General features: G+C 59.6%; 185 protein-coding genes, 1 tRNA gene and 2 pseudogenes (1 of these 188 cut by a window edge). 111 read left to right on the top strand and 77 right to left on the bottom strand.

Features of this window, described 5'->3' with window-relative positions; translation table 11 throughout:
• The 10 genes from F2P67_RS09085 to F2P67_RS09040 form a co-directional block, all read left to right on the top strand.
• Positions 1-577, top strand: the final stretch of a protein-coding gene (locus tag F2P67_RS09085) for a serralysin family metalloprotease (protein ID WP_166219587.1). It extends 887 nt beyond the left edge of the window; 577 of the gene's 1,464 nt are visible here — the last part of the coding sequence; the start codon falls outside the window, past its left edge; its stop codon occupies positions 575-577.
• Between the two features lie 92 nt (positions 578-669).
• On the top strand, positions 670-1,092 hold the full coding sequence (locus F2P67_RS09080) for an AprI/Inh family metalloprotease inhibitor (protein WP_166219692.1): 423 nt from the start codon (positions 670-672) through the stop codon (positions 1,090-1,092).
• A gap of 174 nt (positions 1,093-1,266) precedes the next feature.
• Complete coding sequence (locus F2P67_RS09075; protein WP_166219585.1) at positions 1,267-3,045, top strand: type I secretion system permease/ATPase; 1,779 nt, start codon at positions 1,267-1,269, stop codon at positions 3,043-3,045.
• Positions 3,042-4,391: an HlyD family type I secretion periplasmic adaptor subunit gene (locus tag F2P67_RS09070; RefSeq protein WP_166219583.1), complete on the top strand. Its 1,350-nt coding sequence runs from the start codon at positions 3,042-3,044 to the stop codon at positions 4,389-4,391. The genes F2P67_RS09075 and F2P67_RS09070 overlap by 4 nt, the downstream gene beginning before the upstream one ends.
• A gap of 2 nt (positions 4,392-4,393) precedes the next feature.
• Positions 4,394-5,764, top strand: a complete 1,371-nt coding sequence (locus tag F2P67_RS09065) for a TolC family outer membrane protein (protein WP_166219580.1) — start codon at positions 4,394-4,396, stop codon at positions 5,762-5,764.
• Between the two features lie 219 nt (positions 5,765-5,983).
• Positions 5,984-8,935 carry an autotransporter serine peptidase EprS gene (eprS, locus tag F2P67_RS09060; RefSeq protein ID WP_166219578.1) on the top strand — a complete coding sequence of 984 codons (2,952 nt, stop codon included), beginning with the start codon at positions 5,984-5,986 and terminating at the stop codon, positions 8,933-8,935.
• A 173-nt stretch (positions 8,936-9,108) separates the two neighbouring features.
• Positions 9,109-12,186: an autotransporter serine protease gene (locus F2P67_RS09055; protein WP_166219576.1), complete on the top strand. Its 3,078-nt coding sequence runs from the start codon at positions 9,109-9,111 to the stop codon at positions 12,184-12,186.
• Between the two features lie 64 nt (positions 12,187-12,250).
• A complete protein-coding gene (locus tag F2P67_RS09050; RefSeq protein WP_166219574.1) occupies positions 12,251-13,939 on the top strand; it encodes a polyurethane esterase in 1,689 nt (562 codons plus the stop codon).
• 205 nt (positions 13,940-14,144) lie between these two features.
• A complete protein-coding gene (locus F2P67_RS09045) occupies positions 14,145-15,998 on the top strand; it encodes a polyurethane esterase (RefSeq protein ID WP_166219572.1) in 1,854 nt (617 codons plus the stop codon).
• Positions 15,999-16,238: 240 nt separating this feature from the next.
• On the top strand, positions 16,239-16,613 hold the full coding sequence (locus F2P67_RS09040; protein WP_166219570.1) for a hypothetical protein: 375 nt from the start codon (positions 16,239-16,241) through the stop codon (positions 16,611-16,613).
• 41 nt (positions 16,614-16,654) lie between these two features.
• On the opposite strand, the gene F2P67_RS09035 is transcribed toward F2P67_RS09040, so the two are convergent.
• The gene (locus F2P67_RS09035) at positions 16,655-16,879 is read right to left on the bottom strand and encodes a YgdI/YgdR family lipoprotein (protein WP_166219568.1); all 225 of its coding nucleotides are present in this window, start codon (positions 16,877-16,879) and stop codon (positions 16,655-16,657) included.
• Positions 16,880-17,074: 195 nt separating this feature from the next.
• Between F2P67_RS09035 and F2P67_RS09030 the strand changes: the two genes are divergently transcribed.
• From F2P67_RS09030 to F2P67_RS09015, 4 genes are all read left to right on the top strand, one after another.
• Complete coding sequence (locus tag F2P67_RS09030) at positions 17,075-18,727, top strand: VRR-NUC domain-containing protein (RefSeq protein WP_166219566.1); 1,653 nt, start codon at positions 17,075-17,077, stop codon at positions 18,725-18,727.
• Positions 18,724-20,997 carry an ATP-dependent DNA helicase gene (locus tag F2P67_RS09025; protein WP_166219564.1) on the top strand — a complete coding sequence of 758 codons (2,274 nt, stop codon included), beginning with the start codon at positions 18,724-18,726 and terminating at the stop codon, positions 20,995-20,997. The genes F2P67_RS09030 and F2P67_RS09025 overlap by 4 nt, the downstream gene beginning before the upstream one ends.
• A 50-nt stretch (positions 20,998-21,047) precedes the next feature.
• Complete coding sequence (locus tag F2P67_RS09020) at positions 21,048-22,967, top strand: hybrid sensor histidine kinase/response regulator (RefSeq protein WP_166219562.1); 1,920 nt, start codon at positions 21,048-21,050, stop codon at positions 22,965-22,967.
• Between the two features lie 77 nt (positions 22,968-23,044).
• A complete protein-coding gene (locus tag F2P67_RS09015) occupies positions 23,045-23,581 on the top strand; it encodes a hypothetical protein (protein WP_166219560.1) in 537 nt (178 codons plus the stop codon).
• A gap of 54 nt (positions 23,582-23,635) precedes the next feature.
• Here F2P67_RS09015 and F2P67_RS09010 read toward each other — a convergent pair whose 3' ends face one another.
• From F2P67_RS09010 to F2P67_RS09000, 3 genes are all read right to left on the bottom strand, one after another.
• A complete protein-coding gene (locus tag F2P67_RS09010) occupies positions 23,636-23,932 on the bottom strand; it encodes a hypothetical protein (protein WP_166219558.1) in 297 nt (98 codons plus the stop codon).
• Positions 23,933-24,118: 186 nt separating this feature from the next.
• A complete protein-coding gene (locus tag F2P67_RS09005; RefSeq protein WP_166219556.1) occupies positions 24,119-25,462 on the bottom strand; it encodes a cation:proton antiporter in 1,344 nt (447 codons plus the stop codon).
• A gap of 270 nt (positions 25,463-25,732) precedes the next feature.
• Entirely contained in the window at positions 25,733-26,887 is a 1,155-nt protein-coding gene (locus F2P67_RS09000; RefSeq protein WP_166219554.1) for a MalY/PatB family protein, read from the bottom strand.
• A gap of 322 nt (positions 26,888-27,209) precedes the next feature.
• Here F2P67_RS09000 and fdnG point away from each other — a divergent pair, with 322 nt between their 5' ends.
• The 7 genes from fdnG (at position 27,210) to F2P67_RS08965 (ending at position 37,041) form a co-directional block, all read left to right on the top strand.
• On the top strand, positions 27,210-30,275 hold the full coding sequence (fdnG, locus tag F2P67_RS08995; protein ID WP_166219552.1) for a formate dehydrogenase-N subunit alpha: 3,066 nt from the start codon (positions 27,210-27,212) through the stop codon (positions 30,273-30,275).
• Complete coding sequence (gene fdxH, locus F2P67_RS08990; RefSeq protein WP_166219550.1) at positions 30,276-31,211, top strand: formate dehydrogenase subunit beta; 936 nt, start codon at positions 30,276-30,278, stop codon at positions 31,209-31,211.
• Positions 31,208-31,873, top strand: coding sequence for a formate dehydrogenase subunit gamma (locus F2P67_RS08985; protein ID WP_166219548.1), 666 nt, complete (start codon positions 31,208-31,210; stop codon positions 31,871-31,873). Before fdxH ends, F2P67_RS08985 begins: the two co-directional genes overlap by 4 nt.
• Positions 31,874-31,876: 3 nt before the next feature.
• Positions 31,877-32,803: a formate dehydrogenase accessory protein FdhE gene (gene fdhE / locus F2P67_RS08980; protein WP_166219546.1), complete on the top strand. Its 927-nt coding sequence runs from the start codon at positions 31,877-31,879 to the stop codon at positions 32,801-32,803.
• Between the two features lie 810 nt (positions 32,804-33,613).
• Positions 33,614-35,026 (top strand): L-seryl-tRNA(Sec) selenium transferase, encoded by a 1,413-nt coding sequence (gene selA / locus F2P67_RS08975; protein ID WP_166219544.1) that lies wholly within the window; start codon positions 33,614-33,616, stop codon positions 35,024-35,026.
• The gene (selB, locus tag F2P67_RS08970; protein ID WP_166219691.1) at positions 35,023-36,939 is read left to right on the top strand and encodes a selenocysteine-specific translation elongation factor; all 1,917 of its coding nucleotides are present in this window, start codon (positions 35,023-35,025) and stop codon (positions 36,937-36,939) included. Before selA ends, selB begins: the two co-directional genes overlap by 4 nt.
• Positions 36,940-36,945: 6 nt before the next feature.
• Positions 36,946-37,041: transfer RNA gene (locus F2P67_RS08965), tRNA-Sec, on the top strand.
• A gap of 17 nt (positions 37,042-37,058) precedes the next feature.
• Here F2P67_RS08965 and F2P67_RS08960 read toward each other — a convergent pair.
• From F2P67_RS08960 to F2P67_RS08950, 3 genes are all read right to left on the bottom strand, one after another.
• Entirely contained in the window at positions 37,059-37,424 is a 366-nt protein-coding gene (locus F2P67_RS08960; RefSeq protein ID WP_166219542.1) for a DUF6124 family protein, read from the bottom strand.
• A gap of 392 nt (positions 37,425-37,816) precedes the next feature.
• Entirely contained in the window at positions 37,817-40,699 is a 2,883-nt protein-coding gene (locus F2P67_RS08955) for an Ig-like domain-containing protein (protein ID WP_166219540.1), read from the bottom strand.
• Positions 40,700-40,815: 116 nt separating this feature from the next.
• A complete protein-coding gene (locus F2P67_RS08950) occupies positions 40,816-41,211 on the bottom strand; it encodes a c-type cytochrome (RefSeq protein WP_166219690.1) in 396 nt (131 codons plus the stop codon).
• A gap of 149 nt (positions 41,212-41,360) precedes the next feature.
• Here F2P67_RS08950 and F2P67_RS27910 point away from each other — a divergent pair.
• Together F2P67_RS27910 and F2P67_RS08940 are read left to right on the top strand one after the other, a co-directional pair.
• Positions 41,361-41,744 (top strand): annotated as a pseudogene (locus tag F2P67_RS27910) (COG4705 family protein); the annotation flags it as partial.
• A 27-nt stretch (positions 41,745-41,771) separates the two neighbouring features.
• Positions 41,772-43,151: an ATP-binding protein gene (locus tag F2P67_RS08940; RefSeq protein WP_343045150.1), complete on the top strand. Its 1,380-nt coding sequence runs from the start codon at positions 41,772-41,774 to the stop codon at positions 43,149-43,151.
• Positions 43,152-43,188: 37 nt separating this feature from the next.
• Here F2P67_RS08940 and msrA read toward each other — a convergent pair whose 3' ends face one another.
• The 5 genes from msrA to F2P67_RS08915 form a co-directional block, all read right to left on the bottom strand.
• Complete coding sequence (msrA, locus tag F2P67_RS08935) at positions 43,189-43,695, bottom strand: peptide-methionine (S)-S-oxide reductase MsrA (protein ID WP_166219538.1); 507 nt, start codon at positions 43,693-43,695, stop codon at positions 43,189-43,191.
• Between the two features lie 123 nt (positions 43,696-43,818).
• Positions 43,819-44,721 carry a bestrophin family protein gene (locus tag F2P67_RS08930; RefSeq protein ID WP_166219536.1) on the bottom strand — a complete coding sequence of 301 codons (903 nt, stop codon included), beginning with the start codon at positions 44,719-44,721 and terminating at the stop codon, positions 43,819-43,821.
• Between the two features lie 95 nt (positions 44,722-44,816).
• Positions 44,817-46,070 carry an MFS transporter gene (locus tag F2P67_RS08925; RefSeq protein WP_166219534.1) on the bottom strand — a complete coding sequence of 418 codons (1,254 nt, stop codon included), beginning with the start codon at positions 46,068-46,070 and terminating at the stop codon, positions 44,817-44,819.
• Positions 46,071-46,200: 130 nt separating this feature from the next.
• Complete coding sequence (locus F2P67_RS08920; RefSeq protein WP_166219532.1) at positions 46,201-47,316, bottom strand: alkene reductase; 1,116 nt, start codon at positions 47,314-47,316, stop codon at positions 46,201-46,203.
• A gap of 32 nt (positions 47,317-47,348) precedes the next feature.
• Positions 47,349-47,831, bottom strand: a complete 483-nt coding sequence (locus F2P67_RS08915) for a nuclear transport factor 2 family protein (protein ID WP_166219530.1) — start codon at positions 47,829-47,831, stop codon at positions 47,349-47,351.
• Positions 47,832-47,967: 136 nt separating this feature from the next.
• On the opposite strand from F2P67_RS08915, the gene F2P67_RS08910 reads away from it, so the two are divergent.
• Positions 47,968-48,894: a LysR family transcriptional regulator gene (locus tag F2P67_RS08910; RefSeq protein WP_166219528.1), complete on the top strand. Its 927-nt coding sequence runs from the start codon at positions 47,968-47,970 to the stop codon at positions 48,892-48,894.
• Positions 48,895-48,951: 57 nt separating this feature from the next.
• Positions 48,952-49,143: a hypothetical protein gene (locus F2P67_RS08905; protein WP_166219526.1), complete on the top strand. Its 192-nt coding sequence runs from the start codon at positions 48,952-48,954 to the stop codon at positions 49,141-49,143.
• Positions 49,144-49,152: 9 nt separating this feature from the next.
• Here F2P67_RS08905 and F2P67_RS08900 read toward each other — a convergent pair whose 3' ends face one another.
• The 3 genes from F2P67_RS08900 to F2P67_RS08890 form a co-directional block, all read right to left on the bottom strand.
• The gene (locus tag F2P67_RS08900) at positions 49,153-51,330 is read right to left on the bottom strand and encodes a TonB-dependent siderophore receptor (protein ID WP_166219524.1); all 2,178 of its coding nucleotides are present in this window, start codon (positions 51,328-51,330) and stop codon (positions 49,153-49,155) included.
• 256 nt (positions 51,331-51,586) lie between these two features.
• Positions 51,587-52,711 (bottom strand): alkene reductase, encoded by a 1,125-nt coding sequence (locus F2P67_RS08895; RefSeq protein WP_166219522.1) that lies wholly within the window; start codon positions 52,709-52,711, stop codon positions 51,587-51,589.
• Between the two features lie 112 nt (positions 52,712-52,823).
• A complete protein-coding gene (locus F2P67_RS08890) occupies positions 52,824-53,501 on the bottom strand; it encodes a type 1 glutamine amidotransferase domain-containing protein (protein WP_166219520.1) in 678 nt (225 codons plus the stop codon).
• 211 nt (positions 53,502-53,712) lie between these two features.
• Here F2P67_RS08890 and F2P67_RS08885 point away from each other — a divergent pair, with 211 nt between their 5' ends.
• Positions 53,713-54,297 carry a TetR/AcrR family transcriptional regulator gene (locus tag F2P67_RS08885; RefSeq protein WP_166219518.1) on the top strand — a complete coding sequence of 195 codons (585 nt, stop codon included), beginning with the start codon at positions 53,713-53,715 and terminating at the stop codon, positions 54,295-54,297.
• A 2-nt stretch (positions 54,298-54,299) separates the two neighbouring features.
• On the opposite strand, the gene F2P67_RS08880 is transcribed toward F2P67_RS08885, so the two are convergent.
• The 4 genes from F2P67_RS08880 to F2P67_RS08865 form a co-directional block, all read right to left on the bottom strand.
• A complete protein-coding gene (locus F2P67_RS08880; RefSeq protein ID WP_246226479.1) occupies positions 54,300-55,274 on the bottom strand; it encodes an alpha/beta hydrolase in 975 nt (324 codons plus the stop codon).
• A complete protein-coding gene (gene tspO, locus F2P67_RS08875) occupies positions 55,271-55,714 on the bottom strand; it encodes a tryptophan-rich sensory protein TspO (protein ID WP_166219688.1) in 444 nt (147 codons plus the stop codon). Before tspO ends, F2P67_RS08880 begins: the two co-directional genes overlap by 4 nt.
• A gap of 218 nt (positions 55,715-55,932) precedes the next feature.
• A complete protein-coding gene (locus tag F2P67_RS08870; protein WP_166219516.1) occupies positions 55,933-57,468 on the bottom strand; it encodes a DUF1254 domain-containing protein in 1,536 nt (511 codons plus the stop codon).
• Between the two features lie 270 nt (positions 57,469-57,738).
• Positions 57,739-58,869, bottom strand: coding sequence for an aminotransferase class V-fold PLP-dependent enzyme (locus tag F2P67_RS08865; protein ID WP_166219514.1), 1,131 nt, complete (start codon positions 58,867-58,869; stop codon positions 57,739-57,741).
• 199 nt (positions 58,870-59,068) lie between these two features.
• On the opposite strand from F2P67_RS08865, the gene F2P67_RS08860 reads away from it, so the two are divergent.
• Positions 59,069-59,680 carry a dTMP kinase gene (locus tag F2P67_RS08860; protein WP_166219687.1) on the top strand — a complete coding sequence of 204 codons (612 nt, stop codon included), beginning with the start codon at positions 59,069-59,071 and terminating at the stop codon, positions 59,678-59,680.
• A 152-nt stretch (positions 59,681-59,832) separates the two neighbouring features.
• On the opposite strand, the gene F2P67_RS08855 is transcribed toward F2P67_RS08860, so the two are convergent.
• Positions 59,833-60,348 carry a cupin domain-containing protein gene (locus F2P67_RS08855; protein WP_166219512.1) on the bottom strand — a complete coding sequence of 172 codons (516 nt, stop codon included), beginning with the start codon at positions 60,346-60,348 and terminating at the stop codon, positions 59,833-59,835.
• A 344-nt stretch (positions 60,349-60,692) separates the two neighbouring features.
• Between F2P67_RS08855 and F2P67_RS08850 the strand changes: the two genes are divergently transcribed.
• The 3 genes from F2P67_RS08850 to F2P67_RS08840 all read left to right on the top strand — a co-directional run bounded on the left by F2P67_RS08850 (position 60,693) and on the right by F2P67_RS08840 (position 65,259).
• Complete coding sequence (locus F2P67_RS08850; RefSeq protein WP_166219510.1) at positions 60,693-63,098, top strand: membrane-bound PQQ-dependent dehydrogenase, glucose/quinate/shikimate family; 2,406 nt, start codon at positions 60,693-60,695, stop codon at positions 63,096-63,098.
• An 84-nt stretch (positions 63,099-63,182) separates the two neighbouring features.
• On the top strand, positions 63,183-64,481 hold the full coding sequence (locus tag F2P67_RS08845; protein WP_166219508.1) for a carbohydrate porin: 1,299 nt from the start codon (positions 63,183-63,185) through the stop codon (positions 64,479-64,481).
• A 106-nt stretch (positions 64,482-64,587) separates the two neighbouring features.
• Positions 64,588-65,259, top strand: a complete 672-nt coding sequence (locus F2P67_RS08840) for a phytanoyl-CoA dioxygenase family protein (RefSeq protein WP_166219506.1) — start codon at positions 64,588-64,590, stop codon at positions 65,257-65,259.
• A gap of 103 nt (positions 65,260-65,362) precedes the next feature.
• Here F2P67_RS08840 and F2P67_RS08835 read toward each other — a convergent pair whose 3' ends face one another.
• From F2P67_RS08835 to F2P67_RS08825, 3 genes are all read right to left on the bottom strand, one after another.
• Positions 65,363-66,406: an alpha-xenorhabdolysin family binary toxin subunit B gene (locus F2P67_RS08835; RefSeq protein WP_166219504.1), complete on the bottom strand. Its 1,044-nt coding sequence runs from the start codon at positions 66,404-66,406 to the stop codon at positions 65,363-65,365.
• A 28-nt stretch (positions 66,407-66,434) separates the two neighbouring features.
• Positions 66,435-67,634, bottom strand: a complete 1,200-nt coding sequence (locus F2P67_RS08830) for an alpha-xenorhabdolysin family binary toxin subunit A (protein ID WP_166219502.1) — start codon at positions 67,632-67,634, stop codon at positions 66,435-66,437.
• Between the two features lie 272 nt (positions 67,635-67,906).
• Positions 67,907-68,812: a helix-turn-helix domain-containing protein gene (locus F2P67_RS08825; protein ID WP_166219500.1), complete on the bottom strand. Its 906-nt coding sequence runs from the start codon at positions 68,810-68,812 to the stop codon at positions 67,907-67,909.
• A 162-nt stretch (positions 68,813-68,974) separates the two neighbouring features.
• Between F2P67_RS08825 and F2P67_RS08820 the strand changes: the two genes are divergently transcribed.
• From F2P67_RS08820 to F2P67_RS08800, 5 genes are all read left to right on the top strand, one after another.
• Positions 68,975-70,333: a glutamine synthetase family protein gene (locus F2P67_RS08820; protein ID WP_166219498.1), complete on the top strand. Its 1,359-nt coding sequence runs from the start codon at positions 68,975-68,977 to the stop codon at positions 70,331-70,333.
• A gap of 440 nt (positions 70,334-70,773) precedes the next feature.
• Positions 70,774-71,862, top strand: coding sequence for a polyamine ABC transporter substrate-binding protein (locus F2P67_RS08815; RefSeq protein ID WP_166219496.1), 1,089 nt, complete (start codon positions 70,774-70,776; stop codon positions 71,860-71,862).
• On the top strand, positions 71,859-73,160 hold the full coding sequence (locus F2P67_RS08810; protein ID WP_166219494.1) for an NAD(P)/FAD-dependent oxidoreductase: 1,302 nt from the start codon (positions 71,859-71,861) through the stop codon (positions 73,158-73,160). Before F2P67_RS08815 ends, F2P67_RS08810 begins: the two co-directional genes overlap by 4 nt.
• A 110-nt stretch (positions 73,161-73,270) precedes the next feature.
• Positions 73,271-74,926: a PqiB family protein gene (locus tag F2P67_RS08805; RefSeq protein ID WP_166219492.1), complete on the top strand. Its 1,656-nt coding sequence runs from the start codon at positions 73,271-73,273 to the stop codon at positions 74,924-74,926.
• A 17-nt stretch (positions 74,927-74,943) separates the two neighbouring features.
• Entirely contained in the window at positions 74,944-75,495 is a 552-nt protein-coding gene (locus F2P67_RS08800; RefSeq protein ID WP_166219490.1) for a PqiC family protein, read from the top strand.
• Here the strand turns inward: F2P67_RS08800 and F2P67_RS08795 are convergent.
• Positions 75,453-76,757: a sensor histidine kinase gene (locus tag F2P67_RS08795; protein ID WP_166219488.1), complete on the bottom strand. Its 1,305-nt coding sequence runs from the start codon at positions 76,755-76,757 to the stop codon at positions 75,453-75,455. The genes F2P67_RS08800 and F2P67_RS08795 overlap by 43 nt on opposite strands.
• A 414-nt stretch (positions 76,758-77,171) precedes the next feature.
• Between F2P67_RS08795 and pmrG the strand changes: the two genes are divergently transcribed.
• From pmrG to F2P67_RS08765, 6 genes and pseudogenes are all read left to right on the top strand, one after another.
• Positions 77,172-77,765 (top strand): lipopolysaccharide core heptose(II)-phosphate phosphatase PmrG, encoded by a 594-nt coding sequence (pmrG, locus tag F2P67_RS08790; protein WP_246226478.1) that lies wholly within the window; start codon positions 77,172-77,174, stop codon positions 77,763-77,765.
• A gap of 57 nt (positions 77,766-77,822) precedes the next feature.
• Complete coding sequence (gene arnT, locus F2P67_RS08785) at positions 77,823-79,544, top strand: lipid IV(A) 4-amino-4-deoxy-L-arabinosyltransferase (protein ID WP_166219484.1); 1,722 nt, start codon at positions 77,823-77,825, stop codon at positions 79,542-79,544.
• A pseudogene (locus F2P67_RS08780) lies at positions 79,541-79,867 on the top strand (ArnT family glycosyltransferase); the annotation flags it as partial. The gene arnT (F2P67_RS08785) and the pseudogene F2P67_RS08780, both read left to right, overlap by 4 nt.
• Before the next feature lie 401 nt (positions 79,868-80,268).
• Positions 80,269-81,282, top strand: coding sequence for an iron ABC transporter substrate-binding protein (locus tag F2P67_RS08775; protein ID WP_166219482.1), 1,014 nt, complete (start codon positions 80,269-80,271; stop codon positions 81,280-81,282).
• 3 nt (positions 81,283-81,285) lie between these two features.
• A complete protein-coding gene (locus tag F2P67_RS08770) occupies positions 81,286-82,881 on the top strand; it encodes an ABC transporter permease (RefSeq protein WP_166219480.1) in 1,596 nt (531 codons plus the stop codon).
• Positions 82,878-83,936, top strand: coding sequence for an ABC transporter ATP-binding protein (locus F2P67_RS08765; RefSeq protein WP_166219478.1), 1,059 nt, complete (start codon positions 82,878-82,880; stop codon positions 83,934-83,936). Before F2P67_RS08770 ends, F2P67_RS08765 begins: the two co-directional genes overlap by 4 nt.
• Here the strand turns inward: F2P67_RS08765 and F2P67_RS08760 are convergent, their stop codons facing one another.
• Positions 83,937-84,827 (bottom strand): site-specific integrase, encoded by an 891-nt coding sequence (locus tag F2P67_RS08760; protein WP_166219686.1) that lies wholly within the window; start codon positions 84,825-84,827, stop codon positions 83,937-83,939.
• Positions 84,828-85,261: 434 nt separating this feature from the next.
• Here F2P67_RS08760 and arnB point away from each other — a divergent pair, with 434 nt between their 5' ends.
• The 14 genes from arnB to F2P67_RS08690 all read left to right on the top strand — a co-directional run bounded on the left by arnB (position 85,262) and on the right by F2P67_RS08690 (position 101,027).
• Positions 85,262-86,410 (top strand): UDP-4-amino-4-deoxy-L-arabinose aminotransferase, encoded by a 1,149-nt coding sequence (gene arnB, locus F2P67_RS08755; protein ID WP_166219476.1) that lies wholly within the window; start codon positions 85,262-85,264, stop codon positions 86,408-86,410.
• Complete coding sequence (gene arnC, locus F2P67_RS08750) at positions 86,407-87,441, top strand: undecaprenyl-phosphate 4-deoxy-4-formamido-L-arabinose transferase (RefSeq protein WP_166219474.1); 1,035 nt, start codon at positions 86,407-86,409, stop codon at positions 87,439-87,441. The genes arnB and arnC overlap by 4 nt, the downstream gene beginning before the upstream one ends.
• Positions 87,438-89,429 carry a bifunctional UDP-4-amino-4-deoxy-L-arabinose formyltransferase/UDP-glucuronic acid oxidase ArnA gene (arnA, locus tag F2P67_RS08745; RefSeq protein ID WP_166219472.1) on the top strand — a complete coding sequence of 664 codons (1,992 nt, stop codon included), beginning with the start codon at positions 87,438-87,440 and terminating at the stop codon, positions 89,427-89,429. Before arnC ends, arnA begins: the two co-directional genes overlap by 4 nt.
• Entirely contained in the window at positions 89,429-90,313 is an 885-nt protein-coding gene (gene arnD, locus F2P67_RS08740) for a 4-deoxy-4-formamido-L-arabinose-phosphoundecaprenol deformylase (protein ID WP_166219470.1), read from the top strand. The genes arnA and arnD overlap by 1 nt, the downstream gene beginning before the upstream one ends.
• Entirely contained in the window at positions 90,310-91,962 is a 1,653-nt protein-coding gene (gene arnT, locus F2P67_RS08735; RefSeq protein WP_166219468.1) for a lipid IV(A) 4-amino-4-deoxy-L-arabinosyltransferase, read from the top strand. The genes arnD and arnT (F2P67_RS08735) overlap by 4 nt, the downstream gene beginning before the upstream one ends.
• Entirely contained in the window at positions 91,959-92,303 is a 345-nt protein-coding gene (gene arnE / locus F2P67_RS08730; protein WP_166219466.1) for a 4-amino-4-deoxy-L-arabinose-phosphoundecaprenol flippase subunit ArnE, read from the top strand. The genes arnT (F2P67_RS08735) and arnE overlap by 4 nt, the downstream gene beginning before the upstream one ends.
• The gene (arnF, locus tag F2P67_RS08725) at positions 92,300-92,704 is read left to right on the top strand and encodes a 4-amino-4-deoxy-L-arabinose-phosphoundecaprenol flippase subunit ArnF (protein WP_166219464.1); all 405 of its coding nucleotides are present in this window, start codon (positions 92,300-92,302) and stop codon (positions 92,702-92,704) included. Before arnE ends, arnF begins: the two co-directional genes overlap by 4 nt.
• Positions 92,701-94,080, top strand: a complete 1,380-nt coding sequence (locus F2P67_RS08720; RefSeq protein WP_166219462.1) for a UDP-glucose dehydrogenase family protein — start codon at positions 92,701-92,703, stop codon at positions 94,078-94,080. The genes arnF and F2P67_RS08720 overlap by 4 nt, the downstream gene beginning before the upstream one ends.
• Entirely contained in the window at positions 94,077-95,672 is a 1,596-nt protein-coding gene (locus F2P67_RS08715; protein ID WP_166219460.1) for an ArnT family glycosyltransferase, read from the top strand. The genes F2P67_RS08720 and F2P67_RS08715 overlap by 4 nt, the downstream gene beginning before the upstream one ends.
• A gap of 36 nt (positions 95,673-95,708) precedes the next feature.
• A complete protein-coding gene (locus tag F2P67_RS08710; protein ID WP_166219458.1) occupies positions 95,709-96,227 on the top strand; it encodes a GNAT family N-acetyltransferase in 519 nt (172 codons plus the stop codon).
• Between the two features lie 330 nt (positions 96,228-96,557).
• The gene (locus F2P67_RS08705) at positions 96,558-97,736 is read left to right on the top strand and encodes an MFS transporter (RefSeq protein WP_166219456.1); all 1,179 of its coding nucleotides are present in this window, start codon (positions 96,558-96,560) and stop codon (positions 97,734-97,736) included.
• A gap of 154 nt (positions 97,737-97,890) precedes the next feature.
• The gene (locus tag F2P67_RS08700; protein WP_166219454.1) at positions 97,891-98,580 is read left to right on the top strand and encodes an HPP family protein; all 690 of its coding nucleotides are present in this window, start codon (positions 97,891-97,893) and stop codon (positions 98,578-98,580) included.
• A gap of 185 nt (positions 98,581-98,765) precedes the next feature.
• Positions 98,766-99,872, top strand: a complete 1,107-nt coding sequence (locus F2P67_RS08695) for an enoyl-CoA hydratase/isomerase family protein (protein WP_166219452.1) — start codon at positions 98,766-98,768, stop codon at positions 99,870-99,872.
• Positions 99,873-99,875: 3 nt separating this feature from the next.
• A complete protein-coding gene (locus tag F2P67_RS08690; protein WP_166219450.1) occupies positions 99,876-101,027 on the top strand; it encodes an acyl-CoA dehydrogenase family protein in 1,152 nt (383 codons plus the stop codon).
• A 203-nt stretch (positions 101,028-101,230) separates the two neighbouring features.
• On the opposite strand, the gene F2P67_RS08685 is transcribed toward F2P67_RS08690, so the two are convergent.
• The 6 genes from F2P67_RS08685 to F2P67_RS08660 all read right to left on the bottom strand — a co-directional run bounded on the left by F2P67_RS08685 (position 101,231) and on the right by F2P67_RS08660 (position 108,243).
• Positions 101,231-102,004, bottom strand: coding sequence for an enoyl-CoA hydratase (locus F2P67_RS08685; protein ID WP_166219448.1), 774 nt, complete (start codon positions 102,002-102,004; stop codon positions 101,231-101,233).
• A 16-nt stretch (positions 102,005-102,020) separates the two neighbouring features.
• Complete coding sequence (locus F2P67_RS08680; protein ID WP_166219446.1) at positions 102,021-103,148, bottom strand: acyl-CoA dehydrogenase; 1,128 nt, start codon at positions 103,146-103,148, stop codon at positions 102,021-102,023.
• 142 nt (positions 103,149-103,290) lie between these two features.
• Positions 103,291-104,484, bottom strand: a complete 1,194-nt coding sequence (locus tag F2P67_RS08675) for an acetyl-CoA C-acyltransferase (protein ID WP_166219444.1) — start codon at positions 104,482-104,484, stop codon at positions 103,291-103,293.
• 12 nt (positions 104,485-104,496) lie between these two features.
• A complete protein-coding gene (locus F2P67_RS08670; RefSeq protein ID WP_166219442.1) occupies positions 104,497-105,258 on the bottom strand; it encodes an SDR family NAD(P)-dependent oxidoreductase in 762 nt (253 codons plus the stop codon).
• A gap of 16 nt (positions 105,259-105,274) precedes the next feature.
• The gene (locus F2P67_RS08665; protein WP_166219440.1) at positions 105,275-106,939 is read right to left on the bottom strand and encodes an AMP-binding protein; all 1,665 of its coding nucleotides are present in this window, start codon (positions 106,937-106,939) and stop codon (positions 105,275-105,277) included.
• A 287-nt stretch (positions 106,940-107,226) separates the two neighbouring features.
• Entirely contained in the window at positions 107,227-108,243 is a 1,017-nt protein-coding gene (locus tag F2P67_RS08660; protein ID WP_166219438.1) for an AraC family transcriptional regulator, read from the bottom strand.
• Between the two features lie 154 nt (positions 108,244-108,397).
• On the opposite strand from F2P67_RS08660, the gene F2P67_RS08655 reads away from it, so the two are divergent.
• The 7 genes from F2P67_RS08655 (at position 108,398) to efeO (F2P67_RS08625) (ending at position 115,505) form a co-directional block, all read left to right on the top strand.
• Positions 108,398-108,538 carry a hypothetical protein gene (locus F2P67_RS08655; RefSeq protein WP_166219436.1) on the top strand — a complete coding sequence of 47 codons (141 nt, stop codon included), beginning with the start codon at positions 108,398-108,400 and terminating at the stop codon, positions 108,536-108,538.
• Entirely contained in the window at positions 108,535-110,199 is a 1,665-nt protein-coding gene (locus tag F2P67_RS08650; RefSeq protein ID WP_166219434.1) for a J domain-containing protein, read from the top strand. Before F2P67_RS08655 ends, F2P67_RS08650 begins: the two co-directional genes overlap by 4 nt.
• Positions 110,196-111,167, top strand: a complete 972-nt coding sequence (locus F2P67_RS08645) for a DUF3829 domain-containing protein (RefSeq protein ID WP_166219432.1) — start codon at positions 110,196-110,198, stop codon at positions 111,165-111,167. Before F2P67_RS08650 ends, F2P67_RS08645 begins: the two co-directional genes overlap by 4 nt.
• A 113-nt stretch (positions 111,168-111,280) precedes the next feature.
• Complete coding sequence (gene efeU / locus F2P67_RS08640; RefSeq protein WP_166219430.1) at positions 111,281-112,129, top strand: iron uptake transporter permease EfeU; 849 nt, start codon at positions 111,281-111,283, stop codon at positions 112,127-112,129.
• Between the two features lie 8 nt (positions 112,130-112,137).
• The gene (gene efeO, locus F2P67_RS08635) at positions 112,138-113,337 is read left to right on the top strand and encodes an iron uptake system protein EfeO (protein ID WP_166219428.1); all 1,200 of its coding nucleotides are present in this window, start codon (positions 112,138-112,140) and stop codon (positions 113,335-113,337) included.
• Positions 113,338-113,354: 17 nt separating this feature from the next.
• Positions 113,355-114,653 (top strand): iron uptake transporter deferrochelatase/peroxidase subunit, encoded by a 1,299-nt coding sequence (gene efeB, locus F2P67_RS08630; protein WP_166219426.1) that lies wholly within the window; start codon positions 113,355-113,357, stop codon positions 114,651-114,653.
• Between the two features lie 27 nt (positions 114,654-114,680).
• Positions 114,681-115,505, top strand: coding sequence for an iron uptake system protein EfeO (gene efeO / locus F2P67_RS08625; RefSeq protein ID WP_166219424.1), 825 nt, complete (start codon positions 114,681-114,683; stop codon positions 115,503-115,505).
• Between the two features lie 123 nt (positions 115,506-115,628).
• Here efeO (F2P67_RS08625) and pssA read toward each other — a convergent pair whose 3' ends face one another.
• The gene (gene pssA / locus F2P67_RS08620; protein WP_166219422.1) at positions 115,629-116,972 is read right to left on the bottom strand and encodes a CDP-diacylglycerol--serine O-phosphatidyltransferase; all 1,344 of its coding nucleotides are present in this window, start codon (positions 116,970-116,972) and stop codon (positions 115,629-115,631) included.
• Positions 116,973-117,133: 161 nt separating this feature from the next.
• Here pssA and F2P67_RS08615 point away from each other — a divergent pair, with 161 nt between their 5' ends.
• Complete coding sequence (locus F2P67_RS08615; RefSeq protein WP_166219420.1) at positions 117,134-117,697, top strand: TetR/AcrR family transcriptional regulator; 564 nt, start codon at positions 117,134-117,136, stop codon at positions 117,695-117,697.
• Between the two features lie 55 nt (positions 117,698-117,752).
• Positions 117,753-118,232 carry a nuclear transport factor 2 family protein gene (locus tag F2P67_RS08610; protein ID WP_166219418.1) on the top strand — a complete coding sequence of 160 codons (480 nt, stop codon included), beginning with the start codon at positions 117,753-117,755 and terminating at the stop codon, positions 118,230-118,232.
• A 121-nt stretch (positions 118,233-118,353) separates the two neighbouring features.
• Here the strand turns inward: F2P67_RS08610 and sfnG are convergent, their stop codons facing one another.
• The 4 genes from sfnG to F2P67_RS08590 all read right to left on the bottom strand — a co-directional run bounded on the left by sfnG (position 118,354) and on the right by F2P67_RS08590 (position 123,120).
• Positions 118,354-119,448: a dimethylsulfone monooxygenase SfnG gene (gene sfnG / locus F2P67_RS08605; protein ID WP_166219416.1), complete on the bottom strand. Its 1,095-nt coding sequence runs from the start codon at positions 119,446-119,448 to the stop codon at positions 118,354-118,356.
• Positions 119,449-119,618: 170 nt separating this feature from the next.
• A complete protein-coding gene (locus tag F2P67_RS08600) occupies positions 119,619-121,232 on the bottom strand; it encodes a mechanosensitive ion channel family protein (RefSeq protein ID WP_166219414.1) in 1,614 nt (537 codons plus the stop codon).
• A gap of 70 nt (positions 121,233-121,302) precedes the next feature.
• Positions 121,303-122,424, bottom strand: coding sequence for an AI-2E family transporter (locus F2P67_RS08595; protein ID WP_166219412.1), 1,122 nt, complete (start codon positions 122,422-122,424; stop codon positions 121,303-121,305).
• 90 nt (positions 122,425-122,514) lie between these two features.
• Positions 122,515-123,120 carry a TetR/AcrR family transcriptional regulator gene (locus F2P67_RS08590; protein WP_166219410.1) on the bottom strand — a complete coding sequence of 202 codons (606 nt, stop codon included), beginning with the start codon at positions 123,118-123,120 and terminating at the stop codon, positions 122,515-122,517.
• Between the two features lie 157 nt (positions 123,121-123,277).
• Here F2P67_RS08590 and F2P67_RS08585 point away from each other — a divergent pair, with 157 nt between their 5' ends.
• Both F2P67_RS08585 and F2P67_RS08580 read left to right on the top strand, forming a co-directional pair.
• On the top strand, positions 123,278-124,660 hold the full coding sequence (locus tag F2P67_RS08585) for an aspartate aminotransferase family protein (RefSeq protein WP_166219408.1): 1,383 nt from the start codon (positions 123,278-123,280) through the stop codon (positions 124,658-124,660).
• A 142-nt stretch (positions 124,661-124,802) separates the two neighbouring features.
• Complete coding sequence (locus F2P67_RS08580) at positions 124,803-126,098, top strand: OprD family porin (protein ID WP_166219406.1); 1,296 nt, start codon at positions 124,803-124,805, stop codon at positions 126,096-126,098.
• Positions 126,099-126,127: 29 nt separating this feature from the next.
• Here the strand turns inward: F2P67_RS08580 and F2P67_RS08575 are convergent, their stop codons facing one another.
• Positions 126,128-126,478 (bottom strand): hypothetical protein, encoded by a 351-nt coding sequence (locus tag F2P67_RS08575; protein WP_166219404.1) that lies wholly within the window; start codon positions 126,476-126,478, stop codon positions 126,128-126,130.
• 204 nt (positions 126,479-126,682) lie between these two features.
• On the opposite strand from F2P67_RS08575, the gene F2P67_RS08570 reads away from it, so the two are divergent.
• The 4 genes from F2P67_RS08570 (at position 126,683) to F2P67_RS27965 (ending at position 128,904) form a co-directional block, all read left to right on the top strand.
• Positions 126,683-127,336, top strand: a complete 654-nt coding sequence (locus F2P67_RS08570; RefSeq protein ID WP_166219402.1) for a hypothetical protein — start codon at positions 126,683-126,685, stop codon at positions 127,334-127,336.
• The gene (locus F2P67_RS08565; RefSeq protein ID WP_166219400.1) at positions 127,333-127,854 is read left to right on the top strand and encodes a hypothetical protein; all 522 of its coding nucleotides are present in this window, start codon (positions 127,333-127,335) and stop codon (positions 127,852-127,854) included. Before F2P67_RS08570 ends, F2P67_RS08565 begins: the two co-directional genes overlap by 4 nt.
• A complete protein-coding gene (locus F2P67_RS08560) occupies positions 127,851-128,372 on the top strand; it encodes a hypothetical protein (protein WP_166219398.1) in 522 nt (173 codons plus the stop codon). Before F2P67_RS08565 ends, F2P67_RS08560 begins: the two co-directional genes overlap by 4 nt.
• 397 nt (positions 128,373-128,769) lie before the next feature.
• On the top strand, positions 128,770-128,904 hold the full coding sequence (locus tag F2P67_RS27965; protein WP_343045148.1) for a DUF6124 family protein: 135 nt from the start codon (positions 128,770-128,772) through the stop codon (positions 128,902-128,904).
• 92 nt (positions 128,905-128,996) lie between these two features.
• Here F2P67_RS27965 and F2P67_RS27745 read toward each other — a convergent pair whose 3' ends face one another.
• The 4 genes from F2P67_RS27745 to F2P67_RS08530 all read right to left on the bottom strand — a co-directional run bounded on the left by F2P67_RS27745 (position 128,997) and on the right by F2P67_RS08530 (position 132,556).
• On the bottom strand, positions 128,997-129,800 hold the full coding sequence (locus tag F2P67_RS27745) for a hypothetical protein (protein WP_246226477.1): 804 nt from the start codon (positions 129,798-129,800) through the stop codon (positions 128,997-128,999).
• 124 nt (positions 129,801-129,924) lie between these two features.
• Positions 129,925-130,434 (bottom strand): flavin reductase family protein, encoded by a 510-nt coding sequence (locus F2P67_RS08540; RefSeq protein WP_166219397.1) that lies wholly within the window; start codon positions 130,432-130,434, stop codon positions 129,925-129,927.
• 75 nt (positions 130,435-130,509) lie between these two features.
• Positions 130,510-131,544 carry a methionine synthase gene (locus tag F2P67_RS08535; RefSeq protein WP_178120915.1) on the bottom strand — a complete coding sequence of 345 codons (1,035 nt, stop codon included), beginning with the start codon at positions 131,542-131,544 and terminating at the stop codon, positions 130,510-130,512.
• Positions 131,545-131,572: 28 nt separating this feature from the next.
• On the bottom strand, positions 131,573-132,556 hold the full coding sequence (locus F2P67_RS08530; protein WP_166219395.1) for a DUF1852 domain-containing protein: 984 nt from the start codon (positions 132,554-132,556) through the stop codon (positions 131,573-131,575).
• A gap of 346 nt (positions 132,557-132,902) precedes the next feature.
• Here F2P67_RS08530 and F2P67_RS08525 point away from each other — a divergent pair, with 346 nt between their 5' ends.
• Positions 132,903-135,524: a bifunctional diguanylate cyclase/phosphodiesterase gene (locus F2P67_RS08525; RefSeq protein WP_166219393.1), complete on the top strand. Its 2,622-nt coding sequence runs from the start codon at positions 132,903-132,905 to the stop codon at positions 135,522-135,524.
• An 18-nt stretch (positions 135,525-135,542) separates the two neighbouring features.
• On the opposite strand, the gene F2P67_RS08520 is transcribed toward F2P67_RS08525, so the two are convergent.
• The 4 genes from F2P67_RS08520 to F2P67_RS08505 all read right to left on the bottom strand — a co-directional run bounded on the left by F2P67_RS08520 (position 135,543) and on the right by F2P67_RS08505 (position 140,415).
• Positions 135,543-135,743, bottom strand: a complete 201-nt coding sequence (locus tag F2P67_RS08520) for a hypothetical protein (RefSeq protein ID WP_166219391.1) — start codon at positions 135,741-135,743, stop codon at positions 135,543-135,545.
• A gap of 298 nt (positions 135,744-136,041) precedes the next feature.
• Positions 136,042-137,607 (bottom strand): EAL domain-containing protein, encoded by a 1,566-nt coding sequence (locus F2P67_RS08515; protein ID WP_166219389.1) that lies wholly within the window; start codon positions 137,605-137,607, stop codon positions 136,042-136,044.
• An 83-nt stretch (positions 137,608-137,690) separates the two neighbouring features.
• Entirely contained in the window at positions 137,691-138,362 is a 672-nt protein-coding gene (locus tag F2P67_RS08510) for a DUF3313 domain-containing protein (RefSeq protein WP_166219387.1), read from the bottom strand.
• 88 nt (positions 138,363-138,450) lie between these two features.
• The gene (locus F2P67_RS08505) at positions 138,451-140,415 is read right to left on the bottom strand and encodes an alkyl/aryl-sulfatase (protein WP_166219385.1); all 1,965 of its coding nucleotides are present in this window, start codon (positions 140,413-140,415) and stop codon (positions 138,451-138,453) included.
• Between the two features lie 398 nt (positions 140,416-140,813).
• Between F2P67_RS08505 and F2P67_RS08500 the strand changes: the two genes are divergently transcribed.
• Positions 140,814-141,350: a hypothetical protein gene (locus tag F2P67_RS08500; RefSeq protein ID WP_166219383.1), complete on the top strand. Its 537-nt coding sequence runs from the start codon at positions 140,814-140,816 to the stop codon at positions 141,348-141,350.
• Positions 141,351-141,585: 235 nt separating this feature from the next.
• Here the strand turns inward: F2P67_RS08500 and F2P67_RS08495 are convergent, their stop codons facing one another.
• The 5 genes from F2P67_RS08495 to F2P67_RS08475 all read right to left on the bottom strand — a co-directional run bounded on the left by F2P67_RS08495 (position 141,586) and on the right by F2P67_RS08475 (position 148,674).
• Entirely contained in the window at positions 141,586-142,326 is a 741-nt protein-coding gene (locus F2P67_RS08495) for an NAD-dependent epimerase/dehydratase family protein (protein WP_166219381.1), read from the bottom strand.
• A 62-nt stretch (positions 142,327-142,388) separates the two neighbouring features.
• Positions 142,389-145,247: a sensor domain-containing phosphodiesterase gene (locus F2P67_RS08490; protein WP_166219380.1), complete on the bottom strand. Its 2,859-nt coding sequence runs from the start codon at positions 145,245-145,247 to the stop codon at positions 142,389-142,391.
• 185 nt (positions 145,248-145,432) lie between these two features.
• A complete protein-coding gene (locus F2P67_RS08485) occupies positions 145,433-146,779 on the bottom strand; it encodes a glutamine synthetase family protein (protein ID WP_166219378.1) in 1,347 nt (448 codons plus the stop codon).
• A 22-nt stretch (positions 146,780-146,801) separates the two neighbouring features.
• The gene (locus F2P67_RS08480; protein WP_166219376.1) at positions 146,802-147,359 is read right to left on the bottom strand and encodes a helix-turn-helix domain-containing protein; all 558 of its coding nucleotides are present in this window, start codon (positions 147,357-147,359) and stop codon (positions 146,802-146,804) included.
• 25 nt (positions 147,360-147,384) lie between these two features.
• The gene (locus F2P67_RS08475) at positions 147,385-148,674 is read right to left on the bottom strand and encodes an NAD(P)/FAD-dependent oxidoreductase (protein WP_166219374.1); all 1,290 of its coding nucleotides are present in this window, start codon (positions 148,672-148,674) and stop codon (positions 147,385-147,387) included.
• Positions 148,675-149,015: 341 nt separating this feature from the next.
• On the opposite strand from F2P67_RS08475, the gene F2P67_RS08470 reads away from it, so the two are divergent.
• The 4 genes from F2P67_RS08470 to F2P67_RS08455 all read left to right on the top strand — a co-directional run bounded on the left by F2P67_RS08470 (position 149,016) and on the right by F2P67_RS08455 (position 153,361).
• Complete coding sequence (locus tag F2P67_RS08470) at positions 149,016-149,354, top strand: hypothetical protein (protein WP_166219372.1); 339 nt, start codon at positions 149,016-149,018, stop codon at positions 149,352-149,354.
• Positions 149,355-149,710: 356 nt separating this feature from the next.
• The gene (gene proP / locus F2P67_RS08465) at positions 149,711-151,216 is read left to right on the top strand and encodes a glycine betaine/L-proline transporter ProP (RefSeq protein ID WP_166219370.1); all 1,506 of its coding nucleotides are present in this window, start codon (positions 149,711-149,713) and stop codon (positions 151,214-151,216) included.
• Positions 151,217-151,359: 143 nt separating this feature from the next.
• Positions 151,360-151,953 carry a hypothetical protein gene (locus F2P67_RS08460; protein ID WP_166219368.1) on the top strand — a complete coding sequence of 198 codons (594 nt, stop codon included), beginning with the start codon at positions 151,360-151,362 and terminating at the stop codon, positions 151,951-151,953.
• A gap of 103 nt (positions 151,954-152,056) precedes the next feature.
• The gene (locus tag F2P67_RS08455) at positions 152,057-153,361 is read left to right on the top strand and encodes an OmpP1/FadL family transporter (RefSeq protein WP_166219683.1); all 1,305 of its coding nucleotides are present in this window, start codon (positions 152,057-152,059) and stop codon (positions 153,359-153,361) included.
• Positions 153,362-153,371: 10 nt separating this feature from the next.
• Here the strand turns inward: F2P67_RS08455 and F2P67_RS08450 are convergent, their stop codons facing one another.
• The gene (locus F2P67_RS08450) at positions 153,372-153,956 is read right to left on the bottom strand and encodes a hypothetical protein (protein ID WP_166219366.1); all 585 of its coding nucleotides are present in this window, start codon (positions 153,954-153,956) and stop codon (positions 153,372-153,374) included.
• A gap of 1 nt (position 153,957) precedes the next feature.
• Positions 153,958-154,755: a DUF2092 domain-containing protein gene (locus F2P67_RS08445; RefSeq protein ID WP_166219364.1), complete on the bottom strand. Its 798-nt coding sequence runs from the start codon at positions 154,753-154,755 to the stop codon at positions 153,958-153,960.
• A gap of 263 nt (positions 154,756-155,018) precedes the next feature.
• Here F2P67_RS08445 and F2P67_RS08440 point away from each other — a divergent pair, with 263 nt between their 5' ends.
• From F2P67_RS08440 to F2P67_RS08415, 6 genes are all read left to right on the top strand, one after another.
• The gene (locus F2P67_RS08440; RefSeq protein ID WP_166219362.1) at positions 155,019-166,367 is read left to right on the top strand and encodes a VCBS domain-containing protein; all 11,349 of its coding nucleotides are present in this window, start codon (positions 155,019-155,021) and stop codon (positions 166,365-166,367) included.
• Between the two features lie 26 nt (positions 166,368-166,393).
• The gene (locus tag F2P67_RS08435) at positions 166,394-167,932 is read left to right on the top strand and encodes a TolC family protein (protein ID WP_166219360.1); all 1,539 of its coding nucleotides are present in this window, start codon (positions 166,394-166,396) and stop codon (positions 167,930-167,932) included.
• The gene (locus F2P67_RS08430; RefSeq protein ID WP_166219358.1) at positions 167,913-168,686 is read left to right on the top strand and encodes an efflux RND transporter periplasmic adaptor subunit; all 774 of its coding nucleotides are present in this window, start codon (positions 167,913-167,915) and stop codon (positions 168,684-168,686) included. The genes F2P67_RS08435 and F2P67_RS08430 overlap by 20 nt, the downstream gene beginning before the upstream one ends.
• Positions 168,683-170,029, top strand: coding sequence for an efflux RND transporter periplasmic adaptor subunit (locus tag F2P67_RS08425; RefSeq protein WP_178120914.1), 1,347 nt, complete (start codon positions 168,683-168,685; stop codon positions 170,027-170,029). Before F2P67_RS08430 ends, F2P67_RS08425 begins: the two co-directional genes overlap by 4 nt.
• The gene (locus F2P67_RS08420) at positions 170,029-172,125 is read left to right on the top strand and encodes a site-2 protease family protein (RefSeq protein WP_166219356.1); all 2,097 of its coding nucleotides are present in this window, start codon (positions 170,029-170,031) and stop codon (positions 172,123-172,125) included. Before F2P67_RS08425 ends, F2P67_RS08420 begins: the two co-directional genes overlap by 1 nt.
• A gap of 135 nt (positions 172,126-172,260) precedes the next feature.
• Entirely contained in the window at positions 172,261-173,040 is a 780-nt protein-coding gene (locus tag F2P67_RS08415) for a TSUP family transporter (RefSeq protein WP_166219354.1), read from the top strand.
• Here F2P67_RS08415 and nudC read toward each other — a convergent pair.
• The 3 genes from nudC to F2P67_RS08400 all read right to left on the bottom strand — a co-directional run bounded on the left by nudC (position 173,008) and on the right by F2P67_RS08400 (position 175,537).
• Positions 173,008-173,838, bottom strand: coding sequence for an NAD(+) diphosphatase (gene nudC / locus F2P67_RS08410; RefSeq protein ID WP_166219352.1), 831 nt, complete (start codon positions 173,836-173,838; stop codon positions 173,008-173,010). The two genes, F2P67_RS08415 and nudC, sit on opposite strands and share 33 nt — an antisense overlap.
• Positions 173,839-173,844: 6 nt before the next feature.
• Positions 173,845-174,657 (bottom strand): crotonase/enoyl-CoA hydratase family protein, encoded by an 813-nt coding sequence (locus tag F2P67_RS08405; RefSeq protein WP_166219350.1) that lies wholly within the window; start codon positions 174,655-174,657, stop codon positions 173,845-173,847.
• 106 nt (positions 174,658-174,763) lie between these two features.
• Entirely contained in the window at positions 174,764-175,537 is a 774-nt protein-coding gene (locus F2P67_RS08400) for a class I SAM-dependent methyltransferase (RefSeq protein WP_166219348.1), read from the bottom strand.
• A 159-nt stretch (positions 175,538-175,696) separates the two neighbouring features.
• Between F2P67_RS08400 and F2P67_RS08395 the strand changes: the two genes are divergently transcribed.
• The 4 genes from F2P67_RS08395 to pncA are packed head-to-tail and all read left to right on the top strand — an operon-like array spanning position 175,697 to position 178,216.
• Positions 175,697-176,230: a tetratricopeptide repeat protein gene (locus F2P67_RS08395; protein ID WP_166219346.1), complete on the top strand. Its 534-nt coding sequence runs from the start codon at positions 175,697-175,699 to the stop codon at positions 176,228-176,230.
• 22 nt (positions 176,231-176,252) lie between these two features.
• A complete protein-coding gene (locus F2P67_RS08390; protein WP_343045149.1) occupies positions 176,253-176,777 on the top strand; it encodes an RNA polymerase sigma factor in 525 nt (174 codons plus the stop codon).
• Entirely contained in the window at positions 176,777-177,535 is a 759-nt protein-coding gene (locus F2P67_RS08385; protein ID WP_166219344.1) for an anti-sigma factor family protein, read from the top strand. The genes F2P67_RS08390 and F2P67_RS08385 overlap by 1 nt, the downstream gene beginning before the upstream one ends.
• 51 nt (positions 177,536-177,586) lie before the next feature.
• Positions 177,587-178,216, top strand: a complete 630-nt coding sequence (gene pncA / locus F2P67_RS08380; protein WP_166219342.1) for a bifunctional nicotinamidase/pyrazinamidase — start codon at positions 177,587-177,589, stop codon at positions 178,214-178,216.
• Between the two features lie 21 nt (positions 178,217-178,237).
• On the opposite strand, the gene F2P67_RS08375 is transcribed toward pncA, so the two are convergent.
• Together F2P67_RS08375 and F2P67_RS08370 are read right to left on the bottom strand one after the other, a co-directional pair.
• The gene (locus F2P67_RS08375; RefSeq protein ID WP_166219340.1) at positions 178,238-179,539 is read right to left on the bottom strand and encodes an ATP-binding protein; all 1,302 of its coding nucleotides are present in this window, start codon (positions 179,537-179,539) and stop codon (positions 178,238-178,240) included.
• 4 nt (positions 179,540-179,543) lie between these two features.
• Complete coding sequence (locus tag F2P67_RS08370; protein ID WP_166219338.1) at positions 179,544-180,245, bottom strand: response regulator; 702 nt, start codon at positions 180,243-180,245, stop codon at positions 179,544-179,546.
• Positions 180,246-180,430: 185 nt separating this feature from the next.
• Between F2P67_RS08370 and F2P67_RS08365 the strand changes: the two genes are divergently transcribed.
• The 3 genes from F2P67_RS08365 (at position 180,431) to F2P67_RS08355 (ending at position 185,416) form a co-directional block, all read left to right on the top strand.
• On the top strand, positions 180,431-181,588 hold the full coding sequence (locus F2P67_RS08365) for an efflux RND transporter periplasmic adaptor subunit (RefSeq protein ID WP_166219336.1): 1,158 nt from the start codon (positions 180,431-180,433) through the stop codon (positions 181,586-181,588).
• Between the two features lie 15 nt (positions 181,589-181,603).
• Positions 181,604-184,702 (top strand): efflux RND transporter permease subunit, encoded by a 3,099-nt coding sequence (locus tag F2P67_RS08360; protein ID WP_166219334.1) that lies wholly within the window; start codon positions 181,604-181,606, stop codon positions 184,700-184,702.
• 72 nt (positions 184,703-184,774) lie between these two features.
• The gene (locus F2P67_RS08355) at positions 184,775-185,416 is read left to right on the top strand and encodes a DUF1345 domain-containing protein (RefSeq protein ID WP_166219332.1); all 642 of its coding nucleotides are present in this window, start codon (positions 184,775-184,777) and stop codon (positions 185,414-185,416) included.
• Between the two features lie 55 nt (positions 185,417-185,471).
• Here the strand turns inward: F2P67_RS08355 and F2P67_RS08350 are convergent, their stop codons facing one another.
• Positions 185,472-188,012, bottom strand: coding sequence for an autotransporter outer membrane beta-barrel domain-containing protein (locus tag F2P67_RS08350; RefSeq protein ID WP_166219330.1), 2,541 nt, complete (start codon positions 188,010-188,012; stop codon positions 185,472-185,474).
• Between the two features lie 240 nt (positions 188,013-188,252).
• Positions 188,253-191,066: a hypothetical protein gene (locus F2P67_RS08345; protein ID WP_166219328.1), complete on the bottom strand. Its 2,814-nt coding sequence runs from the start codon at positions 191,064-191,066 to the stop codon at positions 188,253-188,255.
• 251 nt (positions 191,067-191,317) lie between these two features.
• Here F2P67_RS08345 and F2P67_RS08340 point away from each other — a divergent pair, with 251 nt between their 5' ends.
• The 5 genes from F2P67_RS08340 to F2P67_RS08320 all read left to right on the top strand — a co-directional run bounded on the left by F2P67_RS08340 (position 191,318) and on the right by F2P67_RS08320 (position 196,677).
• Positions 191,318-192,346: a LacI family DNA-binding transcriptional regulator gene (locus F2P67_RS08340; protein WP_166219327.1), complete on the top strand. Its 1,029-nt coding sequence runs from the start codon at positions 191,318-191,320 to the stop codon at positions 192,344-192,346.
• A 175-nt stretch (positions 192,347-192,521) separates the two neighbouring features.
• Positions 192,522-193,304: a sugar phosphate isomerase/epimerase family protein gene (locus F2P67_RS08335; RefSeq protein ID WP_166219325.1), complete on the top strand. Its 783-nt coding sequence runs from the start codon at positions 192,522-192,524 to the stop codon at positions 193,302-193,304.
• The gene (locus F2P67_RS08330) at positions 193,297-194,331 is read left to right on the top strand and encodes a sugar kinase (protein WP_166219323.1); all 1,035 of its coding nucleotides are present in this window, start codon (positions 193,297-193,299) and stop codon (positions 194,329-194,331) included. Before F2P67_RS08335 ends, F2P67_RS08330 begins: the two co-directional genes overlap by 8 nt.
• Positions 194,332-194,387: 56 nt before the next feature.
• Entirely contained in the window at positions 194,388-195,683 is a 1,296-nt protein-coding gene (locus F2P67_RS08325) for an MFS transporter (protein WP_166219321.1), read from the top strand.
• 16 nt (positions 195,684-195,699) lie between these two features.
• A complete protein-coding gene (locus tag F2P67_RS08320; RefSeq protein ID WP_166219319.1) occupies positions 195,700-196,677 on the top strand; it encodes a 2-hydroxyacid dehydrogenase in 978 nt (325 codons plus the stop codon).
• A gap of 127 nt (positions 196,678-196,804) precedes the next feature.
• Here the strand turns inward: F2P67_RS08320 and F2P67_RS08315 are convergent, their stop codons facing one another.
• The 4 genes from F2P67_RS08315 to F2P67_RS08300 all read right to left on the bottom strand — a co-directional run bounded on the left by F2P67_RS08315 (position 196,805) and on the right by F2P67_RS08300 (position 202,327).
• Positions 196,805-197,992: a pyridoxal phosphate-dependent aminotransferase gene (locus tag F2P67_RS08315; protein ID WP_166219317.1), complete on the bottom strand. Its 1,188-nt coding sequence runs from the start codon at positions 197,990-197,992 to the stop codon at positions 196,805-196,807.
• A gap of 41 nt (positions 197,993-198,033) precedes the next feature.
• Positions 198,034-199,659 carry a methyl-accepting chemotaxis protein gene (locus F2P67_RS08310; RefSeq protein WP_166219315.1) on the bottom strand — a complete coding sequence of 542 codons (1,626 nt, stop codon included), beginning with the start codon at positions 199,657-199,659 and terminating at the stop codon, positions 198,034-198,036.
• Positions 199,660-199,968: 309 nt separating this feature from the next.
• Complete coding sequence (locus F2P67_RS08305; RefSeq protein WP_166219313.1) at positions 199,969-201,111, bottom strand: glycerate kinase; 1,143 nt, start codon at positions 201,109-201,111, stop codon at positions 199,969-199,971.
• Positions 201,112-201,202: 91 nt separating this feature from the next.
• Complete coding sequence (locus F2P67_RS08300; RefSeq protein WP_166219311.1) at positions 201,203-202,327, bottom strand: sugar diacid recognition domain-containing protein; 1,125 nt, start codon at positions 202,325-202,327, stop codon at positions 201,203-201,205.
• A 171-nt stretch (positions 202,328-202,498) separates the two neighbouring features.
• Between F2P67_RS08300 and F2P67_RS08295 the strand changes: the two genes are divergently transcribed.
• Positions 202,499-203,809: an MFS transporter gene (locus F2P67_RS08295; protein WP_166219309.1), complete on the top strand. Its 1,311-nt coding sequence runs from the start codon at positions 202,499-202,501 to the stop codon at positions 203,807-203,809.
• Positions 203,810-203,973: 164 nt separating this feature from the next.
• Here the strand turns inward: F2P67_RS08295 and F2P67_RS08290 are convergent, their stop codons facing one another.
• Positions 203,974-204,345 (bottom strand): DUF6124 family protein, encoded by a 372-nt coding sequence (locus tag F2P67_RS08290; RefSeq protein WP_166219307.1) that lies wholly within the window; start codon positions 204,343-204,345, stop codon positions 203,974-203,976.
• A gap of 549 nt (positions 204,346-204,894) precedes the next feature.
• Complete coding sequence (locus F2P67_RS08285) at positions 204,895-205,257, bottom strand: VOC family protein (RefSeq protein WP_166219305.1); 363 nt, start codon at positions 205,255-205,257, stop codon at positions 204,895-204,897.
• A gap of 98 nt (positions 205,258-205,355) precedes the next feature.
• Here F2P67_RS08285 and F2P67_RS08280 point away from each other — a divergent pair, with 98 nt between their 5' ends.
• The 3 genes from F2P67_RS08280 to rarD all read left to right on the top strand — a co-directional run bounded on the left by F2P67_RS08280 (position 205,356) and on the right by rarD (position 208,396).
• Positions 205,356-206,255 (top strand): LysR family transcriptional regulator, encoded by a 900-nt coding sequence (locus F2P67_RS08280; RefSeq protein WP_166219303.1) that lies wholly within the window; start codon positions 205,356-205,358, stop codon positions 206,253-206,255.
• A gap of 68 nt (positions 206,256-206,323) precedes the next feature.
• The gene (locus F2P67_RS08275; protein WP_166219301.1) at positions 206,324-207,337 is read left to right on the top strand and encodes an aldo/keto reductase; all 1,014 of its coding nucleotides are present in this window, start codon (positions 206,324-206,326) and stop codon (positions 207,335-207,337) included.
• A 177-nt stretch (positions 207,338-207,514) separates the two neighbouring features.
• Positions 207,515-208,396 carry an EamA family transporter RarD gene (rarD, locus tag F2P67_RS08270; RefSeq protein ID WP_166219299.1) on the top strand — a complete coding sequence of 294 codons (882 nt, stop codon included), beginning with the start codon at positions 207,515-207,517 and terminating at the stop codon, positions 208,394-208,396.
• Positions 208,397-208,522: 126 nt separating this feature from the next.
• Here rarD and hppD read toward each other — a convergent pair whose 3' ends face one another.
• Together hppD and F2P67_RS08260 are read right to left on the bottom strand one after the other, a co-directional pair.
• Positions 208,523-209,599, bottom strand: coding sequence for a 4-hydroxyphenylpyruvate dioxygenase (gene hppD, locus F2P67_RS08265; protein WP_166219297.1), 1,077 nt, complete (start codon positions 209,597-209,599; stop codon positions 208,523-208,525).
• Between the two features lie 246 nt (positions 209,600-209,845).
• A complete protein-coding gene (locus F2P67_RS08260) occupies positions 209,846-210,793 on the bottom strand; it encodes a DMT family transporter (protein ID WP_166219295.1) in 948 nt (315 codons plus the stop codon).
• Positions 210,794-210,870: 77 nt separating this feature from the next.
• Between F2P67_RS08260 and F2P67_RS08255 the strand changes: the two genes are divergently transcribed.
• The 3 genes from F2P67_RS08255 (at position 210,871) to F2P67_RS08245 (ending at position 213,996) form a co-directional block, all read left to right on the top strand.
• A complete protein-coding gene (locus tag F2P67_RS08255; protein WP_166219293.1) occupies positions 210,871-211,743 on the top strand; it encodes a LysR family transcriptional regulator in 873 nt (290 codons plus the stop codon).
• A gap of 115 nt (positions 211,744-211,858) precedes the next feature.
• The gene (locus tag F2P67_RS08250) at positions 211,859-213,394 is read left to right on the top strand and encodes an EAL domain-containing protein (RefSeq protein ID WP_166219291.1); all 1,536 of its coding nucleotides are present in this window, start codon (positions 211,859-211,861) and stop codon (positions 213,392-213,394) included.
• Positions 213,395-213,630: 236 nt separating this feature from the next.
• The gene (locus tag F2P67_RS08245) at positions 213,631-213,996 is read left to right on the top strand and encodes a histone-like nucleoid-structuring protein, MvaT/MvaU family (RefSeq protein WP_166219289.1); all 366 of its coding nucleotides are present in this window, start codon (positions 213,631-213,633) and stop codon (positions 213,994-213,996) included.
• A 218-nt stretch (positions 213,997-214,214) separates the two neighbouring features.
• Here F2P67_RS08245 and F2P67_RS08240 read toward each other — a convergent pair whose 3' ends face one another.
• Positions 214,215-214,733, bottom strand: coding sequence for a DUF4946 domain-containing protein (locus F2P67_RS08240; protein WP_166219287.1), 519 nt, complete (start codon positions 214,731-214,733; stop codon positions 214,215-214,217).
• Between the two features lie 140 nt (positions 214,734-214,873).
• On the opposite strand from F2P67_RS08240, the gene gloA reads away from it, so the two are divergent.
• Positions 214,874-215,395, top strand: a complete 522-nt coding sequence (gloA, locus tag F2P67_RS08235; protein WP_166219285.1) for a lactoylglutathione lyase — start codon at positions 214,874-214,876, stop codon at positions 215,393-215,395.
• Positions 215,396-215,482: 87 nt separating this feature from the next.
• Here the strand turns inward: gloA and ahpF are convergent, their stop codons facing one another.
• The 3 genes from ahpF to F2P67_RS08220 all read right to left on the bottom strand — a co-directional run bounded on the left by ahpF (position 215,483) and on the right by F2P67_RS08220 (position 218,816).
• Positions 215,483-217,045, bottom strand: coding sequence for an alkyl hydroperoxide reductase subunit F (gene ahpF, locus F2P67_RS08230; RefSeq protein WP_166219283.1), 1,563 nt, complete (start codon positions 217,043-217,045; stop codon positions 215,483-215,485).
• A gap of 130 nt (positions 217,046-217,175) precedes the next feature.
• Positions 217,176-217,739: an alkyl hydroperoxide reductase subunit C gene (ahpC, locus tag F2P67_RS08225; RefSeq protein WP_003224621.1), complete on the bottom strand. Its 564-nt coding sequence runs from the start codon at positions 217,737-217,739 to the stop codon at positions 217,176-217,178.
• 138 nt (positions 217,740-217,877) lie between these two features.
• Positions 217,878-218,816, bottom strand: coding sequence for a site-specific integrase (locus tag F2P67_RS08220; protein WP_166219281.1), 939 nt, complete (start codon positions 218,814-218,816; stop codon positions 217,878-217,880).
• A gap of 177 nt (positions 218,817-218,993) precedes the next feature.
• Between F2P67_RS08220 and F2P67_RS08215 the strand changes: the two genes are divergently transcribed.
• A complete protein-coding gene (locus F2P67_RS08215; protein WP_166219279.1) occupies positions 218,994-220,010 on the top strand; it encodes a DNA-binding protein in 1,017 nt (338 codons plus the stop codon).
• Here F2P67_RS08215 and gorA read toward each other — a convergent pair.
• Together gorA and galU are read right to left on the bottom strand one after the other, a co-directional pair.
• Positions 220,007-221,365, bottom strand: coding sequence for a glutathione-disulfide reductase (gorA, locus tag F2P67_RS08210; protein WP_166219277.1), 1,359 nt, complete (start codon positions 221,363-221,365; stop codon positions 220,007-220,009). The two genes, F2P67_RS08215 and gorA, sit on opposite strands and share 4 nt — an antisense overlap.
• Before the next feature lie 128 nt (positions 221,366-221,493).
• Positions 221,494-222,333, bottom strand: coding sequence for a UTP--glucose-1-phosphate uridylyltransferase GalU (galU, locus tag F2P67_RS08205; protein WP_007912230.1), 840 nt, complete (start codon positions 222,331-222,333; stop codon positions 221,494-221,496).
• Between the two features lie 258 nt (positions 222,334-222,591).
• On the opposite strand from galU, the gene F2P67_RS08200 reads away from it, so the two are divergent.
• Both F2P67_RS08200 and F2P67_RS08195 read left to right on the top strand, forming a co-directional pair.
• The gene (locus F2P67_RS08200; RefSeq protein WP_008082671.1) at positions 222,592-222,777 is read left to right on the top strand and encodes a hypothetical protein; all 186 of its coding nucleotides are present in this window, start codon (positions 222,592-222,594) and stop codon (positions 222,775-222,777) included.
• Between the two features lie 135 nt (positions 222,778-222,912).
• Positions 222,913-223,200: a hypothetical protein gene (locus F2P67_RS08195; protein ID WP_166219275.1), complete on the top strand. Its 288-nt coding sequence runs from the start codon at positions 222,913-222,915 to the stop codon at positions 223,198-223,200.
• Positions 223,201-223,203: 3 nt separating this feature from the next.
• Here the strand turns inward: F2P67_RS08195 and F2P67_RS08190 are convergent, their stop codons facing one another.
• A complete protein-coding gene (locus F2P67_RS08190) occupies positions 223,204-223,434 on the bottom strand; it encodes a hypothetical protein (RefSeq protein ID WP_166219273.1) in 231 nt (76 codons plus the stop codon).
• Between the two features lie 72 nt (positions 223,435-223,506).
• Positions 223,507-223,866, bottom strand: coding sequence for a hypothetical protein (locus F2P67_RS08185; RefSeq protein ID WP_166219271.1), 360 nt, complete (start codon positions 223,864-223,866; stop codon positions 223,507-223,509).
• Between the two features lie 210 nt (positions 223,867-224,076).
• Between F2P67_RS08185 and F2P67_RS08180 the strand changes: the two genes are divergently transcribed.
• The 5 genes from F2P67_RS08180 (at position 224,077) to ada (ending at position 227,209) form a co-directional block, all read left to right on the top strand.
• Positions 224,077-224,379: a DUF1883 domain-containing protein gene (locus F2P67_RS08180; RefSeq protein WP_166219269.1), complete on the top strand. Its 303-nt coding sequence runs from the start codon at positions 224,077-224,079 to the stop codon at positions 224,377-224,379.
• A gap of 28 nt (positions 224,380-224,407) precedes the next feature.
• Positions 224,408-224,581 (top strand): hypothetical protein, encoded by a 174-nt coding sequence (locus F2P67_RS08175; protein WP_166219257.1) that lies wholly within the window; start codon positions 224,408-224,410, stop codon positions 224,579-224,581.
• 93 nt (positions 224,582-224,674) lie between these two features.
• The gene (locus F2P67_RS08170) at positions 224,675-225,385 is read left to right on the top strand and encodes a 2OG-Fe(II) oxygenase (protein WP_166219267.1); all 711 of its coding nucleotides are present in this window, start codon (positions 224,675-224,677) and stop codon (positions 225,383-225,385) included.
• 5 nt (positions 225,386-225,390) lie between these two features.
• Positions 225,391-226,056, top strand: coding sequence for a DNA oxidative demethylase AlkB (gene alkB / locus F2P67_RS08165; protein ID WP_166219679.1), 666 nt, complete (start codon positions 225,391-225,393; stop codon positions 226,054-226,056).
• A gap of 85 nt (positions 226,057-226,141) precedes the next feature.
• Entirely contained in the window at positions 226,142-227,209 is a 1,068-nt protein-coding gene (gene ada, locus F2P67_RS08160) for a bifunctional DNA-binding transcriptional regulator/O6-methylguanine-DNA methyltransferase Ada (RefSeq protein ID WP_166219265.1), read from the top strand.
• Here ada and F2P67_RS08155 read toward each other — a convergent pair.
• Both F2P67_RS08155 and acuI read right to left on the bottom strand, forming a co-directional pair.
• Complete coding sequence (locus F2P67_RS08155) at positions 227,206-227,664, bottom strand: GyrI-like domain-containing protein (protein ID WP_166219263.1); 459 nt, start codon at positions 227,662-227,664, stop codon at positions 227,206-227,208. The genes ada and F2P67_RS08155 overlap by 4 nt on opposite strands.
• Before the next feature lie 63 nt (positions 227,665-227,727).
• Positions 227,728-228,711, bottom strand: coding sequence for an acrylyl-CoA reductase (NADPH) (acuI, locus tag F2P67_RS08150; RefSeq protein WP_166219261.1), 984 nt, complete (start codon positions 228,709-228,711; stop codon positions 227,728-227,730).
• Positions 228,712-228,899: 188 nt separating this feature from the next.
• On the opposite strand from acuI, the gene F2P67_RS08145 reads away from it, so the two are divergent.
• The coding region (locus F2P67_RS08145; RefSeq protein WP_166219259.1) for an autotransporter at positions 228,900-230,686 on the top strand (1,787 nt) is incomplete at its 3' end.

Below are 230,686 nucleotides of genomic sequence, written 5' to 3'. Positions count from 1 at the left end.
GTCGTCGAGTGACAAAGTGGTGTTCTCGGTGTGGGATGCGGGCGGCAAGGACACCCTGGACTTCTCCGGTTTCACCCAGAACCAGAAGATCAACCTCAATGACGCCTCGTTCTCCGACGTTGGCGGCCTGGTGGGCAACGTGTCCATCGCCAAGGGCGCGATCATCGAGAACGCCATCGGCGGTTCGGGCAACGACCTGTTGATCGGCAACAGCGTGGCCAACGAACTGAAGGGCGGTGCCGGTAACGACATCCTCTACGGGGCTGGCGGTGCCGACAAACTGTGGGGCGGCGCCGGTTCGGACACGTTTGTGTTCGCAGCCAGTTCCGACTCCAAGCCGGGTGCGATCGATCAGATCCTCGATTTCGTCAGCGGTCTGGACAAAATCGATCTGACCGGTATCACCAACGGCGCCGGCCTGCACTTCGTCAGCAGCTTCACTGGTGCAGCCGGCGATGCGATTCTGACTTCGTCGGGCGGCAACAGCTTGCTCTCGGTGGACTTCTCCGGGCACGGCGTGGCGGACTTCCAGGTCAGCACCGTTGGCCAGGCAGCTACCAGCGACATCGTGGCGTGATGTGAAACAGGAAAGCGGCGCGCATGCGCCGCTTTCTTCGCTTGCTTCGTCTCGCTACGTGCGCAAGGCTACACGCCGGAGTGAAATTTCCTATGATTCGAAACCCTTTTTCCCGCATGGCAGTCGTCTGTCTCACGCCGATGCTGATGATGATTTCTGGAGAAACAACCATGGCAAGCAGCCTCAGACTCGAAGATCCATCGGTATTCGCCGGGCGCTGGCAGGCGACGCTGACCGCCGCCCATGACGCACCCGAAGCGCAGGCGCTGCAAGACAAACCCTCTAACACCTGCGTAATCGACCTTGAGCCAAACCAGACGTTGGGCCAGGGCGCCGATTGCCTGAGCGCCTGGCTGCAAGAAAACGCCATCGGCTGGTTCCCGGATCCGGACGGTCTGTCCATCACCGGCAAGGAAGGCTCAAGAGTCAAGTTCTTCGGCCGACAAAACGACGGACTTTATTCAAGCACTTTGACGTCAGGTCTGATCGTGACACTCAAGCGTATCGAGCAATAACGCTGCTGGTAATCAACGAAGCGATATAAACAAGTGCCCGACAGTTATAAGTCTTCGAAGAAGTTGTTGTGAAAGTGTAAGCGGGTACTTGCAAGTCATCTCTCGCAGGTAAGCGAAATAACAATTGAGCGCTCGTCCCTATCAGGACGGGTTCAATCATTTCAGGAAGAATCAATGAAGATGGCGAAGGCTCCAGCCACGGCGCCCTTATTCAAGGCTTTGGGTGACTATAAAAGCATTCTGATCAGCGTCGGATGTTTTACCGCACTGATAAACGTGCTGATGCTGGTGCCGTCGATTTATATGTTGCAAGTCTACGACCGGGTACTGTCATCGCAGAACGAAACCACATTGGCGATGCTGTCGCTGATGGTCGTTGGCTTCTTTGCCTTCATCGGCTTGCTGGAAGTGGTACGCAGCTTCATCGTCATCCGCATCGGCAGCCAACTGGAGCGGCGTTTCAACCTGCGGGTGTATCAGGCGGCGTTCGAGCGCAACCTGTTCAAGGGCGAAGGCAACGCCGGGCAATCCCTCGGCGACCTGACCCACATTCGCCAATTCGTCACCGGGCCTGCGCTGTTCGCGTTTTTCGATGCGCCGTGGTTCCCGGTGTATCTGTTCGTGATCTACCTGTTCAACGTCTGGCTCGGCGTGCTCGCTACCGCAGGTGCGTTGTTGTTGATTGCGCTGGCCTGCCTCAACGAATACATGACCAAAAAGCCGTTGGGTGAAGCCGCCGGTTTTTCGCAAAAATCCAGTCAGTTGGCCACCAGTCATCTGCACAACGCCGAAACCATTCAGGCGATGGGCATGCTCGGCTCGCTGCGCAAGCGCTGGTTCCAGGTGCATTCGCGTTTTCTCGGTCTGCAGAATCAGGCCAGCGACACCGGCGCGGTCATCAGTTCCCTGAGTAAAACCCTGCGCCTGTGCCTGCAATCGCTGGTGCTGGGCCTCGGTGCGCTACTGGTGATCAAGGGCGACATGACGGCAGGGATGATGATCGCCGGTTCAATCCTGATGGGCCGCGTGTTGAGCCCGATCGACCAATTGATTGCCGTGTGGAAACAGTGGAGCGGGGCGAAACTCGCTTACCGTCGTCTCGACGCGCTGCTGCAAGCCTTCCCGCCGAGCGATGACGCCATGGCGCTGCCGGCGCCGAAAGGCCAGATAACTTTTGAACAGGTCAGCGCCGGCCCTCCGGGGCAACGCGCGGCGACCTTGCACATGGTCAATTTCAGCCTGGGTGCCGGTGAAGTGCTGGGCGTGCTCGGGGCTTCCGGTTCCGGCAAGTCGACCCTGGCTCGGGTGCTGGTTGGCGTGTGGCCGACTCTTGGTGGAACCGTGCGTCTGGATGGCGCCGACATTCACCGCTGGAATCGCGATCAGCTCGGCCCGTACATCGGCTATCTGCCGCAAGACATCGAGCTGTTCAGCGGCAGCATCGCCGAGAACATCGCCCGCTTCAGCGAGGCCGATCCGCAGAAAGTCGTGGCCGCCGCGCAACAGGCCGGCGTGCACGAAATGATCCTGCGCCTGCCGCAAGGTTACGACACGCAACTGGGCGAGGACGGCAGCGGTTTGTCCGGCGGTCAGAAGCAACGCGTGGCACTGGCGCGCGCCATGTACGGCACGCCGAGTCTGGTGGTGCTGGATGAGCCGAACTCCAACCTCGACACCGTCGGCGAAGCGGCACTGGCCAGCGCTATCGCGCAACTCAAGGCGCAAGGCACCACCGTGGTACTGGTGACGCACCGTTCTTCGGTACTGGCCCAGGCCGATAAATTGCTGGTGCTCAACGACGGTCGTCTGCAAGCCTTCGGCGCCAGTCAGGACGTACTCAAGGCGCTGTCCGGCGCCGCCAATGAGCAGCAACGCGAGAAACCTGCACAAGCACCGGGCGGGCTCAGCATGAGCCGGCAGTACCAGCCCTCGACAAGGAATTCGGGTGTATGAGCAGCGCAAGCATGAACACTGAAAACGAAGCCAGCATGGAACACGCCTACGTCACTGAACGCCCGGAGCGCGACGCGAAATTCTTCGCCCGCATGGGCTGGATTCTGGCGATTGTCGGCGCCGGCAGTTTCTTCACCTGGGCGGCGTTGGCGCCACTCGATCAGGGCATTCCGGTGCAGGGTACCGTGGTGGTCTCGGGCAAACGCAAGGCTGTGCAGTCAATGAGCAGCGGCGTGGTCAGCCGGATTCTGGTGCGCGAAGGCGAGATCGTGAAGCAGGGGCAGCCACTGTTCCGACTCGATCAAACGCAAGTTGCCGCCGATGTGCAGTCGCTGCAAGCGCAGTACCGCATGGCGTGGGCGAGCCTGGCGCGCTGGCAGGCCGAGCGTGACAATCTCAAGCAAGTGACCTTTCCCGCCGAGTTGAGCAATGACCCGGATCCGCGTCTGGCGCTGGTGCTGGAAGGTCAGCGGCAGTTGTTCAGCAGCCGCCGCGAAGCGTATTACCGCGAGCAGGCCGGGTTGCGCGCTAGCATCGAAGGCGCCACCGCGCAACTGGCCGGCATGCGCCGTGCGCGGACCGACCTCAATGCCCAGGCGGACTCGCTGCAGCAACAGTTGAGCAACCTGCAACCGTTGGCCGACAACGGCTACATCCCGCGCAACCGCTTGATGGAGTATCAGCGGCAACTCTCGCAAGTGCAGCAGCAGCTGGCGGAAAACACCGGTGAAAGCGGTCGAGTGGAGCAGGGCATTCTTGAGTCGCGCCTGAAGCTGCAACAGCACGGCGAGGAATATCAGAAGGAAGTCCGCACGCAACTGGCCGACGCGCAGCTGAAAAGCGTCACCCTGTCCGAGCAACTGACCTCCGCCGGTTTCGACCTGCAACACAGCGAGATTATGGCCACCGCCGATGGCGTGGCGGTCAACCTCGGCGTGCACACCGAAGGCGCCGTGGTGCGCCAGGGCGAAACGCTGCTGGAGATCGTTCCGCAAGGCACCACGCTGGAAGTCGAAGGGCACCTGCCGATCAACCTGATCGACAAGGTCGGCCCGCACCTGCCGGTGGACATCCTGTTTACCGCGTTCAACCAGAGCAAGACCCCGCGTGTGCCCGGTGAAGTCAGCCTGATTTCCGCCGACCAGATGGTCGATGAAAAAACCGGCGTGCCGTACTACGTGTTGCGCAGCAGCGTCAGCGATCAGGCCATGGAGAAACTCAACGGTCTGGTGATCAAGCCCGGCATGCCGGCAGAAATGTTCGTGCGCACCGGCGAACGTTCACTCCTCAACTATCTGTTCAAACCGCTGCTCGACCGCGCCGGCTCTGCGCTGACCGAAGAATAAGGATGTTCGGCTGTATGAATAAGCTTTCCATGCTCGGAGCGGGATTGATCCTGCTCGCGAGTCACTCAGCAGTGGCGGCGATGGGGCCGTTCGAGATTTACGAACAAGCGTTGCGCAACGATCCGGTGTTCCTCGGCGCGATCAAGGAACGTGATGCCGGCCTGGAAAACCGAGCGATTGGCCGCGCCGGGCTGTTGCCCAGAGTCGGTTACACCTACAACAAGGGCCGCAACTCATCGAAAGCCACCTCACTCGACGAGCGCGCACGCAACCGCACCGATGACCGCAATTACAGCAGTTACGGCTCGGCGCTGACGGTGCAACAACCGTTGCTCGACTACGAGGCCTACGCCGCCTACCGCAAAGGCGTGGCGCAATCGCTGTTTGCCGATGAGAACTTTCGTGGCAAAAGCCAGGAACTGTTGGTGCGGGTGCTCGACAACTACACCAAAGCCTTGTTTGCCCAGGATCAGATCGACATCGCCCAAGCGAAGAAGAAGGCTTACGAGCAACAGTTCCAGCAGAACGAGCACATGTTCAAACAGGGCGAGGGCACGCGCACCGACATCCTCGAAGCCGAATCACGCTATGAACTGGCGACCGCCGAAGAAATCGAGGCGCGCAACGAGCAGGATGCCGCGCTGCGTGAGTTGGGCGCACTGGTCGGCGCGCCGGCCGTCGATATCGGCGATCTGGCACCGCTGGATCAGAACTTCCAGACGTTTGCTCTGATGCCGGCCAACTACGACACCTGGCATGAAATGGCGATCAGCAATAACCCCAACCTGGCCTCGCAGCGCCAGGCGGTGGAGGTGGCGCGTTACGAAGTGGAGCGCAATCGCGCCGGGCATCTGCCGAAAATCAACGCTTACGCCTCGATGCGCCAGAACGAATCGGAAAGCGGCAACACCTACAACCAGCGTTACGAAACCAACACCATTGGCTTTGAAGTCAGCGTGCCGTTGTATGCCGGTGGCGGCGTATCGGCCTCTACGCGCCAGGCCAGCCGCACCATGGAACAGGCCGAGTACGAACTTGACGGCAAGACCCGCGAAACCCTGATCGAACTGCGTCGCCAGTTCAGTGCCTGCCTGTCCGGGGTCAGCAAATTGCGCGCCTATCAGAAGGCCTTGAGCTCGGCCGAAGCGCTGGTGGTTTCCACCAGACAAAGCATTCTCGGCGGCGAGCGCACCAACCTCGATGCGTTAAATGCCGAGCAACAACTATTTACCACCCGCCGCGATCTGGCACAGGCACGCTACGACTACCTGATGGCGTGGACCAAATTGCATTACTACGCCGGGACATTGAACGAACAGGATCTGGCGCGGGTGGATGAGGCGTTTGTGGTGGCTCAACAGCCCTCACCCTAACCCTCTCCCGGGGGGAGAGGGGACTGATTGAGGGATGTTTTATAGGTTCACCGACCTGAACGTGCTGCACCGAATCCATAATCGATCGGGTATTTCAGGTCGATGTAAAACGCAAGACACCGCGGTCGGCTCCCTCTCCCTCTGGGAGAGGGCTGGGGTGAGGGCTCTTGGCAACACTGCAGAAGAGTCTGCATAGAACAATAAAAGTGAGTGGTGAACATGGACGTACGCATCAAGCCGATTTCGGTCGGCACGCTGTTGCTCGCAGTTTCTGTCGCACAGGCCCAGGCCCAAACCCTGGAAACCGGCAAACCCGGTGATCCCGCCAGTTGGCGCAGCGCCGAATTTCAGCGCGACTGGGGGCTTGCGCGGATGCAGGCCGATGAGGCCTACGCCGCCGGCATCACCGGCAAAGGGGTGAAAATCGGCGCGCTCGATTCCGGATTCGATGCGGCCCATGCCGAGTTCGCCACGGATCGCTATCACCCGGTACTCGCCAGCGGCAGCTACGTCGACGGTTCGCTGTTCAGCGTCGACGGCACCCTCAACCCGAACAACGACTCCCACGGCACGCACGTCGTCGGCACCATGGGCGCCTCCCGCGATGGCACCGGCATGCACGGCGTGGCGTATAACGCGCAGATCTACGTCGGCAACACCAACAAGAACGACGGTTTCCTGTTCGGGCCGAACCCGGATCCGCGCTACTTCAAAGCGGTATACGACGCGTTGGCCGATGCCGGTGTGCGGGCGATCAACAACAGTTGGGGCAGTCAGCCGCCAGATGTCAGTTACCGCACACTGACCGATCTGCACGCCGCTTACGCCCAGCACTGGAATAAGGGCACCTGGCTCGACGCCGCTGCCGACGTGTCGCGGCGCGGTGTGATCAACGTGTTCAGCGCCGGCAACAGTGGTTACCCGAATGCCAGCGTGCGCTCGGCGCTGCCGTATTTTCAGCCGGATCTTGAAGGTCACTGGCTGGCGGTGTCGGGCCTCGATCAAAGCAATCAGCAGAAGTACAACCAGTGCGGACTCGCCAAATACTGGTGCATCACCACGCCGGGAGCGAAGATCGACAGCACCATTCCCGGCGGCGGTTATGCGATCAAGTCTGGCACTTCGATGTCGGCGCCGCACGCGACCGGCGCGTTGGCGCTGGTGATGGAACGTTATCCGTACATGAGCAATCAGCAGGCGCTCGAAACCCTGCTGACCACCGCCACGCAACTGGATGGTTCGGTGACCGATGCGCCCAACGAGCGGGTCGGCTGGGGCGTCGCCAACCTGAATCGGGCGATGCGCGGGCCGGGGCAATTGCTCGGGGCGTTTGACGCGAATCTGGCGGCCGGGCAGAGCGATGTCTGGAGCAATGACATCTCCGACAAGGCGCTGCTGCAGCGCCAGAACGAAGACCTCGCTGAACACACGGCGTGGCAGCAGACCTTGCAGGACAAAGGCTGGCAGAACGGCGTGCCAGCGGGCGCCAGTCAACAGGATCAGACGGATTACGCCATCGGTATGGCGCGTGATGCGGCAGCGGCGACGCGGGTTTATCAGGGCAGCCTGATCAAGTCTGGCGCCGGGCGCCTGTACCTTACCGGTGACAACACGTTTCGCGGCCCGACCACCGTCAATGGCGGTCTGCTGAGCGTCAATGGTTTGCTGGCGTCAGCGGTGACCGTGAACGACAACGGCACCCTAGGCGGTTCCGGTCACATCGCCGCATTGACCGTCAACAGCGGCGGTCGCGTCGCACCGGGCAATTCGATCGGTACGCTGAATGTGGCGGGCGACGTCACCTTCGCGCCGGGGTCGACCTACGCCGTGGAGTTGTCGCCGACTGGCAGTGACCAAATCGTCGCCGGCGGCACCGCCACGGTCAGCGGTGCCACCGTCAGCCTGTCGCTGGAAAACAGCCCGACGTTGCTGAGCACGACCGAAGCACAGAGTCTGCTTGGCCGCCAGTACAACATCCTGCAAGCCACTGGGGGCATTCAGGGCGAGTTTGGCGCCGTGGTGCCGAATTACCTGTTTATCGGTGGCAGTCTCGCTTACGCCGGCAATGGCATTCAGCTCGATATCGAACGTAACGCGACGTCCTTCGCCAGCGTCGGCCAGACGCCGAATCAGCGTTCGGTGGCCGCTGCCGTCGAGAGCCTCGGTGCGGGTAATGCGGTGTACGAAAGCCTGCTGTTGTCGGCCGATGCCGCCTCGGCACAACAAGCCTTTCAGCAACTCAGCGGGGAAATCTACCCGGCTCTAGGTTCGATGCTGATCAACGACAGCCGCCAGGTGCGCGATGCCGTGGGCGAGCGCCTGCAAGATGCTTCGGCGGCGAAGAACAACGGCTGGATCAAGGCTCTCGGCGCTTGGGGCTCGACTGATTCAAGCCACGACACGGCGGGTTACAGCACCTCGATTGGCGGTCTGCTCGCAGGTATCGATGGCGCGCTGGATGAGCAGACCCGCATCGGTCTGGTCACCGGTTACAGCGACAGTTCATTGAGCATGGGCTCGGGCACGCACTCGTCGGCCAAGGTTGACAGCTACCACCTCGGCGCTTACGCCGGGCACGAGATAGGTGCCTGGCGTCTGAGCACTGGCGCGGCGTACAGCTGGCACCGCGCCGATGTGAAGCGCGATCTGCAATACGCCAACGTCAGTGGCAAACAGAAAGCCAAGGTCGATGCGGCGACCACTCAAGTGTTCGGCGAAGCGGCTTATCGACTGCACCTGCAACCGCTTGTGCTAGAGCCGTTCGCCAATCTGACCTACGTGCATCTGGACACTGAAGGCTTCACCGAGAAGGGCAACGCGGCGGCACTGAAAAGCGCCGGCGATCAGCGCGATGCCGTGCTGAGCACGCTCGGTGTGCGGGCGCTCAAGACGTTCAACCTGTCGCCACAGCAGACCCTCGACGTCAGCGGCCACCTCGGCTGGCTGCACAGCTTGAGCGATATCGACTCCGAGAAGCACCTGCGCTTTGCCAGCGGTGGCACGCCTTACAGCGTTGAGAGTTCAGCGCTGGTGCGCGATGCCGCGCTGGTCGGCGTGCAGGCCAGTCTGGCCCTGAGCAAAGACGTGCGGGTGAACCTTGATTACAACGGACAACTGGCCAGCCGCGAGAAGAGCCACGGCGTCGGGCTGAGCCTGAACTGGCAGTTCTGAACCACGGATTCACGGCTGCTCACATACCTGTGATTGATCGTTCCCACGCTCTGCGTGGGAACGCAGCCCGTGACGCTCCGCGTCACTGAACGCAGAGCGTCCCTAGAGGTATTCCCACGCGGAGCGTGGGAACGATCAGGATTTTTCGCAACATCACTAAGGAAGGTCGCTGGATGAATAACAACAATACCCCCGCGCAAACGGGTGGTCGCTTTGCCCTCAAAACGCTCACGCTCGCGGTGCTGTGTGCAATCGGTACGGCGCACGCTGCGCCCTACGTGGAAAACGGTCGCACGGGCGATCCGTCAAGTTGGCGCAGCGCTGAATTCCAGGCCGACTGGGGTCTGGGCGCCATCGGTGCCGATCATGCTTACGCGGCCGGTTACACCGGCAAAGGCGTGAAACTGGGGATCTTCGATCAGCCGGTGTACGCCGCGCACCCGGAGTTCTCCGGCAACAACAAAGTCGTCACCCTGGTCACCAGCGGGATCCGCGAATACACCGACCCGTACATCCCGGTGAAAGCCGGGGATGCGTTCCGCTATGACGGTTCGCCCTCGGTCGGCTCCGACGGCAAACTTGGCGCCCACGGCACCCACGTCGGCGGTATCGCCGCCGGCAGCCGTGACGGCGGGCCCATGCACGGCGTCGCGTTCGGCGCGCAAATCATCAGCGCCGACAACGGCGACCCGGGCCCGGAAGACGGCATCGTGCGCGGTAACGACGGCGCAGTGTACAAGGCCGGTTGGGATGCGCTGATCGCCAGCGGTGCGCGGATCATCAACAACAGCTGGGGCATCGGCATCACTGACCGTTTCGACCTCGGCGGCCGCAACCCGGCGTACCCGCACTTCACCGTCAACGACGCGCAAGTGCAGTTCAACGAGATCCGCACGCTGCTCGGCACCAAACCCGGTGGCGCCTACGACGGTGCAATCGCTGCAGCGCGCAGCGGCATCGTCACCATCTTCGCCGCCGGCAACGACTACAACCTGAACAACCCGGACGCCATCGCCGGCCTCGGTTATTTCGTTCCGGAGATTGCGCCGAACTGGATCACTGTCGCCGCGTTGCAACAGAACCCGGATCAGGCCAGCGCCAATCGGTACATCATGAGTACGTTCTCTTCGCGCTGCGGTTACACCGCGAGCTTCTGCGTCTCGGCGCCGGGGACGAAAATCTACAGCTCGATCATTGAAGGCACAAACGGCGACAACCTCACCACCGGCTACAAGAATTACAACGGCACCTCGATGGCTGCGCCGCACGTCGCCGGCTCCATGGCGGTGCTGATGGAGCGCTTCCCGTACATGTCCGGCGATCAGGTCGCCAGCGTGTTGCGCACCACGGCGACTGACCTCGGCGCACCGGGCGTCGACGCCTTGTACGGGTGGGGCATGATCAACTTACGCAAGGGCATCGACGGCCCGGCGATGTTCGTCACCGAGCAGGACATTCCTGAAGAGTTTCGTATTCAGGGGGCTTACGGCGCCGGCCAGTTCGTCGCCGATCTGCCGGGCATCGGCGCGATCATCGATCAAGGCAAACCGACCGAGCGCGTGTGCACCGACATCACCTGCGGCCTCGACACCTGGCGCAACGACATTTCCGGACACGGCGGCCTGACCAAGCAAGGCCTCGGCACCCTGGTGCTGACCGGCAACAACACCTACAGCGGCCCGACCCTGGTCAATCAGGGACGGCTGGCCATCAACGGTTCGCTGGCTTCGGCGGTCACCGTAAATGACGGCGGTATCCTCGGCGGCAACGGCCACATCGGCGCGCTGTCGGTGAGCAAGGGCGGCACCGTGGCACCGGGCAATTCGATCGGCACGATGAACGTGGCCGGCGACGTGACCTTCGCACCGGGTTCGACCTACGCGGTAGAGCTGTCGCCCACCAGCAGCGACCAGATCATCGCCACCGGTAAGGCAGTCATTGAGGGCGCGACCGTCACCATGTCGCTGGAAAACAGCCCGACGCTGCTCACCACCGGCGAAGTCAAAAGCCTGCTCGGCACCCAGTACAACATCCTGCAAGCGGCGGGCGGCATAGACGGGCGCTTCGGTCAGGTGCTGCCGGATTACGCATTCCTCGGCGGCACGCTGGCGTACTCGGCGAGCGGCATTCAACTGGCGGTGGGGCGCAACGACGCGTCGTTCGCCAGCGTCGGCCTGACGCCGAACCAGCGCGCAGTCGGTGCTGCTGCCGAGCGTCTGGGTGCCGGCAATGCGCTGTTCGAAACCTTGTTGCTGTCGCCCGACACGGCGTCGGCGCAGCAGGCATTCCAACAGTTGTCCGGCGAAATTCACCCGGCCATCGGCACACTGCTGATCAACGACAGCCGTTATCTGCGTGAAGCAGTGGGCGAACGTCTGCGCGAGCGTGATCTGTTCGACGCCGCTGCACCGACGGATGACCGCAGCAACGTCTGGGTCAAGGTGCTGGGTTCGTGGGGCACAAGCGACGGTGGCCATAAATACGCGGACTCCACCAGTTCGATCGGCGGCTTGCTGGCCGGTGTCGATGGGCTGATTGCTGAAGATACGCGCCTGGGTTTCGTTACCGGTTATAGCGACAGCTCGTTGAGCATGGGCAGCGGCACGCATTCGTCGGCGTCGGTCGACAGCTACCACTTGGGTGCGTATCTGGGGCATCAGGTCGATGCACTGCGCCTGACCGCCGGTGCGGCGTACAGCTGGCATCGCGTGGATGTGAAGCGTGACCTGCAAATCGGGGACATCAGCAGCAAACAAAAGACCAAACACGATGCAGCGACGACTCAGGTCTTCACCGAAGCGGCTTACGATCTGGGTTTGCAGCCAATGAATCTGGAACCGTTCGCCAATCTGTCGTACGTGCACTTGAACACCGAAAGCTTCACCGAGAAGGGGGATGCCGCCGCGCTCAAGGGCGGGGAAGACAACCGTGATGTGGTGCTGTCGACCCTCGGCGTACGGGCCAAGCGTACGTTCGCCCTGTCCGATCAGCATCAACTGGAACTGGGCGCAACGCTGGGCTGGCAGCACAACCTGAGCAACGTCGATGCCGACAGTCATCTTGCGTTCGCCAACGGCAACAGCGCGTTCAACGTGCAGAGCGTGTCGATGGATCGCGATGCGGCGCTGGTTGGCGTACGCGCCGGGCTGGCGCTCAACCGCGATGTGCGGGTGAACCTCGATTATAACGGGCTGATCGGTTCGAACGAGAAGGATCACGGTGTGGGTCTGACCCTCGACTGGCAGTTCTAAAGGCGTGTGCAGGCAGTTCCGGAAGGGACTGCCTGCACGGATTTGAAGGAAGAGAGAGCACAACATGGGACTGTTCGATTACAAAAATGCCGATGGCAAAGCGTTGTACAGCGACGCCATCGCCCTGACGCTGTATGCCTACACGCCGACCGGGCAAGCCTTGCCGGGCACCGGGTGGAAGCCGGTCAGTGCGACGGCGCTGGGTTACCAGGGCAAGGTCGGCGCGCAGGGCACGTTCTTCGGCGAGAAGGACGGCTTTACCAGTGCCGAAGCTGAAGTGCTGGGCAAGTACGACGCTGCCGGCAAGTTGATCGGGATTGGCGTTGCCTTTCGTGGCACTGGCGGGCTGGGTTACAGCGACACCTTCGGCGACATGAAGAACAATTTGCTCGCGGCCATCGGGCCGTCGGATTACGCCACTCAATATGCGAAAAACGCCTTCGACAATCTGCTCAAGGCTGTCGCGGCGTTCTCCATCGCTCACGGCATCGCGGCCAAGGACGTCCTGATCAGCGGCCACAGCCTCGGCGGGCTAGGGGTCAACAGCGTGGCTGAACTGAGTGCGAGCAACTGGGGCGGGTTCTTCAAGGACGCCAACTACGTGTCCTTTGCCTCGCCGACCCAGAGCAGCACCGGCACCAACGTACTGAACATCGGATACGAGAACGATCCGGTGTTCCGCGTGCTCGACGGCACCACGTTCAGCACGGCCTCGATGGGCAAGCACGACAAACCCCACGATTCGACCACCGACAACATCGTCAACTTCAACGACAACTATGCGTCCACCGCGCAGAACCTCGTGCCATTCAGCATCGTCAATCCGCTGAACTGGTCGGCGCACAGTTCGTTGGGTTATGCCGATGGCTTGAACCGGGTGATCGATTCGAAGTTCTACGGCCTCACCCATAAGGATTCGACGATCATCGTTTCCAATCTGGAAGAGTCGTCCCGGGGCAAGACCTGGGTCGAGGATCTTGGCCGCAGCGGCGAGCCGCACACCGGCAGCACGTTCATCATCGGCACGCAAAGCAGCGACTGGCTCAAGGGCGGGGCGGGCAACGACTTCCTCGAAGGCCTGGGCGGCGATGACCGCTTCCGCGATGACGGTGGTTTCAACATCCTGCTCGGTGGTCAGGGCCACAACACCTTCGAGCTGCAGAAACCGTTGCAGAACTTCAGTTTTGCCAACGACGGTGACGGCACGCTGTACGTGCGCGACGCCTACGGCGGCATCAGCATGACCCGCGACATCGGCGCACTGGTGAGCAAGGAGTCGGGGTCGTGGTGGGGCAGCAAGGAAATCACCTGGGGCGTCACGGCCAAGGGTTTGACCAATGGCAACGAACTGACCCAGTACAACCATTCGCTGAGCGGCGATGGCTACGGCAATGCGTTGCACGCCAGCGCCGACGGTGACTGGTTGTTCGGCTTGGGTGGCGACGACAAACTGATCAGCGACAAAGGTCACGTGACCTTCGTCGGTGGCGCCGGCAACGACGTGATGACGGCGGTGGGTGGCAACAACACTTTCCTGTTCAGCGGCGCGTTCGGTTTCGATGCCATCAACGGTTATCAGGGCAGCGACAAACTGGTGTTCATGGGCGTCGAAGGCGCGGGGCAGGGTTACGACTACAAGCAACATGCTTCGCAGTCGGGTGGCGATACCGTGCTGAAGGTTGGCGACTTTGCCGTGACGCTGGTCGGGGTTGGTGTGGCTAACCTGTCGGACGCGAGTTTCGTCTTCGCTTAGATCCAATGTGGGAGCGGGCTTGCTCGCGAAGGGAGCGCGTCAGTCAACATTGCTGTAGCTGACACACCGCTTTCGCGAGCAAGCCCGCTCCCACAGGGGGAAATTTGCAACAACAAGTAGTACTGAAATGCTCCGGGGCGTCTCGCGAGGGGCGCTCTGGCTGTGAGCTATCTCTGACAATTCCAACAAAAGAGAGGCAATAGCAATGGGTGTGTATGACTACAAAAACTTCGGCACGGCGGATTCCAAGGCGTTGTTCAGCGATGCCATGGCGATCACGCTGTATTCCTACCACAACCTCGATAACGGTTTTGCCGCCGGTTATCAGCACAACGGTTTTGGCCTTGGCCTGCCGGCGACGCTGGTCACGGCGTTGCTCGGGGGGACCGACTCCCAAGGCGTCATCCCCGGCATTCCATGGAATCCCGATTCGGAAAAACTCGCCCTCGAAGCCGTGAAAAAGGCCGGCTGGACGCCGATCACGGCCTCGCAACTGGGCTACGACGGCAAGACCGACGCACGCGGAACCTTCTTTGGCGAGAAGGCCGGTTACTCGACAGCGCAGGTCGAGATTCTCGGCAAGTACGACGCCCAGGGCCATCTCACAGAAATCGGCATCGCCTTTCGCGGCACCAGCGGCCCGCGCGAGAACCTGATCCTTGATTCCATCGGCGACGTGATCAACGACTTGCTCGCCGCGTTCGGCCCCAAGGATTACGCCAAGAACTACGTCGGCGAAGCGTTCGGCAACCTGCTCAATGACGTGGTCGCCTTTGCCAAGGCCAATGGCCTCAGCGGCAAGGACGTGCTGGTCAGCGGCCACAGCCTCGGCGGGCTGGCGGTCAACAGCATGGCGGATTTGAGCGGCGGCAAGTGGGGCGGGTTCTTCGCCGACTCCAACTACATCGCCTATGCCTCGCCGACCCAGAGCAGCACCGACAAAGTGCTCAACGTCGGCTACGAGAACGACCCGGTGTTCCGCGCCCTCGACGGTTCGAATTTCACCGGCGCCTCGATTGGCGTGCACGACGCGCCGAAGGAATCGGCCACCGACAACATCGTCAGCTTCAACGATCACTACGCCTCGACGGCGTGGAATCTGCTGCCGTTCTCCATCCTCAACATTCCGACCTGGATCTCGCACTTGCCAACCGCTTACGGCGACGGCATGAACCGGGTGATCGAGTCGAAGTTCTACGACCTGACCAGCAAGGACTCGACGATCATCGTCGCCAACCTGTCGGATCCAGCGCGGGCCAACACCTGGGTGCAGGATCTCAACCGCAACGCCGAAACCCACAAGGGCAGCACCTTCATCATCGGCAGCGACGCCAGCGACCTGATACAGGGCGGCAGCGGCAATGACTATCTGGAAGGTCGCGCCGGCAACGACACGTTCCGCGACAGCGGCGGCTACAACATCATCCTGGGCGGGCAGGGCAGCAATACGCTGGACTTGCAGAAGTCAGTGAATACCTTCGACTTCGCCAACGACGGCGCCGGCAATCTGTACATTCGCGATGCCAACGGCGGGATCAGCATCACCCGCGACATCGGCGCCATCGTCACCAAAGAGCCGGGCTTCCTCTGGGGTCTGTTCAAGGACGACGTGACCCACAGCGTCACGGCCAGTGGCTTGAAGGTCGGCAACAACCTGACCGCCTACGAGTCGAGCGTGAAGGGCAGCAACGGCGCCGACACGCTCAAGGCGCATGCCGGCGGCGACTGGTTGTTCGGCCTCGACGGCAACGATCATCTGATCGGCGGGGCGGGCAACGATGTGTTTGTTGGCGGCGCCGGTAACGATCTGATGGAGTCCGGGGGCGGGGCGGATACGTTCCTGTTCAACGGCGCGTTCGGCCAGGATCGGGTGGTGGGATTCACGTCCAACGACAAACTGGTGTTTCTCGGCGTGCAGGGTGTGTTGCCTGGCGATGACTTCCGAGCGCATGCCTCGGCAGCCGGGCAGGATACCGTGCTGAAGATCGGCGGCGATTCGGTGACATTGGTTGGCGTTTCGCTGGGGAGTTTGAGTGGCGATGGAATTGTGATCGCCTGATGTTGTGGTGGTGCCTGTAAGGGTCTCTTCGGGAGCAAGCCCCCTCCCACAGTTTGATCGCATGCCTTCCGGTCAACCTGTGGGAGGGGGCTTGCTCCCGAAGAACGATAACGCGGTATTAAAAGTGACTCACAAGCCACTCTCCGACTCCAACCCTGTGCAAACAGGAAAAGCGGCCTAAAGCCAGCACGTGCGCACACGTTCTATAGCTAGCCGCCATCGAGTAGAGGAGATCCAAACGTGAAAGGTTTCAAGGGGTATGTCGCCATCGTAGGTTTGGCGCTGTGTGCGGCCAATGCCTGTGCCGATCTGCCTCAAAGTTCGATTCTGAGCCGATACGGCATCACCACCGATCAATTGCCAGGCCCGGTCAAGACCGAGACGGCAGAGCCGGTCGAAGAGAAAAGCCGTTTTCAGATCCAGCCTGAACAGCCGTTCGTGACGATTCGCCTGGGCGACGGTAAACAACCGCAAACCACCGGCAACCTGAGCATTGACCGCATGGCGCAGCAGGATCTGGAGCGTTGCCAGCGTCTGCAAGGTGAAGTGGCCAGACGTGGCGGGCAATACATGAGTTGCGACAACAGCATTCCGGGCATGACGCTGCCGGAATAACCCTCTCGGGAGCTGCCGCGCCGGCAGCTCCGTTCCAGCGATCAGTCTTCCTCGCGCACGGTTGCCACTTCATCGGCGCGCACTTTCACTTTGGCGCCGGAAATATCCTCGAACTCATAGAAACCGTCCTTGGTTTTGGTTTTCGGCATATCTTTGGTCAGGTATTGCGTACCGTTCTGCAGCGTGACCACGGTCTGTGTCGAGCAGCCGCCCAACGCCAACAGGGCTGCTACCACGACGGGGATGCCCAGAGTCTTGATGTTCATAGCCACCTCTAATTTCCTCATTCCATGTCATACCGGCCGTTATCGGCCTGCTTAGGCGGTTGGTGCCGTCCAGTGGGGAAAAGTTCGATGGTGCCATGAAAAAACGCCATTGATCTTTTTCCGTTTGCACCGGGCAGGGCAGAGCTGGTATCTGTACGCATAACCAGTACTCGCTCGCCATGGCCCTGAATACCCGTGACTGCCAATCCCCTCGACGATCCGTTCTATTACCTCAACAACTTCCGGCAAGTGCTTGATTGGCTTGAGCTTCGTTATGCCGACGTGATGAGCGAAACGGAACACGCGTTCATCCGCGACTTCAACGCCTTGCCCAAGGCCTCGCAGGGGTTGCTGGTGCGGATGGTCATGCGCAAGGGCGTGCATTTTCGTGCGAGCAAACTCAATTACCTGGAAATCGGCGACATCGCCCTCGCCGCGCAGCCGTTACTGGAGCATGGCTGGCTCGACGAACACGCAGCGCTTTCGCTGGTCGAGCTCTTCGACGTGTTGCTCAAGGCCGAAATCCTTCAAGCCTTCAGCGCCCACATCGAACAACCCAGGGGTCGCAAGGACGAGTGGCTGCCGGCCCTGACCGAGCAGTTCAATGAAACCCGCAACCTGCGCGACTGGGCGCCGGCGCTGAATGAACGGCTGTTCAGCCTGACCATCATGGACCTGTGCGACCGCCTGCGTCTGATGTTCTTCGGCAACCTCTATCAGGACTGGTCCGAGTTCGTGCTGGCGGATCTCGGTATCTTTACGTACGAAAAAGTCGAATTCTGCGCCGACTCTCGCGGCCTGCGCAGCCGTGCCGACGTCGACGCCTGTGTGTTTCTGCACAACTGCCAACTGCGTTTCGAGGCCGGCGAACCGTTGCAAGAGATTGCCGAGCAGGTCAGCGCACTGCATTTCGACAACCCCTGGCTGCAACGTCGACGCGGCAAGGTGTTGTTCCAGATCGGCCAGTATTGCGAGCGCATCGCCGAGTTTGCCCTGGCCCTGAGCATTTACCGCGACTGCGCCTATCCGGGCGCGCGGTTGCGCATGATCCGCGTACTGGAACGCTGCAGCGAATACAGCTTGGCGCTGGAACTGGGCGCACTGGCCGAACAAACGCCGGAAAGTGCCGCCGAGCAGCAAGGCCTGCAACGCCTATTGCCGCGGCTTCGGCGCAAACTCGGTGGCCCGCCGCTAAAGCGAGCGGTGGCCAGACCGGTCGAACGTCTGGATCTGCATTTGCCGCGCACCGATCCGGCGCTGTCGGTGGAGTATTACGTGCAAGCGCATCTGCACGATGACGAAGGCCCCGTGCATTACGTGGAAAACAGCCTGATCAATTCATTGTTCGGATTGTTGTGCTGGCCGGCGATTTTCGCGCCGTTGCCCGGGGCGTTTTTTCACCCGTTCCAGCGCGGGCCGGTGGATTTGCTCAATGAAGATTTCCAGCAACGCCGGGCCGAACTGTTCCAGAACTGCCTGGCGGAACTCGACGATGGCCGTTACCTTTCGACCATTCGCCAACGCTTCGCAGCCAAATGGGGGATTCAGTCGCCCTTTGTCTTTTGGGGCGCACTCAACGAACAACTGCTTGATCAGGCTCTGGCCTGTCTGCCGGCCGAACACCTCAAACACTGGTTCAGCCGTTTGCTGCTCGACATCAAGGCCAACCGCGCCGGCATGCCCGACCTGATCCAGTTCTGGCCGCAGCACAAAACCTACCGAATGATCGAAGTCAAAGGCCCCGGCGACCGTTTGCAGGACAATCAACTGCGCTGGCTCGAGTTCTGCCACGAGCACCAGATGCCGGTGGCCGTGTGTTACGTGCAATGGGCGGAGCAGAGCGCTTGAGCTACAGCATTGCGGTGCGCGCGCTGTGTGAGTTCACCGCCAAGACCGGCGACCTCGACCTGCGCTTCACGCCGTCGCCCACGGCGCTGGAAGGCATTGCCGGCCACCGCACGGTCGCTTCGCGGCGCAGCGAGCAGTATCAAAGTGAAGTGGCGCTGGAAGGCAAGTTTCTGCAATTGAAAGTCAAGGGCAGGGCGGATGGCTACGACCCGGCGCAGAACTGCCTGGAAGAAGTCAAAACCTACCGTGGCGACCTGAGCAAACAACCGGCCAATCATCGCCAGTTGCATTGGGCACAGGCGAAGATCTACGGCTGGCTGATGTGCCGCAAGCTCGAACTGGCGCAGATCAATCTGGCGCTGGTGTATTTCGACATCGTCAGCGAAAAGGAAACCTGTCTGGTCGAGGCGTTCAGCGCCGAGGCTTTACAGGTTTTTTTCGAACAGCAGTGCGGCTTGTTTCTGCAGTGGGCGCAACAGGAAATGGCCCATCGCGAGGCGCGCAATCAGGCGGCGCAGAAACTGGCGTTTCCGCACTCGGACTTTCGCCCCGGGCAGCGTCATCTCGCCGAGTCGGTGTTCAAGGCAGTCAGCACCGGCCGCTGCCTGATGGCGCAGGCGCCGACCGGCATTGGTAAAACCCTCGGCACGCTGTTCCCGATGCTCAAGGCGTTGGCGCCGCAGCAACTGGACAAAGTGTTCTTCCTCACCGCCAAGACCCCGGGACGCAAACTGGCGCTGGATGCCAGTCAGGTGTTGTTCGATCAATCTGAAACGTTACCGCTGCGCGTATTGGAAATGGTCGCCCGTGACAAAGCCTGCGAGCACCCGGACAAGGCTTGTCATGGCGAATCCTGCCCCTTGGCTCAAGGTTTCTACGATCGATTGCCCGCCGCCCGCGAAGCGGCGAGCCGGATCAACCTGCTCGATCAAGCCGCCATGCGTGAAGTGGCCAGCCAGCATGCGGTGTGCCCGTATTACCTCAGCCAGGAAATGGCCCGCTGGGCCGATGTGGTGATTGCCGATTACAACTATTACTTCGACTTCAGCGCGCTGCTGTTCGGGCTGGCGCAGCTCAATCAGTGGAAAGTCGCCGTGCTGGCGGACGAGGCGCACAACCTGGTGGAACGCGGGCGGCAGATGTACAGCGCCAGTCTGGATCAGGCCACGCTGGGCGGTGTGCGCAAATCCGCGCCCGAACCTTTGAAGAAGTCACTGCAACGGGTCAATCGTGAATGGAACGCGCTGCACGCGCCGCAACTGGCGGCGTATCAGGCCTACGACAAAGCCCCGGAAAAACTGTTGCAAGCCATCTCGCTGTGCTGCGCCGCGATTGGCGATTACCTCAACGACCACCCGCAAGGCCTCGACGGTGCCTTGCAGAACTTCTACTTCGACTTGCTGCAATTTGGCCGTGTCGCCGAGCTGTACGACGAGCATTACCTGTTCGACATCAGCAAACGCGACCTCGACCGCAAACGTGCGCTGTCGCAACTGTGTCTGCGCAACGTGGTGCCGGCCGCGTTTATCGGTCCACGGCTGAAAGCGGCGCGCAGCGCTGTACTGTTTTCCGCGACCCTGAGCCCGCGCAATTATTACGCCGACCTGCTCGGCACGCCGGCCGGCACCGTGTGGATCGATGTCGAGTCGCCCTTCAGTGCCGAACAATTGCAGGTGCACATCGTCAGCCGCATCTCGACCCGGTTCAACCATCGCCAGGCCTCGCTCGAACCGATTGTCGAACTGATCGCCCGACAGTTCAGCGAGCGTCCGGGCAACTATCTCGCGTTTTTCAGCAGCTTCGATTACCTGCAACAAGTCGCGACCTTGCTCGCCGAGCGTTATCCGCACATCACCCTGTGGCAGCAATCGCGGGGCATGGCGGAAGACGCGCGGCGGGCCTTTCTGGAGCAATTCACGGCGCACAGCCAAGGGGTCGGTTTTGCCGTGCTGGGCGGCGCTTTCGGTGAAGGCATCGATTTGCCGGGCGCACGCTTGATCGGCGCGTTCATCGCCACCCTTGGCCTGGCGCAACTCAACCCGGTCAACGAACAATTGAAGCGGCGCATGGCCGCGATCTTCGGCGCCGGTTATGACTACACCTACCTGTTTCCCGGCGTGCAGAAAGTCGTGCAGGCCGCCGGCCGGGTGATCCGCACTCGCGAGGATCGCGGCGTGGTGATGCTGATCGATGATCGGTTTGCCGAAAGCCGGATCAGGCAATTACTGCCGCGCTGGTGGGCAATCAATCATGAACCGGCGACTTCCTAATTTGGCGGATTGACGCATACTCCTGCACATGAATCTGTGCGGTGAATGTGATGAGCGAAAAGAACAAGACCGCTGCTGTCGAGGAAATGCGTTTCCGACTGTTGATCGACGCCGTGGTCGATTATGCGATCTACATGATCGACCCGAATGGCATCATCACCAGCTGGAACTCTGGCGCCAAACGCTTCAAAGGTTACGAAGAGGCAGAAATCCTCGGCGAGCATTTTTCACGGTTCTATACCGCTGACGACCGAGCCGCCGGCCGGCCGCAACTTGCGCTCGACACGGCGATCCGGGAAGGGCGCTTCGAAGGTGAAGGCTGGCGAGTGCGCAAGGACGGCACCAATTTCTGGTGTCACGTGGTGATCGACCCGATCATCGACCCCAGCGGCAAACTGCTCGGTTTCGCCAAGATCACCCGCGACCTCACCGACCGCAAAATGGCCGAGGAAACCCTCAAGCAGAGCGAACAGCAGTTCCGCATGCTGGTTCAGGGCGTGACTGATTACGCGATCTACATGCTCAGCCCCGAAGGGCGGGTCAGTAACTGGAATCAGGGCGCCCAGCGCATCAAGGGCTACTTGCCCGAAGAAATCATCGGCCAGCATTTTTCGATTTTTTACACCCCGGAAGATCGAGAGAACGGCGAGCCGCAACGGGCGCTGGCGATAGCCACTCGCGAGGGGCGTTTTGAAAACAAGAGCTGGCGCGTGCGCAAGGACGGCACCCGGTTTCTCGCCCATGTGGTGGTCGATGCGATTCGCGGCGACACCGGCACCTTGCTCGGTTTCGCCAAAATCACCCGCGATGTGACCGAGGCACATGAGGCGCAGCTGGCTCTGGAGAAAACCCGCGAGGCGCTGTTCCAGGCGCAGAAGATGCAGGCGATCGGACAGCTCAGCGGTGGCATTGCCCACGACTTCAACAACCTGCTGACGGTGATTCTGGGCAACCTTGAGATTGTCCAGAAACGCATCGGCGATGACGCAAAAATCAGTCGCTTGCTGGAAAACGCCACCCAAGGCGCATTGCGTGGTGTGTCGCTGACCCAGCGCATGCTGGCGTTTGCCCGCCGTCAGGAACTCAAGACCGAGCCGGTGGACATCCCGAGACTGGTGCAAGGCATCACCGGGCTGTTGCGCAGCTCGCTCGGTCCGGGGATTCGCATCGAAACGCGGTTTCCCGACGACCTGGAGTCAGTGTTGGCGGACACCAATCAACTGGAACTGGCGATCCTCAATCTGGCGACCAACGCCCGCGACGCGATGCCCAATGGCGGCAGCGTGGTGATCAGCGCACAACCCGAAGTGGTGCTCAAGCACGGTCAATCCGCGTTGGCGGCGGGGCGTTATGTCTGCCTGAGCCTGATCGACACCGGCGAAGGCATGGACGCCGAAACAATGGCCTCGGCCAGAGATCCGTTTTTCACCACTAAAGGTCTTGGCAAAGGCACGGGCCTGGGTTTGTCGATGGTGCACGGATTCGTTGAACAACTTGGCGGCCGTTTCATCCTTAAAAGCGAGAAGGGCCACGGCACCACGGCCGAACTTTGGTTACCGGTGGCTATTGAGGGCGCGGCGGTCAAACCGGCGTACCCTTGCGCCGAATCGATCACGGTGCCCCGGCTCAGTGTTTTGGTGGTGGACGACGATTCGCTGGTGTTGACCAGCACCAGTCTGTTGCTGGAAGACCTCGGCCATCGGGTGGTCAGTGCCACCTCCGGCGCCGAGGCATTGAAGTTGTTCGATCAGGGTGAAGTCATTGATCTGATGATCACCGACATGGCCATGCCGCACATGAGCGGCGCGCAACTGGCACAGGCCGTGCGACTGCTCAAACCGGATCTGCCGATCATCCTAGCCACCGGGTATGCCGAGCGACTGGAGGGTTTCGCCGCGCAATTGCCGCGTCTGGCCAAGCCTTTTACACAAATGAATCTGGTGGAAATCATCGCCCAGTCAGTGAAGTGACGTGCCGGAAAATTGCGCTGAACCAGTGCGCCACGGGGGCTTCTAAACAGTTCCCCCATCCCCGGAGCGCGCGCCTCTTGCCTCGCATACTGACCCATCCCACTGCTGAAGAAACCTTGACCGAACACGACGCCAAGATGTTCGGTTCGCCCAAGGAACGGCTGGATTTCTATCGTCGGGAGATCCAGTACGAAACCAGCATTCTGGCCAATCGCACGGACGCCTATCTGGCCGCCCAGTCGTTTCTGGTGATTGCGTTTGCTTCGTGCATGGCCAATCTCAACCCGGAGTGGGGCAAGTTGTTCACGCTGGTGGTGCCACCCTTTCTGGCGTTGCTCGGGCTGCTCAGCTCATTGAACGCCTGGCCGGGGATTCGCGCGGCGTACGACATCATCGATCACTGGCATTTCAAGCAAAGTCACCTGCTGCTCAGCGAACCCTTGATGGGGCTGGCGTATGACGAGTCGCCGCTATTCAGTGAAATGGAATCGAGCCACAAGGGCTACCGCAAGTCGCTGTTGTTTTCGGTGCGCACGCCATGGATCTTTGCGACGTTCTGGGTGTTGTTGGGCAGCTATGCGGTGTTCATTCAGGTGACCAATCCGGGAGGCTGATCCGCTGAAAATAAAAAGCCCGGCCTACATGGCCGGGCTTTTTTTTATGTGGCATCACTCGCTGGTCTCAAGCTGGCGACGCAACCCCTGGGAGTTGTGCACCGACATTGGAATCGGCGGGAAGTCTTCATTCAGCACGCACAAATGCTCGATCGCGTCGGCAAACTTCACATCGGCTTTTCGGCGCAACGCTCGGTAGTGTTCAAACTGTTCAGCGTCCATCTCGCGGGTTTCGAGTAACTCATGGGCCGATCGATTCAGCGCCTGGGCTTCTTCGAACAGTTGCCGATTGCGTTCCAGAGCCAGTGCTCTGCAAGCCTTGATCTGTGCAGGAGTCGAGCATTCTTTCATGACCGTAACCTTGATTTTCAGGATTCCTTTTCGTGGGCTTGACGCCGCAGGGGAACCGAACCTGCCAGGCCCCGCCACATGCATCCGGCGAGGGGTTATGGTTGTGACTGCTAACGGTTGCGCGCGGATCCATTTTTTTTCAGAAGAAAATTCGATGGGTAGTCTGTAAAAGTCCGCTGGAAAAAATCAGATTTTCTGTTTCTTTCGTTGTTCGTAGCGCGCAAGGATCGGTTGCGTGCTGATGCCGTGCAGCAGGATGCTCAATGCCACGACCGACAAGGTCAGATCAGTGCACAACGTCGCGACGGAATCAGTCAGGCCATGGTTCAAGGCATAAAACAGGTAGTACAGGCTGCCGATCCCGCGAATGCCGAACCAGCCGATCAATAGCCGCTGACGTCTATCCAGCAACGAGCCCCAAGGCATCAACGCCACGCAGACTGGACGGATAATGCAGAACAGCACACCACCGACGAGCAGCGCGCGCCAATCCCAGTGCGCCATCAGCACCACGCCGAGCAGCGTGACCAGAAACACCTCCATGGCGCGTTCGACCAGACTGCCGAACGACAACATGTCGCCCATCATGATGCCCGCTGCGACCTGACTGCTTTGCAATCGCTCGGTGTCGCCGTGCACCGCGTGCTGTGGCTCTACGTTCTGGTGACCGACCACCGGTTGCACCAGATGCTCGGCGGGCGGCTGGCCGGCGCCGGTGGATTTGACTTCTTCCTGGCGCAAACCCAGCCCGGCGGCGAACACCGACAGAAAACCGTAGCCGCCAATTGCTTCGGCGACGACGTAGGCGAGGGCGATCAGGGCCAGCGCCAGATAATCGTTGGGGCTTAAGGTGCTGTCGTCGTTGCGGATTCGCAGCGACAGCGTCAATCGGCCAATCCCGCGACCCATCCAGTAACCGGTCAACAATCCCGCCGGCACGGCCCACAGCACGTTGAGCAACAACCAGTTGAGCCAGTCGGAAGACGCGTTTTCGCTGTGCAACAGCAGCAAACCCAGAATCACGAACGGGAAGGCGATGCCGTCGTTCAGCCCGGCCTCGCCGGACAGTCCAAAGCGAACGCTGTCGATGTCCCGGGCATCGTTGACCTGCACCAGCGCCGCCAGCACCGGGTCGGTGGGTGCCAGAATCGCGCCGATCAACAGCGCCGGCCCCCAAGGCATGTGCAGGCCAAAATGCAGCAACAGACAGACGCCGATGATCGTCAGCACCATCACCGGCCCGGCCAGCCCGAAGGCGATGCGCCAACGCTTGTCGCGTAGAGGCAGGCGTAATTTGAGGCCGCAGACAAATAGCGAAAACAGCACCGCGACTTCGGTCAGGTGCTGCATCCATAAGGAGGCGTCGTCGAGGGACAGTTTCAGCAAGTCGAGGCCCATCGGCCCGATACCGACACCCAGCAGCAGGCACACCGCCGAGGTGGTCACCGGCATCCAGCGCAGGTACGACGAGGTCAGTGCGAGGGTCAGCAACACCGCACCGAGCACGGCGACCCACACGACGAAACTCATGACGGGACGCCTGAGGACGGCAATCGCACCGGGTTAACCCACGGTCGTTGGTCGAGTGCTGGCATGACGACCTCCTGACGCTGAAGAGTCCGGGCGACTCTTATAAGGTATGGAGAGGCATGATGCCGCCGGGTTCAGTTTTTTCTCGCGTGTGTCACATCACCAAATGTGGGAGGGGCTTGCTCCCGAAGGGGCCATTTCAGTTGTATCTTCGCTGAATGGCATACCGCCTTCGCGAGCAAGCTCGCTCCCACAGGGACGTGTGGTGTTTCAGTTGTTGCGATCGGCCAGAGCCCGCTCCATACGCGCGATACCTTCTTCCAGTAGCGAGCGCGGGCAGCCGAAGTTCAGGCGCACGAACTGTTGGTGCTGGTCACCGAAGTCCAGACCGGCACTGAGGCCGACTTTCGCCTGTTCGAGGAAGAACTGCTGCGGGTTGTCCAGATCCAGTGCCGAGCAATCAAGCCACGCCAGGTACGTCCCCTGCGGCACATTGATGGTCACGCCCGGCAAACGGCTGCGCACCGCTTCAACCAGCCAGTCGCGGTTGGCCTGCAGGTAGGTTTTCAACGCGGCCAGCCACGGCGCGCCTTCGCTGTACGCCACGCGGGTGGCTTCCATGCCCAACGGGTTGACGCTGTCGACCATGCCGCAACGGGCGTGGTTGACGCGTTCGCGCAGGGCGGCGTCCTGAATGATCATGAATGACGTCTTGAGGCCGGCGATGTTGTAGGCCTTGCTCGCCGACATCAGGGTGATGGTGCGCTGGGCGATTTCCGGGCTGAGGGACGCGGTCGGAATGTGCACGCGGCCGTCAAAGCACAATTCAGCGTGGATTTCGTCGGAGATGATCCACGCGTCCTGCGCCACGCAGATATCGGCCACGGCTTGCAGCTCTTCACGGCCGAAGACTTTGCCGATCGGGTTGTGCGGGTTGCTCAGCAGCAGTGCGCCGCCGCCATTGAGGGAGTCGCGCAACACATCCAGCGGTGTGGCGTAGGTGCCGTCCGCCTGAGCGACGAATTCCAGCTCGACCTTGTTCAAGCCCCAATGCCCCGGCGCGTGACGCAGCGGCGGGTAGTTCGGCACCTGCACCACAACGTTCTGCTGTGGCTGTACCAACGCCTTGAGCGCCATGTTGAAACCGGACTCGACGCCCGGCAGGAAGATCAGCTCCTGCGGTTTGACCTTCCAGGCGAATTTGTTCCAGAGGTCGGCGACGATGGCTTCACGCAAGCTGTCCTGCGCCACGCTGTAACCGACCAGCGGGTGCAGCAGACGCTGTTGCAGCGCTTCGATTACCACCGGTGGCGCGGCGAAATCCATATCAGCGACCCACATCGGCAACACGTCGGCCGGATAGCGGCTCCACTTGGTGCTGCCGGTGTTGTGGCGGTCGAATACCTGATCAAAATCGAAAGTCATGCGCGGTCTCGTGAAGGCGGGTTAATTCTGCCGGCCATTCTAATCCCATGACCCAAAGGGAGCACACAAAACCTGTGGGAGGGGGCTTGCTCCCGAATACGGTGGGTCAGAAACCAATGATGTGCCTGACTTACTGCATTCGGGAGCAAGCCCCCTCCCACAGGTGTTACAGCGGGTGACCGATTGTCGCCGACGGTCGGTTTTCACACAGACTGTGTGGTCATTGTCTACAGTGAAAAAGTCGGCAGACGTTTGCCGCAACCGTGATTGTCCAGATAAAACCCGGCACAAGTACCGGGTTCCACCTGATCAGGAGTGCACGATGGATCTCAGCCGTCGTCAGTTCTTCAAGGTCGCCGGTATCGGCCTTGCAGGCTCAAGCCTGGGCGCGTTGGGCATGGCCCCGACGATGGCCTTCGCCGAGCAGGTGCGCCACTTCAAGCTTGCCCACACCCATGAAACCCGCAACACCTGTCCGTATTGCTCGGTCGGGTGCGGCTTGATCATGTACAGCCAGGGCGATGGAGCGAAGAACGTAGCGCAAAGCATCATCCACATCGAGGGCGACGCCGACCACCCGGTCAACCGCGGCACCCTCTGCCCGAAAGGCGCAGGCCTTCTCGACTTCATTCACAGCCCGGGCCGTCTGCTTTACCCGCAAACGCGCAAACCCGGCAGCAGCGAATGGACGCGAATCAGTTGGGACGAAGCGCTCGACCGCATCGCCGACCTGATGAAAACCGACCGCGATGCCAATTTCATCGAGAAAAATGCCAATGGGCAAACGGTGAATCGCTGGCTGAGCACCGGTTTCCTCGCGGCGTCGGCAGCGTCCAACGAAGCGGGTTACATCACCCAGAAGGTGATTCGCAGTCTCGGCATGCTGGGGTTCGATAACCAGGCGCGTGTCTGACACGGCCCGACGGTGGCAAGTCTTGCCCCGACGTACGGCCGTGGTGCCATGACCAATACCTGGACCGATATCGCCAACGCGAATCTGATCCTGGTGATGGGTGGCAACGCAGCAGAAGCGCATCCGTGCGGCTTCAAATGGGTGACCGAAGCCAAGGCGCACAACGCCGCCAGGCTGATCGTGGTCGATCCGCGTTTTACCCGGACTGCTTCGGTGGCCGATTATTACGCACCGATCCGCACCGGCACCGACATCGCCTTCATGGGCGGTCTGATCAATTACCTGTTGACCGAGGACAAGATCCAGCACGAATACGTGCGCAACTACACCGACGTGTCGTTCATCGTCAAAGAAGGCTACGGCTTTGAAGACGGCATCTTCAGCGGCTACGACGTGGCCAAGCGCAGCTACACCGACAAATCCGGCTGGGGTTACGAGTTGGGCGAGGACGGCTTTGCCAAAGTCGACCCGACGCTGCAGGACCCGCGCTGCGTCTATCAATTGATGAAGCAGCATTACAGCCGCTACAACATCGACCTCGCGAGCCAGATCTGTGGCATGCCGGTCGATGCCATGCAGAAAATCTGGGAAGAAATCGCCACCTGCTCGACACCGGGCAAGACCATGACGATTCTCTACGCGCTCGGCTGGACCCAGCACTCGATTGGCGCACAGATCATTCGCAGCGCGGCGATGGTGCAACTGTTGTTGGGCAACGTCGGCATGCCGGGTGGCGGGGTGAACGCCTTGCGCGGCCACTCGAACATTCAGGGGCTGACTGATCTCGGGCTGTTGTCCAACGCCTTGCCGGGTTATCTGACACTGGGCACTGACAACGAACAGGACTACAACGCCTTCATCCATAAACGCACACAAGTACCGCTGCGTCCGGGGCAATTGTCGTACTGGCAGAACTACAGCAAATTCCACGTCAGCCTGATGAAGTCCTGGTACGGCGCCAACGCCACGGCCGAGAACAATTGGTGCTACGACCATTTGCCGAAACTCGACATTCCCAACTACGACGTTCTGAAAATGTTCGACCTGATGAGCCAGGGCAAGGTCAACGGTTACATGTGCCAGGGCTTTAACCCGATTGCCGCGTTGCCGGACAAGAACCGCGTGATGGGCGCGCTGGCCAAGTTGAAATGGCTGGTGGTGATGGATCCGCTGGCCACCGAAACCTCGGAGTTCTGGCACAACGTCGGGCCGTACAACGATGTGAAAAGCGCGGAGATCCAGACCGAGGTCATTCGCCTGCCCACCACCTGTTTTGCCGAAGAGGATGGCTCGCTGGTCAACAGCAGCCGCTGGCTGCAGTGGCACTGGAAGGGCGCCGATGGCCCGGGCGAAGCGCAGACCGACATTCGCATCATGGCCGAACTGTTCCTGCGCCTGCGCAAGCGCTATCAGGCCGAGGGCGGCAAATTCCCTGATCCGCTGCTGAAACTGACGTGGCCGTACAAGATCCCGGACGAGCCATCGCCGGAGGAGCTGGCCAAAGAGATTAATGGCAGCGCTGTCGCCGACTTCACTGATGCCACCGGCGCCGCCGTCAAGGCTGGCTCGCAACTGGCCGGTTTCGGCTTGCTCAAGGACGACGGCAGCACTGCGTCCGGTTGCTGGATCTTCGCCGGCAGCTGGACGGAGGCCGGCAACCAGATGGCCCGCCGCGACAACTCTGACCCGTACGGCATGCATCAGCACCAAGGCTGGGCGTGGGCCTGGCCGGCCAACCGGCGGATTCTCTACAACCGTGCCTCGGCGGACGTATCGGGCAAACCGTGGGATCCGAAGAAACGCCTGGTGTGGTGGAACGGCAAAGCCTGGGGCGGCACCGACGTGCCGGACTATAAGGCCGACGTGCCGCCGGAAGCCGGGATGAATCCGTTCATCATGAACCCCGAAGGGGTGGCGCGTTTCTTCGCCGTCGACAAGATGAACGAAGGGCCATTCCCTGAGCACTACGAGCCATTCGAAACACCGATCGGCATCAACCCGCTGCACCCGCAAAACAAGAAAGCCACCAGCAACCCGGCGGCGCGGATCTTCGATTCGGTCTGGGAAACCCTCGGCGAGGCCAAGGACTTCCCGTATGCCGGCACCAGTTACCGGTTGACCGAGCATTTCCACTTCTGGAGCAAGCACTGCAAGTTGAACGCGATTGCCCAACCTGAGCAGTTTGTCGAGATCGGCGAAGTGCTGGCGAAAGAGAAGGGCATCGCTGCCGGTGATCGTGTGCGCGTCAGCTGTAAACGCGGGTTTATCGAAGCGGTGGCGGTGGTGACCAAGCGGATTCGGCCGCTGCAGGTCAACGGCCAGGTCGTGCATCAGATCGGCATCCCCCTGCATTGGGGGTTCACCGGGCTGACGCGTCACGGTTACCTGACCAACACCTTGGTGCCGTTCCTCGGCGATGGCAACACCCAGACCCCGGAATCCAAGTCATTCCTGGTCAACGTGGAGAAACTGTAAATGGCCAGCCAAGACATTATTGCCCGCTCGGCCACCACCACGGTGCCGCCCTCGGTGAGGAATCAGGAGGCGGTCGCCAAGCTGATCGACACCACCAAGTGCATTGGCTGCAAGGCCTGCCAGGTTGCCTGCTCGGAATGGAACGAGCTGCGCGACGAGGTCGGCCACAACCACGGCACCTACGACAACCCGCAAGACCTGAGCGCAGAAACCTGGACGTTGATGCGCTTCACCGAGCACGAAACCGACGCCGGCAATCTCGAATGGCTGATCCGCAAGGACGGTTGCATGCACTGTGCCGAGCCCGGTTGTCTGGCGGCGTGTCCGAGCCCCGGCGCGATCATCAAGCACGCCAACGGCATCGTTGATTTCGATCAGGATCACTGCATCGGCTGCGGTTATTGCATCACCGGTTGCCCGTTCAACATTCCGCGCATTTCGCAGAAAGATCACAAGGCCTACAAATGCACCTTGTGTTCGGATCGCGTTGCGGTGGGGCTGGAGCCGGCCTGTGTGAAAACCTGCCCGACCGGCGCCATTGTTTTCGGCACCAAGGAAGACATGAAGGAACACGCCGCCGAACGCATCGTCGACCTGAAAAGCCGTGGTTTCGAAAATGCCGGTCTGTACGACCCGGCCGGCGTCGGCGGCACTCACGTGATGTATGTGCTGCACCACGCTGACACACCAAAAATCTATGCGGGGTTGCCGCAGGATCCGGCCATCAGTCCGCTCGTTGGACTGTGGAAAGGCATCAGCAAACCGCTGGGCCTGCTGGCCATGGGCGCGGCGGTGCTGGCCGGGTTCTTCCATTACGTGCGCATCGGCCCGAATCGCGTAGAAGAAGATGAACATCCAGCGCCACCTGACACCTCGGTGCACGTCGTTGATCCGGCGGTGCACACCTTCGATCCACGCGGGGAGGACCGGCCATGAGCAACAAGACGATCCTGCGTTACACCGCCAACCAGCGCACCAATCACTGGCTGGTGGCGATTCTGTTCTTCATGGCCGGGCTGTCCGGGCTGGCGCTGTTTCATCCCTCGATGTTCTGGCTGACTCACCTGTTCGGCGGCGGCCCGTGGACGCGGATTCTGCATCCGTTCATGGGCGTACTGATGTTCGTGTTCTTCCTCGGTTTGGTGTTCCGTTTCTGGCGCGCCAATTTCTTCATCGACAATGACTGGAAATGGATGCGCCGCATCGACCGCGTGCTGGTCAACGACGAAGAAAGCGTACCGCCGGTGGGCAAGTACAACGCCGGGCAAAAGATGCTGTTCTGGACTTTACTGCTGTGCATGCTCGGTTTGCTGTTCACCGGGCTGGTGATCTGGCGGGCGTATTTCAGTGCGTTCTTCGGCATCACCGTGATTCGCTGGGCGATGCTGCTGCACGCACTGGCCGGGTTTGTGCTGATCCTGAGCATCATCATTCACATCTACGCCGGGCTGTGGATCAAGGGTTCGGTCGACGCGATGTTGCATGGCTGGGTCAGCCGCGCCTGGGCGAAAAAACACCACGAACTCTGGTACCGCGACATCACCCGAGATGAGCGTCAGACCGACGTACCGGAGCGACCGATCACCAAAAAGGGCTGACCTTTGGCAACCATTCTTGAACCCGGGGAAATCGAGGCGGCGGCCAGTTCGCCGCCGTTTCTGCATCTGCCACCGCATAACCTCTTCACCTTGCGCGCACAGCGGCTGGAGCAACTGGCCGAAGGGCACCCGCTGGCCGAGTATTTGCGGCTGATTGCCGGGTTGTGTCGGGTTCAGCAGCAAGTGCTGGACGATCCGCCGCTGACGGCGCCGTTTGATCAGCAGCGAATCGAGGCGTGTCAGCAGCACGGCATGCCGCCTTTCGCGGCGGACACGCTGATTCGTGAAGATGCCTGGCAGGCTTACCTCGATGCTTTGCTGCAACGCTACGATCCCTTGGCGCAACCCGCCGTGGTCGAAGCCGTGACGACGCTGCGCGTTGCCAGTACCGGCCAGTGGCGCGCGTGGGCGGTGGCGTTGGTCAGCGGCCAATACTCCATGGTGCCTGCGGCGTTGGTGCCGTTTCTCGGCGCCGCGTTACAAACGGCGTGGAGTCACTGGCTGCTCAGCGCTGCCAATCTGCAATTGAAACCCGGCGACAGCCTCAGCCAGTGCCCGGCCTGCGGTTCGCCGGCCATGGCGGGGGTGATCCGTCATCGCGGCAAGCACAACGGCTTGCGCTATCTGGTGTGTTCGCTGTGCGCCTGCGAATGGCATGTGGTGCGGGTCAAATGCGTGTATTGCGAATCGAGCAAAGGCCTCGACTACCTGAGCCTTGAAGACGATCGCCATCCGGCCAATCAGGCGCCCATTCGGGCGGAAGTCTGCCCGGGCTGCAACAGCTACCTGAAACTGGTTTATCTGGAAAACGACCCCGACGCCGAGGCGATGTCGGCGGATCTCAGCAGCCTGTTGCTCGACATGCGTCTGGCGCAGGACGGTTTTCAACGGCTGGCACCGAATCTGTTACTGGCCCCGGGAGATGAATGACCCCAGCGTCTACACTCCCGGAAATCGCTGGAAGGGGCGAACTGAACTTGATGGTTTGTCGTGTCTCCAGACGGCCTACAAAACCTGTGGGAGGGGGCTTGCTCCCGAAGGCGGCCAGTCAGCCACTGATGATGAGACTGATGCAACCCTTTCGGGAGCAAGCCCCCTCCCACCGGTTTGGCGGCGTCGCCGGGAGACCAATACACGTAACGTCTACACTCCCGGAAATCGCTGGAAGGGGCGAACTGAACTTGATGGTTTGTCGTGTCTCCAGACGGCCTACAAAACCTGTGGGAGGGGGCTTGCTCCCGAATGCGGCCAGTCAGTCACTGATGATGAGACTGATGCGACCCTTTCGGGAGCAAGCCCCCTCCCACCGGTTTGACGGCGTCGCCGGGAGATGAATGAACGCAACGTCTACACTCCCGGAAATCGCTGGAAGGGGCGAACTGAACTTGATGGTTTGTCGTGTCTCCAGATGGCCTACAAAACCTGTGGGAGGGGGCTTGCTCCCGAATGCGGTGAGTCAGCCACTGATGATGAGACTGATGCGACCCTTTCGGGAGCAAGCCCCCTCCCACCGGTTTGACGGCGTCGCCGGGAGATGAATGAACGCAACGTCTACACTCCCGAAAATCGCTGGAAGGGGCGAATTGAACTTGATGGTTTGTCGTGTCTCCAGATGGCCTACAAAACCTGTGGGAGGGTGCTTGCTCCCGAAGGCGGCGAGTCAGCCACTGATGATGAGACTGATACGACCCTTTCGGGAGCAAGCCCCCTCCCACAGTCAGCTTTTTTCGGGAGTGGCTGATGTCTGCGAGCAGTGCCCTGCGGTTACCTTCCATTGACGGGTTGTTGCGTCATCCTGCGTGTGTGCCTTTGGCCGAGCGTTTTGGTCGTGATTCTTTGTTGGCGTGTTTGCGCCAGTTGCTCGATGAGCTGCGCGCCAGCGTATTGAACGGGCAATTGTCCGCGATTGAAATCAGTCCCGAAGTGCTCGCCGGCCGCGTCGGTGAACGTCTGGCGCAGCAGCAACGCAGCCACGTGCGACGTGTGTTCAACCTCACCGGCACGGTGCTGCACACCAATCTCGGTCGCGCCCTGTTGCCGGACGAAGCCATCGAAGCGGTGCAAATGGCTGCGCGTTATCCGCTCAATCTGGAATTCGATCTGGCCAGTGGCAAACGCGGTGATCGCGATGATCTGATCGAAGGCCTGATCCGCGAGCTGACCGGCGCCGAAGCCGTGACCGTGGTCAACAACAATGCCGCCGCCGTGCTGCTGACGCTCAACAGCCTGGGCGCTCGCAAGGAAGGCATCATCTCGCGCGGTGAACTGATTGAAATCGGCGGCGCCTTTCGCATTCCCGACATCATGGCCCGAGCCGGCGTGCGTCTGCATGAGGTCGGCACCACCAATCGCACCCATGCCCGCGACTACGAGGCCGCCATCGGCCCGCGCAGCGGTTTGATCATGCGCGTGCATGCGAGCAACTACAGCATCGAAGGATTCACCGCGCGCGTGCCGACGGCGGAACTGGCCGAGCTGGCCCACCATCATGGCTTGCCGCTGCTGGAAGATCTGGGCAGCGGCAGTCTGCTCGACCTGACGCGCTGGGGGCTGCCGGCAGAACCGACGGTGCGCCAGGCGCTGCTCGATGGCGCGGACATCGTCACTTTCAGCGGCGATAAGTTGCTCGGAGGCCCGCAGGCCGGGTTGATCGTCGGGCGCAAAGAGCTGATCGCAAAGATCAAAAAGAACCCGCTGAAACGCGCATTGCGCGTCGACAAACTGACCCTGGCGGCGCTGGAAGCGGTGCTCGGCCTGTACCGCGATCCGGATCGACTGGCCGAACGCTTGCCGAGTTTGCGTCTGCTGACCCGCCTGCAGGCTGACATTCTCGATCAGGCACAACGCCTTCAACCGTTGTTGGCGCAGACCTTGGGCGAACCGTGGTCAGTCAGCGCGATCCCGGCGCTGGGCATGATCGGCAGCGGCAGCCAACCGGTCGCGCGCTTGCCCAGTGCGGCGCTGTGCCTGCGTCCGCAGGTGTCGAAACGCATGCGCGGGCGTTATCTGCTGAATCTTGAGGCGGCGTTGCGCGGTTTGCCGATTCCAGTGCTCGGACGCATCGACGACGACGCGCTGTGGCTCGACTTGCGCCAACTCGACGACGAACCCGCGTGGCTGGTGCAGTTAGCGCAATTGCAGGTCGCCCGGTGATCGTCGGCACCGCCGGGCACATCGACCACGGCAAGACGTCGTTGCTGCAAGCCCTGACCGGGCAAAGCGGCGACCGCCGCCCGCAGGAACGCGAGCGCGGCATGACCATCGACCTCGGTTATCTCTACGCCGAACTGGCGCCGGGTGCAGGACTCAGTGGTTTTATCGACGTGCCGGGCCACGAGAAATTCACCCACAACATGCTTGCCGGCGCGCAAGGCATCGATCTGGTGTTGCTGGTGGTGGCGGCGGATGACGGCGTGATGCCGCAAACCCGTGAGCATCTGGCGATTGTCGAGCTGCTGGGCATTCCACGGGCGCTGGTGGCGATCACCAAGTGTGATCGGGTCGAGGCGGGCAGGGTGACGGCGGTGCGCGAGCAGATCACCGATTTGCTCGCGCCGGGGCCGTTCGCCGACGCACCGATATTGGCGGTGTCGAGCGTGAGCGGGCAGGGTATCGATGCGCTGCGCGAGGCGCTGCTGCAGACGCAACACCAGGTGCATGAGCGCAGTCGCGAAGGCGGCTTTCGTCTGGCCATCGACCGCGCTTTCAGCGTGGCGGGTGCGGGGATTGTGGTCACCGGCACGGCGTTGTCCGGCGTGGTGAGCGTGGGCGACAAACTGGCACTCGGGCCGTCCGGCAAATCGGTGCGAGTACGCGGGCTGCATGCGCAGAATCAGCCAGCTGAACAGGCCTTTGCCGGGCAACGCGTAGCCCTCAACCTGAGCGGCGAACGCCTCGAACTGGCGCAGATTCATCGCGGCCAATGGCTGCTGGCGCAATGGCTGCACGCACCGACACAACGGATCGACATCGACTTTCAACTGTTGCCCGGCGAACGCGCCTTCGAACACTTTCACCCGGTGCACCTGCACCTTGGCACACAAGACGTGATCGCCCGCGTCGCGTTGCTCGAAGGCGCACGCCTGAACCCCGGCGAGCGCATGTTCTCGCAATTGCTGATCAACGCGCCGGTGCACGCGGTGAAGGGCGATCGGCTGATCCTGCGCGATCCGAGTGCGCAACGTACCCTCGGTGGCGGTCAGGTGCTTGACCCGTTCGCCCCGGCCAGGCAGCGGCGCAGCCCCGAGCGTCTGGCGCAACTGCAGGCGCTGGCCCTCAACCACACGTTCGAACACGCCTTGCCGCTGCTGCTCAACCACAGCGCGGCAGGGCTTGACCCGCTACGTCTGGAGCGCCAGTTCAATCACCCGCGCGCCGATTGGGCATTGCCGCACAACGCGCGCCTGATCGACACGCGCCAAGGTGCGCTGCTGTTCAACGTACAACGTTGGGGTCTGCTCAAGTTCACGTTGCTGGAACAACTGGCACGCCTGCATGAACTGGAACCCGACCAGATGGGCCCCGATCGTGATCGCCTGCGGCGTTTCAGTGCATTGCCGCTGGAGCGCTCGGCGTTCATCAGCCTGCTCGACGAACTGCTCGCCGCCAGCTCGATCAACGCCAGTGGGCCGTGGCTGCACCTGCCGGATCATCAGGTACGCCTGAGCGCTGCTGACGAAACCCTCTGGCAACAACTGCAACCGCTGTTCGAACAGGCCGGTTTCGACCCGCCGTGGGTACGCGACCTCGCCAAAACCGTCGGCGAGGAAGACGCCAATGTGCGCCTGCTGCTGCGCAAACTGGCGCGTCTGGGGCTGACCCATCAAGTGGTGCGCGACCTGTTTGTCACCGACATTGTCCTGCGGCAAATGGCGGCGATGCTGCTGCAACTGGCCGAGGATAATCCGCAGATCCAGGTGACAACCGTCCGCGATGCGCTAGGCTTGGGACGCAAACGCTGCATTCAGTTCCTCGAATACTTCGACCGCCTCGGCCTCACGCGACGCTTGGGCGAACACCGACTGATCCGCCACGACAACGCGCTGGCCAACCCCGGCGCGCCCTGAGTTCAAGGAAGGCAATCGCGCCCGGTGGCGCGGCCGGGCTTCAAACCCGGTTGGGGACGGCATCCGTTCCCGGGCAGGTTCGACTCCGGCTGCCTTCCGCCATTTTTCTAGCGTTTAGTTCAATGCTCGGCGGGTAGTTCGAGATTATCCAGCGCCCGATTGACCGCCAGTTCGCCGAGCATCACCACTTGCTGAATACCCAGCAACGTTTGGCGATAGGGCGTGTCGAGCAGCCCGGCAAAATCACTGAGCATCACACTGGCCGAGGCCATGGACTCACAGGCGTGGGCCAGCAGTTCTTCGGTTTTGATGGCGGGGGCGACGGTGAACATGGTGCTGGGCTGGCGTGCGGGTTGTTCGTCGAGGCGGGGGATCAGGTAATGGTCGAGCGCGCGTTCGGCGGCGTCGTGGAGTTTTTTCGAATTGAGGGATTCGTAGGGGGAAGTGGTGTCGGTTTCGGGTGGGTTGGGTGTGGGTTTGAACATGGTGAAGCTCCTACAGGTGAGACCACCAAAACCTGTCGCTAAACAAGAAAAGGTGGCGGCTGGACGCAGGTTAGCGAACCGGGTGTAGGCGCCCGGCAGACCCGAAGGTCTCCCACGCACAGCCGCCATGACATCAATCGCAGGCAGAGTGTCTGCAATTGAGTTTGGAGCGCTGGTGCGCCTACACAGATTCGGGTCGCTAAACCCGATCGCTGATTCGTCAGCGACCGATCCAATGTAGAACCCGCCTCCAAAGCGCACAAGCCGGCGGATTCTGGCGTAGCTGTAGGCAAAGGCGCAAGGTTGCGTGGCTTTCTGGAAGTAACCTTAAACACCGTTCAACGTCTGCCGTTTGTAAATAGATCCGTCACCTTTTCCTCTTCTTTTTACGCTTATGGAGCGAATGCGAGGCCTTTGTAAGTAGGGTTCAAGGTGGGCGGGGAGTACGCGTTAAATGATGGTCCCTGAAAGATGGGGATAAGGGGAGTACCGACCCAGCCAGTGTGCATTTTTACGACTGAGCCTCGAGGACTAACGGTCGCACAGATGAAGTATTGAGGATGATAGGTGTCGCCCGGCGGGAGGGTGGGTTGGAAGATGGCGCTCAAAGCTTGGGCGAAGGCGGCGACCTCGCCTTCTGAGCGCGTGCAGTGTTGGGCGTTAGCGGTAGAGACCCATTGGAGGAAGGCAGTGAAGGTCAAACTATTCGGGTAGGTGGTGATCAACCTTCGTACATTGCTAGTGGTGACTTTAAACGACTTTGTTTGGCCTGCTTTATCCTCGACAGTGATGGTGGTGGTGCCATTCCCGGTACTGCGTACAACCCCGTTTTCATCCACCGTGGCCACAAGCTTATCGTCAGATTTGTACTTGTATGGGGATGTACCGCCCGTTGCCGCCCTGTTGGCGCTGGTGCCTGCTGGATCACTGATTCTCGTCCACGGGAGATCGGTGCCGGCAATACTGATATTCGCCCCTGAGAGGAATAGATCGGAGGTGTCCACAATGAGTTCAGATACTACGGTGAGGGTACGCGGGTCGGATGTCTGCCCCGAACCATACAGCGCCTCGACAGTGAAACTGTGAAGCGCAACCGTCAGGCCGGTCACTTCCTGAGTCCAGCGTCCGGTTGTCGGGTCGGCAACGGGCTGACCTTTGGACACGGTGCCCAGCAGTACATCGACCTTCTGCCCCTTGGCGGCGATACCCGTCAGAATTACACGGGTTTCCACGGTGATACCACCTGGGGGGATTTCGATGTTGCTCGGCAAGCCCTTGATCGAGTCGATGGTCGGCTTCAGGTCTTCCACAGCTTTTATGGTGTAAGCGCGCTCCGTAAAGGTCACCGCGTCGCTTTCGAACAGGCTACCCTTCAACCCCGCCTTGAACTCGATTCTCAACAGCGAACCGTTTTTCAACCCCTGCAACTCGCTCTTCAACGCCGCTGTGTCGTAGTAACGATTGTTGATCCAGTTCTTGTTGGTCTGGGCGCCTCCTCCGTTCCAGATGGTTCTTTCGTAAGGGGTATTGTCGTCGTTCGTACCGAACAGGCGCAGCCACACCCTCTGCAGCAGCGCGATCAGCGGCCAGTCGAAAGCCCGCAAGATAGCATTGGCGGTCAGTTTCGAAACATCAAACTCCGCCCCGTCGCCATTGTTGGCGGCCTGAAGGAATTTCGGCACGTTCGACAAGTCCAGAATCAACGCCAGCACTGCCAGGACAAGGGTCTGTGACGGTTGCGGTTTCTGACTGCCTTGCTGGACCGCATAGCTCACGCTCACCGACTCGTTCAGGTTGAACGCCACCACGCTGTTGGCCAGCGGTATTTCCTGCGGCCCGAGTACGGTGACGGTTTTTTCCGGTGCGGTGTGTGAGCCTCCCGCCGGCGTGCCCGCAGCGCCTTTCCAAGTGACAATGATTTTGTCACCGAGCTTCATGCCCACGTAATTCACGATGGCGGTCAGGGCAGACTTTGCCGCATTGGGGACCAGGCTGACACCATTCGGCGCCTCCTTGATCGCTGGCGCCTTCGGCTCGATCCGCGTCCCCACTACCGTCGCCTTCGCTGTACCGGACGTCGCCACCGGCTTACCCGTGGTATCGCGAAGCTCATACACGACCGTCACGGCGCCACGTTCAAGGACTTTGTCGTTGGGCACTTCAAGGAACAGGGTTTTTTTCGCTCCAAACGGATCCGCTTCCACTTTGCCCTTGACGATGACCTCGATGTCCGGCTGCCCCGGCACTTTGCAGGTGTAGGTCGCGATTACTTCGTAACCCACCACAAAGCGGCTATCGGCCGTCAAAACCACCAGCAATAGCGGGCCACCCGCGAGTTTTGCCAGATCGATTTCCTCGGCGTTATCGCCGGGATAGTCCTCTTTGCGTTCCAGCAGAATCGGCATCGGCAGACGCTTGCCGTCCAGATCCTCATCCACGGTGTGCACCGCCGACCACGGTGCATCAGGGTCCGGGCCGTTGAGGAGTTGGTCGGTGACGGTGTAGCTGAAATCCAGTTTGTTGTTCTGGCGCTTCGCCTTGTCGAGGAAGGCGCGGGTGATGGTGAAGCAAAAGGTGGTCGGCTCTTCGGATCCGGGGTTGGGCGGTGGCGGGGCCTGAGTCGGGCTGACCCGTGGTTTGGGTTCCAGAAATTCGCCATTGCACTTCAGGGTGATCGTGTCGTACGCCCGGCAATACGGGTACGAGACGCGCACTTGGGCACTGACGAAATCCTTGCCAACGCCGTTCCTGATCTCGTCAGGCAGAAGCAACTTGAGTTCGGAATGACCGCCGGGCACGGTGAGGCGATCCTTGAGGCCGGGGCGGATACGGTTGTAGAGCATGGAAAGTGGCGGATCGAGGGTGCCGATGTTGGTGCTGCCACGCGTCACGGTGTAGTACAGCAGGTTGAGCAGATCCGGATGCAGCCGGCCTTCGGGAATGTGCAGGAGGGTTCTCACGTTCGGGTCGACAATGATTTTGAAGTCCAGTGCAGCCGGCTCGCCCTTGAGCCACAGATGCATGACATCACCGGGATCCATGGTGCCCGAGATCGGTGGATCGACGGTGACGGAGACGACAAGAATCTTGCCGTCGGATCCCAGCTCAACATCCACCTTGGGCAAGCCGGCTTCAAAAGTCTTACCGTCGGGTGCCGGCCCAACAGCCACCTTGGGCACGCCGATATCAGCGCCTTCCACAGGATAGGTCTGGCCGTTGACGTACGGTGGCGCGAGAGCGAGAACGGTGTTGTTCGGTGGGGTCGAAGTGGTCATGGACGAAGTTCCTGCGCAATGGAAACGGGCAGGTGTCAGCACAACGTATTTTGTGGGATTGCGCACCTGTCAGATCTGACAGGTGCATGTGGTTTTGCGACGAACGGCAGAGAAAGTCACCGTGCCTTTGAAATCACCCCGCTCATGTACTGATTCAGATCCCGAAAATCCTTCACGCTCCAGGCATGGGGCGCAATCTTCACGCCGTTCTCGCGCAAGGTTTTTGGAATCAGGTCACCGTTGGGGCGAAGGATGATCGAGGACACGATAACGCCCGGGTAATCCTTGAGTCGTTGCTTGAACGCAGGTGTCGTGAGGTCAGGGGTGGGCGGCGTGCTTTTTTTGGCCAGCGGGCCGGTTCCCTTGATGTCTGCACCGTGGCACACGGCGCATCTCTGTGAATAGAGATTTGTCCCGTTGTCAGTGTCCGCGACGGACAGTGAAGCTTGCGTGAGCGATAAAAGCCCCAGCAACGCTACGTTCAGTGAATAAGTCCGCAATTGTTCCTCCATGAATACAACAGATCCGAGGCCGGCACGATAGCCCATATGCGCCGCAAGCCAAAAGGGCAGACAGGCGCGGCCTCAGTCTCAGCTAAGTTTCCCTCCGTATCGTCTCCTCTACGCAAACTGGATTCGGCGCTGGCTGGACCAGCATCGGCATGGCGTTGTTGCTGACCTGCGCATTGTTTTTTCAGATGCGTAAAACGGCCTGTTCGCCATGGATTTACTGGTTGACGGTGGTGCTGGTGAGCATCGTCGGCACGCAGATCACCGACATCATGACCGACATGCTCGACATCAGTCTGTACGTCAGCACTGCCGTGTTCTCGGTGCTGTTGGCGATGAATTTTCTGCTCTGGTACAGGCTTGAGCACAACCTGTCGATCCGCGAAATCAACACGCCGCGGCGCGAGTTTTTCTACTGGTCAACCGTTCTCTGCACGTTCGCGTTGGGCACTGCCGCCGGCGATCTCGCTACGGAAGCGCTGGGTCTGGGGTTCACCGTCGGTGCGGTGATTTTCGGCGCGCTGATTGCGGCGACACTGCTGGCCTGGCGGCTGGGGGCCAACGTGGTGTTGACGTTCTGGGTCGCCTACATCCTGACCCGCCCATTCGGCGCGTCGCTTGGCGACTTGCTGACGCAAGCCAAAACCTACGGCGGTCTCGGCATGGGCGCCGCCGGGACCTTCGCGTTTTTCTCCGCCCTCAACGAAACCCATGAAATGCAGGACGAGAACCTGCGTCAGGTCGCCGTTCTGTTTGATCGCCAGCACATGACCCTGCGTTATCCCGGCGAGGAACCCATCGCCGGCGATGACGAAGAGTCGCGGATCATCGTGCAATACCTCGCCGACAGCGCCAAAGCGACAGGCAATGACGACGCGAGCATCCCGTTGCCGTTTCCCGCGACGCTGGCCGATGGCCTGGCAACGGTGAACATTGCGGGCGAGGCTTTTCGCGTTCTGGTCAGAACCACTTCGGTAGGCGAGCGTATCGTGGTCGCGCAAGAAGCGGACGTGCGCGACAAGGAAGCTCGGGAAAGTGCCTTGCGCAGCCTGCTGCCGTTTCTGATTCTGTTTCCGGTGTTGCTGCTGGTCGTCGGGGATCTGGTGCGCAAGCTGTTCCGCCCGATCGCCACGCTCTCGGCGGAAATCGATCAGCGTGATCAACAGGCGTTGCATCCCATCGAAGAAAAACATCTGCCAACCGAGATCCGGCCCTTCGTCGTGGCCATCAATCGATTGCTTCGGCGTGTCGCGCAAGCCATGGAACCCCAGCGACGGTTTATCGCCGACGCCGCCCACGAGCTGCGCTCGCCGATGACGGCGCTGTCCCTGCAAGCGGAGCGTTTGGCGTCGACGCACATGCCGGCCGCCGCCCGGGAAAACTTCCAGCCATTGGCTCAAGGGATCGAGCGCAGCCGGAAACTGATCGAGCAATTGCTGGCACTGGCGGCCGCGCAATCCATCGAACCACGTACAGAGGATGCGGTGTCAGTTCATCAGGTTTTCCGCCGCGTGCTGGAAGATTTGCTGCCGCTGGCCGAAGACAAAGGCATCGACATCGGCGTTGAAAGCGTCGAAGACGTGCAGATCGTCATCAACGAGCTGGACCTGTTCATCGTGGTCAAGAACCTGGTGGACAACGCGATCCGTTACACCCCGGCAGGTGGGCAGGTCGACTTGAGCGTCGCGCGAGCGCGCAAGGGCGTGGTTATCGAGGTCAAGGATTTGGGGCCGGGGATCAGCGCCGAAGAGCAGGCGCTGGTGTTCGATGCGTTTTACCGAAGCCTGGGTTCGGGTGAAGCAGGTTTCGGGCTGGGGTTGTCCATCGTCAGCGCGATTGCTGATCGTTGTGGGGCAACGGTCGAACTGCGCTTTACCGACGAAGTAAACCGGCGTGGCTTGCGTGTTTGCCTGTGGTTCAAGACTTCAGAAGCCACCGTTTGAAAGGTGGCTTCTGAAGCTTCGTTTAGTGCTTTATTCCTCACACACGCTTCGGCAATTTCCAGTTCGGCCGGATGAAGTGGCAGGTGTAGCCATTCGGAATGCGCTCCAGATAATCCTGATGCTCTGGCTCCGCCTCCCAGAATGGCCCGGCCGGTTCGATTTCGGTGACAACCCGGCCTGGCCACAGTTTTGAAGCGTCGACGTCGGCAGCGGTGTCTTCGGCGATATCGCGCTGCGCTTCGCTGAGGTAATAGATCGCCGAACGGTAGCTCGGGCCGAGGTCGTTGCCCTGGCGGTTAGGCGTGCTGGGGTCGTGGATCTGGAAGAAGAACTCGAGGATTTGCCGATAGCTGATCACCGCCGGGTCGAAGACGATTTCAATGGCTTCGGCATGGTTGCCGTGGTTGCGGTACGTGGCATTCGGCACATCGCCGCCGGTGTAACCGACCCGCGTCTGCAGCACGCCAGGATAGCGTCGCAGCAAATCCTGCATGCCCCAGAAGCAGCCGCCGGCAAGAATGGCAGTTTCGGTTTGACTGGTCATGGCCTGTCTTCCTCTCGTGGGACGTTGGGTGTAACCCATGTTATGAGGGCGTGTCGGGCAATTCCAAGGGAGGGCACACTTTTATGGCCCCCTCAATAGCCGCCGAATGTAGACGAACGACGCTTAAGCGATCTCTTCGACGTTGCGCGCGTGCCCGAGGGAATCGCGCTGCATCGATTGCAGGTTTTTCTCAATGGTTTCGCACAGGGCTTCCATCTGGATCTGGTGTTCGCTGTGGCGAAACGGGCTTTGCAGGTCGGTGCCGATGCGTTCGATGGCCAGCAGCATGAAGCCGACCACGGTCGAGGCCAGCGGAGTGAACCAGCCCAGCGACTCGACCAGCCCCACCGGCACGATCAGGCAAAACAGCGAAATGAACAGTCGCGGAAAATAAACGTAAGGGTAGGGCAGTGGCGTATTGGCGATCCGCTCCATGCCGCCCTGGCTGTTGGACAGATCGACTAGCGTCGATTCGAGACGTGCCAGACGAATGCTGTCCAGCCGTCCGGCCTTGTATTCCCGGGCCAACAACGCGGCGGAGCCGGTGAGGATGTCGTTGGCAAAATTGTTGGTGGTGCCGCTGCGGCTGAATTCATCTGCGGGAATAAACGCACGGACTTCCTCAGGACACGGCTGGCCCTCCAGATGCGCCGCCAGGCAGTTCACGTAGGCGACGTGACGCCGCAACAGGGTGGCCTTGAGCGGATTGACCTCGCTGTCGGGATCGTCCAGCAGCGTCAGCACCTGCCGGGCGAAACTGCGCGAACTGTTGATCATCGAACCCCACAGCGTCCGCGCTTCCCACCAGCGGTTGTAAGCGCTGCTGTTACGAAAGCTGATCAGCACCACCAGCGCCGAGCCGAGCAAGGTCAGGGGCATCAGCGGCAGATTGATCTTGGCGTTGAGAAACAGCATGAAGTCGACAGTGACGGCAATGTCCCAGAGCAACAGCCAGAACAATGACCAGCCCACGTAACCCATGGTCTTGATGATCAGACGGTATTTTTTGACGATGGCAGCTTTCAAACGGAAACCTCGCAGCGAGCGGTCAGCGGTAATGCCTTAGCTCGGACGCTGTTTTCGTGGTAAAGGTTCGCCGGGCTGTTCGAGGCGCTGGCAAATCAGACCGACGCGTCGGCCTCAAGTGCAGCAGATCCGCCGTGGCCAGCGCGCTGCAACGTTTCTGGAACCGAGATCCAGAGCAGGATCACCGCCGCCCCTGCGATGCCCGCCAGTGTCAGGAACGCGGCGCTGTAACCGGCGGACTGAACTACCCAGCCCGCCAGCCCGTTGCTCAACGCCGCACCGAGGCCAAACACGGTGGTGAGCGCGCCGAGGCTGATGTTGAAGTGGCCGGTACCGTGCGTGAGGTCTTTGACCATCACCGGAAACAACGCGCCGAACAGCCCTGCGCCGATGCCGTCGAGCAATTGCACGGCCACCAGCCAGTAAGGATCGTCGGACAGGGTATAGAGCACGCCGCGCAGAGGCAGAATCAGGAAACCCGCGAGCAATAACGGCTTGCGTCCCCACAGATCGGCTTTGGCACCGGTCAGCAATGCGGCCGGCACCATCACCAATTGCGCCGCGACGATGCACGCCGACGTCAGTGGAGTGGCGAGTTGCAAGTTGGCCTGCGCCAGTTTCTGGCTGACCAGCGGCAACATGGCGGCGTTGGCCAGGTGAAACAACGCGCAGCAAATGGCGAAGAGCAGCAGCGGTCGGTTGGTCAACAGCACAGACAAACCGGACGGCTTTTGATGGTGACTGACATCAGCCGGATCAAGCCCTCGCGCCAGATCATGGTCGATGGCGTCTGCGGAGACAAAGGTAATGGCGACTACGCTGGCGAGCGCCATGACCGCCATCAAATAGAACACCGCGACCGGCCCGAACAAATACGCAAACAGCCCCGCAAGCAAGGCCGCACAGGCGTTGCCCGCATGATTGAAGGTTTCGTTGCGCCCGGTGCGGCGGGTAAATGCACGCGGCCCGGTAATGCCCAGCGTGATCGCGCTGATGGCGGGGGCGAACACCGACGCTGCCGCTGCACTGAGGGCTTGCGTGAGCGCCACCAGACTGAACGACGTCACAAACGGCAGCAGCACACAACTGGCCGTCACCAGCAGCGCAGCAATCGCAATCAGTGCCCGTTTGCCGCGAAGATTGTCGACCAGCGCGCCGGCGGGCGTCTGCGTGACAAGGGCGGCGACACCGGCAATCGTCATCACCAGACCGATGCTCGCCGGCTCCCAGTGATGCACCGCCAACAGGTAAATCGCCAGATAAGGCCCGAGACCGTCGCGCACGTCCGCGAGGAAGAAATTGAGGCTGTCCAGCGACAGGTTGTTGCGGCGATCCAGGTGAGTGGCCACGGGCAGTCTCTGCAAGGTTCGAGGTGATGCGAATGATCTAGAGACTGGTGGCGTTCGGGATTAGTTGCAGCCCCGGGACGAGGCTGCGAGGAAGAAGGCGCCCTTGAATATTTACAGGGTGCTTGCGTGGTTAAGTCGGTACCGACTCCTCGTAGGCCGGGTAGTCGGTATAACCCAGCGATGGACTGCCATTAACGCCATAAAAGGTGTTCCGATCCGCCTCCGCCAATGGCCAGCGATTTTGCAGGCGCTCGACCAGATCAGGATTGGCAATGAATGGTCGGCCAAAGGCAATCAGATCCAGATCACCGCTCTTGAGCGCGGCTTCTGCGAGATCTCGGGTGAAACCTCCCGCCGCAATCAATGTGCCTTGGTAAGCCTGCCTGAACTGGCTGGCAAATCCCGGCGGAATGGCTTCTGCACCAATGGTCAATTGATCGCTCAAGTGCACGTAGGCCAAATGACGCAGGTTGAGCGCCGCCGCGAGTGTTAACCAGGCGGTTGATTCTTCGGCATACGGATGCATGTCGAACAGTCGACCAAATGGCGACAGTCGCACGCCAACACGGTCTTTACCGATCTCGGTGGCCAGCGCATCCAGGGTTTCAAGTAAAAAACGCTGACGATTGTCGACCGACCCGCCATACATGTCGGTGCGATTGTTCAGCGCGCCGTTGTGGAACTGTTCAAACAGATAACCATTGGCACCGTGCAGCTCAACACCGTCAAAACCGGCGTCGATTGCCCGGCGTGCGGCGTTTTTGAAATCAGCGGTAATGCGTTGCACTTCAGCGGTGCTCAAGGCTCTGGGTGTGCTTGCCTGCACGGGCCCTGGTTGATCCTTTGCAACCCACGCATAGGCCTTTGCATTGGCCGCGACCGTGGCGACGCAAGACACTGGCGCAGCGCCGTTCGGTTGCAGTGACACATGGGACATGCGCCCGACATGCCACAACTGCGCAAAGATGCGTCCACCCTTGGCGTGGACGGCATCGGTGACGCGACGCCACGCGTGGATTTGTTCATCGTTGTACAGGCCGGGATTGAACAGGTAACCGCAACCTTCGCGAGAGATCGGTATCCCCTCGCTGATGATCAGCCCGGCGCTGGCGCGTTGGGCGTAATAGAGAACGGTCTGCTCATCGGGGACATCATTCACGGCTCGGGCTCGGGTCATGGGCGCCATGACCACACGGTTGGCCAACTCGATATTGGCCAAAGGGTAGGGCTTGAATAAGCTATTCATTGCAAATCTCGTTGAGTGAGGGAGGGGAGCAATCAGCGTGGTAGCACCAGACCATTGCCAGGATCGCCACCGCCGACCTCAGCCTCAGGCCATACGACATCCAGTCGAGTGCGACTGATCAACCACTGACCTTCAATACGACGGTACTCATCGGCATACAAACCGAGCAGCAGCAGCGGGTTCTCCCCCGCAGGCTTTTGGGTGGCGAAATCGATCAGGTAGCAGCGACCTTCGGCGCGATCGTCAGCAAGAATCTCGATCCAGTGATTGGACACTGCATGCAGGAACGGATAGGCGCCTCGTGCCTGCGTATCGAATGCGGCAAAGGCTTGTGACAGGCCTTGTGTAATTGCCGCCCGACCTGTCCAGCGGCCCCGGTCAACCTGACAGATGGCATCTTCGGTGAACAATTTGGCGAGCAGATCCATGCGATTGGCGTCCAGGTGATGGCAGTAGCGCAACCGCAGGTTTCTGATCGCTTCAAGGGTGAGTAACCGGTCGAGATCGGCGTTCATGGTGGCCTCTGAATGCAAAGTCAGTAAAAGAGGTGACCACCTTAATGCTGTCTGTTGATTCTATTAATCCACTTTAAAAATGATCAGTTGATCCGCTGAGGATAGAATCTGCTTTTCGCAAAGAGACGAGGCGCCCATGGATTCCCTTCAATTTGATGGCATCGCGGAGTTCACGCTGGCTGCGCAACACGGCAGTTTCACGGCTGCGGCTTTGCAATTGGGCGTGACCAGTTCGGCAGTCGGCAAGAGTGTTACGCGCCTCGAAAAGCGTCTGGGCATCAAGCTGCTGCACCGTTCTACACGCAAACTGAGCCTGACCAACGAAGGCGAGGTTTACCTGGCCAGCTGTCTGCGGGTCATGGAAGAGCTGCGCGATGTTGAAGGCAGTTTTTTCAATGGTGTGGCTGAGCCTAAGGGACGACTGCGCATTGATCTGCCGGCAGCGTTTGGCCGACGCCACATTGCGCCCATGCTGATAGGCCTTGCACGCCGATATGCTCAGCTCGACATGAGCCTGACCTTCGGTGAGCGCACCGTAGACATGATCGGCGAGGGCATTGATCTGGCGGTGCGAATCGGTGATCTGAACAACGATCCGGAACTGGTTGCGCGGCGACTCGGCGAACAGCACTTGGTGGTATGTGCCGCTCCGGATTACCTCAAGTCAAGTGCACCGGTTTTGCAGCCGTCCGATTTGCTCGAACACGATTGCATCATTGCCTGGCGCCGCGGTTTGCGCATGAGCTGGCTGCTGAAAAACGTAAAAGGCGCGGTGCGACCGCAAGAGGTTCGCGTACGCCACGAGTTCGGCGACGGCGAAATGATGCTGCGTGCCACCCTCGACGGTTGCGGTCTTTGCCAGCTTCCCACTTGGCTGATTGCCGAACATCTGCGCAGCGGAGCATTGGTGACCGTTCTGGACGACTACGCCGGAGCCACCATGCCCATCCACGCCATCTGGCCGCAAACGCGATACATCCAGCCAAAAGTGCGAGTCATTGTTGATGCATTACTGACGATGGCCGCAGAGCAAGTGCAGTTGTTCGGTGGCAAACCGGTGTGACTCAAGCGGTGATTGGATGCACTTGCCTGACTCGCCGCATCGCTTGGTCGAAACAACGTGGATCAGTGGACGATCAGCCTCGCAGGCAAGTCAGCGCACATCGGCAACCAATGCCTGCGCAAGAAAATCGCTGATCAGCGCAAGGATCTGCTGCTGGATCACGGCACGCGGACGGCTGCCTTCGCCGTCGCCGCAATGGGGGCAGCAGACCCGGACGTTCGAAGGTGCAAACGTCCGGGTGCTGCGTGAAGCGAAGACTTAGAATTTGTACTTGGCCGTCAGCATGTAACTGCGCGGGTTACCGTAGTTGTCGGTGGAACCCCACGTGGTGTTGTAGCCAATCGAGGAGTAGTAGACACGGTCAAAAATGTTGTTGGCATTTACCTGCAGATCCAGGTGTTTGTTGACCTCGTAACCGGCCATCAAATCGGTGACGGCGTAGCTGCCCTGTTCTACGCGATAGCTGCCAGCGCCGACCGGGACATCGTTGTACATTCGGCTCTGCCAGTAGACGTTACCGCCAACACGGAGTTTTTCCAGTGGGCCTTGCAGGCGATACATCGTCGAGACTTTGAACAAGTGCTCGGGCGTATCCGTGTCGAAGCGCTGGTTATTGTTGTCCGGATTTTCGTCCTTGATGTAGTGCGCACGGGTGTAGGTGTAGCCGGCGCCGACTTGCCAGTTCTCGGTCAACGCGCCTTGCAGTTCGGCATCGATGCCCTGGCTGCGGACTTTGCCGGACGCCTGGTAGCAGGTCATCACCGGGCAACCGACCTGACTGTCCGCCAGCGTCGCGCGGTTTTTCTGATCGATCTGGAACACCGCCAGACTGGCGTTGAGCGCGCCGTCGAAGTACTCGCCCTTGATACCGACTTCGTAGTTTTCACCCACGATCGGCTCCAGCACCTTGCCGGAAAGGTCCTTGGAGTTCTGCGGATTGAAGATGTCGGTGTAGCTGGCGTAGACGGAGTAATGATCGTCGAGCTTGTAGATCAGCCCGGCATAACGCGTCAGGTTGCGGGTGACTTTGTAGTCGCCGTCGCCACTGCGGTCATCGTAGTCGTACCAGTCGAGGCGGCCGCCGAGGATCAGGGTCAGCGGATCGGCCAGACTGAAACGTGAGGTGAGGTAAACACCCTCCTGCGTCGTGACGTTGCGGGTTTTGCTGTCACGGACGAAGTCAGGCTTGGGTGCACCGATCGGCCAGGCGGTGGTGTACGGGCTGTACTCTTTGCTGGTCGCATCGTAGACACGATGACTGGCCCCGACGACCACTTCGTGGGTGCGACCGAACGCTTCGATCGGGCCGCTGGCGAAGGCGTCAACGGCGGTTTGCTTGTCCGTGTTGTGCGACTGGTAGGCCGTGGTTTCCAACGGGCCGGCGTAGCGCGACAGGTAGGTGCCGGAGAACTCGCCGTTCAGTGTCGAAGACGAGCCAGCGACGTGCAGTTTCCAGTCGTTGTCAAAGCGATGGTCGACTTCACCGAACACGGTGTCGATCTTCAGCTTCTTGTTTTCCCAATCCGTGCCGGGATAGGTGGAGCGGGGCAGATCCAGGTGATGGCCGTCCGTGCCGAGCGGCAAACCGCCCCAGAAATAGTTGGTCTGCTCTTCCTGACGGGAAAAGCCGAGGGTTGCGGTCGTGCTCTCGCTCAGATCCGCTTCACCGATGGCGTAGAACAGACCGTGGTCGTTTTCTTCCTTGTCGCGAAAACTGTCGGCGCCCTGATAAGAACCGACGACACGGCCACGCAACGTGCCGTTGTCGTTCAGCGCGCCAGAGGCATCGATCTCGCCACGGTAATCATCCCAACTGCCCGCCGCGCCGGTGAGCGTCACTTGCGGCGTGATCGTCGGGCGTTTGCGCACCATGTTGATCGCCGCTGAAGGGTTACCGGCACCGGTGACCAGACCGGTCGCGCCGCGAATGATCTCGACCCGATCAAACATCGCCAGATTGGGTTGTACGGCCATCGAGTACGGCTGATAGGAACTGGGCAGGCCGTCGTACATGATGTTGTCGATGTCGAAACCACGAGAACTGTAAGTCTGCCGTCCCGGCCCGCTCGACTGGCTGAGGAATAGCCCCGGCGTGGCTCTCACCACATCGTTGACGCTGGTCATCGCCTGATCGTCCATGCGCTGGCGGGTGATTACGGTGACGGCTTGCGGCGTTTCGCGGATGGTCAGCGGCAGTTTGGTCGCGGTCTGCATCGGCCCCGTCGTGTAGGAGCCCGAACCTTCGGTGGTGCTGCTGAGTTGAGTGGCGCCGATTTCGGTTGCTCCCAGCTCCAGCACGCTTGGCGCAGCAGCGTCTCCATGCGTTGTTGCCGATGAGTCATCGGCGGCGACCGCCGCGCTGCTGGCCACGCAAATCGCGAGAGCCAACAGATTTGGCGAGAGATTCGTACGGCGGTTATTGGCGTGAAACGACATCAATCTGATTCCCCAATGATTACAAAAACGAATTCGATGCAGGTGCGTGTAGGAATTATTCGCATTAGGATGTCAGATAGATCCGTTCGAAGAAAGGCATACGAGTCAGTTAGTTAACAAATTTTTCACATTTGGCTAAGCAGTCGAAGAATCTGAAACGTGTTGAAAATCGATTTTCAGGCAGGTTGAAACACTGGTTTCAGCAACGAAAAAGCCCGACGTTGCGTCGGGCTCTTCTTTCAGAACTTCACTAGGCTTATTCGCCGTACACCGGGTAATCGACATACCCTTCGGCATTGCCGCCATACACCGTGGCCGGGTTGAGCGCATTGAGCGGCCAGTCATTGGCGATTCGCGCCGGCAGATCCGGGTTGGCGATGAACGGCCGGCCGAAGGCGACAAAATCGGCGAGTCCGGATTCGAGCAACTGCGCACCGGACGTCGCGTTGTAGCGCCCGGCGTAGATGATCGCGCCGCTGAAAGTCTCGCGCACCGCACGACGGAAGGTCAGCGGCATCGCAGGCGCGTCGTCCCAATCGGCTTCGGCGATGGACAAGTAGGCAATACCCACATCTTCCAAAACCTTGATCGCTTCGATGTACGTCGTGTGTGGATCTTCCTCGACCATGCCCAGGTACGTCCGCGCTTCATCGGTGGTGGTGAACAGCGGAGCGAAACGCACGCCGACTTTTTCCTTGCCGATGCATTCGGCAACACCGGCGACCACTTCTCGCAGAAAACGCAGGCGATTGTGTAGCGAGCCACCGTATTCATCGGTGCGCAGGTTGCTGTGCGCGGAGATGAACTGGTTCACTAGATAGCCGTTGGCGCAGTGCAGTTCAATGCCGTCGAAACCGGCCTCCATGGCATTGCGTGCAGCCTGAATGTAGAGCTGAACCAGATCCTGAACTTCAATCGTGCTCAGCGCGCGCGGGGCCGATGGTGGGACAAGTGCCCCGGCGCCCGGCGCTGTTTCAATGAACACACTGACACGGTCGGTGGCCACGGCGGAGGCTGAAACCGGCGCTGCGCCGTCTGGTTGCAGCGCGGTGTGCGACACGCGGCCGACATGCCATAGCTGAGCGAAGATCACGCCGTCCTTCGCATGAACGGCCTCGGTGACTTTGCGCCACCCGGCAATTTGTTCGGGGGTATGGATGCCCGGCGTCCAGGCGTAACCCTGGCCGCGAGGCTCGATCTGCGTGCCTTCGGTCACCAATAAACCGGCACCGGCGCGCTGCTGGTAATACTCGGCCATCAGCTCATTAGCAATGTTGCCCGGCTGGGTGCTGCGCTGGCGGGTGAGAGGTGGCAGGACGATACGGTTTTTCAGGGTGTGACGACCGAGGGTTGCGGGCGTGAAGAAGCGACTGGAATTCATGGTGGTACCTGAGGGATTACTAGACCGGTCGACTATTAACCGGGCAAAAAAAAGAACACCGTGCAACACGCACACGGTGTTCGTATCGGTTGTTGCTTGAGGGGCGAAGCTGTCAGCCGAGCAGTTTCAGCAGTTTTTCGGCAACGGCAGCGGAGCTGGCCGGGTTCTGGCCCGTCACCAACAGTCCATCAGTCACCACATGCACTTGCCAGTCAGCGACTTTCGAGTAACGCCCGCCAAGACGCTGGAACTCGTCCTCAATCAGAAACGGCACCACTTCGGTCAGGCCGACAGCGGCTTCTTCGGCGTTGGTGAAACCGGTCACCTCGCGCCCCTTGATCAGCGGCGTGCCGTCAGCATTCACGACATGACGCAGCACGCCCGGCGCGTGGCAGACAAAACCGTGGGGCTTGTTGCTGCGGGCAAAGGCCTCGATCAGTGCGATGGAATGTTTGTCTTCGGCCAGATCCCACAGTGGGCCGTGGCCACCCGGGTAAAACACCGCATCAAAATCATCGGCGCTGACGTCAGCCAGGCGGCCGGTATTGGCCAGTGCTTGTTGGGCTGCCGAGTCCTGTCGAAAGCGATCGGTTTCGGCTGTTTGAGCGTCAGGCTCGTCGCTTTTCGGGTCGAGTGGCGGCTGGCCACCGGCCGGCGAGACCAGCGTGACGTCGGCGCCGGCGTCCTTGAAGGCGTAGTAGGGGGCTGCGAACTCTTCGAGCCAGAAGCCGGTTTTCTTGCCGGTATTGCCGAGCTGATCGTGGGACGTCAGAACCATCAAGATTTTCATAGAGCACCCTGGATTGTTCAGGTGTCGGCTTGGCGCAACGGATTTGCACGTTGTCGACACTCGGTGGAAAGGTTGTCGGAGCGCAGCATAGATTCCAATTAGACCAGTCGTCTAGTAATTTTTTCCTGCACGGGTTTTTCAGTCGAAGGTGTGGCAAACTCTCGCTCCTCTGACATATACGACTGGTCTATTGCCTGGTAATTCACGCCCCATGAAACCGACCTACGACGACACCCGCCAACATTTGCTCGACACTGGTCACCGGATGATGGCCGAGAAGGGCTTCACCAGTGTCGGCCTGAACGAAATCCTGCAAACCGCCGGCGTGCCCAAAGGCTCGTTTTATCACTACTTCAAATCCAAGGAGTTGTACGGCCAGGCGTTGCTTGAGGATTACTTTGTCAGCTACCTCGCCGATATGGAGCAACGCCTGACGCTGCCCGGTTTGAGCGCGTTCGAGCGGTTGATGGATTATTGGCAGGGCTGGCAAAACCGCTGCACTCTGGAAGGGCATGGTGATGAGTGTCTGGTGGTGAAACTCAGCGCTGAAGTTGCTGATCTGTCGGAGACCATGCGCCTGACGCTGCGCGACGGTGCTGAGCGCGTCGTCGCGCGCATCGCTGTTTGCATCGAACAAGGTCAAGCGGATAAAACTCTGCCGGAAGGCGATGCCCGGCAATTGGCAGAAACTCTGTATCAACTGTGGCTGGGCGCCAGTTTGCTGAACAAATTGCAACGCACGGGGCAGTCGCTGGACACCTCGATGGTGATGACCAAACGACTGCTGAGTGTGTGAACTCAACACCTCACAGCATGTATGCGCTGCGTGATCCATTCGCGACAGTGCATCAGAACGTTGCTCGCCATGCTCACCGGGAAATGAATAAAACCGTGCGCAGAGGAGGGCAGCAGATGCACTTCGACAGGCGCCGCTGCTTTCCACCGAGCAGCCAGTTCCAGTGTGTCGTCCCTCAAGGGATCCAGTTCACCGGCCAGCATCAGCGCTGGCGGAAATCCGCTGAAATCGCCATACAACGGTGACAACGGCGCCTGCCGGCGCTGTTCTTCAGTGGCCTCCGGCGTCAGCATGCGAAAGGCCTCGACCATGCCCGGGCCGTCCAGCAACAGGGTTTGCGCGGGCGCCGATCTGACGCTTTGCGTGCCCGATAAGTCGTAGACGCCGTAGTACAGCAGCGCGCCGCTCACGCGCTCAAGCAATTCGGGCCACTGTTTCAAGCCCAGCAATGTTGCCGCGGCCAAATGCCCACCGGCGGATTCACCCACGACGATGACGGGCAGTCCTGCGAATTCGTCGTCAGTCAGCAGCCATCGCGCGGCGCACAAGCAGTCGGCCATTTGCCCTTCGACGGGCGTTGAGGTGGCCAGCCGATAGTCGACTGAAACGACCGTCACATTGCAGGCTTTGACCATTGCGATGTTGAGCGCATCGTTCATCTGCGCATTGCCGATCACCCAGCCGCCCCCGTGGAAATCCAGCACGACGCCTTGCGCTTCGGTTTGCGGCCGGATGATCCGCACCGGCACGCGAGCTGCGGGCAAACCCACGATTTTGTTTTCTGCGTTAAGTCCGTGCTTGCGCAATGTGCTCGCGCCGCGCAACTGGCTGACCCGCAGCAAGGCCTGGATCAGCCGTGGCGTGATTCGGTTACGAATTCGAAAGCGTGGCAACTTCGCAAGCTTCAAGTTGAAGCGCCGCATCTGCGCCAATTCGTCATCGCTGAAGGCTAATGCTTTACATGCCGACAGCGTCATTGGCGGTTACTGCGCAGGATTGAGAAGTTCAGCGCTGCAGCCACGCAGAGCCACAGAAGATAGGGGAACAAAATCAAACCGGTCAGCACATCCAGACGCATCGCCATCACCAGCATGACCGCGACGACCAGCCAAAGCACAATCAGGATCACCATGGCGGCGAGCACCCGGTGAGCGCCGAAAAAAACTGGCGTCCACAGCGTATTGAGCGCGATCTGTGCGGCCCACAGCGCGAGGACATCCTGGCTGCCCGGGATTAAGGTCAAACGATAGCCAGCCCAGGCGAGCAGCAGATAAATGATCGTCCACGCCACGGGGAACGCCCAGTTGGGTGGCGTGAAACCTGGCTTGTTGAGTCCTTCGTACCAAGCGCCGGGTTTGAACATCACGCCAGTGGCTGCCGCCGCGCCGCACGCTAAAAGAAACACCGCAAAAGTAATCATCTGTCTGTCCTTGGCTGAGGCCGACGAATTGATTTTGTGAAGCGACGTCGGCAGTTCTCAAGGTTCGACGCGTTGTCGGGCGGAAAAAGTCCATGCGCATTGATGGTTTCTTGATCGAGAGTGCGGTCATAGTGAAAGCTGCGTCGCAATCATAAATAAAAAACCCTCTCAAAAATATCTTGAGAAGGCTGAATCAACATTATCGCACTACAGGTTTACTGCACTCTTACGGCAGGGGGGAGATCGTAAGCTTTAGGATCAAAAACACCGTCGATGAGTTGCTGCTGCGGAGCATAGGATCGTATGCCACCGAAAAAACGGCCCGATTTTGGCGTCGGCAACCAATTGGCTTCCTTATCCTTGCCCGGACTTTCATTTTGTAGATAGAACGTAACTGTCCCATCTGGATTCATGATCAATTTATCATCGCTACCCAGCGTGTAACGGTTGATGGGATTCGGAACAGTGTACAAATTGGCCGCGTTATACATCGAGAAAGACCAGAACCCTGGCTCTTTATACGGAGGAGGCTTGAACGTCACCGTGTATTTGTTCTCGCCCATTGTCGGTTTTCCCTCTCCATCGAGGAACAAACCGATATAAATCGCCTCTTCAGGCGTGTTGCCACTCAATCCCCAGCGGGTTACCAACGCCCGATTGAGATAGTCGGTGCGGAAGTTGCCCGTTGACGGCCAGAACCAGTTCCAGCCGTTGCGCAATCCGCCCGGAGGAAAAGCCGGCAGCGTCTTCGTGCTGATCTCTTCAGCAGCCTGCTTCATCGCATCGAGGAAGAGCGGGTTCACTTTGGCACGATCCCACTGTTTCCCGAGTTCGAGACCCAGTGGAGCAAACAGTGGCAACAAACCTTCAATCTCGGCTTTTGGTGGTGGGTTTTCGTTGATGACGTTTGACAGGATTTCCCAGAATTGCAGTGGATCCTTGAAGCTATTGATGCTGGTCGGGAGTTTGGGATCGGAATAGTCCGGAACCGGATAATCGTATTTCAGCGGGGAGGGTGCCGGTTTTCCGAGATACTGAGAGACCGATTCGACATTGATAGCACTCAGCGTCTCGCGTGCGCTTTTCAGATCCGCAGGGTTTTTAAGGTGCACGCGCGGTTGCAGCATCACCCAGCGTGTTGGCGAGTAAATGCGTTTGACGCTAGCCGGCAATTCGCCTTTCCATCCCGGGCCGATCAGCGCAAAAGTGCCGCCGTCATAACCTGTGGCAACCCCACCTGCATAAGCAAATGCGTTGGTGTACATGTCGAGTATTTCGACCATGTAGTAACGGCCATGAGAATTTGGAACCTTGAGGATAATGGGTTCAGGCCCCAGATCCATAAAGCCGAATCCGTAAAGCGTATTAACGTTCGGGGACACGTAGCCCGACTTTTCCGAGAGCTCTGGCGTCGAGATGTCTTCCATTCGCCAAAACTGATTGGGTTTGGCGTGAGCACCTTCCTTCAACGCATCGTTGTACCTCAAGCCGTAGAGCGTCACCGGTGCAGTACCCCACACGGTTGCCTGAACCGCCAGTGTATAAGCGTAGTTTCGGATAGCGTCTGCTTGCTCTTTCGGTTGCGGCGGCAGCCCCTTGGCCAGGGTCTCGCCGTTTAGGTGCCAATATTGAAAAGCCTCGGTGTTGTAAGTCGCGACTGGAGGCGCGCCGGACAGTGCATCAGCTAAAACTGAAGGGGCCAGTCCCACTAATAAAGCTGCCAGCCCGAACCCCATAAAACGAGTTTTCATTTCGCTCTCCAACTTTTGGATTCTTCAATTAGAGCGAAATTCTTCGCCTGAACTTGAGCAGGACGCCTCAGTGACAGCGCGTTCGCTGTAGACCATAGTTCGAATATCGAAGATGACGAGCAAAAAGCACAAAAGAAGTGCACGTTTCATCAAAACACGTGCACGCGATCTCCTTTGCAAGAATGGCAGAGTGTTCAAACTGACAACCTGCCAGTCTTCCGAGCTCCGGGACAAGCACTTTCCGGCATGCACTGCTGGCAAGATGATTTTTTAGTTCAGGACCTCGTCCAGTGTCTGTTCAAGCGTGCTGACAGTGCGCTCAATATTCTGCAGCTTTTCCAGTCCGAACAGGCCGATACGGAAGGTCTGAAAGTCGGCCGGCTCATCGCATTGCAACGGCACGCCGGCGGCGATCTGCAGGCCGTGGTCGGCAAATTTCTTGCCGTTCTTGATGTCGGCGTCATCGGTGTAGCTGACCACCACGCCAGGCGCCTGGAAGCCTAGAGCGGCCACGCTCTTGAAACCTTTGTCGGTCAACATGGCGCGCACTCGATCACCCAGAGCCTGTTGTTCGTCGCGGATCTTGTCGAAACCGTAGGCCTGCGTCTCTTGCATCACGTCGTTGAATCGCGCGAGGGAATCGCTGGGCATGGTCGCATGGTAGGCATGCCCGCCCTGTTCGTAGGCCTGCATGATCTGCAGCCATTTTTTCAGGTCGCAGGCGAAGCTGGTGCTTTGCGTCTGGTCGATGCGCTCGAGGGCCAACGCACTGAGCATGACCAGCGCACAGCAAGGGGAGGCGCTCCAGCCTTTCTGCGGCGCGCTGATCAACAGGTCGACGGCGCATTTCTGCATATCGACCCAAATCGTGCCCGAAGCGATGCAGTCCAGCACGAACAGACCACCGACGGCATGCACGGCGTCGCCGACCGCGCGCAGGTACTCGTCGGGCAGAATGATCCCTGACGAGGTTTCAACGTGGGGGGCAAAAACGATTCGCGGCTTATGTGCCGCGATGGCCGCGAGCACTTCATCCAGAGGCGGCGGGGCGTAGGCAGACTGTCGAGCGGTGTCGACCGGGCGGGCTTTCAGAACCGTGGTAGCCGCGGGAATGTTGCCCATTTCAAGGATCTGGCTCCAGCGATAACTGAACCAGCCGTTGCGTATCACCAAGCATTGCTGGCCGGTCGCGAATTGCCGCGCCACCGCTTCCATGCCGAATGTGCCGCTGCCCGGAACTACCGCAACAGCCTTAGCGTTGTAGACCTGTTTCAAGGTACTGGAAATGTTCTTCATCACTGCTTGAAATGACTGCGACATGTGGTTGAGCGAGCGGTCGGTGTAGACCACGGAGTACTCGACCAGCCCCTCAGGATCGATACCGGGATATAGCTTTGACATGGCGTAACTCCTTTTGCAGTGATGTCAGTGATGTCAGTGATATCGACCCTGCCCTAAGCGTTAGCAAATGACAAGATTGCAGGATCGACGATCAGGGCATTGGTTTCTACAAGAAGGTGCAGGCGAGGGCGGGGAAGCGCAATCGAACGCCGGGAATGAGGTTAAAGTGCTTATCAACGTCTCAACCGCTGTGAGAACAATGAAATCCCCGCTGTTTATTTCTCTGGATGGGCCCAAAGGAACCGGCAAAACCACGTTGCTGGAGGCCGTTACGGCAGTTCTGAGGGCCGACAACAATAAAGTCATCCGGCTTTGCGAACGAAAAAGCGATCCTTGTAGAGCGGAAACCATGGCTTTGGTGAACATACTGGCGAGAAATCCATGTCTGGATTTGGAGTGGGCTGTGTGTCAGCGACTTGCGGATAGCCGTAGCTGGATTTCCCGGCACGTGCTGACCAGGCAGCCGGTGGACAGCATTATCCTGATTGATCGCTGGTATCCGTCTGATGCCGCGTTTCGCCAAGCTATCCCGTTTGCGCAGATTCTCCAGCTGAACATGGATCGAAACGTGCGTGTGCCGGATCTGCATGTCGGTGTCGTCACCGATCCGGATATTTCTTGGGCAAGAGCAGCAAACCGATCGCGAGGTTTGGGCGGAACTGTGATCCAGAAGCACGCCGAGCATGTGGCGTGTACGAAGACGTTCGAGAAAGCGGTCAAGGATCACGGATGGGTTTTGTGTCGCAATGAGGGAACGATTGAAGAGGCGACGAGGCAGGTGGTATCTGAAATCTATAAGGTGATGGTTTGAGCTGTACGTGTGCGCAGCGTAATACATAATTTAACATAATATACATTACACGTAACAAAGTATTACAAGGTCAGCCCGAGTGTGGGTACGATTTCAATCTCACTCATGAGCTCAAAACGCCTTTCGTGACCAATGCCTGCAACGCGCCGCTTTCAACCGTCATCACGCGTCAGCTTTTCAATCAGCGCGCGATGCTGTGGAAACTGTGCAGTGAGTTTCTGACGATTGCCCATTTCCATATCCGCAAAATCGAATCCTGGCGAAACCGCTTCACTGATCAAGCCAAATCCATTCGACCCCTTCAACAGTCTGGAAGCTTTCCAGATTCCGCCCGGTACGTGCAGTTGTAATTGCTGACCGGCGAGAACATCGTTGCCCATCACGTATGTCTGCAGCGATCCATCCGCAAGGATGAGGCTGTACTCAATGGCGTCGCCCAGCTGGAAATAATGCAGGATGTCCGACTGATTGAAATGAAACTGGCCCACCGGTGAATCTACGGTCAACAGGTAGTAGATCGATGTCAGCAAATATCGCGGCCCGTTCTGGGTGTCGAGCATGTCTCGATGGTCAGCCTGATAGGTTCTGCGGAAAAAACCACCCTCGAGATGAGGCTCCAGGCGCAGTGCCGAAATGAGATCTTTCGCACGCGTTGTGTGGCTATTCATGGCCTGCTCCCATTGGCTTTGGTGCCATCATTTTGATAGCTCAACTAAACGGTCATTTAGTAGATTTATTTTGTAATCGTTTGTGACGAGCAGTTCGCACCCTAGCCTATCAAATGTGTTTTCGATAAGCCCTCCGAAAAAACCAGCTGTCAAAACCACTAAAAAAGCGGGCAAAAATCCTCTTCCAGCTCTGTTCCACCATTTCTATCAAACCCTCCAGAACCATAATGCCCAGCCCTAAACGCTTGATTTCCCGTTGAACTGCGCTTAAGCATAATTTAGTGATTTAACTAGGTAGTTACCTAACTATATAATGCCCGCCTCATTTCTACGGGACATTCAACGTGAAGCAGAGTCAACGCCTCTCAGGCATATCAACATTCATTCTGGTCGGGCTCGGGGTGATCGTCGCCCTCCTCGGCTTGGCACTTGCTGCTGGCGGCGTGAAATTGGTCAGTCTGGGAGGCTCCTGGTACTTCCTGGTCGGTGGTCTGGTCATGGCCCTTTCCGGTCTGCTGATCGCCCGTCGCAAGTCTGCCGGTGCCTGGTTGTTCGCCGCGTTTCTGCTGGGAACCGCTATCTGGGCCGTGATTGACGCAGGCCTGGTGTTCTGGCCGGTGTTCTCGCGTCTGTTCATGTTTAGCGCCGTCGGCCTGGCAGTTGCGCTGGTTTACCCAATGCTCAAGCGCGCCGATGGCGGCGTTCCGGGGCGTGGTGCGTACGGCGTTGCTGCTGTTCTGGCGGTTGGCCTGGCCGTAGCGGCCGGCAACATGTTCGTTGCGCACCCGACGGTCGCTCCAACCGGCACCGGCCCGGGCCTGACACCGGTCGAGCCGCAAAACGCGCAAAAAGACTGGGCGCACTACGGCAATACCGAAGGCGGCAGCCGTTTCGCCGCGCTGGATCAGATCAATCGCAACAACGTCGACAAATTGAAAGTGGCCTGGACTTATCACACCGGCGACGTCGCCGAGAGCGACGGCAACGGCGCTGAAGACCAGCTCACTCCGCTGCAGATCGGCAACAAAGTGTTCATCTGCACTCCACACAACAACCTGATTGCGCTGGATGCCGACACCGGCAAAGAACTCTGGAAAAACCCGATCAACGCCCAGTCGAAAGTCTGGCAGCGTTGCCGTGGCATGGCCTACTTCGACGCCAGCGCCGCCATCGCCCAACCGGCCAGTTCGCCAGCGACCGAGACCCCGGCCGCACCCGCAGCTAACTGCACACGCCGTCTACTGACCAACACCATCGACGCGCGTCTGATCGCCGTCGACGCCGACACCGGTGAGTTCTGCCAGGGTTTTGGCAAAAACGGCCAGGTTGATCTGAAGACCGGTCTGGGCAATGTCCCGGACAGCTACTACCAACTGTCCTCGGCGCCACTCATGGCCGGCACTACCGTGGTGGTTGGCGGTCGAGTGGCCGACAACGTGCAAACCGACATGCCCGGCGGCGTGATCCGTGGTTTCGACGTGATGACCGGTGCGATACGCTGGGCGTTCGACCCGGGCAACCCGCAGGATAAAAAGGCACCGGCCGACGGCAGCACCTATGTGCGCAGCACGCCGAACAGCTGGGCGCCAATGTCCTACGACCCGGCGACCAACACCGTATTCCTGCCGATGGGCAGTTCGTCCACCGATATCTACGGCGTGGAACGCAGCAAACTCGACCACACCTACGGTGCTTCGATCCTCGCGCTGGACGCCAACAGCGGCGAAGAAAAGTGGGTCTACCAGACCGTGCACAACGACCTCTGGGACTTCGACCTGCCGATGCAGCCAAGCCTGATCGACTTCACCAAGGACGGCAAAACCGTCCCTGCGCTGGTGATCGGCACCAAGGCCGGGCAGATTTATGTTCTCGACCGTGCCACCGGCAAACCACTGACCGAGGTTAAAGAAGTACCGGTCAAAGCGGCGAACATCCCTGACGAACCTTACTCGCCGACTCAACCGAAATCCGTGGGCATGCCGCAGATCGGTGCTCAGCACCTGACCGAATCGGACATGTGGGGCGCCACGCCGTACGACCAGTTGCTGTGCCGGATCGACTTCAAGTCGATGCGCTACGATGGCTTGTACACCGCGCCGGGCACTGACAAGTCCCTGAGCTTCCCGGGCTCGCTGGGCGGCATGAACTGGGGCAGCATCTCGACCGACCCGGTGCACGGTTTCATCTTCGTCAACGACATGCGTCTGGGCCTGTGGATTCAGATGATCCCGTCGCAGAACAAAGGTCAGGCAACCTCCGGCGGCGAAGCACTGAACACGGGTATGGGCGCTGTGCCGCTCAAGGGCACGCCTTACGCGGTGAACAAAAACCGCTTCCTGTCGGTGGCCGGTATTCCGTGCCAGGCACCGCCATTCGGCACCCTGACTGCGATCGACATGAAGACGCAGAAAGTCGCCTGGCAAGTGCCGGTCGGCACCGTTGAGGACACCGGCCCTCTGGGCATCCGCATGCACCTGCCGATCAAAATTGGTCTGCCAACCCTCGGCGGTACTCTGTCGACACAAGGCGGCTTGATCTTCATCGCCGGGACTCAGGACTTTTACCTGCGCGCGTTCAACAGCGGCAACGGTGAAGAAATCTGGAAAGCCCGCCTGCCGGTTGGCAGCCAGGGTGGCCCGATGACCTATGTTTCGCCGAAAACCGGCAAGCAATATGTAGTCATCACCGCCGGTGGCGCTCGCCAGTCGACCGATCGCGGTGACTACGTGATGGCTTACGCCCTGCCGTAAACCGCTGCGCCCTCATTCGGTTCACTTACGCGCGGCACCTTCGGGTGTCGCGCCGTTTCATGTCTTTCGCTCTGGATTTCAGCAATGTCACTGGCTGTTCGCTTTTCTTATTCCGGCATGCTCACAGGCGTGCTGTTCGGTCTCTCCTGCACCACCGCCCTGCCCGCCTTCGCCGATCCCGATTCGAACGTGTTCACCCGCAACACCCTCACGGGCGACTGGGGCGGCCTGCGTCACCAGCTCGACGAAGACGGCATCAAGTTCACTGGCGATTACAGCGGTGAAACCGCTTACAACGCCGATGGCGGCCTGCACCGTTCGGCGCGCTATTCGCAGAACATCAAACTCGGGGCTCAATTCGACCTGAGCAAACTCTACGGCGTCGACAACGCCGGCAAGATCCAGCTGACCATCAACGACCGCCGCGGTAACAGCGCCTCGGAGGATCTGGTGGGCAACCGTCTGCCAATCCAGGAAAACTACGGCGGTCTCTACACTCGCCTGACCGAACTGAGTTACGAGCGCACGCTGTTCACCCCGGCGCTGAACGTCAAACTCGGCTACATGGCCATGGGCAACGACCTCGGCGGCCTCGACAGCGGCATTCTCTGCAACTTCATGAACGCCGGTTTCTGCGGGCATCCGCTGAACATGTCCGGCGGCAGTGGCTGGACCAACTACCCCAACGCCCGGCTCGGCGTGCGGGTGAAATACGATCTGAGTTCGGCCTGGCAACTGCGCGTCGCCGCGTTCAACGTCGATCCCGAGAGCAACGGCGACTCCAGCCGCGCCTGGCACCTGGGGCCGAAACACACCACCGGCACCGTGGTGCCAATCGAGTTGGTGTACAAACACGCCGGCAGCCTGCCCGGCGAGTACAAGCTCGGTTATTACTACGACAGCTCCGACGTGAAGCGCATCGGCAGTGATAAAGAGGTGTCCGGTCGCGGCGGCCACTACCTGCTGATCGATCAGGCGGTCTGGAGTTCGCAGACATCCGAAGGCCGCAGCCTGCATGCCTTCGGCCAATATTCGGCGGCCAGTGAAGCGGCTTCGCCGTTCAGCAAGTGGTACGGCACCGGCGTGGTTCTGTACAAACCGTTCGAAGGTCGCCCGCGCGACACCGTCGCCCTCGGCTACGGCCGCGCCGTACCCAACCCGCGAAGCCGTGATGTGCAGGAAGAAGCTGCGCTGGCCAACGGCACGCCGCTCGCCAATCTCGACAGCGCCGAACAATTGATCGAACTCGGTTACGGCTACCAAGCCACGCCATGGCTCACCTTGCGACCAAACCTGCAATACATCATCGAACCGGGCGCGTTTTCCGGGCAGGACATCGACAACGCATTGGTCGTCGGCCTGCAGGTCAAAGCTGCGCTCTGACGTCGACTACAACGAAAAAAGACCCGCCCGGGCAAGACTTTGATCAGGCGGGTCATTTACACAAAACATCGACCATACTTCGCCCGTCAGATAACGCGGGCAAGCCATGAGTGAACGTGACCACCTCCACCGAAACGGCTACGCGCTGCTCCGTCAGTCGGTTCCACCTGATTGGCTGGCCGAGCTTCGCCGCGCATTCGAGGTCGGCGTAAAACCTTCAAGCGAGTGGCCGGTGCCCCGAGGCTTCGATTGGCGGCATTCGTCGCTGGACACCGATCCGACCGTTCAAAAGGTCTGCCGATTGCCCCACGTGCTGGTGGTGGTTGGTGAGTTGATCGGCGAACGCTTTTTCCTTTCCCAGGTCGAGGGCCGCGAACCGCTCGCCAATGGCGGTCACCAGCAGTTGCACCGCGACCTGTCTGCGCAACGCCCCGGCGACACCGTCAACGCGCTGGTGTACCTCGACGACTACAGCCCCGACAACGGCGCCACCCGCATCATCCCCGCCAGCCATCGCCCGGCGCCCGACGAGCCGCCACCGGACTTCAATGACGAAACACGCTCCGAGCAAATGGCGGGCTGCGCAGGCGACATCCTGATATTCGACGCCGACCTGATCCACGCGGGCAGCCTGAACCGCAACGGCGCGCGCCGTCGCACGTTGTTGATCACCTGGTTTTCGGAATTACTTTATGACTCACATCTGAAAACCGCAGGACTCAGGCATATTCAGATGGACACGAGCGATCGATTCGAGCCTGCGGATTTCAGACTCTAAAGAGTGTTTGATAAGTGGCAAACAACATGAGCGGCTGAGAAAGGATGACCGAAACATGGTTCAAACAGGCGCAGTCAGCCCCTCGACCAACCGCGCCCTGCCCTCAATTGATCATCAGCGCGTTGTACTCCGTGCTCAGCGATTGCAGATGCATGCGGTAACGGTTGACCAGTGACGACCAGTCACTCGGGGCGTAGTCGCTGCCCTTGAGGCGTTCAACGGCAACGGCGAAACCGCTCCAGATGTTCGCCACGGCGGCGATTTCTTCCCCGGCGATGCGGCGCTGACGACCGATTTCAACGATGGCGTTAGCGTCCGACAACACATCTTCCGCCCCTTGCAGGTCGTGATTCAGCGCATCCATGGTCTGCGAAATGCTCTGGATTTCCTGGTCCAGATTATTGCGCGACGTCGCCAGCTCGATGTACTTGATGCCGCCGGACACCACGCCCAACACTTTGCGCACCAGTTCGATGCCCTGTTTTACGGCCTCTTTTTTCGGATTCTCCATGTCGAGGCTGTCGAGTTCCTTGCCCGTCGGAATGTAGTTTTTGTACATGTCCGCCAGGTTGAATTCGCGGATCACGTCCTGGGCCTTGATCAGTGTGTCGCGCTGCTCGACGCAGGTCGCCTTGTTACGGCTATGCTCGTCCAGTAGCGCCAGAATCCGCGCCTTGCGCTGTTTGGCAACGTTCAGCGGTTCATCGGCGCGTGCACCGATTTCGACGCTGTAGACACTGCGCACGTCGTTGTTCAGACGCTGCGCGCACTCTGTAAAACGGGCCTCTACACGCTCGAACATCGCCTCGACGAGACCTTTGAGGTTGCGGATTTCGCCGCTGAGCAAAGTGCGGTCGTCTTCGCTCAAGTCTTCTCGCGTGAGGGCGTCGCGCAATTCGTCTAGCGCGGTGAAATAGCTGTCTCCGGTGGCATTGCTCAGCGCGGTCAGCAGGATCGGAAAGGCTTCGCGCAGGGTTTGATCGGTGTTGTTCAAGTACGCGGCAACCTGCTGCGCGCGTTCCTGCAGAACGTCGGAGCGCACGTTGCGAAAACGCGCGAGGGTCGAAATGTCGCGAATGGTCTGGACGATGTTTTTCACGTCGACCACAGGAATAGACGGGGTATTGATGGGTGTCACGCCGTTCATGGCAATAATCCTCAAAACAATGGGGCAATCAGTTGAAAGACTTTTTGTATTCGTCCAGCGCTTCATTGAACGTGGCCACCAGTTCATTGGCGGTGTTTTTCACGTCGCGCCACGGGTCGATCACCAGCGCGAATTCGGCGACGAACGTGGTCAGGCGTAAGGCATCATTGATGCGTTCGAACTGCTGCGCCGATCCGTCGATCTTGCTGAGCATGGTTTGCCACATGGTGTTGAGAATGTTCAGCGCAGCTTCCGCGCCGGCCATGCGAATGCCTATGTCGCCGAAATTCGACATTGAGCTTTCCAGCGCACTCTGCAGGCTTTCCTTGCCGCTGACGCTTTCGACCAGTGCATCGACTTCGGCCTTCAGTGCGTTGCGCTCCTTGCGTGCGGTCTCGGCCTTGGGGCCGAAGATCGAACCGGAAATCGGCCAGAAAATCGGCAGCCCACCGGAGAAAGACATACCGACGTAGTAGTCGTAATCCTTGTCCAGTTGAGTGATCCGCGCCTTCTTGTCCTTGATCGTCTGCTTGCTGCTGGCAATCGACTCGACCAGGTTGTTGCGCTCCATCAAGTCGTACTTGCCCTTCACTTCCGACTGCAAACCGAACACGCGCTTGCCGCCCGACAGATCACCACCGGCCAGCTCGATCTTGAAGTTGGAGATGCGATCCTTGAGTTCCCGGGTCGCGCCCTGCTGGCGTTGAATATCGACTTTCATCAACTTGATGATTTCGCTGACCGCCGAGGCCACTTCGCCGTCGTCCGAGGTGTAGGTGATCCCGGCCAGATCGTTGCCGGTCATTTGCCCGAGGCTGGTTCTGACGCGATCCATGATCGGCATTTCCTTGATCACGGAAATGATTTCGCCGCCGCTGCTGACGATATTTTTTGCCGCCGAAGCAAGGTCGATGCTTTGCTGAATGATCTTGCTTTCGACCGCGTCCCAACTGGACGCATGAATGCGGATCTTTTTGAACAGCACCTGAATATCGGCCGGCTCGAGGCCCGCCACGTCGATCTTCTTGTACTTCAGATAGGACTCGACTTCCGGCAATTCACTGGGCAGTGACAAGCCTTTTTTCACGTACTGCTTGATCTTGATGACGTCTTCTTTGGTCAGTAAACCTGCATCGCGGGCAACGCCCGGATATTGCCCGGAAATTAGATGAAGCACCGCTTGCGGAAGGTTGTTGCTGCTTTGCGAGTCGTTCAAGGGAACAGCCATCGTGTTTGCCTCGTTTCATGAAGACCGATGCAACCATTGCACCGGTCCGCAGAACGCTAGATGACGTATTTGAACGGCTCCAGAAAATCGAATGAGTCGATAAACGTTACGCAACTGATTGATACGAAAGGATTTGTAGGTAATTAATTACAGCCAAGAAACATCGCGCGACACTTGCCAGAAGCGTCTGACAGACGCCGGCCAGTCGCCAGGCAACAAACCACTCAATCCACCACACTCATAGAAATAAAACCCGCCCGGCATAGCGCGTTTTATTTGCATGAACGCTTCAGTGTCTCGCTCGGCAGTTCGTTGAACAGCGCCCGATAGCTGCTGGAAAACCGCCCCAAATGCCAGAACGACCACTGCATCGCCACTTCAGCCACCGTAGTTTCCGTGGGCCGGCGTTTGAGCAGTTCGCGATGCGCGCTGTTCAAGCGGCGCAAGCGCAACCAGTGGCTGGGCGTCATGCCGGTAAAGTCCTTGAACGCGTGCTGTAACTGACGCAGGGAAACGCCGGCGACGTGCGCCAGTTCCATGAGGTTCAGTGTCTCTTCCGGTGAATCCGCCGCCCATTCGCCCACCCGCTTCATGATCAATCGCTCCTCACCCCGGCGCTGCAGGCCGCCTCGGTCGAGGCACACTTGAGCGTTGTCGAGGAGGAACAAACAGTCCTCCAACAGTTGTTGGGTTAGCGAGTCTTTACTATATAAATCATAGGGTTGCGAAAGCTTCGTGAGAGTCGAGCTTAACCATCGACCGAACAGCGCGTTCTGCCCGCAATTGAGCGGCGCCATGAACAATCCTTCGAGACTGGCGACGTCCAGACCGTGCTGGCGGACGAACTCGGGGCCGAAGACCACGGCGATTTCCTGGTAGTTCTCCGGGGTAATCCAGATGTTGCGGCTCTCTTCGTTGAGCAGGTACAGCGTGTTGTCGCTGCGATCAAAACAGAACGCCAACGCCCCCGACGGTGCGCTGAAATTCTGCTCGACGCGGGTGTTCATCTGCTCTTCATAAACCTCGACACCTTGCAGATCCAGGTACCGGATCTGCCCGGCAAAATGCCCCGGGGACATCTGCTGGTAATGCTGCACCCAACCCGGCGTGGCGCGGATTTGTTCGGATACATCGGCGGTGTTGAACGCTTGGACCTGTAGTGAATTGCACGTCGTCATGGGGTGACCTTGCGCACTCTTTTGGTGCGCTTTGGTGCTGCTTAAAGTGGATAGATGGAACTGCAAGGCTCGCCCAAGATAGTCGTCAACGCGCCACAGGGGAAGGGGCGGAAGATGAAACCCGCCCTCCCCGGCGTCTATAAAACCAATAACGAGGTCTTTATGAATGCCCCTTTCGATCAGCTGTTCACGTGGCTGAAAGATCACAAGATTACCGAAGTCGAATGTGTGGTCAGTGACCTGACCGGCATTGCCCGCGGCAAGATCGCACCGACCAACAAGTTCCTGCATGAGCGAGGCATGCGCCTGCCGGAAAGTGTGCTGCTGCAAACGGTAACCGGGGATTTTGTCGACGACGACATCTACTACGACCTGCTCGATCCGGCCGATATCGACATGGTTTGCAAGCCTGTGGCCGACGCCGTGTACGTGATTCCGTGGGCGATCGAGCCGACCGCCATCGTCATCCACGACACCTTCGACAAGTTCGGCAACCCGATCGAACTGTCGCCGCGCAACGTGCTGAAGAAAGTTCTGCAGCTCTACACCGACAAAGGCTGGAAGCCAATTGTCGCGCCGGAAATGGAGTTCTACCTGACCCAGCGCTGTGAAGACCCGGATTTGCCGCTCAAGGCTCCGCTGGGCCGCTCGGGCCGCGCTGAAAGTGGTCGTCAATCGTTCTCGATTGATGCCGCCAACGAATTCGATCCGCTGTTCGAAGACGTCTATGACTGGTGCGAGCTGCAAGGTCTGGATCTCGACACGCTGATCCACGAAGACGGCCCGGCACAGATGGAAATCAACTTCCGTCACGGCGACGCGCTGGATCTGGCCGACCAGATCACCGTGTTCAAACGCACAATGCGTGAGGCGGCGCTCAAGCACAACGTCGCGGCGACCTTCATGGCCAAGCCGATTGGCGACGAGCCGGGCAGTGCCATGCACATCCACCAGAGTGTCGTGGACATCGCTACTGGCAAGCCGATCTTCGCTGGCGCCGACGGGCAAATGAGCGAGTTGTTCCTGCACTACATCGGCGGTTTGCAGAAGTACATCCCGAAAGTGCTGCCGATGTTTGCGCCGAACGTCAACTCGTTCCGCCGCTTCCTGCCGGACACCTCGGCGCCGGTCAACGTCGAATGGGGCGAAGAAAACCGCACCGTCGGCCTGCGTGTACCGACCTCCAGCCCTGAAGCCATGCGCGTGGAAAACCGCTTGCCGGGCGCCGACGCCAACCCGTACCTGGCAATTGCCGCCAGCCTGCTCTGCGGTTACATCGGCATGGTCGAAGGCATCGAGCCAAGCGCTGCGGTACAAGGCCGCGCCTACGAACGCCGCAACCTGCGCTTGCCTATCACCATCGAAGATGCACTGACGCAAATGGAAGAGTGCGAGGCCGTCGCGAAGTACCTCGGCGACAAGTTTGTCCGCGGCTACGTCGCGGTGAAACGCGCCGAGCACGAGAACTTCAAACGCGTGATCAGTTCGTGGGAGCGCGAGTTCCTGATGCTGAGCGTCTGACCCAAATCCCCTCCTCTCTGTGTGAAAGGGCTTTTGTGAGAGGGGGCTTGCTCCCGAAAGCAGTGTGTCAGCCAACAGTGATGCTGAATGTGCCGGCCTCTTCGGGAGCAAGCCCCCTCCCACAAGGTAAAGCTGAGCCACCTTAAAACAGTGAGCCCAGGGAAAAGCCAGAGATTCGAAAAGGTGTCGGTATTTGGCTGCTTGAAACTTCAATGCGGGAGCGGGAAATCCTTTTGCAGAGTAACTAACACACTCCGCAAATCCCATGTGGGAGGGGGCTTGCTCCCGAAAGCAGTGTGTCAGCCAACAGTGATGCTGAATGTGCCGGCCTCTTCGGGAGCAAGCCTCCTCCCACCAACAACTCGTTCCCACTGGGGAATGTGAACCACCTGCAAACAGTGAAACGCCTGAAAAATCCAATAATTCGAAGAGGTGTCGATATGCGTCTATTGAAATCCCTGATTCCCGCCGCCCTGGCCCTGGCATGCAGTGCCGGTGCCCAGGCCCAGCCTCAGGTCAGCGTCTACAACTGGACTGATTACATTGGCGAAACCACCCTCGCCGACTTCCAGAGCAAAACCGGGATCAAGGTGATCTACGACGTTTTCGACTCCAACGAAACCCTCGAAGGCAAACTGCTCGCCGGGCGTACCGGATATGACGTGGTCGTGCCGTCCAACCACTTTCTCGCCCGTCAGGTAAAGGCCGGCGCGTTCCTTAAACTGGATCGCTCGCAGTTGCCGAACTTCAAGAACCTCGACCCGAAACTGCTGGAGCTGCTGGAGAAAAACGACCCGGGCAACGAGCACTCGGTGCCGTACCTGTGGGGCACCAACGGCATCGGCTACAACGTCGACAAGGTCAAGCAAGTGCTGGGCATCGATCACATCGATTCCTGGGCCGTACTGTTCGAACCGGAAAACATCAAGAAGCTGTCGCAGTGCGGTGTGTCGATGATGGACTCGGCCGACGAAGTGTTCCCGGCCATCCTCAACTACATGGGCATGGACCCGCGCAGCGAGAACCCGGAAGACTTTAAAAAAGCCGAGGCCAAACTGCTGAGCATTCGCCCGTACATCACCTATTTCCATTCCTCGAAATACGTGTCGGATCTGGCCAACGGCGACATCTGCGTGGCCTTCGGTTATTCCGGCGATGTGTTCCAGGCCGCCAATCGCGCCAAGGAAGCCAAGAATGGCGTGAACATCGCCTACGCGATTCCGAAAGAAGGCGCCAACCTGTGGTTCGACCTGCTGGCCATCCCCGCCGACGCCAGCAATGAAAAGGAAGCCCATGCCTTCATTAATTACCTGCTCGATCCGCAAGTGATCGCCAAGGTCAGTGCATCGGTCGGCTATGCCAACCCGAACCCGGCCGCCAAGCAATACATGGATCAGGCACTGGTCAACAATCCTGAGGTTTATCCCTCTCAGGCCGTGCTCGACAAACTCTACATTTCCACCACCCCGCCCCAATCGATCATGCGTCTGATGACCCGATCCTGGAGCAAAGTGAAGTCGAACAAATGAATCAGTACACCCAAGAACACGCCCGCTCCTATTACGCCGCTTCGGCACGGGCGACGACACCTTACGCCGTCCTCGACGGCGATCTGAGCGCCGATGTCTGCGTGATCGGCGGCGGGTTCACCGGGGTCAACACCGCCATCGAACTGGCCCAGCGCGGACTGTCAGTGATTCTGATCGAGGCGCGCCGGATAGGCTGGGGCGCGAGCGGACGCAACGGCGGTCAGTTGATTCGCGGCATTGGCCATGACGTCGACGGCTTCGCCAAGTACGTCGGCCAGGAAGGCGTGCGGTATTTGCAGCGTGCCGGAATTGACTCGGTCGAGCTGGTGCGCCAGCGCATCGAGAGCAACGCCATCGAGTGCGATCTGCGCTGGGGTTTCTGCGACCTGGCCAACACCACCGCGCAATTCGATGCCTTCAAGGATGAGCTGGTCGATCTTGCCGAACTCGGTTACGCCCACGAAACCCGCGTGATCAGCCCCGAGCAAATCCGCTCACAAGTGGTGAACTCGGCGATTTATGCCGGCGGACTGCTGGACATGGGGTCTGGTCACCTGCACCCGCTGGATCTGGTGCAGGGCGAAGCGCGACTGGCGGCGTCGCTCGGCGTGCGCATCTTCGAACAGAGCCCGGTGCTGGAAATCATCCACGGCGCAACGGTTCAGGTGCGATGTGCGGGCGGTACCGTACGCGCCGGCAGTCTGGTGCTCGGTTGCAACGCGCATCTGGACGAACTCGAACAACAACTCAGCGGCAAAGTGCTGCCCGCCGGCAGTTACATCATCGCCACCGAGCCGTTGACCGAAGAGCGCGCCGCGCAGCTGATTCCGAACAACTTTGCGGTGTGCGACCAGAAAGTCGGTCTCGACTATTACCGCCTCTCGGCCGACCGGCGCCTGCTGTTCGGCGGCGCCTGTCATTACTCCGGGCGCGATCCGGCGGACATCGCCGCCTACATGCGGCCGAAGATGCTCAAGGTCTTCCCACAACTGGCGGACGTGCGCATCGATTACCAGTGGGGTGGCAAGATCGGCATTACCGCCAATCGTTTCCCGCAGGTCGGATGCCTCAAGCAACAGCCGAATGTGTTCTACGCGCAGGGCTACTCGGGCCATGGCCTGAACGTCACCCATTGGTGCGCGAAACTGCTCGGCGAGGCGATTCACGCCGGCCACAGTCAAGGCATGGATGTGTTCAGCGGTGTGCCGCACATGACCTTCCCCGGAGGCCCGGCCTTGCGCTCGCCATTGCTGGCACTGGGCATGTTCTGGTACCGCTTGCGCGAGCTGGTGGGCTGACATAAACGGAATTTGTCATTTCGATTTGCTCTATCGCAAGGCACTTCTATATTGATGAGGTGCTTTTGCGTTCCTGACGCTCAGTGCCCAACAATCCCAGGAGGACATGGATGAAGTCGTCAGCCATTGATGAGCCGCGAGCACCAGGGCAGGCCCCGGTCAAAACCCGCCGATTCAGTGTTTCACTGGTCTGGATCGTACCAATTGTCGCCGTGCTGGTCGGCATCTCGCTGGTAGTGCATAACATCCTGCAGGAAGGTCCGACCATCGTCCTGACCTTCAAGACCGGCAGCGGTCTTACCGCCAACAAAACCGAAGTCAAATACCGCAACGTGGTAATCGGCCAGGTCACCGACGTCGAGTTGACCGACGACCAGAAAAGCGTCAACGCCACGGTCAAACTCTCCAAACAAGCCGAAACCTTTACCCGCGAAGACTCGCAGTTCTGGGTCGTGCGCCCGCGCATCGGCGCCGGTGGCGTATCGGGTATCGACACCCTGCTCTCAGGCGACTACATCGGTGCCGACATCGGCCAGTCGAACGCACGGGCCAAACACTTCAAAGGCCTGGAAAACCCGCCACCGATCACCTACGGCGAACCGGGCAAGCGCTTCATGCTCCATGCCCCTGACCTTGGTTCTCTCGACATCGGCTCGCCGGTTTATTACCGCAAGATCCCGGTCGGCCAGGTCGTCACTTACGCCCTCGATCCGGAAGGCAAAGGGGTGAACATCGAGGTGTTCATCCATGCCCCGAACGACGCTTTCGTCACCGAAAACACGCGTTTCTGGAATGCCAGCGGCATCGACGTCAACGTTGGCGCCAACGGTTTTGCCGTGAAAACCGAATCGTTGTCGACCCTGCTGGTCGGCGGCATCGCTTTCCGCGCCCCCGAGTACAGTCCGAACGACACAGTTGCCGCTGAAGACAAAAACTACGACTTGTTCGCCGACCAGCAAACCGCCCTCGCCCCGCCCAACGGCAAAGCGCAGTACCTGAGCCTGCGTTTCGATCAGGCCTTGCGCGGGCTCAAGGTCGATGCGCCGGTGGAATTCCTCGGCATGGAAATAGGCCGCGTGGTCGCGATCAATCTGGACTTCGACGCGAAGAAACGCAGCTTCCCGCTGAATGTCGGCATCGTCATCTACCCACAGCGCCTCGGCATGGCCTACGGCAAAATGATCACCGCGTTCAAGCATGACCCCAACGACGAAGCGGCCGGCATTCGCCTGATGGGCACGTTCATCGAAAACGGTCTGCGCGCGCAGGCCCGCAGCGGCAATCTGCTCACCGGTCAGCTGTACATCGCCCTGGATTTCTTCCCGAAAGCAGAAAAAGTCGCCTTCGATCCGACCGCGCGGCCAGTGGTCATTCCAACGGTGCCCGGCAGCCTCGAACAGTTGCAGGAAAAACTCGAAGCGATGGTCGACAAGCTGAACAAATTGCCAGTGGATCGTATTGCCAGCAACCTCGACAGCAACCTTAACGAGCTGCGCAAAGGTCTGACCCAGTTCAACGCGAAAACCTTGCCGGGCGTGCAGAATACCCTCGCCGATGTCAGCAAGACCCTGCAGTCCGCCAACTCGACCCTGGCCGAAGATTCACCGCAGCGCGAAAAACTCACCGAAACCCTCGACGAACTTGGCCGCATGTCGCGCTCGCTGCGTGAGCTGTCGGATTACCTCGGTCGTCACCCGGAATCGCTGATTCGCGGACGTCCGGACAACGCGGCGCCACTGGATCTGAAAGGACCGCCACGCAATTGAGCACAGGAGTAAAACCGATGGCTTTACCGCTGAAGATCACCGTGCTCGCTGCGTTTATGCTGCTTGGCGCCTGCCGCAGCGAGCCGATCAGCTTTCACACCCTGACGCCGGTGCAACTGGGCAGTACCCGCGCCGGCGCGCAGATCCCGATTGAAGGGATTACCGTGCCGCCGCAGGTCGACCGCCCGCAAATCGTCATTCGCCAGGGCAACAGTGGCCTGGCGATTCTCGAAACCCAATGGTGGGGGGCAAGCCTGGCGGATGAATTGCGCAGTGCGCTGACCGATCAACTGAGCAACACCAGCGGTCGCGGCAACGTTTCAGTGCGCATCGAGGTGCAGCGCTTCGACTCGATTCCCGGCCAATACGCATTGATCGATGCAAAATGGCGTCTGCGCCCACTCGGTGAAGCCGACAGCCAACTGGTGACGTGCCGCTCGACGTTGCAAACCCCGTCGGGGCCGAGCATCGATGAACTGGTGACGGCGCAGCAGAACAACGTCAAGCGCCTGGCTGCGTTGATCAGTCAGGCAGCCGGCAATTCACGCGGGTGTCCACCCTCCTCCTGAGCCACGGTCACGGTGAAGCGACAGCCGTTGGGTTCGCGTGTGGTCAGTTGCACCTGCCAGTGTTGCTGGCTGCAGATTCTCTGCACCAGCGACAGGCCCAACCCCAGGCCTTCTCCGCGTTGTTCCTCGCCCCGGACGAAGGGCTGGAACATCGCGTGACGCTGCTCTTCCGGAATGCCGATGCCGCTGTCCTCAACGACAAAACCACGCTCGTTCAAGGTCAGGCGAACGAAGCCGTGATCGGTGTAGTGCCAGGCATTGCGAAGCAGGTTGCCCATCACCGATTGCAACAGCGTCAGGTTCAGCGTCGCGGTGCCTGCGTGTTGCGAGTCGTAGACGAATTCAAGGCCTTTCTCGCGAATCAACCGCCCCCAGACTTCCACCTGCGTATCCGCCACTTGCTTGAGCGTACAAGTGGCCTGGATACCGGCGTCTTCCGGCTTGCGTGCGAGCATCAGGAAGGTTTCCACCAGTTGGCGCATCTCGTGGCTGGCCCGGGCGATGCGGCTGACTTGCGCCGATGAGCGAGCGTCCAGCGAAGGGTTGGCCAGCAGCAGCTCGCAGGAGCTGGCGAGTACCATCAACGGCGTGCGCAATTCGTGGCTGACGTCGCTGGTGAAGAGTTTTTCCCGGCTGAGGGTTTCGCGCAGGCGTCCCAGCGTCTGGTCGAAGGACAGTGCCAGCTCGCCCACCTCATCCGCTGCGTAGTCCGGGTGCAGTGGCGGCGCGAGCTCAATCAACTGATCCCGATGGCGCACCTGCAAGGCCAGACGAATCACCGGCGCCATGACCCGCCGCGCCAACAGGCGTCCCAGTAAAACGGCCAACAGAATGCTGAGAATAAAACCGACGATCACCACGATGAACAGCAGGCGCTCACGTTGTTCGAGACTTTCCTGATCACGCAGCAGCACGTACTTGCGCCCCGCCACCGACTCGACCATGGCGTAAAAGTCATCGCCGTGGAATTTGATCTCCTGAAACCCCGGAGGCAGCGCCGCCAGTTGTCTGGTCAACGCCAACGACCCTTTTCCACCCTCGGCGAAGAACAGTTCGCTCTTTTCCGGTTTGTGGCTCCACTGGCTGATGTCATCCATGGCCAGCAGCCGATGCAAACCACCCGCCAGCGTGGTGGTGGTCAATTTGCGCTCGACCACGTGCACCGTGGCGACAATTCCCAGCGCGAACACACCGGCGACCAGAGCGCTCATCGAGGCGAAGACGATCACAATCCTTTTCGTCAGGCTTTGTTTGAAATCCATTAACCGGGTTGACTCCGCAGCAGTTGTCAGACGTAAACGTAACCATAGACCCGCGACGACGGCCGGGCCCAGGTTTGCAGCTTTGCCTCAGTGGCCGGAATTTGTTAACCCCATTCGCAAACAAAAACTGCATTTGAGTTTATTTATCAAATGGCCGCTTTAGTTGTGCCTGCTAACTTCTGGCAATTTTTTCACAAGTTCTTCACTGCCTCGCCACGACCCTGAACGTAGTGTTCAGCCTGCATTCAACTCACTCGTCGTAAAGTTGCTCGCTGCCTAAGCCTTGCGTTGCGCTGAATGAAATACCGAGTCTTCAAAAGGGGCAAGATTGTGGCGCAATTATTTCAATTGGAAACTTTATTCAGGTCACCGCGAACCCTGCGTTTACGTTTGTTGCTCGCGCTGGTTTGCGTCATGTTCGTGGCGATTCTGGTCAGCGGTTTTGTGTTCTGGCCTCGTTCACCGACCGATCTGGATCACGCCAACAGCCGCATCACCGCACAATGGATGCAGGCCTGGCAGGCCGGTGAAGTGGTCGCACTGGTGCGCCATACCGAACGTTGTGATCGTTCCGCCAACAGCTGCCTGGGGCCGGCGGACGGCATCACTCAGGTTGGCAGCGTGGCGGCGCAGGCCTTGGGACAAGGCTTCCGGCAATTAGGCATGCAGCAGGCGCAAGTGTTGAGCAGTCCGCTGACCCGTACTGCGCAAACCGCGCATTACATGTTCGGTCAGGACGCCAGCGCGCAAGACTGGCTGGCCACTTGCGGCCCGGTACTGCGCGACGAAGTGATCGCACACAAGGCAGACAAACAGAATCTGGTGCTGGTGACCCACAGCAGTTGCATCAGCGACTTTGAAAAGCAAACCGGTTTTCCCCATGCGATTGCCGCCGAATACGGCAGCGTATTGCTGGTGCGCATTGACAGCCATAAACAACTCAACGTACTGGGCATTATTAATGTGCCGTTCTGGAAAACGTTAAACCTTGCCCATGCGCAGAACTAACACGCTTTAAACACACTGTTTCACCCCCAACTTTTATATCTGCGCCAAGGTCCACTCATGACGTCTGATAACAAACCGTTGCGCCACGCTGTCCGGCATTTATCGCAAGCGCACACGGCACGAACATTTGAGCGCTGGGCCATTCCCGGTCTGATCCTCGCTTTTGTGCTGTTTTATCTGTTGCCGCTGATGACTCACGGCTTATGGATCCCCGACGAAACCCGTTACGGCCAAATCAGCCAGGAAATGCTCCTGAGCGGCAACTGGGTGGCGCCGCATTTCATGGGCATTCGCTACTTCGAGAAACCCATCGCCGGTTACTGGATGATTGCCATCGGCCAGGCGATTTTTGGCGACAACCTGTTTGGTGTGCGCATTGCCTCGGCGCTGAGCACCGGCGCCAGTGTCTGGCTCACTTACCTGCTGGCCGCGCGACTGTGGAACAGCCCGCGTATCAGTGCGGCGTGTGCACTGCTGTTCATGAGTTTCGGTCTGATTGCCGGTCAGGCCGGTTATGCCAACCTCGATCCGCAGTTCACCTTGTGGGTCAGCCTGAGTCTGGTGGCGGTCTGGTTTGCCATCGACAGTCGCACCACGGCGGCGCGGATTGGCAGTTGGGCGCTGTTGGGCGCGGCGTGCGGCATGGGCCTGATGACCAAAGGCTTTCTCGCCCTGTTGCTGCCGGTGCTGATCGCCCTGCCCTACATGATCTGGCAACGCCGCTTTGGCGAATTGCTGCGTTTCGGCCCGGTGGCGGTGTTGGTGACTGCACTGGTCAGCGTGCCGTGGGCACTGGCCGTGCACGTGCGCGAACCGGACTTCTGGCGATTCTTCTTCTGGCACGAACACATCCGTCGTTTCGCTGCGGGCGATGACGCTCAGCATGCGCGGCCATGGTGGTTCTACCTGCCGCTGCTGTTTGCGTCCACGCTGCCGTGGGCGCTGTTGTTGCCGTCGACATTGATCCGCACCTGGCGCGAAAAGGCGCAGCCGAAAATCGCTTTCCTCGCCTTGTGGTTCCTGCTGCCGTTGGTGTTCTTCAGCCTGAGCAGCGGCAAGTTGCCGACCTACATCATGCCGTGCCTGATGCCGCTGGCCTTGTTGATGGGCCACACCGTGGTGAACTGGCTGGACAGCGGCAACGCGCGAGTGCTGCGCCTGAACGGCGTGGTCAACACGCTGCTGGCCAGTGTAGCGCTGATTGCCTTGATCTACTTGCAGGCCAGCAAAGAGATTTACGAAAACACCGAGATGTTCAGCCTGTCGCTGGTGTTCATCGTGCTGATTGGCTGGATCATCGCCAACGCCCTGAAAATCATGCGGCCGTTGACCTTATGGGCCATGCCGGCGCTGGGCATCGGCCTGTTGATTGCGTTGTTGCCGGCGGCGATGCCGGCGCAGATTGTCGACAGCAAGATGCCTGATCAGTTTATTGCCGAGCATCAACAGGCCTTGAGTGAAACCTCTTCTTTGTTGAGCAACGATCTGGGGGCTGCATCGGCACTGTCGTGGCGCTTGAAGCGTCCGCAAGTTGACCTGTTCAACACCGTCGGCGAGCTGAAATACGGTCTCGATGACCCTGCCATGGCCTCGCGTAAGGTGGGTCTGGACGACGTCGGCCAATGGATGACCGAAGCACGCAAAAAGGGCTCGGTGGGTGTGGTGATGCGGGTCAACAGCGTTCAGGAAGCCCAGGAAATCGAGCTGTTACCGCCGGACGGCAAGCATTACCAACGCGGCAACCTGCAAATTTACCTGTTCAGCAAAAGCCAGCCATGACCTCGGCGGCACACGATCGCAAAGCGTTATGGATCCTGCTGGCAGCGACAGCCCTGATGCTGTTGTTCGGGCTGGGCAGTCGTGAGCTGTGGGGCGCGGAAACCCGTTGGGCCAACATTGCCTTGCAGATGCTGCAAAGCGGTGATTACTTCGACCCATATCTCAAGGGTGATCCGTACTACGACAAGCCGCTGTTGTCGTACTGGCTGATTACCGCGTCCAGTTGGCTGACCGGTGGCCTCGGCCCCTGGTCGCTGCGACTGTCTTCGGTGGTTTCGGCCTGGCTCAGCGTGTGGCTGATTTACCTGCTCGGCGAGCAACTGAACGCAACAGCGGCCAACAGTGGAATCCGCAACGCACGATCATCGTCGCCCAGTACCACAGTGGCGAAGCAATGCCGCTGGAGTACTTGAGCCGCGATCACCGGGTCATCACCACCACCCCCACCCGTGGCGAGCAGGTTTTCCACGGCTGCGTAGACCAGAGCGTCGCCTACATTCCCAATCCCTCCTGAACATCCTGACGTTGAATGACGCACGGGCATCGTGCGTCAGCGAGTCGCTGCTAATCTGAATGGAAATGACATGTATTAACGGTTTGTTTGACGTTTTTTTCTCATTTGCCTCTCTACATTGCCTGCGACTCAACATATGCAAATCATTCGCATTGAAATCTGCCCGCGAATGCCTGCCCATAACGTCTAAAAAACAGGAGCGTTCTCGTCATGAATCCACAGTTTCCGTCCTTTCTGAAACGCGCGTTGCTGGCCACGGCCCTCCTCGGCGCAGGTCAGGCGTTTGCCGCCGACAGCGTGGGTCTGGTGGTCTACAACGCTCAGCACGAAAGCCTGACCAAAGCCTGGGTCGCCGGGTTTACCGAAGAAACCGGTATTCCGGTGACGATTCGCAATGGCGACGACACCGAAATGGGCAACCAGTTAGTGCAGGAAGGCGCCGCCTCGCCGGCAGATGTGTTTTTGACCGAGAACTCCCCGGCGATGGTGCTGGTGGACAACGCCAAGCTGTTTGCCCCGGTGGCGCCGGCGACCCTGGAACAAGTGGATTCGGCCTATCGCCCGGCGCACGGCAAGTGGGTCGGCATCGCTGCGCGCTCCACCGTGTTCGTCTACAACCCAAGCAAACTGGCGGAAAAAGATCTGCCGAAGTCCCTGCTCGACCTGGCCAAACCTGACTGGAAAGGTCGCTGGGCCGCCTCCCCGGCCGGTGCGGACTTCCAGGCAATCGTCGCTGCCGTACTGGAACAGAAAGGTGAAGCGGCCACGCTCGACTGGCTCAAAGGCATGAAAACCAACGCCACCGTCTACCGTGGCAACAGCGCCGTGCTCAAAGCGGTGAATGCCGGGCAGATCGACAGCGGCGTGATCTACCACTATTACAGTTTCGTCGATCAATCCAAGACTGGCGAAAACAGCAAGAACACCAAACTCTACTACTTCAAACATCGGGACCCGGGTGCCTTCGTGAGCATCTCCGGCGGTGGCGTGCTGGCCTCCAGCAAACATCAGGACGAAGCGCAGAAATTCCTCGCCTACGTCACCGGCAAACAGGGCCAGGAAATTCTCCACACCGGCAATTCCTTCGAATACGCGGTCGGCAAGGACGCGCCGTCCAATCCGAAACTGACGCCGCTGAAGGATCTTGATGCGCCAAAAGTCGATGCGTCGAAACTCGACAGCAAGAAAGCCGTCGAGCTGATGACTCAGGCCGGACTGTTGTAAGTGATGCCGGAAACCTTACCGGCGCAGGTGGCTGCGGCCTCCTCCGCCCACCGCCCACTGAAAGCCCGCGCCCTCAACGGTCGCGGGGGATCGTGGGTGGTTGCGTTGGCGGTGGGCGTTTCGTTGTTGTCCTTGCTGCCGATCGCCTTCGTGATTGGCGTGTCGTGGACCACCGGTTGGGCGACCATTCAGGCGTTGGTGTTCCGCCCGCGTGTGGCCGAACTGCTGATTAACACCGTGCTGTTGGTGTTGATCACCCTGCCGCTGTGCATCGTGCTCGGCACCACGCTGGCATGGCTGACCGAACGCACCAACCTGCCCGGTCGGCGTTTGTGGTCGTTGCTCGCCGTTGCGCCGCTGGCGGTGCCGGCGTTCGTCCACAGTTACGCGTGGGTCAGCCTGATTCCGTCGATTCATGGATTGCCCGCCGGTGTGCTGGTGTCGGTGATCGCTTATTTCCCGTTTCTTTATCTGCCGATTGCGGCGACCTTGCGTCGTCTCGATCCGGCCATCGAGGACGTTGCCGAATCCCTCGGCCTCAAACCCTGGGCGGTGTTTTTCCGGGTGGTGTTGCCGCAGTTGCGTCTGGCGATCTGTGGCGGTGCGTTGCTGGTCGGTTTGCACCTGCTGGCCGAATACGGTCTCTACGCGATGATCCGTTTCGACACCTTCACCACGGCGATTTTCGATCAGTTCAAATCGACCTTTAACGGCCCTGCAGCGAACATGCTCGCCGGGGTGCTGGCCCTGTGTTGTCTGGCGATGCTCACAGCCGAATCCGCCGCCCGTGGCCAGGCGCGTTATGCACGAGTCGGCTCCGGCAGCGCCCGCGAACAACGCACTGTTCGCTTGAAACGCGGCGCGGTGGTTTGCGGGCTCGCCCTGCAAGGCCTGACCTGTATGCTCGCGCTCGGTGTGCCGCTGCTGACCTTGGGCCGCTGGCTGATTGCGGGCGGCGCCGAGGTCTGGGCAAGTGGCGAGCTGTTGCCGGCTCTCCTGCAAACCCTGTCGTTCGGTGTGGCCGGTGCCTTGCTGACCAGTCTGGCGGCGATTCCGATTGCCTGGCTGTCGATTCGTGCGCCGGGCAAGTTGCAGCGTTTGCTTGAAGGCTGCAATTACATCACCAGTTCGTTGCCGGGGATTGTCGTGGCGCTGGCGCTGGTCACCGTAACCATCCATTTCGCCCGGCCGATCTACCAGACCACGATCACCGTGCTGCTCGCCTACTTGCTGATGTTTTTGCCGCGTGCGCTGGTCAGCCTGCGCGCCGGTTTCGCGCAGGCGCCGGTTGAGCTGGAAAACATTGCGCAAAGCCTTGGCCGTTCGCCGTTGCGCGCCTTGTGGCTGATCACCTTGCGCCTCGCCGCGCCCGGTGCTGCCGCCGGTGCGGCGCTGGTGTTTCTGGCGATCACCAATGAGCTGACCGCCACGCTTCTGCTCGCCCCCAACGGCACGCGAACACTGGCCACCGGTTTCTGGGCCATGACCAGCGAAATCGATTACGCCGCTGCTGCGCCTTACGCGCTGCTGATGGTTCTGCTTTCGCTGCCGCTGACGGCCATTCTCTATCACCAATCCAGGCGCACCGCTGGCCGATGAACGCACTCGAACTGATCTCCTTGAGTAAATCCTTTGGCGCACAGAAAGCGCTGGAAGACATCTGCCTGTCCGTCGCGACCGGCAGCCGCACCGTTATCGTCGGCCCCTCGGGCTCGGGCAAAACCACGCTGTTGCGGATGATCGCCGGTTTCGAGTTTCCCGATGCCGGCAGCCTCACGCTCAATGGCCAGACGCTGGTCGACAGCACGCACGCCGTGCCGGCCTACCAACGCCAGATCGGCTATGTGCCGCAGGATGGCGCGCTGTTTCCGCACATGACCGTCGCCGCCAACATCGGCTTCGGTCTAGCCCTGACCGGTGCGGCCAGAACCGAGCGCATCGCGCAACTGATGGACAGCGTGGCGCTTGACGCCAACATGGCCGGACGCTGGCCGCACGAGTTGTCCGGCGGCCAGCAGCAACGGGTGTCCCTCGCCCGGGCGCTGGCACAGCAACCGCGCTTGATGTTGCTCGACGAGCCGTTTTCCGCCCTCGACACCGGTTTGCGCAGCGCCATGCGCAAAATGGTCGCGCGCCTGCTCGAAGAGGCCGGCGTTACCACCATTCTGGTGACCCACGATCAAGGCGAAGCGCTGTCATTTGCTGATCAGTTGGCGGTCATGCGCGGCGGGCGACTGGTGCAATCGGGGCACCCGATGGACCTTTACCGCTACCCGGATGATGAGCAAACCGCGCATTTCCTTGGTGAAGCGGTGGTGATGCCGGCGCGGATCGAATCCGGCTGGGCGCATTGCGACCTCGGCCCGGTGCCGGTCAACAGCAACGGTTTCATCGGCAACGCGCAGATCATGTTGCGCCCTGAGCAATTGCAAGTGGCCGACGGCGTCAACGACGCGCAAGCCTGCAATGCCGTGGTCACCGAACGCGATTTCGCCGGCAACACCTGCACGCTCACCGTCGAACTGCGCTCGTCAACCAGCGTCGATCCGGGCCGTTCATTGCTGGTGCGCAGCTCCGGCATGCACGCGCCACCGGCCGGCAGCGCGGTGCAACTGTCGATACTCGGCGCCGCCCATGTGTTCGCCGCGTCCTGATCAGAGGTCGAAGCGATCCACTGCGCGGCGCCGCTCGTTGTCGTCGCGCACGTCGTAGTTGGCGGTTGTCTGGATATTGCTGTGGTGTGCGAGCTTCTGCGCAATCGACAGATCGTGCTCCTCGATCACCCGAGTGATGAACGAACGGCGGAAATCGTGGGGCATGATCTTCACCCCGACCTGAGTGCCACGCTGACGGGCGATGTAATAAATCGCGTGCTTGGTGATGCGCTCGCGGGTGATGTGGCTGCCGCGACGAATGCGGTTGAACAGAAACGCATCGTCGCTCTCGCCTTCCTTGAGTTGCGAGCGACGAAACTCCAGCCAGGCATTGAGTTTGGCGAACGCCCAGGTCGGTGCGTACTTGATCAGTTGTTTGTTGCCCTTGCCGTTCACCGTCAGGCTGCGCTCGCTGAAGTCGACCTGATTCAGATCCAGATCCACCGATTCCGACTTGCGCATGCCGGTGCCGTACAACAGGGCAATCACCGCCGCGTCGCGCAAGCCCTGAGGACGGGGATCGGCGGCGCACACTTCCATCAATTCGTGAATCAGCGTGCGCTTCAAGTTGCGCCCTTGAGACAGACGCGTGCCGGCAATGCCTTTGACCGAACGCATCTTCAATAAATGATCCTGAGTAATCAGGCTCATGCGCCACGCTTCATTCATCACGCCGCGCACGGCATTGACATAAAGCGAAGAAGTGTTCGGCGCGTAATTGTCCTCGCGCAACGCGGCGACTAACGCCACCACATCTTCAGGCTGCAAGGCGTGCCAAGGAATATCTTCGACATTAATGTCTTCAAAGCCGAGGCGGTCGGCAGCGTCCTGCAAAACATAGCGCATGGTCAGTTGGCTGGAGGGTGCCAGACGCGCCAGATACACGGTCATCGGGTTGCTCTGGCGGAGTTGCAACGGAACAGCGGGCAAGTCAATCAAACGTAAAGGCCTTGAGTAAAAACAATTCAACACACCAACTAACAACTGCAACATTCCCAGTATAAAGGGAACACTTCTGTAGGACTTTTCTACTAAAAATGACGATAAGCGGTAGAAGTCTGAACAGCGGCTGTATGAGTTTCATATAAACGATTCGCCGACCGCTTTTTCATGTTCCTTTCACAAAAACGGGCATAACCTTAATTCCAATAGAGCCCGCGGCGGCGGTGTCCAAACTGCCGCGCAACGCCCGAAAAGTCAACCTGACCCCGACGGTAAGTCATTTCAGCAACTTATTGATGCGAAGGTAATTTTTGCGTCTACGCTGAGATTGGATCCTGTTTGTTGATCACGTTTTCTTCTGATTTGTTTGTGATGAGGTGTTCATGAGTCAGGCGTTTCTCCCCTTCTCTCGCCCCAGTATCGGCGACGAAGAAATTGCAGCCGTAGAGCAAGTATTGCGTTCAGGCTGGATCACTACCGGGCCGAAAAACCAGGCACTCGAAGAACAATTTGCGCAGTACGTGGGTTGCCGGCATGCCGTGGCCTTGTCCTCGGCCACCGGTGGCATGCACATCACCCTGTTGGCGCTGGGCATTGGCCCCGGCGACGAAGTCATCACGCCGTCGCAGACTTGGGTCTCGACCGCCAACATGATCTCGCTGATTGGCGCCACGCCGGTGTTTGTCGACGTCGACCGCGACACCCTGATGACCGACGCCGCGCGCATCGAAGCCGCCATCACCCCGCGCACCAAAGCAATCATTCCGGTGCATTACGCCGGCGCCGCTTTCGATCTTGATCCGTTGTACGCGCTGGCCGACAAGCACGGTATCGCCGTCATTGAAGACGCCGCCCACGCCGCCGGCACCCGCTACAAGGGCCGTCACGTCGGCGCTCAAGGCACGGCGATTTTCTCCTTTCACGCGATCAAGAACATGACCTGCGCCGAAGGCGCGATGTTCGTTACCGATGACGAAGCGCTGGCCAGTCGTGTGCGCATGCTCAAGTTTCATGGTCTGGGCGTTGACGCCTACGACCGCCTCACCGGCGGGCGCAAGCCACAGGCGCAGGTCATGCAGCCGGGTTTCAAATACAACCTGGCCGACATCAATGCGGCGATTGCTTTGGTGCAACTGGAGCGTCTGGACGCAATCAACGCGCGCCGCACCGAGCTGGCTGCCGCCTACCGGCAAAAACTCGAAGGCCTGCCGGTGCAACCGCTGGCCGTGCCTGCCTACGCGCAAACACACGCCTGGCACCTGTTCATCCTGCGCATCGACAGCGAGCGTTGCGGTATGGATCGCGAAGCCTTCATGAAGGGTTTGCAGGATCAGGGCATCGGCACCGGCATCCATTTCATCGCCACCCACCTGCATACCTGGTACCGCCAGCGTGACCCCGATCTGTATCTGCCCAACACCGAATGGAACTCGGCGCGGCTGTGCTCGATTCCGTTGTTCCCCGACATGACCGATCAGGACCTTGATCGCGTGGTCGGCGCCATCGCCACCCTTATGGACAAACGCCCGTGAAACCTTACCCAATCCGTTGTGTGTCGATCGTCATCCCGGTCTACAACGAACAGGACAGCCTGCCGGAACTGTTGCGCCGCACTGAAGCGGCGTGCCGGATGCTGCGCCACGACTACGAAATCGTCCTCGTCGACGACGGCAGCCGTGACGAGTCCGCCAATCTGCTGGAAGAAGCCGCGAGCCGCGAAGACAGCCCGTTTGTCGCGGTGATCCTCAACCGCAACTACGGCCAGCACGCGGCGATCATGGCCGGGTTCGAACAATGCAAGGGCGACGTGGTGATTACCCTCGACGCCGACCTGCAGAACCCGCCGGAAGAAATCCCGCGGCTGGTCGCCGAAGCCGAAAAAGGCTACGACGTGGTCGGCACCGTGCGCGGCAATCGCCAGGATTCGGCGCTGCGCCGCTACCCGTCGAAACTGATCAACCTCGCCGTGCAGCGCTCCACCGGCGTCGCCATGAGCGACTACGGCTGCATGCTTCGCGCTTACCGACGCACGATCATCGACGCGATGCTCGCCTGCCGTGAGCGCAGCACCTTTATCCCGATTCTGGCCAACAGCTTCGCCCGCCACACCACCGAAATCGTCGTTGCCCACGCCGAGCGTGAGCACGGTGATTCGAAGTACAGCCCGATGCGCTTGATCAACCTGATGTTCGACCTGATCACCTGCATGACCACCACGCCGCTGCGTTTGCTGAGCATCGTCGGTTTCACCATGGCCGGGCTTGGGTTGCTGTTTGCTTTCGCGCTGATCGTCATGCGCCTGGCCTTCGGTTCCGGCTGGGCCGGTGACGGCATGTTCGTGCTGTTCGCGGTGCTGTTCGTGTTTACCGGCGGCCAATTCATCGGCATGGGCCTGCTCGGCGAGTACCTGGGACGCATGTACAGCGACGTGCGCGCCCGCCCGCGTTTCTTCATTGAAAAGGTGCTGCGCAGCCACCCGGCCGAACCGGCGCCTGCGGTCACCGTTGATGGTCTTTCCTCTACAGCTTCTACAACTTCTACTACTGGTCAGGTTCTCTCATGAGTGCAAAAACTGTTGTCTTCGCTTACCACGATATTGGCTGCGCCGGCATTCAAGCCCTGCTCGACAGTGGCTACGACATCGCGGCGGTGTTCACTCACGCTGATGATCCGAAAGAGAACGCTTTCTACGCCTCGGTCGCGCAACTGTGCGCAACCAAGGGCATCCCGGTGCACGCGCCGGAAGACGCCAACCACCCGCTGTGGATCGAGCGCATTGCCAAGCTCGACCCGGATTACATTTTCTCCTTCTACTACCGCAACCTGCTGAGCGAGCCGCTGCTGGCCACCGCGAAAAAAGGAGCGTTCAACCTGCACGGCTCGTTGCTGCCGCGCTACCGTGGTCGCGCACCGGCCAACTGGGTGCTGGTCAACGGTGAAACCGAAACCGGCGTGACCCTGCACCGCATGGTCAAACGTGCCGATGCCGGCGCCATCGTCGCCCAGCAGCGCGTGGCTATCGAGCGCAGCGACACCGCGTTGAGCCTGCACGGCAAGCTGCGTAACGCCGCTGCCAATCTGCTGCGCGACACCCTGCCGGCCATGCTGCAAGGCAAGATCAGCGAAACCGCGCAGGACGACAGCCAGGCCACGGTATTCGGTCGTCGCACCGCAGCCGACGGCAAACTGGTCTGGGCGCAACCCGCCGAGCAACTGTTCAATCTGGTTCGCGCCGTAACTCAGCCATATCCGGGCGCTTTCTGCGCCGTGGGCGAGCACAAGTTGATTGTCTGGAGCGCCGAAGTCGTCAAAGGCAATGAAGGTCAGGCTCCGGGCCGGGTCATCAGCGTCGATCCGCTGCGTATTGCCTGCGGTGAAGATTCGCTGGTGATTCTGTCCGGTCAGCGCAATGACAACGGTCTGTTCCTGAGTGGCCCGCAACTGGCCAACGAACTCGGTCTGGTCGACGGCTCGCTGCTGCGCGGCGCCGAATCCGGCCGTGGCCCACGTCGCACGCGCGTGCTGATCCTCGGCGTCAACGGCTTCATCGGCAATCACCTGTCCGAGCGTCTGCTGCGTGATGATCGCTATGAAGTTTATGGTCTGGATATCGGCTCCGATGCCATCGAGCGTCTGCGTAGCCATCCGCGCTTCCACTTCGTCGAAGGCGACATCAGCATTCACTCCGAGTGGATCGAATACCACATCAAGAAGTGCGACGTGGTGCTGCCGCTGGTGGCCATCGCCACGCCGATCGAATACACCCGTAACCCGCTGCGGGTGTTCGAACTCGACTTCGAAGAAAACCTGAAACTGGTGCGCTACTGCGTCAAGTACAACAAGCGCGTGATCTTCCCGTCGACCTCGGAAGTCTATGGCATGTGCCAGGACAAGAACTTCGACGAAGACACCTCCAACCTGATCGTCGGCCCGATCAACAAGCAGCGCTGGATCTACTCCGTGTCCAAGCAACTGCTCGACCGGGTCATCTGGGCGTACGGCGCCAAGGGTCTGAATTTCACCCTGTTCCGTCCGTTCAACTGGATGGGTCCGCGCCTTGATCGTCTGGATTCGGCGCGCATCGGCAGTTCCCGCGCAATCACTCAACTGATCCTCAACCTGGTGGAAGGCACGCCGATTCGCCTGTTCGATGGCGGCGAGCAGAAACGCTGCTTCACCGACATCGCTGACGGCGTCGAGGCACTGGCGCGGATCATCGATAACGACAACGACGTCTGCAACGGCCAGATCATCAACATCGGCAACCCGGACAACGAAGCCAGCATCCGCCAGTTGGGCGAAGAGTTGCTGCGCCAGTTCGAAGCGCACCCGCTGCGCGACAACTTCCCGCCGTTCGCCGGTTTCCGCGACGTCGAGAGCAAGGCGTTCTACGGCGCCGGTTACCAGGACGTCGAGCACCGCAAACCGAGCATTGCCAACGCCAAGCGCCTGCTGGACTGGACGCCGACCGTGGAAATGCGCGAGACCATCGGCAATACGCTCGACTTCTTCTTGCGTGAAGCCATGCTCGAAATCGCGGACAAGCGTTGATGCAGGCCGGTCTACGCATCGATGTCGATACGTTTCGCGGCACCCGTGAAGGTGTGCCGCGGCTGCTGGAAATGCTCGACGAGGCGCAGATCAAGGCAACGTTCTTCTTCAGTGTCGGCCCCGACAACATGGGCCGGCATCTGTGGCGCCTGATTCGCCCGCAGTTCCTCTGGAAGATGCTCCGCTCCAACGCCGCCGGCCTGTATGGCTGGGACATTCTGCTGGCCGGTACCGCGTGGCCGGGCAAACCGATTGGCCGCGAACTCGGGCACCTGATGCGTCAGGCCCGGGACGCCGGGCATGAGGTCGGCCTGCACGCCTGGGATCACCACGGCTGGCAGGCCAATGCCGGGCGCTGGAACGAGATGCAACTGATCGAGCAGATCCGCCAGGGCGTCGACACCTTGAGCGACATTCTTGGCGCCAAAGTCGAGTGTTCGGCCGCCGCTGGCTGGCGTGCCGACGAACGCGTGATCGAGGCCAAGCAAGCCTTCGGCTTTCGCTACAACAGCGATTGCCGTGGCTCGCGGATGTTCCGTCCGCTGCTGGCTGACGGCACGCCGGGCACGCCACAGATTCCAGTGGACTTGCCGACCTTCGACGAAGTCGTTGGCCCGACGGTGGCGGCGCCAGACTTCAACGCGTTCATCCTCGATCGCTTTTGCCCGGAAAAACTCAACGTCTACACCATTCATGCCGAAGTAGAAGGGATTCTGATGGCTCAGGACTTTCGTCAACTGCTGGTCGATGCACGCCAGCGCAACATCGACTTCACTCCGCTGGGCGACTTGTTGCCCGAATTCTTCAACAGCTTGCCCGTGGGTCGCGTTCAGCGCGGCGCCCTCGACGGCCGCGAAGGCTGGCTGGGAGTGCAAGGCGCATGACTAAACGCTGGACAATGCCGCTGCTGCTGTTGGCGATCTGTCTGCTGGCTTATCTGCTGCCGCTGGGCAGCCATGGCTTGTGGATTCCCGACGAGACCCGCTACGCGCAGATCAGCCAGGACATGCTGCTGAGCGGCAACTGGGTGTCGCCGCACTTCATGAGCCTGCGCTATTTCGAGAAGCCGATTGCCGGTTACTGGATGATCGCGCTGGGGCAGGAACTGTTCGGGCAGAACCTGTTTGGCGTGCGCTTCGCTTCGGCGTTGAGCAGCGGTTTGAGCGTATTGCTCTGTTACCTGGTCGCCCGGCGCTTGTGGAACGATCCGCGCAAGAGCTTCGTCTGCGCCCTGCTCTACATGAGTTTCACCGTGGTGGCCGGTCAGTCGGGCTACGCCAACCTCGATCCGCAATTCACCTTTTGGGTCAACCTGAGTCTGGTGGCGCTGTGGTTTGCCGTCGACAGTCAAACCAGTGGCAAACGCATGGCCGCGTGGGCGGTGCTGGGGCTGGCCTGCGGCATGGGCTTCATGACCAAGGGGTTCCTTGCCTGGTTGTTGCCGGTGCTGATCGCCTTGCCGTGGATGCTTTGGCAAAAACGCTGGCGTGAACTGCTGCTGTACGGCCCGGTGGCGATTGCCGTGGCGATCATCGTCAGCCTGCCGTGGGCGCTGGCCGTGCATGCGCAGGAGCCGGACTACTGGCGGTTCTTCTTCTGGCACGAACACATCCGTCGGTTTGCCGGTGACGATGCCCAGCACGATGCGCCTTGGTGGTTTTACCTGCCGCTGCTGGTGGCGTTCAGTCTGCCGTGGGTCGGCCTGTTACCGACGGCGTTCAAGCAGGCATGGCAAAGCCGTACTCAGTCAAAAATCGTTTTCCTGCTGCTGTGGCTGTTGATGCCGCTGGCGTTCTTCAGCCTGAGCAACGGCAAACTGCCGACCTACATCCTGCCGTGCCTGTTGCCGATGGCGTTGTTGCTGGGCAATGCGCTGGCCGATCGCTTGCGTCTGGAACAAGGCCGGGCACTGAGTATCAATGGTTTGCTCAACCTGTTGCTCGGCGTGGTCGTGCTGATTGCGCTGGTGTACGTGCAATTGAAACGGCCGATCTACGACCACGAACTGCACAGTCTGGTGCTGGTGTTCATTGCTCTGATCGGCTGGATCATCGCCAACCTGTTGCAAGCCTTCCTGCCGTTGCAGTGCTGGGCGGCGCCGGCCTTTGGCAGTCTGGTGCTGATTGCGCTGTTGCCGGCGGCATTGCCCAAATCGGTGATTGCCAACAAGACACCGGATCAGTTCATCAAGCATCACGTCACTGAACTGGCGCAGGCCGATCATCTTTTGAGCAACGACCTGGGCGCCGCGTCGGCTCTGGCGTGGCGGCTGAAACGCCCGCAAGTCGCGTTGTACAACACGATAGGCGAACTGAAATATGGCCTTGCTTATCCTGACGGCATTCAGCAACGGGTTGACACCAAACAGGTTCAACAGTGGATGCGCGAAGCACGCCGCAGCGGTTCGGTCGGCGTGGTGATGCGCGTCAAGGGGCAGGACGAACTGGACGAAATCGACAGACTGCCAAAGGACGGCGTCCGTTACGAACAGGGCAATCTGGTGATCATGATTCTTCCCAAGGAGGCGTCATGAGCCTGTTGCTGCTGTTGCTCGCCTGCCTGCTGACCTGCCTCGGTCAGGTGGCGCAAAAGTACGCCGTGGAGAGCTGGCGCGGTGTCGAGTCGTCCTGGGCCGACAAACTGCGCTCGCCGTGGTTGTGGCTGGCGTTATTCGCCCTCGGCTCCGGCCTGTTGGTCTGGCTGTTGGTGCTGCAGCGTCTGGAAGTGGGCATCGCCTACCCGATGCTCAGCCTCAATTTCGTGCTGATCACGCTGATCGCGCGCTTCGTCTTCCATGAACCCATCGACCGCCAGCATTGGCTCGGCGTGGCACTGGTGATCGGCGGTGTGGTTCTGCTGGGGCAACAATCATGAACCCGCGCCGTGGCATCACCTTCGCCCTCGGTAGCGTGTTGCTGGTCAGCGCCGCGCAACTGGGCATGCGCTGGAGCATGACGCGTCTGCCGGCGCCGGAGCACTGGCTGACCTTTGACAGTCTCGACCTGCGGGCGCTGGCGGTGGTCATCGCGGCGATCTTCGCCTACGCGCTGTCGATGCTCTGCTGGCTCGCCGCCCTGCGCGATCTGCCGCTGGGCCGCGCCTATTCGCTGCTGAGCATCAGCTACGCGCTGGTCTACCTGCTGGCGGCCAGTCTGCCGCTGTTCAACGAATCCTTCAGTTTCACTAAATCGCTGGGTGTGGCGCTGGTCATGCTCGGGGTCATCACCATCAACACTCGTCCGGCTCGTGCGCCCGAATTCAGGAGTGCTCCATGAAAATCACAGTATTTGGTAGCGGATATGTCGGTCTGGTGCAGGCCGCAGTACTGGCCGAGGTCGGCCATGACGTTGTGTGCATGGACGTCGATCAGAAGAAGGTCGACCTGTTGCGTCAGGGCCACGTCAGCATCTTCGAACCGGGGCTGGCCAGCCTGGTGCGCGAAGGCCTGGATTCGAAACGCCTGCAATTCACCACCGATGAAAAACTCGCCGTGCAGCACGGTCGGGTCGCGTTCATTGCGGTCGGCACACCGTCGCGTGAAGACGGGTCGGCGGATCTGCGTTACGTGCTGTCGGTGGGCGACGCGATTGCCCGGCATCGCGAGCAGCCGCTGATTCTGGTGGAAAAATCCACCGTACCGGTGGGCACCGGCGACACCCTGCGCGCGCACATCGAAAAGGCCTTGATCAAGGTTGGTCGCCTGCTGCAGTTCGATATCGTCTCCAACCCGGAATTTCTCAAGGAAGGCTCGGCTGTCGCTGACTGCCGCCGTCCGGATCGCATCGTTATCGGTTGCGAAGGCGATGAGGTGCGCGATGTCATGCGCGACCTGTACTCGCCGTTCAACCGCAACCATGACCGCATCATGTTCATGGACCTTCGCAGCGCCGAGCTGACCAAGTACGCCGCCAACTGCATGCTGGCGACCAAGATCAGCTTCATCAACCAGATCGCCGAACTCGCCGAACACCTCGGGGCCGACATTGAGTCCGTGCGTCAGGGCATCGGCGCCGACACGCGCATCGGCTACCACTTTATTTACCCGGGCTGCGGTTATGGCGGTTCGTGCTTCCCCAAAGACATGCGCGCCTTGATCCACAGCGCCGAAGAAGCGCACTGCTCCAGCGACTTGCTGCAAGCGGTCGAGGCGATTAATCAGCGGCAGAAACACAAGCTGTTCGAGCGCATCAACGCGTTCTACAAGGGTGACTTGCGCGGCAAGACCTTCGCCCTGTGGGGGCTTGCCTTCAAACCGAATACCGACGACATGCGCGACGCTCCGAGCCGTGTACTGCTGGAAGAACTTTGGGCGGCGGGCGCCAGCGTGCGCGCCTTCGACCCGGAAGCCATGCAGGAAACCCAGAACCTTTACCCGGACGAGTCGAAACTGATGCTGATGGGCACGCCGGAATCGGTACTGCCGGGTGCCGACGCGTTGATCATCTGCACCGAATGGCAGCAGTTCAAAGCGCCGGATTTCGACCTGATCAAACAGCGCCTCAACACCCCGGTGATCTTCGACGGGCGCAACCTGTACGACGCCGAGCGTCTGGCGCGCAACGGCTTCCACTACTTCCCGATGGGTCGTGGTGAATCGCGCAAATTGCCGATCCCGCTGCAACAGTGGCCACACGCGTCCGACGTCGCTTGATTACGCTGACGGCTGCCATTCGCCGGCAGTCCCTGACCGCAGGGCTGCTGGCGTTTTTATTGTTCATTGCCGGGGTCTACGGGCAGGCTCCTATTGGTTTTGATTCACGTTTTGTGCTGTTCGCGCAGGAAATGCTGCGCCACGGGCCGACCGTGTTCCCCACCACTTACGGTCAGCCGTACGCCGATTATTCGGCGGTCTCGACCTTGTTTATCTGGCTGCTGTCGCTGCCGTTCGGCACGGTCAACGCCTTCACCGCATGGGCGCCGAGCGCTGTCGCCGGGGCCGTGATCGTGGCGTTGATGTACCGGCTGCTGACGCCGTATTCGCGGCGCTGGGCGTTGCTCAGCATTGCCCTGCTGATGCTCACCGGCACTTTCGTCACGGAAGTGCGCGCGGTGTCCCAGGACTTGATGCTCGCTGCGGTAGCGTTTGCGGTGTTCTACCTCGGCTATGCCCACGATCATTTCAGCGGTGGACGGCGCTGGCCGCTGATCTTTGTCTTGCTGCTGCTCGGTTTCGGCATTCGCGGGCCGATCGGGCTGGTGGTGCCGACCGGGATGCTCTGCAGCTATTACCTGCTCAATCGACAGTGGTCGCGGTTGCTGGTGTTCGGTGGGCTGGCGTCGCTATTGCTGGTGGCGTGCGTCGGGTTGCTGTTGTGGCTGGCGCAGCTCAGCGGTGGTGCGGTTTTCATGCAGGACGTGATTCGCATGCAGTTCATGGGACGCATGGACGGCAGCGAGGGTGTCAGCGGTTCGTTGTATTACTTCACCAGTTCACTGGGCAACTATGCGCTGGCGTATCCGTTGGCCTTGCTGGCGTTGGCTTGCGCGTGGCTGAGCAAGCCGCAACAGCGCGGGCCGGCGTTGCGTCTGGTGCAATATTGCGCGGCGGCGGGGTTGATCGTGATGGTCGGGCTGTCGATCCCGCAGGCGAAGAAGGCGCGTTATCTGCTGCCGATGTTGCCGATGGCGGCGATCATTGCGGCGTATCCGTTTCAGGTGGCGCACGGGCGCGTGTTCGTCTGGTTGCGCGGCGTGATTCAAGGGCTGTGGCTGCTGACGCCGGGGTTGTTGTTAGTGGCATTGCTGGTGGCACGGCGGCGGGTTCCCGAGTTGCAGATCGGGTTGGCAGGTGTGTTGATCGTGCTCGGCGTACTGCAACTGTTGGCGTTGTCGCGACTGTGGCGGCCGCGCTGGCGTGCCGAGGTCATGGCGTTCAGCGCGGTGCTGGCGCTGTGGGCGGTGTATGTAATGGTGTTTGAGCCGGTGGAACGGCAGATGTACGACACCCGCACCTTCAGCCGTGAAGCGTTCGCCCACGTCCAACAAAACCCGGCGCCGCTGGTGCTGCACGGCATGGGCAAAGATGCCAAAGCCATCAAGTTCATGGTCAACCTCGAACAGGATCTGCAGCCGCAGTTCAGCGAAACCGTGCAGGAGCTGGAAGCGCTCAAAGGCCCGGCGTGGCTGATGATGGATCGCAATGACTTCAAGGCGCTCGCGGGGACGCCGCTGCAAATACTGGAACCGGTGGTCAGTGGGCGTTTTGATAAAAACGACTATGTTCTGCTGTGGCTGAAACCGTAATCTGTCGGGCTTGTGCACGACAGGATTTTTCACCACATGACTTTCATCGTCCGCCGCGCCAGCCCTGCTGACGCGGCTGCCCTCCCCGCCATTGAACGCTCGGCCGCTGAGCTGTTTCGTCTCGATCCTGCCCTCACTTGGCTCGCTGACGCCGAAGTTCCTGATGTCGAACAGCATGTGCAGGCCATCGAGCAAAAGTGCGTTTGGGTGGTGGAAAGTGCCGACCGGCAATTGGCCGGGTTTCTGCGCGCGCTGGTCATCGACGATCAATTGCATGTTGAAGAGCTGTCGGTGAGTCAGGACTTTCAAGGACAGGGCATGGGACGTGCGCTGGTGTTGGCGGCGATTGAACAGGCGCGCCGAATGCAGTTGCACGCCGTGACCCTGACCACTTTCCGTGGCCTGCCGTGGAATGCGCCGTTCTATCAGCGCCTCGGGTTCGCCCTGCTCAACGGCCAGGCTACGCCGCCACATCTGCTGAGCGCCCTGCAAGCTGAAATCGCCCAAGGCTTCCCCGGTGAACGACGCTGCGCAATGAACCTGCCCCTCCCCTGAAAACACCAGCAATCACCTTTGAGAGCGGGCTTGCTCGCGAATGCGGTGTGTCATTCAGCGAGGCTGCGACTGACACGGCCCTTTCGGGAGCAAGCCCCCTCCCACAAAAGCTTTCGCCGCCGAACCTGAAGAACACCACAGTCCAACTGTGGGAGCGGGCTTGCTCGCGAATGCGGTGTGTCATTCAGCGAGGAGGAGACTGACACGACCCCTTCGGGAGCAAGCCCCCTCCCACAAAAGCATGTTGGTGTGTCAGGTTGACCGCCGGGCGAGAGCCGGGGAGGATGACGGCGCGCCTCTCGCATTTGAAATAAGGACGTTGACCTCTTCGTGGCCACCTACTCGCGCTTCATTCGCCGACTGATGATCAGCTCGCTGACCGTCGTTGTCAGTCGTGCCTTGATCAGTCCGCTGCTGACCCTGTTTCTCAGCAACAAACTCGGCCTCAACCCGCAAGATGTCGGCCTGCTGCTCGGCATCGCGGTGTTCAGCGCGACGCTGCTGTCGCTGTACGGCGGCTACATCATCGACAAACTGGACAAGCGCCAGTTGCTGATTGTGACGATGCTCTCCAGCGGCATCGGCCTGATGCTGCTGACCTTCGCGCAGAACCTCTATCTGGTCACGCTGGTACTGATCGTCAGCGAAACCGCCTCGGCGCTGTTCCTGATCTGCTCCAAGGCGATCCTCAGTGAGAACCTGCCGGTCGGCCAGCGGGTCAAGGCGTTCTCGCTGAATTACACGCTGACCAATATCGGCTACGCGGTCGGCCCGATGATCGGCGTGGTGATTGCCGGCATCCAGCCCTCCGCGCCCTTCATCGTTGCCGGCGCCATTGCCATTGGGAGTATTTTTCTGCTGCTCGGCGCCGCCAGAGAGGCCAGCCCGATCTCGCCGGTCGGCCAGCCACAAAGCTTTTTGAATACGCTGATCATCCTCAAGAATGACCGCACGATGATCCTGTTTACCCTCGGTTGCCTGCTCAGCACGTTGGTCCACGGGCGCTTCACGTTGTACCTCTCGCAATATCTGCTGGTGACCCACACTCAGCAACAGACGCTGGACACCATGGCCGCCCTGCTCGCCTGCAACGCGATCACGGTGATCCTGTTGCAATACCAGATCGGCCGTTTCCTCAAGCGTGAACACCTGCGCCACTGGATTGCCGGTGGCACAGCGTTGTTCATCGTCGGGCTGATCGGCTTCAGCCTGGCCGACAGCCTGGTTGGCTGGTGCGTGGCGATGTTCCTCTTCACCTTGGGCGAGATGATCATTTACCCGGCGGACTTCCTCTTCGTTGACACACTGGCCCCGGAGGCATTGCGCGGCAGCTACTACGGCGCGCAGAACCTGGCGGCGCTCGGCGGTGCGGCGAGTCCGGTGATGTGCGGGTTTCTGCTGATGCACACGCCGGCGCCGAGCATGTTCTATGCGTTGAGCGCGCTGGCGGCATTGGGCGGGTATTTGTGTTTTGTCAGTGGGCGGCGCGTCGCTTCAATTCAACAGTAATGCACTCAAACTGCATTTATATGAATTTGTCAGCATCGAGATAGATCGGCACACTGTTCACGTTCCTCCCCCAATGTTGGAACACTTCGAGGGCTTTCCGGATTGCCGGACAAGTCCTTTTTTTTGCCCGCCATTTTTACAGGATCCGTTTTACATGTTCGCTCGCTGGTTACCCGCCGCCATCAACACCCGCCCCACTGAATGGAGCCGCGCCGCCATCGGCATAGCCTTGGGCACGCTGTTCAGCGTGTGGGTGTGCGCGCAGGTGTTCGGTCATGAAGTGGCGTATCACCTGATCGGCCCGTTGGGTGCTTCGGCGGTGTTGCTGTTTGCCGTGTCGTCCGGTGCGCTGGCCCAGCCGTGGTCGATTCTGGGCGGCTACTTGTGTGCCGGCGTCGTGGCGTTGCTGGTGGCCCACGTGCTCGGCCGAACCTTGGGCAGCGCTTGCCTGGCGGCGGGCATGGCGTTGCTGCTGATGTGCTGGCTGCGTTGCCTGCATCCGCCGGCGGGTGCGCTGGCGTTGACGTTGGTGCTGGCCGATCCCGCGACCATCGCCATGGACTGGAAAGCCATGGAACCAGTGATGCTCGGCGCCGCGTGCATGCTGCTCAGCGCCTTGGCCTACAACAACCTGACGCGGATGCGCTATCCGAAACGCCCGGCAGAACCGGCACCCGCCGTGGCACCGGTCGACAGGCAGGCGATCACCGCTGAAGACCTGAAACTGGCGCTGGCGGACATGGAGGCATTCATCGACATCACCCCTGAGGATCTTGAGCAACTGATCCATGCCAGTGAAACGCACGCCAAACGTCGCAGCGTCGGTGAAGTTTTCACGCGTTAACGGGTTAGATCCCTGTGGCGAGGGAGCAAGCTCCCTCACCACAAAGGCGAACTTGAACCCAAGGTAAAAACGCAGAAAGCCCCTGCACATATCCCCGTTGTACACGGCAAATTTGCACTGTTACGATCCGCTAACGCTCGCGCGCGAGCTTCTCGAATAAAGACAATAAAAGCAGGGAGTTAGTGATGACTGCTCAGGCTTCATCCCCGCGGACTGTGTCCATGGATGCCACGCAACACGAAGTGCTGGCCGAGGTTCGCAACCACATTGGTCACCTTACCCTCAACCGCCCCGCCGGCCTCAACGCCATCACCCTCGACATGGTGCGCCTGCTGCAACAGCAGCTCGACGCCTGGGCGAGCGATGCCAATGTCCACGCCATCGTCCTGCGTGGTGCCGGTGAAAAAGCCTTCTGCGCCGGTGGCGACATTCGTTCCCTGTACGACAGTTTCAAAAGCGGCGACACGCTGCACGAAGATTTCTTCGTCGAGGAATACGCCCTCGACCTGACGATTCATCATTACCGCAAACCGGTGCTGGCGTTGATGGACGGTTTTGTCCTCGGCGGCGGCATGGGCCTGGTGCAAGGCGCGGATCTGCGCGTGGTCACCGAGAAGAGCCGACTGGCAATGCCGGAAGTGGCCATCGGTTATTTCCCCGATGTCGGTGGCAGCTACTTCTTGCCGCGTATTCCCGGTGAGCTGGGGATTTATCTGGGAGTCAGCGGCGTACAGATTCGTGCTGCCGATGCGCTGTATTGCGGCCTCGCCGATTGGTATCTGGACAGCAGCCAACTGGCGCTGCTCGACGAAAAACTCGATCAGATGGAATGGCAAGACTCGCCGCTCAAGGCGCTGCAAAACCTGCTGGCCAAACACGCCGTGCAAACCCTGCCCGATGCACCGCTTGAGGCCTTGCGCCCGGCCATCGACCATTTCTTCGCCCTGCCGGATGTGCCGAGCATGGTAGAGCAACTGCGCGCGGTGACCGTTGCCGACAGCCATGAATGGGCGACCACCACGGCTGATCTGCTGGAAAGCCGTTCACCGCTGGCCATGGCTGTAACCCTGGAAATGCTCCGTCGCGGCCGTCACCTGAGCCTGGAAAACTGCTTCGCCCTTGAGCTGCATCTGGATCGCCAGTGGTTCGAACGCGGCGACCTGATCGAAGGCGTACGCGCCCTGCTGATCGACAAAGACAAGACACCTCGCTGGAATCCGCCGACTCTCGCCGCGCTGGACGCGGCACACGTCGCGAGTTTCTTCCACGGTTTTGATGAGAGCGGGAGCTGAGCCATGCACGATCTCGAACTGACTGAAGAGCAAGTGATGATCCGCGACATGGCCCGGGACTTTGCCCGTGGCGAAATCGCGCCCCATGCACAGGCCTGGGAAAAGGCCGGCTGGATCGATGACGCTTTGGTGGCGAAGATGGGCGAGCTGGGCCTGCTCGGCATGGTCGTGCCGGAAGAATGGGGCGGCACGTACGTCGACTACGTGGCGTATGCCCTGGCGGTTGAAGAAATTTCTGCCGGCGACGGCGCCACCGGCGCGTTCATGAGCATCCACAACTCGGTCGGCTGCGGCCCGGTGCTCAACTACGGCAGCGAAGAACAGAAGCAGACTTGGCTGGCGGATCTGGCCAGCGGGCAAACCATCGGCTGCTTCTGCCTGACCGAACCGCAGGCCGGCTCCGAAGCCCACAACCTGCGCACCCGCGCCGAACTGCGCGACGGGCAATGGGTGATCAACGGCGCCAAGCAATTCGTCAGTAACGGCAAACGAGCGAAACTGGCAATCGTGTTTGCGGTGACCGATCCGGATCTGGGCAAGAAGGGTATTTCGGCGTTTCTGGTACCGACCGATACGGCGGGTTTCATCGTCGACCGTACCGAACACAAGATGGGCATCCGCGCTTCTGATACCTGTGCGGTGACGCTGAACAACTGCAGCATTCCCGAAGCCAATCTGCTCGGCGAGCGCGGCAAGGGTCTGGCGATTGCCCTGTCCAACCTTGAAGGCGGACGTATCGGTATCGCCGCGCAAGCATTGGGTATCGCCCGTGCGGCGTTTGAAGCGGCGCTGGCGTATTCGCGCGACCGCATCCAGTTCGGCAAACCCATCAACGAACACCAGAGCATCGCCAACCTGCTGGCCGACATGCACATGCAACTGAACGCGGCACGTTTGATGATTTTGCACGCGGCGCGGCTGCGCACGGCGGGCAAGCCGTGCCTGTCGGAGGCTTCGCAGGCCAAACTGTTTGCGTCGGAAATGGCCGAGAAGGTGTGTTCGTCGGCGATTCAGATTCACGGCGGGTATGGGTATCTGGAAGATTATCCGGTCGAGAAGTACTACCGCGATGCGCGGATTACGCAGATTTATGAAGGGTCGAGCGAGATACAGCGGATGGTGATTGCTCGCGAGCTGAAGAACTATCAGTTGTAATGGTGTCGGCCCCTTTCCCTCACCCCAGCCCTCTCCCAGAGGGAGAGGGGGCCGACCGAGGTGTCTGGCGTCATACATCGACCTGAAAGATCGAGTCGATTATGGATTCGGTAAAACTCTTTTAGGTCGGCGTATCTCTCAAGCATCCCTCGATCAGTCCCCTCTCCCTCCGGGAGAGGGTTAGGGTGAGGGGCTCTTCAGCTTTATTTGCCCTGAAACTCAGGTGTCCGCTTGGCCACAAACGCCGCCATCCCTTCCTTCTGATCCTGCGTGGCAAACGCCGCATGGAACACCCGGCGCTCGAAGCGCACGCCTTCAGTCAGATTCACTTCGAAGGCACGGTTGACGCTTTCCTTGATCATCATCGCAATCGGCAGTGATTTGCCGGCGATCACCGCCGCCACCTTCAGCGCTTCTTCCAGCAACTCATCACTCGGCACGATGCGCGCAACGATGCCGCAACGCTCGGCTTCCACCGCATCGATCATGCGCCCGCTCAGGCACATTTCCATGGCTTTGGCCTTGCCCACGGCGCGAGTCAGGCGCTGGGTACCGCCCATGCCCGGCAGCACACCGAGGTTGATTTCCGGCTGACCGAACTTGGCGTTGTCACCGGCCAGAATGAAGTCACACATCAGTGCCAGCTCACAGCCACCACCGAGGGCGAAACCGTTAACCGCCGCAATGATCGGCTTGCGGCGATTGGCCACGCGGTCACTGTCGCTGAACAGATCGTCCATATAGATCTGCGGATAGGTCAGCTCGGCCATCTCTTTGATGTCGGCCCCGGCGGCGAAGGCTTTTTTCGAGCCGGTGAGGACGATGCAGCCGATATTCGCATCGGCTTCCAGGCCATCGAGGGCGTGGTTCACTTCGCTGACCAGTTGCGCGTTCAGGGCGTTCAGCGCCTGCGGCCGGTTCAGGGTGATCAGGCCAACACGGCCATGGGTTTCCAGCAGAATGGTTTCGTAAGTCATGAATTCAAATTCCTTCTCAAAGATTGCGCGAGATGACCATGCGCTGGATGTCGCTGGTGCCTTCGTAAATCTGGCAAACGCGCACGTCGCGATAGATGCGCTCCAGCGGGAAGTCGTTGAGGTAACCGTAACCGCCGAGGGTTTGCAACGCCATTGAGCAGACCTTTTCGGCCATTTCCGAAGCGAACAGTTTGGCCATCGATGCTTCGACCAGCGCTGGCTGACCGCTGTCGCGCAGGGCTGCTGCGTAATGCACCATTTGCCGGGCGACGGCGATTTGCGTGGCCATGTCAGCGAGGCGGAACGCCACGGCCTGGTGCTCGATGATCGGCTTGCCAAAAGTGTCGCGCTCACGGGCGTAATCACGGGCCGCTTCGAACGCGGCACGGGCCATGCCCACCGATTGCGATGCGATGCCGACACGGCCGCCTTCAAGGTTGGCCAGGGCGATCTTGTAACCCTCGCCCTCCTCGCCCAAACGGTTGGCCACCGGCACTTTCACGTCTTCGAACAGAATCTGGCAGGTGTCCGAGGCGTGCTGGCCGAGTTTGTCCTCGACGCGAGCGACTTTGTAGCCCGGCGAGTCGGTCGGCACGATAAACGCAGTGATGCCGCGCTTGCCGGCACTCGGGTCGGTCACCGCAAACACAATCACGACCCCGGCGTTCCGCCCGGAAGTGATGAACTGTTTGCAGCCGTTCAGCACGTAGTGATCGCCTTCTAGCCGGGCGCGGGTTTTCAGGCTGCTGGCATCGGAACCGGCCTGCGGTTCGGTCAGGGCAAACGCGCCGAGCATCACGCCACTGGCCAGCGGCTTGAGGAAGCGCTCACGCTGGTCGTCGTTGCCGAACTTGAGGATCGGCACGCAACCGACCGAGTTGTGCACGCTCATGATCGTCGAGCAGGCACCGTCGCCGGCGGCGATTTCTTCCAGGGCCATGGCGTAGGCCAGGTAACCGGTATCGCAACCGCCCCACTGCTCCGGCACGAGCATGCCGAAGAAGCCCAGTTCGGCCATTTCGCCGATGGCTTCTTTCGGGAAGCGATGTTCGCGATCCCACTCGGCGGCGAACGGTTTCAGCCGTTCCTCGGCAAACTGCCGGGCCATGTCGCGGATCTGGGTTTGGTCTTCGTTGGGAATCATGGTGAATCCTTAATTTAAATCGCACCGCATCTTTCACTTGTGGGAGGGGGCTTGCTCCCGAAGAGGCCAGGTCAGTCACATCACGTCTGAATGACACACCGCTTTCGGGAGCAAGCCCCCTCCCACAGGGATCAGAGCGTGTTTAGTAAACGCATTCCACGGCCATCGCCGTGGCTTCGCCGCCGCCGATGCAGATCGCCGCGACGCCGCGTTTCAGGCCTTTCTGGCGCAGAGCCGAGAGCAAGGTCACCAGAATCCGCGCACCTGAGGCACCAATCGGATGACCCAGGGCGCAGGCGCCGCCATGGATGTTCAGCTTGTCGTGGGGGATTTCCAGGTGGGTCATCGCCGCCATGCCGACCACGGCGAAGGCTTCGTTGACTTCGAACAGGTCAACGTCGCCCAGCGACCAGCCGGTTTTCTTCATCAGCTTCTTGATCGCGCCAATCGGTGCCACCGGGAACAGGCCCGGGGTGTCAGCGAAGGCAGAGTGGCCGTGAATCACTGCCAGCGGTTTCAGCCCCTGCTTCTGTGCCTGCGACTGACGCATCAACACCAATGCCGCCGCGCCGTCGGAAATCGAACTGGAGTTGGCCGCCGTCACCGTGCCGCCTTCGCGGAACGCCGGTTTCAGCGAAGCGATCTTGTCCAGTTTGGCTTTCGGTGGCTGCTCGTCGTTGCTGATCAGCACCTGCTCTTTGCCGACCGTCACGGTCAACGGGACGATTTCGTCCTTGAAACTGCCGTCCTTGATCGCCTGCTGCGCGCGGGTGGTCGAAGCGATGGCAAACGCGTCCTGAGCCTCGCGGCTGAAATCATTGGTTTCGGCGCAGTCCTCGGCGAAGGTGCCCATCAGGCGACCCTTGTCGTAGGCGTCTTCGAGGCCGTCGAGGAACATCGAATCGAGCACCCGGCCATGGCCCATGCGATAACCGGCGCGGGCACGATCCAGCAAGTACGGTGAGTTGGACATGCTTTCCATGCCGCCGGCGATGACCACGTCAGCGCTGCCGGCAATCAGCATGTCGTGGGCGAGAATGGTGGTCTCCATGCCCGAGCCGCACATCTTGTTGACGGTGGTGCAGCGGGTCGATTTATCCAGCCCGGCGCCCAGTGCAGCCTGACGCGCAGGCGCCTGTCCGAGGCCGGCCGGCAGCACGCAGCCGAACAGCACTTCATCGACCGCATCGACGGCCACACCGGCACGTTCAACTGCTGCCTTGATTGCAGCGGCTCCCAGTTGTGGCGCAGTGAGACTTTTCAGTTCGCCATGAAAACCACCCATCGGGGTGCGCACGGCGCTGACGATGACAATCGGATCGTTGGAAATAGTCATGAAAAGTCCTCCTTACTTGGCGGCCATGCGCAAGGCACCGTCGAGACGGATCACCTCGCCGTTGAGCATGCTGTTTTCGATGATATGCCGAACCAGCGCGGCGTACTCGGCAGGCTTGCCCAGACGCGGCGGGAAAGGTACGCCAGCGGCAAGCGAGTCGCGCACTTCCGGGGTCATGCCGGCCATCATCGGCGTTTCGAAAATGCCCGGGGCGATGGTCATCACGCGGATGCCGAAACGCGCCAGTTCGCGGGCGGCCGGCAGGGTCAGGCTGGCGATGGCGCCCTTGGATGCCGAATAGGCTGCCTGACCGATCTGGCCGTCGAACGCTGCCACCGAGGCAGTGTTGATGATCACGCCGCGCTCGCCGTCGACATTCGCCTCGGACTCAGCGATGGCGGCAGCGGCCAGACGCAGCATGTTGAAGCTGCCGATCAGGTTGACGTTGATCACCTGCGCAAAACTGCTCAGCGCATGCGGGCCGTTCTTGCCGAGGATTTTCTCGCCACGGACGATGCCGGCGCAGTTGACCAGACCGTTGAGGCTGCCAAAGGCTTTCACGGTTGCCTGCACGGCAGCTTCAGCGGCGGCTTCGTTGCTGATGTCGGCCACCACACTCTGAGCGCCCAAACGCTGGGCCTGGGCGGCAACGGCTTCAGCATTCATGTCCACCAGCATTACTTTGGCGCCGGCACTGACCAGCAATTCGGCGCTGGCGGCACCGAGGCCGGACGCACCGCCGGTGACGATAAAAACCTTATTCTCGATCTGCATGACTGTACTTCCTGATTCAAGCTGAAACGTTCTTCGCCGCGACCTCTTGAGCCTTGGCGATTTCCTGGTTGCGCAAGATAAAGCGCTGCAATTTGCCACTCGGGGTCTTGGGCAATTCGCTGACAAATTCGATTTCACGCGGGTATGAATGCGCGGCCAGACGCTTGCGCACGTGTTGGCGCAGTTCTTCGGCCAATTCCGGCGCCGCACGGTATTGCGCGCTGAGCACGACAAAGGCTTTGACCAGTTCGGTGCGCTCGGGATCGGGTTTGCCGACCACCGCTGCTTCGACCACGGCCGGGTGTTCGATCAAAGCACTCTCGACGTCGAACGGGCCGACGCGGTAGCCAGAGGTTGTGATCACGTCATCGCTGCGGCCAACGAAACTGATGCTGCCGTCCGGATTCCACTCCACCGTGTCGCCGCTCAGGTAGTAGTCGCCGACAAAGGCCTTGGTTGGCGCTCCTTCATAACCGGCGAACCAGCACATCGGCGAGTGCGGACGGTCGATGGCAAGAATGCCGGGCTGACCGACACCGAGTTCGTTGTTCTGCTCGTCGAGCACGACGATGCGATGGCCCGGCGAAGCAAAACCCGCAGCGCCGACATGCACCGGGTGTTCAAGGCCGTGGTGGTTGCACAGGACCATGCCCAGTTCGGTCTGGCCGTAGTGATCGTGAATGAGCACGCCGAGGTTGTCGGCAAACCAGCGGATCACCTCCGGGTTCAGCGGCTCACCGGCGCTGCTGACGATACGCAGCTTGCCCTTGATCGACTTGGCGAACTCATCCCCGCCGGCAATCAGCAGGCGATACGCCGTCGGCGAACCGGTGAGGTTGGTGATCCCGTATTTGTTGATTACCCGGCAGGTGCTTTCGAGGGTGAACGGGCCATCGTAAAAGGTGATCGGATGGCCCATCGACAACGGCCCGGTTACACCAAAGTAAATGCCGTAGGCCCAGCCCGGATCGGCGACGTTCCAGAACGCATCTTCCGGGCGCAGATCCACCGCATCGCGGGTGTAGCTCTGAAACGCGACGATGGCTTTGAGTGGAACCGACAGCGCTTTCGACGGGCCAGTGGTGCCCGAGGTGAACATCAGCAGGAACGGGGCTTCGCCGCTCAGCATGACGGGTTCGCAGACATTGGAATGGTTAGGCAGCTCGGCCCAGAAACTGAAATCGCCACGGACGATGCCCTGGCCTTTCGGGCCACCGACGGTGACCAGCGTCGGGCAGTCGGCGACTTCGCTGAGTTTCGGCCGGTTGACCGCATCGGTCACCACCACTTTGGCGCCGGAACTGTTCAGGCGATGTTCGAGGGCTTTGGGGCCGAACGCGGTGAACAGCGGTTGATACACCGCGCCGATACGCCAGGTGGCGAACACGGTGATCAGCAATTCAATGTTGCGCGGCAGCAGGCCGGCGACCTTGTCGCCCTTCTGCACGCCTTGGGCGAGAAGGAAATTGGCAAAACGCGCGGCTTTATCCTGCAGTTCGCTGAAAGTGTACGTCGCACTGGCGCCATCGCGACCTTCCCAGAACAGCGCAATGCGCCCGGGCAAGGCGTGGCGGTCACAGCATTCGACGCAGGCGTTCAGTGCTTCAAGCGTGCCGCTGAGTGCGGCGTCCACGGTGTGCTGATAGTTGAACTGTTTGGTGGCAGACAAGTAATCGCGCATTGCCAGAATCCCTCTGTGTTTTTATTAGGTTGGGGAACCGTAAACAACAGAGGGATAGTCGCGCTGCGGCGGACTTGGGGCAATGGTCAAAGCCATCAAAGTGGCTGACTGGTTTGGCCAGGGTTCAGGTTATGTAGCGCCTGTGTTGATCGTTCCCACGCTCTGCGTGGGAATGCCTCAAGGGACGCTCCGCGTTCCAGCATTGGAAGGGACGCGGAGCGTCCCGGGCTGCGTTCCCACGCAGAGCGTGGGAACGAGAGTTAGCGGCGGCGAGTGGTGGTGGTGGATCAGACCGCCTCGTTGAGGATCAACGTACGGTAATGCCCCGGATTCGACCCCGACCACTTGCGAAACGCCTTGTAGAACGAACTCGCATCGGCAAACCCCAGCCGCGCCGCAATCTCGACAAAACTGATCGAAGGCTCCGCCAGCCAGACAATCGCCAATTCCTTGCGCACGCTGTCCTTGAGCCCTTGATACGTCTGCCCTTCCTCCGCCAGACGCCGGCGCAGGGTCGAGGCCGACATGCACAATTGCTGGGCCAACGCGTCGGTTTCCGGCCACTGCTCGGCGGGTAACTGACGCAAATCCTGTTTGATCCGGCTGGCCAGGCTTTGCGGGTCGCGGTACTTGACCAGAATGTTGGCCGGCGCGTGGGCCAGAAAGCGCTTGAGCTCCTCTGCGCTGCGTTTGATCGGCAGATCGAGGCAATCGGCCGAAAAGATCATCCGTGTGCGCGGGCGATCAAAGCGCAGGTTTTCCGAGAACATCACCCGGTAGTCGTCGGTGAACTCCGGCGCCGGGCAACGCAGTTCAATCGCCAGAATCGGAATCCGCCGCCCGGCCAGCCAGCAGGCTACGCCGTGAACGATCATCCAGTAGGTGAAATACGTGAAGGCGCGACGTGGTTGCGGATCCTCTTCGAGCAGGACGATTTCCGCCAGACTTTGCTGGTGCACCAGTTGCGCCGGCATTTTTTCCAGCATCAGCGAAAGAAAATTCAGCCCCGTGCCAAGTCCCGCGGCTAGCGTCGGCTGCGCCATCGCGCTGCGGCACAGGAATTCCAGGCTGCCGGACCTGAGCTTGCGCGGATCCATGCCAAAGAACTCGTCATCGCCCCGCCGGGCCAGCAAGCGCCAGAGCCGGGCGTATTGCGAGGCTGGCACCCTGCCGCTCGCGGTTTGCAGCAAGTCCGGGGCAATGCCGACCTTGCTCAAGACCTCTTCCGTGGCCACGCCCGGGGCACAACTCTGCAACAGCGCTTCGCGCACCAGTTGAACGGCGATGGTGTCCTTTTCCGACATTGAACGTCACTCGGGTGTCCGGTTTGATCTGTCGGCCATCTTAGGCAGCGCTGAGTAAAAAGCCAGCGTTGTGCGAAAACCGGCTCAACTACCGGGCCCGATGGCCGATAGGCTGCCGTGGTGAATGGCGCAATTGAAAGGGAGCAGTAAGCGGATGATCGTCGGCATTGATTTGGGTAAGACTGACAACTTCGTGACGGCGCGGCGCGAAGGTGCCGTCGAGCGGGTTCCCAACGCCCTGAAAAAGTCGCCGACGCAACCCGTCGATGAACTGGAACAGGGGCTGCAGCGTTGAATTGCTGGACGGTGCTTGGGCTGGAAGCCAACAGCGACTTACGCAGCATAAAACGCCAATACGCCGCATTGCTCAAAGTGCATCGCCCGGACGAGGATCCGAACGGTTTCCAGCGCCTGCGCGAAGCTTACGAACAGGCGATGGCGTGGAGTCGTCACACGGCCTCAGCCGATGCGCAAGAACCTGCTGTGGAAACGCAGTCAGCCGCTCTCGCGCTTGAAGCGTATCTGGAGAGCGAACACGATCCTGTGGAACAGCAGGCCGGGCAGTTACTGGAAGACATTGCCGTCGATAAGCTTGCAGAACGCCTTGCTCAGGCTCGGGTTTTACACTGCGAACGGGCGTTCGAAGATCAGTTGTTAATGATGTGCCTGTCACCGCGCGACGACAGGATGCGGCTGGCCGCCTGGGGACTGGAACACTTCAACTGGCTCAGCGCCTGGCAGCGCGAGGATTTGTCACCTGCAGCACTTCATTTGCTGCTGGGCGCCTACTGCAAGTATGTCGAACAGGACTTGCGCGATTTGTTGAACGCCGGCCGGATCGACGCCTTCATCGAGCGCTACACGGCGCTGAAAAAAGCCGACTGGTTACAGCCGTTCGAACGCCACGACTGGTTCAATGAGGCGCTGGCCGGTTTACTGGTGGAATCAAACGTGTGGTCGACGCACCTGTTTGAGACGCTCTGTACCCATCAGCACTGGTCCGCCGATGACGAATCTCGCTGCTCGCCACTTTATTGGCCAATGCTGGTGAGACGCCGCGATGACCAGGTGTATATCGCAACCCTCGAAGCGCTCGCCCGGCGGGATGACCGTACCCCCGAGAGCCGTGCGGCACACCTGTTAATGACGCCAATGAGCGACGACGAACGGCGTGCCTTCGCCCGGCGCTTTTTTGAAGCCGACTGGAATGCCTGCCTCAGGCTCAGCGAGACACTCAAGCGTCTCGACCCGGCGAGAGTTCAGCAAATGCCCGACGGCGATCCCTATTTCTGGAAGTCGCTCAAGCAGTCCGGTCGCGACTGGCCAATGTTTGCGGGGCTGGCTGGCGCATCACTGACGGTGGTGTGCGCGCAATATTTCGTGGATCGTTCAGGGTTCGGCGCAAGCCTTGCCGCGATGTTGTTTTGGCTGTGCGCATTGGCAGCATCGGGCGCGGCATTGTTGTGGGCATGGCGACCGATGGCAGACCGCTTCTGGTCACTGGACGTGCGTTTGAGTCGTGCCTTGTCGCCACGGCTCAGTTTCAGACGCCCCGCTCCGCTGGTGCTTCGCGAGTTGTTGCCTTGCTGGTTGATGGGCGCGTTGATCTGGGCCTGCTGCGGTACGGCGGCACTGGCCGGTTACGCCGTCGTGATGCTCGCGTTGAGTCGTTTGAGTCGTGTCGCCTGGGTAAACACGCTGACCATCAAGCGCCCCAACGTTCGGCTGCCGGTTCTCGGCACAACGGGATCCGTCGCGCTGATGGTCGGTGTCATGGCTGCCACTGTGCTGTTTTATCTCATTGCTCGCGCGCAATTGATGGGCGTCGATCAAGGCCTGCAGCCGTTCGCCCAGCGCAGTTGCAGCGGTGCGTTCGACAGTCGTCAGGAATGCCGGGGTGCTCCTGATTCGAAACAATGGTATGGACATTTACAGGCGCAGGAGGCGCGGCGATGAACAAGCGCGTTAAGACAGGGCTCTGGGCTATTGCGCTGACGGCGAGCTTGCTCGGCCTGTTGAAAGACAACCAGGCGCTGCTGGTACCGGTTCAGCGTTGGCTCAATCAACCCGATCTCGCCGAACAGGAAAAGGCCCGTGCCTTGCGCCCGTTGATCGCGTGCCTGAACCAGGCCGACGGTCGCTGGCGCGAAGCCTATGATCGTTACCTGAGCCGGGAACTGCACAGTGACCCGCGCCAGCTCGACGCCCGCGAAAGGCTCAATTACGCCAGCGTTCACGATGCGTATGGCTGTCAATTGAATGCGCTGCAAAAAGGCAATCTGGAGAAATCCGCACCCGAGTTGCTGCAATTGCAACAACGCTTCGAAACAAGCCTGAAAGCGGTCAACGCAGTGGCCACCGGCTTCGACTTTTTCAGTCCCAAGGCTCTCTACTCAGTCAGCCCGGCGGATAAAGCGGATCGCGACAGCCAGTTCATTCCATTGGCCAGAGACTATCTCGACGCATCCGATCAGTTGCGTCAGGCACTCGATCGCCAGGATCTGGATTTGCGGAAGGTGCAGCTGGAGCAACTCAAGGCTCGGGACAAATTCAAATACGCGTACGTCCTCAGCTACATGACTCAGGCACAAAACCTTATGCTCACGCTCGACAACCGCGTGCGCGATCAGCGTTTTTCGCCAAATGATCTGAGCATGGGCGCACAAGCACTGCAGGACGCCTGGGACGAAGGCAGCGCCTACTTCAAGGATCATCCGGCAACGAGTACTGCCGATTCGCCGGAAAACCTCTGGAACTATGTGCGAGCACCCGGCCAGCGGTACCTGGAAGCCGTTAACCGCATGCACGATCACTGGGTATCAAAGGCCTCTGCGCAGCAGTTGAATGAGGATTACCAGCGAGTTGGGGGGGCTTACGATCAGTTGATCGAGGTGTACAACAGGCAGGTTTTTGACCTGTATTGAACAGCCTTGAGTCATGCGTTCAGCTTAGGTTCAGGTAAATGTCAATACCGGCCGTTTGAGAATGAGTGTCATTATGTTACAAATTGGCATCTTCTCTTACGACCCGGTGCCGAATGCTCGTTCCGTTTCTGATCATGCTGCGCGAAGGCATTGAAGCCGCGCTGATCGTTGGCATTATCGCCAGCTACCTGCAACAGACCGGCCGGGGCCAGTGGATGCCCGCCGTGTGGATCGGTGTGTTCCTCGCCGCCGCCCTCGCCCTGCTGGTCGGTGGTGGTCTGGAGCTGGTCAGCGCCGAATTCCCGCAGAAACAGCAGGAATTGTTCGAAGGCGTAGTCGGACTGGTCGCCGTGGGTATTCTGAGTTCCATGGTGTTCTGGATGCGCAAGGTCGCGCGCTCGATCAAACATTCTCTGCAGGCCTCACTCGATCAGGCTCTCACATCCTCTAAACACCAGGTGATCGCACTGATCGCCATGGTCTTCTTCGCCGTGGCTCGCGAAGGTCTTGAAACCGTGTTCTTCCTGCTCGCGGTGTTCCAGCAAAGCGAAGGCCCGGGCGCGCCGATTGGCGCCCTGCTCGGCCTGGTACTGGCGATTGTCGTCGGGTTCCTGATCTACAGCGGCAGCATGCGCCTGAACCTCTCGGCATTTTTCAAGTGGACCGGGCTGTTCATTCTCGTCGTCGCCGCCGGGATTCTCGCCAACTCGGTACAAGCCCTGCATGAAGCCGGCCTGTGGAATCACTGGCAAACCGTGCTGTTCGACTTCAGCGCGACGTTGCCGATGGACGGCCCGCTGGGGTCGGTACTGGCCGGCATGTTCGGTTATCAGGACACGCCGACCGTCAGCACCCTGGGCGCCTACCTGATCTATCTCGTCGTGGCGCTGGTGATGTTCTTCTATCCCGCCGCGCCAGTTGCCTCGAAAGCAGCCAAATCGTCTTCCGTTTCCAGCCAATAAGGGCATCCATGTCAAAGCCTAATACACCTCAGGCCTCCCCTCCCCGTGCCTTGCGCTGGGCGGTGGCCGGTTCGGTGGTCGTGATGATCGCCGCCGGTGGCCTGTTCTGGTACGCCTCGAAAATGGCCGCCGCCAAACGTCAGCACAACCACGATGAAGTGGTGGTCAACATTCATCCGGGCAACTGCGAGCCTAATGCGCTGACGGTGCCGGCCGGACGCGCCAGTTTCCGCATCGTCAACCGATCGGATCGTGCTGTGGAATGGGAAATCCTCGACGGCGTGCTGGTGGTCGAAGAGCGCGAAAACATTGCGCCGGGTCTGAGCCAGGTGATCAACGCCAATTTGCAACCCGGCGACTACGCGATCACCTGCGGCCTGCTGAGCAACCCGCGCGGCACCTTGCATGTGACGCCGACTGCCGCTTCCGATGCGGCTGCCAAGGCCAAGCCGTCGATGGTTGCCTTCGTCGGCCCGTTGTCGGAATTCCGCGTGTACCTGGCCAGCCAGGGCAGCGCGCTGATCAAAGCCGTCACCGCGCTCAATCAGGCGATTGAAAGCGGTGACCTCAGCCAGGCGCAGGCGCTGTACCTGCCGGCGCGTGCGGCGTATCAGCGTCTGGCCCCGGCGGCGCAGCGTCTGGCGGAACTGGACAACAGTATCAATGCCCGCGCCGATTACTTTGAAAAACGCGAACAGGATCCAGCGTTTGTCGGTTTCCACCGCATCGAATACGCGCTGTTCCAGCAACGCAAACTCGACAAGCTCGCACCGGTTTCCCAGCGCTTGCTGACCGACGTCACCACGCTCAAACAACAACTGCTCGCGCAGACACTGCCACCGGAGCAACTGGTGAACATCGTGGTGCGCAACCTCAACACCCTGGCCGATGTCCGCGCCGCCAGCGGTGAAGAGGAACGCTACAGCCACGGCGACCTCAACGGTTTTGCCGCCAATCTGCAGACCGCACACAAAGTGGTCGAGCTGCTGCGGCCGATGCTGAGCAAATCCGCCGCCGATCTGCTGCCGAAAATCGATCAGGCACTGGCTGATTTCGACACACAACTGAACAGCTTCAAGGTCAAGGACGGCTACGCCACTTACGACACCGTCAGCGGCGAACAACGCAAGCAGATCGCCGACAAGGCTCAGGCTCTGGCCGACGCACTGGACGCAATCGATCCCGCCCTCGGCCTCTCCGGCCTGTAAGCAGAAGACGAGTACCGATGAAAGATTCTGAACAACTCAACCTGCAACGTCGCCGCCTCCTGATGGGCATGGGCGCCGCCGGTGTCGCCCTCGCCGGTTCCGCCCTGAGCTGCCCGGCCATGGCCGCAGCACCTGCGCAAGTCACCGAAGCACCGAGCAGCGACAAGACTGAAGACCGCCACGACTTCCACGGTGTGCATCAGACCGGCATCGTCACCCCGCGCCCGGCCTCGGGCATGTTCGTGTCGTTCGACGTGCTGGCCAGTGATCGCGAAGACCTGGAGCGGCTGTTCCGCACGCTCAACGAACGCATCGCGTTCCTGATGAAGGGCGGCCCGGTGGCGCAGATTGACCCGAAACTGCCGCCGCCGGATTCCGGCATCCTCGGCCCGGTCGTCACCCCGGACAACCTGACCATCACCGTGTCGGTGGGTGAATCGCTGTTCGACGAGCGCTTCGGCCTGGCCGACGCCAAACCGAAACGCCTGCAACGCATGGTCGGTTTCCCCAACGATGCGCTGGAAGCCGATTGCTGCCACGGCGACTTGAGCTTGCAGTTCTGCTCCAACACCGCCGACACCAACATTCACGCCCTGCGCGACATCGTGAAGAACCTGCCGGACCTGCTGCTGGTGCGCTGGAAACAGGAAGGCAGTGTGCCGCCGCAAGCCCCGGCCAAACCGGGTGTGCCGGCGCAATCAGCGCGCAACTTTCTTGGCTTCCGCGACGGTTCGGCCAACCCCGATTCCAATGACGGCAAGAGCATGGATCGCATCGTCTGGGTGCAACCGGGCAGTGACGAACCGGCGTGGGCAGCCCACGGCAGTTATCAAGCCGTGCGGATCATCCGCAACTTCGTCGAGCGCTGGGATCGCACGCCGCTGCAGGAACAGGAAAGCATCCTCGGCCGGGTCAAGGCCACTGGCGCGCCCATGGGCGGCAACCATGAAAGTGAAGTCCCTGACTACAGCAAAGACCCGGAAGGCAAGCTGACCAAACTCGACGCGCACATTCGGCTGGCCAACCCGCGCACCGCCGCGACGCAAGCCAACCTGATCCTGCGCCGGCCGTTCAACTACTCCAACGGCGTCAACAAGAACGGTCAGCTCGACATGGGCCTGCTGTTCATCTGTTACCAGGCCGATCTGGAAAAAGGCTTCATCACCGTGCAGACCCGCCTCAACGGCGAGCCGCTTGAGGAGTACCTCAAACCGGTCGGCGGCGGTTACTTCTTCACCCTGCCGGGTGTCACGGGCGACAAGGACTTCATCGGTCGCTCGCTGCTCAACGCCACACAACCGAAAACCGCTGCATAAAACAATCTCGACACTGGAGCCGCCCCCATGAAAAAAACGCCACTCGCGTTATTGCTGACCCTTGGTTTGCTCAACACCCCGCTGGCGGCGTTCGCCGCGACCGCACCGCTGGATCTGGTCGGGCCGGTTTCGGACTACAAGATTTACGTTACCGAGCAGCTTGATGAACTGGCCAGCCACACCCAGCAGTTCACCGAAGCGGTGAAGAAAGGTGATCTGGCCACCGCGCAAAAACTTTACGCACCGACCCGTGTGTATTACGAGTCGATCGAGCCGATTGCCGAGCTGTTCAGTGACCTTGATGCGTCCATCGACTCACGAGTCGACGACCACGAGAAAGGCGTGAAGGCGGATGATTTCACCGGTTTCCACCGCCTCGAATATTCGCTGTTCTCGGAAAAAAGCACTCAGGGCTTGAACGAGTTGGCGGACAAACTCGACAGCGACGTCAAAGACCTGCAAACCCGCGTCGCCGGCCTGACCTTTCCGCCCGAGAAAGTCGTCGGTGGTGCCGCTGCGCTGCTGGAAGAAGTTGCCGCGACGAAGATTTCCGGCGAAGAAGACCGTTACAGCCACACCGACCTTTACGATTTCCAGGGCAACATTGACGGCGCGAAGAAAATCGTCGACCTGTTCCGTCCGCAGATCGAAAAACAGGACAAGGCCTTCGTCGCCAAAGTCGACAAGAACTTTGCCACCGTCGACAAGATTCTGGCCAAGTACAAGACCAAGGATGGAGGGTTTGAAACCTATGACAAGGTGAAGGATAACGACCGCAAGGCGCTGGTTGGCCCGGTCAATACCTTGGCGGAAGACCTGTCCACATTGCGTGGCAAGTTGGGTCTGAATTAAGGTTTTTTAGCGTCTGTTAAGGCCCCATCGCGAGCAGGCTCACTCCTACAGTTGGAATGCGTTCCCCTGTAGGAGTGAGCCTGCTCGCGATAGCGGTTGTATGAACGCTACAAATTTAAAACCTTACAAAATCCGGTAGAGCAACCGCTCGATCCGCACCCGACTCACGCGCTTGAGAAACTTGGCCACCCCCGCCGGGTATTCAGGCAGCGTCTCCAACGTATTAAAACTTTCGATCCGCGTGGTGTGACGGAAAATCTCCTCCAGTTCCTTCGCACGTGGCTCCAGCCATTCGCCTTTCGGGTCATCGATCAGCAGCGCGTTTTCCAGATCCAGCCGGAACGCCCGTGGATTGAGGTTGTTGCCGGTCAGCAGCGTGTAGCGCTGATCGATCCACATGCCCTTGAGGTGATAGGTGTTGTCGCCGTCGCGCCACAGGTGAAGGTTCAACTGACCGCTGTCGATGTTGCGCTGGTGTCGTTTGGCAAAACGACGCAGGCTGATCTCGTACAGATACGGCAGCGCGGCGATCACCTTGAACGGCTCACTCGGCGGAATGTAGAAATCGTTGGCGGTCTTGTCGCCGACCACGATGTCGATCTTCACCCCACGGGCCAGAGCGCGGTTGATCTCGCGGATCACCCCCAACGGCAGGTTGAAGTATGGCGTGCAAATAGTCAGTTGTTTTTGCGCACTGGCGATCAGTTCGAGAATCGCCCGGTTCAACGGGTTGTTCTTGCCCACACCGAGCAACGGGCTGACCGAAAGGCCTTCTCTGGCCGTGCTGCCATTCGCCGTATCGTAAGTGGCGTATTTGAGGCGGCTGCGCAGGTCGCCGATGTCATTGCGCAGGCTGCGCGTGCTCGGCAGATTCGGCAGATCGAGGCGGTGCACGGCCTTCGATTCGATCAGGCCGTGTTTGACCAGGTGATGCATCGAGTCCGCCAGTTCGCGGCTTTGCAGGACGTGATAGCGGTCGAAGCGGTACTTGTCGAACTTGTGCAGGTAAACGTTGTTCAGGCTCGCGCCGCTGTAGACCACGCTGTCGTCGATGACAAAACCCTTCAAATGCAGCACACCGAACAACTCTCGGGTCTGCACCGGCACCCCGTACACCGGCACTTCGCTTTGATGGGTACGAGTCATCTCCTGATACCACGCCGAGTTGCCCGGCTGCTTGCCGGCGCCGATCAGACCGCGCTGGGCGCGCAGCCAGTCGACGACTACGGCAATTTCAAGCTCCGGGCGCTTGAGTTTGGCGGCGTGCAAGGCATCGAGGATTTCCTGACCGGCTTCGTCTTGCTGAAGATAGAGCGCAACGATGTAGATGCGCCGGGTCGCCGTGGCTATTTTCTCCAGCAGGCAACGACGGAATTCGGCGGCGCCGGAGAGAATGGTCACGGCCTCGGCGGTCAGCGGAAAGCTGCGCAGTTTGGGCAGCAGAGAACGTTTGAAAAGCAACGGCATAGGGCTCGCAATGGGTCGAATCCGAAGAACCCGAGAGCTTACACCATCGTATCCTTCGGGTCTTCCCGCCTGTTTGATCGTTTCCACGCCCACGTAGAGCGTGGAAACGATCAGGAAATAACTCCTTGACCAAGGAGAACGATCGTTCTACTGTTTGTCGCATGAACGAAATCACTGACACCTCGACCCGCGACATCATTCTGGATGTCACCGAAAAGTTGATCTACAAAAGTGGCATCGCGGCCACCGGCATGGATCTTCTGGTGAAGACCGCCGGCGTCTCCAGAAAAAGCATCTACCGCTACTTCGCCAACAAGGAAGAGCTGACCGTCGCAGCCCTGCAACGCCGCGACGTGCGCTGGATGCACTGGTACCGAAGCGCCGTCGATCAGGCCGAAACTCCGGCCGATCGCCTGCTCAACCTGTTTACCGTACTCAAGGGCTGGTTCGCCTCGGAAGGTTTCCGCGGCTGTGCCTTCATCAACACCAGCGGCGAAACCGGCGACCCAGAGGATCCGGTGCGCCTGGTCGCCAAGGCCCACAAACAGAAACTGCTCGACTACGTCTGCGAGCTGTGTACCGAACATGGCGCCGAAGATCCGCAACTGCTGGCCAGACAGCTGCTGATCCTGATTGACGGCGCCATTACCGTAGCGCTTGTGATGGGTGATCACAGTGCCGCTGATAATGCGCAATGCATGGCGCGCAAGTTATTGGACCTGTAACGCCTTAATAAGCCTGACTTGTTGTTTAAACATTAAATTGATCGGGAGACTGAACATGTCTACTGCAGCCCAGGTGCGTCCGCCATTACCGCCCTTCAACCGTGAATCGGCCATCGAGAAAGTTCGCCTCGCCGAGGATGGCTGGAATTCTCGCGATCCGGAAAGGGTCTCGCTGGCCTACACCCTCGACACCCAATGGCGCAACCGCGCCGAATTCGCCCACAACCGCGAAGAAGCCAAAGCCTTCCTTACTCGCAAGTGGGCGAAAGAGCTGGATTACCGCTTGATCAAGGAACTCTGGGCTTACTCGGACACCCGCATCGCTGTGCGCTACGCCTACGAATGGCACGATGATTCGGGCAACTGGTTCCGTTCTTACGGCAACGAGAACTGGGAGTTCGACGAGCATGGCCTGATGTTCCAGCGCTATGCCTGCATCAACGACATGCCGATCAGGGAAAGCGAACGCAAGTTCCACTGGCCGCTGGGCCGGCGGCCGGATGATCATCCGGGGCTGTCTGAACTGGGTCTGTAACCTCACACAGATGCAAAATGTGGGAGAGGGCTTGCTCGCGAAGGCGTCGTGTCAGTTGATCGCTACTTTTCTGACACACCGCTTTCGCGAGCAAGCCCGCTCCCACAGTGTCTGGTGGTGTTCAGGCAACCGCGGCGGTCTGTGAAGATTGCGCTTTAGCCTCCAGTTCACGCACCAGCGGCAATACTCGCTTGCCGAAATACTCCACCTCCTCCTGAAAGTGCAGAAACCCCGCCAATACCAGATCGACGCCCACCGCTTTCAAAGCGACGATCCGTTCGGCGATCTGCAACGGCGTGCCGATCAGGTTGGTCTTGAAGCCGTCGTTGTATTGCACCAGATCTTCGAACGTCGATTTCGCCCAATTGCCCTCGCCCTCCGGTGAGGCTCTGCCAGCCTGTTTCGCTGCGTCGCCAAAGGCGTTGACCGCCTCTGGATCGGCCTGATCAATGATCTGCGCGAGCACTGCTCGTGCTTCCTGTTCTGTGTCGCGGGCAATGACGAACGCGTTGACGCCGACTTTTACCGAGTGACTGTTGGCTGCCGCTTTGGCGCGGATGTCATCGACTTGCGCCTTGATGCCTTCGACGCTGTTGCCGTTGGTGAAATACCAGTCCGATACCCGCGCCGCCATGTCCCGCGCCGCACGGGAACTGCCGCCCTGAAAGATCTCCGGGCGGGCCAACGGTTTTGGCTTGAGGCTGTAATTGTCGAAACGGTAGAAGTCGCCGCGAAAGCTGAAGTTGTCCTCACTCCAGATCCCGCGCAGCGAGCGGATGAATTCTTCGGAGCGTCGATAACGCTCGTCGTGCTCCAGCCAGTGCTCGCCAATCGCCTGGAACTCGCCCTTGAACCAGCCACTGACGATGTTCACCGCGATGCGGCCGTTGGTGAGCTGATCGATCGTTGCCAGTTGCTTGGCAGCCAGCGCCGGTTGCCACGGGCCGGGCAGGATTGCCGCGATGACTTTCAGTGTGCTGGTCGCCGCAAGCAGTGCGTGACTGAACGCCACCGATTCATGCTGAAATTCGGCGCCGTAACCGGCGGTAAAGCGGATTTGCGTCAACGCGTATTCAAATCCGGCCGCTTCGGCCAGTTGCGCCAGTTTGCGGTTGTAATCGATGCCCCAATCGGTGCGCTGTTCGATCTTGCTGACCACCAGCCCACCGCTGACGTTTGGCACCCAGTAGGCAAATTTCACGGCTTGCTGACTCATTGGCGTGTCCTCGGGACATTTGCGGAGATGAATGAGCCAGAGCAGCAAACGTGCCAAGCCTGGATGGCCCGGTTTTATTGGGTTTCATTGTCAGGCGAATGCATCGTGGAAGGGTTGTTTGCTGGCGAGGTGTCCGCCGCGCAACAGTTATGGGATCGCCTCGCAAACGATTACTGATCCTTCGGTGGCTCGGCAGGGGCTGTGAACCACTTGTCCTTCGGCACCCATTTTTCTTGTTGCGGATCGCCCAGATAGTGCGGCGACATGATCTGCACGCCGTATTCGTTGAACACGTCCTGAATGTTGGCGTGCAGCATGCTCAGCAGCACTGCGCGCGGCCGCGGCTGGCTCGGGATGGCTTGCGCCACCAGGCGATACTCGGGATAAAAATCCGACAACGCGGTCTGGAACACCTGGGCCGGCGGATCCTCAAGAATCCCCGACGTGCGCTTCGCCGCCTCCAGCAACATCGCTTCGACCTGCCGCCACGGCGTGTCGTAGCCAATGGTCACGACCGTATCTACCACGTAACCGGCGCCTTGCACGGTACGTGAATAGTTCTTGGTGACGGTGCCTGTGATCATCGAATTGGGCAGTGTCAGTACCTCACCCAGACCGGTGCGGATACGCGTAGTGAACATGCCCAGCTCGGTGACGGTGCCTTCGTACTCGCCAATCTTGACGAACTCCCCCGGCCGCAGGGTGCGCGTGTAGGTGAGGATCAGCCCCGCCGCCGCTTGCCCGACGACGCTGCTGGCGCCAAGGGAAATCATCAGACCAATCAACACCGACAAACCCTTGAACGCATCCGTGCCGGCACCTGGCAGATACGGGTACGCCATGGCCAGGGCAAACAGCCAGATGGCCAACGAGGTCAGGCGTTGGGTCGGTTGCAGGGTTTCATGGTTGAGCCAGTTGAATGTGCCCGGCGTGGCCATGCGCCGAAGCACACGACGCATGAATGCCGTGGCGCCTCGGGCGATGAAAAAAATCGCCAGCGCCACGCCCAGACCGGGAATCGCACCGACAATGCCTTGCAGCAGGTAACCGGCCACTTCGAACAGATAGTTGTTGAGGCTTTCACCCCACGGCCGCGTATAGGGAAACCGCGACAGGACAAAACCCAGCCATTCGTAAGTCAGCAGCAGAATCACCAGCCAGCGCAGCACCAACAGCAAGCGGCTAACCAGTGGGTAGAGGAAGTTGGAGTCGATCAGTTGCACCCGCCCGACTCTCAATGCCTGGGTGTGGCGATCCATCAATTCCGGCAGTTTCGCCAGCATTTTCCGGCGCAGATACGCCAGGCACCACAGCAGCACGACGTAAATCAGCGTGGCGGCAGCGGCCAAAGCGGCGGAACGCAGGATCAAGTGCAGGCTGCGCGCTTCCTGAGTTTCACTGACCACTTGGCGCAGCTTTTCAGCGGCGCCTTCGGCGGCTTGTTGCACGGAGGAATACGCCAGCGTGTCGATGTCCTTGGGCGCAACGATGAATGCGCGTTTGGCGCCGATCAGCACCAGATAACTGTTCTGTATCGGGTCGATCGTGACATTCAGATCTTCGCCTTCGTCCAGCGCTTCACTGATGACGGTCTTCGCTCGTTTGACCCTCGACGCCGGCGCTTCGCCCAGAATCGTTGCCCGGAACAACATGATGCTGCGGTTGGCCACCTTCAGCTCAACCGCCTCATCAGCCGGTTTTGAAACCTCGTCAACCGCCCAGATAAATCCCGACCAGAGCGCAGCAAACATCACCATCAATACTGCCAGCAGCCTGCTTCGCATGCGCCTTTTCCTTACGCCCGAGTGCCAGAGAGGGATACGTAAGGCAGCGTAGTTCAGCGATGAACGGTTGTCAGATTTGCTCCGGGTCAACATCACGGGATTTGTCCGGAACCGGCGTGACGTCCGCCGGCTGATCCACCCAACCGATGAACAACTCATAACCGACGGCCAGAATTACCGGCCCGGTAAACAAGCCGATGATCCCGCTGGTGACCATGCCGCCCAGCGCGCCGATCAACACCACCGGCATCGGCACCGCGACGCCGCGCCCCAGCAACAGCGGTTTGAGCACGTTGTCGGAGAGCCCCGCAAGCACGATCCACACGGTGAAAATAATGGTGCTGGCACTGACGCCGTCATGGGCGAACACATAGATCACCACGGGCACGGTGATCAGCAACACCGGCAATTGCATGATGCCCAGCAGCAACACCATCAACGCCAGAATCCCTGCGGCGGGGATGCCCATGATCACCAGCGCGACGCCAATCAGCAGCATCTGAATGAAGGCGATGCCGACGACACCTTGCGCCACGGCGCGGATGGTCGCGGTGCACAGTTCGGCGATCTGCGGGCCACGTACCGGGCCGGAAATTCGCGTGGTGATCGCCACGGCGGTGCGGTGGCCGCGCTCGCCGTTGGTCATGATCAAACCGGCAACGATCAAGGCGACGACAAACACGACAATTCCCGCGCCGACACCGGCCGCCTGATGCAGCAACACTTTGCCCCAGTTGGTCAGGTGCGGCGCCAGCTCCTTGAAGGCCCAGCTCAAATCCTGCGAAGCGTGCTGCCAGATACCGAAAAGCGGCGCGCCGATCAGCGGCCAGTTCTCGACGCTGGCCGGCGGTGGCGGTATTTCCAGCGTGCCGCCCTCCATCGCGTGCATGCCGCCCTTGACCGAATCGGCCACCGAAGCGCCGAGCAGACTCAGCGGCACCATCAGAATCAACAGCCCGAACAGCACTAGAATGATCGCCGCCCAGCCGTAGCGATTGCCCAGCCGGGCGCCGAGTTTCTGATTAAGTGGATAGAGGGTGACGGCGAGGATCAACGCCCAGAGCATCACGTTGAGGAAGGGATGGAAAATGTCGTAGCAGAACAGCACCAGTGTGGCGATCAGCCCTGCGCGGATCAGCACATCCAGCAATGCGCGTGAACTGCTGATCGCGATAAACGGTTTCTCTTCCATGGCGGACTCCTGCCGGGCACAGCTGTCGGGATGCGCTGAGCCTAGAACACAACCTGGCAGTCGTCCTGTAACACCCGTGAATTAACCGCCCTAACGCTCCAGCATGCCGTGGCACATCAGGTTAAGCACGCTGCGCATGTGCTGCGCGTGCGCTTGGCGATCAGGTGTGGCTTCGGTCGCCAGACGAATGAACGCCATGTTCGCGTATTGATTGAACAGTGTGGCCGCGACGTCGATGTCGACGGACTCGCGCACCTTGCCGGCGTCCTGAAAGTGCCTGAGCAACGCTTTGGTTTCTTCGATCACCGCCGCGTTCCATGGACTCAACGCCTGGGCCAGTTCACCCGTAAGCAGAAACGGCGCCAGTTCACGCCACAACGAAGCCGGCATGGCTTGCAGTTGGTAGTCGGTCATCAGGCCTTCGAACTCGCACAGCGCCTCCAGTGGATCGCTGTCTTCATCCAGATTGGCCCGCGCGTCGCGCATTGCCTGCTCGTCCGGTTGCTTGAGCAATGCCAGCAGAATTTCCTGTTTGCCGCCGAAGTAGTTGGTCACCGTCGGCGCGGAAACCGCGGCTGCATTGGCGATCTGTTCAAGCGTGGTCGCGCCGAAGCCGTTGCTGATGAACAGCTCAAGTGCTGCCTGCGCGATGACTCCCCTGCGCTGTTCCTTTTGCTTTTCTCTGAGTCCGCTCATGTCTTGCCTGCTGTGCCTTGCCAATGCGGCTCAGCCTACGGATATTTTTTTCCACCGACAAATATTTTCTTTACAAAAATATTTTTAAATGACAAATATTAGCCGTGCAACGCTGCAATGAACGCACTCACTTGCCCAATTCTTCTGGAGATCAGTCATGTCCGCCGAATTCGATCCGACTCGCAGCACCCGTGATTTTCAAGCTGCCGATGCCGCCCACCACATTCACGCGTTTGTCGATCAGAAGGCGCTCAATGAAGAAGGCCCGCGGGTGATGGTCAGCGGTGATCGCCTGGCGTTGTGGGACAACGACGGCAATCGGTATCTGGACGGCATGTCCGGCCTGTGGTGCACCAATCTCGGCTACGGACGCAAGGATCTGGCCGCCGCCGCGACCGCGCAGCTGGAACAGCTGCCCTACTACAACATGTTCTTCCACACCACCCACCCCGCCGTCATCGAACTCTCCGAGCTGCTGTTCAGCCTGCTGCCCAAGCACTACAGCCACGCGATCTACACCAACTCCGGATCCGAAGCCAACGAAGTGCTGATCCGCACCGTACGCAAGTTCTGGCAGGTGATGGGCAAGCCCGAGAAGAAGATCATGATCGGCCGCTGGAACGGCTACCACGGCTCGACCCTCGCGGCGACGGCACTGGGCGGCATGAAATTCATGCATGAGATGGGCGGCACCATTCCCGACGTGGCACACATTGACGAGCCGTACTGGTTCGCCCACGAAGGCGACCTCAGCCCGGAAGAATTCGGTCTGAAAGCCGCACGCCAACTGGAAGACAAGATTCTCGAACTCGGTGCCGACAAGGTCGCGGCGTTTGTCGCCGAACCGTTTCAGGGCGCCGGCGGCATGATCATTCCGCCCGCCACTTACTGGCCGGAAATCCAGCGCATCTGCCGCCAATATGACGTGTTGTTGTGCGCTGACGAGGTGATTGGCGGCTTCGGTCGCACCGGCGAATGGTTTGCCCACCAGACTTTCGGTTTCGAACCGGACACCCTGTCCATTGCCAAAGGCCTGACCTCCGGCTACATCCCTATGGGCGGCTTGATCCTGTCGCGGCGCATGGCCGAAGCACTGGTGGAAAAGGGCGGCGTGTTCGCCCACGGCCTCACCTACTCCGGGCACCCGGTGGCGGCAGCGGTGGCGATAGCCAACCTCAAGGCGTTGCGCGATGAGGGCGTGGTCAATCAAGTGAAAACCGACACCGGGCCGTACCTGCAGAACTGCCTGCGTGAAGTGTTCGGCAATCATCCGCTGGTGGGTGAGATTCAGGGTGTCGGGCTGGTGGCGGCGTTGCAGTTCGCCGAGGACAGAGCCACCCGCAAACGCTTTGCCAACGAAAACGATATAGCCTGGCGCTGCCGCACGATCGGGTTTGAGGAAGGCTTGATCATTCGCTCGACACTGGGGCGGATGATCATGGCGCCGGCACTGGTTGCCACGCGTCTGGAGCTGGATGAACTGATCGACAAGACGCGCATAGCCGTGGATCGCACGGCCCGCGAATACGGCGTTCTGTAACCCATAACACCTTGTGAGAGCGGGCTTGCTCGCTCCCACAGGGATTGCGGTTTGCCCGAGCCATTCAGCACACCTGCTCAATATTCGTCGTTTCAATCGGGCCATCATCGGCAGATCTTCCGTTGATGCCGGTCACTGACACATGATGCCTCCCTGCCCTCCGCGCCTTGTGCTGCTGGTTTTGCTGTGCGGGGCGGGCAATGCCGCGTTCGCCAGCGAATTCTTCGACGACGCCAGAACCGAAGTGCTGAGTCGCAACTTCTTCCTCAGCAACGACTACCGCTCGCCCTCGCCTGCCGGCAAAAACTACAAACAGGAATGGGCGCAGGGATTCATCGGCTCGTTCACCTCTGGCTACACGTCGGGCACTGTCGGTTTCGGCGTCGATGCCCATGCTTTTTTCGGTTTGAAACTCGACGGCGGCAAGGGCCATTCCGGTACCGGATTATTGCCGGTCGACAGCAACGGTCGCAGCGAATCCGATTACGCCGACGCGGGTGGCGCGTTCAAGTTGAAGGTTTCACGTACCACGTTGGCATTCGGTGAGATGACCGTCGAAACCCCGCTTTTCGACACATCGGACAAACGCCTGCAACCCGAATACGCCAGCGGTTTTCTGTTAACCAGCCGCGAGATCGACAACGTCAGCCTCACGGCCGGTCACTTCACCGCGTTCAAGAATCAGGACAGCTCCTCCGGCCACGACGACTTCTATGGCTACGGCGCCAACACCGAGGCCGGTGGCATCAGTATTCTCGGCGCCGATCTGTTCAGCGACAGCCCCGTCGGCGGTTCGCTGTACGCCTCTGAACTCAGCGATACCTGGCACCAGTACTACGGCAATCTGCATTTCAAACAGTCCGGCGTACTGCTCGACGCCAACCTCTATCAGACTCGCGATACCGGTCACGCACTGGCCGGCGCCATCGACAACACAGCGTTCAGTCTGTCCGGCAAATACAGCTTCGGCCCGCACGGTGTGATGCTCGGCTGGCAACGCATCAACGGCGACACACCGTTCGATTTCGTCGGCGGCGACTCGATCTATCTCGCCAACTCAATCAAATACGCCGACTTCAACGGCGCCCACGAACGCTCCTGGCAAGCGCGCTACGACCTCGACCTCGGCGCCTTCGGCATCCCCGGCCTGACGTTCATGACCCGCTACGTCAGCGGCAGCCACATCGACGGCACCCACGCCCCCAGGGGCGGCGCCTACAACCCGTTCGACGCCGCTTCTGGTGACTACCAGCCGCAGCAAGGCGCAGGCGGCAAACATTGGGAGCGTGATGTGGATTTGAAATACATCGTGCAATCGGGCGCGGCGAAGGATCTGTCGGTGCAGCTCTCGCACGTTTCGCACCGGGCGAATGAGGCGCAGGCGGGGGATGATATTGATCGGGTTTATGTGGTGGTGCAGTACCCGTTGGGGTTTTGACGGATTAAGAGGAAGTGCTTTTCCCGCTCTTAATCGCCAGCCACATCCTCGAGCCACAACGGATCAATATAAGAACCGTCGTGCTCGGCCTCCATCACCACCTGCTCATGAGCAACCACGCCTTTGTGATTGAAATAAACCACGTAGCGTGTAAAGCCTTCCGGGAAGTGTTTATTTTCATAAAGCGTGGTGCCTGGTGGCAGCACATAACGGCTTTCATCGCCGTCGGGACCAACAATCGTCAGGGGCTGTGTGGTTCTGATCATCGCCATTCCATGGGTCGGCGAATCATGAGCGATCACAAAATAAAGCCATGCAGCCACATTTGCGCAAACCAGAAGGCTGAAACAGATCGCGATGCGTCGGGTGGTGGTGTTCAATCGGGTCACCGGCATTCCATTGACAGGGTGCGCCGATGTTACAGGGTCAAAAGCCTGAAAAGGTCTAATCGCTTTCGCCTAAGCGGCTAGCCAAATGCCACTACTTGCCTTAGTCTGCGCACCCCGCAAAAAACGTTCGGCCAGGAAGGCTTTGATTGACCTCCTCGCCGGAACGTCATCAAACGTGCAGATTCAAGGATGTTCATGCGTCATCTATTAAAAGTAGCGACCGCCGCCGTACTGGCTTCGATGCTCAGTGGCTGTATCACCGAGAGCGCTTCGTGGGTCAGCGAACCCTTGCAACCCGCGGCCGGTGAGCCGGTGGCCTATCTGGTCGGGTCTCTTGGCCCGCAGTTGTTCAAGCTGTCCCCCGCCGAAAACCAGCGTCTGTTTTTCCGCAAGCGCGGTTCCGAATACGGCGCTGCGGGCATCTGGAAAATGGCCGGCGCCTTCTCCACGCCGCAGGATGTTCAGGACGGTCGCGGTGCCGCGAGCGTATTCGTTCTGCCGCTCAAACCGGGCGATTACGAGTTCTACGATTTCCAGTTTTTCTCCGCGCGCTACACGCCCGGGCTGGGCACGGTTTATAGCTCCATGGAAGCCCGAGAGAAGTTCAACCTGCCGCTGCGTCTTGAAGCAGGCAAGGCTTATTACATCGGCGAATTTCGCTCGATGTGCCTGACCGGCAACTTCTGCGCATTCCAGTGGCGCGATCAAAGCAGCCGCGACGCGGTTTTCGCGCAACGCCAGGTTCCCGGATTGCCGACGCTGCAGCCGCTCAACCTCGATCTGAAACGCGCTGAACCCTACATCTTTGCCGGCACCGCGCCGGGTGCTGCTCTGGACGTCAAACCATGAAAAAACTCGTTACTGTCGCCAGCCTGGCACTGCTTGCCGGTTGCACGGCGACCAACACGTTGCCAGAGCGCACGCTGGCTGACGGCCAGGATTACCTGATGCCTATCCATGTTCTGGTCGACGATCCGCTGCAGTCTTCACCCCTGCGCAATCACCTGCGTCAGACCGGGGTGTTTCGCGCCATCGAAACCGGCACGGGCAAAGACGATGCGTACAACGTCCACGTCAAACTGAACATGCATCGCGAATTTCCGCCGTTTCCGGTGGTGTTGTTGAGCTGCGCAACGCTGTTCATGTTGCCGCTCTCCAAGGAGTACGACACAGAGGCCGAGTTCTCGGTGTATCAAGGCGACAAACGCCTCAAGCAATACACCTATCGCAACAACACCCAGAAATACACCTGGCTGCTGGATCAGGGCGGCGAACTGGAAGGCCAGAACCTCAGTCGCATCGCCCGCGCCTTTGCCCAGGACGTGCAACACGATCGCTTGATCCCGGCCGAGAGGGCTGAGCAATGAAGCTTGCCGCGATCAAGTCTTGTGCGCTGCTCGGCGCCCTGTTGACGCTGGGCGGCTGCGCCAACACGCTGCCACCGCTCGACTATCACGCGACTCAGGCCTATGTCCCGGTGACCCTGGGCCTGGGGCCGGTCAACACCCGCCACGAAGAGTACCGTCAGACTGAAACCATCTCGGCGCTGAAAAACACCGGTGCCTTTTCAATGCTCGACGGCGGTTACACCCGCAACGGCTACAGTTTGCTGATTACCGAACCGTGGTCGGGTGAAACCCCTTATCTGGCGATGTTCAACGTCCTCACGCTGTTCACCCTTCCTGTGCCTTATCACTATCAGGACAACTTGCGCGGTTCGGTCTTCAAGGACGGCCAGTTGCTCAAGACCTACAACTATTCCCGCGAAGGCTGGAGCGTGCTGGCCTGGTACGTGCCATCGCCCAAGAACAGAAACAAGCAAGAAATGCTCGATCAATTGCTGACGGAAATGGACAAGGACAAGCTGATTCCGTATCAGCGCTGACATTAATTCGTTCGCCATCGGCTTCGGTCGATGGCGTCGCGTAATGGCGGCTGTGCGCGGGATACCTTCGGGTATGCCGGGTTCCTTGATTTCCGGTCTGCGAACCTGCGTACAGCTGCCACCTCCTTCGTTTCGCAGCGAACCGTGGCGGTTCCCTAAATCAAGGAGCTTCACGCATGTTCAAACCCACACCCACCCCTCCCGAAACCGCCCCCCTTACGAATCCTTCAACTCGAAATAACTCCACGACGCCGCCGAACGCGCGCTCGACCACTACCTGATCCCCCCTCGACGACCAACCGCCACGCCAACCCAGCACGATGTTCACCGTTGCCGCCGCGATCAAACCGAAGAGCTGCTGGCCCACGCCTGTGTGTCGATAGCCTCGGCCAGTGTGATGTTGAGTGATTTTTCGGGACTGCTCGACACGCCCTATCGCCACACGTTGCTGGGCATTCAGCAGGTGGTGATGCTCGGCGAACTGGCGGTGAATCGGGCGCTGGATAACCTCGAACTACCCGCCGAGCACTGAGCTAACCGGTAGGAAATTGGCGGAAGGCAGCCGGTTTGAAGCCCGGCCGCGCCACCGGGCGCGATTGCCTTCCTTCCTGGCTCCTCAACGCTTCATGGAGGCCAAACCCAACTCACGAACCCTGCCGTAAACTCAAGCAGCTCTCGGTGGATCTGATCGACCGTGCCAAAGGTCTCGCTTTCAGCCAGAGCGTAGGCGTCGTCGAAATATCCGAACGGACGGAGCGCTTCAGGGAAATCACCGTTCGCCTTGGCCCAGCAACGATACATTTCCTCGGCTAAAACCTTTCCGAAGTCCGGTGCTTCAAGAAGTTTTTGATGTGCTGCAGCGAGTACGTACGGCAAGACTTCTGCACTGCTCATGGATGGCGTTGCAACCCGCAGCAGTTGGCGCGCCGTATCGAACCGGTTTGATTGACTCATCAGAGCCAGCTCAATCAGCTCATAAGGAGGATCAGCCTGTTCACTTATCGCTTCATCCGCCCAGCGAACGATGTCAGAAACGTCAAGAACCTGAAGCTCTAACGCTTCTTTCAAGTACGCGACCTGCATGCTTCTGCCGGGGTGCCTGTTCAGTTTCTCCCAGCGCCGAGCAAGACTGAACGCTTTATGGCGAGCGGATTGTGAAAGCACTTTACGAGATGCGCACTGAAGCAACAGTGCAGACAGGTTGTGGTCGATGGGAAATCCGTCGTCCAGCCATTTGATCGCTAGTCCAGACCAGTATTCCGAGTCGGACTCCAATGCGGTTACCAGCAACTGGCGCAACGAGATATCTACGGGTAATGCGCTTTTGATTTTCAGAGCGGCTATGGCCGCGGGAAGGTCGAGCTTCACGGCGTCGTAGGGCTTTTCAAGCAATGGCAACAGCCAAACGTAGCTAAAACGTAAAGTCATTGTTTCAAGAGTCTTGTGTGGCTGTTTTCGTTGCGAGTTAATCACTTTTCCAACTGAACACTCACAAAAAAATCCGTACCTGCTCTCCCCCATCCAATCTCTCGATTCGTCGGGACGCTGGTGGTCAAGCGACGTTAACGCCAGCAATGTTGCAATACTGCCCTTTGAAATACAGCAATGGCTGCACAGTCGCCGTTTCTTGAAGGTTCAAGGCTTTCACCTCGCCAATCACGATCAGGTGATCACCGGCGGTGTGTTCGGCGTGAATTTCGCAATCGAGCCAGTGCAGGCTGCCGACAATGACCGGGTTACCCAGCGGGGATTTCTGCCATTCGACGTTGTGCCACTTGTCCGTACCCTTGCGTGCGAACTGGTTGGAAATTCCAACCTGCTCGCCCGAGAGGATATTGACGGCGAATCGTCCGGCCTGGCGAATCCCCGGATAACTGGCCGAACTGGACATTACGCTGAATGACACCAACGGTGGGTTCACCGACACGCTGTAGAACGACTGGCAAGTGAAGCCAATCGGCTGGCCATTTATGTGCGATGTAATAACAGTGATGCCCGACGCGTAGTGCCCGAGCGCTTCGCGAAAGTGCAACGGTTCGATAGCAGGATCTGAAGGTGACATGGTGAATCCTGGGTATTGAGCGCAATTTGAACGTTGGAAGCCCGCCGGCAGATCCCGGCGGACTTTCTGGAACCCTTAGACCTGGTTTAACAATTCTCTGCGTACAATGTCTGCGCCCGCGCTCAACGCGTTCAACTTGCCGCGTGCCACTTGCCGAGACAACGGAGCCATGCCGCAATTGGTGCAAGGATAGAGCTTATCGGCAGCGACAAATTCAAGTGCCTTGCGCAGGGTGTTGGCGACTTCTTCAGGTGTCTCAATGGTGTTGGAGGCCACATCAATGGCCCCTACCATGACTTTTTTACCGCGAATCAACTCGACAAGGTCCATGGGGACGTGAGAGTTGTGGCATTCCAGCGAGATGATGTCGATTGTCGACTTCTGCAGCTTTGGAAAGGCTTCTTCGTATTGGCGCCATTCTGACCCCAGCGTTTTTTTCCAGTCGGTATTGGCTTTGATGCCATAGCCGTAGCAAATATGCACTGCCGTTTCACACTTAAGGCCTTCAATCGCCCTTTCCAGCGTGGCAACGCCCCAGTCATTGACTTCATCAAAGAACACGTTAAAGGCAGGTTCATCAAACTGAATGATATCGACGCCCGCCGCCTCTAACTCTCTGGCCTCTTCATTGAGTATTTTGGCGAATTCCCAAGCGAGTTTTTCACGGCTTTTATAGTGGCTGTCATAAAGGGTGTCGATCATCGTCATCGGGCCTGGGAGCGCCCACTTTATGGGTTGGCTGGTTTGTTGACGCAAAAACTTCGCATCTTCGACAAACACCGGTTTCTGACGAGCCACGGCGCCCACGACTGTCGGTACGCTCGCGTCATAGCGATCACGGATTCTAACGGTTTCACGTTTCTCGAAATCAACACCGCTGAGGTGTTCGATGAACGTCGTAACGAAGTGTTGGCGTGTTTGTTCGCCATCGCTGACGATATCGATGCCGGCCTGTTGTTGTTCTTGCAGCGACAAGCGCAAGGCATCCTGTTTGCCTTCGGTCAGTTGCTCATCTTGCAGTTTCCAGGGCGACCAAAGCGTCTCGGGTTGCGCAAGCCATGACGGTTTTGGCAGGCTGCCGGCGGTTGAAGTGGGTAATAGCTTTTTCACAATAAATGACCTTGTATTCTTCAATTATTCAAAGTGCGTAACGGGCAGACCACTGTTCAAGAACCGTCTGGTAGGGCTTGATGAAGTTCTCCTCAACAAACCTGCCCTGCTCAATCGCCAGTCGGCTACGCTCTTCGCGGTCGTAAACAATCAGGGTTAATGAATAGTCCTGATGCTGCAAACTTGGCTGGTAGGACTTCCCGGCGGCAGAGTTCGCGTTGTAAATCTCGGGCCGGTAAATCTTCTGGAAGGTGTCCATCGTGCTGATGGTGCTGATCAGTTCAAGATTGGTGTAATCACCCAGCAAGTCGCCGACAAAATAAAAGGCCAACGGCGCAACGCTATTGGAAGGCATGAAATAGCGAACCTTCAAACCCATTTTCTTGAAGTATTCATCCGTCAGCGAGTATTCATCTTGCTGGTATTCAACACCCAGCACAGGGTGCTGATTTTCAGTCCGGTGATAGGTTTTGCTGCTCGAAACGCTCAGGCAGATAACCGGGGGTTTTTTGAAATGGCTTTTGTAAGCACTTGAATTGACGAAACACTTGAACAGCTTTCCGTGCAACTCGCCAAAATTCTCCGGCACCGCAAACTCTGGACGAGCCTTGTTGTGCCCCAACAACAGCACACTGAAGTCGTAATCTCGCACATAGGAGGAGAAGTTATTGCCGACAATCCCTTCAATGCGCTCGTTGGTTTTGCGATCGACAATCTTCGTTTTCAGAATTTCAATCAGCGGAATGGCATTGCCACTGCTTTCAGCGTCAACATTCATTTCAACGGAAATGATTTCAAGCTCGACGGCGTAGCGATCACCTTCAGGGTTGTCCCAGTGCGCCAGGGCATTGAAACGGTTGTCGATCATTTTTAAAGTGTTGCGCAAATTTTCCTGACGACTCTCGCCTCTGGCCAGATTGGCAAAGTTCGTCGTGATGCGCGTGTTTTCCGAGGGGTGATAATGCTCGTCAAAACAAATACTTTTGATCGTGAATGCAAATTCTTTATTCATAGTCATTCGACACCATGCTTTTCGAGACAAACCTGAATGTGCTTGTCGCGCTTCAGTGTGTTTCGAGCTTTCAACTTCTTGTTCAGCAACATTCGTATTGCCGACGATTGAGGCGTAGTTTATGGCGCACTAGTGAACGATTGAAAACGAATAGAATTCACAAAAGCCGTTAGTCAGATTCATGATGTGTTGTGCAGTTGGTCTGGCGCCCCGCCCCCGGCAAGCGCAAATCAGCCCAAACCCACTAGACTCGTTCTAGCCCCTCCCCGCGCTCGCAAAGAACAAACTGAACATTGCGTGAGGGCCGTTGTTCTAGATGCGTAGACACGGAATCAAGGACGAGCTAATGGACATTGCCACCCCCGCTGTGCCTGTTCCGCCGTTGCAAAGAGCCGTCACTCGCCGGTTGGCGCTTGCCGTCGGTGCGCTGTTTATCGTTGGCGTGTTGGCCGCCAGTGCGGCGTTGTTGGGGATTGCTGCGCATCTGGACAGCGAGGACGTCAACAGAACGCAGTTCTACGCCGCGCGTGCGCTGGATAACCGCATCGCCGCCTCAAAAAGCTACATCACCAGTTACGCCGACTGGACTACCGCGTACGAGCGCCTGCATGCGAAGGTCGACATCGATTGGGCGTACACCGAGCAGAATCTGGGCAAGACCCTGTTCACCACTGACGGTTATGACGGCGTTTTCGTCCTCGACCGGCAGCGCACCAAATACGCCGTGATCGACGGGCAAAAGGTCGACGCCGACGTCTCCGCGTACCTTGAGCTGGCTGCCTCCAGCCTGATCGAACAGGTGCAGAGCCAAAGCGACCTCACCCTCCCCGTCAGTGCATACTCATTGTTTGAGGGCTGGCCGGCACTGGTCACGGCGGCGGCGATTCTGCCCAACGATGAACGCCCGCTGGGTGACCCGAAACAGACGTCAGTGCTGGTGTTCGTCGACAAACTCACACCGAGCAAACTGCTGCAGATCGGCAGCGCCTACGGTTTGCATGGTCTGGCGCTGGCCCAGGATCAAACCATCAGCAAGGGACAACCGCGGGTGCCGCTGGAAAACACCGGTTACAGCCTGATCGCCGATCTGGAAAGGCCCGGCCAGCAATTGTTGGGCACGTTGCTGCCAACACTCGGCGCAACTCTGGTGGTGCTGATGTTGCTGACCGCGTACTTCTTTCGCCATGCATTGCGTTCGTCACGCTACGTCGACGACAGTTTCAGCACCCTGCAAGCCGCCAATCAGGCACTCGAGACGGCCAATCAGGCGCTGGAAGCCAGTGAAGAACGTTTTCGTGCGGTGGCCGAAGCCGCGTCTGACTGGATCTGGGAAATCGACCACGACCTGCGCCTGACCTACCTTTCCGCGCGTTTCAGCGAAGTCACCGGGTACGGCGACGCGCAATGGCGGGGCCGCGACATCGAGCAACTGTTGGTCTGCGATACCACGCCGCTGGACCTGTGGCTGAAGAAGCTGCCTGAACAAAGCAATGCCAGCGACTTGCGCTGCACCTATCGCGATCATGCCGGCGAGCAACGGCATTGCCGGCTCTCGGCGCGGCCGATCATCGATAAAGGCGCGGTGACGGGGTATCGCGGCACCGCCAGCGACATCACCGATGAGGTCGCGGCGCACGCCCAGATTCAGCACCTGTCGATGCACGACGCCCTCACCGGCCTGCCCAATCGCAATCAACTGGCGCGTTATCTGGATGATGCGCTGGCCCTCAAGGAACACGCGCCGCCCCTGTCGTTGCTGGTGATTGATCTGGACAATTTCAAACCGATCAACGACTCCCTCGGCCACCCGGCCGGCGACGCCGTGCTGCAGGAAGTCGCCAGTCGCCTGCGCGAATGCACCCGCGAACACGACATTGTTGCGCGCTTGGGCGGTGACGAATTTGTGGTGGTGCTCAACGGCATGGACAGTCGCCACGAAGTCGACAAGTTCTGCCAGCGTCTGGTTGACAGCCTGCATCAGCCGGTGATTTTCGAGCACCATCCGCTGCACATTGGTGCGAGCATGGGCATCGCTCTCAGCCGCCAGCAAGGCTTTGTGCCCGGCGAACTGATTCGCTGCGCCGACATCGCGCTGTATCAGGCCAAGTCTGAGGGCAAGAACACCTGGAGTTATTTTGAAGCGCACATGAGCGACCAGATTCAGGCGCGGCGGCAAATGGAAATCGACCTGCGCTCGGCTCTGCAAAACAACGAATTCGTCTTGCACTACCAGCCCCGCTACAAGGTCGATGGCAAACATATCGTTTCGGTTGAAGCGCTGGTGCGCTGGCAACATCCGACTCAAGGACTGCTGGGGCCGGACCTGTTCATCGGCCTCGCCGAACAGTCCGATCTGATCGTCCCGCTCGGCCGCTGGGTCTTGCGCGAAGCCTGCGAGACGGCGCTGACCTGGCCCGACGACATACTCCTGTCGGTCAACCTGTCACCTGCGCAATTCGCCCTCAGCAATGTCGTCGATGACGTGCGCGAGGTGCTGGTACAGACTCGTTTTCCCGCCAGTCGCCTGGAACTGGAGATCACCGAGAACGTCATGCTCGTCGACACCGACGGTGCGCTGACCAGCATGAACGCCCTCAAGGAACTGGGCGTGCGATTGAACATGGACGATTTCGGCACTGGCTATTCGTCACTTGGTTACTTGCGCGCGTACCCCTTCGACGGCATCAAGATCGACAAACGCTTCATCGCTTCCATCAGCAGCGGCACCAATGACCGCGCGGTGGTTCAGGCGATCATCGGACTGGGCAAAGCCATGGGCCTGACGGTGACAGCGGAAGGCGTCGAGACCGAAGAGCAACTGGCGATTCTTGGCAAGGATCAGTGCAACGAGGTTCAGGGTTACTTCATGAGCCGCCCGGTCGACAAAGAGGTTTTTGCGCAACTGCTGAAGACGTCGCGGCACGCCCGATCCGATCAATCGGCGCGCAAGAAAGGTCGGGTAAGTTGAAAGGAAAAGATGCCTGGCTTAAGTCGGCCGGGTAAAAACACTGCCCGCGTCGCGCACCAACTGGCGCCACTCGGCACCGGTGATCAACCCTTGCAGCTCCATGTCATCGGCGGCCTTGAGCAACTCGTCATATTGTTCTTCCGCGTCCATGCGCAATTGGGCCTGCGTCGCCAGTTTGCGCCACTCGGCCAGTGCCTCTTTCTTTCGCTGCTCGAACATCGGACTACTCTCGGGACGGTGTCTGCGATAGAGCGAGTGGATTGGCCAGCGTTCAGTGCAAGCGACGGAAGGGGCAATAACGTCCCCTCCCCATTTGCGCGAGAACGGTGCCAACGACCTCATTTTCTGCCAATGCGACAAAAAAGAGATCGTCTCTTGACGGCGAGTTTCTTGTCGATAGCTGAGAGTCAGGAGCGGTAGAAAACGGCCAAAAACCGCTATTCGGCGGTTATTCAGCCAATGCTTGATTCAACAGAGAATGGCAAAGCAAATCGGAATAGAGGTATTAGCGCAACGCTTATTCCGCCTGGGCACTGCTCATCAAGTTCAAGAACTCGCCGGATGGCATGGCGCGGTAAAACAGCCAGCCTTGACCATACTGCACGCCTCGACTGCGCAAATAATCGGCTTGAGCTGGGTTCTCAATGCCTTCGGCAATCATGTACAACCCGAGACTATGGGACATCTCGATAATGTGCTGGGCAACTTTTGAAGCGGCAGCCTCGGTGGCGAGTGTATCCACAAAAGATTTATCTATTTTGATGGCGTCGATTTTCAGAAATTCAAGATAAGAAAGACTTGAATAGCCGGTACCAAAATCATCGATATGAACCGGATGGCCTGCATGATGGAAGGTATTGATCACCGGTTTGGTCAGTTCTGCGTCTATAAACCCGCGCTCTGTGGCCTCTATACAAAGTTGTTTGGCCGAGACACCAAAGCGAGTCAAATACTGCTCCAGTAACTTGAAGACCCTCAGGCTTTGCATGTCTGGCGCCGATAAATTGATGGAAATATGCACGTCGGGATGGCCCGCCAAAAACGCGCCCATGTCGTTGAATACTCGCTCGATTAGTTGATCCGTGAGCGCCTGTATCAGTCCGAACGATTCCGCCATTGGAATGAATATATCAGGAGAGACATATTGGCCATCCGGCAATTGCCAGCGCATCAACGCCTCTGCACCTACACAACGGTTATTCGACAAGTCGATGATCGGTTGGTAATGCACCTGAAACTGACGCAGACGCAGTGCCTCTTGCAGCTGGCGGCGGGGGGATAAATGCTGGTGCAGTAGTTTTAGTAGCAACGTGGCTCCCAACCCACTGACGAGTACCCCGAAGGGCATCCAGATGAATAACTGGCGTTGCCAAGCAATATTGAGCTGCTCCAGGGGGGAGTAAGCAACCACCGCGATTGGAAAATTTTCAGATCGCTGTATGGCGAAAAATCTGTCGTTTTCCACGAACGACTCTTGATCCTTCTTGGAGGCGTTGCTCAATGCCGCGCTATCAGCGCCGGGCCATGAGGAAATAACTTTATGAGTGCTGAGGTCGATCACCCCAAGCTTAATCAGATCGCCCAGCGGAACGATATCAACGAAGGAAGCCGGATCGATAACGACCGCGTGATGCCCTAGTCGCAGGTCGATCATGATCTGGTTGATACCCAGATCATTTTCAGCTTGATACCAGACGGATAAGCCTCTCGGCCCAATTGAGTCAGGTTCGGGCAACACGATCTCGTTGACAATATCTCGCATCGAAGAACAGCGGACTTTTTGTCCTTCCAGGTAAAGGACTTCCTGCACGTACCCATAGGTAAAGGAAATACGACGCAGTGATCTCAAATGGTCTGGGCTGCAACCTTCTTCAGGGGACTTTTCTATCTCTCCTAGCGCTTGATTAGCCTGCATTAAAACTCGCTCTGCGCGCATCAGCGTGCGCGAGGCGAACTCCAGCACGTCATCACTCAACAGTTTTTGCGCGCGCACATGGGAGATATACAGGCTTACACCCAATGGACAAATGACGACCAAAAAAAGTAAGCAGAACGTTAATAATGCCAACCGTTTTTTTTTCATGCCGCTTTTTTACCGTCATCACGCCGAGCTTAAAAATGGGCGACCATTCACCATGGCCGCCCGTCGCTCCTCCAGCAAACGAACTACTTGTGCTTAAGGCTTTGGTAGGTCTGACTCATTTCGCTGGCCCAGCTGTCGAGCACTTTTTTAACGTCCGTTGCCTTCATTACCTGGCTGTCGTTCTCCAGCGACTCCCCCGTGCCTTTACGCACTACCTGGGCCAGGACTTGATTAGTGGAACCGTCGAGAAATACTGCCTCGGTTGCCAAATCGGTTTCCTGGTCTCGTATACCTGTCGCTGTACTCACGGCGGCTGCGACCAATGCAATCGGGATCACTTCATAGAAATGCAGACCTTCGGTTTTGCTGCTAACTGCAGTAATAGCCGGGCGAATGATGATTGAGGTTGGGCTTGGTGAAGTCGCCAACGGCAATGACTTGCCAAACTCACGCTTGAGCGCCTGATCGTAGTAGCTGGTGATCCCCGTCAACGTGCTTTGAGGGATTTTCTCCGTGGGTTGCGGTTTCGGGTACAACTGGCTCGGTTCAACGTAAAAGCTGGTGTATTTAGTCAAATCAAGTTTAGGGTCGATCCAACGCATTACCGGTGCACCGGAAGGCGTTTTCTCCTCTTTCAAGCGACTGTAATCTTTAAGAAATCCGGAATACTCGTCAGGCTGTACGGTCTTGCTGGAACAACCCGTAATAGCCAGGGAGGCAATCATTAGCGAGCCCACAATATTGGTCAGTTTCATGTACCGCTCCTTAATGGTCATTTACGTAAACGCGTAGTACGCAACGCCCTCTTGCGGGGCGCTGCGCTGGATTGGAGAAACGAAACGACTAAGGCTCGGCGATGGTGAACCAGAAATCGAACTTGTCGAAGTAGGCCAACAGGCTCTTGAACTTATCCTTGTCGCCTTCGATTTTCACTTCACCGCTTTCGGAGAGGTTGCCCAGCTTCAGTTTGCCCAAGGCGATATCGTCAAGGGTGCTGCGATTGAGCGAGACGCTGCCGTCTGCCTTGTCATCATGCTGGTTCAACGCATAGTTCATGACGCCATTTTTCACCGTCAACAGGTACTTCTCTTTGGTATCAGGAAACTCCAGGTTGTACGTAAAGCTCTTGTCCGCAACGTTTGGTCCGTTCAGGTGAATGGCCAGGAAGTCGAGGAACATCTGGGTGGTCATGCCGCGGATAATGTCCGGCGAGCTGGTGTTCGGCGTGGCCATTTTCTTCACGCCGCCGCGTAACTCCTGGGCACCTGACAGGTAGAAGTTCCGGGCCGGGCCGGACTCGGCTTGATAACCCATCTGCTCCAAGGCATCGGCTTCCAGCTCTCGCGCTTTCTTGTTCTCGGGATCAGCGAAAACGACCTTGTTACTGACCGTGGCTGACCAGCGATAATCACCTTTGTCATAGGCTTGTTTGGCCGTTTCGAGCATTTTATCGGCACCGACCATTTCAACGAATTTCTTCGCTTCGTCCACCGGTGGCAGCGGGTTGAATGTCGCCGGATTGCCGTCCCAGAAACCCAGGTAGAGTTGATAGGTTGCGCGGACGTTGTGCTTGAGGTCGCCGTAGTAGCCTCGGTTGTAGAACTCCTTGGCCAAGCTATCGGGCAGTACAAACTTCTCGGCGATCTCATGCATGGTCATGCCCTCGTTGGCCATACGCAGGGTCTGATCATTGATGTATTTATACAGGTCGCGTTGTTTGCCCAGGTGCTCGACAACCCGCTCCTTGCCCCATTGCGGCCAGTGGTGGCTGCCCATGGAAACTTCAGCCTTGTCGCCCCACATGGCGATGGTTTCAGACAGCGTATCTGCCCATTTTTTCGCACTGCGCACTTTGGCACCACGCAGCGTCAGGATGTTGTGCAGGGTGTGGTTGCCATCCTCTGCCAGGTCCAGCACCTTGAATTGCGGAAAGTAGAACAGCATTTCAGCGGGGGCTTCGGTGCCGGGCGCCATTTGGAACTCAATGTCGATACCGTCAACTGTAAGCTTCTCACCCGTCTTGCTGATCAGCTTGGTCGGCTCGAACAGCGTGATAGTCCCCGCTGCGGTTGTCAGGCCCAGCCCTCCGCCGACGTTGCCTTGAGGGTTCTTCGGCAGCAGGTTGCCATACATGTAAGAGGCACGGCGGCTCATCGCAGTGCCGGCGAACACGTTTTCACTGACGGCTTCCTCCATGAAACCTTCAGGAGCAATTACCGGTACTTTGCCGGCTTTCACATCCTTCTCGTCGACGATTGCACGCAAGCCGGCAAAGTGGTCGACGTGTGAGTGCGTGAAGATCACCGCTGTGACGGGCAGTTTCTCGACTTTTTCATTGACCAACGCCAGTGCAGCCTTCGCGGTCTCTGTAGAGGTCAGCGGATCGATGACGATCCAGCCGGTCTTCCCGCGCACGAAGGTGACGTTTGCCAAGTCGATGTTGCGAACCTGGTAGATGCCGTCCACCACTTTAAACAGACCACGACCAGCCATAATCTGCGATTGGCGCCACAAACTAGGGTTAACGGTATCTGGAGTCGGGCCCTCCTTCTTCAGGAAGTCGTACTGCGAAAGGTCGATAACGGTATTGCCTGTTTCGCCCTTGATCACGGGGCTGGGCAGGTCGGCGATAAAGCCGTTTTTAGCGTCTTCGAAGTCCTGCTTGTTGGCGAAGGGAAGGTAGTCCGCAACGGCCTGATTGGCTTTCTTGGTTGCGTCGGTAGCAGCGTTGGGGGCCGCATAAACGTTAGCGGTTAAACACAAAGAGGTGAGGGTTATTACGGCGCATCGCTTATGCAGGTTCCGCATGCAATTTCTCCTGAAAATATCCCCCTTGGAAATACAAGGCTCCAAGGTATTCAATGAAATAGATAGCAGTTCGATTAGCAGTTCGGAGCCTAGGACAGGTTTATCGATTTTGCACAAAATTATTTAACATCACCTTCCGGAAGAGCGCGATCCAGAGCGGTATTGCCACACCAATGAGAGGGATAATCGAAAAGAAATATTCAGTAATAAAGTGGGTGGTTAGATTTCAGCGTCTGGCATAGCAATTGCCATCCGATCAAGGGGGAGAACTCCCCCGGATAACGAATATTCGCCGCCATGGTCGACTGGAGCGTGATCAGGAGCGAACGTGGATGTTGTACTAAGCTGGCTTTGGCAATGAACGCGAGCAGCGCGTTTCCTATGAGAAGGACGTGAATATGAAAACAGTGCTACTCAAGATTAAACATGAATTCATGAAGGCACTTCCGCCGACCATTTTCTTTTTCATCATCCTGCACATTGTTGCACTCATTCGAGCTCTCATGATCAAGGGGTCGGGGGTTGATTTACCTGTCTCCGCCTCGGTGCTGATCGCCTCCCTCGTGCTCGGCAAGTCCGTGTTGGTGGCGGACATGTTGCCGTTCATCAATCGTTTCCCGGAAAAACCGCTGATCTGGAATGTCACATGGAAGACGCTGATGTACGCCTTGGTCGCGCTGGTCGTTCACTACCTGGAGCGCCTTTACGACTACTGGAAGGAAGCCCCCACCTTTATGGACGCCAACTCACTGTTATGGACATCAATGAATTGGCCGCGCTTTTGGGCGGTGCAGATATTACTCGTGACATTGATCTTCATGTATTGCGTCATCGCTGAACTGGCGCGCGTCATCGGACGCGATCGACTCAAGGCGATCTTCCTCGGCCCATTGCCAGCAGACGTTCGGGCAAATAGCGAAACAGGCATCAGCTGAGTGGTCGTTCAGTGGCAGCCTGTATTGTTAAAAAAGTTCAGACGAGCGTCAGCTTTTGATGACCCTAAACGTCCCGTTGGGGGGTGGCAGCTGGTAGCACTCTGACCACCGTCCTTGGATTAAAAGCCATTTGCGCAGAGGGCAGCTAATAGCCGGTCTTTTCACTGACACGGTGGCGGTGAGGAAGGAAAACTGATTTATTTCAGAAAAATAAATCAGTCTCTTCTATCTGCAGTCAGTCAGATTGAACACGCCCCTCCAGAATCCTGAACGCATCATCCAGTGGCGTGTACCCGACCACTTTTTTCGTCGTATCAATCGACAGGCGTTTGTATCGGTTATCCGAAACACCATGAACAACGTGGTAGCCACTCAGCTCGGCGTTGACGCAGTTGCCGAGCAGCGCGACCACATCCCTGACGCTGATAAACGCAGCCACGTCCCGAGGACTATGGGTTTCCCCCGGCTGAAAGGTAGCGACGTTGGCAATGCGCACGGCGATGGTTGTCATTTGCCCATCGTTGGCGTGCAGCGAAGCGAGCGCTTCCCCAAACGCCTTGCTCACGCCGTAATGGTTGCCGGGTCTGGGGGCCATGTGTTCATGCACCTGGACATCTTTTGGATAGCCTTCAATCGCCTGTGCACTGCTCGCGAAAATGAAGCGCTTGCAGCCTTGGGCTTTGGCGGCGGTGAGCATGTTGTAGGTGCCGATAATGTTCACCGGTAGCAACGAGGTCATGAAATCCGCGTCTGCATTGGGGTCCGCCGCGAGGTGAATGACCGTGTGTATGCCTTCGCACGCTTCAAGGCATCGGGCGGGATCAGTGATGTCGAGAGAAATACGCTCTGCCGACGCCGGGAGTCCGGAAATGTCCAGATCCGCCAGACGCAAGTCTGCGCAATCGCCCTGTGCTGCCCAGAAGGCGCTGCCGATCTGGCCCGCAGCACCAGTGACGAGAATTTTTTTCGTGCTCATGCCTGTATGTCCTTATGGTCGAGCTGATAGTGGTCGATGGGTGGAGCGCGTAGTTTTCAGTGTCACACCAGCCCAGTGGCCAACAACGCCTCCAGCCCCATCGGCCGGGCAAAGTAATAACCCTGGGCCTGCCCTGCCCCCATTTCCCTTAGCAGATCCAGCGTTGCCTGATCTTCGACCCCTTCGGCGACCACGCTCAGATCCAGGGATTCGGCCATGCGCACAATCGCCCGAACAATCGCACGGCTGCGAGGGCTACTGGTCAGTTCGAAGATGAACGACTTGTCGATCTTCAAGCCGCTAAAGCGGTATTGGTGCACGTAACTCAGGGAAGAAAATCCCGCGCCGAAGTCGTCGAGCACCACGGACATGCCGTGATCCGCCAGTTGCTGCATGGTCTGGCGGGCAATCGCTGGCTCCGCGACCAGCGCGCCTTCGGTCAACTCCAGACAGATGCGCGACGGTGAGACCTGATGCCGCGCCAGCAAGGCCAGCACTTCACTGGCGAATTCCGGACGCGCCATGCTGTAACTGGAGCAATTGACGTGCACCGCCGGCCAGTTGGCGTGTTCAGGCTGTGCGAGGATCTGCGCGATGCTGTTGAGCATGTACAGATCCAGCCGGCCGATCAGGCGCAAGCCTTCGACATCCGGGAGAAACTCGCCCGGTGCGATGACCCGGCCGCCCGGCTGATGCCAACGAATCAGCGCCTCCAGCGCCATCAGCTCGCCGGTTTCGACGCTGACAATCGGCTGAAAGTAGGGCAACAGTTCATCATTGCGTTTGAGCGCGTTGCGCAAGGCGACTTCGCGCTCGACCTGATCGGAGACTTCCCGTCGCACTTCCTGATTGAACACCGCGTAACTGTCGCGCCCGGCGCTCTTGACCCGATACATCGCGGCGTCGGCATCGCGCAGCAAATCGGCGGGCTCATTGTGAAACTGGGTATCGGCGCTGACGATGCCGATGCTGCAAGACGAAAACACTTCATGGCCATTGATGAAAAACGGCAGGTCGAATGCCAGCAGAATGCGCTCGGCGATTTCGACCAGCACATCCAGCGGTGCGTCAGGCGCGAGTACCGAGAATTCATCACCGCCCAACCGTGCCAGCATGTCGGTTTCACGCAGGCAACCGCGTAACCGCTGGGCAGCCTGTATCAGCAACAGATCGCCAAATTGATGGCCGAGGCTGTCGTTGACCATTTTGAAGCGATCCAGGTCGATGAACATCACCGCGAGATGCCCGCCTTCGCTGCCAAATCTCGACCAGGCCTGGTTGAGGCGCTGTTGCAGGTAGGTGCGATTAGGCAATCCGGTCAGGGCGTCGTGGGCGTTTTCATGCTGCAACTTGGCGTTGGCGTGATCGAGTTCGCGGGTGCGGCTCTGTACCCGCGCTTCGAGCCTGAGATTGGCGGTATGGATCGCTTCGGCGGCGCTGCGTCGTGACAGGGCGGTGTCGATGTGCCGCGACACGAAGGTCAACAGCTCCTGATCCCGCAGGGTGTAGCTCACCTGCGAGGTATAGCTCTGCACCGCCAGCACGCCACGCACTACGTCATCTTCAAACAACGGAATACCCAGCCAGGAGTAGGACCGGTAATACTCTTCGGCAAGCTCGATTTCACCCTGAGCAGATAAATGCTCACCTTCGGCAACATCGATCAGGCATGGCCGGCGCTGGCGGATAACGTACTCGGTCAAGCCACGACGGCCACGCCGCGCTGCCGGGCAGATGGTCTGCCGCTCATCGACGTAATAGGGAAACGTCACTTCGCCGGTCGAGTCGTCGAACAGCGCGATGTAGAAGTTCTGGGCGAAGAGCAAATCGCCGACGATGCCGTGCAAGGATCGAAACAACTCTGCCATGTCACCCGGCTGGCTCGACAGTTCGGCAATCTGGAAAAGTGCGTTCTGCAGGTGCTCGGCGCGTTCGCGGTCGGCCACTTCCTGGCGCAAGGCATCGTTGAGCGCAGACAACTCCAGGGTGCGGCGCATCACCGTTTCTTCCAGATCCGCCCGGTGCAGAAGGCGATCCAGTGCCATGGCCACGTGACGGGCGACCACCAGAAACAGCGCACGGTCTTCAGCACTGTAAGTACGGGAAACGTCGTACACCTGCATCGCCAGCATGCCAAACACCTCGTCCGAGGCGTTTTTCAGCGGGGCGCCCATCCAGAACTCGGGACGATCACCCAGACACCAAAACCGCCCCTGCGCCTGGGCCTGCAGAATGCCTGCCGCATCGATCAGCAACGGCTGGCCACTGGTCAGCACCTGGCCGGTCATCGACAGTCGATTCGGGTTCAGATACTCAAAGTTCTCGGATGCCGGGGCCTGGGCGTCAATGATGTCGACGTAATACGGATAATCAATCTTGCCGGTGTGCGGGTCATACAGCGCGAGGTAGAAGTTCTCGGCGTCGATCAGGCTCGCCAGCAAGCGGTGAACCCCCACCAGAAACACCGAGCGGTCACGGGTCGAGCTGGCCAGGTAAGTAATTTCATACAACACACGCTGAGTAATCTGCGCTCGCGCCAGGGTGTTGGTCTGCACTGCAACGCCCAGACGCTGGGCAAATTCGGCGAGCGCCGGTTCGTTCGCCTGCTCGATCGGCGCGAGCAGCCATCCCAGCACACTTTCGCCTTTGCCAGTCGGCCATCGGTGCAGGTGATGGATGAGGCAAAAGGCCTCGAATTGCTCATTGGCCAGACTGGAGGGCCATTGCCCCAGTGGGTCGCCCTGCCCGACCAGATGCATTTGTTCACCGGCGCGATAAACCGCCCACGAGGTGGTGTGCGCCCAATGGCGCGCCGCGTCGATTAACTGCTCAATGCTGTCCTGATTGCCTTCGAGCCCGGATGTGACCACGCCGCAATCGCTCGATTGCCTCGTACAGTCGGTCAATGGACGAACACGCATCAGCGCTCCCTGAGCCAAGAATGGCGATAGTCACTTGTGTGTTGATTGCTAGCACTGTGCCAGTCACCTTTCCGTTTAAAGCTTGTAACGATTTTTTTCAATGGTTTTATGACGGTTGTGCGATTCGGATCGCATCCGGCGCAGGTCGGGAGTGGGGACAGCGCGGCTGCCCCACTGCGCCAGGATCACAAATACCAGCGATATTCCCGCGCGCTGATCTCCTGCATGAATGCCAAGTGATCCTGGCGCTTGTTTTCGCAATACACATCGACGAACTCTGCGCCCAGGCCTTCACGCAATGACGGCTGATGCTGCATCGCCCTCACCGCTTCAAACATTTCGGTCGGGAAACCGATGCCGCTGTCGCGATCTTCGTTGAGCGGCGCAATCGGCTCCTGGCCTGTCGCGAGTCCGTGCTCCAGCCCCACCAGAATCGCCGCCAGCACCAGGTACGGATTGGCATCGGCGCCGGCGAGGCGATATTCGATGCGCAGGTTTTTGTCGTCCGACTCAGGAATGCGCAGGCACGCGTCGCGATCTTCAAAACCCCAGCTCGCTTTGGTGGCTGTGTTCACCGTGCCACCCAGACGGCGCATGGCGTTCTGGTTCGGGGCGAAGATGGGCATGCTGTGTGGCAGCAGTTCCAGGCAGCCGGCGACGGCGTGGCGCAATGGTCGCTGCTCGTGCGCCGCGAGCAGATTATTGCCCTGCGCATCGTAAAGACTGACATGCACGTGCATGCCGCTACCGGGATGTTGCAGATAAGGCTTGGCCATGAAACTGGCACGATAACCATGTTTGAGCGCGACGCCGCGGGTGCTGCGGCAGAACAGCGCCGCCCAGTCGGCGGCACGCAAACCGTCGTCGAGATGACCGAAATTGATTTCGAACTGACCGGGGCCAAGCTCCGCCGTGATGACAGTAGCGTCGATACCTTGGGCGCGGCTGGCTTCGACCATTTCGTCGAGCACCGGCGCGAAACGTGACAGGCGCTCGATGTGCATGTTCGGCTGATCATCGGCGTCCTCGGTAAGGTCATCGCGGGGAAATTGCGGCAAGCCGTCGCGCAGTTTTTTATCGAACAGGTAGAACTCCAGTTCAAAGGCAACGACCGGGTGAATGCCTTTGCGTTTCAGGCGATTGAGCACCTGCGCCAGGACTTCGCGGGGTTCGAATTCGATCGGTTTTTCGGTGCCGTCCGAGGTGATCAGCATCTGCCCGAGTGGCTGCGCTTCCCAGGTCACCGGTTTGAGCGTGCCGGGCACCAGGCGGCGCACGGCGTCCGGGTCACCGTCGTTGAAGCAGTAATCGCCGATCTTGAACAGCCCGCCCTGCACGCCCAGCAGCACGCAGTTTTGCGGTAGCTTGAGTGCGCTGCCCGCCGCGACTTTTTCGAGCATGTCCACCGGGTAACGTTTGCCATAGAAGTGCCCTGGAATGTCCAGGGAAATCAGGTCGACATAACGCACCTCGGGAAAGCGTTGGCGAAACGCACGCACTTCGGCCAGCAGGTCAGCGCAGACAGCGTCCATCGTGTTCATCCTTTTATTGTTCTCAGGTGTAGACCCACAGCACGCGGGTGAGCTGGTCGGTGAGGTTGCCGTAGCGGCAACGGGTGTGGCTGTCGAACTGGAAGCTGTCGCCAGCCTTCAACGTCGCGGGTTCTTCGTCGTCGCCCAGCCACAAGGTCAGTTCGCCTTCGAGCACGTAACCGCCCTGCTCCGAGCTGTCGCTGAGGTGCCGGTCACCGCTGCTGGCACCGGCTTCCAGATGGCTTTCGAGCATGGAGAACGAGGCGCGCATCTGCGGAGAAACCAGAATGTCGGTAATACCGTTGGCGTAATACAGCGTGCGACGCTCGTCCGGACGGGTCACCCACGGCAACTCTTTGGCCTTGGGCAAACTATAGAAATAAGTGGTCGGCACGCCGAAGGTTTCGCTGATCGCCGTGAGATCGGCCACCGTCGGCCGCGACAAGCCGCGCTCGACCTGCGAGAGAAAGCCGACCGAGCGGCCAATCTTGTCCGCCAGCTCCTTCAACGTGCATTTCTTGTGCTTGCGCAAGTCGTGGATGAGGATCGCCAGCGCGGCGATTTCTTCTTGCTTGTTCATGGTCGGGATTCCGCATATTGATTCATCAGACGCTGTCCCGCAGCCGATACCAGGCCTTGCCAATGGCCTCGAGCGGCGCTGCCAGATATTTACCGCCGGGGAAGCTGCCATTCCTCAAGCCCTGATACAACGCCAATTCATCGCCATCGCCGAGAATGGCGTCGGACACCGCGCGAGCAGCGGCGAGCGTCGGCAACACACCGTGGCCCGAATAACCCTGCAGCCAATAACGGTTGCCTTCGCCGCCAATGTCCGGCGTGCGATTGAGGGTCAGGTCGATGTGGCCGCCCCAGGCAAATTCCACCGCGACACCTTTGAGCTGCGGGAATACTCGCTCGAGAAACGGCCGGGTTGCCGCCGCGATGTCCTTGGGCATGCCACCCAGATAGGTGCAGCCGCCACCAAACAACAAGCGGTTATCCGGCGTGCGCCGGAAGTAGTCGAGGACGAATTGGTTGTCGGTGACGCAGACGTTGCTCGGTAAAAGCGCGGTGGCTTGTTCCGGCGACAACGGCGCGGTGGCCACTTGATAAGTGCCCACCGGCAGAATGCAACTGGCGAGTTGCGGATCAAGTTCATCAAGGTAGGCGTTGCAGGCCAGCACCAGTACATCGGCGCGAATCGAGCCGTGTTCGGTGTTCACCCGAAAGCCATCGCCTTCCTGCCGATAACTCAGCGCTTTGCTGTGTTCGTAGATCTGGCCGCCGGCGCCTTCGATGGCGGCGGCCAGGCCCAGTGCAAGTTTCAGCGGATTGAGGTGGGCGCCTTCCGGGTCATAAAGTCCCGCCTGATAGCGCTCGCTGGCCACCCATTGCGCCAGCTCTTCGCGAGGAATGAACTGCAACGCATCATGACCCCATTTGTGGCTGGCTTCGTGTTGCCATTCAGTCAGCAGACTGACGCGCCGTGGCATCACCGACGTCCATAAATGCCCCGGCCGATAGTCGCAATCGAACCCATGACGCGCCGGCAATTCACGCAGTTCCCGAGCGGCCCAGCGCATGCCGTCCCACAGGCGCTTCGCCCGCTCCTGGCCGAGCGCAGCTTCCAGCGGCGGCATGTCACACGACCAGCCGAGAATCGCCTGCCCGCCATTTCGCCCCGAAGCCGCCCACGCCACCCGACTGGCTTCCAGCAGCGTCACGCGTTTGCCGGCTAGCGCCAGACGCAACGCCGTGTGCAGGCCGCTGAAACCGGCGCCGACGATGACCACCTCGGTGCTCTGCTCGCCCGCCAATGCAGGCCGATTGCGCAGAAGATCTGCGCAACTGTGGGCGTAGTAACTGTCGACGTGCTGTCGGGACTGCTGAAACATGCGCGGCCTCATGAAATTATCTTTTTATAATTTCATGAAAATCTATACGGTTTATTTCACAGCGGCAACCCTGACTTCTTTTCGGCAGTCCGCTTACGGTCACAGAAAAGTGCGAATCCAAACCACTCTGTCCCCTGCACACCTTCCTGCACAGCGCCTTTCATGAAGGCTATGCGTTGCCGAGATCTTAAGCAAAGGCAGTGGCGCGCCGCTTCCAAATGACAAGCAGGCGCTGACGGCTGAAGACGTCAATGTAGTCCTGGATGATTCTTTAGTCCTACGCCCGTTTTGTCGTCTAACGTGAGATACAGATATCCGCAGCACAAGGGACACGGCCAGAGATGAGCAACTTCCCCATCGTTGCGACGATACTTTCGATGATTCTGGGGTTGTCCGTGACGCGGCTGCTGCTTGGCGCTTTGACGGTATTTCGCATCCGGCGAGCAGCGGCGCCGGATTGGGTAGCGTTGCTGTGGGCGGTCATGCTCTTCGCTACGCAACTGGATTTCTTCATTCTTCCGCTGTGTGCCTTCGCGGCGAAAGCACGCAAGGCTTACACAGCGATTACCCTGATTTATCTGCCGATCAATGCGCTGGACATCGTTGTTTCGTTGACGAATCAGGCGTTATTTCAAAAGACAGATCAAAAGATCGCAGACTCTGTGGCAAGGCTTGATTGATGTGTTGTGGCTGCTGACGCTTTCGGGAGCAAGCCCCCTCCCACAGTGATCTATGTCGGCCACAAAACTCAGCCACACCACCAAACCTGTGGGAGCGGGCTTGTTCGCGAAGGCTGACTCACAGGCAATGCAGCCCTTGCGGCAGAAGAAACTCGTCACCTCGTTCAATCGGAATGCCGGGTTTTGTGGTTTTCGCAAGACAGATCAACAGATCGCAGCCTTCGGCAGCGCCGACAGGGAAAAAAAGTAGTGAGTAGTGAATTATTTCGTGTCCGCATGTATCTGAGGCAGAGAGCACGCGCCATCAAATAGATGGCATCGCAGCGGCAAGATGGATAAGTAAAAGAGAATTCCGGATGAAATCACGTAAAAACAGCGTCAAACCGATCGGCCTGAAAGACATCACCATCGTCGACGACGCCAAGATGCGCAAAGCGATTACCGCTGCGGCTCTGGGCAACGCCATGGAATGGTTCGACTTTGGTGTTTACGGCTTTGTCGCCTATGCGCTCGGCAAGATCTTCTTCCCCGGCGCCGACCCTGGCGTGCAGATGATCGCTGCGTTGGCAACCTTCTCGGTGCCCTTCCTGATCCGGCCGTTGGGCGGCCTGTTCTTCGGCGCGTTGGGTGACAAGTACGGGCGACAGAAAGTCCTCGCCGCGACCATCGTGATCATGTCGCTGAGTACCTTCGCCATCGGCCTGATTCCGTCCTATGACTCGATCGGCATCTGGGCGCCAATCCTGTTGTTGCTTGCGAAAATGGCGCAGGGCTTCTCGGTCGGTGGCGAGTACACCGGCGCTTCGATTTTCGTCGCCGAGTACGCGCCGGATCGCAAGCGCGGTTTCCTCGGCAGTTGGCTGGACTTTGGCTCGATTGCCGGTTTCGTGCTCGGTGCCGGTGTCGTCGTGCTGATTTCCACGATCATCGGCGAAGAGAAGTTTCTTGAATGGGGCTGGCGTCTGCCGTTCTTCCTTGCCCTGCCCCTGGGCATGATCGGTCTGTACCTGCGTCACGCCCTCGAAGAAACCCCGGCGTTCCAGCAGCACGTGGAAAAACTCGAGCAAGGTGACCGCGAAGGTCTGGCCGGCGGCCCGAAAGTGTCGTTCAAGGAAGTCGCGACCAAACACTGGCGCAGCCTGATGACTTGCGTCGGCGTGGTCGCGGTGACCAATGTCACCTACTACATGCTGCTCACCTACATGCCGAGTTACCTGTCGCACAACCTGCATTACAGTGAAAACCGTGGCGTGCTGATCATCATCGCGATCATGGTCGGCATGCTGTTCGTGCAGCCGCTGATCGGCTTCGTCAGCGACAAGATCGGCCGCAAACCCTTCATTGTTGTCGGCAGTATTGGCCTGTTCATTCTGGCGATTCCGGCGTTCATGCTGATCAACAGCGGCAAGATCGGCCTGATCTTCTCCGGGCTGTTGATGCTCGCGGTGTTGCTGAACTTCTTCATCGGCGTGATGGCGTCGACGCTGCCGGCGATGTTCCCCACGCACATTCGTTACAGCGCACTGGCAGCGTCCTTCAACATTTCGGTGCTGATCGCCGGTCTGACCCCGACCGTGGTGGCGTGGCTGGTGGAAAGCACCAATGACCTGTACATGCCGGCGTATTACCTGATGGTGATTGCCGTGGTCGGCCTGATCACCGGCGTGACCATGAAAGAAACCGCCAACAAACCCCTGCGCGGCGCGGCCCCGGCGGCTTCCGACCTCGCCGAAGCCAAAGAACTGCTGCAAGAACACCACGACAACATCGAGCAAAAGATCGAAGACATCGACGCCGAAATTGCCGAACTGGAAGCCAAACGCAAAAACCTGGTGCAGCAGCATCCGCGGATCAACGAGTAAGTCATTTCCCCCAGGCAAACTGCCGGTTCTTGGCAGTTCGCTCCTTTTCCGCAGCCGTGATGCCCAGCCATCACGGCTGCGGCCCGATGAAACTCGACTAGCCTTGAACCCTGACCAACACAGGTCTTCCTCAAGGAGCGGTCATGTTCAAGTTCATCAAAACCACCGTGATTGGCGGGGTGTTGTTCATCCTCCCGTTGGTGCTGATCGTCGTCCTCATCGAAAAAGCCATTCACCTGCTGCGCGGTCCCGTGCAAAAAATGCTGCCAATGTTCGAAGGCCGTGACGTGTCCGGCGTGACGCTGATCGGCGTGGCGACGCTGGTGGGCTTGATCATCCTGTGTTTTCTCGCCGGCCTGTTGGCGCGCACCTCAGTGGCGGCGCGGGCACTTGAGGCAACGGAAGACAAAGTGCTGAGCAATCTGCCGGGTTATCAGTTGCTCAAGGACGCGACCTCACGATTTGCCGGCATGGAGAACGCGGACGGCTCGAAGGTCGGCATGATCGCCGAGGGCGAAGGCTGGCGTTTGTGTGTGGTGCTTGAAACGGTCGATGACTGGGTGACGATTTTCATGCCGGACGGTGGCCCTGCGGGAGGCACGGCTGGCGAGGTGCGTTTGTTGCCTGCGGCGCAAGTGATCGTCAGCGACCTGCCTTGGTTGACTCTGGCCACTGGTTTGCGGCGCGGCGGTCGTGGTTTGCTGGAACAGATGCAACCGTGGCTGCACAAGGCCTGACACGTCGTCACTGATTTCTTTGTTTTTAAGTGGCGCATTGGCCGGGCCTTTCTATGCTCAAACGATTCGCGCGACCATAAGGGAGAAAGCCGCTATGCCGAGAATGCCTTTGCAACGTGTCAACGCCTCGGTAAGAGGTGCTTTATCGTCCGTTTGCGTCACGGGACTATTGGTCACCAGTCTCTCGGCCGAGGCCGGCGGGATCATGATTTACGAGGCGGGCCATGAAGGCAGCGGTCTGGCCAACGCCGGCTCGGCGGTGCTGGCCAGTGATCCAAGCGTTCTGATGACCAACCCGGCGGGCATCAGTGAACTGGCCGGGACTCAGGTCAACTTCAACGCTCAGCTGATTCTCGGCGACGTGAGTTTCTCCCGCGACAACGACAACACCTTTGGCGGCAACGAAGGCGGCAACGCCTTGAAGTACCTGCCTGGCAGCAGTTTCTTCATCAGTCACCAACTCGACGACCGCTCCTCCATCGGTTTCGGCATGTACGGCAACTTCGGCCTCGCACTGGACTACGACGATGACTGGGCCGGGCGTTACTTCTCGCAGGAATCGGCGATCATCGGCATCTCGTTCCAGCCGACGTATGCCTACCGGATCACCGACGATTTGTCGGTGGGCATCGGCCCGCGCTTCATGCTCGGCTATTTCCGCACCGAAGTGGCGGTCAACAACAACGTGCTCGGGCTGGGTAACGCCGCCGACGGCCAGTTACGCTACAAGGACACCGACTGGGGCACCGGGGTCAACGTCGGCGTGCTCTACAAACTCAATGAGCGGACCAAGCTGGGGCTGGCCTACACCAGCAAGATCAAACTCGAATTCGAAGACAAACCGGAGCTGAAAAACATCTCCAATCCGCTGCTGCGTCTGGCGCTCAACCGGCTCGATGTCGATCAGTTGAACATCGACATGAACGTACCGCAGACCGTCACCACCAGTATTTCCTATCAGCTTGATCCGCAATGGAAACTGCTCGGAAGTCTCGGCTGGCAGGACTGGAGCGACTTCGGCGCCATCGGCATCGAGGTCGATACCGACAGTGCCTCGACTTCGACCACCGCGCAACGCAAATACAAGGACACCTGGCACGCTTCCATCGGTGCGCAGAATCAGATCAACCCGAAACTGCGCTGGAACGTGGGGCTGGGTTACGACTCCTCGGCCGTGGACGACAAGGATCGCACTGTCGACAACCCGATGGCCGAAGCCTGGCGCCTGGCGACCGGGGTCAATTACGCCCTGCAGGAAAACCTCGACCTGCACATGAGCTATACCCTGGTTTATCTCGGCGACATGGAGGTGCAGCAAACCAAGTCGCGCTCCGGTGGCACGGTCTCCGGCGAATACAAACACGCCGCCCTGCATGTGCTGGGCGGCGGTCTGGTCTGGCGTTTCTAGGACGTTTGACTCAAGGCGCGTTGACCACCACGTAGGTCACGTCGCTGCCCTGATATTGCGGCTGGTACCAGGTGGATCCGCACTGCATGTAGGTAACGTTGTAGCGGATCACCTGGGTGCAGGTGTCAGGCATTTGCGCCGGGGTCATAATCGATCCGACCACCGCAGCGGTCACCGCCACCGTAGCCGTCACGGCGGCGGCAGTCGCTATCGGATGGTAGTGATCGTCGTAGCCATAACGGCCATGCCCATCGACATCGATGTCGACATCGCGGTGATTGTCGATGTTGACGTTGCGCCGGCTGTTATTGATGTTGGTACGGTTGCCGACGTTGTTGCCGGCACTCACCCGGTTGCCCGAGTTGACCCGGTTGCTGGCGTTGACCCGATTCCCTGCATTGACGTGATTGGCACGCTGCGGCGCGTTGATGCGTTGGGCTCTTTGCGCATTCGGCGCCGGTGCCCGGTTGACCGAAGCGCGGGCATGGCCCTGTGCGCGTTGCGGGCGGGCATCGGCTTCGGCAATCAGGCCGGCCGTCAGCACGGTGGCCGCCGCCAGTGAGATCAACAGACTCCACGACATGGAATGATTCATCTCACTGCCCTCCTTCATCGCTGTTTTTTTTCAGCGCGATCGCCACGTCACCCTTGGCCGGTTTGAAGGTAAAGATTGAATCCTTGATGCCCGGCTTGAGGTTCCAGTGATACACGGCGCTGTATTCGGGCGAGTTCTTTTCATCAGTGGTGGTGATCACCAGTTTGCACGGCAGCGGTTTTTCCGAACGGGTGATCCACAGTTGCCAGTCAATACCTTCCTGCCGAAACGCCAAGTGATCGCACAGTTGCCCCTTGATCGTCGACGGGCCGACGTACAACGCGGCTTTCAGCGCATCGATCTGCGCCTGATCACTGCCGAACAGAAACAGATCCTCCATCGGCACCTGTACGCCGTAGTGGTTCTCGACCATGTGCAGCGCTTCGGCGACTTTCGGCGGTGCATCCACGGTGGTGTAGTACTTCAGGTACGGCGAGTACTGGGTCAGCTTCTTGCCGTTGTAGAAAAATTCGCGGGTGCGCACATCGCCTTCGGTTTTCGCGTAAAGGCGATCATGGCCGACAACTTTTAACGTATTGAACGACTCGGTCTTGATCTTCTGCCCGGACTCCAGAACCGTGTCCCTGGACACTTCGGCATCGACCTGGAACGACGGCAGACTGCGCAGGTAGTTGCCCATATCGATGAGCTTGTCGACGACTTGCGGATTGACCGTCGGCGTTGCGTCCGCTGTGTCCGGGGGCGGTGTTTCAGGGGCCGCGGGAGGGTCTTCGGCGCGGGCGAGTGGCGCAAGCGCCAGCGTGAACATCAGGCACAAAACACTGGCGGGGGCTTTCATCAGTTGCGCTCCTGGCCCGGCGGCGGGCGTAGCGCCCGGACAGGGCGACAGACTGTCCAGCCTAGACGCGACGCTGGTCATTCGCCAGGACTGAGAAAATACCGCCGGCTGACAGCCAAAAGCCGCTGCACCGTAGATCTGCAAGTATTTGAAAAACGCTCTCTTTCGCTGGAAAAGACCTAAATAGCGCCTACGCTCAACTTGTCCGTCGCCCTGCGTCGGCACTCAATGGAATGGTTGAACACGTGGTATGAGGGCTGATCATGCAAGGATCACGGGGTGGTTTCTCCGGCGCGCATCTGCGCCCGCAACGGCAGGCATTGGCACTCGAGCCCAGAATTCTTTTCGACGGTGCCGCCGCGTCCGCGACGGTCGAGCAGCATCACAGCGATCCCGCTGCGCCGCCAGCTGCGGTCGATGCGCAAGTCCCGCACGCCACACCTACTGAAGGTCGCGCCGCCACCGAGCAGGCACCTTCCGCCGCGCGCAGCCTGTTGGTGATCGACAGCCGCATCGAAAACCGCGATCAACTGCTCGCGCAACTGCCCGGCAACGTCACCGCCATCGTGGTCAATGTCGGCGAGGATGGGCTCGCCGCGATCTCCGCCGCTCTGGCGCAACTGGGCAAGGTCGATTCGATTCAGGTCATGTCCCACGGTGCGTCCGGGCAATTCACGCTCGGCAATCGCACCATCAGCGCCGACAACATCGATTCCCTCGGCAAAACCCTCGAACAATGGCGCAACAACCTGACCCAGGGCGCCGACATTCAGCTGTACGGCTGCGACGTCGGCGCCGGCGCTGCCGGGCAGACGCTGGTCAGTGAACTGGCGCGCTGGACCGGCGCCGATGTCGCCGCGTCGAGCAATGACACCGGCAATGCCAAGGCCGGTGGCGACTGGACCCTTGAAACCCGTGTTGGCGACATCGACAAGGCCCTGGCCATCAGCAGCGTAGCCATGGCGCAGTTCGACGGTTTGCTGGCCGACGCCGCGCCTACGGCCACCGTGTCGACCGGCGGCAGCGATGTGTTGCTGGGCGACCGTTTCACCTTCACCGTGAACTTCAGCAACACCTCGACCCAGACCGGTTATGCGCCTTTCATTAACCTCGCCATGCCGGCCACCGGCAAGGATGGCGACGACGGCGTCAGCTTTATTTCCGCCAGTTATCTTGGGCAAAACCTGACCACTTACGTCGTGACCTTCGATGCCAATGGCAACGCCACGCATCCACTGGCCAAGGACGCCAGCGGCAACTTCCTGACCATCAACGCGGCCACTTACGGTATGCGCGCCGGCGATAAACTGGTGGTGATCCAGCTGCCGTTTGCCAGTGTGACCAATCAGCAACCGGTGATCGGCGTGCAGGTCACCGCGAGCCTGAGCAATCTGGCCGATACCGCGTTCTCCAACGGCACCCCCGACCTGACCATTCGGGCCAGCGGCGGTTTTCAGTTCGGCAACGATGCGCTGGATAATCCGACCAACGATCCGAGCCTGATCCAGGCCGGCACCGCAGCGTTTGTGGTGCACCCGACGGTGATCACCGTCAGCGAAACCCTGAACACTCCGGAAGGTGAAACCGCCACCGGCCCCAACTACGCGCGCACCCTGACCCTGAGCGCGACGCCGGCCCCGGGGCAGACGCTGTCCCACGTGGTCATTACGCAACCACTGCCCGACAACATTCAGGTCAACGCCATCACCCCCGGCCCCGGCGGCCGCCTGACGTCGATCACCTTGCATGATGGCACCGTGGTCACCGACCCGGCGCAAATGGCCGTGCTCATCGCGGCCAACGACGTGTACATCAACTCGTTCACCGTCGAGTACGACAGCATCACCGCCAAGACCGATACCGTGGTCTCTTTCTATGTGCCGGAATTCGACGCCAATGGCCAACCGGTGATCGACCCGGTGACCGGCGATGCCGTTACCGTAACACTTGGCCCGCCAAGCGCTTCGGGGCAATGGGTGCCGCTCGACCCACGGGATCTGACCGCACCCGACACCACCATTGACTTCAGCGGCACCGGCCAGAGCTCGCAGTTCATTGCCAAGTCCATCACCCTGCTGAAAACCGCGACGTTGCAGACGGATATCGGCCACGCCGGCATCAGTCCCGGCGATACCTTGCAGTACACCTTGAATCTGGCGATTTCCGACTACTTTGCGTTCGGCAAGGATTTCTTCAACGAAGGCCAGTTGGTGATCCGTGATCAACTCAGCGACGGCCAGACCCTGACAGGCACTCCAACCATCACAGTGACCATCAACGGTGTGGCGCAGACCATTACCCTGGTGACCAGCGTGGTCACCAATGCCGACGGCAGCACCTCGATGGTGTTCGACATTGCCCAATCGCTGCGCAATGCCTTCTCCAATGTGCGTGGCTGGCTCAACGGCGACCTGGCTTTCGATGACACTCTGGAAGGTGCCGTGTTCGCGGTATTGAGCTATTCGGCGATTGTCGGCCAGACCTACAAGCCGCCGTCGGGCAACCCGCACCCGGACATCAACGAAGGTGACGAACTGGGCAACACCGCTACCGTCGACGGCACCTTGCTGCAAGATATTTTCAACCTCACCGGCCAGAGCGAAACCGACGGTTCGACGACCACCAGCGTGATTCCCACCAGCAACGTCGACATCAGTCTGGTCGAGGTCAATAACGGCACGCCACCGAGCAATGGCGAACTGCGCCCCGGCGACGAAGTGACGTTCGAACTCAGTTACGACCTCGTCACCGGCGACTACGAGCAATTCAAACTCACCGCTTATCTGCCGCTGCCGCTGTTCGATGTCACCGGGGTCACCTGGGGTTCGGGCAACGATGTCGGCCAATGGTCGTTCGGCACCGGTAACACCAACACTGGCGGGGTCATCAGCGTGACCAGTGCGGCCGGTAACTCGGTGGTATTCGACTTTGGCAGCTTCGCCACCAATACCACCACCGGCAGCCGGATTGTCGTACGCTTTACCGTACGGGTCGGCGATCAGCCGTTTGCCGACCAGCGCTCACTGGCTGTGCTGGCGCAATCAAGTCAGCAAACCACCCTCACCGACCGCACGCTGATTTCCTCCGACGCGGTGCCAATCGTTTCCATCGCCGAGCCGGTGCTCAACATCAAGCACGGTGTGGTCTCCGGCTCCAATGGCACGGTCACCGGCACCACCGGCAGCTGGAATCCGCCGGGCAGCACCGGCGTGCCTTTCAACGGAAGCGTGACTGATTTGTCGGCGGTGGACGGCAACATCAGCAACATCGACGGCGCCGACCGCTTGCGTCTGGTCACGGCCATTGAAAACACCGGAGGTGGCGGTGCTTTCGATGTCAGCACCAGCATCACCCTGCCGACGGGCCTGAGTTTTGTCGGCGGCAGTCTGGCGGCAGCCAATCTGCAGATTTATCGCGGTGACGGCACCTTGATGGTGTTGGGCACCGACTACAGCGTCAGCGGCAATCAGATCACGTTCCTCGATGCCGGCGGCCAGGCCAGCCTGCTCGCCGGGCGCAACGGCACGGCGGCCGACGCCAGTGGCGCCAACGTCATGGTGATCAGCTACGACGTCGTGGTCAGCGCCACCATCGAAGCCAGCCGCACCCTGCAAACCACCGCGACCCTGAGCAATTACGCCAGCGTCAACGGTGGCACCGACTTCACCCCGGTGGACCTGACCGACCTCGCCAGCCAGCAAATCGCGGCACCGGTCATCAGCAAGGTGTTCGCCGACGGCACGCTCGACAACGGCGACTCCAGCGCCGCCCACACCACCGGCAGCGATCTGGTGATTGGCGAAAGCATGCGCTACGACATCGTCGTCACCTTGCCCGAAGGCACTACGCAGAACCTGCGCATCGAAGACCTGATTCCGCCGGGCATGCGCCTGGACACCACGTTCAACGGCGGCCTCGGCTATCAGATCATCACCACCCGCGCCGGCAGCGGCGCGCTGGGTGCCGACTTTGCCGGCAGCGTGGTGATCAGCGGATTCACCGGGATCGGCGGCGCATTGGGCGCCGATGGCGTGGACGGACGCTGGACGTTCAGCGTTTCCAGCGTGTCGGCGGACAACCAGACCGGCAACAATACCTTCGTGATTCGTCTGCAACTGGTGGCCAACAACGTCATCGCCAACCAGGCTAACGTCTCGCTGCAAAACAACGCGCAACTGATCTTCAGCGATCCCGATGGCGACACGCCGAATGGCGCCGTGTCGGTGGATCGCAACGTTGCGCTCACAGGCGGCCAGCCAACCGTGACCGTGCGCGAACCGACGTTACAGATCAATCAGGTACTGACCTCGACGTCAAACCCAAGCGGCTACGATCAGGGCGACACGGTGACGTTCACCATTACCATCAGCAACGGCAATGGCAACACCGACTTCAGTGCGTTCGACATCAGTTTTCTCGATACCCTGCCGACCCAGCTCAGCAACGTCACACTGCTTGGGGTGCTGTACCAGAACGGCGCCACCAACAATGGCGGCGTCGATTTCGAAATCGTCGGCGGGCAGTTGCGCAGCGTCAGCGGCGCCAACATCGACATCGCCAAGGGCGGCAGCATCGTCTTGCGTCTGACCGGCATCGTCAATGCCAGCGCGGCGGCGCAGTCGAACATCGTCAACGTGGCGAACGTGCAGTGGACCAGCCTCGACGGTGGCCAGGCTGGCGAACGTACCGGCGTTGATGGCGCGCTCAACGGCGGCACACTCAACGACTATCGCAACCTCTCGACGCTGTTGATTCCAGTGGCGCAGGCTATTCAGATCTCCCGCGTCGGCGGCCTGCCCGACACGGCTGCGCCGAGCCCGACCACGGCCATTGTCGAGCAAGTCACCGTCGGCGAAGTCATTCGTTACCGCGTGGTGGTGCTGGTGCCCGAGGGCAACAACCCCAACTATCAAGTGCAAATCACCCTGGCCAACGGCTTGCAGTTCATCTCGCCGGATGCGCTGGTCAACGCCTTGCGCATCGCCTTCATTTCCAATGGAGGGCTGACCAGCGACGTCAACCTGATCACCGGCGGCACCCTCAACGTCGATGGCAACGAGAACAGCGCAGAAGCCTTGCCGATCACCCCGAACCTCTCGGGTCTGGCGCCGCAAGGGATCTTCGACCCGAGCCGACTGACCGTGGTGACCAATCCGGACGGCAGCCAGGTCGTCACGTTCAACCTCGGCAATGTGGTCAACGGCAATGGCAACGACGATGACCTGGAAGGTATTTCCATCGAATTCAACGTGCGCGTCACCAACATCGCCGCCAACATTGCCGGCGCGCAGTTGGGCGTGACCGCGCAGGAAATCGTCAACGGCGCGGGCCGGGCCACCAGTGACACGATTTTCGAGCGCATCGTCGAGCCGAGTTTCAGCGGACTCGACAAGCAGATTGTCACCTTCAACCCTAACCCGTCGGGCACAACCGGCAACGCCACGGTGCAACTGAGTTTCACCCAGAACGGCGGCCTGCCGGCCTTCGACGCGCAAGTCAGCGACAGCTTCGCCGGCGGCAGCAATTACACCTTGCTCAGCGTCAGCATCAATGGCGTGAGCTACGGCCCGGGTAATCTGCCCGCTGGCATCAGCTTCAGCAGCAGCGGCGGATTGAGCGTCAATTTCGATCAACTGGATGTCGGCGCGCAGGTTCAGGTGCGCTACTCGGTCGACCTGCCCAACTCGACGATTGTCGCCAGCAGCAACGCTACGCTGACCTGGAGCAGCCTGCCCGAAGATTTCACCAGTTGGGGCGGCAACAGCGTCGGCGTCGATGGCACCACCACGGGCGAGCGCGATGGCAGCGCCGTTGGCCCGAACCAGTACATTTTGCGCGACAACGCCGGGCTCGGCGTGATCAGCGGCACGTTGTGGAATGACACCGCCAGCCCGACCGCCAGCACTACGCCGGACGGCGCAGGCCTGGCCGGGCAAACCGTGACCCTGACCTGGGCCGGTGCCGACGGGCGTCTGGACACCACTGCCGACAACCTGCAATTCACCACGGTGACCGACGCCAACGGCCAATACCGTTTCGGCGTGCTGCCGCTGGGCGTGTTCCGCATCGACGTGCCGGCCGGTCTGGTCACTTATCCGCAGCCGCTGGGCGGCTTGCGCGTGCGGGTCGACAGCGATGGCGGCACGCTCGGCCAGATCACCATCACCCTCGGCGACGCCGATACGCAAAGCGCCAATGCCGGTTACGTCGAACAGAACGACGCGCCGGTCAACACCCTCCCCGGCACCCAGAACGGCCTGGAAGACGTGGTGCTGAACATCGGCGGCATCAGCGTCGCCGACGTCGATGCCGACCGCGACCCGAACGTCAACGACCGCGCGATCAGCGTAACCCTCAGTGTCACCCATGGCACGCTGTTCCTCGGCGCCACCGTTCCCGGCGTGAGTGTCAGCGGTGCCAACACGGCGAGCATGACCCTGACCGGCAATCTCGCCGACATCAACACCGCGCTGGCCGGCCTGCGCTATCTGGGCAACGCCAACTTCAACGGCACCGACACCCTGACCGTGGTCAGCAATGACCAAGGCAACTACGGTGATGCCGACGGCGACGGCATTCCTGGCACCGCCGGCGATGCCCTGACTGATACCGACACCCTGCAAATCATCCTCGCCGCGGTCAACGACGACCCGGTCGGCGTCAATGATACCGCCACGGCGGTCGAGGCCGGCGGCATCAATAACGCGGCGGCGGGTATCGATCCGCGGGGCAATGTGCTGACCAACGACACCGATGTCGACATCGCCACCAACGCCGATTCCCTGCATCTGGTCTCGGTCGGTCCGGGTGCCGGCATTCAGACACCGATTGTCGGGGTCAGCGTGATCAACGGTTTGTACGGCCAGTTGATCATCGGCAGCAACGGCTCCTACCAATACGTCGTCGATAACAACAACGCGGCGGTGCAAGCCTTGCGCCTGGCCGGGCAAACCTTGCAGGACAGTTTCGATTACGTGTTGGCCGACCTTGCCGGCGCCACGTCGACAGCGACCTTGACCGTGACCATTCAAGGCGCCAACGACACGCCGGTAGGCGTCGATGACAACGGCGTCGCCGTCGAGGCTGGCGGCGTCAATAACGGTACGCCGGGCAGCGACGCCACCGGCAACGTGTTGACCAACGATCAGGACGTCGACAGTGCGGCCAATGGTGAAACCCGCACTGTGACCGGTATCCGTGCGGTCGGTGAAGCCGGCAGCGGCAATTTCACCGCTGTCAGCGGCGCCACCGTGCTCAGCGGACTGTACGGCACCCTTACCATCAACCCCGATGGCACCTACCGCTACGAGGTGAACAACACCAACGCCACCGTGCAACAGCTGAGCGCAGGCCAGCAACTGGTCGAGCTGTTCAGCTATCGGCTCACCGATACCGGCGGGCTGGATGATGTCGCGCAACTGCGCATTGTGATTCAGGGTGCCAATGACAACCCGGTGGCCAGCGATGATGCGGCCTCCGCGCAAGCGGCCTCGACCAATGGCAACGCTTCGGAAAGCAACCCGAGCGGCAACGTCATTCAGTTCCCGAGCCGGCCGGGGCCGATCACCCAACCGGGCGGTAACGGTGTCGATCAGGACGTCGACGCCAACGATCAGCCGAGCAGCCAGTTGCTGGTCAACGGTGTGATCAACAAAAGCGAGGCCACTTACAACCCCGCCACCGATGTGCTCAGCGCGGTCAACACCGGCACCACGTCGGCCAACGGCACAGTGGTTGTCGGCCTCTATGGCACCCTGCGTATTGGCGCCGACGGCTCGTTTTTCTACGACGTCGACAGCACCAACGCCGCTGTGCAAGCCCTCGCACCGGGCCAGACCCTGACGGAGTTCTTCACTTACCGGGTCATTGATACCACCGGGTTGACCGACACCGCGCAGCTGGTGATCACCGTGCACGGCGTCAACGATCCACCCGTGGCACAGAATGTGATTTCAGTGGCCACCGAAGCGGGCGGCATCGGCAACCAGACGCCGGGGGTCAACCCGTCGGGCGACGCCACTGCCAATTCCACCGACCCTGATGGTGATCCGCTGACCGTGACGCTGATCAAGGCCGGCGGTACGGCCGATCCGGGCACGCCTGTCGCCGTCAATGTCAGTGGCACAGTGATCGTCGGCCAGTACGGCACGCTGACGATTTTCCCGGACGGCAGTTACGTCTACGCCGTCGACAACAACAACGCCGACGTGCAAGCCCTGCGGCGCGGCAGTGATCTACTGCTGGAACGCTTCACTTACACCATCAGCGATGGTGTCGGTGCCACGCCGGAAACCGACAGCGCAGAAATCATCGTGTTGATCCGGGGGCAGAACGACAATCCGGTCGCCACCGACGACGACGCCACCGCCATCGAGGCCGGCGGCCTGAACAACGGCGTGCCCGGACAAGACCCGACCGGCAACGTGCTGGATAACGACAGCGACGTCGACGGCGGCGAAGTGCCGGGCGACCTGCCCGACCATGACTATGGCGAAACCCGCGCCGTGTCGTCCGTGCGTACCGGGGCCGAATCCGGTACCGGCACCGCCGGCGCGCTCGGCACGGAGCTGCGCGGCACCTATGGCTGGCTGACGCTCAATGCCGACGGCAGTTACAGCTATCGCCTCGACAACAGCATGGCGGCGGTTCAGGCGTTGCGCGCCGGCAACACCTTGCTCGACGCATTCAGCTACGAGGTGATGGACGCGGCCGGCGCCACTGATCGCGCGACGCTGAACATCACCATTCAGGGGCGCAACGACACGCCGATTGCGCAGAACGACAGCAACACCGCACTTGAAGCCGGCGGCCAGAACAACGCCACACCGGGCAGCAACCCGAGCGGCAACGTGCTGAGCAACGACAGCGACGTCGATGGCAACGGCGAAGTGCTCAGCGTCATCGGCGTCAATCAGGGCGCGACGACGGGCAACATCGGCAGTGCCTTCAACGGTGCCTACGGCAGCCTGACCCTGAATGCCGACGGCAGTTACAGCTATCTGGTCGACAACAACAATGCGCAGGTCCAGGCGTTGCGCACCAACGCCGAAACCCTGACCGAAACCTTCACTTACCAGATCCGCGATCTGGCCGGTGCTACCAGCACCGCGACACTGACCATCACCATTCGCGGGGCCAACGATAACCCCGTGGCCAACGACGACAGCGCCGTCGCCGTCGAGGCCGGCGGCACATTCAACGGCAGGCCGGGCGTCAACCCGAGCGGCAACGTGCTGACCAATGACACCGATGTCGATGCCAACGACGCCAAACTGGTCACCGGCATTCGCAGTGGCAGCGAAGCCGCGGGCGGTACCTTCACCACGGTCGGCGTCGCGCAAAGCTTCAATGGCCTGTATGGCACGCTGACCATCAACGCCGACGGCACTTACAGCTATGTGGTCAATAACACGCTGGCCGCGGTTCAGGCGTTGAAAGTCGGCGATTCGCTGGTGGAAACCTTCACCTACCGCATGCGCGACATTGCCGGCGCGACCGACACCGCGCAATTGAGCATTCGCATCGACGGCGCCTGGGATGCGCCGGTGGCGGTCAACGATACGTCAGTGGCGGTGGCCGATAACGGCAAGGGCAACGGCGTCAACCCGAGCGGCAACGTGTTGCCCAACGACACCGACGTCGATCAGGGCGACAGCAAAACGGTGACCGGTATCCGTTTCGGCACCGAGGCTGCCGGCGGCACGCTGTCGGGGGTCACGGCCGGCACCGACAACAGCAACGGCACGCTGATCAACGGGCTCTACGGGCAACTGATCATCGGCGCCGACGGCAGCTACACCTACAACCTCGACTCCAGCAATCCTGTGGTTCTGGCGCTGGGACCCCTGCAGTTCCTCAACGAGCGTTTCACCTATCAGGTCACCGACCGTGGCGGCGAGAACGATCTGGCGGAAATCCACATCATTATTCGCGGGCGCAACTCGGCACCGGTGGCCAACAACGATGCAGCGACGGCCATCGAGGCCGGTGGACTCAACAACGGGCAACCGGGGGTCAACCCCGCCGGCAACGTGCTGAGTAACGACACCGATGCCGAAAGCGACCCGCTGTCGGTAATCGGCATTCACACCGGCACCGCCAGCGACATCGGCACGGTCGGCAGCGTCGGAACAACATTGCGCGGTGTGTATGGTGATCTGCTGATCAACGCCGACGGCAGCTACACCTACACCGTCGACAACAGCCTCGCCGCCGTGCAGGCCTTGCGCCAGAGCGGCCAGACCGTGAGTGAAGTGTTCAGCTACACCATCGTCGACATCTGGGGCGATACCAGCACCGCCGAGCTGCGCATCACCGTCGATGGGCGCAACGACACGCCAACCGCCGTCGATGACAGCGCCACGGCCGTCGAGGCCGGCGGCGTCAACAACGGCACCCCGGGCAGCAACGCCAGCGGCAACGTGCTGGACAACGATACTGACGTCGACAGTGTCGCCAATGGCGAAAGCAAGCAGGTACTGAGTGTCAGCAATCAGGCCGGCCAGTCCGCCGGCGCCGGGCAGGTCTTGATCGGCCTCTACGGGCAACTGACGCTGAATGCCGACGGCAGTTACACCTACGTCATCGACAACAACAATCCGGTGGTGCAAGCCCTGCGCACCGCCGGCGAAACCCTCAGCGAAACGTTCACCTACCGCATGTCCGACACTGCCGGTGCGACGTCGGATGCGCGCCTGACCGTGGTCATTCAGGGTGCCAACGATGCGCCGGTCGCACAGAACGACAACGGCATTGCCAGCGATCAGGTGCCCGGCCCGCAAACCACCGGCAACGTGCTGCCCAACGATGGAGACGTCGATGCCAATGACGGTCTGGTGGTGGTCGGCGTGCGCACCGGCGCCGAGGCCGGTTCCGGGTCGGCGGGTGTCATCGGTCAGCCGATCATCGGTCTGTACGGCACGCTGGTACTCAACGCCGACGGCAGTTACACCTACACCATCGACCAGAATAACCCGGCCGTGCTGGCCGCGGCCGGTCTCGGTCAGGTATTGCGCGACGTATTCACCTACACCATCAATGACCGCGCCGGCGCCAGTGACCAGGCAGAACTGGTGATCACCCTCGACATCGCCACGCCGTTCATTCCGGCGCCGGATGGCCAAAACTTCTTCGAACGCGAAACCAGTACCCAAACCCCCGACCTGCGCATTCCCGATCCACAACCGGCGATTTTTATTACGCCGGTGGTCGAGCGTGCAGCAGAAATATCGGCGCTGTCCGCCTGGGGCGTGGACGGCAGCAACTTGCGTCTGGCCTCCGTGGGCGAGTTCACCAGTGAATCTGCCGGTGCCGGTCTGGGGCTGGTGCCGGGCCAGTTTGTGGCGCAAGCGGTGCGCGAAAGCCGCCTGGAAAGCGAACTCGACCTGCTCTGGATTCAGGGCCGTCAGGGTCGTACCAGTTTGAGTGCCGACGGGCTGCTCAGCGATCCGTCGCTGTTTGCATTGACTGCGACCGACCTGACCCACGAACCGCCTCGCGGCGAAAAACACCACGAAAACCGGCCGGGCAAAGGTTTCAGCGCGCAACTGCGCGATGCGGCGCAACGGTTACGTCCGTCCAACCGCGACGGCGCAAGCAATCGATCTGAATAAAAGCCCAGAAATGCAAAGGAATGAACATGCGTAAAAATGCGACCCGGCTTCTCAGTACCGCCATCGCTTCTGCACTGTTACTCAGTGCTTGCTCGTCAACGGACCCGAAACCTTCCACCGAAGAGGAAAACCGTCAACGCATTCTGGCCGACCAGACACGCATGTACTCAGGCCAAGAGCCGGTGACCGCGCCAATCACTTTTTATGAAGCCGCCGCCCGGGCGCTGAAATACAACCTCGACTACCGCCTCAAACTGATGGAAAGCGCGCTGGCCTCGGACCTGCGCGATGTTTCCAGCCATGAAATGTTGCCGCGTCTGGTCGCCTCCGCCGGTTACGCGGGGCGAAACAACGATTCCGGCGGCACCTCGATCGGTATCGAAGACCGTCAGGTCAGCTTGCGTCCATCGACGTCCGAAGAACGTTATCGCGAAGTCTATGGTCTGGGGCTGAGCTGGAGCCTGCTGGATTTCGGCGTCGCCTATTACCGCACCCAGCAAAAGTCCGATCAGATCCTGATGGCCGAAGAGCGTCGGCGCAAAGTCGCGCAGAACGTCCTGCAGGATGTGCGCAACGCATATTGGCGTGCGCTCGGCGCGCAGCGATTGCTGCCCGAAGTCGACAAGTTGCTGATGCGCACCAACACCGCACTGACCTCGGCCCGCGAGGCCGAAATACGGGGTCTGTTACCGCGTCAGGAAATTCTCGCCTACCAGCGCGCACTCCTCGATTCGATCTATCTGCTGACCGTGCGCCGTCAGGATCTGGAATTCGCCCAGGCTGAGCTGTCGGCGCTGATGTCGTTGCCGCCGGGGTCGAAAATGGTCCTCGCCGACATGGCCGATCCGCCGCTGCCGGAGGTGCGCCAGAGCATGGCGCGGCTGGAACAGCTGTCGCTGGAGAACCGTCCGGAAATCATGGAAGAGTGGTATCGCAAACGGGTCAACCAGAAGGATCTGGAAATCGCCAAGGCGCAGCTGTGGCCGAATGTCAGCGTCGATTTCGGCTACAAGTACGACTCCAACAAATACCTCTACAACAACGACTGGACCAGCACCGGCCTGCAAGTCTCGATGAACCTGTTGCGCCTGCTGCAATTGCCGTCGCTCAACCGCGCAGAAAAATCCCAGAACGAAACCGACGACACCCGGCGGGTGGCGCTGTCCATGGCGATTCTTACGCAAGTACGGGTCGGCACCCTGCGCTATCAACTGGCGCGTCAGGAAGTGCAGTTTGCTGAAGACAGCCTGCGCGTCGACCGCAGCCTGCTCGATTACGCGCAAGCGGCAAAGACCGGCGCACTCGGCTCGGAGCTGGAAGTGATTCGCTCCGAGGGTCGCTATCTGCTCTCGCGCTATCAGCGTGAAGCCGCGTTCTCCAGTGCCCAGGCCGCTTGGGGGCGGATGTACAACTCGGTCGGTCTGGACGTCTTGCCCAAGGAAATCCAGCAACACGACATCAAGACGCTGGCCCGGGAGATCCAGCGCACGTTGAACGAACAAGAACAGCAACGCCTGCTCGCCGCCACTTCGCAAGGAACGCCGAATGCACAAAATCGCCCTTGAATCCCGTTTCGGGGTTCTGTTGTTGGCCAGTCTGATCCTGCCCGTCCACGCCGAAGAAAGTGTTCCGGCCCCCACACTGGAAAGCGCCAGTGCGATTCGTGTGTTGCTCGCCGCTGAACTGGAAACCACCCTGTCCAGCCAGATGGCCGGCACCTTGGGTGAACTGAAGACCGGTTTCGGCGAACAGGTCGCCAAAGCCGAATTGCTCGCCCGCTTCAACTGTAGCGAAGCCGAGGCCCGCGTGAAAGTCGCGGCGGCGGAACTGGCCATGGCCAAACAGAATCTGGAAGCAAAAAAGCAACTGCGCCAGCTCAACGCGGTCGGCGACATTGAAGTGTCGATGGCCAATACCGAAGTGCAAAAGGCTGACGGCGCACGGGCCATGGGCGTCGCGCAGAACAGTTATTGTCAGGTGCTGGCGCCATTTGCCGGGCGTGTCGCCAAGGTGTACGTCAAGCCGTATCAAACCGTGGCGGCCGGTACTCCGCTGTTCGATCTGGTCAGTGACGGCGCGCTGAAGGTGCGCCTCAATGTGCCGTCCAATCTGCTCAAAGACCTCAAGCCCGGCCTGCCGCTGCAGGTCAGCATTCATGAAACCGGCAAGACCTATACGGCTCACGTCAGCGGCATCAACTCGCGAGTCGATGCGGTGGCGCAAACCGTCGAGCTGGAAGCACGCCTGGACGGCAAGCATCCGGAGTTGATGGCCGGCATGAGTGGCACCGCCGAATTCGCTCAAGACGCTCGCCCATGACAATGAACGAGCCGCTGCCCCACCCTCACCTGCTGCTGGAACTCGACGCCTTGCGCGACAAGGCCATGGCCGCCGACTCGCTGAATGCGCTGGCGTTCAGCATGGCCAACGACTTGTACCCGATGCTGCAGTTTCACCAGGCGCTGGTGTTTGCCCAGCGAGAGTCGTCGCTGGAATTGCTCAACGTCTCCGGCCTGTCGCGGCCCAGCGAGGATTCGCCGTATCTGGTGTGGTTGCGCCGCGCCAGTCGCTGGGTGGCCGCGCAGGTGCCGGATGGCGAACCGTTGTGGCTGACGCAGGACAGCACCGCTCCGCCAGCGGACATTGCCGAAGGCTGGAGCGAATGGTGGCCGTCGGGGGTGTGGTGCGTGCCGGTGCATGATCGCGACGATCAACGGCTGGGTTTGTTGATCATCCTGCTCGAACAGGAGCCGCCGGCCTTGTTCGGGCAACACCTCAAAGGTCTGGTCAACACCTGGGCGTACTGCTGGGCGGCGCTGACCCGGCGCAAGCGTTTCAGCCGCTGGCGGCCCAATCGCAAGCAATGGCTGCTCGCCCTGATAGTGATCGGTGCCTTATTGCTGTTACCGGTGCGGCAAACCGCCTTGGCGCCGACCGAGATTGTCTCGCGGCAGGCGCAGATCATCAGTTCGCCCATCGACGGCGTGATCGAAAAAATCCAGGTGCGGCCGAATCAACCGGTGGACGCCGGTACGCCGTTGTTCTCGCTCGATGAAACCACCCTGCGCAGCCGCGCCGAAGTGCTCGGCAAGGAAGTCGCGGTGGCCGACGCCGAGTTGCAGGCGGCCAGCCAGCGGGCGTTCGACAACCCGCAGAGCAAAAGCGAACTGACCCTGCTCGCCGGGCGTTCGCAACAACGCCGGGCGGAACTGGCGGCGGTGCAGGCCCAGCTCAAACGCACGCAAGTGCTGTCGCCGCGTGGTGGTGTCGCGGTGTTCAGCGATCCCAATGACTGGCTGGGCAAACCGGTGGTGACTGGCGAGCGCATCATGCAAGTGGCCGATCCGACGCAACCGGCGATGCAGATCCAGTTGGCAGTCGCCGACGCCATTGCCCTCGAGCCGGGCGCCGAAGTCACGCTGTTTCTGACGGCGTACCCGCTGACTCCGCTCAAGGGCAAGATTCTCGAAACCAGTTATCAGGCGCGGCCCAGTGATGAAGGCGTGGTTGCCTATCGGTTGCTCGCCAGCATCGACGGCGCCCCGGAGCACGCGCGCCTGGGCCTGCACGGCACGGCGAAGATTTATGGCGGTCGGGTGATGCTCGGTTATTACTTGCTGCGCCGTCCGTTGGCGACGCTGCGTGCGTGGAGTGGCTGGTAATGCTCGATCCCGCCGACCTGCCGGTGCCGCCGCTGCGTGAAGACTTGCGCCTGAGCGAAGCCGCGCACGGCAGCGATGGCGAACCGGCGTGGGTGATTCAGGACACGGTGATCAACCGTTTCTATCGCATCGGCTGGCTGGAATTCGAGTGCCTGCTGCGCTGGGGCCAATCGCCGCGCAAGATCAGCGAACAGATCGCCGAGGGCACGGCGCTCAAGCCAGATGTCGAGCAGGTTCTGGATTTTCGTCAGTTCCTCGAACAGCATCAGTTGCTGCGCGCAGGCCCCGCCGCACTGGAGCGGCTCAAGGCCAAAGGCGAAGAAGGCAGTTGGCTGACGTGGCGCTGGTGGCTGCATCACTACCTGTTTTTCCGCATTCCGCTGTTGCGTCCGCAAAAGCCCTTGCAGCAACTGGCGCGGGCGCTGGGTTGGCTGTTTCATCCGCTCACGGGAATTGTGGTGCTGGGCCTGAGTCTGCTCGGGATCATACTGGTGCTGCAACAGTGGGACACCTTCACCAGCGCGGTGGTCGAGTCGTTTTCAACCGAAGGCCTGTTCAGTTTTGCCCTGGCGTTGATCGTCGCCAAGACCCTGCATGAACTCGGTCATGCGCTGGTCGCCACACGGCTGGGCTTACGGGTCGGGCACATGGGCATAGCGTTTGTGGTGATGTGGCCGATGCTCTACACCGATACCGGCGAGAGCTGGAAGCTCAGCCGCTCGCGGCAACGGCTGGCGATTGCCTCGGCGGGGATCATCACCGAATTGTCGCTGGCCGGGCTGTCGACGCTGGGCTGGGCGCTGTGTGATCCGGGCGCGTTGCGCAATGCGCTGCTGTATCTGGCGACCACCAGTTGGTTGCTGTCACTGGCGCTGAACGCCAGTCCGTTCATGCGTTTCGACGGTTATTTCATTCTGTCCGACCTGCTCGACTTCCCCAATCTGCACGAACGCGCGTCGGCACTGGCGCGGGTGACCTTGCGGCGCAATCTGCTGGGCTTGCAGGAAGACTGGCCGGAGACGTTTCCACGCGGGCAACGGCGTTTGCTGGTGACCTTCGCGATCATTACCTGGCTGTATCGACTGGTGCTGTTTCTGGGGATCGCGCTGGCGGTCTATCTGTTTTTCTTCAAGGTACTGGGGATCTTTCTGTTCATGGTCGAACTGTCGTGGTTTATCGCCATGCCCGTGATGCGCGAGCTGGGCCATTGGTGGAAGCATCGCGCAAGCATTCCGCGCCTGCGCAAAGTGGCGTTTTATTCGGTGTTGCTGGCGATCCTCGTCGGCTTGGCAATCCCGTGGCGCACACAGATCGATGCGGTCGGCGTGGCCCGTGCCGAACATCAGTTGCGGGTCTATGCGCCCTACCCGGCGCGCCTGCAATCGATTCACCCGGACGGCCCGGTCAAGGCTGGCGAGACCTTGATTACTCTCGATGAGCCGGACATCGCTTCGCGTCTGCAAAGCAGTGAAGCCAACGCGCGCAGTTACGAAGCGCGGTTGTCCGGGTTGATCGCCGATCCGGGCGGGCTGGCCGAAGACGCAGTGACCCGGCAACGACTCAACGTACAATTCGAAGAAGCCCGCGCCGCCCGCTCGGAAATCGCCCGGCTCAATTTGCAGACACCGTTTGCCGGCGTGTGGCTGGACGTCAACCCGGACTGGAAACCAGGGCAATGGGTCGGACGTCAAGAAGCGTTGGGCATGTTGATCGACCCACGCAGTTGGCAGGTTGACGCCTATGTCGCGCAGGATCAGGTGCACCGCATGGCCAGCGGCGATCACGTGCGCTTCTACCCGGATGGTCAGACCACGCCGCTGTCCGGCCGCGTCTTGCAGATCGGCAGCACCCGCGCCAGTCAGTTGTCGCACCGCATGTTGTCGTCGCGCTTCGGTGGGCCGGTGCCGACCACTTCGGCCGAACACTCGTTGATCCCCAGCAACGCGTTGTTTCAGGTGTTGATCCAGCTCGACGAACCGCTCCCGGGCCTGCGCGAAACCCGTGGCCATCTGAAAATCGAAGGCGAACGACGCAGCCTGCTCGGCGACGGCGCCACTCACGTACTGGCCGTGCTGATGCGCGAAAGCGGATTCTGAAACGACGCTAAACAGCAGCGTTCGGCAAGCGTTAAATGGAAGGCGCCAGTCGGCTCGCCGACACACCCGGAAATGAGTAACATGTCTGCCCTCCCCGCAGCTCAAGTTCTGCGCCTTGCCGAATAAGCCGATTCCATGCCTTTCGAACTCAGCGTTGACCTCACCACCCTGGCCATTCTGGCCTTTGTCGCTTTCATTGCCGGTTTCATCGATGCCATCGCCGGCGGCGGCGGTCTGCTGACCACACCGGCCCTGTTGACGGCTGGTCTGCCACCGCATCTGGTGCTGGGCACCAACAAACTCAGTTCGACCTTCGGCTCGGCCACTGCCAGTTTCACCTTCTACCGACGCAAGCTGTTCCACCCCAGACAGTGGACTCACGCGATAGTCGGCACCCTGGTCGGTGCATTGACCGGCGCCATCGTCGCGCATTACTTGCCGGCAGAATGGCTGAACAAAATGCTTCCGGTGATCGTTTTCGCCTGTGGCCTCTATCTGTTGTTCGGCGGCACGCCCAAGGCGCCGCTGGACAGTGACGCACCGATCAAAAAGAAATGGCAATCGAGCCAGGGTTTTAGCCTCGGCTTTTATGACGGCGTGGCCGGTCCCGGCACCGGTGCGTTCTGGACGGTCAGCAGCCTGCTGCTCTACCCGATCGATCTGGTCAAGGCCAGCGGCGTGGCACGCAGCATGAACTTCGTCAGCAACATTGCCGCGCTGTCGGTGTTCGTGTTTTCCGGGCAAGTGGACTGGATCATCGGCCTGTGCATGGGCCTGTCGGTGATGGTTGGCGCGTTCTTTGGCGCGCGCACCGCGATCAGCGGCGGCGCCAAGTTCATTCGTCCGGTGTTCATCACCGTGGTGCTGGGGTTGACCGTCCGCCTAGCCTGGCAGCACTGGTTCAGCGTGGCCTAAGCGCCGCGCCACGTAGACGTCGATCAGGTAACGGGCAATCGATTTTGACGCCGGCAACGGCGGCAGCGCGTGCACGTTGAACCACTGGGCGTCTTCGATCTCGTCTTCCTGACAGACAATCTCGCCACCGGCGTATTCGGCATGGAAGCCGAGCATCATCGAATGCGGGAACGGCCAGCACTGGCTGCCCATGTACTGAATGTTCTTCACCTCGATCTGCACTTCCTCGCGCACTTCGCGAATCAGGCAATCTTCGGCTGACTCGCCCGGTTCGGCAAACCCTGCCAGGGTGCTGTAAACCCCGGTGACGAAACGCGGTGAACGCGCCAGCAGGACTTCATCGCCACGAGTCACCAGCACGATCATGCTCGGCGAAATGCGCGGGTAACTGCGCAATTCGCACGGCTGGCAATACATCGCCCGCTCGCGCGGCACTTGCGTCATGGCCTGCCCGCAGTTGCCGCAGAAACGATGCTCGCGCGCCCAGGTACCGATTTGCGCGGCGTAACCCAGCACTTTGTAAATCGTGTGATCGCCATCGAGCATGAACGCCCGCAAGCCTTTCCAGTTGCAGCCCGGCACCTCGCTGGTGCTGCGCAGTTCCAGCAGATACACCGGCTCGCCATCGAGATGGCCGATGCCGTGTTCGGCAAGGATCGACAAGTCCTGACGCTTGAGCCATTCCCGGGGGAACAGCGCGCCGTTGTCATCGAACAGGAAACCCTCGGGGCTGCGCGCCACGGCCCAGCCGCCGGGTTGATCGGTGTCCAGTACTGCAGTGGTCCAGCGAGATGTCATGGTTTCTCAATCCAGAAATTCAGGTTTCTGTTTGCTCATATGGGCGGCCATGGCCACGCGCAAGTCGGTGGATTGCAACATGGCGGCGTTCCAGGTGGCAACGTATTCGAGACCGTCGTCAATGCGATGGTCGCGCATGTAGCTGATCATTTCCTTGGTACCGGTGACCGCAATCGGCGATTTGCCGGCGATGTCGCGAGCGATATCAAAGACGCCTTCAAGCAACACGTCCTTGTCGCTGTAGACGCGATTGACCAGACCGATGCTGCGCGCCTCTTCGGCACCAAAGGTTCGACCGGTGTAAGCCAGCTCACGCAGCATGCCGTCTCCGATGATTCGCGGCAACCGTTGCAGTGTGCCAACGTCGGCGGCCATGCCGATGTCGATTTCCTTGATCGAGAATTGCGCGTCTTCGGCGGCGTAACGCATGTCGCACGCGGCGATCAGGTCAATGGCGCCGCCCAGGCAATAACCCTGAATCGCCGCCAGCACTGGTTTGCGGCACTGATCGACGGCATTGAACGACGCTTGCAGGGTCAGGATCTTTTTGCGCAGCAGGCGCGCGTTGCGGCCGACGTCCTTACCCAGTTCATTGGCGACGCCGGCGAGCATCATCAGATCGATGCCGGAGGAGAAATGTTTGCCGTTACCGCTCAAGACCACCACGCGCACTTCATCGGTGTCATCGATCCACTGGAAGATCTCGACGATCTCGCTCCAGAACGCGGCGTTCATCGAGTTGATCTTTTCCGGGCGATTGATCTGCACATGGGCGATGTTGTCGGCCAGTTCGACGCTGAAGGCGGTGTATTGAGTCATGGCAGTGATCCTTTACCGGGCAGAAAATGAGGCCCGAACTATAACAAGGCATCACGGCGGCGGTTCAGCCAAAAGCGGGACTTGCCGGAATCGGCTGGTCATTCATCTAACGGCCCTTCACCGCCACAAACGCCGCCGTCTCATAAGGCACGGTCACCACATCCCTTCCACGCAGCTGAGGTTCCGACGCGATCAACGCTCGAATCTGCTGATCAATCTTCTCCCGCTGCGCATCAGGCAACGCCGCGATGAAACTGGTGGAGCGCACCCGATTGAAAATCACGTCCTCGGCCGAGCCGGTATGCCCATGGTGAAACCGTTGCACCTGCAACGTCCCGAATGCCGGATGCGGGAACGCCTTGCGCCATTCCCCCGTGTAGTAACGCGGCGTGTCGCCCTCCAGCGCATTGACGATGGCATCGAGCTTTGGCACCCACTCGACCTGAGTGTCGCGCAGGTTCCAGATCAACCCGAGCTTGCCGCCGGGCTTGAGCACCCGGGCAATTTCGCTTAGCGCCGCCTCACTGGCAAACCAGTGAAAGGCCTGGGCGCAGATCACCACATCGACCGATGCGTCGGGCAACGGCAAGTCTGTCGCCGTGCCGCTCACCGCCAGCACCTGAGGGAAGACCGCCGAGAGCTTTTCCAGCATCTGCGCCACTGGCTCAACCGCAATCACCTGCGCGCCCGTAGCCACCAGTCGCCCGGTGAACTTGCCGGTGCCGGCGCCCAGATCGATCACGGTTTTACGATTGTCCAGCCCCAAGGTTGTGGTCAGCCAGTCGCTGACCTGCGGCGGGTAGTCCGGCCGGCCTTTGACGTAGGTGTCGACGGCGGTTTTATAGCCCTCGGCGGCGGCGTGATGGATCAGCTCATTCATGGCAGTTTCCCCTTTTCGCAAGCTTCGGATCGACGGCGGATGCTCACGAGCATAACGCTGGAATTTACGCTTACCTTGAACAGTCACTGACAAAGCGATGAATAAAAATTCACCCCGTGGTGTTCAAAGACAAACATGACCCTCTGTGGAGCCTTGCCCATGACTATCCGTTCCGTTATGTTCGCCGCCCCGTTGCTGCTTGCCGCCGCGCTGTCCAGTCATTTGGCCTTTGCCAATGGTGATGAGGACGAGCCGGTGAAGAAGCCTGAATGCCCCAAAGGCCAGGTCTGGGACAGCAAAACCCAGAAGTGCGTGCTGCAGACCAGCAGCGTCGTGCCGGATGCCGACCGCACCGATTACGCCTATCGGCTGGCCAAGGACGGGCGTTATGAAGAAGCACTGGCATTGCTCGACACCCTGAAACAACCGAACACCGCCAAGGCTCTCAATTATCGCGGTTACGCCACGCGCAAACTGGGGCGCACCGACGAGGGCATCGGCTATTACCTGCAATCGGTGAAACTCGATCCGCAGTACGCGCAAGTGCGCGAGTACCTCGGCGAGGCCTATGTCATCAAAGGTCGCGTCGACCTGGCGCAGGAGCAGTTGCAGCAGATCAAATCGATTTGCGGCACGTCCTGCGAGGAATACCAGGACCTGGCAGAAGCCATCAACGATTCATCGAAAACCTGAACACTCAGTAGCGGAGGCCATCATCGTCAACGATCAGGCATTCAGAGCGGAACTCGGACAGCACCTGGCGCGACTGTGGCGCTACGGTCTGTTGTTGTCGCGCAATCGGCACGTCGCCGAGGATCTGGTGCAGGCCACGTGTGTGCGGGCACTGGAGCGCTGCGCGCAGTATGCCGCCGGCACGCGCATGGATCGCTGGCTGTTGAGCATTCTGCATTCGATCTGGCTCAACGAAGTGCGCGCGCGGCGTGTGCGTCAGGGCGCGGGGCATGTGGAGGCCGATGCGCATCTGGCATTTGATGGCGAATACGCAGCGCAGACTCACGTCCTGGCCGCGCAAGTCATCCGCCGCGTCGATGCGCTGCCGGAAACCCAGCGTGCGACGCTGTATCTGGCGTATGTCGAAGGTTTGTCCTACCGCGAAGTCGCCGACATCCTGCAAGTGCCGATCGGCACGGTGATGAGTCGCCTGGCCACGGCTCGCCTGAAACTCGCCGAATACCCGCCGCTGCAAGCCGTGCCGAAAACCACCGGAGGAGACCGTTGATGAACACACCTTCGGACGAGCAACTGGTGGCGTACCTGGACGATGAGCTTGAGCGCAACTACCGCGAACAACTCGACGCCGCCATCGCTGAAGACCCCCTGCTCAACCTGCGCGTGCAATGGCTGCAGCGCAGCAATCTGCCTTACAAAAACGCTTACGACGAACTGGCACAACAGGCGCCACTGGAGCGTTTGCAGGCACGCCTGGATGCCATGCCCTCCCCCGAGCGTCCGGGCCTGAGCCGGCGGTGGTTTATCGGCGCTGCTGCGGCAGCGCTGGTGGCCGGCGGTGTACTGGCCGACCGTTTATACCTCGGCTGGCAGGTGCAGCAAACGCAAAACTGGCGTTCGCTGGTCGGCGATTACATGGCGTTGTACGTGCCGCAGACGCTGGATCACTTGCCGAACGATGAAGCGACCCAACGATTGCAACTGCGCGACGTCGATACACGCCTTGGCCTGAATCTGTCGCCCGCTGCGTTGAAATTGCCCGGGGCCGAATTCAAACGCGCGCAGTTGCTGGAATACGATGGGGTGCCGATCGCCCAGATCGTTTATCTGGATGCTCGCAAGACGCCACTGGCGCTGTGCGTCACGCGGTCGAACAGCGGCCCTCGACCGTTGCAACACGAACAGCAGCATGAGATGAACGTGGTCTATTGGAGCGAGCACGAACATGCGTGGATGTTGATCGGCCATCAATCAACCGGCGAGTTGCAAGCCAAAGCACAATTGTTGAGAAGTCGTTTAACCGGCTGAATCCGGTTGAACTAGGCTGGTTTACGTCAACTTCTAGAGAGCTCTTCACCGATGCCGATTTCGTCCCGAACTGCATTGCTGGTCATTGATGTTCAAAACGACTTTATTCCCGGCGGCAAGCTGCCCGTACCAGAGGGTGATCTGATCGTACCGCTGATCAACGATCTCGCCCGCCGATTCAAGCAGGTGATCATTGCGCAGGACTGGCACCCGAGCGGCCACGCCTCGTTCGCCTCCAGCCATCCTGGGCGCAGTCCGTACGACATCATTCAATTGCCTTATGGCGAACAGACACTGTGGCCCGACCATTGCGTGCAGGGCAGCGCCGGAGCCGAATTTCATCCGCAGCTGGATCTGCCACACGCGCAACTGATCATTCGCAAAGGCTGCAACCCTGACATCGACAGTTACTCGGCGTTTCTGGAAGCCGACCGCAAGACCACCACGGGACTGGCCGGTTACCTGAAGGAACGCGGGATCGACACGGTGTACATGGTCGGTCTGGCGCTGGACTTCTGCGTGATGTTTTCAGCCCTGGACGCGCGGGCAGCAGGGTTCAATGCGTTTGTGGTGCAGGACGCCTGTCGCGGGATTGATCTGGATGGATCGATGGCAGCCGCTTTTGAGCGGATGCAAGGCGCCGGGGTCGGGTTGATTCAGTCCGCTGAAGTCCCGACCTGACGGCATTTGCGCTGCGTTCAATCAGGTGGGGGTCGGCAACCACAAGCGGAACCGCGCCCCGCCGAGCGGTGAGGCCTCGACTGTCACCGTACCGCCCTGTGCTTCCAGCGCACGACGGCTGATGGCCAGGCCAAGGCCAAAACCGCCGGTGGCGCGATCGCGGCTGCGATCAAGTCGGTAGAACGGCTCGAAAATCCGCTCGCGCTCATCGTCAGGGATACCGATGCCGTCGTCATCCACCCAGATTTCGCACCCGGCAGGGTTGACCTGCACGCCAATCTGAATGCGTTTTTCGCAATAACGCATGGCGTTGCGCAGCAGGTTCTGAATCGCCCGTGCGGTCAGGCGCGGATCCAGCGCAAAGCGTTCGAGCTGACCGTGCAGCAGCACATCGATGACGATCTCCGGCGACTCCAGCTCTTCATCGACACTGCCCAGAATGCTGTCGATGAACTCGTCCAGTGACACGTCGACCTGTTCCGGCAACTGCGCCGGGTTCTGCAATCGGCTGTAAGACAGCAGCTCCAGCACCAATTCATCCAATTCGCGAATGTGCGCCACCAACCCTTGCAGGCGTTCACGACTGGAGGCCGGCAGATCATCCGACAGCGCCAGCGCCAGACCGAAATCCAGACGGGTCAGCGGCGTGCGCAATTCGTGGGACACGGCATTGAGCAAATCGCGCTGTTGATTGAGCAGGTTTTCGATGTCGCCGGCCATGGTGTCAAAGACATTGGCGAGACTGCCGATGTTGGAACTCGGCGCAATCTGCGTGCGCTCGCTCAAGTGGCCCTTGCCGAAGCGCTCGGCGGTGCCCCGCAGGCGCTCCAGATCGCGCCAATGCGGCCGCAGCCACAACAACAGGCAGGCCAGCAGCGACGCGCCGATCAGCACGTTGATGCTCCAGTACAACAAATTGACGTCCATCGGATCCGGCGGCACCACCATCTGCACGGCCGTGGTGTTATCCAGCGGCGTCACCGCCAACGTGCGCCAGCCCCAGTCACCGATGCGCACCACATTCTCACCGCGCAGCAGGCGCTCGCGCTCAGGCGCGGAGAATTCGGCGTCATCGATGCGTGCCAGCACGATGTGCAAAGGCTGAAAGTCCTTGTCCATCGACGCCGCCAGCGCCGGCCATTGCTCCTCCGGCACTGCGCGAAACTGCCGGGTGATCAGCGATTGCAGGCCTCGGGAATAATCCAGGTTGTAGGTAACGAAGCGCTCCCGGAAGGCCATGACCACCAGATCAGGCACCAGATAAATCGCCGCGCTGTACGAAACGATGGTGACCAGATAGAGGCGAAACAGGATTCTGAACATTTGCTCAGCATTCCCACTCGGAACGGCTGAACAGGTAACCCTTGCCCCACACGGTCTTGATCTTGCGCGCTTCACCGGCATGATCGTCGAACTTGCGCCGCAGCTTGGAGATGGCCACGTCCACCGAACGGTCAGTGCCGTTGAACTCGATGCCGCGCAGGCGCTGCAGGATCTGATCGCGACTGAGCACTTCACCGGCATGCCGGGCCAGCACTACCAACAAATTGTATTCGCCGCTGGACAGCTCGACCGCCTGCTCGCGCCAGGTCACGGTGCGTTCCGACAGATCAATGCACAGATTGCCCATGACGATCCGGTCATTGACGGTCATTGGCTCGCCGAGGCTGCTGCGCCGCAGCAAGGTGCGCACCCGGGCCAGCAGAACGCGAGGTTCACAGGGTTTGGTCACGTAGTCGTCCGCGCCCATTTCAAGTCCCAGCACCTGATCGTGACTGTCATCGCGAGCGGTGAGCATCAGAATCGGCAGCGTGGCGGAATCGGCGCGCAGCAGGCGACAGACCTGTAGGCCATCAAGCCCCGGCAGCATCAGATCGAGAATCACCAGATCCGGCGGATTGACCCGCGCCCGCTCACGCACATGGTCGCCACGGCCAATGACGCTGACGGAGTAACCGTTGCGTTCGAGGTAGCTGGAAATCAGTTCGGCGAGGGCGGTGTCGTCTTCGACCAGGAGAATGTTGGGCATGGGTGTTCCAGAACAGTGCGGTGGCGACGCTTATCTGTCGCAATAAATTTCAAGGGCTAAAGGATATACGGCCTCACCCGTCCCTGAGTAAAACCCTTACACAATTTCACACAGCGCCTACAAAGCTTCACCGCTAACCTCGGCGACTGTCCGTAGGATGCGGGCATCAATATTGGGGGTTGTACATGTTTAAGAATCTGTTGGCCGGGCTCGGCCTGATCGCACTGGCGTTTTCGCTGAGTGGTTGCGACTCGTCCTCGACGGCCGAGGAACAGGCGCCACCGGCCACCGTACGGATTGAAACCCTCGAAGCCCATCCGCTGTCGATCAGCAGCGAACTCAGTGGCCGGATTGCCGCACCACGCATTGCCGAAGTCCGCGCCCGGGTTGCCGGCGTCGTGCTGCAACGCACGTTTCGTGAAGGCAGCGACGTGAAAAAGGGCGACGTGCTGTTCCGCATCGACCCGGCGCCGTTCAAGGCTGATCTGGACAGCGCCGAAGCCGCGTTGCGCAAGGCCGAAGCCAATGCATTCCAGGCCAGACTGCAAGAACAGCGCTACGCCCAGTTGATCGACGACAAGGCCATCAGTGCCCAGGACTACGACAACGCCCGCGCCAACGCCCGGCAAACCGCAGCCGACGTCGCCGCCAACAAGGCCGCCGTCGAGCGCGCGAAGCTCAACCTCGGCTATGCCACCGTGACTGCGCCTATTTCCGGACGCGTCGGTCGCGCACTGGTCACTGAAGGTGCACTGGTCGGTCAGAACGAAACCACGCCACTTGCGCTGATTCAGCAACTCAACCCGATCCACGCCGATGTTACGCAATCGACCCGCGAACTGAATGAACTGCGCCGCGCCTTCCGCTCCGGGCAGTTGCAGCAGGTCGGTCAGGATCAGGTCAAGGCGACATTGATTCAGGACGACGGCAGCCTCTATCCGTTGCCCGGTAAATTACTGTTTGCCGATATCACCGTCGATCCGGGCACCGGCCAGATCATTCTGCGCAGCGAATTCCCCAACCCCGACCTCGACCTGTTGCCGGGCAGCTTCGTGCGCGTGCGCCTCGAACAGGCAACAATCCAGAACGGCCTTACCGTGCCGCAACGCGCCGTGCAGCGCGACAGCGCCGGGATCGCACAAGTGCTGACGGTCGACGAACAAATGCGCGTCGCTCAGCAACCGGTGCAACTGGGCGCCGTGCAGAACGACCGCTGGATCGTCACCGGAGGCCTCAAACCCGGCGATCGCATTGTCATCGAAGGCCTGCAACACGCCCGCCCCGGCGAAAAAGTACAGATCGACGACACCCCTCTTCCACTTGCCCAGACCTCTGGTCAGTAAGCAGGACGCTTTTATATGCCGCAGTTCTTTATCGACCGCCCGGTATTCGCCTGGGTGGTCGCGTTGTTCATTCTGTTGGCCGGTGCACTGGCCATCCCGCAATTGCCGGTGGCGCAATACCCCGATGTCGCGCCGCCACAGATCGAAATCTATGCCGTGTACCCCGGTGCCTCCGCGCAGACCGTCGACGAGAGCGTGGTCAGCCTGATCGAGGAAGAGCTCAACGGTGCCGACCACCTGTTGTACTTCGAATCGCAAAGCAGCCTCGGCAGCGCGACGATCAAGGCCACTTTCCAGCCGGGCACCAACCCGGAACTGGCTCAGGTAGACGTGCAGAACCGCCTAAAGGTTGTCGAGTCGCGTCTGCCGCAAGCGGTGAACCAGCAAGGCCTTCAGGTCGAGAAAGTCTCTTCCGGTTTCCTGTTGCTGATCACCCTGACGTCCAGCGATGGCAAGCTGGATGACGTCGCGCTCAGTGATTATCTGGCGCGCAACGTGATGAACGAAATCAAACGCATCGACGGTGTCGGCAAGGCGCAACTGTATGGCGCCGAACGGGCCATGCGCATTTGGGTCGATCCGCAGAAGCTGATCGGCTTCAACCTCACGCCGGCCGACGTCAACGCCGCCATCGTTGCGCAGAACGCACAGGTTTCTGCCGGCAGCATCGGTGACCTGCCGAACCCGTCGACTCAGGAAATCACCGCGACCATTCTGGTCAAGGGCCAGTTGTCGACGCCGCAGGAATTCGCCGACATCGTGCTCAAGGCCAACCCGGACGGCTCGATCGTGCGCATCGGTGACGTGGCGCGCGTCGAGATCGGCAGTCAGGAATACCAGTTTGGCACCCGTCTCAACGGCAAACCGTCCACCGCTGTCGGCGTACAGCTGTCGCCGGGCGCCAACGCCCTGAGCACCGCGACGTTGATCCGCGCGAAGATGGATGAGCTGTCGCGCTACTTCCCGGCGGGCGTGGAGTACAAGATCCCATACGACACTTCGCCGTTCGTTAAAGTCTCGATCACCAAAGTGGTGTACACCTTGGGCGAGGCGATGCTGCTGGTGTTTGCAGTGATGTTCCTGTTCCTGCAGAACATCCGTTACACGCTGATCCCGACCCTGGTGGTACCGGTGGCGTTGATGGGCACGTTTGCGACGATGCTTGCGCTGGGTTTTTCGATCAACGTGCTGACCATGTTCGGCATGGTGCTGGCCATCGGCATTCTGGTGGACGACGCCATTGTCGTGGTGGAGAACGTCGAGCGGATCATGGCTACCGAAGGCCTGTCGCCCAAGGAGGCGACGCGCAAGGCAATGACACAGATCACCGGCGCCATCATCGGCATCACGCTGGTGCTGGTAGCGGTGTTCATTCCGATGGCGTTCATGCAGGGTTCTGTCGGGGTCATTTACCAGCAGTTCTCGTTGTCGATGGCGACTTCGATCCTGTTCTCGGCGTTCCTCGCACTGACCTTGACCCCGGCGCTTTGCGCCACGTTGCTCAAGCCGATTGCCAAGGGCGAGCATCACGAGAAAACCGGATTCTTCGGCTGGTTCAACCGCCGTTTCGAGCAACTGACCGATCGGTATCAGGGCTGGGTCGGTTATGCGCTGAAACGCACAGGCCGCTACCTGCTGATTTATGGCGTTTTGCTGGTCGGTCTGGGCCTGTGCTTTGCGCGACTGCCCTCCTCGTTCCTGCCGGTGGAAGATCAGGGTTACACCATTACCGACATTCAGTTGCCACCGGGCGCAACCAAAAACCGCACAGTGCAAGTCGCCGAGCAGTTCGAAGCGCACAACGCCGGCGAACCGGGGATCAGCGACAGTGTGGTGATTCTCGGCTTCAGCTTCTCCGGCAGCGGCCAGAACGCCGCACTGGCGTTCTCCACGCTCAAGGACTGGTCGCAACGCGGCAGCGATGACTCGGCAAGCTCGATTGCCGACCGCGCCAACGTCGCACTCAGTCAGATCAAGGACGCGGTGGCCTTCGCCGTGCTGCCGCCTCCGGTTGACGGCCTCGGCACCTCCAGTGGTTTCGAGTTCCGCCTGCAGGATCGCGGTGGACTGGGCCACGCGACCTTGATGCAGGCGCGTACCGACTTGCTCGCTGCCGCCGAGAAAAGTCCGGTGTTGATGAACGTACGCGAGAGTGCCCTGGCCGAAGCGCCACAAGTGCAACTCGAGGTGGATCGCAAACAGGCCAATGCTTTGGGCGTTTCGTTCGCTGACATCAGCAACGTGCTGTCCACGGCGGTGGGTTCCTCTTACGTCAACGACTTCCCCAATCAGGGACGCATGCAGCGCGTAGTGGTGCAGGCCGAAGGTGATCGACGCAGTCAGGTCGACGATCTGCTCAAGATGCACGTGCGCAACAACGACGGAAAAATGGTGCCGCTGTCGGCCTTTGTTCGCGCCACCTGGATTCAGGGCCCGGCGCAGTTGACGCGCTACAACGGCTACCCGGCGATTGCGATTTCCGGTGAGCCGACACCCGGTCACAGCACCGGCGAAGCCATGGCGGAAATCGAACGTCTGGTGGCCCAGGGGCCGAAAGGTCTGGGTCAAGAATGGACCGGCCTGTCGTTGCAGGAGCGTTTGTCCGGCAGTCAGGCACCGATCCTGCTCGGGCTGTCGCTGCTGATCGTGTTCCTGTGTCTGGCCGCGCTGTATGAGAGCTGGTCGATTCCAACGTCGGTGTTGCTCGTTGTGCCGCTGGGGGTGCTCGGTGCGGTGCTGGCGGTGACCTTGCGCGGGATGCCCAACGATGTGTTCTTCAAGGTCGGGCTGATTACCATCATCGGCCTGTCGGCGAAGAACGCGATCCTGATCATCGAGTTTGCCAAGAGCCTGTATGACGAAGGGCATGATTTGATTGATGCCACGCTGCAAGCGGCGCGTCTGCGGTTGCGACCGATTGTCATGACTTCGCTGGCGTTCATTCTGGGTGTGGTGCCGCTGGCAATTGCCACGGGCGCGAGTTCGGCGAGTCAGCAAGCCATCGGCACCGGGGTGATTGGCGGGATGATCACGGCGACGCTGGCGGTGATCTTTGTGCCGGTGTTCTTTGTTGTCGTCATGCAGCTTGTCCAGAGATTCACCAAGCGCGACTAACCAGAGTGGGAGCTGGCATGCCAGCTCCCATATGGCTAAGGTGTCTGAACCACCCTGGCCCATCGAGTCCCCATGCGCTTTCTCGCCCGTACTCACCCCCGCTTGTCCGCCGCTTTCCTGGTTGGCCTCGCCACCGGCCTGTTGGCTCCCGCCGATTCCATCGTCAGCAAAATCCTCATCGGCTGGAACGCCGGCGTCTGGACCTATCTGATCCTGATGTTCTGGCTGACAGCCCGGGCAAAAGCGCCGGACGTCAAACGCATCGCCGAAGTCGAGGATGAAAATGCCGGGCTTGTGCTGTTCGTCGTCTGCATCGCCGCTTTGGCCAGCCTGGCGACCATTACCGTCGAGCTGGCTGGCAGCAAGGACCTGGAAACCACCCGCAAACTCCTGCACTACGGTTTCACCGCACTGACGGTCATCGGTTCATGGCTGCTGATCGGGGTGATTTTCTGCGTCCACTACGCCCGGTTGTTTTACACCTGGGACGGCAAGGAACCGGCTCTGCGCTTTGCCGAAGGCCTGACAACCCCCAACTATTGGGACTTTCTGTACTTCTCGTTCACCATCGGCGTGGCGGTACAGACCGCGGATGTCGGCGTTGCAACGCGAGAGATACGCAAAATTGTGCTGGCACAGTCGTTGATCGGGTTTGTGTTCAATACAGCAATTCTGGGTTTCTCGATCAACATCGCCGCCGGGCTCTTCGGCTGAACGCACAAAAAAACGCCCCGGCATCTCTGCACGGGGCGTTTGTTGTTTCGGCGTATCAGAAGAAGTAACTGACTCGCAGGCTGCCACTCCAGTCCTGATTGACGGTGTTACCTTTGCTGCCTCCGACCTGACCGGAAACCTGCCAGTTGCGCTGTCCCGGCGTCCACTTCAGCCCCGCTCCATATTCGACCCCGCTGCTGGCACGATCGTCATCGAACCTGTCGTCATTGATCTTGACCCGGTTGGCTTTGACAAATTCATGATCGGCCCCCAGCGACAGACTCGGCTCAAGCAAACTGCCATTTTCAAGCGCGATGACTCGGCCGCCCCTTACACCGACATTGCCCTGAAGCGAACGCATGGTGTCGGCTTCGACCTCAAGGCCGTTGTCCAGGCGATAACTGTCGCTCTGGGTCGCACTGGTCGATACCCGGACCTGCGGCTCGACAAACCAGTTGTCTTTCAGGCGAATGTGCTTTCCGACCGCCACCGAACCGCTGGCGCCCAAAGCCTTGTAATCGCCCTTGGCTTGCGTACCGTCGCTCATGGTGACTTTGGCCTTGTTGTCGAACTGGTTGATCTTGGCCATGACGTTGACGAATACACCGCTTTCAACATCGTACGTGCTGCCGTAGACGCCTGCATTCAGACTGTCGACCGTCGCGCTGGAACCGTATTTGAGGTCCATATTGGTGCGGCTGGCGCCCACGAAACCACCGATGACCCACGCACGGCCAGCAATGTCCACCGTCGTATCGGCACCACCGGTGATGCCGTTCTGGTTTTGGGTGTAGCCGTCGCCGTAGGCATTTTTGACGTTGTACTGGTTGCCATACGTACGCACCCAGACGCTGTTGCTCAGCTTGGTCGTGTCACTGTCGCTGGCCGCGCGAAGCGAAGCATCAGGTTGGAGGCTCAATCCACGATCACCGATCTGGTCGCTGAGCATGTTCATTTCCGCATTCAATACACTGCGGGCACTGCCAGCCAACGCCAGGGCGGTATTGGTCGAGGTGCTGACAGTTTCCTTGTCGGGGTTGAGGTACAGACCCTGCCCTTCCTGCTTCAGTCGGTAAACGAATGTGCCGGCATCCACCGTGTCTTTATTGGCCAGAGTAAAAGTAGCGGTGCCGGCGGCAATATTGCCGACTTTCACCGGTTCTGCGGTAACTGGCGTCGTTCCGGTGGCAGAGACAAGCAATTGATGCTGACCGCTTGCAGAGCCGGTCACGTTCAGGAAGTCAGTGCTGCCAGTCCCGAGATCGGTGCCCATCGCGAAGGTGCCTTTACCTGTGAGATTGCCGATATTCAACTGCTGGAACTGCTCGTTAGTGCCCATTTGCACGACACCGTTGTTCATGCCCAGTTGTTGCACCGTGCTGTCACCGGTCATGACCCATTGCGCAGCATTGCTGATAGTCAGGTTACCCGAGTTGTTGATCTGGCCCGTGAGCACCGAACTGTTGTCCAGCAGCACGCTGCCGTTGGTATCGCTGGTGACGTTACCGGTCAGATTGCTTGCATTGTTCAGCGAAAGGCTGGCGATGTTATCGACGTTGCCGTTGATGACCGAACCGTGGTCCAGGCTGACAGCGGCCGCTGTTCCCGCGACGGCCTCTACGTTGCCGTTCAAGGTGGCGCCGGTATCGAACCTGGACTGGGTGACGTTCAGTAGATTGCCGTTGAGCGTTGCGCCGTTCTTCATCAGCAGTGCAACCGTACTGCCGGTCTCGGCAATCACATCGCCGGTCAGGGTACTGCCATCGACGTTGAAGTTGGCAGTCGAGCGGTTGATGGCCTTTAACACCGAGCCATTGCCGCCGATCAGTTCAGAATTTCCGCTGACATTGATGGTGGCAACAGTACCGGCACTGCCGGAGGAGCCCAGTACAATGGCCGACCCTGTGCCGCCGGTCACGCGGGTGTTGTTGAGCGTCACGGTGCTGGCATTGACGCCTGTCAGATCAGTGACGATCTGCAACCCGTCCTGCTCTCCGGAAAGAGTGCTGCCCGTAGCCGAGAGTGTTGCACCGCCCAATTGCACGCCGTAACTGGTCACACCGGTACCACGAATGGTCGAGTTTTCAACATTCAGAACCGCGAAACCCACGGCGTTCGCACCGCCGGGAAGTCCCGTAATCGTACTTCCGCCTTTAACGGTCGCACTGGAGGAGACGGGAGTATTTTGATTGCGACCTATCAGAAGGCCAAAACTGTTGGAACTGGTGACCTTTGTCTGGTTGTCGATCGTGGCGCTACTGTCGATCAGTTGGATCGCCCCTCTGCCGCTCGTGCTTTCAACAATGGCTCCAGAAAGGGATAGGGCAGAATTGCTGGCATCGATTCTCTGGCTCTTGCCGCCGTTGAAAACGACACTGGCATCTGCTGCACTAACGGTCAGCGCTTCAGCATTGATAATAGACAACGTCCCCCCACCAGACACCCCCCATACTTCGGGAGCAGGTGGATTGGTCACAACTGCACTTTCGCCGGGTAGTAGAATTCGACTGTAGGCCTGTGGAGAGGATGCGATTGCGACCGCAATGATCAATCCTTTGATCGCTAAAGGGTGTTTTGAATTGGAAAACGACGACATAGAGACTTCCTCGAGTGCACAAATTACTGAAGCCGGTTACTGGCAAAATCAAAGCTTGCCAAAAACGTCCGACAGCCTAATGAGAAAAGCGAAAGACTTATGTAGGAAAAGTCTTCTTTGCTTGAGGAATTGGCCTCGATGGTAGGGTTCATGACGGCCTGATCTTCCAGAGTCTAAAAAAAGCCGCAAGAAGGACAGTAGAGCCCACTTGCGGCATAAACACTTATATCCATTGACTAATTAAGGCGCGGCTGGAGCTGCAGTGCCGTCGCAATAATTTCTACTTGTACTGATCGTATCGATCTCCCTGACGAAAGGCACAGAGCTTTGCTCACCATTGATATCCGTTGTATACCAATACTTGGCGTAAGATACCGCTCCTTTAAAGGGTTGCGCGAGCTTGAATATCGCAGGATTAGTACCCGTTAGCGCAAAATCAGGCACGTCGGCAGCTTTAATAATGTAATCTGCAGAAACGCGTGTATTGGGAATTAAATCAGTTCCTGTCGAATTCCTGTGCGCTTCAAAAAACACTTTGATCGTTTTACCAGGCGGCAACAGTGGGGTCTTCGGAATTTCCAGGCCCAGATTGTATTCCTTGGTCGGGCTGTCCATCGCAAAACATTCAACGAAAGGACGCTTAATCTCATTACGGATCCTGACCGTCGGCAGGGGTAAAGGAATGGAGGGTCCTGCCACCAGCACCGTTTCTTCCCTAGACCGCATGATATTTTTGTCGTCGCCTGATTTCTGAATTGTCCAACGAGCCTTGACACTTGGAGTGGTAAGACCGGCAACTATGCGAGCTGGAATTGGAACTTCAAACTCCGTTTCGTCTACGAATGGAGCATAGTCGTCGAGAGCCACTTCATTGATATAGCACTTCGCCGTCTGGTCCGGAGTAATCGGTGGATCAGCGAGTTTGAATTTCACTTTGAATGTAGCAGGTTTATCACGATCACCGGGCAGCAAACTGTTAACAGTGCCGGAGGCGCCAGTAACCACCGGCAACTCCATATTTCGATTGGTCAAGTCCGGAAGATCCGGATTTTCCGGGCCGGCGTGGTCAAATGCCAGTATGAAGATAGCATCTGGTGACTCAACATCCGGCGTCATCCCGGTACGAGTGATCGTGGACTTGATCATGATGCGCTTTGGTTCATCGGCTTTGTCGAATATCTTAGCAAGGTCATCGTAAGAAAGATCGAACGTCAGATTCCCACCCGTCCAGGTTTGTGGATCCAGCTCCTTGAAAAGAGTCGCGTCGTCAGCATCCTCAATAGTCAAGAAGATCTCGTCGCCTGCCTCCGCGCTGTCGATGGAGGCACTTTCCACGATGGCAGAAATTCCGCCGGCCACATCATCCAGATATAGCGATTTGCTGTAGTTCGGATCGGTTTTTGGCACCAGCGGAGCTTTATTCAATATAGGTTTTTGTGCGAGGTTCAACGTCAAAAAGGGCGCCGGCGCGGACACCAGGCTAGGGTTACCTACAACGTCGTAATACCGTTGAACGATATTGACGCGCCCTTTGGGAGGAAACTTGCGTAGCTCACTATTCGGAAACGTAATTGCACCATTATTGGGTACGGTATCGTAGTAGACCTCAACCGACTGGCTACCGGCCCGTAGCGACACTTGGATCTCATCGTCAGGACGACGCTCGTCGTAACCGACATTCACAGTGAGATTTACATTAGCGTTTGCAGCCATCCATGCTTCATTGACAGTAACCTGCGGATCAGCAGGCTTATTAACAAATACGGGAGGCGGAGTAGGCTTTTCTTCTCTGCGTGGATCTTTTGTACTGAAAGGCGCGGTCTGATCGATGAGGACGTCAATAATATTAGAGGGATCCTCAATACCACCACCGCCTTTGTAGACTTTGATCTGTATTTGATACCCTGTAGGGCCAGCGGGTTTTGGCAGTTCGGTAAAATGGCTAGCAGGGATCGATAATGGAATTTTGCCTGCAGGTCTATCAGCAATAGGGCCAAGTTCGATCGTAGCAATCGATTTCAAAGTTTCGCCTTTAACTGCCAGTAGCACATCGAGTTCATCCCCATCCAGTTCATCAGGGGTACGATCAAGAATAACACTGACAGTCCCACTGTCCAGTACGCTCTTGGCGATTAGATTATCCACAAGCGTATCTATAGTAATGACCGAGAAAGGACCATTCTCTTTGATACCAGCGGAAAATCCTCTTGATTTTGGGGGTAATACTTTAAGTGCCATCTTCGTTTCTCCTTGTGTACTCAGGCCAGAAAGGCCACTTTCGCCGGGTGTGACTCTGTCTATCTTTAGCAAGTTTTTCTTTGACTGACCGACCAGCCGGTTATTTCTAAACAACTGCCAATAAACAAGCGCTGAATCATTATCAGGAAGAGGCTTAATATGGGGTTCGAACGGCACAACCAGTTTATATCCATTATTTATATCCGACCGTCGCAATATCTTGTCAAAAGTCCCGCGAGTACTTTCAACAGGATTGCCACTCCCATTCAGGCTCAAATAACCCAGCCAATGCACTTTGGCCATGTCGCCAGGCAAGGCGACACCCTTTGAAGCAGGAATGGCAACAGTTGCCCCGGAAGTTATTGGCGGAACCGTCTTGTTATTCAGATATCCCCAAATCGTGGCATGGGGAAAGTTTGCCTCCTCAAGGCCAAGAGGTAGGCTGTGATCAATAGTCAGTTTTCTGTCAGGCGAAGGATCCGGATTACCCCCTGACCCTTTCCATATTTTATAAGTCAAGAATACAACGCCATCATTTTCCAGATGCTTCGGCGTCAACGGAAAGTATAAAAAATCTGGTTGCGGCGGACTTAGAAATTCGGTGTAAAGCCTTTGTTCAACGCCGTTTCGAATGAGTGATATCCAAAGTTCATCATTGACTACAGGGCTATCCCAGTAACGAATTTTAATGCGAGTACCGTCGCGCAGAATGTCGAGGGGAACATGTCCTTCCTGGTCATTGTCGTCGACGCCTTCGACTGAAAGCCGCTCCGCCAATGTACCCGCATGTTCTCCAAATAACTTCTTCGCTGCCATCACTTTTCGCCCATTTAGTGTCGAGAGAACCGCGTAGAAACTTCTCTATTGGTCATAGGAGAATTAAGCGCTCGGTCATCGCACCTGCCTACTGTCAGATCTGACAGGTAAGGCGACCGTTCGTCGGGTATTCAAGCGTTGCGTGACATTCTCTACCGCGAAGTCCGCTTGACGAGGCCCCCGACAGTAGTGTTATCTGAAACCGGTTTCAGACCATTTGAAACTCATCCAACAAAAAGAAACCTCAAGCCATGAACGACTTCTCCGCCGCCCAGCGCAGCCGCGTCACCATGCTCGACGTCGCCGAACACGCTGGTGTATCCAAGGCCAGCGTTTCGCGCTTTATCGGCGATGACCGCGCGCTGCTCTCCGATGCCATTGCCCGACGCATCGAACAGGCGATTGCCGAACTCGGCTATCGCCCCAATCAAATGGCTCGCGGCCTGAAACGCGGCCGTACCCGCTTGATCGGCATGCTGGTGGCCGATATCCGCAACCCTTATTCGATTGCCGTGATGCACGGCGTGGAAACCGCGTGCCGTGCCCACGGATACAGCCTGGTGGTGTGCAACACCGACCGCGATGACGAGCAGGAGCGCCAACACCTGGCATTGCTGCGCTCGTACAACATCGAAGGGCTTATCGTGAACACCCTCGGTCATCACCGGGCTGAACTGGACGAGTTGAAACGGGAAATGCCGCTGGTGCTGGTGGACCGCAAGGTCGAAGGACTGGACAGCGATATGGTCGGCCTGAACAACCCGCAAGCCGTAGAAATGGCGCTCGCCCACCTCGAACGTCGCGGTTATCGCAACGTGTTGCTGGTCACCGAACCCTATGACGGCACCAGTTCGCGGATCGAACGGGTCGCCAGCTTTCAGGCACAGATTGCGCAGCGCCCTGAGTTGACCGGCTCGGTGCTGGAAACCGGCGACGCATTCGCGCAGCACGTTGAACACTTCCTGAACACGCCGGCTGATGGCCCCAAAGCACTGTTCTGCGCCAACGGCGTCGCGGCATTGACCTGCACGCGAGCGTTGCGCGAGATCGGTTGTCGGCTATTTGAGGATGTCGGTCTGATCGCGCTGGATGATCTGGATTGGTATCCATTGGTCGGCAGCGGGATAACCGCCCTCGCCCAGCCGACCGAGGCGATCGGCGCGCGGGCGTTCGAGTGTTTGCTCAAGCGATTGCGTGGCGACGCTGAGGCGGCGCGCAACGTGGATTTTGCGCCCGTCTTGGTCGAGCGTGGTTCGACCCATGGATTTCGTGGTGACTGATCCGGCCTCTTCGCGGGCAAGCCCGCTCCCACAGGTATTCGGGTGCACTCAAGGGTTGCGATCGCCCCTGCAACTGTGGGAGCTGGCTTGCCAGCGATGGGGCCAAAAAGAACAGTGCAGATTTCACCGCTATTTTTTTGAACAAAAATGAAACCGGTTTCAGAGGTCAATAACAATGAATAAACCTGCCGTTTCCATCAGCCTGTCCAGCTACGGCGCCGAGCTTGTGCGTCAGCGTGGTCAAGATTTCTTTATCGACGTGCTGGCCGCTGCAGGCGCTGATCGCATCGAATGGCGCGAAGAGCTGCTGACTCGCGAAGTCCCCGCGCAGTTGAGCGCCGCCACCGCCGCTCAGGGGCTGCAAAGCATCTATTCCTCGCCGACCGAACTGTGGCTCGCCGGCCAGTCACGGCCCAATGCTGAATTGATCACCGCCCTGCAACAGGCCGAGGCGTTCGGTTCGAAGTGGCTGAAAGTCTCCCTCGGCTACTTCACCGACAATTGTGATCTGTCGGTGCTCAAGCAACTGATCGGTAACAGCCCGGTGCAACTGCTGGTGGAAAACGACCAGACCCTGCACGGCGGGCGTATCGAGCCGTTTCAGCGTTTCTTCGCCGCTGTCGAGCAACATAATCTGCCGATCAAAATGACCTTCGACATCGGCAACTGGCAGTGGCAAGACCAGTCCGCCGCCAACGCCGCCCGCCTGCTCGGCCGCCACGTCGGCTATGTGCATTGCAAAGCCGTGGCGCGCCGTGCCGACGGCAAACTGGTCGCAGTGCCGCCCGCTGTCAGCGACCTGCATCTGTGGGAACAACTGCTGCGGCACATGGCCCAAGGCGTTATGCGCGCCGCCGAGTATCCATTGCAGGGCGCTGACCTGGTCGAGTTGACCACGGAGCACGTCGCCGCCCTCGCCCGTCTCGGCCAATCCCGTCTGGAGCCAGCTCATGTCTGAGATCGATATTCTGTCGTTCGGCGAAACCATGGCGATGCTGGTCGCTGAACAATGCGGCGATCTGGCCACGGTCGAGCAATTCCACAAGCGCATTGCCGGTGCCGACAGCAACGTGGCGATCGGTCTCTCGCGGCTGGGTTTCAACGTCGCATGGTTGAGCCGCGTTGGCAGCGATTCCCTCGGCCGTTTTGTCGTCGAGACCCTAATCAAGGAAGGTCTGGATTGCAGCCATGTCGACGTCGATAGCCGTCATCCAACCGGTTTCCAGTTCAAATCCCGTAACGACGATGGCAGCGATCCACAGGTCGAGTACTTCCGCCGGGGCTCGGCGGCCAGCCATCTCTCGCCACAATCGATCAAGCCGGAATTGCTCAACGCCCGGCACCTGCACGCCACCGGCATTCCGCCCGCGCTGTCGGCGACGGCGCGGGAGATGTCGTTCGAGCTGATGACCCGCATGCGCCACGCCGGGCACAGCGTGTCCTTCGACCCGAACCTGCGCCCGAGCCTGTGGGCCAGCGAGCGCGAAATGATCCGCGAGGTCAATCGCCTCGCCGCCCTCGCCCACTGGGTGTTGCCGGGGTTGAGCGAAGGTCGCTTGCTGACCGGGTTTGAAGATCCGGCGGACATTGCCGCGTTCTATCTCGACCAGGGCGCCGAAGCCGTGGCAATCAAACTCGGGCCGCAAGGCGCCTATTACCGCACGCAACTGGATCAGGGTTTTGTCGCTGGGGTACCGGTGGCCAACGTCGTCGATACCGTTGGCGCGGGGGATGGCTTTGCGGTGGGGATGATCAGCGCCCTGCTGGAGCACCAGAGCTTCCCCGAGGCGGTGCAGCGGGCGAACTGGATTGGCAGTCGTGCGGTGCAGAGTCGCGGGGATATGGAGGGATTGCCGACCCGGACTGAACTCTCGGCTGAATTCGAGGCCGCCTTCGCGAGCAAGTCGAATCGTCGCACCGCCGCTCCCACACTTGCAACGCGTACCAATGTGGGAGCGGGCTTGCTCGCGAATAGGCCCGCATAGTCACTCCCAAATCTGAACCCTGCTGCGACAAAAACAACAAGCTCAGGAGCAAGACCATGAAAACCGCAACCCTCGCCACCCGCCGCTGGTGGTACATCATGCCCATCGTGTTCATCACCTACAGCCTGGCGTATCTGGATCGCGCCAACTACGGCTTCGCCGCCGCGTCCGGCATGGCCGCCGACCTGATGATCACCCCGGGCCTGTCCTCGCTGCTCGGAGCGCTGTTCTTCCTCGGCTACTTTTTCTTCCAGGTGCCCGGTGCGATCTACGCGCAAAAGCACAGCGTGAAGAAACTGATCTTCGTCAGCCTGATCCTCTGGGGCGGCCTCGCCACGCTGACCGGCGTGGTCTCCAACGCCTACTGGCTGATCGTCATCCGTTTCATGCTCGGCGTGGTTGAAGCCGCGGTGATGCCGGCGATGCTGGTCTACCTGTGCCACTGGTTCACCCGCGCCGAACGCTCGCGGGCGAATACTTTTCTGATCCTCGGCAACCCGGTAACCATGCTCTGGATGTCGGTGGTTTCGGGCTATCTGGTGCAGCATTTCAGCTGGCGCTGGATGTTCATCATCGAAGGTCTGCCGGCGGTGCTCTGGGCCTTTATCTGGTGGAAACTGGCCGATGATCGTCCGTCCCAGGCCAAGTGGCTGAGCACGCAGGAAAAGCAGGATCTGGAAAGCGCACTGGCGGCCGAACAGGTCGGCATCAAAGCGGTGAAGAACTACGCCGAGGCGTTCCGTTCGCCGAAGGTGATCATTCTGGCGCTGCAGTTTTTCTGCTGGAGCATCGGCGTTTACGGCTTCGTCCTGTGGCTGCCGTCGATTCTCAAGGCCGGCGCGCAAATGGACATGATCGAGGCTGGCTGGCTCTCGGCCCTGCCGTATCTGGCGGCGGTGATCGGCATGCTCGCGGTGTCGTGGGGTTCGGACAAACTGCAAAAACGTAAACGTTTCGTCTGGCCACCGCTGTTGATCGCCTCGATTGCGTTTTACGGGTCTTACGCCCTCGGCGCCGAGCATTTCTGGTGGTCGTACACGCTGCTGGTGATTGCCGGCGCCTGCATGTACGCGCCTTACGGGCCGTTTTTTGCCATCGTCCCGGAGATTCTTCCGGCGAACGTGGCGGGTGGCGCGATGGCATTGATCAACAGCATGGGCGCGCTCGGCTCGTTCGGCGGCTCGTACCTGGTCGGTTATCTGAACAGTTCCACCGGATCGCCCGGTGCTTCGTATCTGCTGATGAGCGGCGCGCTGCTGCTGTCGGTGGTGCTGACGATTTTTCTCAAGCCCGGCGCCAGTGATCGCGTCGTCGCCAAAGCCGTCGTTGCACGTCCCGCGACGGCTCATTAATCCAGGAATTTCTTCAATGAAAAAACACGTCGTGTTGTACAAAAAACTCTCGCCCGCGTTGATGACGCGCCTGCAAGAACAATGCGAGGTAACACTGATCGAAAGCCTCGACGCACAAGGCCTGATGCAATTGCGCGACGCCCTGCCCCGTGCCGACGGTTTGCTCGGTGCGAGCCTGAAACTGGATGCGGCGCTGCTCGATCTGGCGCCACAGCTGCGGGCGATTGCCAGCGTTTCGGTGGGTGTCGACAACTACGACATCGACTACCTGAGCCGACGCAATATCCTCCTGACCAACACCCCGGACGTGCTCACCGAAACCACCGCCGACACCGGTTTTGCCCTGATTCTTGCTGCCGCCCGGCGTGTGGTGGAACTGGCGAACATGGTTCGCCACGGCCAATGGCAGCGCAACATCGGCCCGGCACATTTCGGCACCGATGTGCATGGCAAGACACTTGGCATTATCGGCATGGGTCGCATCGGCGAGGCATTGGCGCAGCGCGGGCATTTCGGTTTCGGCATGCCGGTGATCTATCACAGCCAGTCACGCAAACCAGCGGTCGAGGCGCGATTCGATGCGCAGTACCGCAGCCTTGAGGATCTGCTCCAGCAGGCGGATTTCATTTGCCTGACCTTGCCGCTGACCGCGCAGACCGAAGGATTGATCGGCGCCGAGCAGTTTGCATTGATGCGGCCGGAGAGCATTTTCATCAACATTTCCCGGGGCAAGGTGGTCGATGAGGCGGCGATGATCGAAGCGTTGCGCCACAAACGGATTCGCGCGGCGGGGCTGGATGTGTTCGAGCGCGAACCGCTGAATCAGGAATCGCCGTTGTTGCAGCTCGACAATGTGGTAGCGACGCCGCACATGGGTTCGGCGACGCATGAAACGCGCGAGGCGATGGCGCGGTGTGCGGTGGAGAATTTGTTGGCGGCGTTGGCTGGGGAGAAGCCGATGAATCTGGTGAACCCATCAGCTTGGCAGAGCTGAAACTCTCAGCGGTTGTACCGGCCTCTTCGCGGGCAAGCCCGCTCCCACAGTGGATTTATGAACACTGAATATCTCCTGTGGGAGCGGGCTTGCTCGAGAAGGGGCCAACACAAACGAAGCAATTGCATCAGGCACTGCGCGCCTGTAAAAGCTGCGCCGCACACAACGCGATCCGCGAACACGCATCCGCCAGCTTCACCCGATCCACCACCAGTCCAATACGAATATGCCCCGCCGCACTCGGCCCGAACGCCTCACCCGCCAGCACCGCAACGCCGTAACCCTCCAGCAGTTGCTCGGCAAACGCCTGCGCGCCAAGGCCGGTCTGGCGCACATCGACCATCACGAACATGCCGCCATCCGGGCGAATCGGGCACAGCCCCGGGCAGCCGCGCAAACGCTCGCACACCAGATCGCGGCGCAGACGGTACTCCTCACGCATCTGCGTCACTTCCGGCAAGTCTTGCTCAAGAGCAATTTGCGCGGCTTTCTGCACGAAATCCGGCAGACCGAACAGCATGCTCAGCGACAGATTCACCAAATGCTCCGCCAAAGGCTTCGGCCCGATCATCCAGCCGATGCGCCAACCGGTCATGGCGTGGGATTTCGACAGGCTGTTGATCGTCGCCGTGCGCTCGGCCATGCCCGGCAGGCTCGCCGGGCTGACGTGCTCGCCTTCGTACAGCAACTCGCTGTAGACCTCGTCGCTGATCAGCCACAAGTCTTGACGAATGCACAACGCCGCCAGCTCCTGCCAGATCAACAGCGACAGGCTTGCGCCGCACGGGTTGTTCGGGCTGTTGAGCAGCATCGCGCGCGTTTTCGGCGTGATCCGCGCCGCGACATCGGCCGGGTCGACGCGAAAGCCGTTCTCCGGACGCACCGGCACGGGCACCACGGTCGCACCGCAAGCGCCAAACACACCTTCATAGGTCACGTACATCGGCTCGGCGACGATGACTTCGTCGCCCGGGTTCAGCAGGCATTGCGCCACCGAATACACGGCGCATTGCGCGCCGGGCATGACAATCACCTGATCCGCCTCGACCACCTGACCACTGCGCCGCCGATGCCGCTCGGCGATCAGCTTGCGCAACGCCAGCCGGCCACGCACGTCGGAATAATGCGTATCGCCGGCCAGCAGACTGTCGATAGCCCCGTGAACAATCGGCAGTGGCGTATCGAAATCCGGGTCGCCCACCGACAACAACAGGACATCGACGCCCTCGGCGCGCAACTCCAGCGCTCGGTCGTGAATCTGCCAGGCAGAGGCTCCCTCCCCGGCGATTCGTTGGGTCAAGGCTGAATAGCGCATGTACGTCTCCTGATTGCGCGGTCTCCAGCCTTCACCCTAGGTCAAATCACAAACCGCGCCACCATCGCATTCAAATCCACCGCCAGACGTGACAGTTCATGGGTGGCGGCACTGGTCTGGTTGGCGCCGGCGGCCGATTGCGTGGCCAGATCACGGATGTTGACCAGATTGCGATCGACCTCTCGCGAGACCTGCGCCTGTTCTTCCGAGGCGCTGGCGATCACCAGGTTGCGCTCGTTGATCTGGTGAATCGATTGGGTGATCTGCTCCAGCGCAACGCCGGCAGCGCGGGCCATTTCCAGGGTCGACTGCGTCCGCTGGTTGCTCTGTTGCATCGAGGAAACCGCTTCGCCGGTGCCGTTCTGGATACCGGCGACCATTTTTTCGATCTCCTGCGTCGATTGCGCGGTGCGATGAGCCAGCGCCCGCACCTCGTCCGCCACCACGGCAAACCCGCGCCCGGCCTCACCGGCCCGCGCCGCTTCGATGGCGGCGTTGAGCGCGAGTAAATTGGTCTGTTCGGCAATGGCACGAATCACGTCGAGCACTTTGCCGATGTCGCGGCTCTGCGCAGCCAGACCTTCGATCATTTGCGCGGTGTTCTGCACGTCGTGGGTCATGGTCTGGATCGCGTCGACGGTTTTCACCACTTGATCGCGACCTTCGCGGGCGGCGTGGGTCGACTGGTTCGAGGCTTCGGACGTCGACACAGCGTTGCGCGCGACTTCTTCGACCGCCGCGGTCATTTCGTTGACGGCAGTGGCGGCTTGTTCGATTTCGTTGTTCTGTTGTTGCAGGCCGCGCGAGGCCTCTTCGGTGACCGCGCTGAGTTCTTCGGCGGCGGCGCCCAGTTGCGTGGCGGAGCCGGCGATCTGTTCGATGGTTTTGCGTAGGTTGGTCTGCATTGCGGCGAGCGCTTCGAGCAGGCGCGCCGGCTCGTCCTTGCCGTCGACTTCGATGGCTTTGGTCAGGTCGCCGCCGGCGATGGTTTGCGCCGCCAGCAAGGCGCGGTTCAACGGCGTGACGATGCTGCGGGTCAGCAACAACGCCAGCAATACCGTCGCCACGGCCGCAACCACTGCGACGATGATGATGCCGGTGATGGCGCTGTCGTAATGCTCACCGGCCTGGATCGAGGCTGCCTTTGCGTCGGAGGCGTTGATCGCAATCAGCTTGTTGAGCTGCTCGCCCATCTGATCGGTGCCGTCCTTGATGCGCGTGTTGATCAGGTTGCGCATCTCGTCGAGTTTGTCCTGACGCGACAATTCCATCATCTGGTTCTGCGCTTGCAGGTAGTTGTCCAGCGTACTGGCGAAGGTCTGATACAGCGCGCGTTCTTCGGCGCCTGCGGGTAGCGCAGCGTAACTGGCCTGCGCCGTGCGCACCTTGTCGACCAGCGCCGCGATGCGGCTTTGCGCTTCCTGCAAACCGGCAGGCTCGCGATTGACCAGCACACGGAAGGAAAGGATGCGTAAACGCAGGACGTTTTCCGTCACCACGCTGAGCTGAGTGACGCTGGGCAGCTGGGTCGAATCCATGTCGACGGACGCCTGACGGATGATCGACATGCGGTTGACGGCGAACACGCCAAGCACAATCACCAGCAAGGCGATGAAGGCAAAACCGAGGAAGGCACGGGGCGCGATATTCAGGTTACGCAAGGACATAGTTGGACTCTCGGATGAATGAAACTACGAGCGTCCATGCCGTGATCACTGGCCCGTGGGCGGGCTTCAGTCCGGCGTCACTGTTGTGAGAATGTTTGTGCGCGCCTATTGGCTGTATCGGCCAGGCTTTAGGAAGATTGCGGGTCAAGCGCAATTATTTTTCAGGGTGTTACAGGAATGAAACACCGCCCCGTTGGGCTGCGAAGTGGCCCCCTGCAATCTATCAGGTAAACCTCAAACGCAGGATTCGCGACTGCTGCGCAGTCGAACGGGGATAAATCCCCTCGCCACAGGGGATATTTATACAGTTCAGATGTGGTGTTTAGCCATTTGCCAGACCCGGGCGATGTCGGTGGCGCGTTCACGCAACAAGCGTGGTGCTTCGGCGCACGCCTGCTGCAGTGTCATCGGGCCGCTGGTCACGGCGAACGCTGCGTCGATGCCGTGCGCATAAAGCTCCTGATAGCCATCGCCCAGAGTCCCGGCAATGACAATCACCGGCACGCTGTGTTGTTTGGCGATGCGCGCGACACCAAACGGGGTTTTGCCTCGCAAGGTCTGTGCATCGAAGCGCCCTTCCCCGGTGATCACCAGATCGGCGCCTTTGACCGCTTCGGCCAGGCCCACCAGTTCCGCCACCACTTCGACCCCGGCCTGAAACTGCGCGCCAAGAAATGCCTTGGCGGCGAAACCCAAACCACCCGCTGCGCCGCTGCCCGGCTCATCGCGAACATCTTTGCCCAAGACCTGCGCACAGTGTTCAGCGAAGTGGCTCAGCGCTTGGTCCAGTTGCTGCACCTGCGCAGGAGAAGCACCTTTCTGCGGGCCGAAAATCGCTGACGCACCATGAGGGCCGCAGAGTGGGTTGTTGACGTCGGCGGCAATGTCGAAGCGCACCTGCGCCAGACGCGGATCGAGTTCGCTCAGATCCAGTCGCGCCAGTTGCGCCAACGCCAGACCACCCGGTACCAGTGCCTGATTCTGCGCATCCAGCAACCTCACGCCCAACGCCTGCATCGCGCCGGCGCCGCCATCGTTGGTCGCGCTGCCGCCAATCGCCAGAATTACCCGTTGCGCACCGGCGTCCAGCGCCGCACGAATCAGTTCACCCGTGCCAAACGTGCTGCTGATGCAGGCGTCACGCTGCCCCGGCGGCACCAGTTGCAAACCGCTGGCCTCGGCCATTTCGATGATCGCCGTGTGGTTGTGCGGCAACCAGCCCCATGCTGCATCCACCGGTGTGCCCAATGGGCCACGCACACGGCTGCGGCGCAGTTCGCCTTCACACGCGGCGAGAATCGATTCGACCGTGCCTTCGCCACCGTCGGCCATCGGGCATTTGACCAGCGTGGCCTGCGGCCAGACCTGCGCCAGACCCAGCGCAACAGCCTCGGCGACGCCTTGGGCACTCAGGCTGTCCTTGAACGAATCGGGGGCGATGACGATTTTCATGCGAATTCTCCAGTTCCAATGCCCCTCATGCTGCCAGTCAGCCTGCGCATTGACGCCTGTCCGTTGCACAAGTGGCGCAGGCGTTTATTGTTCATTTCGACAAATCGTCAGTCTGCGGCAGCAATTGCACACCGAGATACAGCGCCAGCATCCCGTCCAGGCGCAACGGATCGACACCGCTGATCTCGGCAATTCGTTCCATCCGGTAGCGCAGACTGTTGCGGTGAATCCCCAACGCGTCGGCGCAGGCCTGGCTCTGCCCGTCGTGATCGCACCAACTGCGCAGGGTCGCCAGCAGTTGGCCGTTACCGTCCTTGGCGATGACTTTACGCAAGGGTTTGAGCAGCTCATCCAGCGCGTCGTCATTGCGATGCCGCCACAGCATCACCGGCAGCCGATAACGGTTCAGGGTCAACAGGCGTGAATGCGGCAACACCTCGCGTCCGTAAGCCAGCAGATCGCCGACCCGCCGATAACAGCGACGCAGCCCCGCCAGACCATCGGCCTGCCCGCCCACCGCAATGCGCAAAACCTTCCAGCCCAAGCCATCGAGCTTCTCCAGCAAACGATCATGCTCGACGTTCTGACTGGCCGGCCTGCACCAGAGCAGCGACGACTTCGCCGAACTCACGCACCAACTGTCGGGATAACGCGAAATCAGCCACGCGCTCAATGCTTCGACGGCCTGCCCCGGCCCATGCTCCAGCCCCAACTCGAACAGATACGGCACCCGCGTCAATTGCGGCTTGAGCCCCAGTTGCTGGGCCTCATCGACCAGACGCGGTGAATCGCCGGCATCGGTCAGCAACAACGCCAGCAAATCATCGCAACGCTGACGCCGCCACTGCTGCTCGGCCTGCTGATTGCGCTGGCCAACGAGCATCTCGGCGGTCATGCGCACCAGTTGCGCGTAGGTGCGCAGCAGTTCTGGTTCACCCGTGATGCCGAGCACGCCGATCAGGCGTTGGTCGAGCATCAGCGGCAGGTTGATGCCCGGTTGCACACCTTTGAGATGCACGGCGGTCTGCGCATCGATTTCCACCACGCGACCGTTGGCCAGTACCAGTTGCGCACCTTCGTGGCGGGTGTTGATGCGCTCCGGTTCGCCACTGCCGAGGATCAGCCCCTGACTGTCCATGACATTCACGTTGTACGGCAAAATGGCCATCGCCCGGTCGACGATGTCCTGGGCCAGATCGTGATCGAGTTCAAACATGACAGCGGCAATCCTTCAAATCAGGCGTGGACGGTTGTTCACCCGCACAGGGTCTGGCGGCAAACCCTGTGCTCAGGCACAAAGACAATCCGGCCAAAGGTGACCGAGACTCTCGGGGCGATCAACGTTACCCTTTGCATCGCAAAAAATCATAATAAAGAGAGAGCCGCTATGTCGCAGAGCGCCGCAGCTACCCAGACCATCGAAGACGGTAAAAACGCCGTCTACAAACGCATCACCCTGCGTTTGATTCCCTTCATCTTCATCTGCTACCTGTTCAACTACCTCGACCGGGTCAACGTTGGATTTGCCAAACTGCAGATGCTCGACGCGCTGAAGTTCAGCGAAACCGTGTACGGCCTCGGGGCCGGGATTTTCTTTATCGGCTACGTGCTGTGCGGCGTGCCGAGCAACCTGGCGTTGACCAAATTCGGCCCACGACGCTGGATCGCGGTGATGATGATCACCTGGGGCACGCTGTCGACCTGCCTGCTGTTCGTCACCACGCCGACCCAGTTCTACACCCTGCGCCTGTTCACCGGCGCGGCCGAAGCCGGGTTCTTCCCGGGCGTCGTGCTGTATCTCTCGCAATGGTTCCCGACCTTCCGCCGTGGCCGGATCATGGCGTTGTTCATGTCGGCGATCCCGGTGTCGGGCCTGCTCGGCAGTCCGTTTTCCGGCTGGATCCTCAACCACTTCGCCGCCGGCCAAGGCGGTTTGGCTGGCTGGCAATGGATGTTTCTGCTGCAAGGCATTCCGACCGTGGTCCTCGGTTTGCTGGCGTACTTCCTGCTGAGCGACAGCTTCGCCAACGCCAAATGGCTGACCCCGCATGAACGCGCCGTGCTCGAAGCGGATCAGGCCGAAGACCTGGCGAACAAACCGAAAACCACTTCCGATTCGCTGCTGGCGGTGTTCAAGAACCCGGCCATCTGGGCGTTCGGTCTGATCTACTTCTGCATCCAGAGTGGCGTGTACGCGATCAACTTCTGGCTGCCGTCGATCATCAAGAACCTCGGTTTCAGCGACAACCTGGTGATTGGCTGGTTGAGCGCAATTCCGTATCTGCTGGCGGCGGTGTTCATGCTGGTGGTCGGGCGTTCGGCTGACCTGCGCAAGGAGCGTCGCTGGCATTTGGTGGTGCCGATGCTGATGGGCGCAATCGGTCTGGTGATTGCGGTGAACTTCGCCGCCAACCCGGCGATAGCCATTCTCGGTCTGACCATTGCGACCATGGGCGCACTGACTGGCCTGCCGATGTTCTGGCCAGTGCCGACGGCGATGCTCAGTGCCGGTGCGGCGGCTGGCGGTCTGGCACTGATCAACTCGATGGGACAAATGGCCGGGTTCCTCAGCCCGTACCTGGTCGGTTGGGTCAAGGACAGCACCGGCTCGACCGATGCGGCGTTGTATCTGCTGGCGGGCGTGATTGTCGGCGGAAGTCTGCTGGCGTTGCGGATGACGCGGACGTTGCGGGCCTGATTATTGGCAGGTACACAAAAACGGCCCACTTCGGGCCGTTTCTCGTTTAGATCGTTCCCACGCTCCGCGTGGGAATGCAGCCCGGGAAGCTCCGCGTCCCTTCTAAAGCTGGAACGCGGAGCGTCCCTTGAGGCATTCCCACGCAGAGCGTGGGAACGATCTGGCTAGAGCGGTGTTTCTGTCTTCAACTCCAGATTATCCAGCGCTCGATTCACCGCCAGCTCGCCGAGCATGATCAACTGGGCAATCCCCAACAACACATGCCGCTGCGATCCGTCCACCAATCCGGCGAAGTCAGTGGCCATGATTTTCGCCGAGGTCAGGGTTTCGCAGGCATCGGCCAGCAGTTCTTCGCTCTCGATGCCAGGGGCGATCAGGTAGCGAGCGTGGGGTTTGAGCAGCGGTTTTCTCGGCAGCAGCGGATTGAGGTAGTGATCGAGCGCACGGTCGGCGGCTTCGTGAAATTTCTTCGAGTCGAGGGTTTCGTAGGGCGAGGTTGTGTCGGTTTCGGGGGGATTGGGTGTTGGTTTGATCATGTTTGAATCTCCAAATCAGAAAAATGGAGCCATCAAACTTCGCTACCAAACGAAGAGGTGGTGGCCATACACGGGTTGGTAGACCGGTGACTTGGAGAACCGGCGCGCTCGAAAGCGCCCCACGCATGGCCACCATAAAAGCACGGACGCATAAGCGTCCGAATACGGTGAGTTGCGCAACAAGTCAGATCCGGGCTACCAAACCCGATCGCTGTTTTTCAGCGACAGGACAACGATAAAACCCGGCCCTCAAGCGCACAAGCCGGCGGATTCTGGCTTAGTCGTAGGCAACGGCGCAAGGTCACGTAGGCTCGGTGCGTGTCTGGAAGTGTCCTTTAAACGCATGGCTTAAACACTGTGGCGTCGATGAGAACCTACCCCCTCACCCCAGCCCTCTCCCCCAAGGGGACGAGGGGGAAAGGGAGCCGATTTGTGTGTTTGTCAAAACCTGAGTTCGACTCGATATCTCAGGTCGATGTACCTCGTGAGATCTCTTCGGTCGGCTCCCTCTCCCTCCGGGAGAGGGCTGGGGTGAGGGAGCCCTTGATTCTAGGCCACCGATTTCGCATCCAACTCAAGAACCACCCCGCCCGGCATCTGCACAAAAACCTGCCAGATCCCATCCTCCGGCACCTGCGCCACTTGATACGGCAACCCACTCCCCTGCACCCGTTTCAAAACCACCTCCGCATCTTCATCCGTACGAAACGCGATGTGGCTCAACGCCGTTTCATCAAACGTCGGCTGCTCGATCACATGCACCACCGCCTGCTCATCCTGATACAGCCAACGCCCGGGAAACGGAAATGGCGGGCGACGCCCCGGCTTCAGCCCGAGCAGCGCCTCGAAGTTGTTCTGCAAGGTCTGGCCATCGGCGGTGTTGAAGGCCAGGTGATCGAATGTCCAGGTCATGCTCATCTCCAGCGGTTATTCACTGATTGCAGTCTCCACGCTTGCCAATCGATAAAAAATCCCGCTAAAACGCAAAGATCTTTAAAGGATTTTTATCAATGAGCTCGATTCTCGATCTGGAGATTTTCGTTCGCGTGGCCGACTCCGGGAGCATATCCGCCGCCGCCCGAGCGCTGGAGTTGACCCCGGCAGCATGCAGTATTGCTCTGAAACGACTGGAAACGCGGCTCGGCATTCGCCTGCTCGCGCGCTCCACCCGCAGCATGCGCCTGACCGAAGAAGGCCGGCGCTATCTCGACAGCGTGCGGTTGGCGCTCGACACACTGGCCGAAGGTGAGCATGCCCTCAAACAACAGACCGAAGGCCTGAGCGGCATACTGCAACTGGCGGCGCCGTCGGATTTCGGGCGTAACGTGTTGCTGCCGTGGCTAGACGATTTCAAGCGCGAACACCCGCACATTCAACTGCAACTGTTACTCAACGACCGGCATGCGGATCTGTTTCGCGAGACGGTGGATGTCGCCCTGCGCTTTGGCGTGCCGAGTGATTCGACGCTGGTGGCGTTGCCGATACTGCCTGAGCATCGGCGTGTGGCCTGCGCCAGTCCCGCGTATCTGCAGCGCCACGGCACGCCACTGAATCCCGCCGAATTGCACAAGCACAGCGCCCTGCTCTACCTGCGTAACGGTCGGCCTTACAACACCTGGCGTTTCCATCGCGACGATGAAACGGTCGAAGTTGAAGTGTGCGGCGACTACCTCAGCGACGACGGCGAAGTCGCCCGCCGCTGGGCACTCGCCGGACACGGCATCGCCTACAAGGCCTGGCTTGATGTCGCCGACGACGTGCGTGCCGGACGGCTGGTGACGCTGTTCGACGACTGGCTCGGCGAGAGCGTGCCGTTCAATCTGCTGTGCCCGCACCGGGTGCAGGTGTCGGTGCGGGTCAAGGTGTTGCAGGCATTTTTGCAGGAACGCTGTCGCGCGCTGAGTCCATAATTCACTTTGCGACGTCGGAAGGTTCTGGTATTTGATTGGAGTTTTCCCACCGACAAAAGGATTTCGGCATGAGCTATCGCACACTGGGTCACTCGGGCTTGCAGGTGTCGACCCTGACCCTCGGCACGATGATGTTTGGCGAGCAAACCAGCGCCGACGATTCGCTGCGCATCATCGACAAGGCCTGGGATCAGGGCATCAATTTCATCGACACCGCCGACGTCTACACCAACGGCCGCTCGGAAGAGATCGTCGGCGAAGCGATTGCCCGTCATCGTCACGAGTGGGTGCTGGCGAGCAAAGTCGGCTTCGGCCCGGTGGATGGCGTGCCGAACCGCAGCGGTTTGAGCCGCAAGCACATCTTCAATGGACTGGAGGCCAGCCTGACCCGGCTGGGCACCGACTACCTCGACATCTATTACCTGCACCGCGAGGATCACAACACGCCGCTGGAAGTGACGGTCTCGGCGATTGGCGATCTGATCCGGCAGGGCAAGATTCGTTACTGGGGCCTGTCGAACTATCGTGGCTGGCGGATTGCCGAGGTGATTCGTGTCGCCGACAACTTGGGTGTTGATCGGCCAGTGATCAGTCAGCCGCTGTACAACATCGTCAACCGTCAGGCTGAAACCGAGCAGATCACCGCAGCGCAGACTTACGGCCTCGGCGTGGTGCCTTACAGCCCGCTGGCGCGCGGCGTGCTCAGCGGCAAATATGCGCCCGACGTGAAACCGGACGCCAATAGCCGCGCCGGGCGTCAGGACAAACGCATTCTGGAAACTGAATGGCGCGTGGAGTCGTTGCGTATTGCCCAGCAGATTCAGCAATACACCGAGCAGCGCGGCGTCGGGATGGTCGAGTTTGCGATTGCCTGGGTGCTCAACAATAGCGCCGTGACCTCGGCGATTGTCGGGCCGCGCACTGAAGAACAGTGGGATGCGTACACCAAGGCGCAAGCGGTGAAGATCACGGCTGAGGATGAGGCGTTTATTGATTCGCTGGTAACGCCGGGGCATGCGTCTACGCCGGGGTTTAATGATGTGAGCCATTTTGTGTCGGGCCGAAAACCGCGTTCGGCATAAGATCGCTGCCCTCACCCTAACCCGTCCCCCTCCCTCTGGGAGAGGGCTGGGCGGGCGTCGTTCCGATGAGGGGGCTTTTTGGATCATGTACAAAATTTTGACCACCCCGACCAATATTCAACACAAAAACCACGTATCCTGCGCGCCCCGTTTCACCATCACCCCCGCGAGGACAGTTTGTCTAAAGGTATCGCTCTCTCGGTGACAGCATCGACGCTGTTTGCCGTCATGTATTACTACACCTCGTTGCTCACCCCATTGAGCGGCGTGGAAATCTTCGGTTGGCGAATGCTGCTGACCGTGCCCTGCATGACCGTGTTCATGTTGTTGTCCGGCGAATGGCGGCGGGTGCTGGAGTTGCTGCGCCGGGTCCCTGCGCTGCCGAAGCTGATCGCAGGCCTGATCCTTTCGTCAGCACTGTTGGGTGTGCAGTTGTGGCTGTTCATGTGGGCGCCGCTCAATGGCTACAGCCTTGACGTGTCGCTGGGCTACTTCCTGTTGCCGCTGGCCATGGTGCTGACTGGCCGTATCGCCTACGGCGAAAGCTTGTCGTACCTGCAAAAAGTCGCGGTGTTTTTTGCCAGCCTCGGGGTGCTGAACGAGCTGTATCAGGTTGGCGGTTTTTCCTGGGCGACGCTGGTGGTTGTGGTCGGCTACCCGCTGTACTTCGTGCTGCGCAAGTACCTGAAGACCGACAACCTTGGCGGTTTGTGGGTCGACATGACGCTGATGCTGCCGGTCGCCTACTGGTTTGTGCGGGGCGGCGAACAAGGCTTTGGTGTGTTCGATCAATACCCGGGGTTGATGTGGCTGATTCCGCTGCTCGGTTTGATCAGTGCGTCGGCGCTGGTGGTGTACATCATTGCCAGCCGCCTGTTGCCGTTCAGCCTGTTTGGATTGTTGAGTTATGTGGAGCCAGTGCTGTTGCTGGGCGTGGCGTTGTTGCTCGGCGAGAGCATCAAACCCGGTGAATGGCTGACCTACATCCCGATCTGGCTGGCAGTGGTCGTGCTGGTGTTTGAGGGGTTCAAACATCTGATGCGCCAGCGCCGACCTTAAATCCGGCGCAAACAAAAGTGGGAGCGGGCTTGCCCGCGAAAACGATCGGTCATTCAACGTATTGGTTGTCTGATCCGACGCCTTCGCGGGCAAGCCCGCTCCCACAGTTTTTAGCGGTGCAGCAAATTACTCGGTAGCGAGTACGCCACGACGCACCTGGTCACGCTCGATCGATTCGAACAGTGCCTTGAAGTTGCCTTCGCCGAAACCGTCGTCACCCTTGCGCTGAATGAACTCGAAGAACACCGGGCCCATCAGGGTTTCCGAGAAGATCTGCAGCAGCAGACGCTTGTCTTCTTTATCCGATGCACCATCGAGCAGGATGCCGCGCGATTGCAGTTGATCGACCGGCTCGCCATGGTTTGGCAAACGGCCTTCGAGCATTTCGTAATAGGTGTCCGGCGGCGCGGTCATGAAGCGCATGCCGATTTTCTTCAGCTGATCCCAGGTCTTGATCAGGTCGTCGGTGAGGAACGCGACGTGCTGGATGCCCTCGCCGTTGAACTGCATCAGGAACTCTTCGATCTGGCCGGCGCCCTTGGACGATTCTTCGTTGAGCGGGATGCGGATCATGCCGTCCGGCGCGGTCATCGCTTTCGACGTCAGGCCGGTGTATTCGCCCTTGATGTCGAAGTAGCGGATTTCGCGGAAGTTGAACAGCTTCTCGTAGAAGTTCGCCCAGTAGGCCATGCGACCGCGATACACGTTGTGGGTCAGGTGGTCGATGATCTTCAGGCCGGCACCGACCGGGTTACGGTCAACGCCTTCCAGGAACACGAAGTCGATGTCGTAGATCGAGCTGCCTTCGCCGAAACGGTCGATCAGGTACAGCGGCGCGCCGCCAATGCCTTTGATCGCCGGCAGGTTCAGCTCCATCGGGCCGGTTTCGATGTGAATCGGCTGGGCGCCGAGTTCCAGTGCGCGGTTGTAGGCTTTTTGCGAATCCTTGACGCGGAACGCCATGCCGCACACCGACGGGCCATGCTCGGCCGCGAAGTACGAGGCGACGCTGTTCGGTTCGTTGTTGAGGATCAGGTTGATCGCGCCCTGACGGTACAGGTGCACGTTCTTGGAGCGGTGGGTCGCGACTTTGGTGAAGCCCATGATCTCGAAGATCGGCTCCAGGGTGCCAGGAACCGGCGAGGCGAGCTCGATGAATTCAAAGCCCATCAGGCCCATTGGGTTTTCGTATAAATCTGCCATGTTGGCGCCTCATCATTTCTTATCAATTAACCAGAGTTATTTGTCAGTAATGCTGAGATCGCCGGGTGGCGCACAGGAGATGCCACGCACACTGCGGGCGAGGAAGTCACCGTAGATCAGTTGAAACCCGAATATCTTCATTGTCGACCCAAGGCTCTTGCGGGCGAGGCTTCTGCTGCCAGAAGACGATTATTATTGTATGCGTAACCCGATTCTACACAGCGTAAATAGGGTTGTCTGCCCTCTCTATAAAATCCGCCTTTTGGCCGTGGGCGCAAGGGGTTTGTTGCACAGGTAGATACCCGCGAGGATCAGCGCGCCGCCCACGCACATCGTCAGTGTCAGTTGCTCGCCCAACAGCAGCGCGCCAAGAATCACTGCCGTCAGCGGGTTGAGCGCGATGAACACGCCCGAACGCGTCGCGCCGATTTTACGGATGCCGTCGTAGTAGCCAATGTAAGCCAGCGCCGAGCCGAGCACGCCGAGGTAAATCAGGCTGAGCCATTGCGCGATGCCGAGCGTCATCAGAGCCGCCCCGCTCACTTCGCCACGCAGCGCCGCCAGCGTGCAGAGCATCAACGTACCGATCAGGATCGAATACGTCACGGTCTGGACCGGGCCGAGAGCCTGGTTCAGTCCACGCGAAAAAAGCGAATAAACGCCCCAGCCGAGTACGCAGCCGAGGATCAGCAAATCACCCTTCCAGGCGTCCGGCGTGGTGCCCAACAGTTGCGGATTTCGGCTGACAATCACCAGGCCGGCACCGGCAATACAGATCGCAATACCCGCGACTTTTAGCCTCCCCAGGCGCTCTTTGAACAGTAGCCATGAAACCACACCGATCACCGCCGGATTCAGCGCGACGATCAGCGATGCCCGCGAGGCATTGATGTATTGCAAGCCGTAAAAGAAGCACAGGTTATAAAAGAAAATCCCGAAGAACCCGAGCAACGCCAGTTGCAGCCATTGCCTCGGTGTCGGTCGCGCCAACGGAATCCGTGCAAGCCACAGGAAAACCAGCAACGCGGCGCTGGCCAACAGGAAACGCAGGCTGGCCGCGAAAAGCGGGGTCAGGCTGCCGGCAAGGAAACGCCCGGCGACAAAGGTGCCGCCCCAGATCATGGTAACTCCGGCGAGCGTCAGATAAACCGGCATATCTGAGGTTGTAGCGTGGGTTTGCTCGAAAATACGCATAACGTTCCAGGCGGCAGAATTGGGGGATGGCGTATCATTCACCTCATTTCAAGTCATCGTAAAATGAGCAAATACTCATGACCCTCACTCAGCTCGAGATTTTCTCGCTGGTCGCCGAACTGCGCGGCTTCACCCTCGCCGCGCATCGTTTGGGCATTTCACAGTCGGCCGTGTCACACGCGATGAAATCCCTTGAGCAGGAACTCGGCGTCGAACTGCTGCGGCGGCATCAGTCGCAGGTTGAGCTCAGCGACATTGGCGAGCAGTTGCTGCTGCGCGCACGGGCCATGCTCGGACTGGCCAACACCCTGCGCCAGGAAGCAGCCGATGCGCGCGGCATGAAGAGCGGCACGCTGCGCATCGGTTCGTTCGGCCCGACATCGTCGATCAAACTGTTGCCGAAAATCCTGCAGCGCTATCGCGCCGAACACCCAGGCATCGAAGTGCACGTTGATGAAGGCCCGGATCGACAAGTGCTGTTGTGGCTGGAAGAGCGACGGATCGACATCGGTTTCGTGGTGTTGCCTGAAGAGCGTTTCGACACGTTTGCCTTGGTTGAAGATCAGATGGTCGCCCTGCTTCCCGCGCAACACCCTCTGGCCACGCGTAACGAAGTCAGCCTGCAGGAGCTTTGCGTCGATCCGTTCGTGCTGACCGAGGCCGGTTCTTCGGAACTGGTTTCACGACTGTTCAACGCTGCGCGGCTGCAACCGAACATCCGTTATCGCTGCTCGCAATTGCTCAGCACACTCGACACCGTCAGCCGTGGCGACGCGATCACCGTGGTGGCGCAAAGCTCATTGCCGCAGGCGCTAAACGCTCATTACGTGACGAAACCGCTGTCACCGGCTGTCAAGCGTCAAGTCGGCCTCGCCGTGCTCGATCAGCGCCAGTCTTCACCTGCCACACTGGCTTTTATCGCGCTCGCCACAAAGATGTTTCAACGATGAGCGGCACAAGCGCCATCGGCCATCTATCCTCCCCACTGGCTCAAGTTTTTTTCAGCGGCGCGCCATTGCCAGGCGGGCGTTTGAGAGCCTCACTCCTTCGCGACAGGATGCGCCCATGCCGTTGACCGTCAGACCCCGCCGCAAGCGCAGCACCCGGATCATCGTGACGCTGCTCAGCGGTTTGCTGCCGGTCGTGCTGGGCAGCGTCATTCTGTACATGCAGGCCGAACGCACCCTGCAGCAAAGTTCGCTGCACACCGCCGAAGAAGCCTTGCGCCAGTTCGAGTTGATGCTCGACAACACCGCCCAGTCTGCCCGAGAGCTGCTGCCACTGGCCGGACAACCCTGCGCTTCGGCCACACTGGCCCTGCGTGAACAGGTAACACAGCGTCCATTCGTGCGCTCGACCAATCTGGTGTGGGACAACAATCTTTACTGCAGCTCGCTGTTCGGCGACTACAACGAGGCGGTCATCCCGGGAAACTACAATCAGGGCAAATTGTGGTTGATGAACGGCAACCCCGTGACACCGAATACGGCGTTGCTGGTGTACCGGCTCAGCGAAGGTCGCGGCGGTGCGCTGACCACTCTCGATGGTTATCACCTGAGCAACGTTTTGCGCCTGATCGGGCGACACACCCTGCTGCTTTTGCAGGTGGGTGACAATTGGCTGACCGCCGATGGCACTGTGCATCAAGGGCCGCTGCCCGCATTGCCGGTTGCGCAGAGCATGCTCAATTCTTCGCGTTATGCGTTCAGTGTTTCCGCCGGTTTTCCCGAGGGTGAAATCTGGGAGTACATGAGCGACGAGTACCCGCCGCTGTTCAGTCTGCTGATGTTTTTCGGTGTGGTGTCCGGCGCCATTGGCCACGTTATTCAGAAACGCTCGACGTCACCGACTCATGAAATGCTGCGCGCGATGGAGGCTGGCGAGTTCATTCCCTACTTTCAACCCGTGGTGCACGGCGACAGTCGACAATGGTCTGGCGCGGAAGTGCTGATGCGCTGGAATCATCCCAAGGAAGGTCTGGTTCGCCCGGACTTGTTTATCCCGTTTGCCGAGCACTCCGGATTGATCGTGCCGATGACCCGCGCGCTGATGCAACAGACAGCGGCCCTTCTCGCGCCCATGTCCCCAGGTTTTGCAGCGCCGTTTCATATCGGCATCAACATCACTGCCAGCCACTGCCAGGATCTTGAGCTGATAGAGGATTGTCGCGAGTTTCTCGCCGCTTTCGCGCCGGGCAGTGTCAGCCTGGTGCTGGAGTTGACCGAGCGTGAGCTGATCGTGCCCACCGACACCACGCATCAACTGTTTGAACAACTGCACGCCTTGGGCGTGAAGATCGCCATCGACGACTTTGGTACTGGCCACTCAAGCCTGGGTTACTTGCGTAAATTCAACGTGGACTTTCTCAAGATCGATCAAAGTTTTGTCGCCATGATCGGTATCGACGCGCTGTCACGGCATATCCTCGACAGCATTATCGAACTCTCGGCCAAGCTTGATTTGGGCATTGTCGCCGAAGGTGTCGAGACGCAAGAACAAGCCGATTATCTGGCGGCACATCACGTCAACTTTCTGCAGGGCTATCTGTTCGGTCGGCCAATGCCGGCGGCGGACTTCATTGACGCATTAAGTAATCATTAACTAAACGGATTTAACCCTGATACGCCGACAAGACGCACCAAATTGATACAAAAACACCACGACTGTTACATGCAGAAAACGTCAGGATTTACTCCTGACGCATTAACTACTACAATTTTTCATACCTGTTGCAAGATTGGCAGGTGAGCCATTTATCACCGAGTCGCTTCAAGGCTTTTGGCTTAAAGCTTTGTTCGCGGTTGGTATCAGCCAAATACACTATTGGAGTAAAGATATTGTCCAGACTCGCTGAATTTCGCGCAGCTGAAAAGGCCCTTCAGGAACAGCTCAAGCAGCTGGAGTCGCTGAAGAATGATGCCGGGCTCAAGAAAGAAATCGAATTCGAAGAAAAGCTCCAGGGGCTGATGAAAACCTACGGCAAAGGCCTGAAAGACATCATCGCCATTCTCGATCCGAACCCTGCAAAATCCGGCCTGCAGGTCGCCGCAGCCCCTAAAACCCGCCGCGCTCGCGTGGTCAAGGTTTATCAGAACCCGCACACCGGCGAACTGATCGAAACCAAGGGCGGCAACCACCGCGGCCTGAAAGCCTGGAAGGAACAATACGGTGCAGCCACCGTTGATTCCTGGTTGCGCGGTTAATCTCGTTGCAACACAAAAGCCCTGCTGACGCAGGGCTTTTTTTTGGACAATATCTAACAAATGAAATGAATTTCATCGAACAAGTTGCGAATTATCTGTAACGTCGCGCAGCCGCAAGCCTAAACATTGTGCTGCTTGATGTTGCGGTTTTGGCTCGACGTAAAACTTTGTGCTTAATCCGTTCAGGTATCTAATCGAGTCGTGAGAAGAACAGCCGCCTAAAGTTTCAAGCTGTTTCTCGCTGCCACTATTTCGTCCGAGCTCGCTTTATAAGCCTCAGCCTGCCCGGCGTAAGAAAGAACATAAGCCTTATCAGCCTTGACTGCCGCGACCAGCGTTTGCGATAACACATGACGACCATTTTCAGTGATCGTGCACGTGGTCTCCAACGCCTCCAAAGAACCCAGCCTTGCCGCATGGACTTTGTTGCAGACACTCTGATAACCGCCCTGGAAAAAGTCTTTTTGAATGGACTTGCGCATCTCCAGCAATACGCCTTGCAAGTTCACCTGATGACCGGCCTCAACCTGAGTCATGGTCAACTCCATCACCATGACCTGGTTGCCATCGGCGTCAGTCTTGACCGCGCGCTGACGGGAAACCTGCGGTGCATTATTGTTCAGCGGTTCGACCTCCCAACCGGCCGGCCAGGTGATGCCTGGCTCATCGGCCAGCACGCCAGCGGCGAAAAGACACAAGCCAGAAAAAACAAACAGGGGTTTACAGAGTCGGATCATTGCCGGTCGCACTCGCGGATTGAGTCGTAAAGTCTGAGGCTCACCCGCCCACAGAGCAAGCCCGCGCATTGGGTTTGGCGATGCCGACAGGCATGCGTATCATTGCGTCCATTCACTCGCCCCATTGTTACGGAGGGCCTATGAGCCTGCACGAACTGAACACTTTCCCCGGCGTTACCGCCACACCAGACAGCGCAACCCTGAACTTTGTGTTCAACCACACCATGCTGCGCGTGAAGGACATCACCCAGTCTCTGGACTTCTACACCCGCGTACTGGGTTTTTCGCTGGTTGAAAAGCGCGACTTTCCGGAAGCCGAATTCAGCCTGTACTTCCTCGCCTTGGTCGACAAGGCACAGATCCCGGCCGACGCTGCTGCGCGCACCGAATGGATGAAGTCGATTCCGGGCATCCTGGAACTGACCCACAACCACGGCACCGAAAACGACCCTGACTTCGCTTACCACAACGGCAACACCGACCCGCGCGGCTTCGGCCACATCTGCATTTCGGTGCCGGACATCGTTGCGGCTTGCGCACGCTTCGAAGAACTGGGCTGCGACTTCCAGAAACGCCTGACTGATGGCCGCATGAAAAGCCTGGCGTTCATTAAGGATCCGGATGGTTATTGGGTCGAGATCATTCAGCCTGCGCCGCTGTAACTGACTTCATCTGACATTCCGAAAATGTGTCAGGCATTAAAAAACCCCATGATCACTCATGGGGTTTTGTGTTTTCAGGCCTGACGTTTACGCCGGAGCAGACGTACGGATCAGGTGATCGAACGCGCTGAGGGATGCCTTGGCGCCCTCGCCCACCGCGATCACGATCTGCTTGTACGGCACCGTGGTTACGTCGCCGGCCGCAAAGATGCCAGGGATCGACGTCTCGCCACGGTTATCGACAATGATCTCGCCGCGAGGCGACAGCTCGATGGTGCCTTTGAGCCAGTCGGTGTTCGGCAGCAGACCAATCTGCACAAAGATCCCTTCCAGTTCGACCGTACGCAACTCGTCAGTGTTGCGATCCTTGTAGCGCAGGCCGTTGACCTTCTCACCGTTGCCGGTGACTTCGGTGGTCTGGGCGCTGGTGATCACGGTCACGTTCGGCAGGCTGTGCAGTTTGCGCTGCAATACGGCATCGGCACGCAGTTGCACGTCGAATTCCAGCAGCGTCACCTGGGACACGATACCGGCCAGGTCGATAGCCGCTTCAACGCCGGAGTTACCGCCGCCAATCACCGCCACACGCTTGCCTTTGAAGAGTGGGCCGTCGCAGTGCGGGCAGTACGCCACGCCTTTGTTGCGGTATTCCTGCTCGCCCGGCACGTTCATTTCACGCCAGCGCGCACCGGTCGCCAGAATCACGCTCTTCGCTTTGAGGGTTGCGCCACTGGCGAAACGGACTTCGTGCAGCTCGCCGTTCTTGCCGGGAATCAGCTTGTCGGCGCGCTGCAGGTTCATGATGTCGACGTCGTACTGTTTGACGTGTTCTTCAAGCGCCGTGGCCAGTTTCGGGCCTTCGGTTTCCTGCACGGAAATGAAGTTCTCGATGGCCATGGTGTCGAGCACCTGACCGCCGAAACGCTCGGCTGCAACACCGGTGCGGATGCCTTTACGTGCGGCATAGATCGCTGCCGATGCACCGGCCGGACCACCGCCGACGACGAGTACGTCAAAGGCTTGCTTGGCATTGATTTTCTCGGCCTGACGCTCGATGGCGCCGGTGTCGAGTTTGGCGAGAATTTCTTCCAGGCCCATGCGGCCCTGACCGAAGTTTTCACCGTTGAGGTAGATGCTCGGCACGGCCATGATCTTGCGATCGTTGACTTCGTCCTGGAACAACGCGCCGTCGATGGCGACGTGGCGGATGTTCGGGTTGAGCACGGCCATCAGGTTCAGCGCCTGGACGACGTCCGGGCAGTTCTGGCAGGACAGCGAGAAGTAAGTCTCGAAGCTGAACTCGCCTTTGAGTGAGCGAATCTGCTCGATCACTTCGACGCTGGCTTTCGATGGGTGACCGCCGACTTGCAGCAAGGCCAGCACCAGCGAAGTGAATTCGTGGCCCATCGGAATGCCGGCGAAACGCAGACTGATGTCAGCGCCGGGGCGATTGATCGAGAACGACGGTTTGCGCGCATCATCGCCGCTGTCGATCAGGGTAATCTGGCTCGAAAGACTGGCAACGTCTTTCAGCAGTCCCAGCATTTCACGGGATTTCGCACCGTCGTCGAGGGATGCAACGATCTCGATCGGCTGGGTGACCCGTTCCAGGTACGATTTCAACTGGGCTTTAAGATTGGCGTCCAACATACGGGCGATCTCCTGAATAAATTTGAGGCGAAAAAAAACGCCCGAGCGAATCTCGCCCGGGCGTTTTTATTGGGCGGTGCAGCGTACTTAAGTAGGTGCGGAGTCCCGCCCTGAGGTGCGTGTCACAGACTTAGATCTTGCCGACCAGGTCCAGGGACGGCGCCAGAGTGGCCTCGCCTTCTTTCCACTTGGCTGGGCAAACTTCGCCTGGGTGAGCAGCAACGTACTGAGCAGCCTTGATCTTGCGCAGCAGCTCGGAAGCGTCACGGCCAACGCCGCCATCGTTCAGTTCAACGATTTTGATCTGGCCTTCAGGGTTGATCACGAAGGTGCCACGGTCAGCCAGGCCAGCTTCTTCGATCAGCACGTCGAAGTTGCGGGAGATGACGTGGGTCGGGTCGCCGATCATGGTGTATTCGATTTTGCCGATGGCTGGCGAAGTGTTGTGCCAGGCAGCGTGGGCAAAGTGGGTGTCGGTGGAAACGCTGTAGATCTCTACGCCCAGTTTCTGGAAGGCAGCGTAGTTGTCAGCCAGGTCTTCCAGCTCGGTTGGGCAAACGAAGGTGAAGTCGGCTGGGTAGAAGAATACGACCGACCACTTGCCTTTCAGGTCAGCGTCCGAGACTTGAACGAAGTCGCCGTTTTTGAACGCGGTAGCTTTGAACGGTTTTACTTGGCTGTTGATGATAGGCATTGATGACTCTCCGTCAGGGGTTGTGAAGTTGATGGGGTGAATCCTACCCACTCACTCGACGGATGGCTCATTGGCAAACCTGATGCTGCTGATTTGTTTTCGCTATTAGCTGACTGTATTAATAGAAGAAAACGATATCTACGACGAAGCCGGGTTATCCGTAATCCGAGCCATCCCTTGAAAGGGGCTGGCCTCAACATAGCGCATGGCTGACTTCATGTCCTTCCAGCCGACGTAACTCATCAACGATTTCAGATCCCAGCCACTCTGGTGCGCCCACGTGGCAAAACCGCGACGCAGGGAGTGGCTCGTGTAGTTTTGCGCAGCAATGCCGGCGCGCTGCAACGCCTGGCGCAAAAGTGGAATGATGCTGTTGGCGTGCAGTCCCTCCTCGTTCAGATTGCCCCAACGATCAATACTGCGAAAAACCGGCCCGCGCACCAAGGCTGCTTCGGTGATCCAGTCTATGTAGGCTTGCACTGGACAGAGCTTGAGCAGCGCCGGGGCTTGATAGGTCTGCCCGAGATTTTCCCGATCACCCTTGCTGCGTGGCAAATACAGAGTGATGCCTTTGCCGGCGTGCGCTTGTACGTGCTCGATCTGCAGACGACACAATTCGTCACTGCGAAAGCCGCGCCAGAATCCCAGAAGAATCAATGCCCGATCACGGTAAGCCTTGAGCAGCAGCGGCCGGTCCTGCTGCTCGCGCGCTATTTTCACTTCATGCTCAAGCCAGTCAATGACTTGCTGCAGATCCTGCAACTGCAAGGGTTCGGCTTGTTTCTCCTGCGCCGGATGCAGCGCGCGAATCCCTTTGAATACTTTGCGCACCACCGGCGCCTTGGTCGGGTCGGCAAAGCCCTGACTGTTGTGCCACTGCGCCAACGCCGACAGGCGCAATTTCAACGTATTGATTGAAAGCTCTTCGGCGTGCGCAACCAGATACCTCGCGACGCTGTCGGCAGTCGCCGGCAGGAATCCGCCCCACTTTACTTCGAAATGCTCGATGGCTGCGCGATAGCTGCGGCGGGTGTTGTCGCGGGTGGCGGCTTGCAGATAGCGATTCAGATCGCTCATGGGCAGTTTTCTCGCTGGCGTACTGATGCAGAGGTGCAGATCAGCATTTTGCCGTCTGACACTGGGTAATACCAGTATATCCCGTCCCTTTCATTTCAAAGATTTAACTTTATTTTCAGCATGGTACACTGCCGTACTTAGTGGCATGTACCACAGTACAAAACCGTAGGAGTTCATATGGCCCGTGGCGGCATTACCAAAGCACTGGTGCAGATCGCGCGTACAGCGATCCTCGCTCGTGGCGAACACCCGAGCATCGATGCAGTACGCATCGAAATGGGCAACACCGGCTCGAAAACCACGATCCATCGCTATCTGAAAGAGCTGGATGACGGCGCTCAACCCCTTGAGGCTTCGGCCGAACCTATCGACGATGAGCTGACTGCCCTCGTCTCTCGCCTCGCCCAGCGCTTGAAAGAACAGGCGCAAGAGCCCATCGAGCAAGCGCGCGAGCAGTTCGAGGAGCAGCGCGAAGCACTGGAGTCCGAGCTAAAGCAGATTCGTCAGGCACTGGAAAAGCTTGAACATGAGCACGACATTCAAGGCGCCGCGCTGGAGCGAGAATCCGAAGCACTGAGCAACACACGCTCGATGCTGCAGACCGAACAGACGCGCAATGCCGGACTGAATCAGGCGCTGGCTGATTTTGAATTGCGCTTGCAGGACAAGGACGAGCAGATCCGCTCGCTGGAAGAGAAGCACCTGCACGCTCGCGATGCGCTGGAACATTACCGCAACGCGACCAAGGAACAGCGCGAGCAGGAACAGAGCCGCCACGAAGCACAAGTGCAGCAGATTCAGGCAGAACTGCGTCAGGCGCAGCAAAGTGCACTGGTACGCCAGGACGAGATCACTCAACTGCACCGCGACAACGAACGCCTGCTCACGGAGAACCGTGGCACCCAGCGCGAGCTGAGCTTGATACAGGATCAGCTCAAACACAGCAATCAGCGTCAGGATCAATTGCTTGAGCAAGCGACTCGCGTCGACAGCGAACGCACCCTCCTCCAGGAACGTTTGCGTGTAGCAACACTGGAAAGCCAGACACTCAAACAGAGCGTCGACGAGCAAGCGCTGCTGAATCAGTCACTGGAAAAGGAATTGAGCAACGCTCAGGCGAGCCTGGAAGAGAGCCGGCGTCTGGCAACTACCGCGGCGGTAGCGCCAGACTCGGCCAAACCGAAAGACGCTTAAGCGCCGACCGGTGTACGCATGGTGACAAACTCTTCGGCGGCCGTCGGGTGCACCCCGATTGTGTCGTCGAAGTCGCGCTTGGTCGCGCCAGCCTTCAGCGCAATCGCGAGACCCTGGACGATCTCGCCGGCGTCCGGGCCGACCATGTGGCAACCGAGGACTTTATCGGTCTTGCCATCGACCACCAGTTTCATCAGAGTTTTTTCCTGACACTCGGTCAGGGTCAACTTCATCGGCCGGAAGCGGCTTTCAAAGATCACCACGTCGTGACCGGCTTCGCGCGCTTCCTCTTCGGTCAGACCGACCGTACCGATGTTCGGCAAACTGAACACAGCCGTCGGGATCATCTTGTAATCCACCGGACGATATTGCTCTGGCTTGAACAAGCGTCGTGACACCGCCATGCCTTCGGCGAGAGCTACAGGCGTCAACTGTACGCGACCAATCACATCGCCCAGCGCCAGAATCGATGGCTCGCTGGTCTGGTATTGCTCGTCGACTTTGATGAAGCCTTTGTCAGTGAGTTGCACATCGGTGTTTTCCAGCCCGAGGTTGTCGAGCATCGGACGACGACCGGTGGCGTAGAACACACAATCTGCTTCCAGCTCGCGACCATCCTTGAGCGTGGCTTTCAGACTGCCATCGTCCTGCTTGTCGATACGCGCAATGTCGGCGTTGAACTGTAGATCCAGACCGCGCTTGGTCAGTTCTTCCTGCAAGTGCTTGCGCACCGAGCCATCAAAGCCCCGCAGGAACAAATCACCGCGATACAGCAGCGTGGTGTTCGCACCCAAACCATGGAAAATCCCGGCGAATTCAACCGCGATGTAGCCGCCGCCGACTACCAGAACGCGTTTCGGCAGCTCTTTGAGGAAGAACGCCTCATTTGAACCGATCGCGTGTTCACGCCCCGGAATCTCCGGAATCTGCGGCCAGCCACCGGTGGCGATCAGAATGTTTTTCGCGGTGTAACGCTCGCCATTCACTTCAACTTCATGCGGGCCAGTAATCTTCGCGTGGGCTTCATGCAGGGTCACGCCGCTGTTGACCAGCAGATTGCGGTAAATGCCGTTGAGGCGATTGATCTCGCGATCCTTGTTGGCGATCAACGTCGCCCAATCGAAATTCGCTTCACCCAGACTCCAGCCGAAACCTGCGGACTGCTCGAAGTCCTCGGCGAAATGCGCGCCGTAGACCAGCAGCTTTTTCGGAACGCAACCAACGTTGACGCAGGTACCGCCCAAATAACGGCTTTCAGCCACCGCCACCTTCGCGCCAAAACCGGCGGCAAACCGCGCTGCGCGCACACCGCCAGAACCGGCACCAATCACATAAAGGTCAAAATCGTAGGCCATTTCTATCTCCTCGGCAGGCCACCAGCATACCCGCAGACTTTCATTGGGCAAGCGCTGGCATTTATATCGGGGCAGAAAATGAAAAAGCCACCCGAAGGTGGCTTTTTCATTCAGACGGTCAAGCGCTCTTAGTAAGCCTTGCCAGTCTTGTAGAAGTTCTCGAAGCAGAAGTTAGTTGCCTCAATGTAGCCTTCAGCACCACCGCAGTCGAAACGTTTGCCTTTGAATTTGTAGGCCATGACGCAGCCGTTCTGGGCCTGTTTCATCAGGGCGTCGGTGATCTGGATTTCGCCGCCCTTGCCTGGCTCGGTTTGTTCGATCAGGTCGAAGATATCCGGAGTCAGGATGTAACGGCCGATGATCGCCAGGTTCGACGGTGCATCTTCAGGCTTTGGCTTCTCGACCATGCTGTGTACGCGGTAGATGTCGTCGCGGATCATCTCGCCAGCGATTACACCGTACTTGCTGGTTTCCTGTGGATCGACTTCCTGGATGGCGATGATCGAGCAGCGGAACTGCTTGTACAGTTTGACCATCTGGGTCAGTACGCCGTCGCCTTCGAGGTTGACGCACAGGTCGTCCGCCAGCACCACGGCGAACGGCTCGTCACCGATCAGCGGGCGACCGGTCAGGATTGCGTGGCCCAGACCTTTCATTTCGGTCTGACGGGTGTAGGAGAACGAGCACTCGTCGAGCAGCTTGCGGATACCGACCAGGTATTTCTCTTTGTCGGTGCCTTTGATCTGGTTTTCCAGCTCGTAGCTGATGTCGAAGTGGTCTTCCAGAGCGCGCTTGCCACGACCGGTCACAATCGAGATTTCAGTCAGGCCAGCGTCCAGAGCTTCTTCAACGCCGTACTGGATCAGTGGCTTGTTTACCACCGGCAGCATTTCTTTAGGCATGGCTTTAGTCGCTGGCAGGAAGCGAGTACCGTAACCGGCTGCTGGGAACAAGCATTTCTTGATCATAAAAGTCCTTGAAAGGGCTGTGTGTACGAGTTTCGGCGCAGTCTAATCAGGCGGCGTGCACCTTACAATGCCCCGCGCTGGCTAACCGATGCCAACATAGAGAAATATTCTCGCCGATAGTTCCATCCGCGAATCCGGACAGCGAAATCAGCGTAGCTCAAAGATACCGTTTGACGGGATCACCATACGCTCATCGTCCCCCAATGCGAGCATTTGCCGGTATCATGGCGCCTTTGAACCAGCGAACGAGACAGATAGATGGCCGCAGTTAAAATCGTCAACGGGTATGTGATCGACAAAAAGGACGGCAAATGGACGCTGACCACTACCAATGGCGAACACATCGCAGGGCCTTTCGACAGCGAGCAGATGGCGACTGACGTAGCATCGGTGTTCACCGACACCCCGGCGTCGGCGAAACGCCGTGGCAAAGATCAGGACTGATCGCCTGCGCATGCCCCAAGCCCTGCCCCGCGCAGGGCTTTTTTGTGCCTGAACGCAAACAAGTGGCCAAACGCTATAACCTTTTCACACTGGCGCTGTCAGAGCGTCTAGTCCCCCTCGCTGAAGACGACAACTATGAACCTGAACACAATCTTGCCGCTGATCGCGATACTGGCACTGAGCGGCTGTGCTACGTCCAAAACGACTTACCTGAACAACGGCGAACAGGGTCTGAGTATCGACTGCTCCGGTGAGGCCAATTCCTGGGCCACCTGCTACGAAAAAGCCGATGCCTCCTGTGCCGGCACCGGTTATCGCATCGTTGGCACCGATGGCACGCCTGCCCCCAAAGAGAGTGACAAAACCCTCGGCGTCGATGTTGGCAACTACAAAAACCGCAGCGTGGTGGTGGTCTGCAAGTAAGCCTTACATGTGAATTTCAGCAAACTTGATCCCGAGCCCGCGCACGACCTCGATCAAGTCGTCGAGCCGGCTGAAGGATTCGACCTCGTCGTTATCGTCCACCAGAAAATAACTGCGACCGGCGCTTTTCTTGAAAAACACAATCCACTCCCCCGGATTCGCCGGGTTCTGAATCACATGGGTGGCAGAGATCAGACCCTCTACGTGGCGCTCCCGCACTTGCTCTCGCTTCATCGCGACTCCATAAATGAAAATGCCGTCACAGCATGACTGTGACGGCATCGATGCTGATGACTGAACAGTCTATCAGCCAGAAATACACGCATTGGCTGCGTTACGTACATCGCGGGGGCGGACTGGCACATTGGACATGCGCTCATGCAGCTTGATGCTGCTACCGCCCGAGCGATCTTCAATATCAAACACGGCAGCCGGGCCTGAGGACAGCTTGCCCGGAACGATCACTCGAACCCCGTCCTTGTGCGGCTGCATCTGCAGGGCGCCACGACTGTCTGCCAGCTTGTCTGACAGGCATTGCGCGTACTCATGGGGCTTCTTGCCGGAGATCACGCTCATGGTCGGCAGCGTTTCATTGATTTCGGAAACGTTCGCACAACCACCCATCGCCAGAACCAACGGCAGAACACACACCACACCCCACTTCATACCAAATCTCCGTTAAAGACCGTCCGACAGCACAAATGCCGTTTTTCTCCGGGGTCTTCTGCATTTAACTCGCATCCACTTGCGAATATCTGTTCAAAATTGTCAAACCAGTGCCCGACGGCCGGATAATAACCCGTGCGGGCTGATAAACTGCGCACCATTACAAGCTATCGTTTTGATTTTGTAGAAAAAGCCCATCTGGAGGCGCCCATGAAATTCATTCACCAGCGCGAGCACCTCAACGAAGACGACATCGTCGTCATCCAATGCTCGCAAACCTGCAACATCCGTCTGATGAACGACGCCAACTTCCGTAGCTTCAAAAATGGCGGTCGCCACACCTATCACGGTGGCGCTTTCGATACGTTCCCTGCGCGCATCACCGCGCCGAGCACCGGTTTCTGGAACATCACCATCGACACCGTCAACCGTCGCCCGATCAGCGTCACCCGCAAGCCGAACCTGACGCATTCGATCAAAATCATCCGTCGCTCCAGCAGCAAACTCAGCTGAGACACTCCGCCCATTCAGACAGGTAAACATGACCGTGGCCCAAACGACCAAATACGTCATCAAGTACAAACTCAACGGTGAGCGGCGCTTCGAGTTCGCACAGCTGGAAAGCAACAGCGTGGAAGAGGCCAAGGATGCTCTGGCCAAGATCCACGACGCGACTGATGTGATCAGCGAAATTACCGTCAGCAAAGCGTTGTAACCCGGCCGCAGGAATTCGACCGCAAGCGGCGGAGTGTTCTGCCGCTGGGGTCCGCCCACACTGAATGCCTCGACCTTGAGTCAAGGAGTCAGCATGTCGATGTCCCCTTCCCGTCTGGATGCGCTCGACTGGGCGAGTCTGCAGCAGCAACTTGATCAGGACGGATGCGCCATCATCCGCTCGCTGTTGGCCGCGCAAACCTGTGATCGTCTCAGCGATCTGTATTCGCAGACCGAACCCTTTCGCTCGCAAGTCATCATGGCCCGCCATGGTTTCGGTCGCGGCGAATACAAATACTTCCGCTACCCGCTCCCAACACCGGTCGAACGCCTGCGTACCGCGATGTATTCGCGGCTGGTGCCGCTGGCCAATCAATGGTTCGAGCGCATGAGCCTGCCCACCCGTTTTCCGCCAAGCCACAGCGAATTTCTTCAGCAATGCCATGCCGCCGGGCAGTTGCGCCCCACGCCACTGTTGCTCCAATACGGCCCGCAGGATTACAACTGTCTGCATCAGGATCTGTACGGCGAACGGGTGTTTCCGCTGCAAGTGGCGATTCTTCTGTCAGAACCGGGGCAGGATTTCACCGGCGGTGAGTTTGTGCTCACCGAACAACGCCCAAGAATGCAGTCGCGCCCGCAAGTCATCGACCTGAAAAAAGGCGACGCAGTGATTTTTGCAGTCAACCAACGACCGGTAAAAGGCTTGCGTGGCGACTACCGGGTCACCCTGCGTCACGGCGTCAGTCGCCTGCACAGTGGAAACCGGCATACCCTGGGCATCATCTTTCACGACGCATTATGAGCACCATGCAACCAGGCCTTTTCGATCTGTTCGCTGACCACGAACCCGAGCAACAACCCCGCGCCGAACAGATCGGCGAGCAATCGTGGGTGTTGCGAGGCTTTGCCTTGCCGCTGATCGATCAAATACTGCCGGCGCTGGACACCATTGTTGCGGCAGCACCTTTGCGCCACATGGTCACGCCCGGCGGTTTCAGCATGTCGGTGGGCACCAGCAGTTGCGGCCCACTGGGCTGGATCACCGATCGCAGCGGCTATCGTTATTCGAGCGTCGACCCGCTCAACGGCCTGCCCTGGCCACAGATGCCATCGGTGTTTGCCAAACTGGCGCGGGCCGCCGCCGAACAAGCCGGGTTTGCCGACTTTCACGCCGATTCCTGCCTGATCAACCGCTATGTCCCTGGCGCGAAGATGTCATTGCATCAAGACAAAGACGAAAACGCCTACACGGCGCCGATCGTTTCCCTGTCGCTCGGTTTGCCGGCGATGTTTCTGTTCGGCGGTTTCTCCCGAAGCGACAGAAGCCAGCGAATCCCGTTACTGCACGGCGACATGGTGATCTGGGGCGGCGCTGATCGCTTGCGCTTTCACGGCGTTTTACCTATCAAACAGGGCCGCCATCCACGGCTGGGCGAACAGCGGATCAACCTGACGTTTCGCGTGGCCGGCTAATGAAAAAATTTGACCGCAAGGCCCGGAGTGTTGCACCAGCCGACGCTGGTTAACCTGAATCAAACAGGCCAACGGAATACCCATCATGAAAACGCTTTCGACCACGATCAACATCGAAGACGATCCACGCTGGGCCGCTGTCGTCGCGCGTGATGCGCGGGCGGATGGTGCGTTTGTCTACGCCGTGAAAACCACGGGCATTTACTGCCGCCCCAGCAGCCTTGCGCGGTTGCCGAAACCACAGAATGTCGAATTTTTCGACAGCGCCGAACAGGCCGAGGCGGCGGGATATCGGCCGAGCAAACGAGCCAGCAAGGATCAGAGCGATGTTGCCGCGCAGCATGCGAGGACCGTGGCACAGGCCTGTCGCCAGATCGAATCCGCCGACACCTTTCCCTCACTCAATGAGCTGGCACAAACGGCGGGCCTGAGCTCATTTCATTTCCATCGAGTCTTCAAGGCTGCGACGGGGTTGACCCCAAAAGGTTACGCAGCGGCCCATCGCTCGCGTCGGGTGCGTGAGTGCCTGGCAGATGGCGGCTCAGTCACCGAAGCGTTGTACGACGCGGGCTTCAACTCCAACAGCCGCTTTTATGAGTCAGCCGATCAGGTGTTAGGGATGAAGCCCGGCGAATATCGCGCGTCCGGGAAGAACAACGACATTCGCTTCGCTGTCGGTCAATGTTCGCTGGGAGCAATTCTGGTGGCACAAAGCGAGCGCGGGGTTTGCGCCATTCTGTTGGGCGACGATCCGCACCAACTGGTCTGCGACCTGCAGGATCAGTTCCGCCAGGCGAACCTGATTGGCGCCGATGCCGGGTTCGAACAGCTGATTGCCAAGGTTGTGGGGTTTATCGAAGCGCCGGCCATCGGCCTTGATCTGCCGCTCGACGTGCGCGGCACGGCGTTTCAGGAAAGAGTCTGGCAGGCGCTGCGGGAAATCCCGTCGGGCAGCACCGCCAGCTATGCCGACATCGCGCAACGCATCGGCGCCCCGACCTCAATGCGCGCCGTGGCCCAGGCGTGCGGTGCCAATCGACTGGCGGTGGCGATCCCCTGCCACCGCGTGGTGCGCAGCGATGGCAATCTTTCCGGCTATCGCTGGGGTGTGGAGCGCAAACGCCAGTTGCTGGAGCGCGAAACGCGGCCTTAATGGACGCCGATGTAAACCGACACTGATTCGGGGCCGGTGTAGGCCTCGAAGTCAGTGGCGAATCGCCGTTTGATCTGCGGATTGGCTTCGAAGAAGCTCCAGACTGTGCCCCATGTCGAGATCACTGCGTCGGGCATTGCACCTTGCGCTTCAAAGACCAGGTAGTCGCCGCCATCGATGGCAACAGATTCAAAACCTGCAGGAGGCTGACTGACGGCGACGCCGGCCGTGACATCGAACCGGCCCGACGCATCCGACTCGTAATTCGAATACACGCCGTAAACCGGCGAGCCGCTCTGCTTGCCGGGAATTTCGTCGGCCAGACCCTTACTGAAAAAAGAACCCCACATCGGGCCGATTTTCGCGCTTTCGGGTTTGTGTTCCGCGTCGTTGGTCGTGCGTACGCGCAAGCCCGAAACCGTAAATGATTCGATCTGCTGCCGTTTCAAATCCATCGAAAATGCCGCTCCCTTATATGAGAAGTGCGGCCCCGCAGAGCCGCGATGGCGCCTACTTTGTCAGCGATTGACGTCGACGACAACCCTGCCGCGCAACTGTCCCGCGAGCAGTTTCGGCGCCGCCTCGATGACTTCGCTCAGGGCAATTTCGTGACTGATCACCGACAGCAAGCCGAAGTCCAGATCGTTGGCCAACCGGTCCCACGCCTCAAGTCGGCGCGCTTTGGGTTGGGTCACGCTGTTGATCCCGGCCAGCGTCACGCCGCGCAGAATGAACGGCGCCACCGATGCCGGGAAATCCATGCCCTGCGCCAGACCGCACGCCGCAACGGTGCCTTCTGAACGGGTACTGGCGCACGCGTTGGCCAGCGTGTGACTACCGACCGAATCGATCACCGCCGCCCAACGCTCTTTCGTCAACGGCTTGCCCGGCTCCGACAACGTCGCACGGTCAATGATTTCGCCGGCGCCCAGTTGCTTTAGATACTCATGCTCGGATACGCGGCCCGTGGAGGCGACCACCTGATAGCCGAGTTTGCTCAGCAGCGCGATGGCGAAACTGCCGACGCCGCCATTGGCGCCCGTCACCAGCACTTCGCCCTGCTCCGGCGTCACGCCATTTCGCTCCAGCGCCAGAATGCACAACATCGCCGTGTAGCCAGCGGTGCCAATGGCCATAGCTTGCGCCGGGGTGAAAGCCTTGGGCAGCGCAATCAACCAGTCGCCATTGAGTCGCGCTTTCTGCGCGAGGCCACCCCAATGGTTTTCCCCGACGCCCCAGCCATTGAGCAGCACCTGATCGCCGACCTTAAAGTCCGGGTAGCTACTGACTTCGACGGTGCCCGCCAGGTCGATCCCCGGCACCATCGGAAATTTGCGTACCACCGGGCTGCTGCCGGTGATCGCCAGACCGTCCTTGAAATTCAATGTGCTGTACGCGACGTTGACTGTCACATCGCCTTCCGGCAGTTGTTCTTCGTTGATCTGTTGAAGGTTGGCGCGATAACCGCTGTCGTCTTTATTGATCAAAATACCGTTGAACATGACCGCCTCTCATCGATGGATTTCAGGATCTCGTGCCTTGAAATACCACATCGCAACACATTGCCACACTCGACTTTGCGCCAATCCACTCATCTGCCGGGTAATTCCATCGTGGGCGACTATGCTTTTTCGACGGCCGCGCTTTAGCCGTTATTCCTCTAGAAACCGGCCTGTCGATGGAGCTGACAATGTCTTACCCGCGCTCGTTGTGTGTGACGCTGATGGTTCTTCTGCTGACCTTCGGCAACGCATGGGCGGCACCGGCGACCCCGGCGGCTGACGCGCTCCCAAGCGAGCCGATCTGGCCACAGGTCATCACCAGCGGCAAGGCCAAATTGACGGTCTACCAGCCACAACTCGATAGCTGGGACGGTTACACGCTCAATGCCCGCGCGGCCGTCGAAGCGACCGGTGCCGATGGCAAATCCACCTATGGCATCGTGCAGTTCAGTGCGCACACGCTGGTCGACAAGGCCACGCGCTGGGTCGCACTCGATCAGTACAAAATCATCAAGGCCGACTTCCCCGCCGATGCCAGTCAGGCCGACACCTGGGTCGCAACGCTGCAGAAAGACGCCGCCGATCGCAAGAAAACCATTTCCCTCGATCAGCTGGAAGCCGCGGTTGGCGTGCTCTCGGCTGAACAGAAAGCCGACAGTGCTCCACTGGAAAACACCCCGCCTGCGATCATCAGTTCCGATGTTCCGGCGCTGCTGGTCTACATCGATGGTGACGCCGCTTATCGACCGGTCGAGGGCACCGCGCTGCAACGCGTCATCAACACCCGCCCCTTGCTGCTCAAGGATGCCCAGGGCAAGCATTACCTGCATGTGTTTGACGGCTGGATGGTCGCCGACCAATTAAGCGGCGATTACAAGCGCCTGCCCTCGCCGCCCGCCGATCTGGAGAAAGCCAAACAAGCCGCGATCAAGAGCCGGCAAGTGGATCTGCTGACCGGTCAAAGTGATCCCAAAGACAAGGTACCGAGCCTGGCCAAACCACCGCAGCCGAAGATTTTCATCGCCACCACGCCCACCGAACTGCTGGTCACCGACGGCGCCGCGCAGTGGTCACCGATTCAGGGCACCGGCCTGTTGTACGTGAGCAATACCACCGGGCACATTTTCAAGGAAATTGGCGACCAGAACAGCTACGTGCTGATCTCGGGCCGCTGGTTCCGCGCCAGCGACATGAACGGCCCCTGGACGTTTACGCCAGCAGACAAGCTGCCGGCCGACTTCGCCAACATCCCTGACGAGAGTCCGAAAGAAAACGTCAAGGCCTCGGTCGCCGGCACCCCGCAAGCCAAAGAAGCGGCGATTGCCGCAACGATCCCGCAGACTTCGGCGATCAAGAAAAGCGCAGTGAAAATGACCGCGCCACAGTTCGACGGCGAACCGCAGCTCAAAGCCATCAACAGCACGCCGCTGCAATACGTGGTCAACAGTGCCACACCAATCATTCGCGTCGACAACGACAGTTGGTACGCGGTGGAGAATGGCATCTGGTTCACCGCAAGCACGGTTGGCGGCCCTTGGCTCGTCGCCAGTTCCGTACCGGCAGTGATCTACTCGATTCCACCGAGTTCACCGATGCACTACCTCACTTACGTCAAAGTCTATGAAGCCAGCGGCGATACCGTGGTGGTCGGCTACACGCCGGGTTATCAAGGCTCGAACCTGGATCCGGCGACGGGGGTTGTGGTGTACGGCACCGGTTATCCGTACACGCCATGGGTCGGCAGTGTCTGGTACGGGCCACCCGTGACGTACGGGTTTGGCGTCGCCATTCGTTACACGCCCTGGACTGGCTGGACCTTCGGTTTCGGCTTCGGCTGGAGCTGGGGCGGCAGCACGGTGGCGATGGGCTGGGGCTGTGGCGCGTATCCGTGGTGGGGCAATTACGGCTGGGGGTATGCGTGGGGGCCGCACTTGGATCCTGCGCCACTGGCGTGGGGCGGCGCCGCCTGCGGCTT

This window comes from Pseudomonas atagonensis (assembly GCF_011369485.1).
Classification (GTDB): Bacteria; Pseudomonadota; Gammaproteobacteria; order Pseudomonadales; family Pseudomonadaceae; genus Aquipseudomonas; species Aquipseudomonas atagonensis.
Note: the sequence above shows the minus strand (reverse complement) of the source record. Positions and strands in the feature narration are given on the sequence as shown.

Coding starts and splice junctions, on each gene's coding strand:
- F2P67_RS08195 (WP_166219275.1), top strand. CDS start 222,913: ATGAACCTGAACACAATCTTGCCGCTGATCGCGATACTGGCACTGAGC.
- F2P67_RS08610 (WP_166219418.1), top strand. CDS start 117,753: ATGTCTACTGCAGCCCAGGTGCGTCCGCCATTACCGCCCTTCAACCGT.
- F2P67_RS08350 (WP_166219330.1), bottom strand. CDS start 188,012: ATGTCGTCGTTTTCCAATTCAAAACACCCTTTAGCGATCAAAGGATTG.
- F2P67_RS08345 (WP_166219328.1), bottom strand. CDS start 191,066: ATGGCAGCGAAGAAGTTATTTGGAGAACATGCGGGTACATTGGCGGAG.
- F2P67_RS08985 (WP_166219548.1), top strand. CDS start 31,208: ATGAGCAACAAGACGATCCTGCGTTACACCGCCAACCAGCGCACCAAT.
- efeO (WP_166219424.1), top strand. CDS start 114,681: ATGAAAAAAACGCCACTCGCGTTATTGCTGACCCTTGGTTTGCTCAAC.
- arnD (WP_166219470.1), top strand. CDS start 89,429: ATGCAGGCCGGTCTACGCATCGATGTCGATACGTTTCGCGGCACCCGT.
- arnA (WP_166219472.1), top strand. CDS start 87,438: ATGAGTGCAAAAACTGTTGTCTTCGCTTACCACGATATTGGCTGCGCC.
- F2P67_RS09035 (WP_166219568.1), bottom strand. CDS start 16,879: ATGAACATCAAGACTCTGGGCATCCCCGTCGTGGTAGCAGCCCTGTTG.
- F2P67_RS08425 (WP_178120914.1), top strand. CDS start 168,683: ATGACAATGAACGAGCCGCTGCCCCACCCTCACCTGCTGCTGGAACTC.
- F2P67_RS08325 (WP_166219321.1), top strand. CDS start 194,388: ATGAAAACCGCAACCCTCGCCACCCGCCGCTGGTGGTACATCATGCCC.
- F2P67_RS08460 (WP_166219368.1), top strand. CDS start 151,360: ATGTTCAAGTTCATCAAAACCACCGTGATTGGCGGGGTGTTGTTCATC.
- F2P67_RS08580 (WP_166219406.1), top strand. CDS start 124,803: ATGATGCCTCCCTGCCCTCCGCGCCTTGTGCTGCTGGTTTTGCTGTGC.
- F2P67_RS08500 (WP_166219383.1), top strand. CDS start 140,814: ATGAAAACAGTGCTACTCAAGATTAAACATGAATTCATGAAGGCACTT.
- arnT (WP_166219484.1), top strand. CDS start 77,823: ATGACGTCTGATAACAAACCGTTGCGCCACGCTGTCCGGCATTTATCG.
- proP (WP_166219370.1), top strand. CDS start 149,711: ATGAAATCACGTAAAAACAGCGTCAAACCGATCGGCCTGAAAGACATC.
- F2P67_RS08395 (WP_166219346.1), top strand. CDS start 175,697: ATGACTATCCGTTCCGTTATGTTCGCCGCCCCGTTGCTGCTTGCCGCC.
- F2P67_RS08525 (WP_166219393.1), top strand. CDS start 132,903: ATGGACATTGCCACCCCCGCTGTGCCTGTTCCGCCGTTGCAAAGAGCC.
- F2P67_RS09070 (WP_166219583.1), top strand. CDS start 3,042: ATGAGCAGCGCAAGCATGAACACTGAAAACGAAGCCAGCATGGAACAC.
- F2P67_RS08365 (WP_166219336.1), top strand. CDS start 180,431: ATGTTTAAGAATCTGTTGGCCGGGCTCGGCCTGATCGCACTGGCGTTT.
- F2P67_RS09050 (WP_166219574.1), top strand. CDS start 12,251: ATGGGACTGTTCGATTACAAAAATGCCGATGGCAAAGCGTTGTACAGC.
- F2P67_RS08775 (WP_166219482.1), top strand. CDS start 80,269: ATGAATCCACAGTTTCCGTCCTTTCTGAAACGCGCGTTGCTGGCCACG.
- pmrG (WP_246226478.1), top strand. CDS start 77,172: ATGTTCGTGGCGATTCTGGTCAGCGGTTTTGTGTTCTGGCCTCGTTCA.
- F2P67_RS08820 (WP_166219498.1), top strand. CDS start 68,975: ATGAATGCCCCTTTCGATCAGCTGTTCACGTGGCTGAAAGATCACAAG.
- F2P67_RS08435 (WP_166219360.1), top strand. CDS start 166,394: ATGCGTAAAAATGCGACCCGGCTTCTCAGTACCGCCATCGCTTCTGCA.
- gorA (WP_166219277.1), bottom strand. CDS start 221,365: ATGGCCTACGATTTTGACCTTTATGTGATTGGTGCCGGTTCTGGCGGT.
- F2P67_RS08290 (WP_166219307.1), bottom strand. CDS start 204,345: ATGATCAAACCAACACCCAATCCCCCCGAAACCGACACAACCTCGCCC.
- F2P67_RS08320 (WP_166219319.1), top strand. CDS start 195,700: ATGAAAAAACACGTCGTGTTGTACAAAAAACTCTCGCCCGCGTTGATG.
- F2P67_RS08455 (WP_166219683.1), top strand. CDS start 152,057: ATGCCTTTGCAACGTGTCAACGCCTCGGTAAGAGGTGCTTTATCGTCC.
- F2P67_RS27965 (WP_343045148.1), top strand. CDS start 128,770: ATGTTGAGTGATTTTTCGGGACTGCTCGACACGCCCTATCGCCACACG.
- F2P67_RS08765 (WP_166219478.1), top strand. CDS start 82,878: ATGAACGCACTCGAACTGATCTCCTTGAGTAAATCCTTTGGCGCACAG.
- F2P67_RS08660 (WP_166219438.1), bottom strand. CDS start 108,243: ATGTCGGAAAAGGACACCATCGCCGTTCAACTGGTGCGCGAAGCGCTG.
- F2P67_RS08585 (WP_166219408.1), top strand. CDS start 123,278: ATGTCCGCCGAATTCGATCCGACTCGCAGCACCCGTGATTTTCAAGCT.
- F2P67_RS08475 (WP_166219374.1), bottom strand. CDS start 148,674: ATGTTTCAGCAGTCCCGACAGCACGTCGACAGTTACTACGCCCACAGT.
- F2P67_RS08675 (WP_166219444.1), bottom strand. CDS start 104,484: ATGACTATTTCCAACGATCCGATTGTCATCGTCAGCGCCGTGCGCACC.
- F2P67_RS08825 (WP_166219500.1), bottom strand. CDS start 68,812: ATGACGACGTGCAATTCACTACAGGTCCAAGCGTTCAACACCGCCGAT.
- F2P67_RS08645 (WP_166219432.1), top strand. CDS start 110,196: ATGAACAAGCGCGTTAAGACAGGGCTCTGGGCTATTGCGCTGACGGCG.
- F2P67_RS08800 (WP_166219490.1), top strand. CDS start 74,944: ATGGCTTTACCGCTGAAGATCACCGTGCTCGCTGCGTTTATGCTGCTT.
- F2P67_RS27745 (WP_246226477.1), bottom strand. CDS start 129,800: ATGACTTTACGTTTTAGCTACGTTTGGCTGTTGCCATTGCTTGAAAAG.
- F2P67_RS08200 (WP_008082671.1), top strand. CDS start 222,592: ATGGCCGCAGTTAAAATCGTCAACGGGTATGTGATCGACAAAAAGGAC.
- F2P67_RS08190 (WP_166219273.1), bottom strand. CDS start 223,434: ATGAAGCGAGAGCAAGTGCGGGAGCGCCACGTAGAGGGTCTGATCTCT.
- F2P67_RS08560 (WP_166219398.1), top strand. CDS start 127,851: ATGAAGCTTGCCGCGATCAAGTCTTGTGCGCTGCTCGGCGCCCTGTTG.
- F2P67_RS08280 (WP_166219303.1), top strand. CDS start 205,356: ATGAGCTCGATTCTCGATCTGGAGATTTTCGTTCGCGTGGCCGACTCC.
- F2P67_RS08315 (WP_166219317.1), bottom strand. CDS start 197,992: ATGCGCTATTCAGCCTTGACCCAACGAATCGCCGGGGAGGGAGCCTCT.
- F2P67_RS09010 (WP_166219558.1), bottom strand. CDS start 23,932: ATGAAAGAATGCTCGACTCCTGCACAGATCAAGGCTTGCAGAGCACTG.
- F2P67_RS08490 (WP_166219380.1), bottom strand. CDS start 145,247: ATGCGTGTTCGTCCATTGACCGACTGTACGAGGCAATCGAGCGATTGC.
- F2P67_RS09020 (WP_166219562.1), top strand. CDS start 21,048: ATGAGCGAAAAGAACAAGACCGCTGCTGTCGAGGAAATGCGTTTCCGA.
- F2P67_RS08375 (WP_166219340.1), bottom strand. CDS start 179,539: ATGTTCAGAATCCTGTTTCGCCTCTATCTGGTCACCATCGTTTCGTAC.
- F2P67_RS08415 (WP_166219354.1), top strand. CDS start 172,261: ATGCCTTTCGAACTCAGCGTTGACCTCACCACCCTGGCCATTCTGGCC.
- F2P67_RS08405 (WP_166219350.1), bottom strand. CDS start 174,657: ATGACTCAATACACCGCCTTCAGCGTCGAACTGGCCGACAACATCGCC.
- F2P67_RS08595 (WP_166219412.1), bottom strand. CDS start 122,424: ATGGAAGAGAAACCGTTTATCGCGATCAGCAGTTCACGCGCATTGCTG.
- pssA (WP_166219422.1), bottom strand. CDS start 116,972: ATGCCGTTGCTTTTCAAACGTTCTCTGCTGCCCAAACTGCGCAGCTTT.
- efeU (WP_166219430.1), top strand. CDS start 111,281: ATGCTCGTTCCGTTTCTGATCATGCTGCGCGAAGGCATTGAAGCCGCG.
- F2P67_RS08840 (WP_166219506.1), top strand. CDS start 64,588: ATGAGTGAACGTGACCACCTCCACCGAAACGGCTACGCGCTGCTCCGT.
- F2P67_RS08260 (WP_166219295.1), bottom strand. CDS start 210,793: ATGCGTATTTTCGAGCAAACCCACGCTACAACCTCAGATATGCCGGTT.
- F2P67_RS08895 (WP_166219522.1), bottom strand. CDS start 52,711: ATGAATTCCAGTCGCTTCTTCACGCCCGCAACCCTCGGTCGTCACACC.
- F2P67_RS08295 (WP_166219309.1), top strand. CDS start 202,499: ATGTCGCAGAGCGCCGCAGCTACCCAGACCATCGAAGACGGTAAAAAC.
- F2P67_RS08770 (WP_166219480.1), top strand. CDS start 81,286: ATGCCGGAAACCTTACCGGCGCAGGTGGCTGCGGCCTCCTCCGCCCAC.
- F2P67_RS08960 (WP_166219542.1), bottom strand. CDS start 37,424: ATGTTCAAACCCACACCCAACCCACCCGAAACCGACACCACTTCCCCC.
- F2P67_RS08495 (WP_166219381.1), bottom strand. CDS start 142,326: ATGAGCACGAAAAAAATTCTCGTCACTGGTGCTGCGGGCCAGATCGGC.
- F2P67_RS08285 (WP_166219305.1), bottom strand. CDS start 205,257: ATGACCTGGACATTCGATCACCTGGCCTTCAACACCGCCGATGGCCAG.
- F2P67_RS08220 (WP_166219281.1), bottom strand. CDS start 218,816: ATGAGCGATCTGAATCGCTATCTGCAAGCCGCCACCCGCGACAACACC.
- F2P67_RS08795 (WP_166219488.1), bottom strand. CDS start 76,757: ATGGATTTCAAACAAAGCCTGACGAAAAGGATTGTGATCGTCTTCGCC.
- eprS (WP_166219578.1), top strand. CDS start 5,984: ATGGACGTACGCATCAAGCCGATTTCGGTCGGCACGCTGTTGCTCGCA.
- F2P67_RS08655 (WP_166219436.1), top strand. CDS start 108,398: ATGATCGTCGGCATTGATTTGGGTAAGACTGACAACTTCGTGACGGCG.
- F2P67_RS08355 (WP_166219332.1), top strand. CDS start 184,775: ATGCGCTTTCTCGCCCGTACTCACCCCCGCTTGTCCGCCGCTTTCCTG.
- ahpC (WP_003224621.1), bottom strand. CDS start 217,739: ATGCCTATCATCAACAGCCAAGTAAAACCGTTCAAAGCTACCGCGTTC.
- galU (WP_007912230.1), bottom strand. CDS start 222,333: ATGATCAAGAAATGCTTGTTCCCAGCAGCCGGTTACGGTACTCGCTTC.
- F2P67_RS08600 (WP_166219414.1), bottom strand. CDS start 121,232: ATGCGAAGCAGGCTGCTGGCAGTATTGATGGTGATGTTTGCTGCGCTC.
- F2P67_RS08330 (WP_166219323.1), top strand. CDS start 193,297: ATGTCTGAGATCGATATTCTGTCGTTCGGCGAAACCATGGCGATGCTG.
- F2P67_RS08720 (WP_166219462.1), top strand. CDS start 92,701: ATGAAAATCACAGTATTTGGTAGCGGATATGTCGGTCTGGTGCAGGCC.
- F2P67_RS08865 (WP_166219514.1), bottom strand. CDS start 58,869: ATGTCAAAGCTATATCCCGGTATCGATCCTGAGGGGCTGGTCGAGTAC.
- F2P67_RS08240 (WP_166219287.1), bottom strand. CDS start 214,733: ATGATCCGACTCTGTAAACCCCTGTTTGTTTTTTCTGGCTTGTGTCTT.
- F2P67_RS08955 (WP_166219540.1), bottom strand. CDS start 40,699: ATGACCACTTCGACCCCACCGAACAACACCGTTCTCGCTCTCGCGCCA.
- F2P67_RS08445 (WP_166219364.1), bottom strand. CDS start 154,755: ATGAAAGCCCCCGCCAGTGTTTTGTGCCTGATGTTCACGCTGGCGCTT.
- nudC (WP_166219352.1), bottom strand. CDS start 173,838: ATGACATCTCGCTGGACCACTGCAGTACTGGACACCGATCAACCCGGC.
- F2P67_RS08310 (WP_166219315.1), bottom strand. CDS start 199,659: ATGTCCTTGCGTAACCTGAATATCGCGCCCCGTGCCTTCCTCGGTTTT.
- F2P67_RS08860 (WP_166219687.1), top strand. CDS start 59,069: ATGAAATCCCCGCTGTTTATTTCTCTGGATGGGCCCAAAGGAACCGGC.
- F2P67_RS08810 (WP_166219494.1), top strand. CDS start 71,859: ATGAATCAGTACACCCAAGAACACGCCCGCTCCTATTACGCCGCTTCG.
- F2P67_RS09045 (WP_166219572.1), top strand. CDS start 14,145: ATGGGTGTGTATGACTACAAAAACTTCGGCACGGCGGATTCCAAGGCG.
- F2P67_RS08845 (WP_166219508.1), top strand. CDS start 63,183: ATGTCACTGGCTGTTCGCTTTTCTTATTCCGGCATGCTCACAGGCGTG.
- F2P67_RS08275 (WP_166219301.1), top strand. CDS start 206,324: ATGAGCTATCGCACACTGGGTCACTCGGGCTTGCAGGTGTCGACCCTG.
- F2P67_RS09080 (WP_166219692.1), top strand. CDS start 670: ATGATTCGAAACCCTTTTTCCCGCATGGCAGTCGTCTGTCTCACGCCG.
- F2P67_RS08920 (WP_166219532.1), bottom strand. CDS start 47,316: ATGAATAGCTTATTCAAGCCCTACCCTTTGGCCAATATCGAGTTGGCC.
- F2P67_RS08175 (WP_166219257.1), top strand. CDS start 224,408: ATGACCGTGGCCCAAACGACCAAATACGTCATCAAGTACAAACTCAAC.
- F2P67_RS08515 (WP_166219389.1), bottom strand. CDS start 137,607: ATGAAAAAAAAACGGTTGGCATTATTAACGTTCTGCTTACTTTTTTTG.
- F2P67_RS08520 (WP_166219391.1), bottom strand. CDS start 135,743: ATGTTCGAGCAGCGAAAGAAAGAGGCACTGGCCGAGTGGCGCAAACTG.
- F2P67_RS08835 (WP_166219504.1), bottom strand. CDS start 66,406: ATGAACGGCGTGACACCCATCAATACCCCGTCTATTCCTGTGGTCGAC.
- F2P67_RS08340 (WP_166219327.1), top strand. CDS start 191,318: ATGAACGACTTCTCCGCCGCCCAGCGCAGCCGCGTCACCATGCTCGAC.
- F2P67_RS08680 (WP_166219446.1), bottom strand. CDS start 103,148: ATGATTCCCAACGAAGACCAAACCCAGATCCGCGACATGGCCCGGCAG.
- F2P67_RS08505 (WP_166219385.1), bottom strand. CDS start 140,415: ATGCGGAACCTGCATAAGCGATGCGCCGTAATAACCCTCACCTCTTTG.
- msrA (WP_166219538.1), bottom strand. CDS start 43,695: ATGACCAGTCAAACCGAAACTGCCATTCTTGCCGGCGGCTGCTTCTGG.
- arnE (WP_166219466.1), top strand. CDS start 91,959: ATGAGCCTGTTGCTGCTGTTGCTCGCCTGCCTGCTGACCTGCCTCGGT.
- selA (WP_166219544.1), top strand. CDS start 33,614: ATGTCTGCGAGCAGTGCCCTGCGGTTACCTTCCATTGACGGGTTGTTG.
- F2P67_RS08685 (WP_166219448.1), bottom strand. CDS start 102,004: ATGACTTACGAAACCATTCTGCTGGAAACCCATGGCCGTGTTGGCCTG.
- F2P67_RS09055 (WP_166219576.1), top strand. CDS start 9,109: ATGAATAACAACAATACCCCCGCGCAAACGGGTGGTCGCTTTGCCCTC.
- F2P67_RS08420 (WP_166219356.1), top strand. CDS start 170,029: ATGCTCGATCCCGCCGACCTGCCGGTGCCGCCGCTGCGTGAAGACTTG.
- F2P67_RS08870 (WP_166219516.1), bottom strand. CDS start 57,468: ATGAAAACTCGTTTTATGGGGTTCGGGCTGGCAGCTTTATTAGTGGGA.
- F2P67_RS08565 (WP_166219400.1), top strand. CDS start 127,333: ATGAAAAAACTCGTTACTGTCGCCAGCCTGGCACTGCTTGCCGGTTGC.
- hppD (WP_166219297.1), bottom strand. CDS start 209,599: ATGGCAGATTTATACGAAAACCCAATGGGCCTGATGGGCTTTGAATTC.
- F2P67_RS09005 (WP_166219556.1), bottom strand. CDS start 25,462: ATGAGTTTCGTCGTGTGGGTCGCCGTGCTCGGTGCGGTGTTGCTGACC.
- arnB (WP_166219476.1), top strand. CDS start 85,262: ATGAGTCAGGCGTTTCTCCCCTTCTCTCGCCCCAGTATCGGCGACGAA.
- F2P67_RS08830 (WP_166219502.1), bottom strand. CDS start 67,634: ATGGCTGTTCCCTTGAACGACTCGCAAAGCAGCAACAACCTTCCGCAA.
- alkB (WP_166219679.1), top strand. CDS start 225,391: ATGCAACCAGGCCTTTTCGATCTGTTCGCTGACCACGAACCCGAGCAA.
- F2P67_RS08450 (WP_166219366.1), bottom strand. CDS start 153,956: ATGAATCATTCCATGTCGTGGAGTCTGTTGATCTCACTGGCGGCGGCC.
- F2P67_RS08470 (WP_166219372.1), top strand. CDS start 149,016: ATGAGCAACTTCCCCATCGTTGCGACGATACTTTCGATGATTCTGGGG.
- F2P67_RS08300 (WP_166219311.1), bottom strand. CDS start 202,327: ATGTTTGAACTCGATCACGATCTGGCCCAGGACATCGTCGACCGGGCG.
- F2P67_RS08615 (WP_166219420.1), top strand. CDS start 117,134: ATGAACGAAATCACTGACACCTCGACCCGCGACATCATTCTGGATGTC.
- sfnG (WP_166219416.1), bottom strand. CDS start 119,448: ATGAGTCAGCAAGCCGTGAAATTTGCCTACTGGGTGCCAAACGTCAGC.
- F2P67_RS08185 (WP_166219271.1), bottom strand. CDS start 223,866: ATGAAGTGGGGTGTGGTGTGTGTTCTGCCGTTGGTTCTGGCGATGGGT.
- F2P67_RS08570 (WP_166219402.1), top strand. CDS start 126,683: ATGCGTCATCTATTAAAAGTAGCGACCGCCGCCGTACTGGCTTCGATG.
- F2P67_RS08530 (WP_166219395.1), bottom strand. CDS start 132,556: ATGAATAAAGAATTTGCATTCACGATCAAAAGTATTTGTTTTGACGAG.
- ada (WP_166219265.1), top strand. CDS start 226,142: ATGAAAACGCTTTCGACCACGATCAACATCGAAGACGATCCACGCTGG.
- F2P67_RS08255 (WP_166219293.1), top strand. CDS start 210,871: ATGACCCTCACTCAGCTCGAGATTTTCTCGCTGGTCGCCGAACTGCGC.
- gloA (WP_166219285.1), top strand. CDS start 214,874: ATGAGCCTGCACGAACTGAACACTTTCCCCGGCGTTACCGCCACACCA.
- F2P67_RS08180 (WP_166219269.1), top strand. CDS start 224,077: ATGAAATTCATTCACCAGCGCGAGCACCTCAACGAAGACGACATCGTC.
- F2P67_RS09000 (WP_166219554.1), bottom strand. CDS start 26,887: ATGACTTTCGATTTTGATCAGGTATTCGACCGCCACAACACCGGCAGC.
- efeB (WP_166219426.1), top strand. CDS start 113,355: ATGAAAGATTCTGAACAACTCAACCTGCAACGTCGCCGCCTCCTGATG.
- F2P67_RS08880 (WP_246226479.1), bottom strand. CDS start 55,274: ATGACGCTGTCGGCATGTAAAGCATTAGCCTTCAGCGATGACGAATTG.
- ahpF (WP_166219283.1), bottom strand. CDS start 217,045: ATGTTGGACGCCAATCTTAAAGCCCAGTTGAAATCGTACCTGGAACGG.
- F2P67_RS08910 (WP_166219528.1), top strand. CDS start 47,968: ATGGATTCCCTTCAATTTGATGGCATCGCGGAGTTCACGCTGGCTGCG.
- F2P67_RS08430 (WP_166219358.1), top strand. CDS start 167,913: ATGCACAAAATCGCCCTTGAATCCCGTTTCGGGGTTCTGTTGTTGGCC.
- F2P67_RS08710 (WP_166219458.1), top strand. CDS start 95,709: ATGACTTTCATCGTCCGCCGCGCCAGCCCTGCTGACGCGGCTGCCCTC.
- F2P67_RS08885 (WP_166219518.1), top strand. CDS start 53,713: ATGAAACCGACCTACGACGACACCCGCCAACATTTGCTCGACACTGGT.
- F2P67_RS08155 (WP_166219263.1), bottom strand. CDS start 227,664: ATGGATTTGAAACGGCAGCAGATCGAATCATTTACGGTTTCGGGCTTG.
- F2P67_RS08695 (WP_166219452.1), top strand. CDS start 98,766: ATGACTGCTCAGGCTTCATCCCCGCGGACTGTGTCCATGGATGCCACG.
- F2P67_RS08250 (WP_166219291.1), top strand. CDS start 211,859: ATGCCGTTGACCGTCAGACCCCGCCGCAAGCGCAGCACCCGGATCATC.
- efeO (WP_166219428.1), top strand. CDS start 112,138: ATGTCAAAGCCTAATACACCTCAGGCCTCCCCTCCCCGTGCCTTGCGC.
- F2P67_RS08760 (WP_166219686.1), bottom strand. CDS start 84,827: ATGACCGTGTATCTGGCGCGTCTGGCACCCTCCAGCCAACTGACCATG.
- F2P67_RS08485 (WP_166219378.1), bottom strand. CDS start 146,779: ATGGACGCTGTCTGCGCTGACCTGCTGGCCGAAGTGCGTGCGTTTCGC.
- F2P67_RS09075 (WP_166219585.1), top strand. CDS start 1,267: ATGAAGATGGCGAAGGCTCCAGCCACGGCGCCCTTATTCAAGGCTTTG.
- F2P67_RS08890 (WP_166219520.1), bottom strand. CDS start 53,501: ATGAAAATCTTGATGGTTCTGACGTCCCACGATCAGCTCGGCAATACC.
- fdxH (WP_166219550.1), top strand. CDS start 30,276: ATGGCCAGCCAAGACATTATTGCCCGCTCGGCCACCACCACGGTGCCG.
- F2P67_RS08855 (WP_166219512.1), bottom strand. CDS start 60,348: ATGAATAGCCACACAACGCGTGCGAAAGATCTCATTTCGGCACTGCGC.
- F2P67_RS08670 (WP_166219442.1), bottom strand. CDS start 105,258: ATGCAGATCGAGAATAAGGTTTTTATCGTCACCGGCGGTGCGTCCGGC.
- acuI (WP_166219261.1), bottom strand. CDS start 228,711: ATGTTCAACGGTATTTTGATCAATAAAGACGACAGCGGTTATCGCGCC.
- F2P67_RS08700 (WP_166219454.1), top strand. CDS start 97,891: ATGTTCGCTCGCTGGTTACCCGCCGCCATCAACACCCGCCCCACTGAA.
- F2P67_RS08815 (WP_166219496.1), top strand. CDS start 70,774: ATGCGTCTATTGAAATCCCTGATTCCCGCCGCCCTGGCCCTGGCATGC.
- F2P67_RS08480 (WP_166219376.1), bottom strand. CDS start 147,359: ATGAACAAGCAAGAAGAAATCGCCGCGCTGGCGATCCTCATCCACGAC.
- F2P67_RS08400 (WP_166219348.1), bottom strand. CDS start 175,537: ATGAATGAGCTGATCCATCACGCCGCCGCCGAGGGCTATAAAACCGCC.
- F2P67_RS08540 (WP_166219397.1), bottom strand. CDS start 130,434: ATGTCACCTTCAGATCCTGCTATCGAACCGTTGCACTTTCGCGAAGCG.
- F2P67_RS08335 (WP_166219325.1), top strand. CDS start 192,522: ATGAATAAACCTGCCGTTTCCATCAGCCTGTCCAGCTACGGCGCCGAG.
- arnT (WP_166219468.1), top strand. CDS start 90,310: ATGACTAAACGCTGGACAATGCCGCTGCTGCTGTTGGCGATCTGTCTG.
- pncA (WP_166219342.1), top strand. CDS start 177,587: ATGCCGATTTCGTCCCGAACTGCATTGCTGGTCATTGATGTTCAAAAC.
- F2P67_RS08590 (WP_166219410.1), bottom strand. CDS start 123,120: ATGAGCGGACTCAGAGAAAAGCAAAAGGAACAGCGCAGGGGAGTCATC.
- F2P67_RS08385 (WP_166219344.1), top strand. CDS start 176,777: ATGAACACACCTTCGGACGAGCAACTGGTGGCGTACCTGGACGATGAG.
- F2P67_RS08170 (WP_166219267.1), top strand. CDS start 224,675: ATGTCGATGTCCCCTTCCCGTCTGGATGCGCTCGACTGGGCGAGTCTG.
- F2P67_RS08370 (WP_166219338.1), bottom strand. CDS start 180,245: ATGCCCAACATTCTCCTGGTCGAAGACGACACCGCCCTCGCCGAACTG.
- arnF (WP_166219464.1), top strand. CDS start 92,300: ATGAACCCGCGCCGTGGCATCACCTTCGCCCTCGGTAGCGTGTTGCTG.
- F2P67_RS08215 (WP_166219279.1), top strand. CDS start 218,994: ATGGCCCGTGGCGGCATTACCAAAGCACTGGTGCAGATCGCGCGTACA.
- F2P67_RS08950 (WP_166219690.1), bottom strand. CDS start 41,211: ATGGAGGAACAATTGCGGACTTATTCACTGAACGTAGCGTTGCTGGGG.
- F2P67_RS08900 (WP_166219524.1), bottom strand. CDS start 51,330: ATGTCGTTTCACGCCAATAACCGCCGTACGAATCTCTCGCCAAATCTG.
- F2P67_RS08665 (WP_166219440.1), bottom strand. CDS start 106,939: ATGCGCGATTACTTGTCTGCCACCAAACAGTTCAACTATCAGCACACC.
- F2P67_RS08360 (WP_166219334.1), top strand. CDS start 181,604: ATGCCGCAGTTCTTTATCGACCGCCCGGTATTCGCCTGGGTGGTCGCG.
- F2P67_RS08690 (WP_166219450.1), top strand. CDS start 99,876: ATGCACGATCTCGAACTGACTGAAGAGCAAGTGATGATCCGCGACATG.
- F2P67_RS09065 (WP_166219580.1), top strand. CDS start 4,394: ATGTTCGGCTGTATGAATAAGCTTTCCATGCTCGGAGCGGGATTGATC.
- F2P67_RS08510 (WP_166219387.1), bottom strand. CDS start 138,362: ATGAAACTGACCAATATTGTGGGCTCGCTAATGATTGCCTCCCTGGCT.
- F2P67_RS08805 (WP_166219492.1), top strand. CDS start 73,271: ATGAAGTCGTCAGCCATTGATGAGCCGCGAGCACCAGGGCAGGCCCCG.
- F2P67_RS08305 (WP_166219313.1), bottom strand. CDS start 201,111: ATGAAAATCGTCATCGCCCCCGATTCGTTCAAGGACAGCCTGAGTGCC.
- F2P67_RS08915 (WP_166219530.1), bottom strand. CDS start 47,831: ATGAACGCCGATCTCGACCGGTTACTCACCCTTGAAGCGATCAGAAAC.
- F2P67_RS08440 (WP_166219362.1), top strand. CDS start 155,019: ATGCAAGGATCACGGGGTGGTTTCTCCGGCGCGCATCTGCGCCCGCAA.